This is a genomic window from Herbidospora solisilvae (assembly GCF_009901565.1).
Lineage (GTDB): Bacteria > Actinomycetota > Actinomycetes > Streptosporangiales > Streptosporangiaceae > Herbidospora > Herbidospora solisilvae.
The window spans coordinates 56,597-282,848 of record NZ_WXEW01000004.1; the positions used below are offsets into that span (position 1 = coordinate 56,597).

The 226,252-nt window shown below is 71.1% G+C and carries 208 protein-coding genes, 1 pseudogene and 2 riboswitches; of the genes and pseudogenes, 97 read left to right on the forward strand and 112 right to left on the reverse strand.

All coding sequences use genetic code 11. The annotated features are described in order from the left end of the window. Positions 1-310: 310 nt before the first annotated feature. The 15 genes and pseudogenes from GT755_RS13575 to pyrR form a co-directional block, all read right to left on the reverse strand. Positions 311-757 (reverse strand): annotated as a pseudogene (locus GT755_RS13575) (primosomal protein N' family DNA-binding protein); the annotation flags it as partial. A 54-nt stretch (positions 758-811) separates the two neighbouring features. Continuing rightward, complete coding sequence (gene metK, locus GT755_RS13580) at positions 812-1,999, reverse strand: methionine adenosyltransferase (protein ID WP_030450370.1); 1,188 nt, start codon at positions 1,997-1,999, stop codon at positions 812-814. 90 nt (positions 2,000-2,089) lie between these two features. After that, positions 2,090-2,446, reverse strand: a complete 357-nt coding sequence (locus GT755_RS13585) for a hypothetical protein (protein ID WP_161480103.1) — start codon at positions 2,444-2,446, stop codon at positions 2,090-2,092. Positions 2,447-2,517: 71 nt separating this feature from the next. Then, positions 2,518-3,717 carry a bifunctional phosphopantothenoylcysteine decarboxylase/phosphopantothenate--cysteine ligase CoaBC gene (coaBC, locus tag GT755_RS13590; protein WP_161480104.1) on the reverse strand — a complete coding sequence of 400 codons (1,200 nt, stop codon included), beginning with the start codon at positions 3,715-3,717 and terminating at the stop codon, positions 2,518-2,520. A 1,499-nt stretch (positions 3,718-5,216) separates the two neighbouring features. Next, the gene (gene rpoZ / locus GT755_RS13595) at positions 5,217-5,486 is read right to left on the reverse strand and encodes a DNA-directed RNA polymerase subunit omega (protein WP_030450373.1); all 270 of its coding nucleotides are present in this window, start codon (positions 5,484-5,486) and stop codon (positions 5,217-5,219) included. A 12-nt stretch (positions 5,487-5,498) separates the two neighbouring features. Then, a complete protein-coding gene (gene gmk / locus GT755_RS13600; protein WP_161480105.1) occupies positions 5,499-6,062 on the reverse strand; it encodes a guanylate kinase in 564 nt (187 codons plus the stop codon). A gap of 148 nt (positions 6,063-6,210) precedes the next feature. Then, entirely contained in the window at positions 6,211-6,534 is a 324-nt protein-coding gene (mihF, locus tag GT755_RS13605) for an integration host factor, actinobacterial type (protein ID WP_030450375.1), read from the reverse strand. Positions 6,535-6,695: 161 nt separating this feature from the next. Then, positions 6,696-7,400, reverse strand: a complete 705-nt coding sequence (gene pyrF, locus GT755_RS13610) for an orotidine-5'-phosphate decarboxylase (RefSeq protein WP_161480106.1) — start codon at positions 7,398-7,400, stop codon at positions 6,696-6,698. Beyond that, on the reverse strand, positions 7,397-8,356 hold the full coding sequence (locus GT755_RS13615; protein WP_328794336.1) for a dihydroorotate dehydrogenase: 960 nt from the start codon (positions 8,354-8,356) through the stop codon (positions 7,397-7,399). The genes pyrF and GT755_RS13615 overlap by 4 nt, the downstream gene beginning before the upstream one ends. After that, complete coding sequence (locus GT755_RS13620; RefSeq protein ID WP_161480606.1) at positions 8,346-9,164, reverse strand: dihydroorotate dehydrogenase electron transfer subunit; 819 nt, start codon at positions 9,162-9,164, stop codon at positions 8,346-8,348. Before GT755_RS13620 ends, GT755_RS13615 begins: the two co-directional genes overlap by 11 nt. Positions 9,165-9,220: 56 nt before the next feature. Then, the gene (gene carB / locus GT755_RS13625) at positions 9,221-12,499 is read right to left on the reverse strand and encodes a carbamoyl-phosphate synthase large subunit (RefSeq protein ID WP_161480107.1); all 3,279 of its coding nucleotides are present in this window, start codon (positions 12,497-12,499) and stop codon (positions 9,221-9,223) included. Beyond that, positions 12,492-13,595, reverse strand: coding sequence for a glutamine-hydrolyzing carbamoyl-phosphate synthase small subunit (gene carA / locus GT755_RS13630; protein WP_161480108.1), 1,104 nt, complete (start codon positions 13,593-13,595; stop codon positions 12,492-12,494). Before carA ends, carB begins: the two co-directional genes overlap by 8 nt. Next, positions 13,592-14,881, reverse strand: coding sequence for a dihydroorotase (locus GT755_RS13635; protein ID WP_161480109.1), 1,290 nt, complete (start codon positions 14,879-14,881; stop codon positions 13,592-13,594). Before GT755_RS13635 ends, carA begins: the two co-directional genes overlap by 4 nt. After that, the gene (locus GT755_RS13640; RefSeq protein ID WP_161480110.1) at positions 14,878-15,792 is read right to left on the reverse strand and encodes an aspartate carbamoyltransferase catalytic subunit; all 915 of its coding nucleotides are present in this window, start codon (positions 15,790-15,792) and stop codon (positions 14,878-14,880) included. Before GT755_RS13640 ends, GT755_RS13635 begins: the two co-directional genes overlap by 4 nt. Beyond that, entirely contained in the window at positions 15,789-16,349 is a 561-nt protein-coding gene (pyrR, locus tag GT755_RS13645; RefSeq protein WP_030450383.1) for a bifunctional pyr operon transcriptional regulator/uracil phosphoribosyltransferase PyrR, read from the reverse strand. Before pyrR ends, GT755_RS13640 begins: the two co-directional genes overlap by 4 nt. Before the next feature lie 390 nt (positions 16,350-16,739). Between pyrR and bldD the strand changes: the two genes are divergently transcribed. The 4 genes from bldD (at position 16,740) to GT755_RS13665 (ending at position 19,705) form a co-directional block, all read left to right on the forward strand. After that, positions 16,740-17,234 carry a transcriptional regulator BldD gene (bldD, locus tag GT755_RS13650; protein WP_030450384.1) on the forward strand — a complete coding sequence of 165 codons (495 nt, stop codon included), beginning with the start codon at positions 16,740-16,742 and terminating at the stop codon, positions 17,232-17,234. Between the two features lie 103 nt (positions 17,235-17,337). Beyond that, positions 17,338-17,562, forward strand: a complete 225-nt coding sequence (locus GT755_RS13655) for a DUF3040 domain-containing protein (RefSeq protein WP_161480111.1) — start codon at positions 17,338-17,340, stop codon at positions 17,560-17,562. Between the two features lie 37 nt (positions 17,563-17,599). Continuing rightward, positions 17,600-18,823: an arginine deiminase gene (locus GT755_RS13660; protein ID WP_161480112.1), complete on the forward strand. Its 1,224-nt coding sequence runs from the start codon at positions 17,600-17,602 to the stop codon at positions 18,821-18,823. A 6-nt stretch (positions 18,824-18,829) separates the two neighbouring features. Beyond that, the gene (locus GT755_RS13665; RefSeq protein ID WP_161480113.1) at positions 18,830-19,705 is read left to right on the forward strand and encodes a universal stress protein; all 876 of its coding nucleotides are present in this window, start codon (positions 18,830-18,832) and stop codon (positions 19,703-19,705) included. On the opposite strand, the gene GT755_RS13670 is transcribed toward GT755_RS13665, so the two are convergent. The 4 genes from GT755_RS13670 to GT755_RS13685 form a co-directional block, all read right to left on the reverse strand. Continuing rightward, positions 19,702-20,265, reverse strand: coding sequence for an NADPH-dependent FMN reductase (locus GT755_RS13670; protein ID WP_161480114.1), 564 nt, complete (start codon positions 20,263-20,265; stop codon positions 19,702-19,704). The genes GT755_RS13665 and GT755_RS13670 overlap by 4 nt on opposite strands. Before the next feature lie 128 nt (positions 20,266-20,393). Next, entirely contained in the window at positions 20,394-20,816 is a 423-nt protein-coding gene (locus tag GT755_RS13675; protein ID WP_235966679.1) for a winged helix-turn-helix transcriptional regulator, read from the reverse strand. A 129-nt stretch (positions 20,817-20,945) separates the two neighbouring features. Then, a complete protein-coding gene (locus GT755_RS13680; protein WP_034382613.1) occupies positions 20,946-21,407 on the reverse strand; it encodes an SAV_6107 family HEPN domain-containing protein in 462 nt (153 codons plus the stop codon). Between the two features lie 350 nt (positions 21,408-21,757). Then, complete coding sequence (locus GT755_RS13685) at positions 21,758-22,531, reverse strand: L,D-transpeptidase family protein (protein ID WP_161480115.1); 774 nt, start codon at positions 22,529-22,531, stop codon at positions 21,758-21,760. Positions 22,532-22,663: 132 nt separating this feature from the next. On the opposite strand from GT755_RS13685, the gene GT755_RS13690 reads away from it, so the two are divergent. The 3 genes from GT755_RS13690 to GT755_RS40545 all read left to right on the forward strand — a co-directional run bounded on the left by GT755_RS13690 (position 22,664) and on the right by GT755_RS40545 (position 23,931). Further along, on the forward strand, positions 22,664-23,140 hold the full coding sequence (locus GT755_RS13690; protein ID WP_161480116.1) for a YbaK/EbsC family protein: 477 nt from the start codon (positions 22,664-22,666) through the stop codon (positions 23,138-23,140). Between the two features lie 18 nt (positions 23,141-23,158). Then, positions 23,159-23,713, forward strand: a complete 555-nt coding sequence (locus tag GT755_RS13695; RefSeq protein ID WP_161480117.1) for a GNAT family N-acetyltransferase — start codon at positions 23,159-23,161, stop codon at positions 23,711-23,713. Between the two features lie 86 nt (positions 23,714-23,799). Beyond that, positions 23,800-23,931, forward strand: coding sequence for a hypothetical protein (locus GT755_RS40545; protein ID WP_268903265.1), 132 nt, complete (start codon positions 23,800-23,802; stop codon positions 23,929-23,931). Positions 23,932-23,979: 48 nt separating this feature from the next. Here GT755_RS40545 and metF read toward each other — a convergent pair whose 3' ends face one another. Beyond that, a complete protein-coding gene (gene metF / locus GT755_RS13700; protein ID WP_161480118.1) occupies positions 23,980-24,900 on the reverse strand; it encodes a methylenetetrahydrofolate reductase [NAD(P)H] in 921 nt (306 codons plus the stop codon). A 129-nt stretch (positions 24,901-25,029) separates the two neighbouring features. On the opposite strand from metF, the gene GT755_RS13705 reads away from it, so the two are divergent. Continuing rightward, positions 25,030-26,097 (forward strand): polyprenyl synthetase family protein, encoded by a 1,068-nt coding sequence (locus GT755_RS13705; RefSeq protein WP_161480119.1) that lies wholly within the window; start codon positions 25,030-25,032, stop codon positions 26,095-26,097. Here the strand turns inward: GT755_RS13705 and thiE are convergent. The 3 genes from thiE to GT755_RS13720 are packed head-to-tail and all read right to left on the reverse strand — an operon-like array spanning position 26,094 to position 28,350. Further along, positions 26,094-26,738 (reverse strand): thiamine phosphate synthase, encoded by a 645-nt coding sequence (gene thiE, locus GT755_RS13710; RefSeq protein ID WP_161480120.1) that lies wholly within the window; start codon positions 26,736-26,738, stop codon positions 26,094-26,096. The two genes, GT755_RS13705 and thiE, sit on opposite strands and share 4 nt — an antisense overlap. A gap of 24 nt (positions 26,739-26,762) precedes the next feature. Next, a complete protein-coding gene (locus GT755_RS13715; protein ID WP_030450397.1) occupies positions 26,763-27,137 on the reverse strand; it encodes an Rv2175c family DNA-binding protein in 375 nt (124 codons plus the stop codon). 43 nt (positions 27,138-27,180) lie between these two features. Continuing rightward, a complete protein-coding gene (locus GT755_RS13720) occupies positions 27,181-28,350 on the reverse strand; it encodes an NAD(P)/FAD-dependent oxidoreductase (protein WP_161480121.1) in 1,170 nt (389 codons plus the stop codon). Between the two features lie 124 nt (positions 28,351-28,474). After that, positions 28,475-28,589: riboswitch (TPP riboswitch) on the forward strand. On the opposite strand from GT755_RS13720, the gene thiO reads away from it, so the two are divergent. The 4 genes from thiO to pknB all read left to right on the forward strand — a co-directional run bounded on the left by thiO (position 28,579) and on the right by pknB (position 32,603). After that, on the forward strand, positions 28,579-29,625 hold the full coding sequence (gene thiO / locus GT755_RS13725) for a glycine oxidase ThiO (protein WP_161480122.1): 1,047 nt from the start codon (positions 28,579-28,581) through the stop codon (positions 29,623-29,625). Its footprint overlaps the riboswitch before it by 11 nt. Beyond that, positions 29,626-29,826 carry a sulfur carrier protein ThiS gene (thiS, locus tag GT755_RS13730; protein WP_161480123.1) on the forward strand — a complete coding sequence of 67 codons (201 nt, stop codon included), beginning with the start codon at positions 29,626-29,628 and terminating at the stop codon, positions 29,824-29,826. 5 nt (positions 29,827-29,831) lie between these two features. Next, a complete protein-coding gene (locus tag GT755_RS13735; protein WP_030450401.1) occupies positions 29,832-30,602 on the forward strand; it encodes a thiazole synthase in 771 nt (256 codons plus the stop codon). 72 nt (positions 30,603-30,674) lie between these two features. After that, positions 30,675-32,603, forward strand: coding sequence for a Stk1 family PASTA domain-containing Ser/Thr kinase (gene pknB / locus GT755_RS13740; RefSeq protein ID WP_161480124.1), 1,929 nt, complete (start codon positions 30,675-30,677; stop codon positions 32,601-32,603). Between the two features lie 56 nt (positions 32,604-32,659). Here the strand turns inward: pknB and alc are convergent, their stop codons facing one another. From alc to uraD, 9 genes are read right to left on the reverse strand one after another with little or no spacing between them, the layout of a single operon-like run. Next, positions 32,660-33,601: an allantoicase gene (gene alc, locus GT755_RS13745; RefSeq protein WP_161480125.1), complete on the reverse strand. Its 942-nt coding sequence runs from the start codon at positions 33,599-33,601 to the stop codon at positions 32,660-32,662. Then, a complete protein-coding gene (gene allB, locus GT755_RS13750; RefSeq protein ID WP_161480126.1) occupies positions 33,598-34,878 on the reverse strand; it encodes an allantoinase AllB in 1,281 nt (426 codons plus the stop codon). Before allB ends, alc begins: the two co-directional genes overlap by 4 nt. Next, entirely contained in the window at positions 34,875-36,014 is a 1,140-nt protein-coding gene (locus GT755_RS13755) for a glycerate kinase (protein ID WP_161480127.1), read from the reverse strand. Before GT755_RS13755 ends, allB begins: the two co-directional genes overlap by 4 nt. A 7-nt stretch (positions 36,015-36,021) precedes the next feature. After that, positions 36,022-37,350 carry an 8-oxoguanine deaminase gene (locus tag GT755_RS13760; protein ID WP_328794337.1) on the reverse strand — a complete coding sequence of 443 codons (1,329 nt, stop codon included), beginning with the start codon at positions 37,348-37,350 and terminating at the stop codon, positions 36,022-36,024. Then, a complete protein-coding gene (locus GT755_RS39520) occupies positions 37,347-37,823 on the reverse strand; it encodes a (2Fe-2S)-binding protein (protein ID WP_161480128.1) in 477 nt (158 codons plus the stop codon). Before GT755_RS39520 ends, GT755_RS13760 begins: the two co-directional genes overlap by 4 nt. Then, a complete protein-coding gene (locus GT755_RS13770; protein ID WP_161480129.1) occupies positions 37,820-38,662 on the reverse strand; it encodes an FAD binding domain-containing protein in 843 nt (280 codons plus the stop codon). Before GT755_RS13770 ends, GT755_RS39520 begins: the two co-directional genes overlap by 4 nt. Then, the gene (gene pucL, locus GT755_RS13775; RefSeq protein WP_161480130.1) at positions 38,662-39,516 is read right to left on the reverse strand and encodes a factor-independent urate hydroxylase; all 855 of its coding nucleotides are present in this window, start codon (positions 39,514-39,516) and stop codon (positions 38,662-38,664) included. The genes GT755_RS13770 and pucL overlap by 1 nt, the downstream gene beginning before the upstream one ends. Before the next feature lie 3 nt (positions 39,517-39,519). Continuing rightward, complete coding sequence (gene uraH / locus GT755_RS13780; RefSeq protein WP_030450410.1) at positions 39,520-39,861, reverse strand: hydroxyisourate hydrolase; 342 nt, start codon at positions 39,859-39,861, stop codon at positions 39,520-39,522. Further along, positions 39,858-40,331: a 2-oxo-4-hydroxy-4-carboxy-5-ureidoimidazoline decarboxylase gene (gene uraD / locus GT755_RS13785; RefSeq protein ID WP_161480131.1), complete on the reverse strand. Its 474-nt coding sequence runs from the start codon at positions 40,329-40,331 to the stop codon at positions 39,858-39,860. The genes uraH and uraD overlap by 4 nt, the downstream gene beginning before the upstream one ends. Before the next feature lie 128 nt (positions 40,332-40,459). Here uraD and GT755_RS13790 point away from each other — a divergent pair, with 128 nt between their 5' ends. After that, positions 40,460-41,296 carry a deoxyribonuclease IV gene (locus GT755_RS13790; RefSeq protein ID WP_161480132.1) on the forward strand — a complete coding sequence of 279 codons (837 nt, stop codon included), beginning with the start codon at positions 40,460-40,462 and terminating at the stop codon, positions 41,294-41,296. Positions 41,297-41,392: 96 nt separating this feature from the next. Here GT755_RS13790 and GT755_RS13795 read toward each other — a convergent pair whose 3' ends face one another. Then, positions 41,393-42,034 carry a LytR/AlgR family response regulator transcription factor gene (locus tag GT755_RS13795; protein ID WP_328794338.1) on the reverse strand — a complete coding sequence of 214 codons (642 nt, stop codon included), beginning with the start codon at positions 42,032-42,034 and terminating at the stop codon, positions 41,393-41,395. Positions 42,035-42,062: 28 nt separating this feature from the next. Beyond that, complete coding sequence (locus GT755_RS13800) at positions 42,063-42,605, reverse strand: molybdopterin-dependent oxidoreductase (protein ID WP_161480610.1); 543 nt, start codon at positions 42,603-42,605, stop codon at positions 42,063-42,065. Positions 42,606-42,880: 275 nt separating this feature from the next. Between GT755_RS13800 and aroF the strand changes: the two genes are divergently transcribed. Together aroF and GT755_RS13810 are read left to right on the forward strand one after the other, a co-directional pair. Then, positions 42,881-43,927, forward strand: coding sequence for a 3-deoxy-7-phosphoheptulonate synthase (gene aroF / locus GT755_RS13805; RefSeq protein ID WP_161480133.1), 1,047 nt, complete (start codon positions 42,881-42,883; stop codon positions 43,925-43,927). A gap of 11 nt (positions 43,928-43,938) precedes the next feature. Continuing rightward, the gene (locus GT755_RS13810; protein WP_161480134.1) at positions 43,939-45,126 is read left to right on the forward strand and encodes an MFS transporter; all 1,188 of its coding nucleotides are present in this window, start codon (positions 43,939-43,941) and stop codon (positions 45,124-45,126) included. Here GT755_RS13810 and thiI read toward each other — a convergent pair. From thiI to macS, 3 genes are read right to left on the reverse strand one after another with little or no spacing between them, the layout of a single operon-like run. Then, positions 45,115-46,311: a tRNA uracil 4-sulfurtransferase ThiI gene (gene thiI, locus GT755_RS13815; RefSeq protein WP_161480135.1), complete on the reverse strand. Its 1,197-nt coding sequence runs from the start codon at positions 46,309-46,311 to the stop codon at positions 45,115-45,117. The two genes, GT755_RS13810 and thiI, sit on opposite strands and share 12 nt — an antisense overlap. 42 nt (positions 46,312-46,353) lie before the next feature. Then, positions 46,354-47,004, reverse strand: a complete 651-nt coding sequence (locus GT755_RS13820) for a response regulator (RefSeq protein ID WP_062351398.1) — start codon at positions 47,002-47,004, stop codon at positions 46,354-46,356. Next, a complete protein-coding gene (gene macS / locus GT755_RS13825; RefSeq protein WP_161480136.1) occupies positions 47,001-48,107 on the reverse strand; it encodes a MacS family sensor histidine kinase in 1,107 nt (368 codons plus the stop codon). Before macS ends, GT755_RS13820 begins: the two co-directional genes overlap by 4 nt. A 110-nt stretch (positions 48,108-48,217) precedes the next feature. On the opposite strand from macS, the gene GT755_RS13830 reads away from it, so the two are divergent. Next, positions 48,218-49,057 carry an MHYT domain-containing protein gene (locus GT755_RS13830; protein WP_161480137.1) on the forward strand — a complete coding sequence of 280 codons (840 nt, stop codon included), beginning with the start codon at positions 48,218-48,220 and terminating at the stop codon, positions 49,055-49,057. A 27-nt stretch (positions 49,058-49,084) separates the two neighbouring features. Here the strand turns inward: GT755_RS13830 and GT755_RS13835 are convergent, their stop codons facing one another. After that, complete coding sequence (locus GT755_RS13835; RefSeq protein WP_062342535.1) at positions 49,085-50,110, reverse strand: 6-phosphofructokinase; 1,026 nt, start codon at positions 50,108-50,110, stop codon at positions 49,085-49,087. 107 nt (positions 50,111-50,217) lie between these two features. Between GT755_RS13835 and GT755_RS13840 the strand changes: the two genes are divergently transcribed. Continuing rightward, on the forward strand, positions 50,218-51,672 hold the full coding sequence (locus GT755_RS13840; protein ID WP_161480138.1) for an FGGY family carbohydrate kinase: 1,455 nt from the start codon (positions 50,218-50,220) through the stop codon (positions 51,670-51,672). Continuing rightward, a complete protein-coding gene (locus GT755_RS41115; RefSeq protein WP_161480139.1) occupies positions 51,657-54,215 on the forward strand; it encodes an ABC transporter substrate-binding protein in 2,559 nt (852 codons plus the stop codon). The genes GT755_RS13840 and GT755_RS41115 overlap by 16 nt, the downstream gene beginning before the upstream one ends. On the opposite strand, the gene GT755_RS13850 is transcribed toward GT755_RS41115, so the two are convergent. Next, on the reverse strand, positions 54,212-55,165 hold the full coding sequence (locus GT755_RS13850; protein ID WP_161480140.1) for a lactonase family protein: 954 nt from the start codon (positions 55,163-55,165) through the stop codon (positions 54,212-54,214). The genes GT755_RS41115 and GT755_RS13850 overlap by 4 nt on opposite strands. An 88-nt stretch (positions 55,166-55,253) precedes the next feature. Here GT755_RS13850 and GT755_RS13855 point away from each other — a divergent pair, with 88 nt between their 5' ends. From GT755_RS13855 to GT755_RS13875, 5 genes are read left to right on the forward strand one after another with little or no spacing between them, the layout of a single operon-like run. Next, complete coding sequence (locus GT755_RS13855; protein WP_161480141.1) at positions 55,254-56,165, forward strand: bifunctional helix-turn-helix transcriptional regulator/GNAT family N-acetyltransferase; 912 nt, start codon at positions 55,254-55,256, stop codon at positions 56,163-56,165. A gap of 17 nt (positions 56,166-56,182) precedes the next feature. Next, positions 56,183-57,247, forward strand: a complete 1,065-nt coding sequence (locus GT755_RS13860) for an LLM class flavin-dependent oxidoreductase (RefSeq protein ID WP_161480142.1) — start codon at positions 56,183-56,185, stop codon at positions 57,245-57,247. Beyond that, positions 57,244-58,005 carry an ABC transporter permease gene (locus tag GT755_RS13865; RefSeq protein WP_062351433.1) on the forward strand — a complete coding sequence of 254 codons (762 nt, stop codon included), beginning with the start codon at positions 57,244-57,246 and terminating at the stop codon, positions 58,003-58,005. The genes GT755_RS13860 and GT755_RS13865 overlap by 4 nt, the downstream gene beginning before the upstream one ends. 11 nt (positions 58,006-58,016) lie before the next feature. Beyond that, positions 58,017-58,997, forward strand: a complete 981-nt coding sequence (locus GT755_RS13870; RefSeq protein ID WP_161480143.1) for a taurine ABC transporter substrate-binding protein — start codon at positions 58,017-58,019, stop codon at positions 58,995-58,997. Continuing rightward, on the forward strand, positions 58,984-59,808 hold the full coding sequence (locus GT755_RS13875; RefSeq protein WP_161480144.1) for an ABC transporter ATP-binding protein: 825 nt from the start codon (positions 58,984-58,986) through the stop codon (positions 59,806-59,808). Before GT755_RS13870 ends, GT755_RS13875 begins: the two co-directional genes overlap by 14 nt. Positions 59,809-59,910: 102 nt before the next feature. Here GT755_RS13875 and GT755_RS13880 read toward each other — a convergent pair whose 3' ends face one another. After that, a complete protein-coding gene (locus tag GT755_RS13880) occupies positions 59,911-60,858 on the reverse strand; it encodes an alkaline phosphatase PhoX (RefSeq protein WP_235966681.1) in 948 nt (315 codons plus the stop codon). A gap of 184 nt (positions 60,859-61,042) precedes the next feature. Here GT755_RS13880 and GT755_RS13885 point away from each other — a divergent pair, with 184 nt between their 5' ends. Both GT755_RS13885 and GT755_RS13890 read left to right on the forward strand, forming a co-directional pair. Next, the gene (locus GT755_RS13885; RefSeq protein WP_161480146.1) at positions 61,043-63,868 is read left to right on the forward strand and encodes a KAP family P-loop NTPase fold protein; all 2,826 of its coding nucleotides are present in this window, start codon (positions 61,043-61,045) and stop codon (positions 63,866-63,868) included. 133 nt (positions 63,869-64,001) lie between these two features. Then, complete coding sequence (locus GT755_RS13890) at positions 64,002-64,946, forward strand: ankyrin repeat domain-containing protein (protein ID WP_328794339.1); 945 nt, start codon at positions 64,002-64,004, stop codon at positions 64,944-64,946. Between the two features lie 125 nt (positions 64,947-65,071). On the opposite strand, the gene GT755_RS13895 is transcribed toward GT755_RS13890, so the two are convergent. Next, positions 65,072-65,539 carry a Dps family protein gene (locus tag GT755_RS13895; RefSeq protein WP_161480147.1) on the reverse strand — a complete coding sequence of 156 codons (468 nt, stop codon included), beginning with the start codon at positions 65,537-65,539 and terminating at the stop codon, positions 65,072-65,074. A gap of 108 nt (positions 65,540-65,647) precedes the next feature. Between GT755_RS13895 and GT755_RS13900 the strand changes: the two genes are divergently transcribed. Continuing rightward, positions 65,648-66,535: a helix-turn-helix domain-containing protein gene (locus GT755_RS13900; RefSeq protein WP_161480148.1), complete on the forward strand. Its 888-nt coding sequence runs from the start codon at positions 65,648-65,650 to the stop codon at positions 66,533-66,535. Next, complete coding sequence (locus GT755_RS13905; protein ID WP_161480149.1) at positions 66,532-68,913, forward strand: VIT domain-containing protein; 2,382 nt, start codon at positions 66,532-66,534, stop codon at positions 68,911-68,913. The genes GT755_RS13900 and GT755_RS13905 overlap by 4 nt, the downstream gene beginning before the upstream one ends. Before the next feature lie 51 nt (positions 68,914-68,964). On the opposite strand, the gene GT755_RS13910 is transcribed toward GT755_RS13905, so the two are convergent. Further along, complete coding sequence (locus GT755_RS13910; protein WP_161480150.1) at positions 68,965-69,672, reverse strand: lysophospholipid acyltransferase family protein; 708 nt, start codon at positions 69,670-69,672, stop codon at positions 68,965-68,967. 124 nt (positions 69,673-69,796) lie between these two features. Here GT755_RS13910 and GT755_RS13915 point away from each other — a divergent pair, with 124 nt between their 5' ends. Beyond that, entirely contained in the window at positions 69,797-70,561 is a 765-nt protein-coding gene (locus GT755_RS13915; RefSeq protein WP_161480151.1) for an alpha/beta hydrolase, read from the forward strand. 12 nt (positions 70,562-70,573) lie between these two features. Further along, a complete protein-coding gene (locus GT755_RS13920) occupies positions 70,574-71,047 on the forward strand; it encodes a hypothetical protein (RefSeq protein WP_161480152.1) in 474 nt (157 codons plus the stop codon). 11 nt (positions 71,048-71,058) lie between these two features. Here the strand turns inward: GT755_RS13920 and GT755_RS13925 are convergent, their stop codons facing one another. Next, a complete protein-coding gene (locus GT755_RS13925; protein WP_161480153.1) occupies positions 71,059-72,195 on the reverse strand; it encodes a hypothetical protein in 1,137 nt (378 codons plus the stop codon). A gap of 456 nt (positions 72,196-72,651) precedes the next feature. Here GT755_RS13925 and GT755_RS13930 point away from each other — a divergent pair, with 456 nt between their 5' ends. Beyond that, positions 72,652-73,278: a hypothetical protein gene (locus tag GT755_RS13930; protein ID WP_161480154.1), complete on the forward strand. Its 627-nt coding sequence runs from the start codon at positions 72,652-72,654 to the stop codon at positions 73,276-73,278. 193 nt (positions 73,279-73,471) lie between these two features. Continuing rightward, on the forward strand, positions 73,472-75,643 hold the full coding sequence (locus tag GT755_RS13935) for a bifunctional polysaccharide deacetylase/glycosyltransferase family 2 protein (protein ID WP_328794340.1): 2,172 nt from the start codon (positions 73,472-73,474) through the stop codon (positions 75,641-75,643). On the opposite strand, the gene GT755_RS13940 is transcribed toward GT755_RS13935, so the two are convergent. The 6 genes from GT755_RS13940 to GT755_RS13965 are packed head-to-tail and all read right to left on the reverse strand — an operon-like array spanning position 75,591 to position 79,974. Then, positions 75,591-76,166 carry an endonuclease/exonuclease/phosphatase family protein gene (locus tag GT755_RS13940; protein ID WP_328794341.1) on the reverse strand — a complete coding sequence of 192 codons (576 nt, stop codon included), beginning with the start codon at positions 76,164-76,166 and terminating at the stop codon, positions 75,591-75,593. The genes GT755_RS13935 and GT755_RS13940 overlap by 53 nt on opposite strands. Before the next feature lie 59 nt (positions 76,167-76,225). Beyond that, positions 76,226-77,170 (reverse strand): ROK family glucokinase, encoded by a 945-nt coding sequence (locus GT755_RS13945; protein ID WP_161480156.1) that lies wholly within the window; start codon positions 77,168-77,170, stop codon positions 76,226-76,228. Between the two features lie 19 nt (positions 77,171-77,189). Continuing rightward, the gene (locus GT755_RS13950; RefSeq protein ID WP_161480157.1) at positions 77,190-77,615 is read right to left on the reverse strand and encodes a DUF5304 family protein; all 426 of its coding nucleotides are present in this window, start codon (positions 77,613-77,615) and stop codon (positions 77,190-77,192) included. Beyond that, positions 77,612-78,760, reverse strand: coding sequence for an ArsA family ATPase (locus GT755_RS13955; RefSeq protein ID WP_161480158.1), 1,149 nt, complete (start codon positions 78,758-78,760; stop codon positions 77,612-77,614). The genes GT755_RS13950 and GT755_RS13955 overlap by 4 nt, the downstream gene beginning before the upstream one ends. Continuing rightward, positions 78,757-79,191 (reverse strand): SRPBCC family protein, encoded by a 435-nt coding sequence (locus GT755_RS13960; RefSeq protein ID WP_161480159.1) that lies wholly within the window; start codon positions 79,189-79,191, stop codon positions 78,757-78,759. The genes GT755_RS13955 and GT755_RS13960 overlap by 4 nt, the downstream gene beginning before the upstream one ends. 15 nt (positions 79,192-79,206) lie before the next feature. Continuing rightward, positions 79,207-79,974 (reverse strand): metallophosphoesterase family protein, encoded by a 768-nt coding sequence (locus GT755_RS13965; protein WP_161480160.1) that lies wholly within the window; start codon positions 79,972-79,974, stop codon positions 79,207-79,209. Positions 79,975-80,158: 184 nt separating this feature from the next. On the opposite strand from GT755_RS13965, the gene GT755_RS13970 reads away from it, so the two are divergent. Further along, positions 80,159-81,904: an AMP-dependent synthetase/ligase gene (locus GT755_RS13970; RefSeq protein ID WP_161480161.1), complete on the forward strand. Its 1,746-nt coding sequence runs from the start codon at positions 80,159-80,161 to the stop codon at positions 81,902-81,904. Here GT755_RS13970 and GT755_RS13975 read toward each other — a convergent pair. From GT755_RS13975 to GT755_RS14000, 6 genes are all read right to left on the reverse strand, one after another. Then, positions 81,895-83,013: a glycosyltransferase family 4 protein gene (locus GT755_RS13975; RefSeq protein WP_161480162.1), complete on the reverse strand. Its 1,119-nt coding sequence runs from the start codon at positions 83,011-83,013 to the stop codon at positions 81,895-81,897. The genes GT755_RS13970 and GT755_RS13975 overlap by 10 nt on opposite strands. After that, on the reverse strand, positions 83,010-84,251 hold the full coding sequence (locus tag GT755_RS13980) for a M48 family metallopeptidase (RefSeq protein WP_161480163.1): 1,242 nt from the start codon (positions 84,249-84,251) through the stop codon (positions 83,010-83,012). The genes GT755_RS13975 and GT755_RS13980 overlap by 4 nt, the downstream gene beginning before the upstream one ends. Further along, the gene (locus GT755_RS13985) at positions 84,248-85,027 is read right to left on the reverse strand and encodes a gluzincin family metallopeptidase (protein WP_161480164.1); all 780 of its coding nucleotides are present in this window, start codon (positions 85,025-85,027) and stop codon (positions 84,248-84,250) included. Before GT755_RS13985 ends, GT755_RS13980 begins: the two co-directional genes overlap by 4 nt. Positions 85,028-85,108: 81 nt before the next feature. Next, positions 85,109-85,639 (reverse strand): C40 family peptidase, encoded by a 531-nt coding sequence (locus GT755_RS13990; RefSeq protein ID WP_328794342.1) that lies wholly within the window; start codon positions 85,637-85,639, stop codon positions 85,109-85,111. A 94-nt stretch (positions 85,640-85,733) separates the two neighbouring features. After that, a riboswitch (cyclic di-AMP (ydaO/yuaA leader) is annotated at positions 85,734-85,894 on the reverse strand. 253 nt (positions 85,895-86,147) lie between these two features. Continuing rightward, complete coding sequence (locus GT755_RS13995; RefSeq protein ID WP_328794343.1) at positions 86,148-87,089, reverse strand: C40 family peptidase; 942 nt, start codon at positions 87,087-87,089, stop codon at positions 86,148-86,150. Positions 87,090-87,226: 137 nt separating this feature from the next. Then, positions 87,227-88,543, reverse strand: coding sequence for an NYN domain-containing protein (locus GT755_RS14000; RefSeq protein WP_161480166.1), 1,317 nt, complete (start codon positions 88,541-88,543; stop codon positions 87,227-87,229). 169 nt (positions 88,544-88,712) lie between these two features. On the opposite strand from GT755_RS14000, the gene GT755_RS14005 reads away from it, so the two are divergent. From GT755_RS14005 to GT755_RS14025, 5 genes are read left to right on the forward strand one after another with little or no spacing between them, the layout of a single operon-like run. Beyond that, positions 88,713-88,922: a hypothetical protein gene (locus GT755_RS14005; protein ID WP_161480167.1), complete on the forward strand. Its 210-nt coding sequence runs from the start codon at positions 88,713-88,715 to the stop codon at positions 88,920-88,922. A 27-nt stretch (positions 88,923-88,949) separates the two neighbouring features. Next, the gene (locus GT755_RS14010) at positions 88,950-89,501 is read left to right on the forward strand and encodes a GNAT family N-acetyltransferase (RefSeq protein WP_161480168.1); all 552 of its coding nucleotides are present in this window, start codon (positions 88,950-88,952) and stop codon (positions 89,499-89,501) included. 27 nt (positions 89,502-89,528) lie between these two features. Then, positions 89,529-91,259, forward strand: coding sequence for a DEDD exonuclease domain-containing protein (locus GT755_RS14015; protein ID WP_161480169.1), 1,731 nt, complete (start codon positions 89,529-89,531; stop codon positions 91,257-91,259). Between the two features lie 27 nt (positions 91,260-91,286). Continuing rightward, a complete protein-coding gene (locus tag GT755_RS14020; RefSeq protein WP_030450459.1) occupies positions 91,287-91,574 on the forward strand; it encodes an Lrp/AsnC family transcriptional regulator in 288 nt (95 codons plus the stop codon). A 53-nt stretch (positions 91,575-91,627) separates the two neighbouring features. Continuing rightward, positions 91,628-92,374 carry an SDR family NAD(P)-dependent oxidoreductase gene (locus tag GT755_RS14025; RefSeq protein WP_161480170.1) on the forward strand — a complete coding sequence of 249 codons (747 nt, stop codon included), beginning with the start codon at positions 91,628-91,630 and terminating at the stop codon, positions 92,372-92,374. A 10-nt stretch (positions 92,375-92,384) separates the two neighbouring features. Here the strand turns inward: GT755_RS14025 and GT755_RS14030 are convergent, their stop codons facing one another. From GT755_RS14030 to GT755_RS14040, 3 genes are all read right to left on the reverse strand, one after another. Next, on the reverse strand, positions 92,385-93,089 hold the full coding sequence (locus GT755_RS14030) for a sensor histidine kinase (protein WP_161480171.1): 705 nt from the start codon (positions 93,087-93,089) through the stop codon (positions 92,385-92,387). Positions 93,090-93,160: 71 nt separating this feature from the next. Beyond that, positions 93,161-94,207: an anthranilate phosphoribosyltransferase gene (gene trpD, locus GT755_RS14035; protein WP_161480172.1), complete on the reverse strand. Its 1,047-nt coding sequence runs from the start codon at positions 94,205-94,207 to the stop codon at positions 93,161-93,163. Between the two features lie 23 nt (positions 94,208-94,230). Then, entirely contained in the window at positions 94,231-94,620 is a 390-nt protein-coding gene (locus GT755_RS14040; RefSeq protein ID WP_030450462.1) for a response regulator transcription factor, read from the reverse strand. Positions 94,621-94,746: 126 nt separating this feature from the next. Between GT755_RS14040 and ctaE the strand changes: the two genes are divergently transcribed. From ctaE to qcrB, 4 genes are read left to right on the forward strand one after another with little or no spacing between them, the layout of a single operon-like run. Then, positions 94,747-95,367: an aa3-type cytochrome oxidase subunit III gene (gene ctaE, locus GT755_RS14045; protein ID WP_030450463.1), complete on the forward strand. Its 621-nt coding sequence runs from the start codon at positions 94,747-94,749 to the stop codon at positions 95,365-95,367. Between the two features lie 17 nt (positions 95,368-95,384). Beyond that, positions 95,385-96,203, forward strand: coding sequence for a cytochrome bc1 complex diheme cytochrome c subunit (gene qcrC, locus GT755_RS14050; protein WP_161480173.1), 819 nt, complete (start codon positions 95,385-95,387; stop codon positions 96,201-96,203). After that, a complete protein-coding gene (qcrA, locus tag GT755_RS14055; protein ID WP_161480174.1) occupies positions 96,200-97,276 on the forward strand; it encodes a cytochrome bc1 complex Rieske iron-sulfur subunit in 1,077 nt (358 codons plus the stop codon). Before qcrC ends, qcrA begins: the two co-directional genes overlap by 4 nt. Then, positions 97,273-98,901, forward strand: coding sequence for a cytochrome bc1 complex cytochrome b subunit (gene qcrB / locus GT755_RS14060; RefSeq protein WP_161480175.1), 1,629 nt, complete (start codon positions 97,273-97,275; stop codon positions 98,899-98,901). The genes qcrA and qcrB overlap by 4 nt, the downstream gene beginning before the upstream one ends. A 71-nt stretch (positions 98,902-98,972) precedes the next feature. On the opposite strand, the gene GT755_RS14065 is transcribed toward qcrB, so the two are convergent. The 3 genes from GT755_RS14065 to GT755_RS14075 form a co-directional block, all read right to left on the reverse strand. Then, entirely contained in the window at positions 98,973-99,995 is a 1,023-nt protein-coding gene (locus GT755_RS14065) for a hypothetical protein (RefSeq protein WP_161480176.1), read from the reverse strand. 90 nt (positions 99,996-100,085) lie between these two features. After that, the gene (locus tag GT755_RS14070; protein WP_161480177.1) at positions 100,086-104,984 is read right to left on the reverse strand and encodes a DNRLRE domain-containing protein; all 4,899 of its coding nucleotides are present in this window, start codon (positions 104,982-104,984) and stop codon (positions 100,086-100,088) included. A gap of 46 nt (positions 104,985-105,030) precedes the next feature. Then, positions 105,031-106,074: an AraC-like ligand-binding domain-containing protein gene (locus GT755_RS14075; RefSeq protein WP_161480178.1), complete on the reverse strand. Its 1,044-nt coding sequence runs from the start codon at positions 106,072-106,074 to the stop codon at positions 105,031-105,033. 1,117 nt (positions 106,075-107,191) lie between these two features. Here GT755_RS14075 and GT755_RS14080 point away from each other — a divergent pair. Continuing rightward, complete coding sequence (locus GT755_RS14080) at positions 107,192-107,362, forward strand: hypothetical protein (protein ID WP_161480179.1); 171 nt, start codon at positions 107,192-107,194, stop codon at positions 107,360-107,362. Between the two features lie 59 nt (positions 107,363-107,421). Here GT755_RS14080 and GT755_RS14085 read toward each other — a convergent pair whose 3' ends face one another. After that, the gene (locus tag GT755_RS14085) at positions 107,422-108,156 is read right to left on the reverse strand and encodes a phospholipase A2 (RefSeq protein WP_161480180.1); all 735 of its coding nucleotides are present in this window, start codon (positions 108,154-108,156) and stop codon (positions 107,422-107,424) included. A gap of 415 nt (positions 108,157-108,571) precedes the next feature. Continuing rightward, positions 108,572-109,825, reverse strand: coding sequence for an FAD-binding oxidoreductase (locus tag GT755_RS14090; protein ID WP_161480181.1), 1,254 nt, complete (start codon positions 109,823-109,825; stop codon positions 108,572-108,574). 81 nt (positions 109,826-109,906) lie between these two features. Between GT755_RS14090 and GT755_RS14095 the strand changes: the two genes are divergently transcribed. Next, positions 109,907-113,158, forward strand: coding sequence for a BTAD domain-containing putative transcriptional regulator (locus GT755_RS14095; RefSeq protein WP_161480182.1), 3,252 nt, complete (start codon positions 109,907-109,909; stop codon positions 113,156-113,158). On the opposite strand, the gene GT755_RS14100 is transcribed toward GT755_RS14095, so the two are convergent. The 4 genes from GT755_RS14100 to ctaC form a co-directional block, all read right to left on the reverse strand. After that, on the reverse strand, positions 113,155-114,219 hold the full coding sequence (locus tag GT755_RS14100) for a L,D-transpeptidase (RefSeq protein WP_235966682.1): 1,065 nt from the start codon (positions 114,217-114,219) through the stop codon (positions 113,155-113,157). The genes GT755_RS14095 and GT755_RS14100 overlap by 4 nt on opposite strands. Before the next feature lie 249 nt (positions 114,220-114,468). Next, a complete protein-coding gene (locus GT755_RS14105) occupies positions 114,469-114,864 on the reverse strand; it encodes a cytochrome c oxidase subunit 4 (RefSeq protein ID WP_161480183.1) in 396 nt (131 codons plus the stop codon). Beyond that, positions 114,861-116,510 carry an aa3-type cytochrome oxidase subunit I gene (gene ctaD / locus GT755_RS14110; protein ID WP_161480184.1) on the reverse strand — a complete coding sequence of 550 codons (1,650 nt, stop codon included), beginning with the start codon at positions 116,508-116,510 and terminating at the stop codon, positions 114,861-114,863. Before ctaD ends, GT755_RS14105 begins: the two co-directional genes overlap by 4 nt. Continuing rightward, positions 116,507-117,274, reverse strand: a complete 768-nt coding sequence (gene ctaC, locus GT755_RS14115) for an aa3-type cytochrome oxidase subunit II (protein ID WP_231515278.1) — start codon at positions 117,272-117,274, stop codon at positions 116,507-116,509. The genes ctaD and ctaC overlap by 4 nt, the downstream gene beginning before the upstream one ends. 239 nt (positions 117,275-117,513) lie before the next feature. Here ctaC and GT755_RS14120 point away from each other — a divergent pair, with 239 nt between their 5' ends. Further along, entirely contained in the window at positions 117,514-118,647 is a 1,134-nt protein-coding gene (locus GT755_RS14120; protein WP_161480185.1) for a cysteine desulfurase family protein, read from the forward strand. A 47-nt stretch (positions 118,648-118,694) separates the two neighbouring features. Further along, positions 118,695-118,934 carry a sulfurtransferase TusA family protein gene (locus tag GT755_RS14125; RefSeq protein WP_030450475.1) on the forward strand — a complete coding sequence of 80 codons (240 nt, stop codon included), beginning with the start codon at positions 118,695-118,697 and terminating at the stop codon, positions 118,932-118,934. A 37-nt stretch (positions 118,935-118,971) separates the two neighbouring features. On the opposite strand, the gene GT755_RS14130 is transcribed toward GT755_RS14125, so the two are convergent. Both GT755_RS14130 and GT755_RS14135 read right to left on the reverse strand, forming a co-directional pair. After that, positions 118,972-119,958 (reverse strand): carbohydrate kinase family protein, encoded by a 987-nt coding sequence (locus GT755_RS14130; RefSeq protein WP_285579475.1) that lies wholly within the window; start codon positions 119,956-119,958, stop codon positions 118,972-118,974. Between the two features lie 145 nt (positions 119,959-120,103). Beyond that, positions 120,104-120,457, reverse strand: coding sequence for a HesB/IscA family protein (locus GT755_RS14135; RefSeq protein WP_030450477.1), 354 nt, complete (start codon positions 120,455-120,457; stop codon positions 120,104-120,106). Positions 120,458-120,617: 160 nt separating this feature from the next. On the opposite strand from GT755_RS14135, the gene nadA reads away from it, so the two are divergent. Next, positions 120,618-121,772, forward strand: a complete 1,155-nt coding sequence (nadA, locus tag GT755_RS14140) for a quinolinate synthase NadA (RefSeq protein WP_161480186.1) — start codon at positions 120,618-120,620, stop codon at positions 121,770-121,772. Positions 121,773-121,775: 3 nt separating this feature from the next. Here nadA and GT755_RS14145 read toward each other — a convergent pair whose 3' ends face one another. From GT755_RS14145 to GT755_RS14170, 6 genes are read right to left on the reverse strand one after another with little or no spacing between them, the layout of a single operon-like run. Continuing rightward, entirely contained in the window at positions 121,776-122,489 is a 714-nt protein-coding gene (locus GT755_RS14145; RefSeq protein ID WP_161480187.1) for an SIMPL domain-containing protein, read from the reverse strand. A 56-nt stretch (positions 122,490-122,545) separates the two neighbouring features. Beyond that, positions 122,546-123,283 carry a maleylpyruvate isomerase family mycothiol-dependent enzyme gene (locus tag GT755_RS14150; RefSeq protein ID WP_161480188.1) on the reverse strand — a complete coding sequence of 246 codons (738 nt, stop codon included), beginning with the start codon at positions 123,281-123,283 and terminating at the stop codon, positions 122,546-122,548. 9 nt (positions 123,284-123,292) lie between these two features. Further along, complete coding sequence (pspAB, locus tag GT755_RS14155; RefSeq protein ID WP_161480189.1) at positions 123,293-123,841, reverse strand: PspA-associated protein PspAB; 549 nt, start codon at positions 123,839-123,841, stop codon at positions 123,293-123,295. After that, a complete protein-coding gene (gene htpX, locus GT755_RS14160; RefSeq protein ID WP_030450482.1) occupies positions 123,841-124,734 on the reverse strand; it encodes a zinc metalloprotease HtpX in 894 nt (297 codons plus the stop codon). Before htpX ends, pspAB begins: the two co-directional genes overlap by 1 nt. Before the next feature lie 4 nt (positions 124,735-124,738). Further along, on the reverse strand, positions 124,739-125,017 hold the full coding sequence (gene pspAA / locus GT755_RS14165; RefSeq protein WP_062351547.1) for a PspA-associated protein PspAA: 279 nt from the start codon (positions 125,015-125,017) through the stop codon (positions 124,739-124,741). Continuing rightward, positions 125,017-125,811 (reverse strand): PspA/IM30 family protein, encoded by a 795-nt coding sequence (locus GT755_RS14170; RefSeq protein ID WP_081898195.1) that lies wholly within the window; start codon positions 125,809-125,811, stop codon positions 125,017-125,019. Before GT755_RS14170 ends, pspAA begins: the two co-directional genes overlap by 1 nt. 211 nt (positions 125,812-126,022) lie before the next feature. Here GT755_RS14170 and GT755_RS14175 point away from each other — a divergent pair, with 211 nt between their 5' ends. After that, a complete protein-coding gene (locus tag GT755_RS14175) occupies positions 126,023-126,583 on the forward strand; it encodes a DUF3043 domain-containing protein (protein ID WP_285579450.1) in 561 nt (186 codons plus the stop codon). A 30-nt stretch (positions 126,584-126,613) separates the two neighbouring features. Beyond that, on the forward strand, positions 126,614-127,618 hold the full coding sequence (locus tag GT755_RS14180; RefSeq protein WP_161480191.1) for an aldo/keto reductase family protein: 1,005 nt from the start codon (positions 126,614-126,616) through the stop codon (positions 127,616-127,618). A 34-nt stretch (positions 127,619-127,652) separates the two neighbouring features. On the opposite strand, the gene GT755_RS14185 is transcribed toward GT755_RS14180, so the two are convergent. After that, the gene (locus GT755_RS14185) at positions 127,653-127,862 is read right to left on the reverse strand and encodes a hypothetical protein (protein ID WP_081898196.1); all 210 of its coding nucleotides are present in this window, start codon (positions 127,860-127,862) and stop codon (positions 127,653-127,655) included. Positions 127,863-127,979: 117 nt separating this feature from the next. Here GT755_RS14185 and GT755_RS14190 point away from each other — a divergent pair, with 117 nt between their 5' ends. The 6 genes from GT755_RS14190 (at position 127,980) to sucB (ending at position 135,079) form a co-directional block, all read left to right on the forward strand. Then, positions 127,980-128,639, forward strand: a complete 660-nt coding sequence (locus GT755_RS14190; RefSeq protein ID WP_161480192.1) for an SCO2322 family protein — start codon at positions 127,980-127,982, stop codon at positions 128,637-128,639. A 170-nt stretch (positions 128,640-128,809) separates the two neighbouring features. Then, positions 128,810-129,781: a bifunctional adenosylcobinamide kinase/adenosylcobinamide-phosphate guanylyltransferase gene (locus GT755_RS14195; RefSeq protein WP_161480193.1), complete on the forward strand. Its 972-nt coding sequence runs from the start codon at positions 128,810-128,812 to the stop codon at positions 129,779-129,781. After that, on the forward strand, positions 129,778-130,548 hold the full coding sequence (locus GT755_RS14200) for an adenosylcobinamide-GDP ribazoletransferase (protein ID WP_161480194.1): 771 nt from the start codon (positions 129,778-129,780) through the stop codon (positions 130,546-130,548). Before GT755_RS14195 ends, GT755_RS14200 begins: the two co-directional genes overlap by 4 nt. Positions 130,549-130,585: 37 nt before the next feature. Continuing rightward, a complete protein-coding gene (locus GT755_RS14205; RefSeq protein ID WP_161480195.1) occupies positions 130,586-132,112 on the forward strand; it encodes a leucyl aminopeptidase in 1,527 nt (508 codons plus the stop codon). A gap of 67 nt (positions 132,113-132,179) precedes the next feature. Then, the gene (gene lpdA, locus GT755_RS14210) at positions 132,180-133,562 is read left to right on the forward strand and encodes a dihydrolipoyl dehydrogenase (protein ID WP_161480196.1); all 1,383 of its coding nucleotides are present in this window, start codon (positions 132,180-132,182) and stop codon (positions 133,560-133,562) included. A 29-nt stretch (positions 133,563-133,591) separates the two neighbouring features. Beyond that, complete coding sequence (gene sucB, locus GT755_RS14215; RefSeq protein WP_161480197.1) at positions 133,592-135,079, forward strand: 2-oxoglutarate dehydrogenase, E2 component, dihydrolipoamide succinyltransferase; 1,488 nt, start codon at positions 133,592-133,594, stop codon at positions 135,077-135,079. Positions 135,080-135,305: 226 nt separating this feature from the next. Here the strand turns inward: sucB and GT755_RS14220 are convergent, their stop codons facing one another. After that, a complete protein-coding gene (locus tag GT755_RS14220) occupies positions 135,306-136,283 on the reverse strand; it encodes a PLP-dependent cysteine synthase family protein (RefSeq protein WP_161480198.1) in 978 nt (325 codons plus the stop codon). Between the two features lie 397 nt (positions 136,284-136,680). Between GT755_RS14220 and GT755_RS14225 the strand changes: the two genes are divergently transcribed. The 11 genes from GT755_RS14225 (at position 136,681) to lipA (ending at position 147,832) form a co-directional block, all read left to right on the forward strand. After that, the gene (locus GT755_RS14225) at positions 136,681-137,574 is read left to right on the forward strand and encodes a TIGR01777 family oxidoreductase (RefSeq protein ID WP_161480199.1); all 894 of its coding nucleotides are present in this window, start codon (positions 136,681-136,683) and stop codon (positions 137,572-137,574) included. Positions 137,575-137,632: 58 nt separating this feature from the next. Beyond that, positions 137,633-138,382, forward strand: coding sequence for a Type 1 glutamine amidotransferase-like domain-containing protein (locus GT755_RS14230; protein WP_161480200.1), 750 nt, complete (start codon positions 137,633-137,635; stop codon positions 138,380-138,382). Further along, the gene (gene lipB / locus GT755_RS14235) at positions 138,379-139,047 is read left to right on the forward strand and encodes a lipoyl(octanoyl) transferase LipB (RefSeq protein WP_034382636.1); all 669 of its coding nucleotides are present in this window, start codon (positions 138,379-138,381) and stop codon (positions 139,045-139,047) included. The genes GT755_RS14230 and lipB overlap by 4 nt, the downstream gene beginning before the upstream one ends. Before the next feature lie 71 nt (positions 139,048-139,118). After that, positions 139,119-139,367 (forward strand): hypothetical protein, encoded by a 249-nt coding sequence (locus GT755_RS14240; RefSeq protein ID WP_156045140.1) that lies wholly within the window; start codon positions 139,119-139,121, stop codon positions 139,365-139,367. Positions 139,368-139,413: 46 nt separating this feature from the next. Beyond that, positions 139,414-142,194, forward strand: coding sequence for a DUF11 domain-containing protein (locus GT755_RS14245; RefSeq protein WP_161480201.1), 2,781 nt, complete (start codon positions 139,414-139,416; stop codon positions 142,192-142,194). 82 nt (positions 142,195-142,276) lie between these two features. Beyond that, positions 142,277-144,559 (forward strand): sensor histidine kinase, encoded by a 2,283-nt coding sequence (locus GT755_RS14250; protein ID WP_161480202.1) that lies wholly within the window; start codon positions 142,277-142,279, stop codon positions 144,557-144,559. Continuing rightward, complete coding sequence (locus GT755_RS14255; protein ID WP_161480203.1) at positions 144,552-144,953, forward strand: roadblock/LC7 domain-containing protein; 402 nt, start codon at positions 144,552-144,554, stop codon at positions 144,951-144,953. Before GT755_RS14250 ends, GT755_RS14255 begins: the two co-directional genes overlap by 8 nt. Continuing rightward, the gene (locus GT755_RS14260; protein WP_161480204.1) at positions 144,943-145,302 is read left to right on the forward strand and encodes a DUF742 domain-containing protein; all 360 of its coding nucleotides are present in this window, start codon (positions 144,943-144,945) and stop codon (positions 145,300-145,302) included. The genes GT755_RS14255 and GT755_RS14260 overlap by 11 nt, the downstream gene beginning before the upstream one ends. Then, entirely contained in the window at positions 145,283-145,864 is a 582-nt protein-coding gene (locus GT755_RS14265) for a GTP-binding protein (RefSeq protein WP_161480205.1), read from the forward strand. The genes GT755_RS14260 and GT755_RS14265 overlap by 20 nt, the downstream gene beginning before the upstream one ends. A 48-nt stretch (positions 145,865-145,912) precedes the next feature. Beyond that, positions 145,913-146,881: a M48 family metallopeptidase gene (locus tag GT755_RS14270; RefSeq protein WP_161480206.1), complete on the forward strand. Its 969-nt coding sequence runs from the start codon at positions 145,913-145,915 to the stop codon at positions 146,879-146,881. 21 nt (positions 146,882-146,902) lie between these two features. Next, positions 146,903-147,832 carry a lipoyl synthase gene (gene lipA, locus GT755_RS14275; RefSeq protein WP_161480207.1) on the forward strand — a complete coding sequence of 310 codons (930 nt, stop codon included), beginning with the start codon at positions 146,903-146,905 and terminating at the stop codon, positions 147,830-147,832. Positions 147,833-147,878: 46 nt separating this feature from the next. Here lipA and GT755_RS14280 read toward each other — a convergent pair whose 3' ends face one another. The 7 genes from GT755_RS14280 to GT755_RS14310 all read right to left on the reverse strand — a co-directional run bounded on the left by GT755_RS14280 (position 147,879) and on the right by GT755_RS14310 (position 155,737). Then, positions 147,879-148,421, reverse strand: a complete 543-nt coding sequence (locus tag GT755_RS14280) for a hypothetical protein (protein ID WP_161480208.1) — start codon at positions 148,419-148,421, stop codon at positions 147,879-147,881. Between the two features lie 117 nt (positions 148,422-148,538). Then, entirely contained in the window at positions 148,539-150,254 is a 1,716-nt protein-coding gene (locus tag GT755_RS14285; RefSeq protein ID WP_202610029.1) for a GH39 family glycosyl hydrolase, read from the reverse strand. Continuing rightward, the gene (locus tag GT755_RS14290; RefSeq protein WP_202610030.1) at positions 150,251-151,741 is read right to left on the reverse strand and encodes a glucoamylase family protein; all 1,491 of its coding nucleotides are present in this window, start codon (positions 151,739-151,741) and stop codon (positions 150,251-150,253) included. Before GT755_RS14290 ends, GT755_RS14285 begins: the two co-directional genes overlap by 4 nt. An 11-nt stretch (positions 151,742-151,752) precedes the next feature. Next, positions 151,753-152,562, reverse strand: a complete 810-nt coding sequence (locus GT755_RS39530) for a carbohydrate ABC transporter permease (protein ID WP_202610031.1) — start codon at positions 152,560-152,562, stop codon at positions 151,753-151,755. Next, positions 152,559-153,488, reverse strand: a complete 930-nt coding sequence (locus GT755_RS14300; RefSeq protein ID WP_161480209.1) for a carbohydrate ABC transporter permease — start codon at positions 153,486-153,488, stop codon at positions 152,559-152,561. The genes GT755_RS39530 and GT755_RS14300 overlap by 4 nt, the downstream gene beginning before the upstream one ends. Before the next feature lie 3 nt (positions 153,489-153,491). After that, positions 153,492-154,736, reverse strand: a complete 1,245-nt coding sequence (locus GT755_RS14305) for an extracellular solute-binding protein (protein ID WP_161480210.1) — start codon at positions 154,734-154,736, stop codon at positions 153,492-153,494. Continuing rightward, positions 154,733-155,737 carry a LacI family DNA-binding transcriptional regulator gene (locus GT755_RS14310; RefSeq protein ID WP_161480211.1) on the reverse strand — a complete coding sequence of 335 codons (1,005 nt, stop codon included), beginning with the start codon at positions 155,735-155,737 and terminating at the stop codon, positions 154,733-154,735. The genes GT755_RS14305 and GT755_RS14310 overlap by 4 nt, the downstream gene beginning before the upstream one ends. A gap of 150 nt (positions 155,738-155,887) precedes the next feature. On the opposite strand from GT755_RS14310, the gene GT755_RS14315 reads away from it, so the two are divergent. Together GT755_RS14315 and GT755_RS14320 are read left to right on the forward strand one after the other, a co-directional pair. Further along, positions 155,888-156,565: a DUF4191 domain-containing protein gene (locus tag GT755_RS14315; RefSeq protein WP_161480212.1), complete on the forward strand. Its 678-nt coding sequence runs from the start codon at positions 155,888-155,890 to the stop codon at positions 156,563-156,565. Then, the gene (locus tag GT755_RS14320) at positions 156,562-157,338 is read left to right on the forward strand and encodes a class I SAM-dependent methyltransferase (protein ID WP_161480213.1); all 777 of its coding nucleotides are present in this window, start codon (positions 156,562-156,564) and stop codon (positions 157,336-157,338) included. Before GT755_RS14315 ends, GT755_RS14320 begins: the two co-directional genes overlap by 4 nt. Positions 157,339-157,432: 94 nt before the next feature. On the opposite strand, the gene GT755_RS14325 is transcribed toward GT755_RS14320, so the two are convergent. Then, positions 157,433-157,885: an RDD family protein gene (locus GT755_RS14325; RefSeq protein WP_161480214.1), complete on the reverse strand. Its 453-nt coding sequence runs from the start codon at positions 157,883-157,885 to the stop codon at positions 157,433-157,435. A 188-nt stretch (positions 157,886-158,073) separates the two neighbouring features. On the opposite strand from GT755_RS14325, the gene glnA (GT755_RS14330) reads away from it, so the two are divergent. Then, positions 158,074-159,498 carry a type I glutamate--ammonia ligase gene (glnA, locus tag GT755_RS14330; protein WP_030450515.1) on the forward strand — a complete coding sequence of 475 codons (1,425 nt, stop codon included), beginning with the start codon at positions 158,074-158,076 and terminating at the stop codon, positions 159,496-159,498. Between the two features lie 27 nt (positions 159,499-159,525). On the opposite strand, the gene GT755_RS14335 is transcribed toward glnA (GT755_RS14330), so the two are convergent. Beyond that, the gene (locus tag GT755_RS14335) at positions 159,526-159,792 is read right to left on the reverse strand and encodes a tyrosine-type recombinase/integrase (RefSeq protein WP_161480620.1); all 267 of its coding nucleotides are present in this window, start codon (positions 159,790-159,792) and stop codon (positions 159,526-159,528) included. Between the two features lie 609 nt (positions 159,793-160,401). Between GT755_RS14335 and GT755_RS14340 the strand changes: the two genes are divergently transcribed. Beyond that, positions 160,402-161,169: a hypothetical protein gene (locus GT755_RS14340; RefSeq protein WP_161480215.1), complete on the forward strand. Its 768-nt coding sequence runs from the start codon at positions 160,402-160,404 to the stop codon at positions 161,167-161,169. A gap of 362 nt (positions 161,170-161,531) precedes the next feature. Here GT755_RS14340 and GT755_RS38585 read toward each other — a convergent pair whose 3' ends face one another. The 3 genes from GT755_RS38585 to GT755_RS14355 all read right to left on the reverse strand — a co-directional run bounded on the left by GT755_RS38585 (position 161,532) and on the right by GT755_RS14355 (position 163,895). Continuing rightward, positions 161,532-162,299 (reverse strand): NUDIX domain-containing protein, encoded by a 768-nt coding sequence (locus GT755_RS38585; RefSeq protein ID WP_202610032.1) that lies wholly within the window; start codon positions 162,297-162,299, stop codon positions 161,532-161,534. A 127-nt stretch (positions 162,300-162,426) separates the two neighbouring features. Then, positions 162,427-162,723 (reverse strand): hypothetical protein, encoded by a 297-nt coding sequence (locus GT755_RS14350; RefSeq protein WP_161480216.1) that lies wholly within the window; start codon positions 162,721-162,723, stop codon positions 162,427-162,429. After that, positions 162,720-163,895, reverse strand: coding sequence for a hemerythrin domain-containing protein (locus tag GT755_RS14355; protein ID WP_161480217.1), 1,176 nt, complete (start codon positions 163,893-163,895; stop codon positions 162,720-162,722). The genes GT755_RS14350 and GT755_RS14355 overlap by 4 nt, the downstream gene beginning before the upstream one ends. Before the next feature lie 52 nt (positions 163,896-163,947). Between GT755_RS14355 and GT755_RS14360 the strand changes: the two genes are divergently transcribed. Beyond that, complete coding sequence (locus tag GT755_RS14360) at positions 163,948-164,586, forward strand: TetR/AcrR family transcriptional regulator (RefSeq protein WP_161480218.1); 639 nt, start codon at positions 163,948-163,950, stop codon at positions 164,584-164,586. 57 nt (positions 164,587-164,643) lie between these two features. Further along, positions 164,644-165,540 (forward strand): IS982 family transposase, encoded by an 897-nt coding sequence (locus GT755_RS14365; protein ID WP_161480219.1) that lies wholly within the window; start codon positions 164,644-164,646, stop codon positions 165,538-165,540. 19 nt (positions 165,541-165,559) lie between these two features. Here GT755_RS14365 and GT755_RS14370 read toward each other — a convergent pair whose 3' ends face one another. Together GT755_RS14370 and GT755_RS14375 are read right to left on the reverse strand one after the other, a co-directional pair. Further along, positions 165,560-166,699, reverse strand: a complete 1,140-nt coding sequence (locus tag GT755_RS14370; RefSeq protein WP_161480220.1) for a Fic family protein — start codon at positions 166,697-166,699, stop codon at positions 165,560-165,562. A 38-nt stretch (positions 166,700-166,737) separates the two neighbouring features. Further along, complete coding sequence (locus GT755_RS14375; protein ID WP_328794346.1) at positions 166,738-167,907, reverse strand: hypothetical protein; 1,170 nt, start codon at positions 167,905-167,907, stop codon at positions 166,738-166,740. A 173-nt stretch (positions 167,908-168,080) separates the two neighbouring features. On the opposite strand from GT755_RS14375, the gene GT755_RS14380 reads away from it, so the two are divergent. Then, positions 168,081-168,569: a DUF11 domain-containing protein gene (locus GT755_RS14380; RefSeq protein ID WP_161480222.1), complete on the forward strand. Its 489-nt coding sequence runs from the start codon at positions 168,081-168,083 to the stop codon at positions 168,567-168,569. Positions 168,570-168,582: 13 nt separating this feature from the next. Here the strand turns inward: GT755_RS14380 and GT755_RS14385 are convergent, their stop codons facing one another. Then, a complete protein-coding gene (locus GT755_RS14385; RefSeq protein WP_161480622.1) occupies positions 168,583-171,528 on the reverse strand; it encodes a bifunctional [glutamine synthetase] adenylyltransferase/[glutamine synthetase]-adenylyl-L-tyrosine phosphorylase in 2,946 nt (981 codons plus the stop codon). Positions 171,529-171,713: 185 nt separating this feature from the next. Further along, on the reverse strand, positions 171,714-172,418 hold the full coding sequence (locus tag GT755_RS14390; RefSeq protein ID WP_328794347.1) for a type 1 glutamine amidotransferase: 705 nt from the start codon (positions 172,416-172,418) through the stop codon (positions 171,714-171,716). Between the two features lie 43 nt (positions 172,419-172,461). Between GT755_RS14390 and GT755_RS14395 the strand changes: the two genes are divergently transcribed. The 8 genes from GT755_RS14395 to GT755_RS14430 all read left to right on the forward strand — a co-directional run bounded on the left by GT755_RS14395 (position 172,462) and on the right by GT755_RS14430 (position 183,765). Continuing rightward, positions 172,462-173,325, forward strand: coding sequence for an alpha/beta fold hydrolase (locus GT755_RS14395; protein WP_161480224.1), 864 nt, complete (start codon positions 172,462-172,464; stop codon positions 173,323-173,325). A gap of 138 nt (positions 173,326-173,463) precedes the next feature. Further along, the gene (locus GT755_RS14400; RefSeq protein WP_161480225.1) at positions 173,464-173,940 is read left to right on the forward strand and encodes a nucleotide exchange factor GrpE; all 477 of its coding nucleotides are present in this window, start codon (positions 173,464-173,466) and stop codon (positions 173,938-173,940) included. Beyond that, positions 173,940-175,523, forward strand: a complete 1,584-nt coding sequence (locus GT755_RS14405) for an Hsp70 family protein (RefSeq protein ID WP_161480226.1) — start codon at positions 173,940-173,942, stop codon at positions 175,521-175,523. Before GT755_RS14400 ends, GT755_RS14405 begins: the two co-directional genes overlap by 1 nt. A 7-nt stretch (positions 175,524-175,530) precedes the next feature. Further along, positions 175,531-177,987 carry a hypothetical protein gene (locus tag GT755_RS14410; RefSeq protein ID WP_161480227.1) on the forward strand — a complete coding sequence of 819 codons (2,457 nt, stop codon included), beginning with the start codon at positions 175,531-175,533 and terminating at the stop codon, positions 177,985-177,987. Beyond that, complete coding sequence (locus GT755_RS14415) at positions 177,984-179,078, forward strand: TRAFAC clade GTPase domain-containing protein (protein ID WP_161480228.1); 1,095 nt, start codon at positions 177,984-177,986, stop codon at positions 179,076-179,078. Before GT755_RS14410 ends, GT755_RS14415 begins: the two co-directional genes overlap by 4 nt. A 3-nt stretch (positions 179,079-179,081) precedes the next feature. Beyond that, entirely contained in the window at positions 179,082-181,259 is a 2,178-nt protein-coding gene (locus tag GT755_RS14420) for a GAP1-N2 domain-containing protein (RefSeq protein WP_161480229.1), read from the forward strand. Beyond that, positions 181,260-182,882 (forward strand): TRAFAC clade GTPase domain-containing protein, encoded by a 1,623-nt coding sequence (locus GT755_RS14425; protein ID WP_161480230.1) that lies wholly within the window; start codon positions 181,260-181,262, stop codon positions 182,880-182,882. A 4-nt stretch (positions 182,883-182,886) separates the two neighbouring features. After that, positions 182,887-183,765, forward strand: coding sequence for an ADP-ribosylglycohydrolase family protein (locus tag GT755_RS14430; RefSeq protein WP_161480231.1), 879 nt, complete (start codon positions 182,887-182,889; stop codon positions 183,763-183,765). A 36-nt stretch (positions 183,766-183,801) separates the two neighbouring features. On the opposite strand, the gene glnA (GT755_RS14435) is transcribed toward GT755_RS14430, so the two are convergent. Further along, a complete protein-coding gene (gene glnA / locus GT755_RS14435) occupies positions 183,802-185,163 on the reverse strand; it encodes a type I glutamate--ammonia ligase (protein ID WP_161480232.1) in 1,362 nt (453 codons plus the stop codon). A gap of 142 nt (positions 185,164-185,305) precedes the next feature. Between glnA (GT755_RS14435) and GT755_RS14440 the strand changes: the two genes are divergently transcribed. From GT755_RS14440 to GT755_RS14450, 3 genes are read left to right on the forward strand one after another with little or no spacing between them, the layout of a single operon-like run. Beyond that, positions 185,306-186,211 carry a terpene synthase family protein gene (locus tag GT755_RS14440; protein WP_161480233.1) on the forward strand — a complete coding sequence of 302 codons (906 nt, stop codon included), beginning with the start codon at positions 185,306-185,308 and terminating at the stop codon, positions 186,209-186,211. A 43-nt stretch (positions 186,212-186,254) separates the two neighbouring features. Continuing rightward, entirely contained in the window at positions 186,255-187,016 is a 762-nt protein-coding gene (locus GT755_RS14445; RefSeq protein WP_161480234.1) for an expansin EXLX1 family cellulose-binding protein, read from the forward strand. Between the two features lie 32 nt (positions 187,017-187,048). Beyond that, entirely contained in the window at positions 187,049-188,935 is a 1,887-nt protein-coding gene (locus tag GT755_RS14450) for a sensor histidine kinase (RefSeq protein ID WP_285579341.1), read from the forward strand. Between the two features lie 98 nt (positions 188,936-189,033). Here GT755_RS14450 and GT755_RS14455 read toward each other — a convergent pair whose 3' ends face one another. Continuing rightward, positions 189,034-190,002: a DUF5937 family protein gene (locus GT755_RS14455; RefSeq protein WP_161480235.1), complete on the reverse strand. Its 969-nt coding sequence runs from the start codon at positions 190,000-190,002 to the stop codon at positions 189,034-189,036. A gap of 97 nt (positions 190,003-190,099) precedes the next feature. Between GT755_RS14455 and GT755_RS14460 the strand changes: the two genes are divergently transcribed. From GT755_RS14460 to GT755_RS14475, 4 genes are read left to right on the forward strand one after another with little or no spacing between them, the layout of a single operon-like run. Next, positions 190,100-191,320, forward strand: coding sequence for an MDR family MFS transporter (locus GT755_RS14460; RefSeq protein ID WP_161480236.1), 1,221 nt, complete (start codon positions 190,100-190,102; stop codon positions 191,318-191,320). Between the two features lie 22 nt (positions 191,321-191,342). Next, entirely contained in the window at positions 191,343-193,340 is a 1,998-nt protein-coding gene (locus GT755_RS14465; RefSeq protein WP_161480237.1) for a sensor histidine kinase, read from the forward strand. Between the two features lie 24 nt (positions 193,341-193,364). Then, entirely contained in the window at positions 193,365-194,801 is a 1,437-nt protein-coding gene (locus tag GT755_RS14470) for a BTAD domain-containing putative transcriptional regulator (RefSeq protein ID WP_161480238.1), read from the forward strand. 56 nt (positions 194,802-194,857) lie between these two features. After that, positions 194,858-196,606 carry an NAD+ synthase gene (locus tag GT755_RS14475; protein WP_161480239.1) on the forward strand — a complete coding sequence of 583 codons (1,749 nt, stop codon included), beginning with the start codon at positions 194,858-194,860 and terminating at the stop codon, positions 196,604-196,606. Positions 196,607-196,626: 20 nt separating this feature from the next. Here GT755_RS14475 and GT755_RS14480 read toward each other — a convergent pair whose 3' ends face one another. Continuing rightward, the gene (locus GT755_RS14480; protein ID WP_161480240.1) at positions 196,627-197,568 is read right to left on the reverse strand and encodes an SDR family NAD(P)-dependent oxidoreductase; all 942 of its coding nucleotides are present in this window, start codon (positions 197,566-197,568) and stop codon (positions 196,627-196,629) included. Between the two features lie 103 nt (positions 197,569-197,671). Between GT755_RS14480 and GT755_RS14485 the strand changes: the two genes are divergently transcribed. Both GT755_RS14485 and GT755_RS14490 read left to right on the forward strand, forming a co-directional pair. Then, entirely contained in the window at positions 197,672-198,529 is an 858-nt protein-coding gene (locus GT755_RS14485; RefSeq protein ID WP_161480241.1) for a helix-turn-helix transcriptional regulator, read from the forward strand. 196 nt (positions 198,530-198,725) lie between these two features. Further along, positions 198,726-200,099: a glycoside hydrolase family 43 protein gene (locus GT755_RS14490; protein WP_161480242.1), complete on the forward strand. Its 1,374-nt coding sequence runs from the start codon at positions 198,726-198,728 to the stop codon at positions 200,097-200,099. Here GT755_RS14490 and GT755_RS14495 read toward each other — a convergent pair. The 3 genes from GT755_RS14495 to GT755_RS14505 form a co-directional block, all read right to left on the reverse strand. Beyond that, the gene (locus GT755_RS14495; RefSeq protein WP_161480243.1) at positions 200,069-200,692 is read right to left on the reverse strand and encodes a TetR/AcrR family transcriptional regulator; all 624 of its coding nucleotides are present in this window, start codon (positions 200,690-200,692) and stop codon (positions 200,069-200,071) included. The two genes, GT755_RS14490 and GT755_RS14495, sit on opposite strands and share 31 nt — an antisense overlap. A gap of 9 nt (positions 200,693-200,701) precedes the next feature. Next, the gene (locus tag GT755_RS14500) at positions 200,702-202,258 is read right to left on the reverse strand and encodes a DHA2 family efflux MFS transporter permease subunit (RefSeq protein ID WP_161480244.1); all 1,557 of its coding nucleotides are present in this window, start codon (positions 202,256-202,258) and stop codon (positions 200,702-200,704) included. 90 nt (positions 202,259-202,348) lie between these two features. Next, positions 202,349-203,551, reverse strand: a complete 1,203-nt coding sequence (locus GT755_RS14505) for an MFS transporter (protein ID WP_161480245.1) — start codon at positions 203,549-203,551, stop codon at positions 202,349-202,351. Between the two features lie 153 nt (positions 203,552-203,704). On the opposite strand from GT755_RS14505, the gene panB reads away from it, so the two are divergent. Further along, entirely contained in the window at positions 203,705-204,529 is an 825-nt protein-coding gene (gene panB / locus GT755_RS14510; RefSeq protein WP_202610033.1) for a 3-methyl-2-oxobutanoate hydroxymethyltransferase, read from the forward strand. Between the two features lie 259 nt (positions 204,530-204,788). Here the strand turns inward: panB and GT755_RS14515 are convergent, their stop codons facing one another. After that, positions 204,789-205,688, reverse strand: coding sequence for a threonine/serine dehydratase (locus GT755_RS14515; protein ID WP_161480247.1), 900 nt, complete (start codon positions 205,686-205,688; stop codon positions 204,789-204,791). Positions 205,689-205,721: 33 nt separating this feature from the next. Further along, entirely contained in the window at positions 205,722-206,894 is a 1,173-nt protein-coding gene (locus GT755_RS14520) for a trans-sulfuration enzyme family protein (RefSeq protein ID WP_161480248.1), read from the reverse strand. Positions 206,895-206,983: 89 nt separating this feature from the next. Here GT755_RS14520 and GT755_RS14525 point away from each other — a divergent pair, with 89 nt between their 5' ends. Together GT755_RS14525 and GT755_RS14530 are read left to right on the forward strand one after the other, a co-directional pair. Further along, the gene (locus tag GT755_RS14525) at positions 206,984-208,429 is read left to right on the forward strand and encodes an aminotransferase-like domain-containing protein (protein WP_161480249.1); all 1,446 of its coding nucleotides are present in this window, start codon (positions 206,984-206,986) and stop codon (positions 208,427-208,429) included. 64 nt (positions 208,430-208,493) lie between these two features. Next, entirely contained in the window at positions 208,494-209,171 is a 678-nt protein-coding gene (locus GT755_RS14530) for an alpha/beta fold hydrolase (protein WP_161480250.1), read from the forward strand. Here GT755_RS14530 and npdG read toward each other — a convergent pair whose 3' ends face one another. Further along, entirely contained in the window at positions 209,172-209,834 is a 663-nt protein-coding gene (npdG, locus tag GT755_RS14535; protein ID WP_161480251.1) for an NADPH-dependent F420 reductase, read from the reverse strand. It lies immediately after the preceding gene. Positions 209,835-209,891: 57 nt separating this feature from the next. Then, positions 209,892-211,037: a lipase family protein gene (locus GT755_RS14540; RefSeq protein WP_161480252.1), complete on the reverse strand. Its 1,146-nt coding sequence runs from the start codon at positions 211,035-211,037 to the stop codon at positions 209,892-209,894. Positions 211,038-211,202: 165 nt separating this feature from the next. On the opposite strand from GT755_RS14540, the gene GT755_RS14545 reads away from it, so the two are divergent. Then, positions 211,203-211,781, forward strand: a complete 579-nt coding sequence (locus GT755_RS14545) for a hypothetical protein (RefSeq protein ID WP_202610035.1) — start codon at positions 211,203-211,205, stop codon at positions 211,779-211,781. 32 nt (positions 211,782-211,813) lie between these two features. Here the strand turns inward: GT755_RS14545 and GT755_RS14550 are convergent, their stop codons facing one another. Beyond that, positions 211,814-212,764 carry a LysR family transcriptional regulator gene (locus GT755_RS14550; protein WP_161480254.1) on the reverse strand — a complete coding sequence of 317 codons (951 nt, stop codon included), beginning with the start codon at positions 212,762-212,764 and terminating at the stop codon, positions 211,814-211,816. A gap of 75 nt (positions 212,765-212,839) precedes the next feature. On the opposite strand from GT755_RS14550, the gene GT755_RS14555 reads away from it, so the two are divergent. Further along, positions 212,840-213,097, forward strand: coding sequence for a CBU_0592 family membrane protein (locus tag GT755_RS14555; RefSeq protein WP_161480255.1), 258 nt, complete (start codon positions 212,840-212,842; stop codon positions 213,095-213,097). Continuing rightward, a complete protein-coding gene (locus tag GT755_RS14560; protein WP_161480256.1) occupies positions 213,094-213,723 on the forward strand; it encodes a cyclase family protein in 630 nt (209 codons plus the stop codon). Before GT755_RS14555 ends, GT755_RS14560 begins: the two co-directional genes overlap by 4 nt. A gap of 171 nt (positions 213,724-213,894) precedes the next feature. Here the strand turns inward: GT755_RS14560 and GT755_RS14565 are convergent, their stop codons facing one another. Continuing rightward, positions 213,895-214,083 carry a hypothetical protein gene (locus tag GT755_RS14565; RefSeq protein ID WP_235966816.1) on the reverse strand — a complete coding sequence of 63 codons (189 nt, stop codon included), beginning with the start codon at positions 214,081-214,083 and terminating at the stop codon, positions 213,895-213,897. A 43-nt stretch (positions 214,084-214,126) separates the two neighbouring features. Between GT755_RS14565 and map the strand changes: the two genes are divergently transcribed. Then, the gene (gene map, locus GT755_RS14570) at positions 214,127-214,975 is read left to right on the forward strand and encodes a type I methionyl aminopeptidase (RefSeq protein WP_161480258.1); all 849 of its coding nucleotides are present in this window, start codon (positions 214,127-214,129) and stop codon (positions 214,973-214,975) included. Here the strand turns inward: map and GT755_RS14575 are convergent. From GT755_RS14575 to GT755_RS14595, 5 genes are all read right to left on the reverse strand, one after another. Continuing rightward, positions 214,962-215,381, reverse strand: coding sequence for a sensor histidine kinase (locus GT755_RS14575; RefSeq protein ID WP_030450579.1), 420 nt, complete (start codon positions 215,379-215,381; stop codon positions 214,962-214,964). The two genes, map and GT755_RS14575, sit on opposite strands and share 14 nt — an antisense overlap. Before the next feature lie 103 nt (positions 215,382-215,484). Continuing rightward, complete coding sequence (locus GT755_RS14580; RefSeq protein WP_235966684.1) at positions 215,485-217,503, reverse strand: cytochrome c oxidase assembly protein; 2,019 nt, start codon at positions 217,501-217,503, stop codon at positions 215,485-215,487. A gap of 8 nt (positions 217,504-217,511) precedes the next feature. Continuing rightward, entirely contained in the window at positions 217,512-218,063 is a 552-nt protein-coding gene (locus tag GT755_RS14585; protein WP_161480259.1) for a copper resistance CopC family protein, read from the reverse strand. Positions 218,064-218,146: 83 nt separating this feature from the next. Next, a complete protein-coding gene (locus GT755_RS14590) occupies positions 218,147-219,490 on the reverse strand; it encodes a helix-turn-helix domain-containing protein (protein WP_328794381.1) in 1,344 nt (447 codons plus the stop codon). A gap of 923 nt (positions 219,491-220,413) precedes the next feature. Continuing rightward, positions 220,414-221,883 carry a PucR family transcriptional regulator gene (locus GT755_RS14595; RefSeq protein WP_161480261.1) on the reverse strand — a complete coding sequence of 490 codons (1,470 nt, stop codon included), beginning with the start codon at positions 221,881-221,883 and terminating at the stop codon, positions 220,414-220,416. A 108-nt stretch (positions 221,884-221,991) separates the two neighbouring features. On the opposite strand from GT755_RS14595, the gene GT755_RS14600 reads away from it, so the two are divergent. Beyond that, positions 221,992-224,220 carry a molybdopterin cofactor-binding domain-containing protein gene (locus tag GT755_RS14600; protein ID WP_161480262.1) on the forward strand — a complete coding sequence of 743 codons (2,229 nt, stop codon included), beginning with the start codon at positions 221,992-221,994 and terminating at the stop codon, positions 224,218-224,220. Between the two features lie 252 nt (positions 224,221-224,472). Here GT755_RS14600 and GT755_RS14605 read toward each other — a convergent pair whose 3' ends face one another. Continuing rightward, positions 224,473-225,372, reverse strand: coding sequence for an excalibur calcium-binding domain-containing protein (locus GT755_RS14605; protein WP_161480263.1), 900 nt, complete (start codon positions 225,370-225,372; stop codon positions 224,473-224,475). Positions 225,373-225,495: 123 nt separating this feature from the next. Further along, entirely contained in the window at positions 225,496-226,227 is a 732-nt protein-coding gene (locus tag GT755_RS14610) for a DUF3105 domain-containing protein (protein WP_161480264.1), read from the reverse strand. Between the last annotated feature and the right edge of the window lie 25 nt (positions 226,228-226,252).

Here is a 226,252-nt window from a genome sequence, read left to right on the forward strand (position 1 = left end):
ACGCCCCGGCCCCAGAGAACCCCGAACTTCCCGCGCCACCCGACATCTCGGCCCCAGGCAAGGACTCGCCACCCTCAGACCCAGAGAATCCCGTTTTCCCTGCGCCCCCCGGCATCTCCGCACCGGGCAAGGACTGCCCGCCACCACCCGAAACGTCAGCACCCCCCCGGCCGGAAGACACCGCACCAGGCAAGGAGAGGTCGCCACCCGCAACGTCAGCACCCGCCCGTCCGGAAACCACCGCGGCATCCCCCAGCCGCACGGTCACCCCGCCCCCGCGCCGCCCGCCCGCGGCCGCCGACTCACGCCCCGCCTCCACCCGCGCGTGCCGAGGCGGGATCGCCAGCCGCAGCACGTCGGACAACGTCCCCGCATACCGGTCGGCCACCGCCCGCGCCAGAGCGGCGATCTCCGCCGTCAGCACCCGCTCCGGCGAGATCACCCGGTCGAGGAAGAGCAGCGCCCCCTGATGCTCACTGGACTCCACCCGCTCCAGCAGAAAGGCATCGGTCAGTTTCCCCGCGAACCGTACCCGCACCCGAACCCCGGGCAGGGCGACGTCGTCGAGGGAGGCGGGCACGAGATAGTCGAAGGGCCGGTCGAGGTGCGGCAGGGGGTTGTCGACCACGACCCGCGCGACCGGGAGAAGGTCAGCGGGTGCGGGTGCGCCTGCGGCCCTCCCTCGGGCTCCCGGGGAGGTCGCGTCGGAGGGAAGCGCGATCAGCGCCTCCTGCGAACCCTCGCTCACAAGGCCCAAGTCCTAGCAGCAACCAAAAGATCCCCGGGCCGGAGCCCGGGGATCTGGGGAAAACTACAGACCGGCGGCGGCGCGCAGCGCGCCGGCGCGGTCGGTCGACTCCCAGGAGAAGCCGTCGCGGCCGAAGTGGCCGTAGGCGGCGGTCTCGGAGTAGATCGGGCGGAGCAGGTCGAGGTCGCGGATGATCGCGGCCGGGCGCAGGTCGAACACCTGGAGCACGGCGGCCTGGATGGCGGCGATCTCGACGGTCTCGGTGCCGAAGGTCTCGACGAACACACCGACGGGCTGGGCCTTGCCGATGGCGTAGGCGACCTGGACCTCGGCGCGGTCGGCGAGGCCGGCGGCGACGATGTTCTTGGCGACCCAGCGCATGGCGTAGGCGGCCGAGCGGTCGACCTTCGACGGGTCCTTGCCCGAGAAGGCGCCGCCGCCGTGGCGGGCCATGCCGCCGTAGGTGTCGACGATGATCTTGCGGCCGGTGAGGCCGGCGTCGCCCATGGGGCCGCCGATCTCGAAGCGGCCGGTCGGGTTGACCAGGAGGCGGTAGCCCTCGACCACGATGTCGAGGTCGGCCAGGACCGGCTCGACGACGTGCTCGCGGATGTCGGGGGTCAGCATCTCCTTGAGGTCGATCTCCGGAGCGTGCTGGGTGGACACGACGACGGTGTCGAGGCGGACCGGCTTGTCGCCGTCGTACTCGATCGTGACCTGGGTCTTGCCGTCGGGGCGCAGGTAGGGCACGGTGCCGTTCTTGCGGACCTCGGACAGGCGGCGGGCCATGCGGTGGGCGAGCGTGATCGGCAGCGGCATCAGCTCGGGGGTCTCGCGGCAGGCGTACCCGAACATGAGGCCCTGGTCGCCCGCGCCCTGGCGGTCGAGGTCGTCGGCCTGCTGCTCCTCGCGGTGCTCGATGGCGTCGTCGACGCCCTGCGCGATGTCGGGCGACTGCGCGCCGATGGAGACCGAGACGCCGCAGGAGGCGCCGTCGAATCCCTTGTGGGAGGCGTCGTAGCCGATCTCGAGGATCTTCTCGCGGATGACGCCGGGAATGTCGACGTAGGTTTCCGTCGTCACCTCACCGGCGACGTGGACCTGGCCGGTGGTGATCATCGTCTCGACGGCGACACGGCTCTTGGGGTCGTCCTTGAGCATGGCGTCGAGGATCGCGTCACTGATCTGGTCGGCGATCTTGTCGGGGTGGCCCTCGGTGACCGACTCGGAGGTGAACAGGCGACGGGACAACTCGTGGCTCCTCATGCAGCGGCTGCTGACGGCTAAATGGCTTCGCTGAGTGTAGCCGGACGACCGTCACCCCCGCGAAACCGTCTCATGTCACAAGTCGGGTAGCGGATCCCTCGGCAGGTCCCCCGGTGCGAACGCCTCGGCGTCGGCCGCCCCTACGACGGCGACGTACTCGTCGGCGACCTCGAACGACACGCCGCCGAGCTCGATGACGGGACCCGGCGAGAAGGCGACCGGACCGAGCCGGGTTCGCCGCGGATGGCGGGCCCACACCGACGCGGGTTCGTGGCGGCCGAACACCTTGGTGGCCAGGACCGTGATCGACCGGTCGGTCACCACGACGAGATAGCCGTCGCCGCCGGCGTGGGCCGGGAAGACGTAGCGCAGGTCCTCGCCCGGCGGGAGCAGGGCGCGGCAGCGTTCCCGGATCGCGGCGGACACGGGCATGGCCATCTCCTTCAAGGGCCAAACGAGCCTTTTATGGGCCCCATTCCCTGTTTGTCCCGCGAACCGGTGCGTTACACCAGCCGTGCCGCGATCAGATCCCAGACGACCCGGGCGAGGTCGTCCTTGGGCCCGCGCGGGATCTCGACCGGCTCTCCCCCCGCCACCAGGACGGTCGCGGCGTTGTCGGGCGTCCCGAAGGCGAGGTTTTCGCCCACCTGGTTGACGACGAGCAGGTCACAGCCCTTCCGCGCGAGCTTGGCCTGCCCGTTGGCCAGCACGTCGTCGGTCTCGGCCGCGAACCCGACGATCACCGAGGGCGACTTCTCCCCCGCCCGCCGCCGCTCTCCGAGCTCCGCCAGGATGTCCGGGTTCTTGGTGAGATGAATGGCCTCGGGCTCGTCGCCGGTCTTCTTGATCTTCGTACGACTGGGCGCGACCGGCCGGAAGTCCGCCACGGCCGCCGCCATGACCACCGCGTCGGCGTCCGCCACGGCCTCGATCACGGCGTCCCTGAGCTGCAGGGCCGACTCGACCCGGACCACGTCCACCCCCGCCGGGTCGGGCAGCGCCACGTTGGCCGCCACGAGCGTGACCGCGGCCCCCCGCGCGGCCGCGACCCGCGCCAGCGCGTACCCCTGCAGCCCCGACGACCGGTTCCCGATGAACCGGACGGGATCGATGGCCTCCCGGGTGCCCCCGGCGGACACCACCACCCGCCGCCCCGCGAGATCAGCAGGCGCCCCCGCGAGCACCGAGCGGCAGACGTCGAAGATCGCCGCAGGGTCGGGCAGCCGCCCCTTCCCGGAGTCGGCCCCGGTCAGCCGCCCGACGGCGGGCTCGATCACGATGGCGCCACGCGCCCGCAGGGTCGCGACGTTGGCCTGGGTGGCCGGATGCTCCCACATCTCGGTGTGCATGGCGGGCGCGAACACGACCGGGCACCGCGCCGTGAGCAACGTGTTGGTCAGCAGATCGGAAGCGAGCCCATGGGCGGCCTTGGCGAGGATGTCGGCGGTCGCGGGCGCCACGACGAGAAGATCGGCACTCTGCCCGATCCGCACATGCGGGACCTCCTCCACGGAATCCCACACCTCAGCGGAAACGGGATTCCCGGAAAGCGCCGCCCACGTCGGCTCCCCCACAAACCGCAAAGCATCCCGCGTAGGCACAACACGGACAGAATGCCCCGATTCGGTAAACAACCGAAGAAGCTCACACGCCTTATAGACCGCGATCCCCGCGGAAACCCCCAACACCACCCGATTCGCCACAGAGAAACCCTACCGACCCCACCCGCACCATTCCGGCCACCCCCAGAGCATTCGGCCAACTCGGCACGCTGGCCCAGAACCCCATTCCATTCCGTTACGGCTCCGCCCACCCCGACACCCCGCACCGCCGAGGCCCCCCACCGCCCCCAACGCCAACCACCGCGCCAACACCCCGCCGCAACGAGCAAAGCAAACCGAACCGCCCCACGCTTTCCCCTATCGCGAAGCATTCGCCCGTCACCTTCGACCCGAGCACCACTCAGCCGGCCTCCCAACCCGTCGAAGCAACGCGCCACCCTCACAGGAAGGCCAGTCGGATCAACCAGTGCGAACACGCCCGACCCGCACCCGCGTGGCCGCCTGCGGCCGACACCGCGCCGCCTACTGCGGGAAGACGGCCTGGTGATCGCGGCCGGGCCGGCGTCGGCGAAACCGGCGAATCTCGGCTGAACAGGTCCCCTGCGGGGCGATCGACCAACTCAGCAAGGCGACGCGACCACTGCCGGTCCACGCCATATCGCAGCCCAGCGAAGCAACGCGATGCTCGCAGGACAACAAAGCGGCGAACCGATGGGACATGCTCGGCCAGCCACACCGCACACCAGAAGCCCGCTCATCAGGGAAAACAAGCGCGGCAACCGACGCCAACAGCGCAACCCGACATGCCCCAGACAAGCAACACCATCCCCCGCACAGGAAACCAAGCGGACGAACCGACGCCGGGACGCTCACCCGCCACACCACAGAACACCCAAGCAACACGCCCTACGGGGAACCAAGCGAGTGAACCCTTACTGCCGTGCTCGTCCCACCTTGCCGCTGACCAGCGAAGCAACACGCGCACAAACAAACCAGGGGCGACCCGTTGCTGACTCGCTCGTCCCGCCTTACCGCAGACCAGCGAAGCAACACGCGCACAAACAAACCAGGGGCGACCCGTTGCTGACGCGCTCGTCCCGCCTTACCGCAGACCAGCGAAGCAACACGCGCACAAGCAAACCAAGCGGGCGACCCGTTGCTGACGTGCTCGCCCCGCCTTACCGCAGACCAGCGAAGCAACACGCACACATACAAACCAAGCAGACGAATCAATGCCGACATGCTCCCGCCTGGCCACACGCGAAGCACACGATCCCCCGACCCGGGAAACCAAGCAGACGGACCGGCCGCTCCACCCGCCATGCAGCACACCAGCGCGGTCAACGCCGACCCGACAACACCCTCGACAACGCCCGACCCGCACGCAGAAGAGTGACCCAATCCCTCAGGCAGGAGACCAGACGTACACGACCAAACGAAAAGGCCCGGAGGTGAACGAAGTGTTCATCCCCCAGGCCACACAGAACATCCAGGGCAACCAACAAGCCCAAGTCATATGGTGCCCGCTCGGGCGCGCCCGGGTCTGGACTGAGGAGCGCAGGAGAGCGAAGCGAACCGGAGCGACGAGGGAAGACACGGGCTAAAAGCGCCCGAGCCCGCGCGTGCGGAGCACGCGCAGATTACACAGCGCCTTCGATCGGCTCCGACGTCAGCAGGCCCTCGGAGACCTCGCGCAGCGCGATCGACAGCGGCTTCTCCTGGGCGTGGGTCTCGACCAGCGGGCCGACGTACTCGAGCAGGCCCTCGCCGAGCTGGGAGTAGTAGGCGTTGATCTGACGCGCGCGCTTGGCGCCCATGATGACCAGGCTGTACTTGCTGTCGACCACGTCGAGCAGCGAGTCGATCGACGGGTTGGTGATGCCCTCGGCGTAGGCGGAGCTGGTGGTCACAGTAGGGGTCCCCTAGCTAGTCGGATCGTCGGCCATCAAATCTATCAGCCGCCGACATACCTCTTGCACCGACGTGTTGACAAGGGTCAGGTCGAATTCTTTCTCGGCCGCCATCTCGACCCGCCCGGCTTCCAGGCGGCGGGCGATCACGTCGGGCGGTTCGGTGCCGCGCCCGCGCAGGCGGCGTTCGAGCTCTTCCCACGTCGGCGGGGCGAGGAAGACGAGCAGGGCCTCGGGCATGCTGGCCCGGACCTGGCGCGCGCCCTGGAGGTCGATCTCGAGCAGGGTGGGTTCACCCTTGGCGAGGCGTTCCTCGACGGCGACGCGGGGGGTGCCGTAGCGGTTGCCGGCGAACTCGGCCCACTCCAGCAGGTCTCCGTCGGCGATGAGCCGGTCGAACTCGGCGTCGTCGGCGAAGAAGTATTCGACCCCGTGGGTCTCCCCGGGGCGGGGTTTCCGGGTGGTCACCGAGACCGACAGCCACACCTCTGGGTGTGCCCGCCGGAGCTCGGCGACGACCGTGGACTTGCCGACGCCGGACGGCCCGGACAGGACCGTCAGGCGTGTCAGAGGCATGGAGCCACCGTATCGCGCCCCGTCCCCTCCGGTTTCCTCGGCCTCGTGAGCCGTGCCGCCGTCGGACCAGGACGTCGTGGTCAACTCAATGCCCCTCTGGTGTCACGCGATCCCCGGCCATCCCGAGGGATGGCCGAAAGCGTACGCCTCAGCTTTCCGCGCCACCGAATTCGCGCTCCAGAGAAGCACGCTGGTTGGCGCCAAGTCCGCGCACGCGGCGGGATTCGGCGATACCAAGACGTTCCATCAGCTGCTTGGCGCGGACCTTGCCCACGCCAGGGAGCGACTCAAGCAGAGCCGAGACCTTCATCTTGCCGATGACGTCGTCGGTCTGCCCATCCTTGAGCACCTCGGCAAGAGACACCGCGCCATGCTTGAGGCGGTTCTTGACCTCAGCACGCTCCTTGCGGGCCTTCGCAGCCTTCTCAAGTGCTGCGGCGCGCTGCTCGGGGGTCAGGGGAGGAAGAGCCACGCCGGGTCACCTCGAATTTCTGTCGATGTACTCGGACGAGAGGGGAAATTAGCTGGTCCTTGCCCCTTCCGGCAACGTCAAGACCTGTTTCTAGCAAAGAAATCCAAATAAACTACGCGCAGTAATCACAATTTAACTGTCCGTCGACGAAAACGGCCTCATCAGGGGCGGGACAGTGATGTGCGCCTCAGTGCCGCGGCGATGGCCGCGGCGCTCGCTCCGGGGTCGGCCGAGCCGGTGATCGGGCGCCCGATCACGAGGAGGTCGGCGCCGTCGGCAAGCGCTCTCTCGGGGGTCGCGACGCGCGCCTGGTCCTGTGAGGCGGCGCCCGCCGGGCGCACCCCGGGGGTGATGAGGGTGATGCCCTCCCCCACCTCGGCCCGGACGGCCGCGACCTCCATGGGCGAGCACACGAGCGCCTGGGCCCCCGCGCCCACGGCGAGGGCGGCGAGGCGGCGTACGGCGTCCTGAGGCGGCCCCTGGAGGCCGATGGCGGCCAGGTCGGCCTCCGACAGCGAGGTGAGCACCGTGACGGCCGCGATGCGCGTCTGGGGGGCCGACTCGACGGCCGCGCGGATCATGGCCGCCCCGCCGCCCGCGTGGACGGTCAGGAAGGCGGGCTTGAGCCGGGCGACGGCCTTGGTGGCGCCGGCCACGGTGTTGGGGATGTCGTGGAGCTTCAGGTCGAGGAAGACCTGCACGCCGCTGGCCCCCCGGACGGAGGCGATCACGTCGGGCCCGTAGCGGAGATAGAGCTCCAGGCCGACCTTGACGGTCGAGACGTGGGGGGTCACCAGGCTCGCCCAGCGGGCCGCGGTCTCCAGGTCGGGCGCGTCCAGGGCGACGGCGATGGGTGCGGGCGTCACGGCAAACTCTCCTCACGGTCGGTGCGGTGGGACGGGCGGTGGGCCAGCCCCACCGCGTCGGCGAGCCGGTCGAACCCGCGCTCCTGGAGGAGTTCCTCCAGCTCTCTGAGCACGCGGTGGCCGGCGTACGGGTCGTGGAACAGGACCGTACCCACCGCGACCGCGCAGGCTCCGGCCAGGACCAGCTCAAGGGCGTCGCGGCCGCTCGTGACGCCCCCCATGCCGATGACGGGGGTGCCGGGCAGGGCGGCGTGCACCTGCCAGACGCACTTGACGGCCAGCGGCCGGATCGCGGGGCCGGACAACCCGCCGGTGCCGGCGGCCAGGGCCGGGCGCATGCGGTCGACGTCGATGGCCATGCCGACCGGGTTGTTGATCATCGAGAGGGCCTCGGCGCCGCCGTCGACGCACGCCTTGGCGATGGCCACCACGTCGGCCACGTCGGGCTGGAGCTTGGCGATCACGGGCAGGTCGTAGCGGGCGGCGGTGCGGACCGCCGAGACGACCTCGCCGGCCGCCGAGGGGTCGCGGGCGAAGACGCGGCCCCGGTCCTCGACGTTGGGGCACGACAGGTTGACCTCCAGCGCGGTCACGCCGGGGGCGTCGGTGAGCCTGCGGGCCAGCGCGGAGAACTCCGCGACGCTGCCGCCGCCGATCGACACGACGGTCCGGGCGCCGCGCTCGGCCAGCCAGGGCAGCTCGCGGGCCAGGAAGACGTCGACCCCCGGCCCCTGGAGCCCGACGGCGTTGAGAAGCCCTGAGGGCGTCTCGGCCATGCGGGGGGTGGGACGGCCCGCCCGGGGCGCCATCGTGATCGTACGGGTCGTCAGGGCCCCCAGACGGGTCACGTCGGCGAAGGGGGCCAGCTCGCGGCCGGTCCCGGCGCAGCCGGAGGCGGTCAGGATGGGGTTGGGCAGCTCGACGTGCGCCAGGTAGGTGCGCATGTCAGCGGGCACGGTCGCCTCCCGGCGCCCCGTGGGCGTCGAAGGGGATCGTGCCGACGTCGTCGAACCGCACCCGCTCGCCGCGGAAGACCGGCCCGTCGACGCACGCCCTGGTCATGCGGGTCACGCCGTCGTCGCCGATCACGGGAACGGTACAGGTCATGCAGAGCCCGATCCCGCACGCCATCAGCTCCTCGACGCTCACCTGGACGGGGATGTCGAACTCGGCGCACACGGCGGTCACGCCGCTGAGCGTGGACATCGGCCCGCACGCGTAGACGACGTCGGCGTGCGTGTCGGCGATCACTCCGGGCAGCACGTCGACCACCGACCCGCGTACGCCCAGGGAGCCGTCGCGGGTGGTGAGAGTCGCCGTCTCGGCCATGCGGCGGGCGCGCAGGGCCCCGAAGACGCGGTCGGAGGAGGCGGCCCCCAGCACGAAGTCGACCCGGCAGTTGCGCTGCTGCAGCGCGTCGGCCAGGGCGAACAGCGCGGCGGCGCCGTACTCCGAGCCGACCAGCAGGCAGGTGGCCGGGTCGCGCGGCAGCGGGAAGGGCCGCCCGAGCGGGCCGATGAGGTCGAGCGGGTCGCGGGCCCGCCGGTCGGCCAGCCAGGCGGTGCCCGCGCCGCGCACGGTGAAGACCAGCTCGACGGTGCCGCCGTAGTCGGGCTTCACGTCATGGACGGCGAAGGCCCGGCGGGTGAGGGTGGAGGTGCGCGGTCCGCCCACGGCGACGGTGACGAAGTGGCCGGGCCGGAACCGGTCGGCGATGCCCGGCGCGACGACGGTCAGCGCGTGGTAGGCGTCGACCCGGCGCATGGTCAGCACCGTCCCCGTCACCTGCACCGGGCTCCCGGCCACGTCGTACTCCCTTGTCAGCCCCTGAGGCGCTGAGCGTGCTCCTGCAGCGAGCGCACGCCCACGTCGCCGCGGACGATGTGCTGGATGCCCTGCACCGCGGCGGCCAGACCCTGGACCGTCGTGATGCAGGCGATTCCGCGCAGCACGGCGGCGGTGCGGATCTCGTAGCCGTCGAGCCGCGGCCCCGACTGGCCGGGGCTGCCGAAGGGCGTGTTCACGATGAGGTCCACCTCCCCGTCGAGGATGCGCCGCACGATCGTCGGCTCGCCGTCGGCGCCCGGACCGTCGCTCTGCTTTCGCACGATCTTGGCATGGACGCCGTTACGGCGCAGCACCTCGGCCGTACCCTCCGTCGCCAGGATCTCGAAGCCGAGCTCGGCCAGCGCCTTGACCGGGAAGATCATCGCCCGCTTGTCCTTGTTGGCGACCGACACGAACGCCCTGCCCTTGGTGGGCAGGCCGCCGTAGGCCGCCTGCTGCGACTTGGCGTAGGCCGAGCCGAACCCGGCGTCCACGCCCATGACCTCGCCGGTCGAGCGCATCTCGGGGCCGAGCACGATGTCGACGCCGCGGAACCGGTCGAACGGCAGCACCGCCTCCTTGACCGCGATCGGCGAGTCCATCGGCAGGGTGCCGCCGTCGCCGGAGGCGGGCAGCATGCCCTCCTCGCGCAGGCCGGCGATGGTGGCGCCCATCATCACCCGGGCCGCCGCCTTGGCCAGCGGCACCGCCGTGGCCTTGGAGACGAACGGGATGGTCCGGCTGGCCCTGGGGTTGGCCTCCAGGACGTACAGGACGTTGGCCGCCATGGCGTACTGGACGTTCAGCAGGCCGCGCACGCCCACGCCGCGGGCGATGGCCTCGGTGGCGGTCCGGATGCGCTTGATGTCGAAGCTCCCGAGGGTGATCGGGGGCAGCGCGCAGGCCGAGTCGCCGGAGTGGATGCCGGCCTCCTCGATGTGCTCCATGACGCCGCCGAGGTAGAGCTCCTCACCGTCGTACAGGGCGTCGACGTCGATCTCGATGGCGTCGTCGAGGAACTTGTCGATGAGCACCGGGTGGTCGGTCGCGGCCTTGCCCATGTACGTCGTGAGCGTGTCGTCGTCGTACACGATGGCCATGCCGGCGCCGCCCAGGACGTAGCTGGGCCGCACGAGCACCGGGTAGCCGATCTCCTCGGCGATGGTGCGGGCCTCGTCCACGGACAGGGCGGTGCCGTGGCGCGGGGCGGGCAGGCCGGCCTCGGCCAGCACCCGGCCGAACGCGCCGCGCTCCTCGGCGAGGTGGATGCTCTCGGGCGGCGTGCCGACGACCGGCACCCCGGCGTCCTTGAGCGCCTGGGCCAGGCCCAGCGGGGTCTGGCCGCCGAGCTGCACGATGACGCCCGCGACGGGACCGGTGGCCTGCTCGGCGTGCACGACCTCCAGCACGTCCTCCAGGGTGAGCGGCTCGAAGTAGAGCCGGTCGGAGGTGTCATAGTCGGTCGAGACGGTCTCGGGGTTGCAGTTGACCATGACGGTCTCGAACCCGGCCGCGGCCAGCTCGAACGAGGCGTGCACGCACGCGTAGTCGAACTCGATGCCCTGCCCGATGCGGTTCGGCCCGCTGCCGAGGATGATCACCTTTGGCCGGTCGCCCGACGGGACCTCGGTCTCCTCGTCGTAGGTGGAGTAGAGGTAGGGGGTCTTGGCCGCGAACTCCGCCGCGCAGGTGTCGACCGTGTTGTAGACCGGCCGCAGCCCGAGGGCGTGCCGCAGGTCGCGGACCCGGACCTCGTCGAGGCCGAGGATCTCGCCGATCTGGACGTCGGAGAAGCCGTGCTCCTTGGCCCTCTTCAGCGTGGGCCCGTCGAACTCGGTGATGCTCTCGGCGACCTCGTGGATCAGGAAGAGCTGGTCGAGGAACCACGGGTCGACCTTGGTGGCGTCGTGGAGCTCCTCGATCGTGGCCCCGGCGCGGATGGCCTGCTGGATGGTCCGCAGGCGGCCGTCGTGCGGGATCCGCATCCTGGCGATCAAGGACTCCTTGGAGGCGACGGGACCCGTCCAGGAGAACTGGGAGTCCTTCTTCTCCAGGGAGCGCAGCGCCTTCTGCAGCGCCTCGGGGAAGGAGCGGCCGATGGCCATCGCCTCGCCTACCGACTTCATGTGGGTGGTGAGGGTCTGGTCGGCCCCGGCGAACTTCTCGAACGCGAACCTCGGCACCTTGACGACCACGTAGTCGAGCGACGGCTCGAAGGAGGCCGGGGTCTCCTTGGTGATGTCGTTGGGCACCTCGTCGAGCGTGTAGCCGACGGCCAGCTTCGCGGCGATCTTGGCGATCGGGAAGCCGGTGGCCTTGGACGCCAGCGCCGACGACCGGGAGACGCGCGGGTTCATCTCGATGACGATCATGCGGCCGGTGGCGGGGTCGACGGCGAACTGGATGTTGCAGCCGCCGGTGTCGACGCCGACCTCGCGGATGACCGCGATGGCGACGTCGCGCATGTTCTGGTATTCGCGGTCGGTCAGCGTCATCGCGGGCGCGACGGTGACCGAGTCGCCGGTGTGCACGCCCATCGGGTCGATGTTCTCAATGGAGCAGACGATGACGACGTTGTCCGCCCGGTCGCGCATCACCTCCAGCTCGAACTCCTTCCAGCCGAGGATCGACTCCTCAAGGAGGACCTCGGTGGTCGGCGAGGCGTCGAGCCCGGCCCCGGCGATGCGCCGCAGGTCGGCCTCGTCGTGGGCGAACCCGGACCCGGCGCCGCCCATCGTGAACGACGGCCGGACCACCACGGGGTAGCCCAGTTTCTCGGCGCCCGCCAGGCACTCGTCCATGGTGTGGCAGATGACGCTGCGGGCCGACTCGGCGTTGAGACCGTGTTCCTCGGCGACCTTGGCGACGATCGTCTTGAACTTCTCGCGGTTCTCGCCGGCCTGGATGGCGTCGAAGTTGGCGCCGATGAGCTCGACGTCGTAGCGGGTCAGCACACCGCTCTCGTGGAGGGCGACGGCCGCGTTGAGGGCGGTCTGGCCGCCCAGGGTGGGCAGCAGCGCGTCGGGGCGCTCCTTGGCGATGATCTTCTCGATGATGTCCGGGGTGATCGGCTCGACGTACGTGGCGTCGGCGAACTCCGGATCGGTCATGATCGTGGCCGGGTTGGAGTTGACCAGGATCACCCGGAAGCCCTCGGCGCGCAGCACGCGGCAGGCCTGGGTGCCCGAGTAGTCGAACTCGCAGGCCTGCCCGATCACGATCGGCCCGGAGCCGATCACCATGATCGACTGGATATCCGTCCGCTTAGGCACCCATGACCTCACAGAACTCGTCGAACAGGTAGGCCGCGTCGTGGGGTCCGGCGGCCGCCTCGGGGTGGTACTGCACGCTGAACACCGGCCGGTCGAGCAGGCGCAGGCCCTCGACACAGTCGTCGTTCAGGTTGACGTGGCTGACTTCGGCCCGCCCGTAGGGGGTGTCGAAGGGGCCGTCGAGCGGGGCGTCGACGGCGAAGCCGTGGTTGTGGGCGCTGATCTCGACCTTGCCGGTCCGCCGGTCCTGGACGGGCTGGTTGACGCCGCGGTGGCCGTAGCGGAGCTTGTAGGTCCCGAGCCCCAGCGCGCGGCCGAGGATCTGGTTGCCGAAGCAGATGCCGAAGAACGGCTTCCCGGCGTCGAGCACGCCCCGCAGCACGGCGACGGCGTGGTCGGCGGCCCCGGGGTCGCCGGGCCCGTTGGAGAAGAACACCCCGTCGGGGTCGAGGGCGAGGATCTCCTCGGCCGTCACCGTGGCCGGGAGCACGTGCACCTCGCAGCCGCGCTCGGCCATGCGGTGGGGCGTCATGCCCTTGATGCCGAGGTCGACGGCGGCGACGGTGAACCGCTTCTCGCCGATCGCCGGGACCACGTAGGCCTCGGTCGTCGCGACCTCGGCCGCGAGGTCGGCTCCGGTCATCTCGGGGCTGCGCCGCACCTTCTCGACCAGGTCCGGTACGGGGGGCAGCGCGTCGCCCGAGAAGATGCCGGCCCGCATGGCGCCCCGCTCGCGCAGGTGGCGGGTGAGGGCGCGGGTGCCGCGCATGGCGATCCCGACCACGCCCTGCTCGCGCAGGTAGTCGTCGAGCGACCGGTTGGCGCGCCAGTTGGAGTGGACGCGGGCGGGTTCGCGGACGACGTACCCGGCGACCCAGACGCGGCCCGACTCGGGGTCTTCGTCGTTGACGCCGGTGTTGCCGATGTGCGGCGCGGTCATCGCGACGATCTGACGGTGGTAGGAGGGGTCGGTGAGGGTCTCCTGGTAACCGGTCATGCCGGTGTTGAAGACCATCTCCCCGAACGTCTCCCCGACGGCGCCGTAGGGAACGCCTTCGAAGACGCGTCCGTCCTCAAGTACCAAGATCGCGGTCATACGAGTTTCCCATCAAGAACGGTAGGGCGGCCCCGCAGGATGGTCGCGACGACGCGGCCGGGCAGGGTGAGGCCCTCATAGGGCGTGTTGCGGCTGCGGGACACCATCGCCGTCGGGTCGACCGGGGTGCGGACCGCCGGGTCGTACAGGGTGATGTTCGCGGGCGCGCCCACCTCGAGCGGCAGGCCCTGGCCCGAGAGGCGGCCGATGCGCGCGGGGCGGACCGACATGCGGTCGGCGACGCCGGCCCAGTCGAGCAGGCCGGTCTCGACCATGGCCTCCTGGACGACGCTGAGCGCCGTCTCCAGGCCGATCATGCCCATGGCCGCCGCGGCCCACTCGGTCTCCTTGTCCTCCACCGGGTGGGGCGCGTGGTCGGTCGCGACGCAGTCGATCGTGCCGTCGGCGAGGGCCTCGCGCAGGGCGGTCACGTCCTCCTGCGTGCGCAGCGGCGGGTTGACCTTGTAGATCGGGTTGTACGGCCCGACCGGCGACGCCTCGGCGCACGAGTCGGTCAGCAGCAGGTGGTGGGGGGTGACCTCGGCGGTCACGTTCCAGCCCTTGGACTTGGCCCACCGGATGATCTCGACCGAACCCGCGGTCGACACGTGGCAGACGTGCAGCCGCGACCCGACGTGGGCGGCCAGCAGGCAGTCACGCGCGATGATCGCCTCCTCGGCGACCGCCGGCCATCCGGTGAGCCCGAGCCGCCCCGAGACCTCGCCCTCGTTGAGCTGCGCGCCCTCGGTCAGGCGCGGCTCCTGGGCGTGCTGGGCCACCACCCCGTCGAAGGCCTTCACGTATTCCAGCGCCCGGCGCATCAGCACGGCGTCGCTGACGCACTTGCCGTCGTCGGAGAACACCCGCACGCGGGCCTGGGAGTCGGCCATCGCGCCGAGCTCGGCCAGGTGCTTGCCCTCCAGGCCGCTGGTCACCGCCCCGACGGGGTGGACGTCGCAGTGGCCGGCCTCCTGGCCGCGCCGCCAGACCTGCTCGACCACGCCGGCCGTGTCGGCGACGGGCGAGGTGTTGGCCATCGCGTGGACGGCGGTGAAGCCGCCCATGGCGGCGGCGCGGGTGCCGGTCTCGACGGTCTCGGCGTCTTCGCGGCCGGGCTCGCGCAGGTGGGTGTGGAGGTCGACGAGGCCCGGCAGGGCGATGAGCCCGTCGGCCTCGATGACGGTGTCGCCGCCGAGCCCGGCGCCGATCTCGGAGATCAGCCCGTTCGCGATGAGGATGTCGCGCGGCTCGCCGCCCAGGATGCGGGCGTTCCTGATCACGATCACTGGTTCTCGCCTCCGATGAGCAGGTAGAGCGCGGCCATCCGCACGGTCACCCCGTTGCCGACCTGCTCGACGATGGTCGAGCGGGGGGAGTCGGCCACCTCGGCGGAGATCTCCATGCCGCGGTTCATCGGCCCGGGGTGCATCACGATCGCGTCGTCGTGGAGCTTGGCGAAGCGGTCGCGGTCGAGGCCGTAGCGGCGGCTGTACTCGCGCGCGCTGGGGAAGTAGGCCGCGTTCATGCGTTCGAGCTGCACGCGCAGCATCATCACGACGTCGGCCTTGGGCAGGACGGCGTCGAGGTCGTAGGACACCTGGCACGGCCAGCGCTCCACCGAGACCGGCAGCAGCGTCGGCGGGGCGACCAGGGTCACCTCGGCGCCGAGGGTCGACAGCAGCAGGACGTTGGACCGGGCGACCCTGCTGTGCAGGACGTCGCCCACGATGGCGACCTTGAGGCCCTCCAGGCGGCCCAGGCGCTGCCGCATCGAGAAAGCGTCGAGGAGCGCCTGCGTGGGGTGCTCGTGGGTGCCGTCGCCGGCGTTCAGCACGCTGCCGCGCACCCAGTTGGCGAGCCGGTGGGGCGCGCCGGAGGCGCCGTGGCGGATGACCACGGCGTCGGCGCCCATCGCCTCCAGGGTCAGCGCGGTGTCCTTGAGCGACTCGCCCTTGGAGACGCTCGACCCCTTCGCCGAGAAGTTGATCACGTCGGCCGACAGTCGCTTGGCGGCGGCCTCGAACGAGATCCGGGTCCGGGTGGAGTCCTCGAAGAAGAGGTTGACGACGGTCCGGCCGCGCAGGGTCGGCAGCTTCTTGATGGAGCGCTCGGAGACGCGGGCCAGTTCCTCGGCGGTGTCGAGGATGAGCAGGGCCTCGTCGCGGGAGAGGTCTCCGGCGGAGATCAGGTGCTTCACCTGTCGGCTCCCTTCAGCAGCTCGACGGCGTCGCGGCCGTCGATCTCGGAGAGCAGGACCTTGACCTTCTCGCTCTTGGCGGTCGGCAGGTTCTTGCCGACGTAGTCGGCGCGGATGGGCAGCTCGCGGTGGCCCCGGTCGACCAGGGTGGCGAGCTGCACGGCCTTCGGGCGGCCGATGTCGCCCAGCGCGTCGAGGGCGGCCCTGACCGTACGGCCGGAGAAGAGCACGTCGTCGACCAGGACGACGGTCCGGCCGTCGATCCCCCCGGCCGGGACGTCGGTCTTCCCGAGGGGCCGGGCCGGGCCGAGGCGGAGGTCGTCGCGGTACATGGTGATGTCGATCGAGCCGACCGGGACCTTCACGCCCTCGAACTGGGCCACGCGCTCGGCCAGGCGATGGGCGAGGGTGGCACCGCGGGTGGGGATGCCGAGAAGGACGACGTCGGAGGCGCCGCGGGTCCGTTCGAGGATCTCGTGGGCTATCCGGGTGAGGGCCCGGTGGATGTCCGGCCCTTCGAGCACTGCCCTGGCGACCTGATTTTGGGCATGCGTCATCGGAAAGTTCACCGCCTTTCCCGCCTCACGGGACGGGTCTTAAAAGGGTGTCTGGCCACCGAAACCCTACCAGGCCCCCTACCACTGCCAGCGGGGACGGGTCCCATGGCAGGTAGGAGGCCGACCGGCACGGAGCGCCCGAAATCCGAAGGATGCTCGGTTCTCGCCGAGAGCACGGTTTCGCCATCTTTTCCCAATCGACTTGACCTTTGACTGTGACGGCTTTACCGTCACTGTCCGTAACCACAACTCTCGACCTTCCTGGGTAAAACCCGACGCAACGGTCACCGTTGGTACCTGCCCCCAGGTGCCGCACCCGGTGAACCGGGCATACGGGACGTGGGCACACAATCAAGTAAGAACAGACATAGAAAGCCGGGGGCCCAAACGATGCCGTCTGACTACGCCAAGTCGCTTGGCGCGCGGCTGCGCGCGATCCGAACACAGCAGGGGTTGTCGCTGCACGGGGTGGAGGAGAAGTCCCGCGGTCGCTGGAAGGCCGTCGTGGTGGGCTCCTACGAGCGTGGCGACCGTGCGGTGACCGTGCAGAAGCTCGCCGAACTGGCCGATTTCTACGGGGTGCCGGTGTCCGAGCTGCTTCCCGGGGGCACCGCGCCCTCCCCGCTGCTGCCCACGCCGAAGCTCGTGATCGACCTTGAGCGTCTTGGCCAGTTGCCGAAGGACAAGGCCGGCCCGCTTGCCCGCTACGCGCAGACGATCCAGTCGCAGCGTGGCGACTACAACGGCAAGGTGCTGAGCATCCGCCAGGAGGACCTGCGCTCCCTGGCCGTCATCTACGACCGGTCCCCGGCCGAGCTGACGGAGGAGTTCATCGCCTGGGGCGTGCTCGACGCCGAGGCCCGCCGCGCCGTCGAGTCGTTCTGACCCAGCGATCACCCCTTCCGCGTGCCGGGGTGATCGCGCTGGCCATTTCGGACAAACAACGCTAAAACTTCCTTCACGGTTTCCCCAAGTGGAGGAAGATCACATGAGGCTGTCCCGGGCCGAGCGGCGTGCTCTCGACGAGATCGCGCGGCACTTCCGCCGGAGCGACCCCCAGCTCGCCCAGGACCTCGCCGAACACGGCAACGGCGCCCCCGCGGAGCGGGAGGTCCCCATCCTCCCCGCCTTCATGACCGGCCGTCCCGCCATGGCCGTGGCCGGAATCGTGCTGATTACCGCGTTTTTGATGCCCCTTATGGCGATCAACTAGCGTTTGACCAGATTTGGTGCCGGGCAGGTCGCCGAGCATGACGTTCACCGTCGCCTCCGAGGTCGGGCGCCTGCACCACGTGCTGCTGCACGCCCCCGACCTGGCGCTGAAGCGGCTCACCCCCACCAACATGGCCGATCTGCTCTTCGACGACGTGCTCTGGGTCGCGCGGGCCGTCGAGGAGCACGAGGAGTTCCAGCGGGTCCTGCGCGAGCGCGGCGTGCGGGTCACCCTGCTGCACGACCTGCTGCGCGAGACCGCCGAGATCCCCGAGGCCCGCAAGCACATCCTCGACGGCAGCGTGGAGGAGCGGTTCTACGGCCCGATGGCGGCCGACGCGATCCGCAACACCCTCGACTCCCTGTCGGCCGCCGACCTGGCCTCCCACCTGACCGGCGGGCTGACCAGACGCGAGGCCCTCGACCTCGGCTGCGACCCCAAGTCGCTGTTCTTCCACTCCCTCGACCTCGACGACTTCGTCCTGCCACCGCTGCCCAACCACCTCTACACGCGCGACACGTCGTGCTGGATCTACGACGGCGTCTCGGTCAACGCCATGCGCAAACGGGCCCGGCGCCGCGAGACGGTCAACATGGAGGCGGTCTACCGCTTCCACCCGATGTTCGCCGAGGAGCGGTTCGGGGTCTGGTATCCCGGCACGTCCATGGCGCCCGCCACGATCGAGGGCGGCGACGTCCTGGTGCTCGGGCGGGGGGCCGTGCTGGTCGGGATGAGCGAGCGCACCCAGCCGCAGGCGATCGAGATGCTCGCCAAGAACCTGTTCGCGGCCGGTTCGGCCTCGGTGATCGTGGCCCTGCGGCTGCCGCAGGCCCGCGCATTCATGCACCTCGACACGGTGATGACCAACGTGGACGTCGGGGTGTTCACCAAGTACGCAGGGCTGGGCATGCTGCCCTCGTACACCATCGAACCCGGCGACACCGAGAAGGAGCTGAAGGTCACCGACCACGCGCCCGAGGACATGCACCGCGCCATCGCCCGCGCCATCGGCCTCGACGACATCCGGGTGCTGACCCCGACCCAGGACGTGCACGCCGCCGAACGCGAGCAGTGGGACGACGGCTGCAACGTGCTGGCCGTCGAACCCGGCGTGGTCATCGGCTACGAGCGCAACACGACCACGAACAACTTCCTGCGCGCCAGCGGCATCGAGGTCGTCACGATCAGGGGCAGCGAACTCGGCCGCGGCCGGGGCGGCCCGCGCTGCATGAGCTGCCCGCTGCTGCGCGACGGGATCTGAGCGGGCATGAACATCGTCACCGGCTTCGTCCCCGACTCGGGGGGCCAGGACGCCCTGGCGCTGGCGGGTGTCTTCGCGCGCACCCTCGGCGGCCATGTGAGGGTGGCGGTCGTGCGCCCGGCGGTGTGGGAGACGCCCGGCCCGGCGAAGGCCGACGCCGAGTGGCGGGCCTATCTGCTGTCACGGGAGTCGGCGGCCCTGAGCCTGGCCGAGAAGGCCGCGCGGGAGGCCGGCCTGGACGACGCCGAGGCGGTCTCCACCGTGCACCGCAGCGCGGGCCTGGGGCTCAACCGGCTGTCGGCGCAGGAGACCTGCGACCTGATCGTCATCGGCTCGGCCCCCCACGGCCCCGTCGGCCGGATCGCCGTCGGCAGCACCGCCGACCAGCTCCTGCACAGCAGCCACACCCCCGTGTGCCTCGCCCCGCAGGGCTACGCGGCCGATCCCCCGGCCGCCCTGGACCGCATCACGTTCGGCTACGACAAGTCCCACGCCTGCGAGGACGCCCTGCTGCTGGCGATCAGGGCGGCCGGGACGCTGCAGCTCCCCCTCCGCCTGATCACCGTGCTGCCGATTGCCCCCCAGGTGCCCGAAGACGTCCTGGAGCAGGTCCGCGCCCGCTACGAACACGCCCTGCGCGCGGCGGTCCGCAGCCCCCGTCGCACCGCCGCCCTCCCCCGGGGCGTCACCACCGAGGTGCTGGCCGCCCCGGACGCCTCCGAGGCGCTGGCCGGGACCGACTGGACCCCGGGCGAGCTGCTGGTCTGCGGGTCGAGCTCGGCCGGCCCCCTGCGCCGCGTGTTCGTCGGCGACATGTCGCTGAAGGTCCTCCGGGCCGCTCCCTGCCCGGTGGTGGTCCTCCCCCGCGCGGCGGCCGGCTAGCTCGCCTGCCGCAGGTGCGCCAGCGCCCCGCTCCAGGCGACGATCTCGTCGAGCATGGTGGTCAGCGTCGCGACCTGGTAGTCGCTGGCGTTCAGCTTGGTGAAGTCGACGAAGTCGGTGAACATCGACAGCGCCACGTTGGTCCGCACGTCGGCGAGCTTGAGCTCCCCGCCGATCAGCCGCAGGTGCTCGGCCGCCCGCGCGCCGCCCACACCCCCGTAGGAGACGACGCCGAACGCCTTGTTGTTCCATTCGGCGAACAGGTAGTCGATGGCGTTCTTCAGCACGCCCGAGGTCGAGTGGTTGTACTCGGGCGTCACCATGACGAAGCCGTCGTAGGAGGCGATCTTCGCCGCCCACGCCTTGGTGTGGTCGTTCTTGTACTGGCCCATCAGCGGGGAGATGGGCTCGTCGAAGTGCGGGAGCGGGTAGTCGAGCAGGTCGATGATCTCGAACGTGGCGTCGGTGCGCTGGGACGCGTGTTCGTACACCCATCGGGCGACCTGCTCGCCGTTGCGGCCGGGCCGGGTGCTGCCGAGGATGATGCCGATGCGGGTCATGGGGAGAGGTCCTCTCGCCGAAGGCGGCGATCATGCTCGCCACCTGCTCAGTAACTGATGAGTACTGAGTACACGGCGGTAACCGGTAACTTCAACTAAACCCGGTCACACCCAGTTGACCGACCCTGTCATTCCGGCTCGTCGTCGAGGTGGCCGGCGGCGGCGTCGAACGCGCGGCGGTTGGCGACGATCGTGTTCTGGTTGTCGGCGGCCCACTGGGCGAGGCCGATGACGGGGGCGGTGAGGGTGTGACCGAACGGCGTGACCTCGTATTCGACCCGGGGCGGTATCTCGGGGTAGATCGTGCGCTTGACGATGCCGTCGCGTTCGAGGTTGCGCAGCGTCAGGGTGAGCATCCGGCGGGAGATGCCCGGGGTGGTGTGGAGCAGTTCGGTGAAGCGCATCGACCCGGTGTCGAGCAGCCCGATCAGGATGAGGCTCCACTTGTCGCCGATCCGGTCGAGCACGGAACGGAAGACGTCGGGGTCGTGTTCGAGGCACAACTTCCCCATGGAACGCATGACACGGTCGGCCTCGACCTCATGAGACATGGCGAAAACTCCCGCGGGTCGCTTTTTCGGTTACCGAACCTTACTTGAGGTGCGAAGTGGTAACCGACCAGCTCGAACCACGGCGGCGTGCGTCCGGATGCGGCGGGGAAACGCATCCGGACGCCTGCGCTATCCCGCCATGGGCAGGGTCTCCTGGGTGGTCACGCCGAGGGTGGACTCGATGATGGTCACGAACGCCGTCGCCTCCGCGATGAGCTCCTCCGCGTCGTGGACGCTCACCAGGTGGACCAGCCCGGCCTCGGCCGCGGCGCGCTTCTTGGCGCTGACGGCGAAGTAGGCGGCCCACTGGGACAGTTCGGGCTGGACTTCGGGAAGGAGCTCCCACGCGCTGCGCAGACGGCGGCGACGGCCGTCGATCGGCTGGGGACGGGCGGCGAGGATGGCCGCGGCCGAACGGAGGGCGGCGAGGTGGGCGTGGATGTAGCGGTCGGCCGGGTTGCCCGCCTGTGCCGCGTCGGCGAGGCAGGCGCGTGCGTCGGTGAGATGCGCGAGGACGGTCCGCGACACCTTGGGCCCGCTGGCGGGCCCGGTCGGGGCGGCCCCGTGGCCGTTCTGCTGCGGTCCGGTCATGGTGGTTCGGCCTCCTAAACGAGTGGCCACCGGCGGTCTCGTCGCCGGTCAGGGTCAACAGTCGCAGACCCCACCGACATTTCCGCCGGATCGGGCGGCCGGACGAGGAGCTTCCCCTCTCCCCGTCCGGCCCGAAGCTGTGGGGCCGCGACACCCGCCCTTCCGCCGATGGCCGGCGCCCGGACCCACGTGGTGAGAGCGAGCCGCGAGTCTCGCTCCCACCTTCATCGAACATAGTTTCGACCAACATCAAAGTCAAGAAACTTCGAAAGCCCGTTCGATCAATCCGTGGCCGCGTACGGAAAAGGAAAAGGCCCCGCCGACGGGCGGGGCCTTTCGAAGAGCGGGCGTCAGCGCCGGAACTTCCCGCGCACGTGCACCGGCACGCCCTTGCCCAGGAGGCCGGGAAGGACCTCCGCCACGTGCATCGGGAGGCGCACGCAGCCGTGCGAGGCCGGGTAGAGGGGGACCGACAACGCGCCGTGGAAGGCGATGCCGCCGTTGAAGAAGATCGGGTTGTAGAGCTGGCCCAGGTAGGACTTGTGCCAGCCGTCGCGCCGCCAGGTCGTCTTGAAGTTCCCCGTCGGGGTGCGGGCGTCGCCGGTGAACTTCTGGCGGGTGCCGTTCCAGGTCGCGTACTCCACGTAGGGGATGCCGCTGCCGCTGGAGATGTGCGAGATCAGCGTGATCCGGCCCTTGACGTACAGGACCAGGATCTGGGTCGTCAGGTTGACCTCGGCGCGGGTCGGCCTGCCGTTCGGGACCAGCACCTTGGGGAGCTTGGGGTTCTCCAGGGCGCGCCAGGTCTTCGACGCGATGGTGCTGGTCGGCTTGATGCCGTTGACCTTCTGGAAGGCCCAGACGGCCGACTGCGTGGCGCCGCCGTAGCGCCCGTCGATCTTGCCGGGCAGGTAGCCCAGTTCCTTCAGGCGCGTCTGCAGGATCTTGACGACGCCGCCCTTCGCGCCGATCTTCAGCGTCTTGCCGGGTGAGACCCAGCCGGGAGCCGCCTGTACGGTCTGCTGCGCGGCCACCGGCGCCGCCATGGCCGGTGGTGATATCGCCAGCACGGCCCCCGCCGTGACCACAGCGGCGGCGACAGCCAGGTGCTGCCGAACCCCCATTGCTACCAACCCCTCCAAAAGTGCACAAGCTCGGGTCAAAGGACCATAACCCAAGGGTCGATTGGTCCAAGTGGGAGGCATGGTGTCGTTATCAACACGCCATGTCCCTTCCGATCTGTTTAGAGTTGGCGCGTGCCAGAAAAGTTGCCGCCGAGCGCTGTCCATATCGCCGGAATCCTCCGCGCCCACGGGGCCACGGGAGAGGTCGTGCTCCTGGAGGACGCGGCGCCGACCGCCGCGACGGCCGCCGCCCAGCTCGGGTGTGAGGTCGGCGCGATCGCCAACAGCCTCGTGTTCGACGCCGACGGCGCCCCGCTGCTGGTGCTGACCAGCGGCGCCCACCGCGTCGACACCGGCCTGGTCGCCTCACTGCTCGGAGTGGCGAAGGTACGCCGGGCAAGCCCCGAGTTCGTGCGCGAGCACACCGGGCACCCCATCGGCGGGGTGGCGCCCATCGGGCACCCGGCCCCGGTGCGCACCGTCGTCGACACCTGGCTCGGCAAGCACCCCGTCGTCTGGGCCGCCGCCGGTCACCCCCACACGGTCTTCCCGACGACGTTCGACGAGCTCGTCGCCCTGACCGGGGGTACACCCGCCGACGTGGCGTGATCGGTTAGGGTGCGGAGGATGATCGAGATGCGCCGGGTGGGGCCCGAGAGCTTCACCTCGGAACTGCGCACGGTCCTGGGCATCTACACCGCCGCCATGCGCCCGCCGCCCGACCAGTTGTCGGGGCGGCTGGCCATAATGCGCAACCACACCACCTATCCGGCCTTCGCCGGGGTGCTGGCCATGACGGAGCACGAGGAGATCGCCGGGTTCGCCTACGGCTTCCACGGCGCCCACGGCCAGTGGTGGCACGACGTGGTCAAACGGGCCCTGTTCGAACGAGCGGGCCCTCTGGTGGCCGACGACTGGTTCGGCGACGCGCTGGAGCTGGCCGAGATCCACGTCCACCCCGACCACCAGAGCAAGGGCATCGGCCGCCGCATGATCCACACGATGTGCGCGGGGCGTCCGGAACGCACGGCCGTGCTCTCGACCCACGACGCCCCGACGGCGGCCCGCCACCTCTACGCGAGCCTCGGCTTCTACGACCTGATGACGGCCTTCGCCTTCCCGGGCGGCTCGGAGCTCTACGCCATCGCCGGCGCCCGCCTCCCCCTCGCGCCGCCCGCCTAGAGACGTTCCGCAGTGACCCTCAAGACACTTGCAAGATCGTTTTGGCAGCGTGGACGCGACCGGTCCACCTCACCCAAGGGGTTCACATGAGCGATTTCGCCTCCTCCGCCCGACAGCTCGACGAAAGCGAGCTCGCCGAGATCACCGGCGGCCACGCCCCCGACTACAACTGGGCGGAGTGGGACTGGCGCGACGCCGTGATGTGCGCTCTGCCGTAGTCATGCGAAAGGCGGGGCCGTCCGGGTGGACGGCCCCGCCTTTTCGTCTCAGACCACCGGGACGGCCGGCATCAGCGCCTGGTAGACCTCGCGCGTCGCGTTCGACCGGTTGAACGTGATGAAGTGGATGCCCGGAGCGCCCTCGTCGAGCAGGCGGCGGCACAACTTCACGCCGTGCTCGATGCCGAGCTGGTAGACGGCGTCCGGGTCGTCTTTGACCCGCTCGAAGCGCTCGGCCACCTTCGCCGGGAACGGCGCCCCGGATAGCTGCTCGGAGCGGGCGATCGTGGCGAACCTGGTGACCGGCATGATGCCGGGGATGATCGGCGTGTCGCAGCCCGACGCCGCGACCCGGTCGCGCAGCCGCAGGTAGTCGTCGGCCTCGAAGAACATCTGGGTGATCGCGTAGTCGGCGCCGGCCCGGCACTTGCGCACGAAGTAGTCGACGTCGGACTCGATCGACGGCGACCGGGGGTGCTTGTAGGGGAAGGCCGCCACCCCCACGCAGAACTCGCCCGACTGACGGATCAGCCGAACCAGGTCTTCGGCGTAGTGGACGCCCTCCGGATGGGCGATCCACTCGCCCATCGGGTCGCCGGGCGGGTCGCCCCGGACGGCCAGGATGTTGCGCACGCCCGCGTCGGCGAAGCGGCCGATGAGGTGGCGCAGTTCGCGGACCGAGTGGTTGACGGCGGTGAAGTGGGCGACCGGCGTCAGCGTCGTGCTGTGGGCGATGCGTTCGACGATGTCGACGGTCCGGTCGCGGGTGGAGCCGCCCGCGCCATAGGTGACCGAGACGAAGGTCGGCTTCAGCGACTCCAGTTCCCGGATCACCCGCCAGAGCTGACGTTCCGCCTCGGGTGTCTTGGGCGGCATGAACTCGAACGAGAACGACCGCTCGCCCGCCGCGAGCAGTTCCCTCACGGTGGCGACACGGTCGGGAAAGCGTGAGGGGAGACCCAGAGCCATGCGGCCAAGGTTACTAGTCCCGCCGGAAAGTCGGCGGAAACCGTCTTACCGGATGATCAAATCTCGGCTCACCCGTCACAAACACCCCGCCAGATGAACGAATCGATCACCTGCAGATACCCTCATTACATGACAAATGCCACCGCGCCTTTGGACTTCATCCGTCCCGAGGTCGACCAGGCCCTCCAGCGCTTCGTCGACCGCCGCCGGGCGGCCTTCGACGATCCCGACCTGGCGGCCGTACTGGGCGCGGTGCGCGACTTCCTGGCGGGGGGCAAGCGGCTGCGGCCCGCCTTCTGCTACTGGGGCTGGCGGGCCGCCGGAGGCGCCGACGACCCCGGCGTGATCTCCGCCGCGTCGGCGCTGGAGCTGCTCCAGGCCAGCGCGCTCGTCCACGACGACGTGATGGACTCCAGCGACATGCGGCGCGGCATGCCCTCGGCGCACCGGCGGTTCGAGAAGCTGCACGTCGACTCCGGGTGGCACGGGTCGGCGGTGCAGTTCGGGGAGGGCGCGGCGATCCTGGTCGGGAACCTGCTGCTGATCTGGTCGGGCGAGTTGTGGCGGACCTCCGGCCTGCCCGCCGAGAGCCTCGCGGCGGCGCAGCCCGTCTTCGACCACATGCTGACCGAGCTGATGAACGGCCAGTACCTCGACCTGCTGGCGCAGGCCCACGGCGAGAACTCCTTCGAGAGCGCGCGGCGGGTGGCCCTGTTCAAGAGCGGCAAGTACTCCGTCGAGCACCCGCTGCGCCTGGGCATGATCCTGGCGGCCCAGTCGCGCGAGCCGTGGATCGACCAGGTCTGCGCGGGCTACGGGCAGAACGTCGGCATCGCCTTCCAGCTGCGCGACGACGTCCTGGGCGTCTTCGGCGACCCCGCCGAGACCGGCAAGCCCGCAGGCGACGACCTCCGCGAGGGCAAGCGCACGATGCTCATCGCGCGCACCCTGGAGCTGGCCTCCCCCGCCCAGGCCCGTTCGGTGCGCGCCCTCGTGGGCGACCCCAAGCTCGACGAGGAGGGCGTGGCCACCCTCCGGGCCGTCATCGAGGACACCGGCGCCCTGGCCTCGGCCGAGGAGCTCATCACGACGTACGTGAAGGAGGCCGTGGCCGTCCTGGACGCGGCCCCCATCGAGGCGGAGGCCCGCGAGGCGCTCAAGGCGCTGGCCATCGCGGCGACCACCCGCCGCAACTAGGCCCGCAGGCGGCGGGCGAACTCCCCTGCGGCGGCCTTGGGGTCGGCGGCCTCGGTGATGGCGCGCACGACCACGACCCGCGTCGCCCCCTGGGCCAGCACCTCGTCGAGGTTGCCCAGGTCGATGCCGCCGATGGCGAACCACGGCCGGTCGGAGGGCACGCCCGAGGCGTGCGCGAGGAGGGGCAGGCCCGGCGCCGGGCGTCCCGGCTTCGTCGGGGTCGGCCAGGTGGGCCCGCAGCAGTAGTAGTCGACGCCCGGCTCGGTCGAGGCGGCCGTGGCCTCGACGGCGGAGTGGGTCGAGCGGCCGATCAGCATGCCGGCCCCGACGATCTCCCGGGCGAGCGGCACCGGCAGGTCGTCCTGCCCCAGGTGGAGCACGTCGGCCCCCGCCGCGTAGGCGATGTCCGCGCGGTCGTTGACCGCCAGCAGCGCGCCGTGCCGGTCACAGGCCGCGCGGAACACCTCGAGCAGGGACAGCTCCTCCCGGGCCTCCAGGCCCTTCTCCCGGAGCTGGACGATGTCCACCCCGCCGGAGAGCGCCGCGTCGAGGAACTCGACCAGGTCGCCGCGCTCCCGGCGGCCGTCGGTGCACAGATAGAGGCGTGAGTCGGCGAGTCTGCGCCGGGAGGAGTCGGTCACCCGACCCACGATGTCATGGGCCGGCTAGAACCCGAGCGCCTGGGCCCTGCGCTTCACCTCGGTGTGGCGGCCGGCCTTGATGGCGTCGATCGGGGCGCCGGGCAGCGACTCGTCGGGGGTGAACAACCACCGGATCGACTCGACCTCGCTGTAGCCCGCGTCGGCGAGCACGGTCAGCGTGCCGGGAAGGCCCTTGATCACGTCGTCTCCGGCGATGAAGACCGCCGGGATCTGGGGCTCGCCACCGCCTCTGCGGGCGCCCACGAGCTTCTTGTCCTTGATGAGCTGCTTCGCCCTGCCGATGCTGAGCTGGAGCTTCTTCGCGACTTCCGAGAGAGGGAGCCACTCCCCCACGAGCTGGTCGGTGTCTCGGTCGATCTGCGCAACTGTAAGCGTCACGAATCCACCATTACCACACGTCCGCCACCATGAAACACCCAGTTTACGCCACGGTGCAGTCTCGAAGGGTAACGCTTGGGTCGGCGAGGCGGGCGGCGTCGAGCCTTTGCCGTCCTTCGACGAGACGTCGGCCTTGCACCAGATCGCGCGGTCTGTCGACGGTGAGGATCGCGGTCAGCCGGTGGTCGTGGGTGAGCCAGCAGGCGGCCCACTTGGCGTCGGTCTCGGGGTCGCCGCGCAGCACCAGGCGGGCGCCGTGGTGGTGGCCGGCGTACTGGACCATGCGGCCGAACTGCTCGGACCAGAAGTAGGGCACCGGGTCGTAGACGGCGTTCTCGCCCATCAGGGTCGCGGCGGCGACGTCGGGGGCGCCCAGGGCGGTGTCCCAGTGTTCGACGCGCATGCGGCGGCCGAAGCGGCGGCTGTACCAGTTGGCGCAGTCGCCGACGGCGACGACGTTGGGCACGAAGCTGCGCAGGTGCTCGTCGACCAGGACGCCGTTGTCGAGCTCCACGTCGGAGCCGTCGAGCCAGGCGACGTTGGGGCGCACGCCCACGCCGGTGACCACGACGTCGGCCTCGATCCGGCCGCCGTCGATCAGGGTCAGGCCGTCGGGGTCGACCGTGCCCACGGGCGCGTCGAGGACGAGCTCGACGCCGGCCTCGGCGTACCAGGGGATCATGAAGCGGCCGATCGGCAGCGCCGCCGCGACCGGGGCGTCGGCGGCCTCGACGACCGTGACGCGGCAGCCCGCGCGGGCCGCCGCCGTGGCCACCTCGGCGCCGATCCAGCCCGCGCCGACGACGGCCACCCGCGCGCCCTCGACCAGCGCCTCGCGCAGTGCCAGGGCGTCGTCGATGGTGCGCAGGACGTGCTGGTGGCCCTCGCCGCGCAGCCGGACGGGCGTGGCGCCGGTGGCGACGACCAGGCCGTCGAAGGCGAGTTCGCCGTCGGTGGTCGACAGGACGCCGTCGTGGAGGCCCTTGGCGGCGGTGCCGAGCATGAGGCGGACGTCGAGCGCCTCCAGGTCGGAGTCGACCACCGTGGAGTCGGCGTCGCCGAGGAGGACCGCCTTCGACAGGGGCGGGCGGTCGTAGGGGCGATGGGGTTCCTCGCCGATGAGGGTGATCCGGCCCTGGTACCCGTGGGCCCGCAAAGCCTCGACACTCCGGACACCGGCCAGGCCGGCGCCCACCACCACGACGTGATCCACGAGTAGACCCTAGATTGCCGACGGGCCCACCCGCCAATGGAGATTCGGTAACGAATTGAGTAAGTAGCTCGCACAGCGCGGCTATTCCGTGTTGTGCGAATCAGATCAATTCGCATTACTCTGGACAAAGACGCGCGGGAGTCCGGCTGACCGGGCTGAGAGGGGAACTCCACAGGTTCCCGACCGCTATCGAACCTGATCCGGATCATGCCGGCGAAGGGAGCGCGGATGAACGCTTCAGACGTGTTCGTGATCGGCGGCGGCATCGTCGGCCTGTCGATCGCCTGGCGGGCCACCACGCGGGGCCTCACCGTCACACTGGCCGACCCCGACCCGGGGTCGCAGGCGACCCGTGCCTCCGCCGGCATGCTGGCCCCCGTCAGCGAGGTCACCTACACCGAGGAGCCGCTGCTGCGGCTCGGCCTCGCCTCGCTCGAACGCTGGCCCGCCTTCGCGGGCGAGCTGGAGGCCGCCGGCGGGATCCCCGTCGACCTGCGCGGCGACGGGACCGTCGAGGTCGCCTACGACGCCGACGACCTGGCCCAGCTCGACGAGCTGGCCGTGTTCGAGGAGAAGCTCGGGCTGCGCGTGGAGCGGCTGACCGGGCGGCAGTGCCGCCAGGCCGAGCCGATGCTCTCGCCCAACGTCCGGGGCGGCCTGCTGGCCCGCGACGACCTGTGGGTGAACCCGCGGCGGGTGGCCCAGGCGCTGCAGCAGGCGTTCCAGAACGCGGGTGGCCGGCTCGTCAGGGAGCGCGTCACCACGCTGGAGGGCCTGCCGGCCGACCACGTCGTGGTCGCGGCCGGGGCCTGGTCGCCGAGCCTGCTGCCCGGCCTGCCGATCCGGCCGGTCAAGGGGCAGATCCTGCGGCTGCGCGGCCCGCGCGGCCTCCTGGGCACGTGTGTACGCGGCACGGTGCGCGGCTCCGAGGTCTACCTGGTCCCCCGCGACGACGGCGAGATCGTGGTCGGCGCGACGATGGAGGAACTCGGGTTCGACACCCGGGTGACCGCCGGCGGGGTCTACGAGCTGCTGCGGGACGCCCGCGAGATCGTGCCGGGCATCACCGAGCTCGAACTGGCCGAGACGTTCGCCGGGCTGCGGCCCGGCACCCCCGACAACCTCCCCTACGTCGGCAGGCACGGCGACGTGTGGGTGGCGGCCGGTCACCACCGGGCGGGCGTGCTGCTCGCCCCGCTGACGGCCGACGCCGTCGTGGCCGGCCTCTTCGGCGAAGCCGATCTCATGCCCGAATGCACTCCGGCGAGGATCTAGATGCGCATCACCATCAACGGCGACCCCCACGACCTCGACGACGGGGCGACGGTCACGAAAGCCGTGCACAGACTGACGGCCCAGGCCACCGGGATCGCGGTGGCCGTCAACGACGAGGTGGTCAGCCGGGGCGCCTGGGACGCGACCGTGCTGGCCGACGGCGACCGAGTCGAAGTGCTCACCGCGGTCCAGGGAGGCTGAAGGACATGGACGATCCCCTGCTGATCGGCGGCGAGGAGTTCGGCTCGCGGCTCATCATGGGCACCGGCGGCGCGCCGTCGCTGGAGGTGCTCGACCGGGCCCTGGTGGCCTCGGGCACCGAGCTGACCACGGTCGCGATGCGCCGGCTCGACCCGGCCGCCCGAGGATCGGTGCTCGACGTGCTGCGCGAGCGCGCCATCAAGGTGCTGCCGAACACCGCCGGGTGTTTCACGGCGGGCGAGGCGGTGCTGACCGCGCGGCTCGCCCGGGAGGCGCTCAATACCAATTGGGTAAAGCTCGAAGTCATCGCCGACGAGCGGACGTTGCTGCCCGACCCGATCGAGACGTTCGACGCGGCCGAGCGGCTGGTGGCCGACGGGTTCGTGGTCCTCCCCTACATCGGCGACGACCCGATCCTGGCCCGCCGGCTGGAGCAGGCGGGGTGCGCGGCCGTCATGCCGCTCGGGTCGCCGATCGGGTCGGGACTGGGCATCCGAAACCCCCACAACATCGAGCTCATCGTCGAATCCGCGCAGGTGCCGGTGATCCTGGACGCCGGGATCGGCACCGCGAGCGACGCCGCGCTGGCCATGGAACTGGGCTGTTCAGCGGTGCTGCTGGCCACGGCGGTCACCCGGGCGCAGAAGCCCGACCTGATGGCGGCGGCGATGCGCGGCGCCGTCGAAGCGGGGCGGCGGGCGTTTCTGGCGGGCCGAATTCCGCGGCGGCGATATGCTGAGGCGTCCTCGCCCGGGCGACCGTTCCAAGACGGGTAAACCTTCCTGTTTCGGTCTCGGTTTGGGATTCCTGCACTCAGCACGTGGCAAATCACCCGTAAACTCGAGGCCGTGGACACGACGCTTTCCGATCCGCTCGTCGGGCATACGCTCGACGGGCGTTACCGCGTCGAGTCCCGGATCGCCCGGGGCGGCATGGCGTCCGTCTATCTGGCTCTGGACGTCCGGCTCGACCGCATGGTCGCGATCAAGGTGATGCACCGGTCACTGGCGGAGGACCCGCAGTTCGTCCGGCGTTTCATCGGCGAGGCCAAGTCGGTCGCCTCGTTGTCGCATCCGAACATCGTGCACGTCTTCGACCAGGGCACCGACGGCGACCACGTCTACCTCTCGATGGAGTACTTCCCGGGCAAGACGCTGCGGGCGGTGCTCGACGAGCGGGGGCCGCTGGCGCCGCGCGAGGCGCTGGAGATCATGATCCCGGTGCTGGCGGCGCTCGGCAGCGCCCACCAGGCCGGGCTGATCCACCGCGACGTGAAGCCCGAGAACGTGCTGATGACCGAAGACGGCCGGGTCAAGGTCGTCGACTTCGGGCTCGTGCGGGCCATCGAGGGCGGCAACCAGACCCGCTCCGGCGTGATGATCGGCACGGTCGGTTACATGGCCCCCGAGCAGGTCACCACCGGCCAGGCCGACGTCCGCGCCGACGTCTACGCCGCCGGGATCATGCTGTTCGAGCTGCTCACCGGGCGTCAGCCGTTCGGCGGCGAGAGCCCGGTGTCGGTCGCCTACCGCCACGTCCACGAGTCGGTGCCCGCGCCGTCGTCGTTCTCCTACGACATCCCGCCCGCCCTCGATGCGCTGGTGGCCGCGGCCACCGCCAAAGACCCGGCCGACCGGCCGCGCGACGCCAACGCGATGCTGGTGGCGGCCGTCGAGGTGCACCGCACCCTCCCCGCCGCCACGACCGGCCGCCACTCGGCGGTCCGGCCGGCCCAGGCCGAGCAGGCCTTCCACTCCGGCTCCTACGCGACCGGCTCCCAGACGATGATCCAGCCCGCCATCCAGATCCCGCCGACCACGCCCCCGAGGCCGCGGCGCGGGTTCCGGGTCAACTGGGGCATCGTCGTGCTGGCCCTGGTGATGGTCGGCGGCATCGCGTTCAGCGGGTGGTATTTCACGACGCCGCGCACCGCGATCGTGCCCGACCTGGTGCAGCGCAACGTCGAGGCGGCCCGCCAGCTCGCCGAGAGCAACGGCTTCACCATCAAGATCGCCGAAGGCCGCTACGACGCCAAGGTGCCCAAGGACATGGTGCTGGAGACCAGCCCGGTCAAGGGCGTCGAGGCCGAGCGCGGCTCGGTCATCACGATCATCGCCTCGCGCGGCCCCGAGATGGTGACCGTGCCGAAGGTCGAGGGCAAGACCGAGGCCGACGCCCGCGTGGTGATCTCCGACGCCGGGCTGAACGTCTCCCGCGTCCGCCGCACACCGAGCGACACCATCGCGCGCGGCCTGGTGATCAAGACCGACCCCGTCGTCGGCAAGAAGGTCGAGAAGGGCTCCAACGTCATCCTCGCCGTCAGCATGGGCCTGCTGCTGCCCGACGTGGTCAACATGCCGCGCGACCAGGCCGAGGCGCTGATGCGCGAGAACGGCTTCGACCCGAGCTGCATCAACGAGGTCGTCGACGACACCCAGCAGGGCACCGTCATCGCCCAGGAGCCGATCGCCGGCGCCGAGGTCGACAAGGGCGCCCGGGTCTGCCTGACCGTCTCGCGCGGCCCCGACACCGGCTGGAAGTGGCCCTGGGAGCAGGACCCGTCGGTCGCCGCGCCCGACTTCGTGGCCGTCCCCGACGTGCGGTTCAAGGACGTCAACGAGGCCAAGCGCGAGTTAGAGGCGGCCGGCTTCCGGGTGCAGATCCACAAGCTGTTCTCCCGGGGCCGTCCCGGCGGCGACGGCGCGGGCAAGCGCGTGCGCGGCCAGAACCCGCTCGGCCAGGTGCCCGCGGGCAGCACGATCAACCTGTGGTACTAGCCCAAGCGAGCCGCGGACGGCCGAAGGCCGGCCGTGGCTCGCGCCACGAATCTGCCTCAAAGAAACAGATGGCCGAGCAGGCGTAGCCGGGCCAGGCCTCCGTCGGGGTAGATGTCGCACTTCACGTGGGTCACCGGGCGGTCGCCGTCGAGGCGGAAGCGGTGCTGGGCGTCGGGCTGGAGGCGGGTCTTGCCGAGGAGGCTGAACCAGTCGCCGTCGCCGTCGCGGCCCGACAGCGACACCCAGCCGGGGGCGTTGAAGACCAGGTGGGTGGTGTCGATCTCGGCGACGGTGACCGTGCCGCGCCCGGCCAGGCGGACCACCAGCCAGTCGTTGCCGTCGTCGCGGCGGCGCGCGGTCTCCCAGCCTTCGGCCTGGTGGCGGGCCAGGCCCGGGGCGATGACGTTGTTGGGCGAACTGTAGAACTGGTTGGAGCAGTCGATCACCCGGGCGCCGTTGGCGAGCGCGGCCAGGTCGATCGTGAGGCCGTGCAGGAAGCGGGGGTCGGGCACGACCTCGCCGTGCACCCGGAACCGGGCCACTCCCCCGTCGGGGTAGATGTTGAGCCGCACGTGCGTGTAGCGGCCGGGGTCGTCGACGGCGAACTCGTGCTCGCGGTCGCCGCCCAGCGGGCTCCTGGGCAGGATCTCGGTCCAGCCGGTCAGCTCGTCGTGGGCCTGCGGCTCGTCGGCGGCGCAGGCGTCGACCGAGGCGTAGGGCGGGTAGTTGCCCTTGAACCAGGCGGTGTCGATCACCAGGCCGTGGATCACGCCGGGCAGGCCGAGCCGGACGATCGCCCAGTCGTGCCCGGGGGTGCGCCGGCGGCGGGTCTCCCAGCCGTCGTAGATCTGGCCCTTGGCGCCGAAGTCGTGGGTGTGGAACTGGGCGGGGTGCGGCAGGATCAGCGCCTGGCGTTCGGCGAACGCCTCGTCGTTGGCGGCGATCACCGAGCCGCCGTTGCCGCGCAGGGCGAGGTCGGGCAGGTGGCGGAAGGTCATCGGGCGCCTCTCGTCAGGAACCGGCCGTGGCCGGGGCTCTCACCGCGGAGCCAGGTCTGCTGTACGACCCCCCGCAGCGTCCGCCCCTGGTAGGCGGTCACCGGGTTCTTGTGGGCCAGGTCCCCGGCCTCGACGACGAAGGCCGCGCCGGGGTCGAAGGCCACGAGGTCGGCCTCCGCCCCCACCTCGATCCGGCCCTTGTACGCCAATCCGGCGAAGTCGGCGGGCCCGCGCGCCATCCACCGGACGACGTCCTCCAGCGAGAAGCCGCGCGCCGACGCCTCGGTCCACACGACGGGCAGGCCGAGCTGGAGCGAGGAGATGCCGCCCCAGGCCATGGCGAAGTCGCCGGGGCTCTTCATGTCGGCCGGGCACGGCGAGTGGTCGGAGACGACGCCCATCAGGGTGCCGTCGGCCAGCCCGGCCCAGAGCGCGTCGCGGTTGGCCGCCTCGCGGATCGGCGGGCAGCACTTGAACGCGGTGCCGGTGACGTCCTCGGCGCTGAGGGTCAGGTAGTGGGGGCAGGTCTCGGCGGTGATCCGCACGCCCTGGGACCGGGCCGCGCGCAGCACGGGGATCGCGTCGCCCGCCGAGACGTGCACGATGTGCGCCCGCGCGCCCGTCTCGCGGGCCACCGCGATGACCGTCTCGATGGCCCTGACCTCGGCGTCCTGGGTCCGCGAGCCGAGGAACTCGGCGTAGGAGGGGCCGGTGGGCTCGGTGAGCGTCCAGGGGTCCTCGGCGTGGACGATCAGCAGGCCGTCGAAGCGGGCCAGTTCGCGCAGCGCCAGGGTGAGGCCGTCGCCGTCGAGGGCGGGGAACTCGTCGACGCCCGACGGGGACAGGAAGCACTTCACGCCGAACACCCCGGCGTCCCAGAGGGGGCGCAGGTCGCCGAGGTTGCCGGGGATCGCGCCGCCCCAGAAGCCGACGTCGACCGCGATCTGGCCCCGGGCGGCCTTCTTCTTGATCTCCAGGTTGGGCACGGTCGTGGTCGGCGGCAGCGAGTTCAGCGGCATGTCGACCACGGTGGTCACGCCTCCGGCCGCCGCCGCCCGGGTGGCCGTGGCGAAGCCCTCCCAGTGGGTGCGGCCGGGCTCGTTGACGTGGACGTGCGTGTCGACCAGCCCGGGCAGCAGCGCGACGTCACCGAGGTCGAGGCCGCCGCCGGCGTCGTACGGCACCAGCCCCGCGATCCGCCCGTCGACGACGTCGACCCCGAGCGGCCGTACCCCTTCGGGGGTCACCACCCGGCGTGACCGCACCAGAACCGTCACAGATGCTCCTTCACCACACTCGCCACGAGCCGCTCCAGCAGCGGCCCGGCCTGGGCCATGCAGATCTCGGGGTCGGGCTCGACGTCGGTGAGCGCGTACGCCGCCTCGATCCCGGCCTTGCGCAGGTCGTCGGCGGACACGGTGCGCCGTCCGCAGACCGCGACCACGGGCACGCCGTGCCGCATGGCCGCGTTGGCGACGCCGACGGGGGCCTTGCCGCGCAGCGACTGCTCGTCGAGGGAGCCCTCGCCGGTGATGACCAGGCGCGCGCCCTCGACGTGGGTCTCGAAGTCGAGCAGGCCGAGCAGGTAGGCGATGCCGGGCCGGATGGCCGCGTTCAGGAACGCGAGCGCGGCGAAGCCGACGCCGCCGGCCGCCCCGGCGCCGGGCTGCCCGGCCACGCCCATCGCGCGGACGACCCCGTCGTGCTCGACCGAGCCGGTCAGGCCGTGGGTGTGGGCGGCGACGGCGGCGAGCCGGGCCAGGCCGGCCTCCAGGAGCCTGACCTGGCCGGCGTCCGCGCCCTTCTGCGGGGCGTAGACGGCGGCCGCGCCGTGCGGGCCGAGCAGGGGGTTGTCGACGTCGGAGGCGACGACGTACTCGGCGATCCCGGCGTCGAAGCCGGACAGGTCGATCGTGACCAGATCCACGAGGGCGCCGCCGCCCAGGGGGAGCTCCGCGCCGGAGGCGTCGAGGAAACGCGCGCCCAGGGCGCGGGCCAGGCCGGTGCCGCCGTCGGTGCAGGCGCTCCCGCCCAGGCCGAGCACGATCGTGGTGGCCCCGCCCCGCAGGGCGTGCGCGATCAGTTCGCCGGTGCCGTAGCTGGTGGCGGTCAGCGGTTCGAGCCCTCCGGGCAGGCGGCGCAGCCCCGACGCCTCGGCCATCTCGACGACGGCGGTCTCGCCCCTGACGGCGTACGAGGCCCGGACCGGTTGTCCCGTCGGGCCGGTCACCTCCACCTCGACGCGGGTGAAACCGCAGGCCGCGACCGCGTCGACGGTGCCGTCGCCGCCGTCGGCGACGGGCAGCAGCACGACGGGCACGTCGCCGAGCCCGGCGGCGACGTGGCGGGCGACCTCGGGGGCGGTCAGCGAGCCCTTGAACTTGTCCGGTGCGATGACGACGTGATCCTTCATGCCGTCATCATGACCGAAGCAGTCGCGCGTGCGCCCGCGCCCCCGCCGCTCCCGCCGCCTCGCCGGAGACCGTGCGGAGTTCGCCGTCCTCGACGACGGTCACCCCGTTGACGATCAGCCGGGCCAGCGGCGGTGTCTGGCCGTACCCGAGCGCCACGATGGGGTCGGAGGCGGCGGCGTAGGGGCCGTCGACCCTCCAGACGGCGACGTCGGCGAGCTTGCCGGGTTCGAGGGAGCCGATCTCGGTCTCGCGGCCCAGGCAGCGGGCGCCGCCGATGGTCGCCATCTCCAGGGCCTGCCGGGCGGTCAGCGCCCGCGGGCCGTAGCGGGCGCGCTGCATGAGCATCGCCTGGCGGATCTCCCCGGCGAGCGGGATGAACTCGGCCGAGCCGGGGCCGTCGACGCCGAGCCCGACGGTCGCGCCCGCGCGGAGCAGTTCGCTGACCCGGGCGATCCCGGCGCCGAGGCGGCCGTTGGACGAGGGACAGTGGGCGGTGCCGGTGCCCGTCTCGGCGAAGCGGGCGATGTCGGCGTCGGTGAGGTGCACGCTGTGCGCGATCCACACGTCGGGGCCGAGCCAGCCGAGCGATTCGAGGTACTCGACGGGGAGCATGCCGAACTGCTCCTTGCAGTGGTCGTCCTCGTCGAGGGTCTCGGCGCCGTGGGTGTGCAGGCGGACCTTGAGGTCCCGCGCGAGCGCGGCGGCCTGGCGCATGAGGTCGCCGCTGACCGAGAAGGGCGAGCAGGGCGCGACGGCCACCCGCAGCATCGAGTCGAACAGGGGGTCGTGGTACTTGCGCACCGCCGCCTCGGTCTCGGCCAGGATCTCGTCGAGGGTCTCGACGACCTCGTCCGGCGGCAGGCCGCCCTGCGAGCGGCCCCGGTCCATCGAGCCCCGGCACGGGTGGAAGCGCAGGCCCACCTCGGCGGCGGCCTGGATCTCGGCGGCGAACAGGTCGCCGCGGCCCTTGGGGAAGACGTAGTGGTGGTCGGTCGTGGTGGTGCAGCCCGACAGCGCCAGCCAGGCCAGGCCCGCCGTCGCCGCGCCGTGCACGACCTCGGCGTCCATGCGGGCCCAGACGGGGTAGCTGGCCACCAGCCACTCGAACAGGGTGCCGTCGGGGGCCAGGCCCTGGGAGGCCCACTGGTAGAGGTGGTGGTGGGTGTTGACCAGGCCGGGGGTGACCAGACGGCCGCGCCCGTCGATCCGCTCCCCCTCACCGGGGTAGGGGCCGGCGCCGACCGACACGATGCGGTTGCCCTCGACGGCGACGTGGCCGTCGGGGATCTCGGCGCCCACGACCGGGGCGACGTAGGCGTTCTCGATGACGATCACGAACCGGCCTTCCGGCGGGCGGCCAGGCGGACCGCGTCGAGGATCTTCTCGTAGCCCGTGCACCGGCACAGGTTGCCCGCCAGGTGCTCGCGGATCTCCGCGTCGGCGGGCACTCCGTCGTGGCGGGCGATCAGCGAATGGGCCTGGACGATCAGACCGGGCGTACAGAAACCGCACTGGACGGCGCCACACTCGACGAACGCCTGCTGCACCGGATCGAGCTCCCCCTCGCCGGAGGCCAGCCCCTCGACGGTCAGCACCTCGCGGCCCTCGGCCTGGCCGGCCGCCACGAGGCAGGCGCAGACCGGCTCGCCGTCGAGATAGACCGTGCAGGAGCCGCACTCGCCCTGTTCGCAGGCGTTCTTCGCGCCCGGCAGGCCGAGCCGCTCCCGCAGGACGTAGAGCAGGCTCTCCCCCGGCCAGACGTCGTCGGCGGTCATCGGCGCGCCGTTGACGGTGACGTTGACCCTCATGACGTCCTCCTGTGTTCCTCCCAGGCCCAGCCGAGCGTGCGGCGGGCCATCACGGCCAGAGCGTGGACGCGGTAGTCGCGGCTGCCCCGGACGTCGTCGATGGGCGCGGCCGCGGCGGCGACGAGCTCCCCGAACCTCCTGCTCACCTCGGGATCACCCGGGGACCAGTTCTCGGCCAGGAAGGCCTCCGCCTCCGTGGCCCGGCGCGGCGTGGGGGCGGCCGAGCCGATCCCGGTGCCGACCGTTCGCGCCGCCACGTCGAGGGCGATGCCGAAGGAGCAGACCGCGATGACCATCGCGTTCCTGGTGCCGATCTTGGAGAAGTACTGCGGGCCCCGCCGCTCCGGCACGTGGACCGCCCGGATCAGCTCGTCGGGCGCCAGCGCGTTCCGCTTGACCCCGGTGTAGAAGTCGCCGATCGGGATCATCCGGATGCCGCCCACCGATTCGGCCTCGACGATCGCGCCGGAGGCGAGCAGCGGCGGGTGGCTGTCGCCCGCCGGGGAGGCCGCGCCGAGGTTGCCCGCGACCGTGCCCCGGTTGCGGATCTGCGGCGAGCCGACCGTGCGGGAGGCCTGCGCCAGGCCGGGCAGCCGGTCGGCCAGCTCGGCGATGATCCGGCTGTAGGTGACCCCGGCCCCGATCCGGACGGTCCCCGACTCGGCCGACCACTCGGCCAGCTCGGTCACGGGCGTGAGGTCGAGCAGCGCCGCCGGGCGGCCCTTGTCGAGGTTGATCTCGACCATGACGTCGGTGCCGCCCTGGACCGGCGTCGCGTCGGGCCGGTCGGCCTTCATCCGCAGGGCCTCGGCCCAGGTGGTCGCACGCAGGAAGTCCATCAGTCCCACGCCTTTCCGGCGCCGGGCGCGTCCTCGCGCAGCACGGCGCCCTCGATCAGGCCGTAGGGGCGGTCGGCGGCGAAGTAGACCTCGCCGTCGTTGTCGAGGCCGAACGGGTCGAGGTCGACGAGGAAGTGGTGCTTGTTGGGCAGTTCGAGGCGGACCTCGCAGACGTCCGGGCAGTCGGTCAGCACCCGGGCGCCCATGGCGTAGAGGGTCTGCTGGAGCGACAGGCTGTAGGTCGTCGCGAAGGCGTCGAGCAGGGCCTCCCGGGCGGTCGCGTAAGAGGCCTCCCAGTCGCCCGGTTCGCCGGCGTGCCGCCAGCGGGCGGTCACGGCGGTGGCCAGCACGCGGTCGCGGGTCTCCGGCAGGGTCGTGTACTCGTCTTTCAGGTAGCCCCAGAACTCCGAGTCGGTCGTGTTGAGGACGACCAGGTCCGTGAGCCCCGAGACCACGGTGGCCGTCTCGCCGTCGTAGTGGACCAGGCAGGTGCGCACCTCCTGGCCCTTGCGGGCGAAGGAGTGGCCGGCGCGGCGCTCCCAGGCGTACTCCTCGATCTCCACGCGGGCGTGGTGGATCGTCGGCTGCCCGTCGACGAAGTGCCGGGCCAGCAGCAGGGCGAACTCCTCGATCGCGGCCACGCCGTGCTTCTTGGCGAACGCGTAGACGGTGTTCTTCTGCGTGTCGGTCGGCAGCACGGCCGCGTTGTCGCCGGTCAGGTGGACGTCGGTCATGTCGCCCGACAGGGACGTGCTGACGTTCAGATCCTTGATCCGGTGCGCGTCGCCGTCCCGGGTGACCCGCACGACCCGGGTCTCGGCTTTGCCGTAGCGGTTGGGGCCGAGCGTGAACACTTTCTAACTCCCCCGGTAGGTCGAGTAGCCGAACGGGCTCAGCAGGAGCGGCACGTGGTGGTGCTGATCGGCGTCGGCGATGGTGAAGACGACGGTGACCTCGGGGAAGAACGCGTCGTCTCCCAGGTAGCCGCCGGTGTCGAAGATCAGCCGGTAGGTGGCCGCCTCCAGCGTGCCGGTCCACTCGCGGCCGAGCGGCGTCCACTCCCGGATGCGGCCGTCCTTGTCGGTGCGGGCCTCGGCGAGGGCGACGTACCCGTGGGCGGCCCGGCGGGCCAGCCGCACGTGGACGTCGGCGGCCGGGCACCCGCGCGCGGTGTCGAGCACGTGGGTGGACAGGCTCACGCGTCCTCCTCCCAGAGCTTGGCCAGCCGCAGCCGGACGATCTTCCCGAGCTCGTCGCGCACGACCATCCGCTCCTTCTCCGGTACGTTGCCCAGACGATCCTCCAAGATCGCCAGCATCTCGGGGGCCGACTTCCCGGTCGCGCAGACGAGGTAGACGTGCCCGAACCGCTCCTCGTAGGCCGCGTTGCCCGCTCTCAGCCGCCGCAGGACGTCCTCTTCTGCGGCGGCGGTGCCCGACTGCTCCTCGCGCGACCACGCCGACTCCCTCGACCCCCCGCCGGAGCGGTCGCCGATCCGGGGGTGCGCGGCCAGCGCCTCCTCGACGTCGGCCCAGTTCAGCATGGCCAGCACCGCGTCGCTGCGGTCGAGGAGAGCGGCCAGGTCGGCATAGGGCCGCCCGGCCACGCCGTCGGCCCAGCGGGCGGACGCGCAGCACGCCAGCAGGTCGTCGCGGCTCGGTTCACGCATGGTCGCCAGTACACAACGCGGCCCCCGCCGAATCCAGCAGCGGGAGCTCCCAAAGCCCCGTCCATGAGCGGCCGATGGTTTGTACGTTGCCACAAACCGCCGAAACCCCCGGGTAACCTGATCCCACTATGAGCACTGGAAACGCGATCGGCGGCCACGTCCTGGTGGCGGGCGGCCTGGCCACCGGAGGGCTGAAGTACGCCGCCGAGATCGGCGCCGAGATGGCCCAGGTCTTCGTCACCAACCCGCGCGGCTGGGCCCTCAACGAGGGCAACCCCGACGAGGACGCCAAACTCCGGGCGTCCGGCCTGCCGGTCTACGTCCACGCGAACTACCTGATCAACTTCGGCTCGCCGACCGAGGCGACGCTGGAGAACTCGATCGCCTCGGTCCGCCACACGCTGCGGCGGGGCCGCGAGGTCGGGGCGCTGGGCGTGGTCGTCCACACCGGCTCGGCGGTCAGCCAGCCGCGCGAGGCGGCGTTCCGGCAGTTGCGCGACCAGCTGCTCCCCCTGCTGGAGGAGATCCCCGACGACGGTCCCGACCTGCTGCTGGAGCCGATGGCCGGGCAGGGCCAGATGCTCTGCGCGACCGTCCAGGACCTCGGCCCCTACCTGTCGGCGCTGGAGTGGCACCCGAAGGCGGGCGTCTGCCTCGACACCTGCCACGCCTTCGCCGCGGGCCACGACCTGTCGACCCCCGAGGGCGTGCGCGAGACCTTCGACGCCCTCCACGCGGTCGCGCCGGGCCGGCTGAAGCTGATCCACGCCAACGACTCCAAAGACGTGCTGGGCGCGAAGAAGGACCGCCACGAGAACATCGGCGCGGGCCACATCGGGGCCCAGGGGTTCGCCGAGATCATGCGCCACCCGGCGGTCGCCGGGGTGCCGCTGTGCATCGAGACGCCCGGCAAGGCCGACAAGCACCGCGAAGACATCGACCTGCTGAAGAAACTCCGCGGATAGCGGGCGGATCCGGCCGTCCCCCGAACGACCGGATCCGTGACCGCAACCTTATTTCCCAGGTCAGCGCCACACCGGCTGATCACGACAGACGGCGTGTCAGGCGCGACGAGCGGTCAGCCGCTCCCTGACCTCCCGCGCGAGCCGCCGCGCGACCGGCAGCGTCTCGGTCCCGACCAGCAGCAGCGCCCGCCCGTCGGCGAACCTCAGCTCGCTGACGTGGCGGGCGTTGACGAGCGTGGACCGATGGGCCCGGATGAACCCGGCCTCCGCCCACCGCTGCTCCAGCGCGGCCATCGAGGTGCGGACCAGGAAGCCGCCCTCGGCGGTCCGGAGCCTGACGTAGTCGCCGTGCGCTTCGGCGAACCAGACGGCGCCGGGGTCGATGAACCTGGTCCGGCCCCCCAGCTCCACCGGGATCGACTCGTGGGCGGTCTTCCTCCGCAAATGATCCAGGTCGAGCTGGTCGGACAACCACCGGGCGGTCCTGAGAAGATCGCCGGCCGGACCGTGCGCCACCAGGGCTCCCGCCACCGTGCCCATGATCGTCAAGGGTGCCGCCCGGACCGGGGATCTCCCCCGCATCGCCGCCACCGCCGCGTCCCAGCCGTCGGGCCGGCCCGCCAGGACCTCGGTCGTGGAGGTGATCGTCAACGGGGCGCCGACGGCCCGCTCCAGGTGGGGCAGGGCCGCTCGGGCGGCCTCGGGGGTGAGCCGGAAGGGCACGTCGAAGCAGCACACCCGGGCGAGACTAGACCTCCCGGCCGGGCTAGGGCGGGCCCTCGCCCGGGTCCTCCTGGTATGAGTAGCGCTGCTCGCGCCAGGGGTCGGCGACGTTGTGGTAGCCCCGGTCCTCCCAGAAGCCGCGCCGGTCGTCGGTCAGGTATTCGATGGCGCGCACCCACTTGACGCTCTTCCAGGCGTACAGATGAGGGACCACGGCGCGGACGGGGTAGCCGCGCTCGGGGCTGAGCGGCTTGCCGTCGAGCTCGGTGGCGAAGAGGGTCGAGTCGCGGTCGAAGTCGCTCATGCGGACGTTGGCGCTGTAGCCGTACTCGGCCCAGATCATCACGTGGGCGACCCCGTCGGCGGGCGGCACGGCGGCCAGGAACGCCGAGGCGGGCACGCCGGTCCACTCGTTGCCCATGATCGAGAACTTGGTCACGCAGTGGAAGTCGGCCAGCACCGTCGAGCGCGGCAGCCGGCCGAAGTCGTCCCAGGTCAGGAAGTGCTGTTCGCCGGACGCGGTGGCGCCGAAGATCTGCAGGCGCCAGGTCGCGGGCCGGAACGTCGGCACCCTGCCGTAGTGCATCACCGGCCTGCCGCGCGGGACGTACTGCCCCGGGGGCAGCCGGTTCTCCTCCTCGGGCGTCTCCGGCACCCGCCCATCCTGTCACCCGCCCCGCGGTGCGCCCGCATCAGGGTTGTGCGATATATTTCGACCATGCTTGGCGCGATCTCGTTTTGGTATGGCGACGGACCCGTGAGGACCGTTCGCCATGAGGTTGTGCGCTAGCAGCCACAGGCGGTCGAAAAGCCCCGGGTCCGATCTAGGACCCGGGGCTTTTCGCGTGTTAAGGAGAAATCATGGTCATCGTCATGGCCCCCGAGGCCACCCAGGAAGACATCACCGAGGTCGTCGCGCTCGTCGCGTCGGCGGGTGGTGAGGCGTTCGTGTCCCGCGGCGTGAGCCGCACGATCATCGGGCTGATCGGCGACGTGGAGCAGTTCGCCAGCCTCAATCTCCGCGGTCAGCGCGGCGTCGCCGACGTGATGCGCGTGTCCACCCCCTTCAAGCTCGTGAGCCGCGACAACCATCCCGTCCGGTCGACGGTCCGGGTGGGCGGAGTGCCGATCGGGCCCGACACGGTCACCCTCATCGCGGGGCCGTGCGCGGTCGAGACGCCGCAGCAGACGCTTGAGGCCGCCCAGATGGCCAAGGCCGCCGGGGCCACCCTGTTGCGCGGCGGCGCGTTCAAGCCGCGCACCTCGCCGTACGCCTTCCAGGGCCTCGGCGAGCAGGGGCTGCGCATCCTGGCCGACGTCCGGGAGAAGACCGGGTTGCCGATCGTGACCGAGGTGGTCGACGCCCACGACGTGCCGCTCGTGGCGTCGTACGCGGACATGCTGCAGGTCGGCACCCGCAACACGCAGAACTTCGCGCTCCTGCAGGCGGTCGGCGCGGCCGGGAGGCCCGTCATGCTGAAGCGCGGCATGAGCGGGACCATCGAAGAGTGGCTGATGTCGGCCGAGTACATCGCCCAGCGCGGCAACCTCGACATCGTGCTCTGCGAGCGCGGCATCCGCACCTTCGAGACGGCGACCCGCAACACCCTCGACGTGTCGGCGGTGCCGGTGGCACAGCGGCTCTCCCACCTGCCGGTGATCATCGACCCGTCCCACTCGGGCGGGCGGCGTGACCTGGTGCTGCCGCTCACCCGGGCGGCGATCGCGGTGGGCGCCGACGGCGTGATCATCGACGTCCACCCGCACCCCGAGCAGGCCCTCTGCGACGGCCCGCAGGCCCTGGTCGACGGCGACCTGGAGGAACTGGCGAGGATCATGCGCGAGTTCCCGCCGCTGCTCGGCCGCACCGAGGCCGCGAACCTGGCCGGGGAGTCGGTGGCGGTGTAGCGTGCGCCCCCGTGGCGTTTGCGGGGGATCTATATAAGAACAAGAACTTTGTCCTGCTGCTCGGTGTTCAGACGTTGTCCGTGCTGGGCGACGCGTTCTCGACCGTGGCGGTGCCGCTCCTGGCGCTGCACGCGACCGGGTCCGTCGCCCAGATGGGCGTCCTCACCGCGCTGACGGGCGTCGCCTCCGTCGTGACCGGCACGTTCGCCGGAGGCATCGTCGACCGGTTCGACCGGCGGCGGGTCCTGGTCGTGTGCGACGTCGGCCGTTTCCTCCTGTACGGCCTGATCCCGGTCCTGTGGTGGGTGACACCGGTGATCTGGCCGCTCTACGTGATCGTCCCCCTGGCGGCCGTGCTCGGCATGGTCTTCAACGTGGCCTATGTGACCGTCCTGCCGTCGATCGTCGACCCGGGCGACATCACCCGGGCCAACGGCATCCTGTACGGGATCTTCGCCGTGGCCGGAGTGGCGGGCCCCGCCCTGGCGGGCGTCGTCTCGGGGGCGTACGGCCCCGCCGCGGCGATCGGGCTGGATTCGGTCACCTTCCTGGTCTCGGCGTTCGGGCTGCGGTTCATTCGGCTGAGGCCGTACACGAGAGAGAAGAGCGGCGGCCGGCTGGCCGGGGCGAGGTTCCTGCTCGGGAACCCGGTGCTGCGGACCATGACGATCCTGCTGACGGCGCTCATCTTCCTGACGGCGGGCCTCGACGACCTGGTCGTCTTCCACCTGAAGCAGAACCTGGAGCAGCCGGACGCGGTGGTGGGCTACGTGCTGGGCGGGGGCGCGATCGGCACAATCGTCGGCTCGATGGCGGTGGCGCGGGTGCGCGGACGGCTGGGCTTCGGGCCCACGTGGCTGCTGTCGACCACGCTCGCGGGGCTGGCGGTGGTGGCCATCGCCCTGTCGGGCGGCGTGGCCGCGATCGGCGCGCTGATGGCGCTGTTCAGCCTGGCGATCACGGTCGGCGCGATCTGCTCGATGTCACTGCGCCAGGAGATCACCCCGGCCCACCTGCTCGGCCGGGTGACGGCGGCGTTCTGGACCATCCACTACGCCCTGGGGCCGCTGGGGGCGACCCTGGCGACGTGGACGGCGGCCGGGCGGGGCGTGGCGCCGGTCGTGGCGGTGATGGGGGCCGGGCTGGTGCTGACCGCGGTCGGCGGCCTGTTCAGCCCGGTCAGGCGGTCAGGACTCTAGCTTGTAGGCCTGGATCGAGTCGGCCAGCTGCACCGCGAGCTCCTCGGCGTCGAGCCGCTTCTCGATCAGCTTCAGGTCTTCGATCTTGGCGGCCAGCTCGGGCTGGCGGGAGGCCAGGATCGTGCAGCAGTCCTCGTCGGGCAGCTCGGAGATGGCCAGGGTGCCGATGCGGCGGGCCTCGGCGATGACCTCCATCTTGTCGAGCCCGATCAGGGGCCGCAGGATCGGCAGGTCGGTCGCGCTGTCCTGGGCCGCGATGTTGGCCATCGTCTGGGACGAGACCTGGCCGAGGGAGTCGCCGGTGATCAGGGCGGTCGCCTTGTGGCGGTGGGCGACCTCCTCGGCGGTCTTCAGCATCAGGCGGCGCTGGGCGATCATCGCCAGGCGGTCGCTGCCGGAGGTCCGGATCGACTGCTGGGCCTTGCCGAAGGGCACCACCCAGAGGCGCGAGCGGCCCTGGAAGGCGTCGAGGCGGCGGACCAGGGCGTAGGCCTTGTAGATCGACTCGGTCGTGGTGAACGGGATGCCGGAGAAGTGCAGGAAGTCGACCCGCAGGCCGCGGCGCATCATGCGGTAGGCGGCCACCGGGGAGTCGATGCCGCCCGACAGCAGCGCCAGGCCCCGGCCGCTGGTGCCCACGGGGAGGCCGCCCTGGCCGGGGCGGTTGTCGACGTAGACGAAGACCTCGTCGCGGTCGACCTCGATGGCGACGGTGAGCTCGGGGTTCTTCAGGTTGACCGGCAGGCCGTAGGTGTCGTTGATCTCGCTGCCGACGTGCCAGTCGAGCTCGGCGGAGGTCATCGGGAAACGCTTGTCGCGGCGGCGCGAGCGGACCGCGAAGCTGGCCTTGCGGGCCGCCTCGGGGGTCTCCCTGACCAGTTCGAGCGCGGCCTTGGTGACGACCGAGGGGTCTTTGGCGACCCGCCAGGCCAGGTGGACCAGGACGATGCCGGGCACCTCGCTGACCCGCTTGGCGACCGCCTCGGCGACCTCGACGCCGGTGCCCTCGGGCAGGAACAGGGCGATCACGCCGTGACGCTGGCGCAGGTCGATCTGGAAGCCCGACAGGGCGTGTTTGATGTTCGCGCGCAGCCGGACCTCGAACTGCTCCCGGTTCTTTCCTTTCAGGACGATCTCGCCCAGTTTGAGCAGCACACAGGGCTCACCCAGAGCGGTCATGGTCATGGCGACGATCCTTCGGGAAAGACTGGCGGGAACCTTTTAACTCTAGTCGAGGTCCGCCAGACCTTTTTCGATCGCGTAGCGGACCAGCTCGACGCGGTTGTGCAGCTGGAGCTTGCTGAGGGTGTTCTGCACGTGGTTCTGGACCGTCCGGTGCGACAACACGAGCCGTTCGGCGATCTGCTTGTACGACAACCCCTTCGCCACCAGCCGCAGCACCTCGGTCTCCCGGTCGGTCAGCCGGGGGCCCTCCTCGGCGGCCTTCGGCTGGGCCGCCAGGCGGCGGTACTCCCCCAGCACCAGCCCGGCCAGGCCCGGCGTGAAGACCGCGTCGCCCTGGGCGGTGCGGGCCACCGCCTCCAGGAAGTCGGCCTGGCTCGCCGACTTCACCAGGTAGCCCGACGCGCCCGCCTTCACCGCCTCCAGCACGTCGTCGTGCTCGGCGCTGGCCGACAGCACCAGCACCTTCGGCGGGTGCTCCGAGGCCCCGAGGCCCCGGGCCACCTCGACCCCGCGCAGGTCGGGGAGCTGGAGATCGAGCACCACCACGTCGGGCCGGACGGCCGCCGCCACCCGGAGCGCCTGGCGGCCCTCGCCGCAGGTCGCCACGATCTCGTAGCCGGCCTCGGCGAGGTCGCGGGCCACGCCCTCCCGCCACATCGGGTGGTCGTCGACGACCATGACGCGCACGCTCATGGCGCCACGATAACCATCTCGATCTCGGTGCCATCAGGGGAGGAGACAATCGTGACCCGGCCGCCCAGAGCGGCCACCCGGCCCCTGATCGACTGTGAGACGCCCAGGCGGCCCAGCCGCTCGGCCTCCTCCAGGCGGCCCTCGGGGATGCCGGGGCCGTCGTCGCGGACGGTCACCGTCACGGCGCCGTCCTCGGCCTCGACGAGGATCCACGCCCTGGTCCCCTCGGGGCAGTGCCGCCGCACGTTGTCGAGCGCGTTGCCGACGGCGGCCGACAGCTCCTCGACGGTGCGGGCGGGCAGCTCGACGGGGGTCGCGGGGGTGGCGACGGTGACCGTGGCCGAGGCGTGGCGGCGCAGGTGGTCGTTGAGGTCGGCCGACTCGGCGGCCGGGGGCCGGGGCGCGGTCCGGACCAGCTCGCGCAGCACGGCCTCCTGCTCGCCCGCCAGGCGGCCCAGCTCGGCCGCCTCGCCGCCGATCTCGGCGCCCCTGCGCTGGACCAGGGCGAGGACCTGCAGCACCGAGTCGTGGATGCCGCGGGCCAGGCGTTCGCGTTCGCGTCCGGCCGCCTCGATCTCGACCGCCCGCTGCATGCGGGCCTCGGCCTGCTTGGCCAGGCGGGCGACGTGGCCGATCACGACGCCGGCCAGGAACAGCAGGACCGCGCCGTTGACCGGGACGGTGTTCAGGTCGAGCACGCCGACCCCGCGCAGCCACACGTCCAGCACGGCGATGACCGCCGCCGCGGCGGCGCCCGCGCGGCGGCCCGCGTAGACCGCCCAGGCGACCACCGGGGCGGCCACCCAGGTGGCGGTGATCGGCATGGTGCCGCGCGGGCCGTCGAAGCCCTGGACCCAGATCGACGACAGCAGGCAGGCGGCGGTGACGAGGAGGTCGGCGGTCAGCAGCGGCCAGCCGCGCAGGCGCTCGCGGGAGTAGGCGTAGGTGGCGAACACCGTCCAGGCGGTCATCAGGACGAGCACCGTCCAGGCGGGCCCCGGATTGCCGTAGGAGTCGGCCTCGACCACCAGGATGGCGGCGTAGCCGAGCGAGCAGAACCGGTAGACGGCGATCGCCCGCCAGAAGGGCGTCTCGATGCTCATTTCGGTCATCGTACGACTACATAACGAACGTCACATGAACCCTTGAAACGGACAAACCTCCCGTATGGAGCGGTGCAATAATTTTGTCGCAACCACAACGAGGAGCACGCATGTCCCATATCAACCACTTCTCGCATGGAGCGTTGACTCCTCTCCTCGCCTACCTGATGTCCGTCGTCGGCTCCCTGCTCGGCCTCATCCTCACGACCAGGGCCCGGTCCGCGCACGGCGCCTCGCGCTACCGCTGGCTGGCCGGAGGCGCGCTGGCCATCGGCGGCACCGGCATCTGGGTGATGCACTTCATCGCCATGATGGGCTTCGACGTGGACAGCGAGATCCGCTTCGACGTCGGGCTGACCGCGATCTCGGCGATCGTGGCGGTCGGCGTGGTCTACGGGGGACTCCACGTCGTCTCGCGGGGCGACGGCTTCCCGCGGCTGCTCGCGGGCGGCCTGCTGGCCGGCGCCGGCGTCGGCGCCATGCACTACATCGGCATGTTCGCGATGAGCATGTCGGGCACCCTGGCCTTCGACCCGGTGATGGTGGCGCTGTCGGTGCTGATCGCGATCGTCGCGGCCACCGTCGCCCTCTGGTTCACCCTGAAGGTCGAGGGCCCCCTGGCCACCACCGGCGCGGCCCTCATGATGGGCGTGGCCGTCACGGGCATGCACTACACCGGCATGTACGCCCTCAGCGTCACCCCCGGCGACAACGTGCCCCGGGGCGCCGCGGCCATGGACTTCCTGCTGCCGCTCATCGCCGGCATCAGCCTGATCACCGTGGGCCTGCTGCTGGCGATCCTGCTCTCGCCCTCGGCGCGCGAGATGCGGGAGGACAGCGAACTGCTGGAGCGCCTGCAGCACCGCAGGACCACCCCGGCGACGCCGCCGCCCCCGCCCGCGCCGCAGCGCGGGCAGGACGGCGACGACCTGTTCACGCCGCGCAGGTAGTCCCGCGCGGCGCATCGGCACAGGTCTTTAGCCGAAGAACACCTCGGCCTCGGCGTAGCGGTGGACGGGCACGGTCTTCAGCTCGGCCGTCGCGGCGTCGAGGCCGTTGCGCACGATCTCGGTGCCCTGCAGGCCGACCATCTTGCCGAAGTCGCCCTCGTGGACGGCGTCGATCGCGGCGAGGCCGAAGCGGGTGGCCAGCACGCGGTCGTAGGCCGTCGGGGTGCCGCCGCGCTGGATGTGGCCGAGGACCGTGGTGCGGGCCTCCTTGCCGGTGCGCTTCTCGATCTCCTGGGCGAGACGGTCGCCGATGCCGCCGAGGCGGACGTGGCCGAACGCGTCGAGCTCGCCGGCCTGCAGCTCCATCTGGCCGTCGATCGGGTGGGCGCCCTCGGCGACCACGATGATCGGGGCGTAGCGGGTCTTGAAGCGCGACTCGACGTACTCGCAGACCTTGTCGATGTCGAACGGCTTCTCGGGGATCAGGATGACGTTGGCCCCGGCGGCCATGCCGGCGTGCAGCGCGATCCAGCCCGCGTGGCGGCCCATGACCTCGCAGATCAGGGCGCGGTGGTGCGACTCGGCGGTGGTGTGGAGGCGGTCGATGGCCTCCATCGCGATGTTCACCGCGGTGTCGAAGCCGAAGGTGTAGTCGGTCGCGTTCAGGTCGTTGTCGATGGTCTTCGGCACGCCCACGACGTTCACGCCACGGTCGAAGAGCTGCTTGGCGACGCCAAGGGTGTCCTCACCGCCGATGGCCACCAGGGCGTCGACACCCTGCGCGGCAAGGTTCTCCTTGATGCGCTCGACGCCACCCTCGATCTTGATCGGGTTGGTGCGCGAGGAGCCGAGGATGGTGCCACCGCGCGGCAGGATGCCGCGCACGGACTGAACGTCGAGGGGCATCGTGTCGCCCTCGAGCGGGCCGCGCCAGCCGTCGCGGAACCCCACGAACTCGTGACCGTAGACCGTGACGCCCTTGCGGACCACGGCCCGGATCACGGCGTTCAGACCGGGGCAGTCGCCGCCGCCGGTGAGCACTCCAATACGCATGTCGGGTTCCTCCATATGAGATAGCGCGGCCAGACTGTGTCTGGACGCCGACGGTGGCATTCTGCCGTGACGGCGCAACAATGGTCTAGACCAAAAAGTGAGGCGCCGTGGCGGTTTTGGCGATAGACGCTGGTACGACCGGTGTGACCGCACTCGTGGTGGGTGAGGACGGCCACATCGACTCGCGCGGGTACCAGGAGTTCGAACAACGGTTCCCGGAACCCGGATGGGTCGAGCACGCGCCCGACGACATCTGGCGCGCGACGCTGGCAGCCTGCCGCACCGCTCTGGCCAGGGCAAGCACCACTGTGCGGTGCGTCGGACTGACCAACCAGCGCGAGACGGCGGTGGTGTGGAACGCCACCACCCTCGACGCGCCGCGTCATGCCATTGTCTGGCAGGACCGCAGGTCCTCCGGCATCTGCGCCCGCCTTCGTGACGAAGGTCACGAGCCCCGTGTGACCGAACTCACCGGCCTGCGGCTCGACCCCTACTTCACCGGCACCAAGCTGACCTGGCTGGCCGAGCACGACCCGGAGGCCTGGGCGGCGAAGGACCTGGCGCTCGGGACGGTCGACAGCTACCTGGTGGCCCGGCTGACCGGCGGCGCCCGCCACGTGACCGACCCGTCGAACGCCTCCCGCACCCTTCTCTACGACATCCACGCGGGCGCCTGGTCGCCGGAGCTCTGCGACCTGTTCGGGGTGCCGATCGGCGCGCTGCCCGAGGTGGTGCCCAACTACGGCGAGATCGCCCGCACCGACCCCGGGCACTTCCTCGGCCTCGACCTGCCGATCAGCGGCATGGCCGGCGACCAGCAGGCGGCCCTGTTCGGCCAGACCTGCTTCGAGGTCGGCGACGTCAAGTGCACGTACGGGACCGGCTCCTTCGTCCTGGTCAACACCGGCCGCGAGGCGGTGGCCTCCGACGCGGGCCTGCTGACCACGGTCGCCTGGCAGGAGCCCTCCGGCGAGCTGACCTACGCCCTCGAAGGGGCGATCTTCGTGACCGGCGCGGCGGTCCAGTGGCTGCGCGACGGGCTCGGCCTGATCGAGACGGCGGCCGAGTCGGAGGAGCTGGCCCGCTCGGTGCCCGACGCGGGCGGCGTGGTGTTCGTGCCGGCCCTCACCGGCCTGGGCGCGCCTCACTGGGACCCCGACGCCCGGGGCACCATCACCGGCCTCACGCGGGGGACGACCAAGGCCCACCTGGCCCGCGCCACGCTCGACGCGATCGCCTACGAGGTGCGCGACATCGTGGCCACCATGTCCGAGCGGGTGACCGTGCTCAAGGCCGACGGCGGCGGCAGCGCCAACGACCTGCTCATGCAGGTCCAGGCCGACCAGCTCGGCATCCCGGTCGAACGCCCGGTGGTCCAGGAGACGACCGCGCTCGGCGCGGCCTTCCTGGCCGGCCTGGGCGCGGGGGTGTGGTCGACCCGCGAGGAGCTCAAGCACACCTGGCGGCTCGACAAGCGGTTCGAGCCCGGCCCCCGCGACGAGCGCGCCTACGACGACTGGCTCCGCGCGGTGAGCCGCTCGCGGGGGTGGGCCACGCGGTGACGGCCGACCTGCGCGGCGATTTAGCCGCATTCCTGCGCCGGCCCTGGTTCTGGCGGCGCGACCAGCAGTTGCCCGTGGTGCTGGTGACCGGCGACGACGGGCCCTCCGTGGTCGCCGAGCTGACCGCCCCCTTCGTCGACCACCTGCCGACCGCGCTGGTCCGCGACGGCGAGCAGGGGTCGGTGCTCGCGCTGGTGTCGGCGCTGGCCGGGCCACGCGGCCAGCTCGGCCGGCCGGTCGGCGGCTCGTTCCTGCCGCCGCCCCGGTTCCCGCTGGCCCAGTTCGTGCTCTGGGCCGCCGGGCAGCACCACGCGCCCGAACCGCAGTCCCACGAGGGCTACCAGGACTTCCGCCGGCGGCTGCGCGACCGCCGGCGCGGCCCCGCCGACGCCTCGCTCCGCCTGGTCGCCGACTTCTTCATCGGCCGGGCCGCGCTGACCTGGGTGCCGATCGGCACGATCGTGGTCTGGCTGCTGGCCGGGCCGACCGACCTGGTCGGCGTGATCCCGTGGGTGCTGGGCGCGCTCGTGACCGTGCTCGGCATCGGCGGCCAGGGCCTCGCCACGATCCGGGGCTGGTTCTTCTACGGCTGGTTCCGCCGCCAGCCGGTGCTGCGCCGCAACCCGTGGGAGAGGCTCGCCTGGTACGCGCTGCGGCTGGCCAACGCCGGCCCCGAGGAGATCGAACGACTGGCGGTCAACGCCATGTGCGAGGACCTGCGGCAGGCGTACCAGAAATGGCGCATCCCGTGGCCGAGCTGGGGGCGCGGGCTCTACTGCCTGCTGCGATTACAGATCGCCGACCCCCATGGGGTGACCGCCCGGTTCCTGCGGCTGCTGGAGGACGCCGCCGCGCTGACCGGTCGTCCGGTCCCGGTGGTCGTGGTCGCCTCGGTGCCCGAGGAGCTGGCCGACCCCCGGCCGATCGCGGCGACCCCGCTCGCCGACATCACCGGCCACGTCGCGACGTGGCGGCGGGAGCACCGGGGCCGCCGGATGCCGGTCCGGCTCGTGATCGGCCCCGGCGACCACGCCGCCCACCCCGGTGTGCCGCACCGCTTCCGGCCCCTCGCCCACCAGGCGCGGGCGTGGATCTACTGGGCCGTCGTGCTGGCGGTGCTGCCCGGCCTGATCATCGGGTTCGTCGTGGTCAACCTGTCCGACCGCGCGGCCCACTGCGGCGGCCTCCCCTACGTCGACCGCGTCGGCGGCGAGTGCGTGGGCGTGGTCAACGCCGCCGAGCCCGCCCCCGACGGCCTGTTCGCCAAGCCGATCGCCGACCTGGTCCGGCGCATCGACGCCAACAACGCCTACGCCGTCGAGTCGGAGCAGTACGTCACCCTGGCCCTGTTCGGGGAGTACTCGGTCCGGCAGACCGCCCAGGACGACACCCGGTTCCCCAGCATGGTCTCGGAGCTGACGGCCGCCGAGGAGTACCAGCGCACCCTGCAGAACCCGCTTCGCCTGCGCGTCCTGATCGTCAACGCGGGCGACAACTTCGTGCACGGCGGCCGGGCCGCCGACCTGGTGGCGCGGCTGGCCGACGACGACCCCCACCTGGTCGGGGTGGTGGGCCTGGGCCGCAGCGTCGGCGGCGTGGAGCAGGCGGTCGACCGGTTCGACGCCGCCAAGATCCCCGCGATGACCACCACGGCCACGGCCGACGACCTCGGCATCGTGGGCGACCGTCCCTCGCCCTACTTCTTCCGGGTCGGCCCCACCAACTTCCGCGAGGCCACCCTGTCGGCCCGGTTCGCCCGCCGCACCCTCGGCGCGGACACCGCGGTGATCGTCCAGGACGGCACCGCCGACGACACCTACACCAACAACCTGGCCGACGACTTCGCCACGGCGCTCACCGCCGAGGGCGTCGAGGTCGGCGCGCCGGTCGCCTACGGCGCCTCGGGCGATGGCATGTCGGGCGCGGTCGCCAGGGCCTGCGACGGGGGGGCCGACGTGTTCATGTACGCCGGCCGCGCCCGCGAGTTCGTCGGCTTCCTGAAGTCCCTGGAGGGCAGCAGCGCGTGCGGCGCCGGGGTGCTGAAGGTGGTCGCGGGCGACGACGTGATCAGGGTGGTCGCCGACCACCGGGCCGAGATCGCCGCGATGACCCAGACCGAGGTCTACCACGTCGCGCTGGCCAGCCGGGAGATGTGGGTCGGCGTCAACCCGACCGGCTTCGTCACCTCACTGCGGAACGGCGCCCACCCCGACGCGGCCGACGACAACCTGATCCTCACCTACGACGCGGTCGACGTCGTCTACCGCGCGGCCGACCGCGCCTACCGGCCGGGCGACGACCTGCCCAGCCGGGGCGACGTCCTCTACCGCCTGGCCCGCACCTCGGGCCCGTCGGCGTGGAACGGGTCGAGCGGCGTCATCGACTTCGGCCACGGCGAACGGCACGACCCGGTGAACAAGGCCGTCGGCGTCATGAAGGTCGAGGAGAGGCCGACGCCGCCGCTGGTCCGCTGCGGGCCGCTCGACGCCGACGAGAGACCCGCCCGGGATCCGCTCTGCGAGAAGTTGCCGGACGCTCCTTAGAGAAGGACGCAGGTCGGGGTCGGCACGGCCAGCACGCGGCCGGTCGGCTCCGGCACGCCGCCCGTCAGCCTGAAGCAGGCCACGCCCCCCGAGCGCTGGTTGGCGACGTAGAGGTCGTCGCCATCGATCGCGAAGTGGCGGGGCCAGTCGCCGCCGCAGTCGACCTCGGCGAGCATCTTGAACGTCTCGGGGTCGAAGACGCTGATCGTGTTGGGGCCCCGGTTGGCGACGTAGAGCCGGTCGCGGTGGAGCTGAATGTGCGACGGGTAGTTGGCGCTGTCGCGGCCGCTCGCCGCGAACTGGCCGATCGGGTGCCACTTCGGGTCGAAGGCGTGGACCTGGCCGTCGAGCTCGCCGGTGACGAACCAGCCGGTGGGGGCGCTCGTCAGGTGGCGGGGACCGGTGCCGGGGGTGAGCACGAGCGGTTCGAGCTCGGTGACCTCGGCCTGGACCCGCCACTGGCGGATCTGGTCGGCGCCCAGGTCGGTGACGTAGAGGATGCCGGCCTCGAAGACGGCCTGGTGGGCGTGGGGGCCGCGCTGGCGGTCGGAGTCGGGGCCCGAGCCGTAGCCGGGGAAGAGCAGCGGCGGGCCGGTGAACAGGCCGTCGTCGTCGAGCGCGTGCAGGGCCACCATGCCGTCGCCGTAGTTGGCCACGGCCAGCCATCGGTCGGCGACGGCCACGTGGCACGGGGAGTCGCCGCCGCTCGACCGGGTCGCCAGGCGCTCGGGGTCGTCTGTCGCGGCGAGGGCGGTGATCGTGCCGTGGGGGGCCTCGCCGACGGCGTACAGGACCGGGAGCGTCGGATGGGCGGCGAGGAACGAGGGACCGGAGACGGCGGCGCCGCCGACCTCGGTCAGGGCGCCCGTCTCGGCGCGGGCGGCGACGGTGACGCCGGCCCCCGCCCCTCCGGTGTCGGGTGTGTAACCCCCGATGTAGACCGTGCTCACGTCGCTCCTTCGAGAAGGCGGGCGGGTTTCGAACCCTAGCGCATCGGGTTTATCGTTGCCTGAGTCAACGGTTTACTTGAGGAGAGCAATGGACCCGATCGCGGAGGTCCGCGCGTTCAACCGCTTCTACACCGAGGTCATCGGCGTGCTCGGTCCCGGCATGCACGACTCGCCCTATTCGCTGACCGAGGCCAGGGTCCTGTACGAACTGGGCCAGACCCCCCGCCCCATGGAGACCGGGGAGATCCGCCGGGCGCTCGGCCTCGACGCCGGCTACCTCAGCCGCCTGCTGACCCGGCTGGAGGGCGACGGGCTGGTGACCCGCGAACGGGCCGGCCACGACGCCCGCCGCCAGGTCGTGGCGCTCACGGAGGCCGGGAGGAAGACGTACACGGAACTGGACGAGAAGTCGGCGGCCCAGGTCGCCGGCCTGCTCGACGGGGCCGACCTGCCGCGCCTGCTGGGCAGCATGGCCGCGATCAGGGAGATCCTGGGCGGCGGGCCCGAGAGCGGCGCCGTGGTGATCCGGCCGCCCCGGCCCGGCGACCTCGGCTGGGTGGTGCAGCGGCACGGCGCGATCTACGCCCGCGAGCAGGGCTGGGGGCCCGGCTTCGAGGCCCTGGTGGCGCGGATCTGCGCCGACTTCCTCGACCACCGCGACGACCCGGGCCAGGCCGGATGGATCGCCGAGATCGACGGCCGCCCGGCGGGCTGCGTGTTCTGCGTCCGGAACGACGACGAGACGGCCCAGCTGCGGCTGCTGCTCGTCGAGCCCTGGGCGCGCGGGCGCGGGGTCGGCGCCCGGCTGGTCGAGGAGGTCCTGCGGTTCGCCGCCGACGCCGGGTACGGGCGGGTCCGGCTCTGGACGCGCGACGTGCTGACCTCCGCCCGGCGGATCTACCGGGCGGCCGGATTCGAGGTCACCGGCACCGAGCGGGCCGACGGTTTCACGGACGAGATCTGGGAGCGCGACATTCCCCGCTTTACTGATGGGAATTAGCGGAATATGCTCCCGGCATGCGGTTCCACTGGTTCCTCCCGACCTCGGGCGACGGCCACCACGTCCGCCCGGCGACCACCACGGTGGCGGCCGGCGCGGCGCCGGTCCGGCACCCCACGCTCCGATATCTCACCCAGGTCGCCCAGGCGTCCGAGTCGGCCGGCTTCGAGGCCGTGCTCACCCCGGTCGGCCTGGGCTGCCCCGACCCGCTCGTCACCTGCGCGGCCGTGGCGGCCACCACCGACCGGATCGGCCTGCTGGTCGCCTTCCGGCCCGGCTTCACGCTGCCGACCCTGCTCGCCCAGCAGGCCGAGGCGTTCCAGGAGATCAGCGACGGGCGGCTGCGCCTCAACGTCGTCACCGGCGGCGACCCCGCCGAGCAGCGCGCCTACGGCGACTTCCTGAACCACGACGAGCGCTACGCCCGCACCGCCGAGTACCTCCACGTGCTGCGCCGGACCTGGGAGGGCCAGCCCTTCTCCTTCACCGGTGAGCACTACCGGGTCGAGAACGCGGGCCTGGCCACGCCGCTGGCGAACCCGCCGGAGATCTACTTCGGCGGCGCCTCCCCGGCGGCCGAGAAGGTCGCGGCCGAGCACGCCGACGTCTACCTGATGTGGGGCGAGCCGCCGGCGATGATCGCCGAGCGCCTGGAGCGCATGCGCAAGCGCACCGCCGAGACCGGCCGCACCCTGCGCTACGGCATCCGCCTCCACGTCATCGCCCGCGACACCTCCGAGGAGGCCTGGGCCTACGCCCGGCACCTGCTGTCGGGCATGGACCCCGACCGGATCGCCGCCGCGCAGGCCCGCTTCGCCCGCATGGACTCCGTCGGCCAGGCCCGCATGGCCGGCCTCCACGGCGGCAGCGCCGACGACCTGGAGATCTCCCCCGGCCTGTGGGCGGGCGTCGGGCTGGTCCGCGAGGGCGCCGGAACCGCGCTCGTGGGGTCGTACGCCGAGGTCGCGCGGCTGATCCGCGAGTACGCCGCCCTAGGACTCGACGAGTTCATCCTGTCGGGCTGGCCGCACCTGGAGGAGTCGATCCGGGCCGGCGAGTTCCTGCTGCCGCTGCTCAGATGAACCTCGCCCTGCGCCTCGGGGCCGTCCTCTTCCTGCTGGCGGTCTGGCAGGTGGTGGCCTGGCTGAAGATCTGGCCGCCGGTGTTCGTGCCGGAACCGGTCGCCGTCTGGGACCAGCTGCTGCGCACCTCCACCGAGGGCTACAGCGGCTACACCCTGGCCGGTCACCTCCTTGCCAGCCTGCGCCGGATCGTCCTCGGCTGCCTCTACGGCATCGGCGGCGGCATCGTGCTCGGGCTGCTCATCGGGGTCGTCCCGGTGCTGCGCACGCTGCTCAACCCGCTGGTCACCTTCGTGCGCACGCTGCCGCCGCTGGCCTACCTGAGCCTGCTCGTCATCTGGTTCGGCATCGGCGAGGAGCCCAAGGTGTGGCTGCTGCTGCTGGCGGCGCTGCCGCCCGTGGCCGTCGCCACCGCCGACGCCGTCAGGGGCGTGCACGACGACTACCTGAACGCCGCCCGCTCGCTGGGCGCCCGCCCGTGGGAGATCCCCTACCGGGTGGTGCTGCCCAGCGCCCTGCCCGAGATCGTGACCGGGGTGCGGGTGGCGGTGGGGGTGGCGTACACGACCGTCGTGGCCGCCGAGACCGTCAACGGCGTGCCCGGCATCGGCGGGATGGTCCGCGACGCCCAGCGCTACAACCAGACCGACGTCGTCGTGCTGGGGATCATCGTCATCGGCCTGTCCGGCCTGCTCATCGACTACCTGCTGCAAACGCTCGACCGGCGGCTCGTGCCCTGGCGCGGCCGTCACATCTGAAGGAGCCCCCCTTGAAACGCGTCATAGTGGCGCTGCTGGTGCTGGCCACGGCCTGCTCCGCCCCCGCCGGCGAACCGGCCAAGACCGCGCTGCGGATCGGCTACCAGCTCATCCCCAACGGCGACCTGATCGTGAAAGACCAGAAGTGGCTGGAGCAGGCGCTCCCGGACACCGAGATCACCTGGAGCAAGTTCGACTCCGGCGGCGACGTCAACACGGCCATGATCGCCGGGGCGATCGACATCGGCCTGGCCGGCAGCTCCCCGGTGACCCGCGGCCTCTCGGCGCCGCTCGACATCCCCTACCGGGTGCCGTGGATCTTCGACGTGATCGGCGACAACGAGGCCCTGGTCGCCAAGAAGGAGATCACCTCGGTCGCCGGCCTGGCCGGGAAGACGATCGCGACCCCGTTCGCGTCGACCGCCCACTACAGCCTCCTGGCGGTCCTGGAGGAGGCCGGCGTGACCGACGCCAAGGTCATCGACCTCCAGCCGCCGGACATCCAGGCCGCGTGGGTACGCGGCGACATCGACGCCGCCTACGTCTGGACGCCGGTCCTGGCCGAGTTGGAGAAGGACGGCGCCGTCCTGGCCACCAGCCGCGAGCTGGCCGGGAAGGGCAAGCTCACCGCCGACCTGGCGGTGGTCCGCGACGAGTTCGCCGACAAGCACCCCGAGATCCTCCAGGAGTGGCTCAAGCAGCAGGACCGCGCGGTCAAGCTGACCCGAACCGACGCGGCGGCGGCCGCGGCGGCCATCGGCCGCCAGCTCAACCTCGACCCCGCCGAGGCCGGCCGCCAGCTCGGCCAGCTCGTCCTCCTCGACGCCGCCGAGCAGCGCTCCCCCGAGTACCTGGGCACCGCCGACGCGCCCGGCAAGCTGGCGGAGAACCTGCGCAGCGCGGCGGAGTTCCTGGTCGGCCAGAAGCAGCTCGACGCGGTCCCGGACCTGACGGTCTTCCAGAAGGGCCTGCTGCCCAATGCCCTCCCCTGACCCCAGGGCCGACCAGACCCCGGGTTCCGCCGTCGTGGAGGCGACGGAACCCGGCCCGGCAGCAGCCCCGGCGAGCGGACCGGCGACCGGCTTGGCGGCGATCGAGCTGCGGGGGGTGACGCGGGTCTACCGTGACCGCCCGGCGCTCGGGCCGATCGACCTGGTCATTCCCGCAGGGGAGTTCCTGACCGTGGTCGGGCCGTCGGGCTGCGGCAAGAGCACGTTGCTGAGCCTGGTGGCGGGGTTCGCCCCGCCGACGGCCGGGACCGTGCTGGCCGACGGGGCGCCGGTGAGCGGGCCGGGGCCGTCCCGGGGCGTGGTGTTCCAGCAGCCTCGGTTGTTCCCGTGGTTGTCCGTGTCCGGAAATATCGCATTCGGGCTGCGGCGGTCGCCCAAGGCCGCCCGGAAGGAGCGGGTCGCCGAGTTGCTGGCCATGACCGGCCTCGAAGGCGCGGCCAGGCTGAAGCCCTACGAGCTGTCCGGCGGGATGCGGCAGCGGGCCGCCATCGCGCGGGCGCTCGCGCCCCGCCCGAAGGTCCTGCTGATGGACGAACCCTTCGGCGCCCTCGACGCCTTCACCCGTGAACGCATGCAGGAGGAGATCCGCGAACTGTGGCGGGACACCGGGGTGACGGTGCTGTTCATCACCCACGACGTCACCGAGGCGACCACTCTGGGCACCCGCGTCATCGCCCTGGCGGGACCACCCGGCCGCATCACCCTCGACGCCCGGGTCGGCGGCGATCTACGCGAGAAAGTGGAGACCGCGATCAGAGACGCCGCCTCGGCCCGCGCCGGAGCGGCCGGATGACGAGGACAGGTCCGGGTATGCCCCCTCGGCCGCGCCTGAGGCTCCTGAACAAGACCGTCGACGACGATCTTGGGTTCGGCCGGTGCGGTCGTACCGAGGAGATCAGCCCTTGAAGGGGCCGGTGACCTCGTAGGTGATCCCGCCCTCGCGGGAGGAGAAGTAGAGGCGCTCGCCGTCCGGGGAGAAGGCCAGGCCGGTGATCGACTTCTCCGGGCCGCCGACGCGCAGGAGCGGGGTCACCGCGCCGTCGTCGCCGATGATGTTGATTTCGCCGTCGCGGGTGACGAACAGGTCGCCCGGTCCGGCCAGCAGTCTCGGGTCGGCCCCGTAGAGGACCGAGAGCTCGCCCGCCGACGGGTCGTACGACCACACCCGGTCGTCGCCGGTCGAGAAGTAGCAGAAGCCGCCCGACGTCGAGCAGCGCCCGGCCCGCTCGAAGCGCAGCGCGCCCTGGACCTGGTCGCGGGTGGGGGCGTCGGTGGCGGCGGGGTTGGGGACCCGCGACCACGTCACCTTCCCGGCGCCGGAGCCGACCATGACCTCCAGGACCCCGGTCGTCAGGTCGCGCCAGTCGTCGGGGCGGAACCGGTAGAGGCAGCCCTCGGGATGGTCTTCGGTCAGGTAGACCACCTGGCCGACCTCGTCGCACACGGCGCTCTCGTGCCGGAACAGGCCCATGGCCAGGCGCGGCATCGCGGCGAAGTGGCCGTAGGGGTCGCATTCGAAGACCCGGCCGCGGCTGCTGTCCTCACACGACAACCACGTGTTCCACGACGTCGCTCCCCCGGCCCGGTTGCTGTCGGTGCCCGACAGGATGCGGTAGCCGGAGCGGATCGACCCGTCGGGGCCGAACCGCAGCGCCGACACCCCGCCGAGGAGCGGTATCTCGGAGTTGGAGACGTAGATCCAGCCGTCGCCGTCGGCGAAGCACGCGCCGTCGTCGGGCGCCTGGTGCCAGGTGAGCCCTCCGACCCGTTCGCCCGTGCGGCCGACCACGCGGCTGGTGAAACCCTCGGCCAGCTCGATGGCCGGATCTTCACATGTTCTCATCAGGGCCGCGAACCTCCCCGAACCGGCAGCCATGTCCCTCCCTCGCAAATCACGCTACGCGCGGCAGGCGGGGCCAGTCGAACCGAGTGACGTGAACTTACGGGGAATCGGCGCGGGTCCCACGCTAAAACTTTGCCCAAACCACGGGCGGCGGAGAGCTGGACCATTTCTAGAGTGATCGGCCATGCCCCTTCCTCCCGGAGACGTGCTCGCGCCCGCCGTCACCTCGCGCCGCGCCCTCGTCTTCCTCGACCAGGACCCACCGGGCCGCCGGCTGGCCAGTGCCCTCAGATCGTCCGGCTACGCCGTCGAGACCTGCCCGTCGGGACGGCGCGACCACGAAAGGCTGGCCGCGTTCCTGGCCTCCGGGCGGCCGGGGGACCTGCTGCTGGTGCGCTGGCCGTCGACCGCGACCTGGTCGGGGGCCGACTTCGCGACGCTGGTGAAGCGGTTCGGGGCCTCCGTCGGTGAGACCACCGCCTCGGCCGTGCTGATGATCGTCGACTTCGGGTGGATCGGCAGCGCCTCCCCCGACGAGCAGACCGTCAGCGCCCTGCTGACCCCGCCGGGCATCGCCGCCGCCGCGCTGACCACGGGCCTGGCCCTCGGTACGGAGGTGCGGCCGGGTGCGCCCTCCCTGACCGAGGTGGTCGCCGACGGGCTGCTGACCTTCGACGCCGACCTCGGCGGCGACGGCGTGGTCTCGGTCGCCGACCTGCTGGCCCACGCCCTGGCGGCCTTCGGCGAGCACGCCGAGTTCCTGCCCCACCTGCTGACCTCGCCGGAGGCGCTCGACGTGGCGGTGGCGGTGCGCGGCACCGTGCCGGGCACGCTGCCCACGGTGTTCGAGCGGGCCGCCGCGATGCTGGGCGGCCCCCGGCCGAAGTCGGCCGAGCAGGCGGTCGCCCGGATCTACGACGAGCACCTGTCGGCGGAGGCGCAGCTGCTGCTGCGGCGCGGCAGCCTGCTGGCCGAGGGAGAGCGGCTGACCGGCGAGGTGGCCGAGGTGCTCGGCGGCACCAGGAAGGGCCGCACCGAGCTCGCCGAGTGGGGCCTGCTGGGTGAACCGTTCAGCCACCCGGCGGTGGCCGTCTTCGGCCGGGCCCGGCTCGACGACGACGAGCGGGCCACCCTGCCGGGCGCGCTGCGCCGCTGGCGGGCCCGCCGCCGGGCCACCCGCCCCCGGGCCCGGCTGACCCCCGACCGGTGGACCGTCGACGACCATCTCGGCCACCGCGTCTACGCCGAGGCCATCGCCGCGTTCATCCGGCACGCCGAGACCCGGCCGCCGCTGACGATCGGGGTCAAGGGCCCCTGGGGCACCGGCAAGACCTCGCTGATGCGGATGATCCAGGAGGAGCTCGACCCCGGCGCCCCGGCAGGGAAGGCCCGTGAGCTGCGGCTGCCCCGCAGCCTCCCGGCCCGCCCGCCGGCCCGGCTGATCCGGCTGCTGGCCCGGCTCTGGCCGGGGAGCCGGACCGCCGAGGGCGTCACCAACGCCGAGGTCCGGGCCGCCGCCAAGGAGACCGAGGGGGCGTCCGCGCCGGTCGAGGCGGCCTCGGGGAGCTGGCGTCCGACGGTCTGGTTCAACCCGTGGATGTACCAGAACGACGAGCAGGTCTGGGCCGGGCTGGCCCACGAGATCATCACCCAGATCACCGGCCGGCTGCCCCGCGCCGAGCGGGAGCGCTTCTGGCTCCGGCTCAACCTGGCCCGCGTCGACCGCGAGGCGGTCCGCCGCCGCGCCTACCACCTGGCGCTCATGCGGCTCGGCCCGGCGCTGCTGGGGCTGGTCCTGACGCTGCTGCTGTCGGGCGCGTCCCTGCTGGCCGCGCCGCTGCTCCCGGTCCTGTCCGGCGCGGCCGGCGCGCTCGCCTCGGGCGGCGCGGTGGCCGCGGTCTTCGCGGCTTCTGTACGTCTCGCGCGTTTCCTCACCGAATCGGCCGAGTCGGCCTTCGCGTCGCTGGTCCGGGCGCCCGATCCGCTGAGCGGGGACGGACCGGGCTACGGGGCGCGGACGGGCTTCCTGCATCTCGTCCAGACCGACATGGGCCACGTGCTCGACCTGGTCGCCACCTCCGAGCGCCCCCTGGTGGTCTTCGTGGACGACCTCGACCGCTGCTCGTCGGGCGCGGTCGCCCAGGTGATCGAGGCGATCAACCTGTTCCTGGCCGGGGAGTTCCCCAACTGCGTGTTCGTGCTGGCCATGGAGCCCGAGGTGGTGGCCGCGCACGTCGAGGTGGCCTACCGCGACCTGGCCGAGAGCATGCCCGCCCACCTGCGCGAGGACCTCGGCTGGCGGTTCCTGGAGAAGATCGTCCAGCTGCCGCTGCGGGTGCCGCTGCTGGACGAGGACGCCCGCCTGCCCGAATACGTGCGCGCCCTGATGGACATCCCGGCCCAGCGCCGCGCGCCGGTCGCCGCGCCGGTCCGGCCGTCGGTCGACCTGGCGATGGTGGCCCGCATCGAGCGGCAGATCCGGGGCTCCGGCGCCCGGGTCGACACCCTGGACGAGGCGGCCCGCGCGGCCCAGGACACGGTAGCCGTGGCGGAGGGCGAGACCTCGGCGCTCGGCGGCCTGTGGGCGGAGACCCGCCTGGCCGCCGACCGGGTGTTCGACGACCTCTACAGCGACGAGAACGCCTACCGGGCCATCCGGGGCGCGCTGCCGGTGCTGACGGCGTCGAACCCGCGCGAGCTCAAGCGCTACGTGAACGTCTTCCGCTTCTACTCGTTCGTCACCTACCGCCAGCGGCTGGCCGGGGAACGCGCCGCCTCCGACGCCGAGGTGGCGAAACTGGCGGCGCTGACCGTCCGGTGGCCCCACCTGCTGTCCCGCCTGTCCGGCGGCGCGGTGCTCGGCCGCCTGGAGGAGGCCGCCGGGAACGCCGCAGTTTGGGACGAGGCGCTGACCGGCGCCGGTCTGGAACCGGGGCCGAAGTGGGATCCGCTGCGCGTGCTGCTGGCGGCGCCGCCATCGGTCACCGACCTCGCAAGACGCCTGCTCTGACATAGTGATCTTCACAGGGTGTGATCTTGCTGTTGGCATCCAGGGATACGAACAGTCCTCCGCCTCGCCTCCGCGACGTGACGCGCGGAGGCGAGGTCCGTTCTGTTCATCCATCTTCCACAGGAGAATCACCGTGAATTGGGCTGACGTGAGAGGCCGGGGCTGGGCCGATCCCGACCTCATCCGGACCAGACTCGCCGAGGGCGCCGACCCGGACACCGGTGCACCCCAATTCGGCACGTTCGACGGGAGCCCGCTGCATCTCGCGGCTCAGTGGGGTTCCCCCGAGGTCGTCGCCGAACTGATCGGCCGGGTCGCCGACGTCGACGCGATGAACGACGACCGCACCGCGTTGTGGGTGGCGGTTTTCCATGGGCACATGGATGTCGCCCGCCTCCTCATCACCGCGGGCGCCGACCCGTGGCGGCCGATGATGTCCGGGTGGGCCCCCGGACGCCTGGCACTCGCCGGCCCGGTACCTGACCTGTTTCCCTCGCCTCCGGACCGACAAGGCCTGTCCACTGCGGAGATGGAGGCCGTCGCCGAATCACGCCGCCTCATCGAGGTGCTGGCGGGGATCGACCTCACCGGGTTCGGCGTGACGTTCGCCTCCGCCATCTCCTCGAAAGAGGCCATCCGACGACTCGACGCCGCTCTTGTGCCTGAAGCGGACATGGCCGCGATCCTGGACACCTCGTCGGAGGACCAGACGGTGCTCGGACTGACCGACGTGCCGGGCGGATGTGTACTCACCCAGCCATGGGGCGCGACGCCCACTTGGCACGAGGTCATCGAACCTCTGTGCGCCGGGGCGACCGCCTATGGCGTGTTCGTCAATCCCGGCAGCGGCAGCCAGGGCGTCGTCGGCGTCAACGGCGTCATCGAGGACTCCGACACGCACCCGGGCGGCGGCGACGCCGGCGGCCATCTGTCGGCGGAGGAGATCCTGGCCGAGTACCTCTACCAGGGGCAGGCGCTCGCGTACTGCTGCGCCGCCGCCGGCCTGCGCCCCATCGACGCCAGAGCGGTGACCGGACCGCCGGACCACTGGATCCGGGTGCACGACATCGACTTCTGAAAACGACACCGATGCCGCGGTCTCGAAAGACCGCGGCATCGGTTCCCGGTGACCCAGGTTGGCGCCGCCGCTCCTGAAAGGATCCAGCCAATCACGTCAGGCGCGGCGGCCGTCTCGGTCGGGGGTCAGCGCTGGGCCTGGATCATCCAGTGCTGCTTCTCCAGCTCCCGGCAGATCCCGATCAGGAGGTCCTGGGTGAGCAGGTCGCTCTTCTCCGTCGCCTCGATGCGCTCGCGCATGCGGCGCACGATCGACTCCAGGATGTCGGTCATCGCGGCGATGACCTTGCCGTCCTCGATGTACCCGGGGTCGAGCTGGTGCAGGTGCGTGTGCTCGGCCAGCGTGCGCGCCCGGCCGTCAGGGTTGACGCCGATGGCGATGGCCCGCTCGGCCACACTGTCGGCGCTGTCGCGCGCCAGGCTGACGATCTCGTCGAGCTGCAGGTGCAGCGAACGGAACGACCGTCCGATGATGTTCCAATGGGCCTGCTTGCCGAGCAACGACAGGTCCAGCAGATCGACAAGCGCCCCCTGGAGCGCCTCAGCCGTGACCTTCTTGTCTTCCGCGCTCAGAAGGCTGGTGATCGAAGCCATGAAAGCGGATCTCCCTCCCACATAAGTCGGTCTATTCCGCACAACAGTGGACGAATCGCCCGTATTCCCTGGTTGACAGTGTCATCGTGACAGTGTCACTGTGGAGGTATGGACGAGACCTGGACCATCGCCGAACTGGCCGAGCGCGCGACCGCCGCGCTCGCCGGGCTGGCGCCTGCCAACGGCCGGGTCAGCGACGTGCCGAACGAACGCCTGATCCGCTACTACACGACGATCGGCCTCCTCGACCCGCCTCTCGCCCGGCGCGGCCGGATCGCCCTCTACGGCCGACGGCACCTGTTGCAGCTCGTGGCGGTCAAGCGCCGCCAGGCCGAGGGCGCGTCCAACGCGGCCATCCAGCGTGAACTCCTCGGCGCGACCGACGACCACCTCGCCGCCCTGGCGGGCGGCCGCGCGACCTCCCTGAGCACCCACGACGCCGGAAGACCCAGAGGCACCAGGCCCACGCCGGACATGAGCGACCTTGCCGCGCTCCCGGGCAACGGGGCCGGAAGACCTCCGGGCACCGGGCCGGACCGGGGCGACCGTGCCACACCCCCCGGCAACGCCAAAAGACCTCCGGGCACCGGGCCCGCGCCGGAGGAGGGAGACCCGGCCACACTCCCGGCCAACGGCTCCATTCATCCGGGCGACGCCGGGAGTCTCGCGGGCGACGTGCCCGCCCGTGGCAGCCGGGAATCCGAAAGGACCGCCGTCGGCGAGGTCGGCGGGCGGACGGGCCTGGCTCCGAACCACCCGCCGGCCCGGCAGGCCCCCATGGAATCCCGGCCCCGGTTCTGGGCCACCCCGCCCCTCCCACCGCCGCCTCGCCCGAGCTTCCCGCCCGTGTTCCACGGCGTCAGCCTGACCCCGGAGGCGGCTCTGCTGCTCTCCCGCCCGCTCACCGACGACGAACACGCGGCCGTCACCGTGGCCGCGCAGCCGTTGATCGACCTCCTGACCGAGCTCGGTTTCACCGAAGGGATCCCGTCATGACCGTTCCCATCACGCCGATCAGGCCCGATGAGGTGCTGCCGGTTCCCGACGCGGGGTTCGGCGCCCTGGAGACCGAGAAGGGCAACCTGCCCCTGGAGTCGGTCGACGTCCGGGCCTCCATCTCGGCCCTCACCGCCGGGGTCGCGGTCGTGCAGGGGTTCCGCAACCCGCACGACGTGCCGCTCGAGGCGACCTACGTCTTCCCGTTGCCGCCGCGCGCGGCCGTCACCGCCTTCCGCATGGAGGCCGACGGCCACGTCGTCGAGGGCGTGCTGAAGGAGCGTGGCCAGGCGCGGGCCGACTACACCCGCGCCCTCCAGGAGGGCAGGCGGGCCGCCATCGCCGAGGAGGACCGGCCCGACGTCTTCGCCATCAGGGTCGGCAACATCGTGCCGGGCGAGCGGGTGACCGTCCACCTCGACCTGAGCCAGCCCCTGCCCTACGAGGACGGCGCGGCCGAGTTCCGCTTCCCGCTGGTCGTGGCCCCGCGCTACATTCCTGGCGCGCCCCTCGACGGCGAGCCCGCCGGGCCCGGCGTCGAGCCCGACACCGACGCGGTCCCCGACGCCTCCCGGATCACGCCGCCGGTGCTGCTGCCCGGCTTCCCGAGCCCGGTCCGCCTCGGCCTGAGCGTGACCGTCGACCCGGCCGGGCTCGACATCACCGAGATCCAGAGCAGCCTGCACGACGTCGACCGCGAGGGCGACACCCTCACGGTCCGGCCGGGCGAGCGGCTCGACCGCGACTTCATCCTCCGGTTCCGCTACGCCGCCTCGACCTCCCTCACGCTCACCCCCGACGCCGAGGGCGAGGAGGGCACCTTCGCGCTGACCGTCCTGCCACCCGACGTGGCGGAGCGGCGCACGCCGCGCGACGTGGTGCTGCTGCTCGACCGGTCGGGCAGCATGTCGGGCTGGAAGATGGTCGCCGCCCGCCGGGCCGCCGCCCGGATCGTCGACACCCTCACCGCCAATGACCGGTTCGCGGTGATCTCGTTCGACCACGTCGTCGAGCAACCGTTCCCCGGCCTGGAGAAGGCGGGCGACCGCACCCGCTACCGCGCGGTCGAGCACCTGGCCCGCCTGGAGGCCCGGGGCGGCACCGAGATGCTCCGGCCGCTGGAGACCGCGCTCGACCTGCTGGCCGACCCCGGCCGCGACCGGGTGCTGGTCATGGTCACCGACGGCCAGGTCGGCAACGAGGACCAGATCATCGAGCGCGTCGGCGCGCGGCTCACCGGCGACGTCCGGGTCCACACGGTCGGCATCGACCAGGCGGTCAACGCCGGTTTCCTGGGCCGCCTGGCGCTGCTCGGCGGCGGCCGCTGCGAGCTGGTCGAGTCGGAGGACCGCCTCGACGCCGCGATGGAGCACATCCACCGCCGCATCGGCGCGCCCCTGGTCACCGACGTGACCCTCCACCCCGAGGGCCTGACCGTCTCCGGCGTCACCCACGTCGGCTCGGTGTTCCCGGGGGTCCCGCTCACCGCTTTCGGCCGCTACCGGGCGGCGTCCGGACAGGCCTCGATCTCGGTACGCGGCCAGGCGGCCACCCCCTGGTCCGAGACCGTGACCGGGCGGGAGAGCGCCAACCCGGCCGTCCGCGCGATCTGGGCGCGCGCCGAGCTGCGGCGGCTGGAGGACAGGTACACGATCGGCGAGCACACCCTGGAGAAGCGCATCGTCGAGACGTCGCTGGCGTTCGGGGTGCTCTGCCGGTTCACCGCGTTCGTGGCGGTCGACGAGCGGGTGGTCGGCGACGGCCCGCCCGTCCACCAGGTGATCCAGCCGGTGGAGACCCCGGCGGGCTGGGAGGCGGCCACGCCCGTCCAGCTGACCGCCGCCGGTGGCGTGATGCCGATGATGGCCCAGGCCAGTCTGGGGTTCAGCGCCCCGGCCGTGCCGCCCGCCGCACCCGGCGGCCCTCCGCCGATGCCGGCGCCGATGTCCCCGCCCATGTCCCCGCCGATGCCGCGCTCGGCCCCCGCGCCGAAGGCCGCGGGCAGGCTGCGCCGGGCGTTCGGCGGCGGAGGTGGCGGCGGAATGGACCGCATGATGCCCCACCCGGGCCGGGAGCAGGCGCCGCAGACCGACCTGAGCGGCATCGTCCCGCTGCTGGAGGGCGAGCTGACCCGGCTGGCCCAGGCGAAGGGGCGGCCCGACGACGAGCGCCGCCGCTACCTGGCCGACCTGGCCAGCCGGTTGCGGGTGGCCGCTCAGATGGTCGGCGGGCACCACGAGCTGACCGCGCTGGCCAGCGAGCTCGAATGGGCCGAACGGGCCGACTTCGACCTCGCGCGCGGCTGGGCCAAGACCGAGGAGCTGCTGACCCGGCTGACGGGCGGCGCCCCGGAGCCGAAGCCCTTCTGGAAGCGCTGAGCACGATAAAGGGCCCGGACTTGACGAAGCCCGGGCCCTTTACAACGTAGATCACTGGTTCTCTTTAGCCGCCTTCGCGGCGCGGACCATCTCGACCTTCGCGCTGGCCGCGTACTTGTCGACGTATTCCTGACCGGAGAGTTCCATGAGGGCGTACATGATCTCGTCGGTGACCGCCCGCAGCACGTGGAAGTCGTTCTCCATCCCGTAGTAACGGGAGAAGTCGAGCGGCTTGCCGTAGCGGACGCCGGGACGGATGCCGAGCTTGGGGATGAGCCGGCCGGGCGGCATCATCTCGAAGGTGTTGACCATCGCCCACGGGATGACCGGCGCCCGGGACTCCAGGGCAAGCCGGGCCACGCCGGTCTTGCCCTTGTAGAGGCGGCCGTCGGGCGAGCGGGTGCCTTCGGGGTAGATGCCCAGCACGTTGTCTTCGCGCAGCACCCGCAGGCCGGTGTTGAGCGCGGCCTCACTGGCCTTGCCGCCCGACCGGTCGATCGGGACGGTGCCGACCCCGGAGAAGAACGCCCGGCTGACCAGGCCCTTCAGGCCGGAACCGGTGAAGTAGTCGGATTTGCCGAGGGAGATGACCTTGCGGGGCAGGAACAGCGCCCCGAAGAAGTGGTCGGCGAACGACAGGTGATTTCCGGCCAGGATGACCGGCCCCTCTTTCGGCACGTTGTCCACCCCTTCCGCCCACGGGCGGAAGACGAAGTGGAGGAAGGGCCAGAGGATGGCCTTGACCACCCAGTAGAACACTCAGGGGCTCCTTCTCTCGGCATTGCCTGTGCCATCTGTTCGTGTCATCTTGCCACGCCGACTCCCCTCGCACGACTACGCCTTAACGTGCGACTATCGGGCATATTTCCCATCGGGAGGTGCCATGCCGTTGTTGCCGGGCGCGGAGCCCTACCATCACGAGGGCGGACCGGTCGGGGTGCTGCTCTGCCATGGCTTCACCGGGACGCCACAGTCGCTGCGCCCGTGGGGTGAACACCTCGCGGATGCCGGGCTGACGGTCTCACTGCCCCGATTGCCGGGGCATGGAACCACCTGGCAGGAAATGAATCGAACCCGCTGGGAGGACTGGTACGCCGAAATAGACCGGGCCTTCACGGTGCTGAAGTCCAAGTGCGCGGACGTTTTCGTGATGGGCCTGTCGATGGGCGGCTGCATGGGCCTGCGGCTGGCCGAGGTCCACGGCCCCGCCGTGCGGGGCCTGGTGCTGGTCAACCCGTCGGTCGTGAACGACAACCCGGCGCTGAACTTCGCGCCGGTCCTCAAGTGGCTGCTGCCCTCGGTGGCAGGGGTGGCCAACGACATCAAGAAGGCGGGGGCGACCGAGCTGGCGTACCCGAGGACGCCGGTGCGCGCGGCGGCCACGCTGCCGAAACTCTGGCGCCTGACGCAGTCGCAGCTGTCGAAGATCACCCAGCCGGTGCTCGTCTACCGGTCCCCGGAAGATCATGTGGTCAAAGAGGCCAGCGTGGCGTTCCTGCGCGACAGAATGGGAGAGAACCTGGAAATCCGGGAGTGCGTGAACAGCTATCACGTGGCGACACTCGACAACGACGCCCCGCTCATCTTCTCGGGGAGCCTCGACTTCGTCCGCACGCACGCCTCGGTACCCTTGACCAAAGACCTGTGACCTGGGATCGATGTGACGCCGCAGAGTGACGAAGACGAGGTCTGGCGTCAAATCGTCGCCTCATTCAACGAGAGCGCCGGAGACGATCCGGCCGACCGGCCATGGCCCGACCGGGAGAACGTCCCGGACGGCGAGGAGCCGACGCCCAAGCCCACGCCCGAAGAGCTCGACGAGGTCGACGAGCCCCGCGACGAGACGGGCGACGAGACGGGCGACGAACCGGCCGAAGACGACGACCACGACCACTACGTCCCGCCGCCTCCGCCGCCCCTGCCGAAGGCCGACCTGGTGACCCGGGTGGCCTGGACGGCCCTGTTCGGCGGGCCCGCCTACCTGCTGCTGGCCGCGATGCTGAAGCTCCCGATGGACCCGTGGATCGTCTTCACGGCGGTGGCCTCGTTCATCGGCGGCTTCGTGGCCCTGGTGGTCCGCATGGGCGACGGCCCGCCCAACGACTCGGGGTGGGATGACGGGGCCGTGATCTGAGCCCGGCCGCCCTAACGGACGGGTGAGCCGACCGCCGGGCCGAAGGTCTCGACCAGGTCGCTGTAGTGGTCGTCGGCGAGCACGTGGCCGACGGCCATCGTCATGTCGTCGGTCCGGACGACCGCCTGGAGCCGAACCGACCGGTCGCCGGCGCCGGCCTCGCCGCGCAGGGGCTTCCACTTCTTGTCGGTGTAGCGGAGCAGGAAGGCCTCGCCCGGACGTTCGGCGTCGTAGCCCGACGCCCAGTAGCCGCCCTTGCCGTCGCCGGTCACGCCGTAGAGTTCGGCGTCGCCGGCGGGCAGGGTCTCGCGGTGCCACTTGCGGCCGTCCCAGCGCAGGATCAGCGGGAGGGTGGTGCCGTCTTCGGTGAACACGCCGCCGACCGCGACCGCGCGTTTGGCGCTGGTGATGTAGACGTCGCGCAGGTAGCCGCCCTCGATGCCGGGCAGGCTCACCGGCTTCCAGGCCCCGCCCGCCATCCGCAGGATCAGCGGCTCGTCGCCGTTGTTGCCGACGGCCCAGCCGTCCTTGCCGCGCAGCGCGACGCCGTGGAGGACGCCGTCGGGGCCTTCGTGCACCTTCCACGCGGGCCCGCTCGTCACCACGAGCACCCGCCCGCCGCGGCTGCCGACGATCACCGCCTTGCCGGGTTCGGCCGCCACGGCACGCAGCCAGTCGCCCGCCCTGACCTGGGGAACCACGACCCGGTCGATGCCGCTGCCGCCGCCCCGCCCGACGTAGGGCACGCCGTCGTGGCCGTCGCCGACCACCCACACCTCGTTGTCGGAGACCGCGCTGACCGAGCGCAGCGGCCCGGCCCCGGTGGCGTCGCCCCGTGTGGGCACCTCGGTCCAGGAGGCGCCGTTCCAGCGGGTGACGATGCCGCGGTTGCGCCAGACGTCCCACAACCCGGTCTGCCCGACGGCCCAGACGGCCGTGCCGGACACCCCGCTGACGTCGGCGAGCGCGGCGTCCCGGCCGAGGCGCGCCGACGAGGCCTGCCGCACGACCTCTTCGGGAACGGTCGCGGACCAGGCGGAGGCGGTGGACACGTGCGCGAGCGATGGTGCGAGCGGGAGCTGGCCGGCCAGCAGACCGGCGAGGAACACACACAACGGCACCGCACACCGCATCAAGCGGCGGGGCATGAACAAATCGTACGGGGACGCACGGCCCCCGCGGGCGATAGGACGGAATTCCCCCGGTCAAGACCACCTCCGAGAGCCCCCATCCAGGCCTAGATCGCCAACCCCAAACCCCAGAACCACCCAGGTCAGGGGAAGGACTTCGGCAATCGCGAGACAACCGGCCGGCGCGGGCGCGTCCCCTGGACCCGCCCGGCGGACCGGATCGACGCCCGGAACCCGGCGGATTCGCCGTTCACCCCAATGACGGCGACTAACGGAGAATAGGCCGGACGATCGGGCGGGCCGCATTCTTCTCGATCGCGAAAAACGACAAAGTCCGACATTGAAGACTTGTCAGATTCCGCAGGTCGTCGGCCCGAGACAGCGGCCAGGATCGCTCCCCAGAATTCCGAATCGCAACCTTTTCTCGAATGGGATCGGTCATCCCCGCGTTATCCGTGTCACTACCATTTACTCGTGCTTCCTGAGGAATATCCGACAAAAGCCGTCTTCGTGGATCAGAGCGGCCGCCGCCGCCGGTTGATGACGATGGTGTCGATCGGGTCGGGCGTCCCGCTCGTGGCACTGGTCGTGATCCTGGTCGGCGGCCTGTTCTCCGACACGGGGCTCTCGGTGTCCGGATGGCCGGGCGATTCGCGCGGTGGGCCCGCCGACAAGGCCACACCCGATCCCGCCCAGGAGGCCCGCCCGAGCCGGCCGGAGCGACCGACGCCGACGGCCCGCCTGGCGAACCGCCCGGCCGTCAGCACCGCCCTCCCGGTCTCGCCGTCGGCGCGCCCGCGACCCCGGATCAGCCCCCGGCCCAAGCTCAGCCCACGGCCCTCGCGCGACCCTGCGCCGCACCGCCGGCCGGAGCCTCCTCCCGGCTCCCCGAGCGCCGCGGCGCCCGACCTCACGACCGCCCCCACCTCAGGCGGCACGACGAAACCCTCCCCCGACGGCCCCACCGCACAACCCACGACCGGCGTGACGACCGAACCCACCAGCGGCTCAGCCACCGATCCCGACACCCGCCTCACGAACGGCGGCCGACCACTCGGCCCGGGCACGACGATCCCAGACCGTGACCAGGCGGCCCGATGACGCCCGCCCGCCTCACCAACGGCGGCCAACCGCTCGGCCCGGGCACCACGACCCCAGACCATGACCAGGCGGCCCGATGACGCGCACCGGCTCCGGCCACCCGCGCCACTCCCGGCCCGGCGACGGTCAGGATTCGCGGCGAAGGAGACCTCCGCCCAAGGGGCGCTCCCCGCGCCGGCGACGCCGGCCACCGGTGGCCAGGACCGCCACGGCGAACGGCCTGCCGTCCGGCCCCCGGGGGCACTGGTTCCTGGTCGCCGCCGGACTGCTGGTGGTCGCCGCCGCGCTGACGCTCGACGGATACGCGACCGGCGTCGTCGGTGAGACACGGCCGGGCCCGCCCGCCGGTTTCGCGTCCGCCGAGTCGGCCGAGGTCCGGCGTGGCGGTCCCGTCGTCAACGTCACAGGAGACCGGCCCACCAGCGTGCGGCTGCCGGGCAGGACCGTCGCGCTGACCTTCAACGACGGCCCCGATCCCGAGTGGACCCCCCAGGTCCTCGACGTGCTCGCCCGGCACGGCGCCAAGGCCACCTTCTTCGTGGTCGGGTCGAAGGTCGCCAGGCACCCCGATCTGGCGCGGCGCATCGTCGCCGAGGGCCATGAACTGGGCAACCACACCTATTCGCACGCCGACCTGACGGCCGTGCCCGGCTGGCGGCTCCGGCTGGAGTCCTCCCTCACCCAGCGGGCGCTGGCCGGGGCGACGGGGTTGCACACGACGCTGGCCCGGCCGCCCCACTCCCCCGCGCCCCCGGCGGTCACCGACCTCCAGTGGGCCGCCATGAAGGAATTGGCGGCCGAGGGCCATCTCGTCGTCCTGACCGACCTCGACGCGGAGGACTGGAGCCGCCCCGGCACGGCCGAGATCGTGGCGTCGTCGCTGCCCGCCGGGGGCGAGGGCGCGGTCGTCACGATGCGCGATTCGGGCGGCGACAGGCGGCAGACCGTCGAGGCCCTCGATCTGGTCCTGGAGAGGCTGAAGGGCGAGGACTACCGGGCCGTCACGGTGACCGAGGCGATCGGCATGCCGTCGGCGCACCGGCGGGCCGGCGCGGTCGACCGGTTCTTCGGCGCCGCCCTCAACCTGGCCCAGCGCGCCTCGGAGACCTTCACCGGCGTGCTGCGCTGGGCGCTGTTCATCGCCGGGGCGCTCACGCTGGGGCGGTTCGGCTTCTTCATCGTGCTCGCGGGCGTGCACGCGCACCGCACGCGCGGGGGCACGAGACGGAGGAACGCGGTGGGCGGATGGCCGAGCCCTCCCCCGGTGACCGTGATCGTGCCCGCCTACAACGAGGCGGCGGGCATCCAGGCGACGCTCCGCTCCCTGGTCGCCACCTCCTACCGGGGCGAACTGGAGATCCTCGTCGTCGACGACGGCTCGACCGACGGCACCGCCAACCTGGCGGCCGCACCCGGATTCCCCGGTGTACGGGTGATCCGCCGCCCCAACGGCGGCAAGCCGGCCGCGCTCAACACCGGCATCGCGCAGGCCTCGCACGAGCTGCTCATCATGGTCGACGGCGACACCGTCTTCGAACGCGCCACGATCGGCCGCCTGGTCCGCCGGTTCGCCGACCCGGCGATCGGCGCGGTCAGCGGCAACACCAAGGTCGGCAACCGGCGCGGCGCGATCGGCCGCTGGCAGCACATCGAGTACGTCATCGGCTTCAACCTCGACCGCCGCGCCTTCGAGCTGCTCGACTGCATGGCGACCGTGCCCGGCGCCGTCGGGGCGTTCCGGCGTTCGGCGCTGGTGGCGCTGGGCGGGGTCAGCGGCGACACGCTGGCCGAGGACACCGACCTGACGATGGCGTTGTGCCGGGCCGGGTGGCGCGTGGTCTACGAGGAGAACGCGGTGGCCTGGACCGAGGCGCCCGCGTCGCTCGGCGAGTTGTGGAGACAGCGTTACCGCTGGTGCTACGGCACTCTGCAGGCGATGTGGAAACACCGGCGCGCGGTCGTGGAGCGCAACCCGTTCGGCCGCCGCTGCCTGGGCTACCTGACGCTGTTCCACGTGCTGCTGCCTCTGCTGGCGCCCGTCGTCGACCTCATGGCGATCTACGCCATCGCCGTGGACGACCCCCTGCCGGTCGTGGCAGCCTGGGCCGGTTTCGTCCTGGTGCAGGGGTTGATCGGCTGGTACGCCCTGCTCCTGGACGGCGAACGCGCCTCGGCGCTGTGGATCCTGCCGCTCCAGCAGTTCGTCTACCGCCAGCTCATGTATCTGGTGGTCATCCAGTCGCTGGCGACGGCGCTGCTGGGGGTGCGGCTGCGCTGGCACGGCATCCGCCGGGAGGGCACGTTCAACGAGTTCACGCAAGCCGCAGGTCGGTCACTACCGGCCGGTGGTCCGAGGCGACCGTGAGGTCGGCCTCGTCCGCGCCGGCGACTCCCCGCGCGAGCGCCGCCACGCCGCGTCCGGTGAAGATCGCGTCGATGCGCTTGCCCGCGAAGGTCGCCCCGTCGCCGCCCTCGTCGTACCGCGAGGCGAGGTGTCGCCACGCCGCCGCCTCCGGCAGTTCGTTCAGGTCGCCCGCCAGGACCGGGACCGCGTCGAAGCGGGCCGCCACCGACTCGGTCCGGCGCACGATCTCCACCGCGTGCGCCAGCCGGGCCCCCGCGTGGAGGTCGAGGTGGAAGGAGACCGCGGCCAGGCGCAGGCCCTCGGCCTCGACCACGGCGACCGCCATCGACCGGCGTTCGAGGCCCGGGAACCAGCGCAGCCGGCGGTGTTCGGCGTGCACGACCCGTACACCCGGCCTGACCAGCACCGCCACCCCCGAGAAGCGGGAGTGGCAGGCCGGTTCCAGGCCGGTCAGCCGGGAGAAGGCGAGGCCGAGGCCGCGCTCCTGCACGCACAGCACGTCGGCGGCCAGCGCGCGCACCACCCGCGCCAGCGCGGCGCGGGAGTCGCGCAGGCCGTGCAGGTTGTAGGTGGCGACGCGGATCAGGGCAGCCGGGCCAGATCAGCCGCGCCCACCACGCCGGCGGAGGCGCCGAGTTCGGCCAGCCGCACCTCGGCGACGGGGCGGTGGCCCCGGCCGGTCAGGCGTTCGGCGAAGGCCTCGCGGGCCTGGTCGAGCCAGAGGTCGGCGGCGTTGGAGACGCCGCCGCCGAGGATGAAGCAGCCGGGGTCGAGGATGGACGCCAGGTCGGCCAGGCCCTGCCCGATCCAGCGGGCCATGGTGGCGAACGCGTCGAGGGCGACCGGGTCGCCGGCCCGGCCGGCGTCGGTGACCTCGCGGCCCTCGATGCTCTCGGGGGTGCCCCCGGCCAGCTTGAGCAGCACCACGGCCCGGTCGGGGTCTTCTTCGGCCATCCGCCGGGCGTCGCGGACCAGGGCGTTGCCGCTGGCGTACTGCTCCCAGCAGCCGAGGTTGCCGCAGCCGCACCGCACGCCGTCGGGCACGGTCTGCATGTGGCCGAGTTCGCCACCCATCCCCCAGCGACCCCGGTAGACGGAGCCGCCGAGGATGAGGCCGCCGCCGATGCCGGTGCCGACCGTGACGGCGATCAGGTGGCTCTCGCCCCTGCCGGCGCCGAATCGGAACTCGCCCCACGCCATCGCGTTGGCGTCGTTCTCGACCACGATGGGCAGGCGGGTCATCTTGGTGAGCTTGCGCTGGAGGGGTTCCTCGCGCCAGGCGAGGTTGGGGGCGAACCGGACGACGCTGCGGGTCTCGTCGATGAAGCCGGCGGCGCCGACGCCGACGGCCTCGACCTCGTACTCCTCGGACAGTTCCCTGATCGCCTCGGCGACGGTCTCGGCGACCTGGGCGGGGTTGTCGGCGGGGGTCGGTTTCAGGAGGCTTTCGACGATCACGCCGTGGGCGTCGACGACACCCGCCGCGACCTTGGTGCCGCCGATGTCGATGCCGATGGTCAGCGCCATGTCGTCTCTCCCGTCAGGCTCAGCCCAGATCGATGTGCTCTACCTTCGAGTCACCCGCCGGATCGGCCGGCCCGCGCGGAGTCGCCGGGCGCTGCAGGGTGTCGACCGCCTGCCGGAAGGCCGCGAGCAACTCGCTTCCCGCCGCCATCAGATGGTCGCTCACGTCGCCGCCGGCGTCCCGTCGGGCCGCGATCACCCGGCAAACCGGGCAAGCCCGGCAGATGTACTCCTCGTGATCATGCCCTGAAACCGCCTCGCTCCACACATCCTGAGGGGCGGAAGTCGTTCGGGGGCGCTGGGTGGTGCCGGTCACCCCGGAGAAGGCGCCCTTCACGAAGCCCTTGCCGAGCTCCCGGCCGACCCGCTGCTGCAGCGCGTCGAGCAGCTTCAACGCCTCGTCGGCGGCCGAGCCGAAGGGGTCGGGACGTTCGTTGCTTTCCGTCATATCTCGAACCGTACCCGGAGGCGGCCGTCGCGGAGCGCCGCCTGCGCGACCTCTCGGCGGGCCAGTGCGGCGGGCAGCGCGATGACCCGGCGGTAGGGCCCGGCGGTGATGATCAGCTCGTCGGCCTTGCGGGCCAGGTCGATGTCGTTCTTGCCGGCCAGCGGCAGCGAGAGCACCACCTCGTCGGCGGTGAAGCGCAGCGGCGGCTCGCCGGTGACCGGGCCGAACGCGTCGGCGGTGCCGTAGAGCTCCTCGGCGACGACGGCCAGCGCCTCGACGCCGACCGGCTCCTCGGGCAGGTAGGGCACCCGCAGGATCGGCAGCGGCTCGAACGACTCGCGCACCGTCTCCATCTGGCGGGCCTGCGCCTCGACCCATCCGGCCCGCCACGGGTCGGCCCCGCCCTCGGGGAAGACGCGGTTGGCGATGACGGCGTCGACGCGGTATCCGTACAGGGAAAGAGAGGTGAGCGTGCGCCGGGCCTCGGCGACCACCACCGCCTCGGGGGTGAGCACCAGCCGGACCGACGCGTCGTCGCCGGTCAGCAGGGCGCGCACCTCCATCAGGCCCTTGTGGAGCCGCTCCCCCGCGTTGAGCACGCCCTCCTCCGGCGCGCTGATCTTGGCGACGGCGCGGATCACGGGAGCGGCGGCGCGCATCACCCGGCGGCCGATCGGCAGCAGCCGGGTCACGTGCCAGTCGAGCGCCTCGGGCAGCGCGAGCAGGCGCAGGGTCTCGGCGGTGGGCGCGCAGTCGACCACGACGACGTCCCAGCGGCCGGTTCGGGCCTGCTCGCGCAGCTCCAGCAGCGCGATGATCTCCTCGGCGCCGGGCAGCACGGTCACCTCTTCGGAGGTGATGGCGTCGAGGCCCAGCTCGCTGAACAGGCCGCGCGCGTATTCCTGCAGGTCGCCCCAGTGGCGCTCCATCGCCTTCTGGGTGTCGACCTGCTGGAGGTAGAGGCCGCGGGCGACCTCGGCGGGCTCGCCCGACGGGGTGGCCGCGAGCGCGTCGGCCAGCGAGTGGGCGGTGTCGGTCGAGACGACGAGGGTCTTGAGCCCGCGCCGGGCGGCCAGGGTCGCGGTGGCCGCGGCCGCCGTCGTCTTGCCGACGCCGCCCTTCCCCGTGAAGAGGAGGGTCCTCATGCCTTCTCGACGCGCTTCTTCAGCCCCTTCAGGGCCGTGTCGATGATGACCTTCTCGGCCTTGCGCTTGATCATGCCGATCATCGGGACCTTCAGGTCGACCGCCAGCTCGTAGGTGACCTCGGTCGAGGCGCCCTCGTCGGCGAGGCGGTAGCTGCCGGTCAGGCCGGACACCATCTTCCCGGCCTCGGCGATGCGCCAGCTCACGAGCTCGTCGGACCAGTCGTAGGCGAGCACGTAGTCGTCGCTGATCACGCCCGCGTCGAGGACGAACCGGACGGTCGCCGGCCGGCCGTCGTCGCCGGTCGTGAGGACCTGCGCCGACTTCACCTGCCCGGCCCACTCCGGGTAGGAGGGGAAGTCGGCGATGACGGCCAGGATTGTCGACCGGCTCGCGCCGATCACGATGCTCGACGTGGTGCGATCAGCCATGCAGCCGACCTTAGCTCACAGGTCCAGGGTGAACGGTGTCCCGCGTCCCCGGAAATGCCCGACATTCAGGCATTCGGTACGCCCTATTCGTGTCCTCGGCGCCAGAGGTTGGTGGACGTGCCCGAAGAGGGCGTAGCGGGGCTGATAAGTCCGGATGTAGTCGAGGGTGGCCTCGCTGCCCCGCTCGAACCGCTTGGCCACCACGTCGTAGAGCAGGTCGGGGACCGCCGGGGGGATGTGCGTGCACAACACGTCGACCGGGCCGAGGGCGGCGACCTTGGCGGCGTAGACCTCGTCGGGGAGCTCGTAGGAGGTGCGGTAGGGGGTTTGCAGCCCGCCGCCGACGAAGCCGAAGGTCAGGCCGCCGATCTCGGCCGTCTCGCCGTCGAGGACGTGCTGCCCCTCCCGCACGTAGTCGGCCCACAGCGACGGCACGTCGACGTTGCCGTAGGTCAGGTAGGAGGGCACCGGCATGGCGGCGAACAGGTCGGCGTACTGGGCCCTGACCGCCTTCTCGATGTGCTGGCGGGGGTCGCCGCCGAGGTCGGCCCACAGGACCGCCGACAGGGCCCTGGCCTCGTCGAACCGTTTCTCGGTGCGCAGCCGGACGTACTCGGCGGCGCGCTCGTGGCCGAACAGGTCGGGGAAGATGCCCTGGGAGGTGTCGGCGTAGTCGATGAACAGCACCAGGTCCCCGAGGCAGATCAGGGCGTCGGCGCCGACCCCCGCCTTGGCGAGGGCGTCGGCACGGCCGTGGACGTCGCTCACGACGTTGATGCGCATGGCCGACATGATATTCCCGAGCAAGCGATTGGTCCGGATATGGTGCCGGTGGGCGTTCGGGCAGTCACGGACTGATACCTTGCGATTGACCGGATAACGCCTGTGTGACGGCTCTATCCCTATCTCGTGTCACGCGGTAGCGTCCCGGGAAACCTGACCGAGCCGGGTCCTATGAGGAGTGACCGTGCAGGAGTACACCGTTCCCGTGCTGGTGGACGTTCCCTTGTCGGCCAACTGCACCGACGCGGTGTTCCAGCGGGCCGCCGACACGCCCAGCGCCGTCGTGATGAAGGTGCAGGACGGCGCCGAGTGGCGGCCGGTGACCGCCGCAGAGTTCCGGCAGAAGGTCGCCGGGGTCGCCAAGGGCCTCATCGCCACCGGCGTCGAGCCGGGTGACCGGGTCGCCCTGATGAGCCGCACCCGCTACGAGTGGACGATCGCCGACTACGCCATCTGGGCGGCCGGCGGCGTCGGCGTGCCGATCTACGAGACCAGCTCCACCGAGCAGGTGCGCTGGATCGTCTCCGACTCGGGCGCGCGGGGCGCGTTCGCCGAGACGGCGAGCCACCAGGAGACCCTGCGCGAGGCCGCCCCCGACCTCCCCCACGTCTGGACCTTCGACGAGGGCGCGATCGAGGCGCTGATCGAGGCCGGCAAGGACGTGTCCGACGACACCCTGGCCGAGCGCCGGGCCTCGCGGGGCGGCCACGACCTGGCGACCATCATCTACACCTCCGGCACCACCGGCCTGCCGAAGGGCTGCCAGATCACCCACGACAACCTGCTGTTCACCGCGCGGAACGTGGCGCAGGGGCCGCTGGAGAAGATGTTCTCCATCGACGAGCGGGCCGTGCTGCTGTTCCTGCCGCTCGCGCACAGCTTCGCCCGCATGGTCGAGATCGTGACCGTCGAGACCGGCACCGTCCTGGCCCACACGCCGAACATGAAGAACGTGGCGCCCGACCTCCAGGCGTTCAAGCCGACCTTCCTGCTCGGCGTGCCGCGCGTGTTCGAGAAGGTCTACAACGGCGCCGAGCAGAAGGCCACCGCCGACGGCAAGGGCAAGATCTTCGCCACCGCCGCGCAGGTCGCCATCGACTACAGCAAGGCCAAGAACGACGGCGGGGCCGGGCTCGGCCTGCGGCTCAAGCACGCCGTCTTCGACAAGCTCGTCTACACCAAGCTGCGGGCCGCCACCGGCAGCCGCCTGACCCACGCCGTCTCCGGCGGCTCGGCGCTGGGCGAGCGCCTCGGCCACTTCTTCCGCGGCGTCGGCATCGAGGTCCTGGAGGGCTACGGCCTGACCGAGACCTCCGCCCCCTCCACGGTCAACATCCCCGGCGCCAACAAGATCGGCACCGTCGGCCGGCCGTTCCCCGGCGTCACGATCCGGATCGCCGACGACAAGGAGATCCTGGTCAAGGGCCGCCACATCTTCAGCGGCTACTGGAACAACGAGAAGGCCACCGCCGAGGTCATCGACGCGCAGGGCTGGTTCCACACCGGCGACGTCGGCGAGCTCGACTCCGACGGCTACCTGCGCATCACCGGCCGCAAGAAGGAGATCCTGGTCACCGCGGCCGGCAAGAACGTCGCCCCCGGCCCGCTGGAGGACAGCATCCGGGCCCACCGCCTGATCAGCCAGGTCCTGGTCATCGGCGACGACAGGCCGTTCGTGGCCGCGCTGGTCACCCTCGACCCCGAGGCGATGGCGGGGGTCGACCTGACCGAGGAGCAGATCCGGGCCGAGGTGCAGGGCGCGGTCGACAACGCCAACAAGATGGTGTCCAAGGCCGAGCAGATCAAGAAGTTCGTCATCCTCGAGGGCGACCTGACCGAGGAGAGCGGCCACCTGACGCCGTCGCTGAAGCTCAAGCGCAACATCGTGATGCGCGACTACGCCAAGCAGGTCGACGAGATCTACGGCTGACCGACCGGCGCCCTCAGCAGCTCCCCGAAGCGGGCGGCGACCTGGTCCCAGGTCCACTCCCGTTCGATCCACTCCCGGCCGCGCGCGCCCATGGCCCGCGCGGCCTCGGGGTTTCTCAGCAGCTCGATCAGCGCGGCGGCGATCTGCCGTGCCGAGCCGCCGTCGACCACCAGCCCCGTCTCGCGGTGCCTGACCGCGTCGGGGGCCCCGCCCGACGCGCCCGCGACCACCGGCAGCCCGGTGGCCGAGGCCTCCAGGTAGACGATGCCGAGCCCCTCGACGTCGAGCCCGCCCAGGCGGGTCCGGCACGGCATGGCGAACACGTCGCCGGCGTCGTAGTAGGCGGGCAGGTCGCCGTCGGGCACCGGCCCGGTGAACCGGATGTCGCCCCGCCCCCGCGCCGCGCGCTCCAGGGCCGCTCTCCCCGGCCCGCCGCCGACCAGCAGCAACTCGGCGTCCGGTACGGCCCGCGCCACCTCGGGCCACGCCTCGATCAGCCGGTCCTGCCCCTTCCGGGCGACCAGGCGGGACACGCAGACCACCACGGGCCGCTCGCCCAGCCCGAGCTCCGCCCGCACCCGGTCGCCGCCCGCGCCGGGCCGGAAGACGTTCGTGTCGACCCCGGGCGCCAGCCGCGTCAGCTTCTCCGGCGGGATGCGGGCGGCCAGGTGGCGCCGCGTGTAGTCGCCGAGGTAGGTGACGACGTCGGCGTGCGCTCCGATCCGGCGCAGCACCGCGCCCGCGAGCGGCAGCCGGGCCCACGAGGCCTCGTGGCCGTGGGTCAGCATCACCACCCGCCCGGCCCCGGCCGCCCGCAGCGCGCCGCCGAGCAGGCCGAGCGGCGCGGCGGCCCCGAACACCACCGTCGACCCCGGGACGATCAGCTCGCAGGCCCGCCGGGCCACGGCGCGCGTGGGCAGCATGAGGCTGGTCGGGTGGCGCACCACCTCGTAGCCCTGCCGGGCGTCGAACTCGGCGCAGCCCTCCCAGCGGGGGGCGTACACGACGACCGAGGAGGCGGGCAGCCGGACGGCCAGGGCGTGCACGAACGACTGGATGCCGCCGGAGCGCGGCGGGAAGTCGTTGGTGACCACCACGACCCGGGTCACGGCACCGGCCGGCCGTGGAAGAGCGCCCACGACCGCGCCATGGCGATGCGCTGCGGCGAGGTCGGGTGGGAGGAGTAGAGGACGTACTCCAGCGGGCTCGGGCTCAGGTCGGAGATGTTGCGGACGGCCAGGTTGCGCTGCATGGCGGCGAAGGTGACCGGGTCTTCGGTGATCGCCAGGGCGTGGGCGTCGGCGCGGGCCTCGATGTGGCGGCTGACGAGGTTCTGCGCGGGCCCCGAGAGCACCGTGCCGAGCGAGATGAGCCCGACCAGCAGCGCCGCCGCCTTCGGGTCGCCCAGCGACGGCACCCCGGTCCGGCGGCGCAGCAGGTTGCCCGCCACGAACAGCCCGCACGCCCCGAACGCCGCCCCCAGCGCCCCGACGAGGGTGCCGTGGAGGACGTCGTCGGTCTTGGCGTGGCCGAGCTCGTGGGCCACGATCAGCTCGATCTCCGGCTCGGGCACCTGCAGCAGCGTGTCGTAGACGACGATGCGCCGGGTCGCGCCGAACCCCGAGACGTAGGCGTTGAGCGCGGTCGTGCGCCGGGAGGCGTCGGCGACCAGGACGTCGTCGACCGGCATCCCGTCGCGCTCGGCCATCGCCAGCAGGCTCGCGCGCAGCGGCCCCTGCTGGAGCGGCCGGAAGTCGTTGAAGACCGGCTCGACGACGACCGGGTAGAGGAACGACAGCGCCAGCGTCAGCGAGAACGCCCCGAGCGAGGCGGGGATCCACCAGCGGCGCGGCCACCGGCGGGCCAGCGCGATGACCACCACGACCATCACGGCCGACAACAGCAGCTGGAGGCCGAAGTTCTTCAGCCGGTCGGCGCTCCAGGTGGCCCAGTTCTGGGTGGACAGGCCGTAGTCGCGCAGCACCGTCTCGAACCACACGCCGAGCGGCCACCGGATCGCCAGCGAGACCACGGAGATCCCGGCCACCGCGACGAGCGCCCGCAGCCACCACGGGCCCCGGAGCCGGTCGATCAGCCGGGCCCCCAGCGGGGTGGCGACGAGCACCCCCGCGATCACGAGCGTGACGGCGAGCGACAGGTAGGACGGCAGGCTGGTGGCGGCGTCGAAGGCCTCGGCGCGGGCGATCTCGGCGGCCCCGAAGTCGCGGACCGGATCGGGCCGCACCTCCGGCGCGCCGGCGGCGAGCGCGTGCCACGGCGTGGTCACCGCCACCACCGCGGCGATCGCCACCCCGAGCCCCGCCAAGGCCACGGCCGCGGCCTTCATCCCCGTACGTTCCACTCCGCCTCCGGAACACTTCGTATCACGTAGTCGCGCCAGGCCGCGGTCAGCTCGGCCTCGCCGACGCCCAGCGTGCGCCGCAGCGCCGTGGCCGGATCGGCCTGGGCCGCCCGGTAGAGGGCGGTCAGCGTGGCCTCGCCGTAGCGCTCGGCGATGTAGCGGCAGGCGAGCCAGGCCTCCTGGTAGGCCTGCGGGACCCGCGCGCCCCCCGCGCGGAAGTCGTCTCGTGTCGGCAGCTCCCGTGGCGCCCGCCGGTCGGCGGCGAGCTCGGCGGCCACCACCCCTGTCGGCAGCCCGCTGTCACGGTAGCCGACGTAGTCGGCGTAGCCCTCCACGAGCCAGACGGGCATGTCGGGCCGGGTCGCGGCCCCGGTGGCGACGTGGGTGAGCTCGTGGGCCAGCACGATCACTCTCCCCTGGGCCGAGAGCGAGGCCCAGCCGTGCGGCTCGATCACCACGAAGCCGGGGCCCGCCAGGGCGGCCATGCCGGTCACCGGGGCGGGATGGGCGATCTCGGCGGCCCGCTCGGTCGTGGCGGGCGCCAGGACGGTGGCGGTCACCGGCGTGCCCCACATCCGCGCCACGGCCTCGGCGGCCCGGTCGGCCTCCCCGGCCAGCCCGGGGAAACGCCGGTCGGCCGCCAGCACCTGAACATGCTGACCGTGGACGGCGACGGGCCAGCTCTGGCCGTACAGGACCTTCGGGGGTTGCCCGGCGGACAGGACGGCCAGCAGCACACTGACCATCACCAGGAACCGCATGCCAACGGATGGTACAAACACCGCGGCCCCGCCCGCCGGGAAGGAGGCGGACGGGGCCGATCGGTACTTCGCCGGGGGTGTCTAGATCCCGGGCCGGACCGCGCCCACGAAGGTGCGCTTGCGGTAGGTGTCCAGCTTGTCGATCCGCACCCGCGAACCGGAGTTCGGGGAGTGGATCATCTTGCCGTGGCCGACGTAGATGCCCACGTGGCCGCCGCCGCTGGTGAACACGAGATCGCCCGGCTGCATCGCCTTCCAGCTGATCTTCTTCTTCACCGAGCTCTTCTGCGACCAGGTGGTACGGGGCAGTTTGACGCCCGCCTTGCGCCAGGCGAACTGGACCAGGCCGGAGCAGTCGAACGCGCCGGGACCGGTGGCGCCCCACCGGTAGGGGTCGCCGATCTGCTTCTTCGCGACGGCCACCGCCTTGCTCGCCTGGACCCGCTGGCGCTGGGCCTTGCTGAGCTTCTTGACGCGCTTGGCGGACCTGCTCTTGGCCTGGGTCTTCGCGGCCGAGGGAGCGGCGGGCGCCGCCTCTCCCGAGGCCGGGATCGCCGTGGTGTTCCTCGTGACGGTGACCGTCACCTCATCGGCCCGCGCGGGAGGCGCCACGACCGCTCCGACCGAGGCCGTGAGCGTGACGCCGCCAAGGGAGAGGCGGGCGATGCGGGACAGGCATGCGGGGGTGGTGGACAGGATTGCTCCTTGGGTCTTCCTCTGATGCCTACCGGGTTAGCTGACGGATTCGGGCAGGGAAGTAGCCCTACGGCGCGGAATTCTCACCGATTCACCCCTGGCTCCGCTGGGGAACCTTTTGGGTCCCCGGCTCCATGCCTCCTGGCTGCATGGATTCGGCTGCGTCGCGTGACGTGCGACACATGGATCTTTATTAAGACATCGGCGGCTACGCGCCGGACTGTCCGCGGACGGCATGGCTTGCTCGTCGCGAAGCCAGAAGTTACCGACTCCGCCATAAGTCGGCAAAGTTTTGGCAGAAGATAAAGATCAGATAAACTCCGGCGCTATTCGAAAACGCCTGCATATCGCGGGATTTAGGAGGGTGATGTGACTCTCGTCACACCCCTTGTCACAGAACCCGAAAAAAGCCTCAGACGACACGCTAGGGACGAACAGCCTTGTCGGGGTTGTACTGCGCAAGAGGGGTGATCTTCACCACGTCGCCGGTCTGCGGCGAGTGCACGACCGAGCCCTGTCCGGTGTAGAGGCCGACGTGTCCGAAACCGCTGTGCCAGACCAGATCGCCGGCCTGGAGGTCGCTGATCGGCACCTGGCGGTTCTTGCCCCAGGCCCACTGCTCGTAGCTGGTGCGCGGCAGGCTCACGCCACCGGCCCGCCAGGCGGCCTGGACGAGGCCGGAGCAGTCCCAGGCGCCGGGGCCGGTGCCGCCGTACTGGTAGGGCTTGCCGATCTGGGCGAAGGCGAAGTCGAGGGCGGCGCGGGCGTTGCCGGAGGCGGGGCCGCTGTAGACCTGGCCGGTGCTCTGCGGGTTGCCCGGGTTGAAGGCGCCCAGCTCGCGGAGCAGCTTCATCTGCTCGTCGACCATCTTGTCGGTCTTCTTCTTCTTGGCCGCCAGGTCGGCGCGGACCTCGGCGGCCTCCTCGAAGGCCGCCTTGCGCTGGTCGCGCTGCTGCTTCAGGCCCGCGATGGCGTCCTCGAACTCGGTGAGCCGGAGCTGGCGGCTGGTGGCGAGCTGGTTGATGATCGCCATGCCGCTGAGAGCGTTCTGGGGGGCCGCGGTGCCGAACATGCCCGAGAGGCTGCGGATGTCGCCCGTCTGGTAGCTGGAGACCGCCAGGCCCACCACGGCCGCCCGGAGGGTCTCGACCTTCACGTTCTGCTTCTTGAAGCCGGCGTTGATCAGGTCGTACTGCTTCTTCGACTTCTTGTACTTCTCGTTGGCCTGGTTGTACTCCTCGACCAACTGGTCGGCCTGCTTGTTCAGCTTCGCGAGCTTGGCCTTGGCCTGGGGGATGGTCGGCTTGGGATCGGCCGCCGCCCCCGTGATCGGAAGAAGCAGAACGAACGCCGCAAAACCAGCCACGGCCGGTACCCGCCCACGCACGCCCGAAACCCCCTCCATACCGGACAGACCTGGGTCGGGACTTTACTCAGCCGATCATGTACCCTCAACCGATTCGCCGGTATTCGCGCAGGTCATCACGTCGGGCGACGACATGATCACGCACGGCCAAGACGGCGGAGGAGCAATATGGAAGGAACCGGACGAGCACCCATCTTCCGGACAGAGACCGCGACCTCCCGGTCGGACGACACCACCGCGATGGCGCGGCCCGGCGGCTCGATCTGGACCATCTGCCGGATGAGGTCGTCGGCTATCTGACCGGGCGCGCTGAACGCCACCCGCACCCCCCGGGGCGCCGACACCTGGACGGGGCCGTCGAGCTCGGCGCCGTCGAACACGCACGTGATCTCCACCCGCACCTGGACGGCCAGCCCGCCGAGCCCGGTCAGCAGGCGCTGCCGCTGGTCGGCGAGAGTGAGCGTGCCGTAACCCGACTTGGTCACGTTGTAGCCGTCGATGATCAGGTGGAGGTTCGGTATCGCGAGGAGCTGGTCGAGCAGTTGCGGGTCGTCGTCGGCCAGCGCGCGGGCCGGCACGTCGCGCACCGACGGGGCGGTGCCGCTGACGGCGGTGACGTAGTCGGCCGGCCGGCTGATCGTGGTCGGCAGGGCCAGTTCCTTGCGCAGGCCCTTGGCGGCGTCTTCGAGGGCGTCCATGAGCACCCGGATGCGGGCGTCCTCCACCGACCGGCCCTCGCGGGCGGCGCGGCGGCTGGCCTCCAGGTGCCGCTCGGCCTCGGCCAGGCGCTCCTTGAGGCGGCGCACCTCGGTCTCGGCGGCGGCCCCGGCCCCGGCGATCCGGGCACGTGCGTCGGCCGTGGCGGCTTCGAGCTCGCCGGCCCGCTGCTCGGCGGCCTTGACCCGCTCGCGGGCGTCGTGGAGCTTGCGGCGCAGGTCGGTGTTCTCGGCGCGGGCCGCCCTGAGCTGCTCGCGGACCCGGTCGATCTCCTCCTTGGCGGCGGTGCGCTGCTGGGCGAGCTGCTCCTTGAGCCGCCCTTCGGCCTGCTCGCGCTGAGTGTCGAGGGCGGCGGCCTGGTCGAGGTCTTCGCGCGCCAGTTCGACCATCGAGGCCCACCCGGGCGGCCGGGTCAGATAGGCTGCCGCCGCGACCAGCACGGGCTCGGCGGCCGGCGGAATCGTCTCCTCGGCGAGCGAGGCGACCAGTTCGGGCCAGGCCTGGGTGAGCGACTCGGCGACCAGTTCCCGGAACTTCTTGTCGTTCTCGAGCTGGGCCGCTATCGGCGCCGACCCCAGCCGGGCCCGCTTGCGCGGCTCGAACCTGGCCACGGCGCGCAGCGGCGCGGGCACGCCCGCGGCGGGCATCGTCCCGAGCACCTGGGCCGCCAGTTCGACGACGTGTGTTCGCACCTGCTCGGGCAGGGGACGAGACAGGCCCTCTCCGGCTGAACTCATCCCTGCTGCTCTCTTCCTGTCCTGGTCGTTCATTCAAGGGTACGGCTCTGCGAGTCCACTACATCACGTTCAGCGACGTGAACGGGGAGCAAGTAGGACACGAACCACTTGTCTCATAAATCGCTCACGTTACGTCAAGATCTCCTCACGGGATGTCACAATGGCGGACGTGACGATCGCGAGTGACCATCTGCGCCGGCTGGCGGCCGAGATGGAAGAGGTGCTCGACCCCGTCTGGGCGCTGCGCACCTTCCCCAAGTGGACCGGCCCGGCCGCCCAGCGCTTCGACGGCGAACTGCAGCGCCACCGCACCCTCCTGGCCGCCCTGACGGCCGAGGCCACGCTGCTGGCCGCCCACCGGGAAAAAGAACTCGCCTGAGGCGTTCGTCCGGTTTAATCTGCCCGGATGCTCCGACCCGCGCTCCCGATCGAGACCTCCCGCCTGGTCATGCGGCTGTTCACCCCCGACGACCTGACCGCCCTCCACTCCTTCTACTCCCGCCCCGACGTCGCCCGGTTCCTCTACTGGGAGCCGCGTGATCTCGTACAGGTGCGCACCGTGCTGACCGACAAGGCGGCCACCGCCGAGCTCACCGACGAGGGGCAGGCGCTGTGCCTGGCGGTCACCCTGCGGGAGACCGGGGAGCTGATCGGCGAGGCCCTGCTGTTCTGGCGCAGCCGCGAACACCTCCAGGGCGAGGTCGGATACGTCTTCCACCCCGACCACCACGGCAAGGGCTACGCCACCGAGGCGACCAGGGAGATGCTCCGCCTGGGGTTCGAGGGCCTCGGCCTGCACCGCATCGTGGCCCGCTGCGACGGCCGCAACACCGCCTCCACCAAGGTGATGGAGCGGCTCGGCATGCGCAAGGAGGCCCACCTGGTGGAGAACGAGATGGTCAAGGGCGAGTGGACCGACGAGATCGTCTACGCCGTGCTCCGGCGCGAATGGCGCTGAGGCGCTGAACTGTCGGTCGGGGTCTCTATGGTCGTCAGCGTGGAACAGGGCACGCTGGACGATCTCGGAACCCCGCTCGCCGACGTCACGTTCGTGGTGTTCGACCTGGAGACGACCGGCACCTCCCCTGCCGAGTGCGCGATCACCGAGATCGGCGCGGTCAAGGTGCGCGGCGGCGAGGTGCTGGGCGAGTTCGCCACGCTCGTCGACCCGGGCGGCCCGATCCCGCCCTTCGTCTCGGTGCTGACCGGCATCACCGACGCCATGGTGGTGGCCGCGCCGAAGATGACCGAGGTGCTGCCCAGCTTCCTCGAGTTCGCCAAGGGCGCCGCCCTGGTGGCCCACAACGCCCCCTTCGACATGGGGTTCATCAAGGCCGAGTGCGCCCGCCAGGGCTACCCGCCGCCGGTCAACGCGGTCGTCGACACCGCCGACCTGGCCCGGCGGGTGCTCACCCGCGACGAGACCCCCAACTGCAAGCTGTCCACGCTGGCCCGCCACTTCCGCAGCGCCACCGAGCCCTGCCACCGCGCCCTGGCCGACGCCCGCGCCACGGTCGACGTGCTCCACGGCCTGATCGGCCGGGTCGGCAACCTGGGCGTCCACTCGCTGGAGGAGCTCAGGGGCTTCGTCCGCATGCCCACCCCCGAACAGCGCAACAAGCGCCACCTGGCCGACGGCGTGCCCGACAAGCCGGGGGTGTACGTCTTCGAAGACGCCCGCGGCGAGGCGCTCTACGTCGGCAAGAGCTCCAGCCTGCGCACCCGCGTGCGCAGCTACTTCACCGCGAGCGAGACCCGGCCGAGGGTCCGCGAGATGATCGGCATCGCCGAGCGGGTCCGCCACATCGTGTGCGCGACCCCGCTGGAGGCCGAGATCCGCGAGTTACGCATGATCGGCGAGACCAAGCCCCGCTACAACCGGCGGTCCCGGTTCCCCGAGCGGGTGGTCTGGCTGAAGCTGACCGACGAGCCGTTCCCCCGCCTGAGCATCGTGCGCGACCTGAAAGACGACGGCGCGACCTACCTCGGCCCGTTCGGCAGCAGCCGCACCGCCGACGACGCCCGCACCGCCATCCACGAGGCCCTCCCGCTGCGCCAGTGCACCGAACGCCTGTCGCTCACGGTGCGGCGCAGCGCGTGCGCGCTGGCCGAGATCGGGAAGTGCGGCGCGCCCTGCGAGGGCCGCGAGAGTCCCGGCGACTACGCCCGCCACGTCGCGGCGGCCCGTCACGCCATGCTGCTCGACGGCGGCGCGGTCTTCTCCGCCGTCGAGGCCCGCATGGACCGCCTGTCGGCCGAGCAGCGCTACGAAGAGGCCGCGGTCGACCGCGACCGGCTGGCCGCCTACGTGCGCGCCGCCGCCCGCATGCAGCGGCTCACCGGCCTGACCGCCATCAGCCAGATGGTCGCCGCCGCCCCCGCCAAAGACGGCGCCTGGGACATCCACGTGATCCGCCACGGCCGGCTGACCGCCGCCGGGGTCATGCCGCGCGGCGCCCACCCGGTCCCCTACGTCGAGGCGCTGGTCGCCACCGCCGAGACCGTCCACCCCGGTCCCGGCCCGATCCCCGCGGCCAGCGCCGAGGAGACCGAGACGATCCTGCGCTGGCTCGAGTCGCCGGGGGTGCGGCTGGTGCGCGTCGAGGGCGGGTGGAGCCTGCCCGCCCAAGGGGCCGCCCGGCTCAAGCAGCGCATCGACCGGGCGTACGACCAGGGAGGTTCCCGCTCAGCGAGGGAGGGCAGACCGCTGCGATAGGTTGGGGCCCTCGGAAAGGAGCACGTTTTGGTCACCGCGATCGTGCACATCAAGGCCGACGTCAGCCGGATCCCCGAGGTCGCCCAGGCGATCGCCGGGCTGGCCGGCGTCAGCGAGGTCTACTCGATCACCGGCGAGTTCGACCTGATGGCCATGGTCCGGGTCGCGCGCTACGAGGAGATCGCCGAGGTCGTGCCGGGGCGGCTCAACAAGATCGAGGGCGTGCTGGCGACCGACACCCACATCGCCTTCCGCACCTACAGCCGCCACGACCTGGAGGCCGCCTTCTCCATCGGCCTGCCCGACGCCGACTAGATTTCCGGCTAGATTTCCGGCCGTCCCCCCGACACCCGAACCTCGGAGGGATCATGGACTTCACCGGCAGGACCGTCGTCGTCACCGGCGCGGGATCAGGGATCGGGCGCGCCGCCGCCCGGCTGTTCGCCGGGGCGGGCGCGCTCGTCCTGGGGGTCGGCCGCCGCCGTGAGGCCCTCGCCGAGACGGCGGGCCGCGACGAGGCGATCAGCGTCCACGTCGCCGACCTGCGCGAACCGGGTGCGCCTGAGCAGGTCGTCGAGGCGGCCGTGGCCCGCTGGGGACGGCTCGACGTCCTGGTGAACAACGCCGGGGCCGCGAAGATCATGTCGCTGGCCGAGACGAGCGCCGACGAGATCACCGGCCTGTTCGCCCTCAACGTGACCGCGCCGAGCCTGCTCGCCCGGCACGCGCTCCCCCACCTGCGCGCGTCGAGAGGGTGCGTCGTCAACGTCTCCAGCACCTACGGCCACCGCCCCCTGCCCGGAGGCGCCCACTACGCCGCGTCGAAGGCCGCCGTCGAACAGCTCACCCGGAGCTGGGCGCTGGAACTGGCCGCCGACGGAGTCCGCGTCAACGCCGTCGCGCCCGGCCCCACCGAGAGCGAGGCGCTCACCGCCGCGGGCCTGCCCGCCGCGACCGTCGAGCGCGTCAAGTCCGACGAGGCGAGCCGCATCCCGCTCGGCCGCCGCGGCGACCCCGACGAGGTGGCGGCCTGGATCCTCCGCCTGGCCGACCCGGCGGCGACATGGCTGACCGGCCAGATCCTCACGGTCGACGGAGGCCTGGAACTGGTCTGAGCGCCTGCCGTCAGCCGGTTCGTTCTCCGATCAGGGCGCGGGTGCGGCCGCCGGTCAGCAGCCGTACCCGGATCTCGAAGCCGCCCGCCACCGGCCCGGCGGTGACCGAGCCGCCGAACAGGGCGGCGCGTTCCCAGATGCCCAGCAGGCGTTCGCGGGGGCCGCCGTCGTCCTGGACGCCCAGCTCGATGAGGCCGCTCTGCCAGCGCAGGGTCACCTGCGCCTTGCGGGCCGAGCCGTGCTCCAGGGCGTTGACCAGCGCCTCCTCCACGATGCGGTAGGCCGACAGCTCCAGCACGGGGCCGGGACGCCGCCGGCCCTCCTCGGCGAAGCCCACCGCCAGCCCGGCCGACCGGAACCGGTCGAACAGGGCGGGCAACGCCGCCAGGGTCGGCTGGGGACCGGTGGTCGTTGCGCTCCCCGACCGCAGCAGGCCCGCCACCCGTTGCAGGTCGGTGAGGGCCTGACGGCCGGCCTCCTCGGCGTCGCGGAGCGTCTGCCGGGCCCGTTCGGGGTCGCGGTCCATGATGACCCGGCCCGCGCCGACACCCAGGGTGAGCACGCTCAGGTCATGGGCCACCACGTCGTGGAGCTCCTCGGCGATCCTGAGCCGTTCCCTGGTCACGGCGTCCGCCGGGTCCGGTGACCGGCGTCGGGTCACCCGGGCCCTCACGTGGGCCGTCACTCGGGCCAGGCGGGCGATGAGGCGCGTCATGCCGGAAACATAAGCCGCCGCCCGGCCCGTGGGCGTCCTCCCAGGAGGTGAACGCGAATCAGCCCAGAGGGTTACCCGCGCAGCCCCTGGGAGACCTCGATCCAGCGGTCGAGCAGCGTCGCGGCGGCGCCCGAGTCGACCACCTGGCCGACCGTGGCGTAGGCGGCGGCGACGCGTGCGGCCAGGTCGTCGCTGGTCGGGCCCTCGTGGGCGACCAGCGCCGCGGCGGCGTTCAGCAGCACCGCGTCGCGGATCGGGCCGGTCTTGCCGCGGACCAGGTCGAGCACCGCGCCCGCGTTGAAGACGACGTCGCCGCCCCTCAGGTCGCCGGGCTGGGAACGCGCGATGCCGATGTCGGCCGGGTCGAAGGTGGTCTTGACGGCCTGGCCGTCGCGGACGACGTACACGACCGAGGGGGCGGCGGTGGACAGCTCGTCGAGGCCGTCGTCGCCGCGGAAGACCAGGGCCGAGACCCCGCGCTCGGCGAACACGCCCGCCACGACCGGCAGCATGCGCTCGTCGAACACGCCGATGGCCTGCGCCGACGGGCGGGCCGGGTTGGTCAGCGGGCCGAGGAAGTTGAACACCGTCGGAACGCCGATCTCCTTGCGGGTCGGCCCGGCGAACCGCATCGACGGGTGGTAGACCGGCGCGAAGCAGAACGCGATGCCGGCCTCCTGGGCCACCCGGGCGGTCGCCGCGGGCGACAGGTCGATCACGACGCCGAGGTGTTCGAGCACGTCGGCGGCGCCGCACTTGGAGGAGGCGGCCCGGTTGCCGTGCTTGACGACCCGGGCGCCCGCCGCGGCCACCACGATGGCGGCCATCGTCGAGACGTTCACCGTGTGGGCCCGGTCGCCGCCGGTGCCGACGACGTCGACCGCTGGGCCCTCGATCGCGAGCGGGGTGGCGATGGACAACATGTGACCGGCCAGGCCGGACACCTCGGCGACGGTCTCCCCCTTGGCCCGCAGCGCGACGACGAAGGCCGCGATCTGGGACGGGGTGGCCGCGCCCGACATGATCTCGCCCATCGCCCACGAGGTCTCGTCGGCGGTCAGGTGCTCACCCGCGAGCAGCGCGTTGAGCAGCGAGGGCCAGGTGGTACGGGCGTCCATGGCGGTCCTTCGGATCGTGGATGTCAGGAGACGGCGGGCAGCCGCCCGCGCATCAGCCCGGCGATCGTCTCGGCGACGACCATCGGGTCGAGCGGCTGGGAGATCACGGCGTCGGCACGCGACCAGTTGGCCAGCCAGCGGTCGTCACGGCGGGCGATGATCAGGCAGATGGGCGGGCAGTCGTGCACCTCGTCCTTGGCCTGCTTGGCGATGCCCATGCCCCCGGCCGGCGCGGCCTCGGAGTCGAGGATCGCGATGTCGATCTCCCCCGAGTCGAGCTTGCGGACCACGGCGGCCTGGGTCGCGCACTCGACGATCTCCACCAGCGGCAGGTCGGCGGCGGGACGGCGCCCGAGGGCCAGCCGCACCTTCTCACGGGTGGCCGCGTCGTCGCTGTAGACGAGAACCTTCATGTCGCTTACTCCAGTCACCGGGTAGGGTCCACCAGGGATGCTATCGGCCCGCGGCGGCCCTCGACATCCCGGCTCGCACCCCCTATCGGGGGGCCGTGCGGCGACCCGGCCCCACGAGCCGCAATAATGACGGGCGTGGCGACAGCATCCGCAATTACTACGACGACGACAGCCCACTCGTCGCGCCGGCCCAACCTGGTCAGCGTAGGGACGATCATCTGGCTGTCCTCTGAGCTCATGTTCTTCGCGGCGCTGTTCGCGATGTACTTCACCATCCGCTCGGTGAGCGTGGGTCAGGACCCGGCAAGCTGGCCCGGCGCCCACCTGAACGTCCCGTTCGCGACGGTCAACACGATCATCCTGGTGCTGTCCTCGGTGACATGCCAGTTCGGCGTGTGGGCCGCGGAGAAGGGCCAGGTCAAGAAGCTCCGGTTCTGGTACTTCGTCAGTTTCCTCATGGGCGCGGTCTTCGTCGCCGGGCAGCTGATCGAGTACGCCGAACTGGTCAAGGAGGGCACGACCCTCTCCTCCGACGCCTACGGCTCGGTGTTCTACCTGACCACGGGCTTCCACGGCCTTCACGTGACGGGTGGTCTGATCGCGTTCCTGTTCCTCCTGGGACGCACGTACGCCGCGAAGCGCTTCACGCATGAGCAGGCCACCAGCGCGATCGTCGTGTCCTACTACTGGCACTTCGTCGACGTCGTCTGGATCGGCCTTTTCGCGACCATCTACATCATCAAATGATCGGAACGGGGATTTCGGTGAACTCCATCACCGCGCGACGGCGGCGGCATCCCCTCGCGCGCCTCGCGGTCGTGGCGCTCGCGCTGGGCCTGCTGGGCGGCGGATACGCCGCCGCCGCGCCCAGTGACAGCACCGCCGACGCGGCGGTCGCGTCGGGCAAGGCCGACGACGTCGCCGAGGGCAAGAGCCTGTTCGTGGCTCACTGCGCGAGCTGCCACGGCCTGAACGCCGAGGGCACCTCCATGGCCCCGCCGCTGGTGGGCGTCGGCGCCGCCTCGGTCGACTTCCAGGTCAGCTCGGGCCGCATGCCGGCCGCCGACCCGGCCGCGCAGGTGCCCCGCAAGCCGCTCGCCGAGTGGGTCACGCCCGAGGCGATCAACCAGCTCGCGGCCTACGTCCAGAGCCTCGGCGGCGGCCCCACGCGGCCCACCGCCGACATGGTCGACCCGTCCAAGGGCGACCCAGCCAAGGGCGGCGAGTTGTTCCGCGCCAACTGCATCCAGTGCCACAACTTCGTCGGCGCCGGCGGCGGGCTCACCTACGGCAAGTACGCCCCGAACCTGAACCCGGCGACGCCGGAGCAGATCTACGAGGCGATGATCACGGGTCCGCAGGCCATGCCGGTCTTCAACGACTCGATCATCACGCCCGAGCAGAAGCGCGACATGATCGCCTACATCACCCAGGTCCGGGGTCAGACCGACCCGGGCGGGTTCGGTCTCGGTCGCATCGGCCCGGTCACCGAAGGCCTCGTCGCCTGGATCGCCGGGATCAGCTTCATGTCCCTCGCCGCCATCTGGATCACCGCCAAGAAGCGTAAGAGAACATCAAAATGACAGAAAACGAGCTTCCCGGCCCCGATGACGAGGCGCGCGTGCCGCGTCGCGTCATCGGCACCCCGGCTCAGGGAACCGCCGTACTCGGCACCCGCCCGGCCACGGCCGAGGTGGAGACGCCCGGCGTGACGCTCCCCGACCCCGCCGACGCCCGCAAGGCCGAGCGCACGGTCACCCTGCTGTTCTTCATCGCCTTCCTGGCGGGCATCGCCTTCATCGCGTCCTATGTGATCTTCCAGGTCGGCGACATCGACAGCACCGGTGTCTCGAACGCCGCCCTCGGCGGCAGCCTGACGGTGGCCCTGCTGGCCCTGTCGGCGGGCGTGGTGGTCTGGGTGCGGCGGATCATGCCGAAGTACAACATCGTCCAGGAGCGCCACGAGATGCGCTCCGACGGCGACACCCGCGAGTACGTCGGCAAGACGTTCGTCGCCGGCGCCAACGAGAGCGGCTTCGTCAAGCACAAGATGATGCGCCGCACGCTGCTGCTGGCGGCGGCCCCGCTCGGCCTGGCCCCGCTGGTGCTGCTGAAGGACCTGGGCCCGCTGCCCGGCACCTCGCTGCGTCACACGGTGTGGAAGAAGGGCATGAAGCTGGTGGTCGAAGGCACCGGGCAGCCGATCCTGGCGTCCGACTTCGACTCCCCGGGCGGCATCCTGTCGGTCGTGCCCGAGGGTTACGAGCACGACCTCAACGCCCTCGCCAAGGCCACCCTGATCTTGATCAAGTTCCGTCCCGAAGACCTCAAGGCGGGCACGATCAAGAACTGGACCTACGATGGCATCGTCGCCTATTCGAAGATCTGCACTCACGTGGGCTGTCCCGCGGCGCTCTACGAGCAGACGACCCACCACATCCTGTGCCCCTGCCACCAGTCGACGTTCGACGCGACCGACGGAGCGAAGGTCATCTTCGGTCCGGCCGCGCGGCCGCTGCCGCAGCTGCCGATCGGCGTCGACGGCCAGGGCTACCTCATCGCCCAGGCCGACTTCGACGTCCCCGTCGGTCCCAGCTTCTGGGAACGCGGCGACGCCGAGGCCGACGCCCGGGAAGCCAGGGGGAACCAGTCGTGAACGAGACTCCGAAGCCCATCGCGGGCACCGCGTCCTACCTCGACGACCGGCTCGGCGCGGGCAGCTTCCTGAAGCGCAACCTGCGTAAGGTCTTCCCCGACCACTGGTCGTTCCTGCTCGGCGAGATCGCCCTCTACTCCTTCATCATCCTGCTGCTCACCGGCACGTTCCTGACGTTCTGGTTCAAGCCGAGCATGCAGCACGTCATCTACGACGGCTCCTACCAGCCGCTCGTGGGCGTGGGGATGTCGGAGGCCTACGCCTCGACGCTGCACATCAGCTTCGAGGTCAGGGGTGGTCTGCTGATCCGGCAGATGCACCACTGGGCGGCCCTGCTGTTCGTGGCCGGCATGACCGTCCACATGCTGCGCGTGTTCTTCACCGGCGCCTACCGCAAGCCGCGTGAGCTCAACTGGATCATCGGCGTCCTGCTCCTCACGCTGGCCCTGGCCGAGGGTCTGACCGGCTACTCCCTCCCCGACGACCTGCTCTCCGGCGCCGGTCTGCGGATCACCGAGGGTGTCGCGATCTCGATCCCGGTGGTCGGCACCTACATCACGTTCTTCCTGTTCGGCGGGGAGTATCCGGGTGAAGACGTCATCTCGCGCTTCTACTCGCTGCACATCCTGCTGATCCCCGGCATCCTGCTGGCGCTCATCTCGGCCCACATGGTGCTGATGTGGGTGCAGAAGCACACCCAGATGCCCGGCCCGGGCCGCACCGAGCACAACGTGGTGGGCGCGCCGTTCTACCCGGCCTTCATGGCCAAGGCGGGCGCCTACTTCCTGTTCACGTTCGCGTGCATCGCGGGTCTGGGCACGTTCGCGCAGATCAACCCGATCTGGTTGTTCGGCCCCTACACCCCGGCCGACATCTCGGCCGGATCCCAGCCCGACTGGTACATGGGCTTCCTGGAAGGCGCGCTGCGGCTGATGCCGTCGTGGGAGATCAACTTCCTCGACCACACGGTGCCGCTCAGCGTGCTGATCCCGGCGCTGGTGCCGATGGGCATCATCATGACGGGCCTGGCGGTCTATCCGTTCGCGGAACAGTGGATCACCGGCGACCGTCGTGAGCACCACCTGGCCGACCGTCCCCGCAACGCCCCGGTCCGCACCGCGATCGGCATGAGCGGCGTGACGTTCTACGGCATCCTGTGGCTGATGGGCGCCAACGACTGGATCTCGGCGTACTTCCACATCGGGCTCTACGAGACAACGATCATCGGCCGGTTCGCCATCTTCATCGGCCCGGCGATCGCCTACTGGGTCACCTACCGGATCTGCCTCGGCCTCCAGCGCCGCGACCAGGACATCCTGTCCCACGGCGTGGAGTCGGGCGTGATCAAGCGGCTGCCCCACGGCGAGTACATCGAGGTCCACGTGCCGCCGGCCGAGGACATCGCCGAGCACATGCGCGGCAAGAAGGAGATCCCGATCGTCCCCGGCGACGAGGACAAGGACGGCATCCCGCCCAAGGGCGTGCGCGGTCCGATCGGCAAGCTCCGCGCCAAGGCCAGCAAGTTCTACGGCACCGACCACGTCCCGCTCGACGGCCACGGCCACGACGGCCACGACGAGCACGCCGCCGTTGGCGCCAGCGACAAGCCGCGCGAACTGCACTAACGCGTTCTCACAGGAAGACCCGGAGCGTTTCGCTCCGGGTCTTCTTCATGTGCGCAGCCCGCGCACCTTGTTCACAGCGACGTCAGTATGTCACGCAGGCTGGACCAGCCACTTTTCATGGCATTCCCCGCGAGGTAAAGGGCCTCGAAGTTGCCAGGGTCCTCGATAGCAGCTCGCACTGCGAGACGAGTTGCGATTCCCGCCTCCCAGCGGCTCCACAGCGCTTCTTCGTCGGCCGTGCCTCCTGGGGCGTGTCGCCAATCCCGGCCGAGTCGAAAAGTCTCCTCAGTGAGAGCCTGTCGGGTCTTACCAGACAGCACGTCCCTCCGAGAGACAGCACGGCGGGCCTCCTTCAGGGACTCCCAGTCGAACCCGAACTGTTCGGCCAAGCGGTCAACGACATGAGAGAGGACGGCTATACGCGAAGCCTCCGGTTTGGTTCTGAGCAGGGCATACAAATCTGGATCGGTCGTCTCAAGGGCTGACGGGCACGGCGGAAGTTGTGTCAGTGGCTTCTCCAGCAAGATCGCCGGTTGGTTGGATTGCAGCCACTCTTCATCGAGCCGGAATCCGCTGATCTTTTCGAAGGTCGCCATCAGGGCAGCTCTCGCCGCTCTTGAACCCATCCCCGCCACGCTCTTGAGTCGCGCAATCGCCTCTCGCGTCTCCCGAGGAAGGCCTTCTGGCGCCAGGAGTACGAAGTCGTCGGCGCCGGAATCAGCTCTTATCTCCCTATCGGCGGCATACAGGAACCGCAGATCGCCATACATGTTCCACGTGAGGCTCCATGAGGGTCCCTGTCCACTCAGGTGGCGGATGTGAGACTTAACGTCGACAGACGGGCGCTCAACCTGCACGGCGATCAGATGCTCACCTGATCGCACGACGAAGACTATCTCGATCGGAACAAGGTCCAGCCCTTCCGGTTCGCGTGGTTCGAGATGCCTGAAATCAGGTAATGCTCCTCGCGAAAGCCATGAATGGCTACTCGATACGCCGGCCCGGACGATCGTCCAAGAAAAACCTGCATGCAACCATTCGTGCTCCGACAGAAGCATCCGATATCGGTCGGCAACCATGTCGGCCCTTGACATAGTATTCCTTTGAACAAGCCCGCCGTTGGCCCGGATGACACAGGGCCAACGGCGGGCGACCTTTTCGAGAGGTCAGCTATCTAACGGCCATTACGGCTTGGGCGGCAAACAATATTTGGTTCTCTCGCGCGATGGGATGTGGGTGTCGAAGTTGATGTAGAACCGTTCCCCTACATACGTCCTGGTCTGCAGGTAGAGGGCCGTAACGACATCTCCAGCGTTCTCGTTCTCTGCCGTAGTCATGACACATAGGGAGTAGTCGTTCGAAGCATGGCCGCTCCAGCGCTGATAGGTGCTTGCGAATGGATACTCATCGCACTGGTATGTGCCATTCTGGCCGTACCTCTTACCCCAGATCTGAACACATTTCGGATAGGTTTTCGAATGGCGCTGACTATCTGCCGACTCAGGAGAGATTCGCTGCAGATAGCCCATCCTGGGCGGCGCACCGGCCGGGCTCATGGCGCATCCGGGCAACTCCTTCACCTGATACAGATTCGGGAACGTGCCGGGACCGGGCTTACACGCAGCCCAATAGTGCTCGTACGCGGCGTTGTAACCCTTGTTCCATTCGAACACGACCTGCGGAGGCATACTGTCGAATACACATCCACCTTCGTTCTTGATGTACTTCGCCGTGTCACAGGATACTGCAGTGCCCAGCTCCGCAGGCTTGTTCGAAAGAAGGAAGACACCCTGGGGTCCCGGCCAGAACGGGAACTGAGCATATGTACGGAAGCCGTCAACGCTCACCTTCTCAATATTGGACATCCATTCTGTCCGGAACCCATTGGGGTACGTCGCGTCGTTCCATCTGACCTGCCGTACGCTATCCGCCTTCTCCTTTGGGCATCTGAGTCGGAACCTGTAGGTCGCGTCGCCGCCGGCCTCCCACGCCGAGATTGGCTTCATCACGCTGTTATGGTTGGGTGAACCACCCCAAACCGTCACGTGTTCACAGTGGTTTCCCCAGGCCTTTACGCCGACCTGGAACATTTGCGCGCCGATGGGACCGAATGCGTCGTTGTCGTACACCGTCACATCGAGTGCGATATCCCGAGTGGTCCCGCCCAGGTTTGTCTCGACGCTCTTCTTTCCATTATAGGTGTAGGCGATGGTCATGACGAAGGCCGTATAACTTCCCGCTCCCACCGCCACAACCTTACCGATCTGGCACCAGGAGAAGTGGTTCTTGACCCATCCCTGCGGACGGTTGGCCAGCGCGAAATTCTGCTTACATTCCTGCGGAGTGATGCGCTCGAACTCGTAGATTGAAGGAGGTGGATTGACTGCGGCGAGAGTACCGGCCTGCGCGACCGCAGCTCCGATAGCCATCGGCTGCCATTCAGTCCATTGCGAAGCGGCGGATGTCAAGGCGTTCAACGCACGAGCGCGCCAGTGCACCTTCCATCCGGCTTTCAGCCTGCCGGCGGGAACCCGAAGCGCACCGGAAGAGTCGGCAGGGACATCGGCGACATGCCCGGACCAGATCCTCCCCTTTCCTTGTTTCGGCACGGCGGGATCATGGATCATCTCGACTTGAACGGTGGATCGGCGACCGAGGCGGTCATCAACCGCTACACCCAAGTAGGGTTCCTCTGTCGAGGTGACATCGCGGGCGTCTGTCTCCTTTACTCCACGTGCCCAGACCTGCTGGACCGACGGCGCCACCGTAAGTACGGATGCCACCGATTTGGCCGCTGACGCCATTCCCCAAGCAGAGAACGTCCAAATGTAGGGTGACATGACGTTTCCGGCGGCGTCTCGAGCGTTTCTCACCTCAGCTTCGTAAAACCAGAAGAGCGGCACTGCGGAAGTGAAGGTGAGCACCTTCCCATCGGCACTCATCGTGGTGGTGCCCGGTACGCCTTCTCCTTCGATCAGATCTCTCACGAGAAGCTGCGCATTCGTGACAGGTTCGCTGAACCGTACGATCACTCTGTCATCTACGGCTTCAGCCCCGTCGGCTGGGCTCACTTCGAGAACGGTCGGGGGCGAGGTGTCCGTCGGCACGGATGGGGAAGGCGAGGGCGACGGGGAAGGCGAGGGGGACGGGGAAGGCGTCGTGGTGTCCAGGTAGGTTACCGTCAGTGTGGGCGCATGCCCGCCGCTTCCCTCGACCCGGGAAGAATCAAATCCCCGATCGAACTCAGGAGCATTTTCCGATTCGTCTGCGCTTCGGAGCACCAACCCCTGATTGGCCTGCCCGGCCGCCCAGGCCTGAGCGATACCAGTCACCGGCCAAGTCCACGAGACTTCCGAGGATGGTGACGAGACACATGAGCCGGGATCCTTCGCCACCACCTCGCCTGATGCGGTGGTGGCCGGTTGATTCGTCCACTGCAACGTGGAGGTGGACCAGGCGGAGGTGATCCGCTGAGCCTTGATACCCGAGGAACCGTTGCCACAGCCGGAGGCATAGTTGTTCCACAGCTGCAACTTCGCGTCTGTAACCGTCTTGCCGCTCAGTTCCGACGTGTCGAACTTGAGGTAGGTCTGCTCAAGAATCATCTTGCTGGGGGCTTCGTAGACTCCAGCCCACAAAACGGAATCCTCATCGTTTGAGCCACCGTTGTCATCGATCCATGCGTCCACCTGCAAAGGTAACGTGACCGATCGCGGAGTGGGAGTAGGGCTGGGCGATGGGCTCGGAATCACCGAGGTGGTGGTGAAAGAGGTTGAGTGTGGTGTCGGCAGAACGTTTCCCGCCGCGTCCTTGGCGCCGCTCACCTCGACCGCATAGGAGGTCGCCGCGGCAAGTGGCTGGTCCGGCGTAAAGCGCAGTGTCGTACCGTCCGGCTGCATCTCCGGGGCTCCGGCAACCAGGTTGCCAGCCGGGTCTTTGACTGTGATCAGCGCACCTGTCACAGCTTCGCTGAAGGTCACGTCCACGGAAGTGTTGAGCGCCACCGCCGTGGCACCAGCCGCCGGGCTGACCCCAGTGATCGTGGGAGCCACCGTTTCCGCTGGAGTTGTGGTGAAAGACCACGAATGCGGGTCCATTGTGTTGCCGGCTTCGTCTTCGGCGAGGGTGACGGAAACTGTGTGCACCGTCTCCGGGGCCAATGGCTGGCTCGGGGTGAAAACGAGGACGTCGCCATTCTCCTCCAGGAAGGCTTCACCCGGCACTGTGGTGCCGTCGCTCTCTTCCACCTCGAGTTGCGCGCCGCTCACCGATTCGCTGAAGGTGAGCCAGACCGAGTCATGCACGGGTACACCGGTTGCGTCCGTGCCGGGGCTCGTTTCCGCCACTACCGGACTGCTCGTGTCCGGATCGGCTTCCGGCTCTTCCGTCGGCTCGGGCAGAGCGAGCAGATCACCGGCCGGGATTCTCAGCGACCCGGTGTTTGCTCGGGCCTGCTCGGCCTGTTCAGGCGTGACGTCCGTGGATGGAGGCAGTTCCACGGCCGCCCTTGAGCGCTCGGGATCATTGGCGAGCTCCGCCCATTCCTCCTGCGTGGTGGGGACTGGCTCGTTCCCGTACAACCAGGCGATCGCGTTGACCTGCTCGGGAAGCTCATACTTGACGTAGAGGTAAGGCGCGTGTCCGTCGGTCCCGCCATAGTTGCCGGATAGATATTGACGCCAATTGTCCGGGCCAGCCTCTGCACGAGCTCTGATTAAAAGGCCGTAGTTGGGCTGTCCGTCAGACCACGCTTGGACGATCGGCTCTATCGTGTGCCACAGTTCGCCTTCATCCCGCCAGTCGGTGCAGTCCTGGTCGAGACCGCTTGAATTGATGCTCTCGCCGCTACTGGTCGCGGAGGGCTGGTTGTTCCAGCGCAGCGTATTGATTGCCCAGCTGCTGGTGATGCGCTGAACGACCATGTCGCCAACGTTCTCCCCGCAGGCGTGGGAAATGTAGTTCCATAACCGCAGGTCTGCGTTGAGGATAGGACGCCCTATGAACGGTGCGTCAGTGGTGTCGAAATGCAGGTAAGTACGCCAGTTGCGCCCGACGGCTTCGCGCCCCGCGAAGATGGCATTCATATACTGGCTCGAACTGCCGTTGCTATAGGTGTCGTTGTTGATGAAGGTGTCGTCGGGCACACCACCACCGAACCACTCGTCCGAGTCGGCGACGGCCAGGGTGACCGGATATGTCGTGGCGGGGTCGGCCAGGAACTTCTCATCGGGCGTCACTTGGAGATCTGCCCGATTCGAGGTTCCTTCGGCCACCATCGGCGCCATGCTCAGACGTCCGGAACCCGGCGCGGCCATCGCCTTGGCGTCCGCCAGCGTCAATTGGACGGGCATGCTGGTCCGTCCGGCATCGGAAGTCAGCGATGCCGAGCCGTCCGCGCTCCTGCGGAGACTCACATCAGCCGGCAGACGAACCGAAGCCCGCAGGTTCAGAGCTTCGGAAGGACGTTCACGAATCACAACCCGATGCTGGAAGCCCTTCGGCGTGACCTCTACCACCGCGTCGATTCCAGGCCCGTACGCCGACGGGTAGGTGGCGATGTTCCCCGACAGTCTCGGAGTAGGTAGATCATCCGGCACGTCTATTCCGAAGGTGCGCAGCGTCCCATCAGGGCTGTCCCCCTTCGCCGTCACCAGTTTTCGACCGCCACCGCTGGAGAGCCCGATGTCTATCCCCGCCTCTCGCGGACGGACGGTCCCGTCCTCCACAATCAGCGTCGTGTCGATATCCCGCCAAACACCTCCGCGATTTACTCGGACCGGTTCGTTGTAGACGTAGGTGGCTACGGTCTTTCCGTCGGGATTGGCAACCGTCGTCGAACTCTCAGTGTTGTAGCTCGGGATCTCCACCTCCTTGTTCTGACTTTTCGCCGCCAGTCGGGCCACACCCACCGGATCGAGCATGGGCGACCTGACGGGTTCTTTGGTCTGCTCGTTCTCCGCCAGCGAAGGAGCGGCGGGCAGTGTCGTCAGCATCGAGACGAACAGTCCGGCGAGCACGAACTTGGTGAGCACATGAGAGACGGGCTGAATACGGGTGCGGGCAGAACCTAATCGGTGGTTCACCTGATTCCCTTCCGAGAACGCTCAGATGAGGGCCTATCTGGACCGACTAAGGATGCGACAGCCCCACATGAAAGTCATTGACTACCGGTGAGCCCTGCTTGTCGATTCCTGCATGCGGGTCTCCGTGCACAGCGAGGCGCCGGTGCACGCTGGGTGGCATGCCGTACACAGCGCGGAATGTGCGACTGAAGTGAGCAGCGTCGAGGAAGCCCCACCGGCGTGCGACGGCATGGACGGGCCGAGACAGCAGCCGGGGATCAGCGAGATCACGGTAGCAGTTCTCCAGGCGACGCCGTCTTATCCAGGCAGTAAGAGTGAACTCCTCATCCTCGAAGATCTGATAGAGGCGTCGCACGGAGACCTGGTGAGCTACGGCGATGGTCGCGGGAGACAGTTCCGGATCGCCCAACCGCTGCTCAACATAGTCCCGGATCTGCGAGCGGAGGATGTAGAGCCCGGATTCATGCGACATGGAGCCGACGGTGTCGAATCGACATGACATAACAGCTGTGAGCAGCTCAATCGTGACGCTCTCCAAGGCCCGCGCACTATCGGCGGTCAGTTCCCCCGAGTACCGGTCAATGTTCATCAGCCAATGAGCGAAAACCCTTCCTATCCCCCCACGGGTGGGAAGAGTTCCCCACGGGAATGAGCCCGCCGCCCTGGGCGACAGCGGAAGGAGCGCACGGGGAACCTGGACCACTATCGATGAAGTCCGGTCGGATTTGGCGGACCGAAGCGCTTCGAAGGGGTGAGACGTGTCCACCAGTACGAGATCACCGCTGCCGAACGCCATCTCTTGCCGACCTTTCATAACGAGCCCGTCCCCATTGCGAATCAGGGCCACCTGGTAGGCCTCGGGATCGTGTCGCCTGATCATCTGCCCCGATCTGCGGACGCTCAGCGCGGGATGCGCCGCCGTGACCAGGGTTACCGCGCCGAGTGCGATGACACGAATCCGTCCCTGGAAGTTCTCTCGGTCCTTGGCCTGCCCTCCGACCGGAGCCAACGCTCTTCCCACATGTTCGATCCAGCATTCAAATCGATCACCTACAGGCATATCGGTCGTACGGAAGTCGCTGACGAGCAACGCACCCTCCACTATCAAAAACCGCATGGTCGTGCAGCAGGGAAGATCTTCCCGGCCCCATAGAGGATGGCATCCGACACTGACATGCCGATCACCGGCTCTCTGATGACGACTGTCAGAAGCGATCAAGCACAAGGACCCGCATGTAAAGCAGGCCCCGGCATGTCAGGATGCAGAGGAACGGGCCAATCCACGGACTGGTCGACGCTGACCGCCGGTCTCAACCCAGATGCCCTGATCAGCGAACCGCGGCGCCGAACAAGCTCCTGCCATCACTTCGGACCGTCCTGACGGCCGTCATGCAGCGCCATGAACGCGCGACGGACCTTGTCAGCTCGGCAACGTGAGGTTGAGGCCCGGAGCCTTCGCTCCGTTTCCTCGCCGACGCTCGAAGCTCAGCGGAGACGCAGGTGACCGCTCCCTCCGCTACCTACCCGGGGGCACGTTCGCTGTGATGTGGCGCCCCATCAGCCGTGACCGCCTACTTCTGCAGCGCTTGCTGGGGCATCTCGGCCTGCTGCCATGTGGCAGCCAGAACGGCCCATCCCAGTCCCGGCGGTCCCGTTGGGGCGCTCCGGTGACGCCGGCGGAGAGCGCGATGACCCGCTCGTAGAGGGACGCGAACTCCGGTGGCGGTGCAAGCGCCCGGCGAATGGAGCATCAGTAGAACCGGGGCACCTACGGCGGTCCGCGGAACACAAGTCGGACTGATTGATGCCTCTCTCACCGGCCCTCGGCCCAACGGCGCACTCGGTACCGAACTGCCCGGAACGCTAAAAATCGAGGCGGAGAGACGACCCCGGATCGGGATCGGCGTCTTGCCGGTCCCGCCGGAGCCAATCGGCGAATCAACCCGGCCATAAAGTGGCCAATTCCTATTCTGACGCGAACTATGCTCCGGCCCTTTCGGCAGCCCCGTGGAGGACACGGAACTCCAGATGACCACCCCAACCCCCGAGGTCAGAGTTCACAAGTAACCAGATGTCCTCCGTGCATATGGAATTCATCGAGGCGCCACGTGCCCCGGCCGAGGACATCGCCGAGCACATGCGCGGCAAGAAGCAGATCCCGATCGTCCCGGGCGACAAGGACAAGGACAGCATCCCGCCGAAGATGCGTGCGCGGTCCGATCGGCAAGCTCCGGGCGGCGACCAGCAAGTTCTACGGCACCGACCACGTCCCGCTCGACGGCCACGGCCACGCCGACGGCCACGGTCACGGTCACGGTCACGGTCACGACGAGCACGCCGCTGTCGGCGCGGGCGACCACCCGCGCGAACTGCGCTGACGCGTTCTCACAGGAAGACCCGGAGCGTTTCTCTCCAGGTCTTCTCTTTTCCTGGACGATCACACGGTGACCCACCGGGTGCAGGCGACCGGACCGCCACGGGCCTGCCCGCAGGCCCGCAGGCTCTGGTGGCGATCCCACATCGGCGGTGTGACCGCAGTCGTCAGAAAGGGCTCGACCTTGGTGAGCCCCAGCTGGATCCAGGTGACCCCGGAGTTCCAGGAACGGTCCGCCCAGACCGTGTCCCCCAGCGCCGCCCCGCTGATCCACCCCACGGCGAACGGCTCCTGGGCCGCCGCGTATAGCCGCACGACCCGGCCGGCGGGGGTGATGACAGAGGCGGCCGGATAAACCCGCCCGACCCCGCGCACGAGCCCGTGCAGCACCCGCCCTTCCCCCCGGCAGACGACGGCCCTAAACGCCTCCCGGCCCCGGTAACGGGCGCAGATCCCGTTGATGTCGGTCAGGAGCCGCCCGTCGATCCGCTCGCGCGCCGCAGTGGTGAGACGGCCCTGCGACCGGTAGTTCCGGTACCCGAGGTCATGCCGCCAGCAGGCCTCACCGAAGTCGAACCCCTCTTGTCCCTCGGCGAACGAGCAGTCATCAAGCCCCATGCGCTCCTGGTCGGCTTGCTCGGCGAAGTCACCGAGCGAGACCTCGAACAACAACCGGTCGGTCTCCTCAACGGGGTCGTCGGCGGCTCCGGCGGAGGCGACCCCCGGCCCGCCTGCCAGAAGCCGCACGACCGCCAGGATCGTCGCGGCACGCGCCAGACCATGCGTCGAACGAGTCACATGTCACTCCTCATTCCGACAGACAGCCGGGATCGTTCCAAACCCACGCATGACGAACGGCGGTGATCCGCACAATGTTCTCGCCTTCGTCCCGCGAAGGACCGGAGCGCCGACACAGACATGGAGGTGCGGGTGCGACGCGAAAGGTCGCTCGCGGCCGACTCTCGAAGAGTCGGCGCGCAGCACCCCATGGCGGCGAATACCTTTCGCAATATGGTGTAAATCGATCGTTTTCGCTTCGACGTTACACCGAATCCCCTTCACAGGCAGGCCGCCACAACACGGTGCGGGAGTTCCAGACGGCCGCATCCACCCCCCTTGACATGGCCCGGAGTCTACGCCGGAATTCAGGTCAATTAAGGTGACAATCCAGCCATGAATTGCTATTCCACGATTTCGTCCATAACCCTGGAGTTCACCGAGGCGCGACGTGACCGATTCGGAAAAGGTTTCCGGGGTCCACCCGGTTCCTGATCTTGGCCAGCCGCCGCCGGGTCTCCTCCGGCCAGGCCCGGTCCGTCGTCGTCAGGTCGGAGCCGTGCATGTTGATCAAAGACCCGCCCGTCGACCACGGCGCCAGCGCCCCCACGACCGGCCCGGGGTCGCTCCCGGGCAGCCCGATCGCCAGCACGTTGAAGGCCCCGTCGCGCCCGCCGACCGCGTTCGGCTCCTTCGGCTCGCGGGCCAGTGCCCCGCCCAGGTGCCGGATCTCGACCACGGGGATCGGCAGCTCGACCGACGGCCCGGCGACGGTCAGCAGGGTCTCCACCGCCTCGGGGGTCAGCTCGCGCAGCAGGGTGCTGCGCTCGACGGCCGGCATCGGGTCGGTGGGGTCGTTGTGGATGCGGTCGAGCTGCGTGTACGGCAGCTCCCCCACCCCGCCGAGCACCGGCTCGGCCACCCCGAGCATCGGCGCCAGGAGGGCCTCCTGAGGCTCCGGAGAGGCCACCCGCAGGTGGGCCACGAACTGCCCGCGCAGCGGTGGCGGGAGCTGAGGGAGCGGCGGCAGGCGCAGGAAGGCGAGCGAGGTGGTCAGCGTCTCGGGCAGGCCGGGCGCCCAGCGCTGGTAGGCCCGCAGGACGGCCGGGGCGTCGGCTGCGGCGTAGTAGAGGCCGCCGCCCCACACGGTGGCCAGCGGGAACAGGTCCACGGTCAGCGAGGTCACCACGCCGAAACCGCTCTTGCCGCCGCGCAGCGCCCAGAACAGGTCGGGCTCGCTGCCGGCGTCGGCGACCCTGACCGCGCCGTCGGGCGTCACCACGGTCAGCGACCGGACGTGGTCGGCCGCGAACCCGTAGGTGCGGGCCAGCGGGCCGATGCCGCCGCCCAAAGTGAAGCCGACGGCGCCGACGCCGGAGGCCGAGCCGCACAGGGGCGCGAGCCCGAAGGGGGCCGCCGCCTGGACGACCTCGGCCCACGTGCAGCCGGCGCCGATGGTCGCGGTGCGCTCGACGGGGTCGATCGTCAGGGAACGCATCCGCGAGGTCAGGATCAGGACCGCGCCGTCGGCGGCCTGGACGGCTCCGTGGCCGGTCGCCTGGACGGCCACGGGCAGGTCGCGGGCGCTCGCGTGGGCGAGGGCCTCGGCGACGTCGGAGGGGGTCTCCGCCTCGGCCACGAGGGCGGGGTGGTGGCGGACCGCGAGGTTGAATCCGGAGATTTCGTTCATGGGAGAGGTTGTCCCATGGTGTCCTCGTATGCGGCTGAGGCGGCATCCTAGTGTGGTCCTAGTCATCAGGGAGGAACGGCGATGCGGCACGACTTCCGGGTCCTCGGGCCCGTGGAGGTCCTCAGCGAGGGGCGGGCCGTCGACCTCGGCCCGCGCAAGCAGCGGGCGGTCATGGCCTTGCTGCTCACGCACGCCCCGAGGGTCGTGGCGCTCGACCAGATCATCGACGCCCTCTGGCAGGACGAGCCGCCCTCCAGCGCGACCGGAACGCTCCAGGCGTACATCTTCCAGCTCCGCAAGGCCCTGGAGCCCGAGAGGAGCCCGCGCACCCCGGCGCGGATCCTGCGCACCCGCGAACCCGGCTACCTGCTCGACATCGACCCCGAGCAGATCGACTCCCACCGGTTCCTGCGGGCCATGGAGCAGGCCGAGGCCGCCCCGCCCGAGCAGGTGGAGAAGATCCTCACCCCCGCGCTGGAGTTGTGGCGTGGGGAGCCGTACACGGGGCTGCAGGACGAGGAGTACCTGCGCCCCACCATCGCCCACCTGACCGAGGCTCGGCTGACGGCGCTGACCACCCGGGCGGAGGCGCGGCTGGCCCTCGGACGTTCCGCCGAGGTGGCGCTGGAGGTCGAGCGGCTGCTGGAGGCGGCGCCGTACCGGGAAGGGCTCTGGTCGCTGCTCATCCGGGCGCTCTACACCGACCGGCGGCAGGCCGACGCGCTGGCCGCCTACCAGCGCTGCCGGGCGCTGCTCGACGAGGAGCTCGGGCTGCTGCCGGGCCCCGAGCTGCGGGCGCTGGAGCAGGCGGTGCTGCGGCAGGAGGAGCTGCCGCCCTCGCGCGTCGCCGTGGTCGCCGCGCCCGCTCCGGCGCAGGTCGAGCTGCCCCGGTTCGTCGGCCGGGCGGCCCAGCAGCGGCGCGTGCACGACCGCGTCGCCGACGCCGCCAAGGGCTCCGGCGGGGTGCTGCTGATCGGCGGGGAGGCGGGCATCGGGAAGACCACCCTGGCCGAGGCCGCCGCCGAGCTGGCCGCCCGGCAGGGGTTCACCACCGCGTGGAGCCGCTGCGCCGAGGACGCCCCCGCCTTCTGGCCGTGGATTCAGGCCCTGCGGCTGCTCGACCCGCCCATGGCCGAACGCCTGTCGGCCCCCGGCGAGGCCGCCGACCCCGACGCCGCCCGTTTCCTGCTGCACGACGCGGTCGCCCGCGCCCTCGAACGGCGCGCCGCGCGCGGCCCGGTCATGATCGTGCTGGAGGACGCCCACTGGGCCGACGCGGCCACCCTGAAGCTCCTCACATTCCTCAGCGCCGACCTGCACCGGAGCCCGCTCCTGGTGGTCGTGACGGTACGCCACCACGACACCCCCCAGCCCGTCGACGTGTTCGCCGAACTCGCCCGCCAGCGCGGCACCGAACGGCTCACGGTCGGCCCGCTGACCACCTCCGACGTCGCCGACTACCTCGACGGCCGCGACCCGGCCTTGCGCGAGCACGTGGCCGTGCTCCACGACCGGACCGGCGGCAACCCCTTCTACCTGGGCGAGCTGCTCCGCCTGGCGGCCTCGACCCGGTCGGCCGACATCGCGGCCCTGCCCGTACCCGACGGAGTGAGAGACGTCATCGCGCAGCGTGTCTCCCGCCTGCCCGAGGAGACCCAGGCGCTGCTGCGGACCGCGTCGGTGGCCGGTCGCGACGTCGACTCCGACGTGCTGGCCGCCGCCGCGGGCATCGACCCGGCGCGGCTGCTCCTGCTGCTCGAACCGGCCGTCGCGACCGGCCTGCTCGTCGAGCTCGACGGCGGCTGGGACTACCGCTTCTCCCACGCGTTGGTCCAGGAGTCCCTGTACGGCGAGCTCACCCGCCTCCAGCGCGCCCGGCTGCACGGGAAGATCGGCGAGGCCGCCGAGTCGTTCGGCGGCGGCGACCTCGACCGCGTCCCGGTGCTGGCCCACCACTTCGCCCAGGCCGCCCGCGTCGGCCACGCCGAGAAGGCCGTCGCCTATGCCGTCAAGGCCGCCGAGCAGGCCGCCGCGGGTCTGGCCTACGACGAGGCGGTGCGCTACTGGGAGCTCGCGCTGGCCTCCCACGGCCCGGCGGGCACCTCCCGGCGGTGCCGCCTGCTGATCGAGCTCGGCCGGGCCCGGCGGGTCACGGGCGACGTGCTGGGCGCCCGTGCGCCCCTCGACGAGGCGGTCGACCTGGCCATGCGGCTGGGCGAGGACGACATGGCGATCGAGGCCACCAGCGTCTTCGGCGGCGTGACGCTCTGGAACTGGTGGTCCTACGGCGTCGTCAACCCGCGCATGGTGAACGTGCTGCGCGACCAGCTCGCCCGGCTGCCGGCCGACGACCTGGCCCGCCGCGCCGCCCTCCTCGGCACCCTCGCCGTCGAGCTCTACTACGGCCCGCGCGACGAGGGCCTGGCCTGCGCCGCCGAGGCGGTCGCCCTGGCCCGCCGGACCGGCGACCCGCACCTGCTGGCCCGGACGCTGAACAACTACGTCATCGCCGCCTGGTCGCCCGAGCACGACGCCGAGCGGTTCGCCGCGGCGGCCGAGATCCTCACCCTGCCCGGCCTGCCCAAGCTGACCGAGGTCATCTCACGCCTGCACCGCATGCAGGGCCTGATGCAGGACGGCGCGATCGCCGAGTACGACGCCGAACTGGCCCGCTGCCTGCGGCTCACCGAGGAACTGCGCATCCCGGAGATCACCGCCCAGGTCAACTACGCCGCCTCGGGCCGGGCGATCCTGCACGGCGACTGGGCCGAGGCCCGGCGCTACAGCGCGCTGGCCGGCGAGTGGTACCGCCGCACCAGCCTGTGGGGGCCCGACTTCGTCGACCTGCTGAGCGAGTTCTACATCGGCTGGTCGCGGAACGCGGTGCCGGCGGCCCTGGTCGCCACGCTCGTCGAGCGGGCCGAGGACCCGTCCGACCGGCTGCTGCGCCCGACGGCGATCCTGGCCCTGTGGGAGTCGGGCGACCAGACGGGCGCCAAGGAGCTGCTCGACCGCTGGGGCGTCACCCTCGAACGCAACTGGGCCTGGCAGTTCTCGGCCTGGCAATGGGCGCTGGTCGCGGCCCGCATGGGCCGCCCGGCCCCCGAGGAGATGCTGACGGCCCTGCTCCCGGTCGCCGACCAGATCGCCACCCTGGGGACCGGCTGCGTCTCGTGGGGCTCGATCCACGAGGCCGTCTCGGGTCTGTACGAGGCCCTCGGCGACCTGGACCGCGCCCGCGACCACGCGGGTCAGGCGGCCCGGGTGCACCGCAGGCTGGCCATCCCCCATCTGGAGCGCCGCAGCGCGGCGCTCCGGGACCGGCTCGGCTAGACCATCGGGTCGGTCGTCGCGTCGCGCAGCCGGCTCCACTTCAGCCAGTCCTTCCACTTCGGCTGCCAGTGGCCCCAGCCGTTGGTGGGTTCGAGCTGGCGAGGGGAGCCGGTGAGAATGATCGGGTCGCCGATCAGCGTCTCCTCCTTGTACCACTTCGCGTTCGACGGGCTGATGTTCACGCAGCCGTGGCTGACGTTGGAGTTGCCCTGCGAGCCCACCGACCAGGGCGCGCCGTGGACGTACTCGCCGCTGTTGGAGATGCGGACGGTGTCGTAGACGGTCTGCTGGTAGTAGCCCGCCTGGCCGGGGCCCGCGTCGGGCGAGGTCATGACCGTGACGTCCTCGCGCGACATGGCCAGGTGGATGCCGCTGGTGGTGTGGTACTTCCACACGCCGCCCTTGCCGGCGCTGAACGGGATCGTCCGGATGACCTTGCCGTCGCGGATCACGTCCATCGTGTGCTTGGTGATGTCTCCCTTGGTGATCTGGGAGCGGCCGATGGTGAAGTCGCGCACGACGTCCTTGCCGCCGTAGAGGCCGTTGTCGCCGCGCACGCCGGCCATGCGGGCGGTCACCCGGACCTTGGTCCGGGGCGGCCAGAACTTCTTCGGCCGGTAGGCGATCGTCTTGTCGTCGAACCAGTGCCAGGCGCCCTCGACCGGCTTGGACGCCTGCACGAGCAGGTTGCGCTCGATCGACACCCGGTCCTTCACGGGCGTGTTGAAGGTGATCATGATCGGCATGCCGACGCCGACCGTCAGGCCGGTGTAGTCCTTGTTCGGCAGCAGCGTGTCGATCTCGAACGTCTTGGTGGCCGCGAGGGTGGAGAACGAGCTGCTCCCCCGCGCCGACCCGGCGGTCGCCGCGACCGTGTAGCGGGTGCCCGGCATCATCGGCCGCACGCTGCGCCACATCGTGCGGTCGGCGCTGTAGACCCCCTCGACCGGCTTGCCGCCGTCGGCGGTGACGGCCACCGACCCCAGCGGGGCGCCGGACGCGTAGATCTTGATTGGGAGCTCCGGCGGCAGGTTCGCGGCCCCGTTGGTCGGAAAGATCATGACCGACTCGGCCTTCTTCTGCTGGGCGGCGTCCTCCCCTGCTGTGGCGGTAGTGGCACAACCGGTCACCATCAGTAGGGCCAACGCCCCCGCACCACGACTTCGCACGCGGATCTCCCCCCGGGTCACCTTGATCACTATCTCTGAGTTATTACCCGATTACGGGGAGTTCGGTCGCGCGACACTCCTTTCGAAGGCAAAGAAAAAGTCCCGGCCCGCCCAAGGCGAACCGGGACCAAGCTGCGGGAACTAGTGCGAGAAGTGCCCGCGGTAGTACTGGAAGACGAAGCCGATCGTGCTCATGATCACCGCGAAGACGCCGATGATGAAGAGCCACCAGCCGATGACGAAGCCGAAGAACGTCAGCGCGGCCGACAGGCACACGAACAGCGGCCACCACGAGTGGGGGCTGAAGAAGCCCAGCTCACCCGCGCCGTCACTGATCTCGGCCTCCTTGTCGTCCTCGGGCTGCTCGCCGATGCGACGGGCCGTGAACAGCAGGTAGTAGCCGATCATGAAGGCGAGGCCCACCGAGATCGCCATCGCGGTGGTGCCGGTCACCTCCTTGGACCAGAACCAGTAGACGACGTCGGCGGCGGCGAAGAACGCGCCGGTGAGGATGAACATCCATCCCTGGACCTTCACGACTTGACCTCCTCGATCTCCGGCTGGGCCTGGCCAGGCGTGATGTGCGGGTACTTGAGGTCGAACGCCGGGCGCTCCGACCGGATGCGGGGCAGCCGGTGGAAGTTGTGCCGCGGCGGCGGGCAGGAGGTGGCCCACTCAAGCGAGCCGGCGTAGCCCCACGGGTCGTCGACCGTGACCATGGGCGCGTTGCGCCAGGTCGTCCAGACGTTCCAGAGGAACGGCAGGGTGGACGCGCCGAGCAGGAAGGCGCCGACCGAGCTGATCATGTTCAGGTCGGTGAAGCCGTCGACCGCCGCGTAGTCGGCGTAGCGGCGCGGGAAGCCGATGACACCCAGCCAGTGCTGGACCAGGAAGGTCAGGTGGAAGCCGAAAAACAGCGTCCAGAAGTGGACCTTGCCGATCTTGTCGTTCAGCATCTTGCCGGTGAACTTCGGCCACCAGAAGTAGAAGCCGGAGAACATCGCGAACACGACCGTGCCGAACACCACGTAGTGGAAGTGGGCCACCACGAAGTAGGAGTCGGAGATCGAGAAGTCGAGCGGCGGCGAGGCCAGGATGACGCCGGTCAGGCCACCGAAGAGGAAGGTGACCAGGAAGCCCACGGCGAAGAGCATCGGCGTCTCGAAACTGAGATGCCCTCGCCACATCGTGCCGATCCAGTTGAAGAACTTCACGCCCGTCGGTACGGCGATGAGGAACGTCATGAAGCTGAAGAACGGCAGCAGTACCTGGCCGGTGACGAACATGTGGTGCGCCCACACCGTCACTGAGAGGCCCGCGATGGCGATGGTCGCGCCGACCAGGCCGATGTAGCCGAAGATCGGCTTGCGGCTGAAGACCGGCAGGACCTCGGTGATGATGCCGAAGAACGGCAGGGCGATGATGTAGACCTCGGGGTGGCCGAAGAACCAGAACAGGTGCTGCCACAACATCGCGCCGCCGTTGGCGGCGTCGAAGACGTGGGCGCCGAGCTTCCGGTCGGCCTCCAGCACCAGCAGCGCCGCCGCGAGCACCGGGAAGGCCAGCAGCACCAGGATGCTGGTGAGCAGGATGTTCCAGGTGAAGATCGGCATGCGGAACATCGTCATGCCGGGTGCGCGCATGCAGATGATCGTGGTGATGAAGTTGACGGCGCCGAGGATGGTGCCCAGGCCCGACAGGGCCAGACCCATGATCCACAGGTCGCCACCGATGCCCGGCGAGGTCACCGCGCTCGACAGCGGCGCGTAGCCGGTCCAGCCGAAGGCGGCCGCGCCGCCCGGGGTGAAGAAGCCGCCGACGGCGATGATGCTGCCGAACAGGTAGAGCCAGTAGCTCACCATGTTGAGGCGCGGGAACGCCACGTCAGGGGCGCCGATCTGCAGCGGCATGAGCTCGTTGGCGAAGCCCGCGAACAGCGGGGTCGCGAACATCAGCAGCATGATCGTGCCGTGCATGGTGAACAGCTGGTTGAACTGCTCGTTCGAGACGACCTGCAGGCCCGGCTGGGCCAGCTCGGCGCGCATGACCAGGGCCATGACGCCGCCGATGAGGAAGAACACGAACGAGGTCATCAGGTAGAGATGACCGATGATCTTGTGGTCGGTCGTCGTCAGCCACTTCACGACGACCGAGCCCTTGCGATAGGGCTGTGCGGCGGTCACTGGGCGCCTCCCGCCGCAGACTGGGTGGTCATGTACTGGTCGAACTCCGCCTGCGGGACCAGCTTGACCGAGAACAACATCTTGCTGTGGTCGACACCGCACAGCTCGGCGCACCGTCCGAAGAACACCCCGGTCTTGTCGAGGGTGTCGAGCTCGAACTTGTTGTGCACGCCCGGGATGACGTCCTGCTTGAAGAGGAACGCCGGCACCCAGAACGAGTGGATGACGTCGGGCGACTCGAGGGCGAACTCGACCTTGGTGCCGACCGGCAGCACGAGCTGCGGGCCCTGCGGGTTGGTCGTGCTCTGCTTCGACAGGTCGACCGGGACGCCGGCCACCGTCGCGGTCTTGCCCTGGGCCTCGGTCGTGAAGCGCCAGCTCCACTGGTAGCCCTCGACCTTGACCTTCACCGGGGCGGTGCCGGAGACCTTGATGATCTCGGCCTCGTCGCGCGCGGTGAAGTAGAAGAAGACCGCCACCATGACCAGCGGAACGAGCGTGTAGAGCATCTCGATCGGCAGGTTGTACCGCACCTGGGGCGGCAGCTGCTGGTCGGAGTTCTTCCGCCGGCGGTGGAACAGCACCGACCACACGATCAGGCCGAAGACGACGACGAACGTCGCGAAGGCGGCCACCCACGAGCCCAGCCACAGGTCGAGCATCAGGTTGCCCTGCCGCGTCTGCGGCTCGGGCTGGGCCAGCCGGGACCACTGGTCTGCTGCCTCGGAACTACACGCCGACGCGGACGCGACCAGAACCGCCACACCGGCGAGACTGGGCAGCCGGCGGCGGGCCAACGATCGCCGTGTCGTACGGCGGGTCGGACTCACGGATCGCCTACCCCACACTTGAAGCCCATGGGGCACACCCCTGGGCGGTTTTCGAGGATTCCACACAGCCGGGGGAATCTTCTCCCCCGCTTTACTTGATTCACTTCAATGCCGAGACACTTTAGCGCGGACCGGCACCGGTCCTCGTTCCAGCCCCCGTTAATGTCCTCACTGTGGCGTACCTCGACGCGGCATCGACCGAGCCCCTCCACCCAGCGGCCCGCGAAGCACTGCTCGCGGCCCTCGACGTGGGGTGGGCCGACCCCGCCCGGCTCTACGGCTCGGCCAGACGGGCGCGGCTGCTGCTCGACCAGGCGCGGGCCGAGATCGCCGAGGTGCTGGGCGCGCGCCCGGACGAACTGTCGTTCACCACGTCGGGCACGCAGGCCGTCCACCTGGGCGTCCTCGGCGCGCTCCAGGGCCGGCGCAGGGCCGGGCGTCACCTGGTGGTGAGCGCGGTCGAGCATTCGAGCGTGCTGCACGCGGCGGGCGTCCACGAGGGGGCCGGAGGCAGCGTACAGACCATAGGCGTCGCGATCACCGGGCGGGTCGACCTGCCCGCCTTCGCCGAGGCGGTGGCCGCCGAGGGGGTCGCGGCGGCGGCGCTCCAGACGGCCAACCACGAGGTCGGCACCCTCCAGCCGGTGGCCGAGGCGGCCGAGGCGTGCCGGGCGGCGGGGGTGCCGCTGGTGGTCGACGCGGCCCAGTCGGCCGGGCGGCTGCCGATCCCGCCGGGCTGGTCGGTGCTGACGGCCAGCGCCCACAAGTGGGGCGGGCCCGCCGGGGTCGGGGTGCTGGCGGTGCGCAAGGGCACCCGCTGGCGCTCGCCCTATCCGGAGGACGAGCGGGAGCTGCGCCGGGTGCCGGGCTACGAGAACGTGCCCGCCGTGGTGGCCGCCGCGGCGGCGCTGCGCGCCCGCGCGGCCGAGTCGGCGGCTGAGAACGCCCGCCTGTCGGCGCTGGTCGACCGGATCCGCGCCGAGGTCCCGCGCCGGGTCCCCGACGTCGAGGTGATCGGCGATCCGGTGGACCGCCTCCCCCACCTGGTGACCTTCTCGTGCCTGTACGTCGACGGCGAGGTGCTCCTGACCGAACTCGACAAGGCCGGTTTCGCCGTCTCGTCAGGAAGTTCGTGTACGGCGAGTACGCTTCGTCCATCACACGTACTGGAGGCGATGGGCGTGCTTACGCATGGAAACGTCCGGGTATCGCTGCCCCGTGGGATACCCGAAGACGATGTCGAGCGGTTCCTCACCGTTCTCCCCGACATCGTGCGTCGCGTCCGCCAGCGTCTGGGGGTGCAGTGATCTGGCGTAAGAAGTCGCCCGAGCCGCCTGCCGAAGCGCCTGCGCCGGTGATTCCGCCGGCCGCGCTGACCATCGACGCGCTGGGCCGCAAGTGCCCGATTCCGATCATCATGCTGGCCGAGCGCGTCGGCGAGGTGCCCGTGGGGGCGGTGATCTCGGTGCTGGCCGACGACCCGGCCGCCTTCACCGACGTCCCGGCCTGGTGCCGCCTGAAGTCCCACCAGCACGTCGAGAGCTACGAGCTGCCGCAGGGCGGCTGGGCGATCCACGTACGCCGGCAGTACTGAAAAAGGCCGCCCCGAAGGGCGGCCTTTCGCGTCGGGGCTACGGGCGCAGGCAGCGCAGGTGGGCGCCGACCTCCTCGGCGGCGTCCTTGCCGTAGCAGGCGCCGAAGCGCTCCAGGAAGTCGGCCTGGCCGAGCTCGTATTCCTGGCCGCCGACGCGCTCCAGCACGTGGGTGGCGGTCAGGTTGCCGATCTGGGCGCAGCGCTCCAGGCTCAGGCCCCAGGTCAGGCCGGCCAGGAAGCCGGAGCGGAACGCGTCGCCGACGCCGGTCGGGTCGGCCTTGCCGCGCTCGGGGGCCGGGGAGACGTGGATCGACGGCTCGCCCTTGCGGTCGATGCGGGAACCCTTGGGGCCGAGCGTGGTGATCCGCACGCCGACGCGGTCGAGGACCTCCTCGTCGGACCAGCCGGTCTTCTGCTCGATGAGCCCCTTCTCGTAGTCGTTGGAGAAGAGGTAGGCCGCGCCGTCGATCAGCTCGCGGATCTGCTCACCGGGCATGCGGGCGAGCTGCTGGGAGATGTCGGCGGCGAACGGGATGCCGCGCGACTTGCACTCGGAGGTGTGGCGCAGCATGGCGTCGGGGTCGTTGGGGCCGATCAGCACGAGGTCGAGGCCGCCGACGCGGGCCGCGATCGGGCCGAGCTCGATGTTGCGGGCCTCGGCCATCGCGCCGGTGTAGAACGACGCGATCTGGTTGTGGTCCTGGTCGGTGGTGCACAGGAACCGCGCGGTGTGGTGGAGCTCGGAGATGTGCACGGAGTCGCAGTCGACGCCGTGGCGCTCCAGCCACGACCGGTAGTCGGCGAAGTCGTCGCCGACCGCGCCCACGAGGATCGGCCGCAGCCCCAGGCCGCCCATGCCGAACGCGATGTTGCCCGCGCAGCCGCCGCGCCGGATCTCCAGCTCGTCGACGAGGAACGACAGCGACACGCGGTCGAGCTGCTCGGCGATGAGCTGGTCGCCGAAGCGGCCGGGAAACGTCATCAGATGGTCGGTCGCGATGGAGCCGGTGACGGCGATGCGCACGGGGTGATCTCCTCGTTGTCAGCAGCGCGTGGACGCCCGCCGGATCGCGAGCCCCGCAAGAATACGCGATATTCAGGCTGACCCGGGACATGGCGAGACACCCGCGCGCCCGAGCAGGGTGCGCGGGTGTCTGGCCGGGCGCTCCTTAGTTGAAGGAGTCGCCGCAGGCGCAGGAACCCGTGGCGTTCGGGTTGTCGATCGTGAAGCCCGACTTCTCGATCGTGTCGACGAAGTCGACCGTCGCACCGATCAGGTAGGGGGCGCTCATCCGGTCGGTCACGACCGAGACGCCGCCGAAGTCGGAGACAACGTCGCCGTCCATCGAGCGGTCGTCGAAGTAGAGCTGGTAACGGAGGCCGGAACAGCCCCCCGGCTGCACGGCGACGCGGAGGTGCAGACCCTCCTCGCCCTGCTGCTCCAGCAGGCTGCTGACCTTGGCGGCGGCCGCGTCAGTCAGGATCAGGCCCTGCTTCGTGGTCTCGCTGCTCTCAACCGACATCTTGGTGACTCCCAGCGTCTGTATCTGACGTCCTTCTAGAACGGTAGCAACACGTTGGCCCTGTCCCTACATTCCCGGTCCGGACACCCCAGGGGAATACCTCCCAAAGCGGATGTGTAATTATTAGTCGTCAGTTCGACGATAAGTCCCCGAAGGGGGTGTGGTCGTGACGACCACGAGTCTTCCGCTCTTCGTCCTCGGGCAGGGCGTCGACCCGCACAGTGAGCGCGGTGTCGACTGCCCCGGTGAGCTGCCCCCCGCGTCCGACCCGGAGCTGGTGGCGCGGGCCCGCAAGGCCAAGGAGGCGCTCGGCGACCGGCTGTTCGTGCTGGGCCATCACTACCAGCGGGACGAGGTCATCCAGTTCGCCGACGTGACGGGCGACTCCTTCAAGCTGGCCCGCGAGGCGGCGGCCCGGCCCGAGGCCGAGTTCATCGTGTTCTGCGGCGTCCACTTCATGGCCGAGTCGGCCGACATCCTGACCTCCGACCGGCAGAAGGTGATCCTGCCCGACCTGGCGGCCGGCTGCTCCATGGCCGACATGGCCACCTTCGACCAGGTCGAGGAGGCCTGGGAGGTGCTGGAGGACGCCGGGATCGCCGGGGTCACGGTGCCGGTGACGTACATGAACAGCAGCGCCGACATCAAGGCGTTCTGCGGGCGGCACGGCGGCGCGGTGTGCACCTCGTCCAACGCCAAGAGGGCCCTCGACTGGGCCTTCGAGCAGGGCGAGAAGGTGCTGTTCCTGCCCGACCAGCACCTGGGCCGCAACACCGCCGTGCTGGAGATGGGCCTCTCGCTGGACGACTGCGTCGTCTACAACCCGCACCGCCCGAACGGCGGCCTGACCGACGAGCAGCTCAGGAACGCCAAGATGATCCTCTGGCGCGGCCACTGCTCGGTCCACGGCCGCTTCACCGCCGAGAACGTCGACGACGTGCGGGCCCGCGTCCCCGGCGTGAACGTGCTGGTCCACCCCGAGTGCCGCCACGAGGTGGTCACCAAGGCCGACTACGTGGGGTCGACCGAGTACATCATCAAGCAGCTGGAGGCCGCCCCGGCCGGGTCGACCTGGGCCGTGGGCACCGAGCTCAACCTGGTGCGGCGGCTGGGAGCGATGTTCCCCGACAAGACGGTGATGTTCCTGGAGAAGACCGTCTGCTACTGCTCGACGATGAACCGCATCGACCTGCCCCACCTGGTGCGCTCGCTGGAGTCGCTGGCGGCGGGACAGGTCGTGAACCAGATCACGGTCGACCCGGAGACCACCCACTGGGCCAAGGTCGCGCTCGACCGCATGCTGGCGCTGCCGTAACGGCTAGCGGAGCTCGAAGACGACCCTGACGTTGACGCCCACCGACTGGCGGCCCGGCGAGATCGACTTGTCGGCCGCCATCAGGTGGACGCCCTCGAACGGGATCGGGGCGCGCCCCTCGCCGTCTTCGCTGACGCTCAGCACCCGGCCGAGCCTGCGGCCGGTCAGCTTGGCGTACTGCCTGGCCTTGGTCTCGGCGTCCTTGTACGCGGCGTCGCGGGCGGCGGCCAGCGCGGTCGCGGGGTCGCCGATCTCGAAGGAGATGCCGTTCAGGCGGGCCTCCTCCCCGGCGGAGGCGACGGCGTCGACCACCCGGTCGGCGATGCCGAGGTCGCGGACGAGCACCTCGACGCCGTGCCCGGCGCGGTAGCCGGCGACCTTCGGGTAGTCGTCGTATTCGGGGCCGAGGGTGATCTCGCTGGTGCGCAGGTCGTCTTCGTCGACGCCGACGTTCAGCAGGGCGGTGCGGAGGGTCGCGGCGGCCCTGCGGGCGTCGCCGAACGCGGCCCCGGCCGTCGCGCGGCGGACCTCGACGCCGGCCTGGAGGCGCATGCGGTCGGGGGCGGCCGAGACGGCGCCGTTGCCGGTGACGGTGATCTTCGCGTCGTCTGCCACCACCCCGGCATACCCGGCGGGCGTGGCGGCGAACGCCGCCGGGGTGGTCAGCAGTCCGGCGGCGAGGAAGGCGGCCGCGGTCGCGTACCTGAAGGTGATCATGGGCGCGATCCCATCACCACCCCGGTCCGCCGGGCCGCCGCGCCACGCCTCCTTGGTCACATCGTGGAGTTGTCGGCCCACCGCTTGAGCAGGGCCGAGTCGCCCTCGACGGAGTAGTCGCCGTAGCCGCGGCGGCCCCACATCAGCAGCAGGATGTCGGCCGCCGTCGAGGTGCGGACGGTGACCTCGCCGGGCATGGCGGACGGCTCGTAGGTGTAGCCGTCGGGATAGAGGGTGACGAGGAAGCCCACGCCGGTGTCGGACTGCCACGAGAGCCGCTCGCCGTCGCCGGTCAGGTCGCGGGGCCTCCAGTCGGCGTAGGGGAGGTTGTCGAGCAGTTCGCTCACGCCGTCGGCGGCGACGGCCTCGTCGATACGCGGGGCCTGGCCGAGGGCGATGGCGGCGTCGGCGGCGTGGACGGCGTTCTCGCAGAGCTGGCGGCGGGCCCACCAGACCACGGGTCGGGGGCCGGCCCACGTCCAGACGACCGTCGACGGGTCGTGGGCCAGCAGGCCCCTTCTGAGCGGTTCGGCCCCGGCGGCGAACCAGTCGGCGTAGCCGCCGTCGTCGGCGGGCAGGCCCAGGTCGACGGCCGCGCGGTCGAGCCGCTCCTGGCGGGCCTCCCCGGCCACGATCGCGGCCCGGCGATGAGTGCTCCCGGTGTGCTCGACCAGGTCGCGCAGGCTCCAGCCGGGGCAGGTCGGCACGGGCCTGGCCAGGTCGTGCCCCCGCACGGCGTCGGCCATCGCGGTGATCTGCGCCGCCACCGCGTCGGCGTACTCCCGCTGGTCCACAGGCCCCCCCTACAGTCCGGGCGCTCCCCACACCGCGAACCAGCGGGACAGGTCGGCCTCGATGGGCAGGTCGCCCGCGAGCGTGCCGCGCGCCTGCAGTTCCAGGGCGTTGTCGCGCCGCTGGCCCGGCAGTGGGGCGAACGGGTAGAACGTGCCCTGCTTGTAGAGATATACCAGGGCGAGCCGCCGCCCGCCGGGATCGGCGAAGACGACGGTCGTGCACAGCAGCGAGGAGCCGAACCCGGCGCCCTCCAGGCTGGAGTTGGCCCCGTGGAGGTTGGTCACCAGTGAGGACACGTCGTCGTCGCGCACGGTCAGCCACGTGAAGCCGTAGTCGTCGCTGGTGATCTCCGGGCTGCCGACGAGCTGCCGCACGTCGTCCTGGAGACGGGCGAACGCGGCCCCCTCGGCGGCGCGGAAGCAGACCGACCCCACGCCGGCCGGCCCGAACGCGGTCGCGACCTGCAGCGTCACCGCGGCCGACGGCAGCGCGAACAGCGCGTCGAGATCGGGCCTGGCCTGTTTCGAACGGCCGAGCAGCGCGTCGAACCAGCCCATCAGGCCTCCCTGCCGAGTTCGCCGGAGATCCGGGCGAGTTGTTCGAGCCGCTTCTCCAGCGGCGGGTGGGTGGCGAACAGCGTCGCCACGCTCGCCCGGTTCAGCGCGGGCGCGAAGTAGAACGCGTTGAACGACTGCGCCTCGCGCAGGTCGCGCGTCGGGATGCGGGCGATCTCGCCGGAGACCTTGGTCAGGGCGCTGGCCAGCGCGGACGGACGCTGGGTGAGATAGGCCCCGGCCCGGTCGGCGGCCAGTTCGCGGTAGCGCGACAGCAGCCGGGTCAGCACGAAGCTGACGCAGTAGACGATCGTGGAGACCAGCACGATGATCAGGCCGATCGGCAGGCCGCCCTGGTTGTCGCGGTTGCGGCCGAGGCCGGCGTACAGGGCGAACCGGGTCATCAGCCCGGCCACCACGCCGAGGAACGAGGCGATCGTCATGACCGCGACGTCACGGTGGGCCACATGGGACATCTCGTGGGCCAGGACGCCTTCGAGCTCGGGCGGGTCGAGCCGCCGGAGCAGGCCGGTCGTCACGCAGACGACGGAGTTCTTCTGGTTGCGCCCGGTCGCGAACGCGTTCGGCACGTCGCTGTCGGCGACGGCCACGCGGGGCTTGGGCATGTCGGCCAGGGCGCTCAGGCGGTCGATCACGGCGTGGAGCTGCGGAGCCTCCTGCGGTGACACCTCTCTGCCGCCCATCGCGTACAACGCGATCTTGTCGGAGAAGAAGTACTGCACCAGCAGGAAGCCCGCGGCGATGACCAGGACGACGACCGCCCGCGCCCCGGCGGCGATGAGCACCGCCACGAACACGACATAGAGCAGGCCGAGCAGGAACATGGTCAGGACCATGCGGCGGGTCAGCCCGGAGTCGGGCCTGAACCGGGACACGGCGCTAACCCGGGATGAGCCCCTGGTCGCCCAGCATCTCCCGGACCTCGTCGATCGAGGCGTCCGCGGGGGGCAGAATCAGCTCAGACGGTTCAAGGGCATCGTCCGCGAGGGGCTTGCCGACATGGCGGACCTTGTCGAGAAGCGCGTGCAGCGCGGATCGGAACGTGGTCTCGTCGTCGGCCTCGATGGCCGACTCGAGTTCGGTGTCGAGGTCGTTGAGCACGCCGAGATCGCCGTCGGCGATCTGGACCTGCCCCTCCCCCATGATTCTGACGATCACTACTGTGCCTCCCCCGGCTGACGGTATTGCTGGGTGTGCTGGGGCTGCGGCTGCGCGGCCGGCTGCCCCTGCTCGATGGCGCTCTTCGGCGCCGGGCCCTGCCCCAGCTCGGCCTTCATGCGGGCCAGCTCCAGCTCCACGTCGCCCCCGGCGCCCATGCGGTCGAGCTCGGCCTGGATGTCGTCGCGCTGACCGGTGTAGTCGTCGAGCGCGCCGCTGGCCAGCAGCTCGTCGATGGCGCCCGCGCGGGCCTGCATCTGGGCCGTCTTGTCTTCGGCGCGCTGGATCGCCAGGCCGACGTCGCCCATCTCCTCGGAGATGCCGGAGAAGGCCTCGTTGATCCGGGTCTGCGCCTCGGCGGCGGTGTAGGTGGCCTTGATCGTCTCCTTCCGGGTGCGGAAGGCGTCGACCTTGGACTGGAGGCGCTGGCTGGCGAGCGTCAGCTTCTCCTCTTCACCCTGCAGGTTGTTGTACTGGATGCGCAGGTCGGCCACCTGGGCCTGGATGGCGGTGCGGCGCGAGAGGGCGTCGCGGGCCAGGTCTTCGCGACCGGCGGCCAGGGCGCTCTTCGCCTGCTGCTCACGCTTGGCGGCCTCGGCCTCGGCCTGGTTGATCTGCAATTCGACCCGCTTGCGGCTGGTCGCCACGTCCGCCACGCCGCGCCGTACCTTCTGGAGCAACTCGAGCTGGCGCTGATATGAGTAGTCCAGGGTTTCCCGCGGATCCTCCATTTTGTCCAGGGCCTTGTTGGCCTTGGACCTGAAGATCATGGAAAGTCTCTTCATCACGCTCATGCGCGTCGGCCGTCCCCTTCTTAGGTTGTGCGTGGGTAACCCCAGCCGTTTCAAGCCCCGCAAAGGCGGCCAAGGCCGCCTGGGTTCACCCTACGCATAACGCACGGGGGCGTCACTAAGTTGCACTCCCGGTACGCTGGACAACGTGTTCCGACGTCGTACCCAGACCACCACGGACGCTACCCCCGTCCCTGATGTTGATCCTAAGCCTGTGACGACCCCGGCGAAGGGCCGTCCGACGCCCAAGCGCGCGGAGGCCCAGGGGCGCCGGCGGTCACCTGTCACCGCGCCGAAGAACCGCAAAGAGGCCTATCGGCAGGCCCGCGAGCGTGACCGTCTGCTCCGCGAGAAGGCCCGCGAGGGCATGATGCGCGGCGAAGACCGTTATCTCCCGGCCCGCGACCGGGGCCCGGTCAGGAAGTTCGCGCGCGACTTCGTCGACGCCCGCAGGCTTCCGGGGCAGTACTTCCTGCCCGCCGTGCTGGTCATCATGCTGCTGTCGATGATCCCCTTCCCGATCGAGATCCGGCGCTGGGTGCTGACCGTCTACACGATGTCGCTGCCGGTGGTGCTGGTGCTGGTGGTCGGCAGCTCCTTCTACGTCGCGGGCCGGGTCAAGAAGCTCGCCGCCGCGCGCTTCCCCGACGAAGACCTGAAGGGCGTCGGCTTCTACGCCGCCATGCGGTCGTCGCAGATCCGGCGGCTGCGCTTCCCCAAGCCGACCGTTCGGCCTGGTGGCGCCCCGGTTCCCGACAGCTCCCCCAAGAAGTAGAACTTCGTTCTGGTTGTCTAGAGTTGGCCCATGGAATTCCGCCATTTGGGCCGAAGTGGCCTCGTCATCAGCGAGATCAGCTATGGCAACTGGATCACCCACGGCTCCCAGGTCGAAGAGGAGGCCGCCCGCGCTTGCGTGAAGGCCGCCCTCGACGAGGGCATCACGACCTTCGACACCGCCGACGTCTACGCGGGCACCCGCGCGGAGGAGGTGCTGGGCCGCGCCCTCCAGGGGGTCCGCCGCGAGTCGCTGGAGATCTTCACGAAGGTCTACTGGCCGACCGGGCAGGGGCGCAACGACCGGGGGCTGTCGCGTAAGCACATCATGGAGTCGATCAACGGCTCCCTGCGCCGCCTGCAGACCGACTACGTCGACCTCTACCAGGCCCACCGCTACGACGTCGAGACCCCGCTCGAGGAGACGCTGCGGGCCTTCGACGACATCGTGCGGCAGGGCAAGGCGCTCTACATCGGCGTCAGCGAGTGGACCGCCGACCAGATCGCCGCGGCGCTGAAGCTCGCCGACCAGATGGGCTTCGACCGCATCGTCTCCAACCAGCCGCAGTACTCCGCGTTGTGGCGGGTCATCGAGGGCGAGGTCGTGCCGCTGTCGGAGAAGGAGGGCATCGGCCAGATCGTGTTCTCGCCGATCGCCCAGGGCGTGCTGACCGGCAAGTACCTGCCGGGCCAGCCGCCGCCCGAGGGCTCACGGGCGCTCGACCCGAGCGGTGGCAACTTCATCAAGCGCATGCTCGACGACGACCTGCTGGCCCGCGTCCAGGAGCTCAAGCCGGTGGCCGCCGACCTGGGACTCTCGATGGCCCAGTTCGCGGTGGCGTGGGTGCTGCAGAACCCCAACGTGTCGTCGGCGATCGTCGGCGCCTCGCGGCCCGAGCAGGTGCGCGACAACGTCAAGGCGGCCGGGGTCAAGCTCGACGCCGACGTCATGAAGAAGGTCGACGACATCCTCGGCCCGGTCGTCGTGCGCGACCCCTCCCTCACGAGTACCAACGCTCCCAAGAAGCGCCCCTGAAAACAAAAGGCCCGCCATTCTCGGCGGGCCTTTTTCATTCCTGTGGACGCAATGACATGCCCTGGTATTCGACCCGGTCGCCGTCGAGCAGCGTCACCTGTTCGACTCCGGATTCCAGCAGGTCACGCCAGCTTTCTCCAAGCCACGACTCGGCGTCGGCCTGACTGGGAAATACCTCGCGCGACAAATCGGCGGCGGATACCTCACCACCATTAGCGTTTTCATAACGCCAGCGCCATGTCATGCCTATGCTCCTGTTCGCGGCCGGTCGTTCCCTCAAGGGGAAATCCGAAGGGTGCCTGGGAACCCTATCTCCCCGAGATCTCCCCGAGCGTCATCACCCGAGCACGGAGGCCATTCCATGCTGCCCTCACACCCCCGCAAAGCACTGATCCGCGTCATACTCGGCGCGGTGGCCCTGGCCGCGGTCGCGGCGTTCGCACCCCAGCCCGGGCCCGACACCCCCCGCCAGTGGACCTTCTGGCAGAGCGACGGCCTGGCCTGGCTCGCGCCGGAGGCCGGCGCGGTGCCGGCCGACGGTTCGGTCATCGGCTGGCGCTTCGGCGTCTCCCCCGACGGCACCGGCACCGACTCGCCCCGCGAGGTGCCCGCCTTCGACGACGTCTGCGGCGGACAGGCCGCCGCCTCGGGCCGCAAGCGGGTCGTCCTGGCGGTCGACTTCGGCGACGGCGAGGTCGACGCCTACCCCGGAGACACCCCGCCCCAGAGCACCGTGACCTGTGTCGTGGCCCCCTCGTCGGCCACGTCACTCCAGCTGCTCTCCTCGGAGGCGACCCGGCCGAGGGTCGACGACAGCGGCAACGTGCTGGCCGTCAGCGGCTACCCCGCCAAGAACAACACGACGGGCAAGGAGCTGCCGATCAGTCAGGCGGCCGGCGCCCCCTCGGCCGCCGCGCCGCAGGAGGGCGGCGCTCCCGTCGTCCTGCTCGCCGCAGGCGGCGCGGTCGCGGTCGCGGCGGGGGTGGGCGTCTTCTTCCTCCTGCGCCGCCGGTCGGCCTGAAACCTGTTCCCCCAGCCCCGAACCCGCGCACGGCGACCGCCGCCCGGCCCTCTAGGGTTTCGGGCGGCGGTCTCGTTTCCGGTACGGATCGCGCCACCGCCCCAGGTCTCCAGGGCTGACGGAGTGCTCCGGGGTGGGCTCATGGGTTCACGCATGAAGGGGAGACGGGGTTGAAGGTCGAGCTGAGCGGGACCGGCGGGCCCGGGGGGTGGCCGTCCGACGGGTGCGCGTCGTGCCGGTCGGTGCGGCGCGAGCGGCGGCCCCTGTCCGTGGTCGTCGACGACAACGCCCCCCTCGACGGCTACGAGCTGACCCGGACCGACGACGGCGACATCGTCGTGGGGCCCGACGGGGGCAGTCTGCTGTTCGCCAACGGGCCCGGTGGAGCGGGTCCCGGGCCGGCGTTCGACCTGGTGCTGATCGATCTGCTCGACGACCCCTTCCGGCTCGGGGCGCTGCGCGCGCGGGGCCTGGTGAACCGGGCGACCCAGGTGGTGGCCGTGGGGCTCGACCACCGGATCCGGTCGGAGGCCGAGCTCGATCGGCGGCTGGCCTACTGGGGCGCCGTCCAGGTGCCTGACGGGACGGTGCTGGAGACCTCCGGCCGGGCCGCCCACGATCCGATGGGGCCGCACCGGGCGATCGTGCTGGGCGGGACCCGCTCGGGGAAGTCTGAGGAGGCGGAGCTGCGGCTCGCCGGTGAGCCGGACGTCCTCTATGTCGCCACCGGCGACGCCCACGGCGACGCGGCCTGGGCCGACCGGATCGCCGCCCACCGGAACCGCCGCCCGGCCCACTGGCGGACCAGGGAGACCCGCGACCTCGAAGACGTGCTGGCCGCCGAGGCCGGCGCGGTGCTGATCGACGGGCTCGGCACCTGGCTGGCGGGCGTCTTCGACGACCTCGCCGCCTGGGACGACCCGGGCCGGGTCCGCGGCGCCTGTGACGGGCTGGTCGCGGCCTGGCGGGCGACCCGGGCCAGGATCGTGCTGGTCAGCGACGAGGTGGGCCTGGGCGTGATCCCCGGCCACGCGTCGGGGCGGACCTTCCGCGACGCCCTAGGCGAGCTGAACCGCCGCCTCGCCGACGAGTCGGAGGAGGCGGCCCTGGTCGTCGCGGGCCGCGTCACCCCCCTGCCATGACCCTGCGGAACTGGGTGAACGCCTGGTGGCTGGCCGTCTCCCTGCTGAGCGTGCTGCCGGTGCCGCGGCATTCGCCGGTCGACTCGCGGATCGCCGGGCGGGCGATGGTGCTCGGGCCGCTCGTCGGGGTGCTGCTCGGGGTGATCGCGGCGCTCGTCTTCCAGGGGGCCCGGTGGCTGGGGCTCGGGGGGACGACGGCCGGGCTGCTCGCCGTCGGCACCCTCGCATTGCTGACGCGGGCGCTTCACCTCGACGGGCTGGCCGACCTGGCCGACGGCCTCGGGAGCCGGAAGAGCGCGCCCGAGGCGCTGGCCATCATGAAGCACTCCGACATCGGGCCGTTCGGGGTGGTCGCGCTGATCTTCTGCGTGGGGCTCCAGGTCAGCGCGCTGAGTCAGGTGGGGCCCCATGCCCTGTGGACGTTGCCCGTGGCCGTGGCGACCGGAAGGCTGGCCGTCACGTGGGCGTGCACGCCCCGTTTCCGGGCAGCGAGAGAGGAGGGGCTGGGCAGCCTCGTCGCGGGAACAGTGCGGGTGCCGGAGGCGTTGGCGTCTACTGGCACCTTGCTGATCGTCGCTATGATCGCGTTTCGCGACGTTCCGGTGCTGGTCAGCGCGGTGCCCATCGGGCTGGCCGTCGCCTGGGTCATCCTCGCCACCGCCGTCGGGCGGCTCGGGGGGATCACGGGGGATGTGCTCGGAGCGCTCGCCGAGGTCGCGACCGCGGCGTGCTTGCTCGCCAGTGCGGTGACGTTCACCGACCTGTAAACATCCCCCAACCTATTGGTAGGACGAACCCGAGTTTATGAGTACGGAGAAAGCACAGCTAGCATCGGCTCACGTGACCACAGTGCGCGTCAATGCATCTGACACGGTCTCCATAGAGACCGATGCCCTCGTTATCGGCATCCACGCCACCCCGCAGGGCCCACAGGCCGCGGCCGGGGCCGCCGGGCTCGATCAGGCCCTCGGCGGACGGCTCGCCGCCACGCTGACCGCGATGGGTTTCGCGGGCAAGCCCGAGGAGATCGCCAAGTTCCCCACGTTCGGCGCGATCCCGGCGCCGCTCGTCGTGGCGGTGGGGCTCGGCGCCCCGCCCGCCGACGGCGAGTCCCTGGAACTGGAGACCCTCCGCCGCGCCGCGGGCGCCGCCGCCCGCGCACTGGCCGGAACGGCGTCCGCCGCCGTCGCGCTGCCCGCCACCACGGCCGAAGAGGTCGAGGCGGTGGCCGTCGGCAGCCTCCTGGGGGCCTACGTCTTCAGCCGCTACCAGACCAACGGGCAGCAGAAGGCGCCGCTGGCCGAGGTGGAGCTGGTCACCTCCGCCCCCGAGGCCGAGAGCGCGGTCCGGCGCGCCGCCACGCTGGCCGACTCGGTCACCCTGGTCCGCGACCTGGTGAACACCCCGCCGTCCGACCTGTGGCCGGCCCGGTTCGCCGAGATCGCCGAGGAGATCGGCGGCAAGAACGGGCTGACCGTCGAGGTGCTCGACGAGATCGCGCTGAAGGAGAACGGCTACGGCGGCATCGTCGGCGTGGGCCAGGGCTCGTCCCGGCCGCCGCGGCTGGTCCGAGTGGCCTACTCCCACCCGCAGGCCGCCAAGACGCTCGCGTTCGTCGGCAAGGGAATCACGTTCGACTCCGGCGGGTTGTCACTCAAGCCGTCCGCGTCGATGGACTGGATGAAGTCCGACATGGGCGGCGCGGCCGCCGTGCTCGGAGCCCTGCTGGCGGTCTCGCGCCTCGGGCTCCACGTCAACGCCGTCGGCTACCTGTGCCTGGCCGAGAACATGCCCTCGGGCACCGCCCAGCGGCCCTCCGACGTGCTCCACACCTACAGCGGCAAGACCGTCGAGGTCCTCGACACCGACGCGGAAGGGCGCCTGGTGCTCATCGACGGCATCGCCCGCGCCGCCGAGGACTCGCCCGACCTGATCGTCGACGTGGCCACCCTGACCGGCGCGCAGATCGTCGCCCTCGGGTGGCGCACCGCCGGGGTCATGACCAATGACGACGACCTGCGCGGCGCCGTGGTGGAGCTGGCCGGGGCGCAGGGCGAGAGCGTGTGGGGCATGCCCCTGCCCGCCGAGCTGCGCAAGGGGCTCGACTCGCAGGTGGCCGACATCGCCAACCTCCACCCCGAACGGTGGGGCGGCATGCTGGCGGCGGGCGTGTTCCTGCGCGAGTTCGTCCCCGACGGGGTTGACTGGGCCCACATCGACATGGCGGGACCGGCCTTCAACAAGGGCGAGCCCTACGGTTACACCCCCAAGGGCGGCACCGGAGCCATCACCCGCACGCTCGTCGCCATCGCCGAGCGCTATGCGGGCTGAGCGCACGATCATCAAAGACAAGTGAAAAGATGCCGTACCACGGCAGTATTCATTAGGGAGCTTTCCAGTGGCTGAAGGCAGCGGCCCCTTCGACATCGTTGTCCTAGGCGGCGGTAGCGGCGGCTACGCCTGCGCCCTGCGGGCGGCCGAGCTCGGCAAGAGCGTCGTTCTCATCGAGAAGGCCAAGGTGGGCGGCACGTGCCTCCATCAGGGGTGCATCCCCACCAAGGCGCTGCTGCACGCCGCGGAGCTGGCCGACCAGGCGCGTGAAGGCGAGTCCTTCGGCGTGAAGACCCGTTTCGACGGGATCGACGTGCCGGGCGTGCTCGCCTACAAGGACAAGGTGATCAGCGGGCTCTGGAAGGGCCTGCAGGGTCTCATCAAGAGCAAGAAGATCACCGTCGTCGAGGGCGAGGGCCGGCTCACCGGTCCCAACCAGGTCACCGTCAACGGCGAGGTCTACACCGGGCGCAACGTGGTGCTCGGCACCGGCTCGGTGCCGAAGTCGCTGCCCGGCCTCGACATCGACGGCCAGCGCGTCATCACCAGCGACCACGCCCTGGTCCTCGACCGGGTGCCGTCGTCGGTGATCATCCTCGGCGGCGGCGTCATCGGCGTCGAGTTCGCCAGCGTGTGGCGCTCCTTCGGCGCCGAGGTGACCATCGTCGAGGCGCTGCCCCACCTGCTCCCGCTTGAAGACGAGTCCAACTCCAAGCTGCTGGAGCGGGCCTTCCGCCGGCGCGGCATCAAATACGAACTCGGTCAGCGCTTCGAGAGCGTCAAGACCACCGACACCGGGGTCGTCGTCACCCTGGAGGGCGGCAAGACCCTCGACGCCGAGCTCATGCTGGTGGCCGTCGGGCGCGGCCCGGTCTCCTCCGGGCTCGGCTACGAGGAGCAGGGCGTCTCGATGGACCGGGGCTACGTCCTGGTCAACGAGTTCTGCCAGACCAGCGTCCCGGGCGTCTACGCCGTGGGCGACCTCATCCCCACGCTGCAGCTGGCCCACGTCGGCTTCGCCGAGGGCATCCTGGTCGCCGAGCACATCGCGGGCCTGCCGGTCGTGCCGATCGACTACGACGGCGTGCCGCGCATCACCTACTCCGAGCCCGAGGTGGCCTCGGTCGGCATCAGCGGCGCGACCGCGCGCGAGCGCGGCCACGACGTGGTCGAGCTGAGCTACAACCTCGCGGGCAACGGCCGCAGCAAGATCCTGCAGACCCAGGGCGAGGTCAAGGTCGTCGCCGAGAAGGACGGCGGCCGCGTACTGGGCGTGCACATGGTCGGCGCCAGGGTCGGCGAGCTCATCGCCGAGGCGCAGCTCATCTACAACTGGGAGGCGACGGCGGGCGACGTGGCGCAGCTCATCCACCCGCACCCGACGCAGTCCGAGGCCCTCGGCGAGGCCATGCTGGCCCTGGCCGGCAAACCCCTCCACGTCCACAACTAAGAGCCCTCTAAGGAAGACGAAGACTCACCATGCCTGTCTCCGTAACCATGCCCCAGCTCGGCGAGAGCGTGACCGAGGGCACCGTCACCCGCTGGTTGAAGTCGGAGGGCGACCACGTCGAGGCCGACGAGCCGCTGCTTGAGGTGTCGACCGACAAGGTCGACACCGAGATCCCCTCGCCGTCCGCCGGCTACCTGACGAAGATCCTGGTCTCCGAGGACGAGACCGTCGAGGTCGGCGCCGAGCTGGCCGTCATCGACGCCAACGGCGGCGCGCCGGCCGCGCAGGAGGAGCCGCCCGCGGCCGCTCCCGAGCCGGAACCCGAGCCCGAGCCGGAGCCGGAGCCGGAGCCCGTGCAGGCTCAGGCCGCCCCGGCCCCGCAGCCCCCCGCGCCCGCCCCGCAGCCGGTCCAGCAGCCGGTCCAGCAGCCGGCCCCGCAGAGCGCGCCGATCTCCTCGATCCCGCAGCCCGCTCCCCCGGCCCCGCCGCAGAGCCCCCAGCCGGCCCCGGCGGCCCAGCAGGCCCCGGCCGCCCCGGCGCCGTCGGGTGACACGCCCTACGTCACCCCGCTGGTCCGCAAGCTCGCCACCGAGCACGGCGTGAACCTCGAGGAGCTCAACGGCACCGGCGTCGGCGGCCGCATCCGCAAGCAGGACGTCATCGAGGCCGCCCGCGTGCAGCGCGAGCGCGCCACCGCCCAGGCTCCGGCGGCCCCCGCCGCCGCTCCGGCCGCGCCGGCGCAGCAGGCCCCCGCCGCGGCGGCCGCCCCCGCGCCGATCCAGGTCGACACCACCCTGCGCGGCACCACGCAGAAGATGTCCCGCCTGCGCAAGGTCATCGCCGACCGCATGCTCGACTCGCTGCAGACCACGGCCCAGCTCACCACGGTCGTCGAGGTCGACGTGACCCGCATCGCGCGGCTGCGCGACCGGGCCAAGGCGGCGTTCGAGGCTCGCGAGGGCGTCAAGCTGTCGTTCCTGCCGTTCTTCGCGCTGGCGGCGGTCGAGGCCCTCAAGGTCCACCCCAAGCTCAACGCCGTGATCAACGACGAGACCAGCGAGGTGACCTACCACGACGTCGAGAACCTCGGCATCGCGGTCGACACCGACAAGGGCCTCATCGTCCCGGTCGTCAAGGGCGCCGGCGACCTCAACATCGCCGGGCTGGCCCGCAAGATCGCCGACCTGGCCGAGCGCACCCGCACCAACAAGATCAGCCCCGACGACATCGCCGGCGGCACCTTCACGCTGACGAACACGGGCAGCCGCGGCGCCCTGTTCGACACGCCGATCCTGAACAAGCCGCAGGTCGGCATGCTCGGCACCGGCGTCGTCGTGAAGCGCCCGGTTGTCGTCGACTCGCCCGAGGGCGAGGTCATCGCGGTCCGCTCGACGGTCTACCTGGCGCTGACCTACGACCACCGCCTGGTCGACGGCGCCGACGCCGCCCGCTTCCTGACGACGGTCAAGCGCCGTCTCGAAGAGGGCCGCTTCGAGGGCCAGCTCGGCTTGGCCTAGCCACATGTCGGAACCCCCGTTCGGCCTCGTGGCTGAGCGGGGGTTCTCGCGTGTACGGGGAAACGCCGGGTCCCTGGAGGGCCACGGCCATCACCGTTCACTGGACGTGCGCAGTGCGGGGCGGGATGAGGCCGAGCGCCGGATGAGACGGCCGGTCGTCAGCCTCGGCATCCTCCGCCAGAGCACCGCTACCCGGGTCAGCCCCCGAGCCGCACGCCGATGCGGGTCACATGCCGGTGCGCTGCCGCAGAGTGCCCGTGTGCCGTCCGACGTCCAGCCCTCTCCCCGCTGCCCACCCGTCGTCGTGACAGGTCGCCAGATGCCGGTGGGCCGCGTCGCCGAGCAGCGACACCACCGTGCCCGTCTCTCCCCTGGCCCGCATGCGCTCCACCAGCTCCAGCGCCGCCCACAACGCGGTGCCCGAGGAGGCGCCGACCGGCAGCCCGGTCACCTCGCGGATGTGCCGGGCCGCCGCCACACTGGCCGCGTCGGGCACGGGGACGACCAGGTCCACGAGGTCGGGCCGGAAGCCCGGCTCTACGCGTGGGCGTCCGATGCCCTCGATCCGTGAGGGCATCCCGGTGCCGTAGTCGGGCACGTCGAGGGTCCATCCGGGGAAGTAGGCCGAATTCTCGGGATCCGCCACCGCGACCCGGCAGTCCTCACCGTGGGCCCGGATCCACTGGCCGAGGGTGGCCGAGGTCGTTCCGGTGCTCGCGCCCGTCACCACCCAGTCAGGCCGCACCTGCCCGAACAGCTCCTCCGCCAGGTCGTGCGGCGCGGCCCGCCCGAACTGGTCGAGAAAGTGCCCGTCGATCGCCCGGGCGGCCTCGTAGATCGCCGGCGGCGGCGTCACGAATCGGCATTCTCCGCCAAGTTCCTCCACCGGACGTGCCCGCGCCTGGCTGCGCTCGCCCGGCATGACCACGATGTACGGCAGCCCGAGCCGCCGCGCGAACCAGGCCTGGGCCACGGCCGCGTTGCCACCGGTCGCCTCCACCACGGTCACGCCCTCGGTGACCGACCCGTCGAGCACGGCCTGGCGGAACAGCGCCCTGGCGTGCCGGTGCCGCAGGCTCCCCGTCGGCTGCGCCGACTCGTCCTTCAACAGCAGCCTGATCCCGGGCGCCGGCACCGGTAAGTCGATCAGCGGTGTGGGCTCGCCGATCGCCAGCGTTTCCAGTGCTCGCGTGGTCCAGTTCACCGCTTCACCATGTCAGGCGCGACTCGGAGGACCGCGCCCATTCGCTACGAGCGAGCGCGTCACGGCGCGGATCAGGCGCGCCCTGACCACGGCCGCGGCCACCTCGCCCCTTCCGTGTGGGGCGTTCGGTGGTCGTGGCGGCCAGCCTGGACGTGGCGGTGGGGGCGGGAGCGGAGGTGGGCGCCGGTTGCGGTGACCAGGCGGGGGCGGTGGTCGGGGCCGGGGTGGGCGGGAGCCGTAACGGAGGGAAAGGTGTTGTCTCTTGGTTTTGTCTCGACGACCTTGCGCCGGGAGGTCTCGGGGGTGGTCGCTCCGGTCACCGTCCATCAGGGAACACGTTTGAACGAGTCCGCGTCCGGTACGTCACCGAACGGGGGCGCGCTACGAAGGGGTGGTTATGAAGATCGCGGTGACGGGGGCCTCGGGCCTCATCGGGACGGCGCTGACCGCCTCCCTGCGCCAGTCGGGCCATGAGGTGCTCTCGCTGGTCCGCAGGCCGCCCACGGGCCCCGGACAGGTCCAGTGGGACCCTTCTGGCGGGGTGCTCGACCCGGCCGACCTGGCGGGCGTCGAGGCGGTGGTCCATCTCGCGGGGGCGGGCATCGGCGACCACCGGTGGACCGACGCGTACCGGAAGACGGTCATGGAGAGCCGCAGGAAGGGCACCTCGACGCTGGTCAGGGCGCTCAACGCGATGGACAAGCCGCCGTCGGTGCTGCTGTCGGGGTCGGCGGTCGGCTACTACGGCGACACCCGCGACCGGGTCGTCGACGAGACCTCGCCCCGGGGGGCCGGGTTCCTGGCCGACGTCTGCGGGGCCTGGGAGGAGGCCGCGCAGCCCGCCCGCGAGTCGGGCATGCGGGTGGTGACCATGCGGACGGGCGTGGTGCTGTCCAAGCGGGGCGGGATGCTGGGGCAGATCCTGCCGATCTTCCGGATCGGGCTGGGCGCTCCCCTGGGGTCGGGCGAGCAGTACCTGTCGTGGATCTCGGTGCCCGACTGGGTGAGCGCCGCGCGGTTCCTGCTGGGGGCCGACATCGACGGCGCGGTCAACCTGACGGCGCCCGAGCCGGTGACCAACAGGAGGTTCACCAAGGAGGTCGCGGCGGCGGTGAAGCGGCCCTCGATGCCGCTGGCCGTGCCGGGGTTCGTGCTGAAGACCGCCGTCGGCGGGTTCGCCGAGGAGGGCATCCTGATGGGGCAGCGGGCGGTGCCGGCGCGGCTAACGGCGGCCGGGCACCATTTCTCGCATCCCACGATCAAGGAAGCCCTGGCAGACGCCCTGCGGTGAGGGGACGTCTCCCGTAGCATGGGCCCCCTCATTCGGCCCGACGAGACGGGAGTGAAGCATGGGACGCAGCGGGCAGTCGCACATCGTCGCCATCGGTGGCGGTTCGTTCCGCCAGACGGAGCGCTTCGGCACGATGGAGGCCACCGGCCTGCTGCGCTACGTGCTCGACCTGACCGGCGTCGACCGGCCCCGGCTGGGCCTGATCGCCACAGCGGTCGGCGACTCCTCCGAGTGGCTGCTGAAGATGTACGAGGCCTTCCGGTCCTTCGACGTCGACCTCAGCCACCTGGCGCTGTTCCCGATGCCCAACGTCGACGACCCGCGTGAGTGGCTGCTGGAGCAGGACGCCGTCTACGTCAGCGGCGGCAGCGTCGCCAACCTGATGGCGCTGTGGCGGCTCCACGGCCTCGACGAGGCGATGACCGAGGCGTGGGAAAGCGGCGTGGTGTTGTCGGGCCAGAGCGCGGGCGCGCTGTGCTGGCACGTGGGCGGCAACACCGACTCGTTCGGGCCGGAGCTGCGGCCGTGGGCCGAGGGGCTCGGGCTGCTGCCCTACTCGTGCGGGGTCCACTACAACAGCGACGTCCAGCGCCGTGACCTGCTGCAGCGCTCGGTCGCCTCGGGCGAGTTGCCCGACGGTTACGCCGCCGACGAGGGCGTCGCGCTCCACTACGTCGGCACCGAGTTCATCCAGGCCGTGACGGTCGACCCCAACGGATACGCGTACCGGATCGAAAGAGATGGTGAAGAAGGGGTCAAGGAGTTCCGTATCGAACCACGGCGACTCGCGTCTACAGTTGACGTGTGAGGCTGGCGATCGTCCGACTTGGTGTCGATGTCCCCTATGAACAGGCGTGGAGCCTGCAGCGGGTCGTCCATCGGCGCCGGGTCGCCGACGAACTGCCCGACACGGCCCTGCTCCTGGAGCACGCGCCGGTCTACACGGCCGGCAAGCGCACCCGCCCCCACGACCGGCCGTCCGACGGCACCCCCGTCATCGACGTCGACCGGGGCGGCAGCGTCACCTGGCACGGCCCCGGCCAGCTCGTCGGCTACCCGATCGTGAAGATCGACGACGTGATCCCCTACGTACGCCTCCTCGAAGAGGTCCTGATCCAGGTGTGCGCCGACTTCGGCGTGGTCGCCGGGCGGGTCGAGGGGCGGCCCGGGGTCTGGGTGCGCGGCGAGGCCCATCACGGCATCCCCGACCGGCGGCTGGGCGCGATCGGCATCCGGGTGGAGCGCGGCGTGACGATGCACGGCTTCGCGCTCAACTGCGCCAACGACCTGAGCTGGTTCAACCGGATCGTGCCCTGCGGCATCCCCGACGCGGGCGTCACCTCGTTGTCGGCCGAGACCGGCCGGCGCATCACGGTCGACGAGGTCATCCCGTTCGCCGAGAAACGTCTCGGCGACGCGTTCGGGGCCGAGCCGGTGTCGATGTTCGAAGAGGAACTGCTCGGGCGCCGCTGACGCGACCCGCGACGGATAACGCATCGGAATTGGAACACCAGGCGGCCGCATTCCATGCCTAGACTGCGATCATGACGAACGGCGGACCTCGTCCGGACGCGATGCTGGACCACCTGATCGCCGTGCTCTCCCAGCTCACCACGGAGGCCCCGCCGAGCGACCCGCAGGCTGCCGAAGCGCGGGCCATGCTGGAACTCGGGATCGACGTGGCCTACCTCGACGACCCGGAGGGCGCGGCGAAGGCCGCGGAATGGCTGCAACAGCGGGTGAAGCTCATTCTGGGGCAGCTGGAGGAATGCCGGATGGGATTCGTCGAGTAGAGGGGTACTCAAGCCTTCCGGCCGGAAGACCACGACCGTCGAAGGCATGCCGACCCGTACCCTCCGGGTGGTCCTGGCCCTCCTCCTGACGATCTCCGGGATCACCCTTCTCACCACACCAGCACGAGCGGCCACCACGCAGCCGCTCACCGTCCGGGTTCTACTCGTCTCCTGCGTCGCCGACTGCGACGAGGCGGGCCTGGAGGCCCTGGGCGAATCCACCCCCGACTTCTACGCCGAGATCACCTACGCCGGGTTCCCGGTGCACACCACGCCCCGCGCCCCCGACGACCGGTCGCAGATCGCGCCGTTCTGGACGCTCACCCAGCAGATCCCCACGACCGTCGTCGACCAGGAGATCTCGGTCCTGATCAAGGACCACGACTCGACCAGCGGCGACGACTGGGCCGACACCTCGCCGCGCGCGGGCGACCCGTTCACCCGGTTCACGGTCAACATGATCGACGGCGAGGTCACCGGCGACCTGACCGGCACCGGCTGCGTCGCCGGGAACGGCGAGCCCGGCGGCGGCGTCTTCGGCGCCGACCCCAAGCCGTCGGTGCAACTCTGCCTGGAGATCAGCCCCGGCCCCGGATTCGACTCCGACGCGGACGGGTTCTCCGACTGGGAGGAGTACCGGGGCCGCGACTTCGACGGCGACGACGTCGTCGACATGACGCTCCCGGACGCCGACCCGAACCGCCGCGACCTCTACGTCGAGCTCGACTACATGACCGGCCACAAGCCCCTCGACGACGCGGTCGCCGACGTCGAGAACGCCTTCGACGTCGCCCCGGTGACCAACCCGAACACCGGCGCGACCGGGATCAACCTCCATCTCCTCGTGAACGAGGAGGTGCCCGCCGCCGACGAGCTCGACTTCGCCGACTACTCCGATCCCGGCGACCGGCCATCGGGCACCTACGACGACTTCGACGACCTCAAGTCGGGCAACCCGGCCAAGCCCTGCGGCGACGGCAACACAGCCCGCTTCATGACGGCGGCCGACCGGTCGAGCCCCCACTGCCAGGACATCCTGAGCTTCAAGCGGCAGAAGTTCCGCTACGGCGTCTTCATCGACGAACTGCTCGGCGGCGGCACCGTCTCGGGCCGGGCCGAGCTGCACGAACGCGGCGGCAACGACTTCGTCGTGTCGCTCGGCGGCTGGGACGGCTTCGGCGACGTCGGCGGTCAGCGGGCGGCCGAGGCGGGCACGCTCATGCACGAGCTCGGCCACACCCTGGGCCTGGCGCACGGCGGCCGCCGCGACAACGGCACCCTCGACGAGGTCAACTGCAAGCCGAACTACCAGAGCGTCATGAACTACATCTGGCAGTTCCCCCGCTACGACTCGGGCCGCCCGCTGAGCTACTCCCGGCTCACCGGTTCGACGCTGGTGGAGAACCAGCTCGACGAGACGCGCAACCCCGGCATCAGCGGCCTGGTCAGGGACGTCTTCTTCACCACCCCCGACCCCCGGGGCGACGTCGACCGCAACGGGGTCCTCGACGACATGGTGTGGAACCGCGCCAACCCGCAGTTCAAGATCGACTGGAACATGGACGGCGACACGAACGACAACCCCGTCACCATGAACGTCAACCGGTTCCCGTGGCTGGGCGGCGACTGCGGCTTCGCCAAGGTCGACGAGACGATGGTCGGGCACACCGACTGGGACCGGCTCGTCTACGACTTCACGAGCAGCCCGCGCTTCTCCGACGGCGCCCACGGCCCGATGCCCGACGAGCTCGACTACACCGAGATGACCCGGAGCGCCTCCCCCGACCTGAAGGCGGCGCTGGCGTTCGACAAGGCCCAGGCCGCGCCCGGCGAGACGGTCACCGCGACCGCCACGCTCACCAACCAGGGCGCGGTGGCGTCGGAGAACACGACGGTGACCGTCGACGGCGCGACCCGGCAGCTCCCGCCGCTCGGCTGGGCGGCCGAGGCGTTCACCTCGACGGTGCCGTGTGAGGCCGCCGACGGGACGACCCGGCAGAGCACCGCGACCGTGACCGCCTCCAACGAGAACGCCGCGCTACGCGCCGACAACACGGCCACGGCGGCCTACACGGTCAGGGCGCCCAAGGTGACGACGTCGGTCGCCGCCACGCCGTCGGTCAAGGCGGGCGAGACCGTCACCTACACGGTGACGTACAAGAACGAGGGAGGCTCCGCCGCGAGCGGCGCGAGACTGACCTTCACCCCGCCCCCGGGCGTGCACACCACCGGGCCGCTGACCCGCGACCTCGGCACGCTGACCCCCGGTCAGCAGGGCACGGTCACCTTCACCGGGCGGCCGAGTCTGCTCACCGAGGCGGGCACGCTCCAGGCCTCGGCGAAGGTCTCCTACGGCTCCAACGCCTGCGCCTACGAGGCGTCGGGGTCGGCGGCGACCACGGTCACGGTCCAGGCGCCGAGCCGCGACCCGATGCCGCCCGCCCTGTGGGCGCTGCGCGGCGACCTGCAGACGGCCGAGGTCCTGGCCCGGGTGCACGCCACCGACCAGCGCTTCGACACCGGCGGCGACGGCACGCTCAGCCGCCAGGAGACAGGGTCGGCGTTCCTGCTCCCGGTGCTGCAGCCCCGGCAGCTACGGGCCGAGATGCTGGCCACGCTGCTCAACCTGGGCACCCGGCGGATCAACGCCGGCACCCGGGTGGAGACCGTCACGATCAGGAGGCTGGGCCTGAACACGGTCGGCGACGCCGTCCGGTACGCCCAGGCCACCCTCACCCAATCTCCATCGCTGCAGAACGTGATCCGTTACACCGACGCCACACTCGCGCTCACGGAAATCAACTCGGGTATCGCCGAGCGTTATTGACGCCGGAGGACGCGGGCGCCCCATGGGTGCCCGCGTTTCCCTTTGTTTACATCACGCCGGAAAGTAACTATCTTGCTCCCACATGGGCGGCGCCATGGAGCGCACCCGCATGCGTTCGGGGGCGCTGAACGTCGCTCTGAACGAGACGAGAGCCATGGGTTTCAATCGTGACACGATCAGGTCTAAGGCGTTCTCCCTGCTCGTCGTGCCCCTGCTGGCCCTGACCGCCGTCTGGGCCTACGTCGCCGTCACCTCGGTCGCCGAAGCGACCGGCCTGTTACGGTCCGGCGAGCGCTACACGGCCTATCTGCGGCCCGTGGAGGCCCTGCGCGACGCCCTGCGGCAGGAACGCCGTTTCAGCGTCGCCGCGCTCCGCGACGCGCGCGTGAGCGCGCGCGAGTACCTGTCCGAGCGGCGCGCCGACACCGACCGGGCGGTGGCCGACTTCCGGGAGGCGACGGCGCGACAGGACCCCGCCGACCTGCCGAGCACGACCCGGCTGCTGCTGGCCCGGCTCGACGGGCTGACGGCCGTACGGGGCTCCGTCGACGGAGGGGTCTCGACGGCGGTGACCACCATCGGCGTCTACAGCGACCTCATCGACGAGATCTACAACTTCACCTCCAGCCTGGCCAAGGACGGCGGGCTCACCCCCGAGCAGTACTCGCAGGTCCGGTCGCTGAACTCGCTCGACTTCGGGCTCGACCTGCTGGCCCGCGAACAGAGCCTCATCGGTTACGCCATCGCCGACGAGAACCTGGCCCCCTCGATGCACGCCACCTTCGTCGAACTGGTCGTCAGCCGCCGGTTCCTGCTGCGCAACGAGGCGGCGGCGCTCGACCCCGGCGTGCGGGCCGGGCTGGAGGAGCTGTTCGCCAGGCCCGTCTACAGCGCGCTGACCGAGGGCGAGAACCGCATCGCCGCCTTCGTGCCGACCGAGGGCGAACTGCCCTACGGCCTGCAGCAGTGGCTCAGGAACGGCACCGAGGTCACCGGCGAGGTCGAGCGCCTGACCGGCGCGGCGATGGACCGGGCACTCGGCGCGGCCGACCAGCGGGTCGGCACCATCCTGTGGCGGACGGCGATCATCACGGGCGTCGGCCTGCTCATCGTCGTCGTGTCGGTGCTGATCTCGGTCCGGTTCGGCCGCCGCCTCGTGCGCGAGCTGGGCGACCTGGAGACCTCCGCCACCGACGTGGCCCGGTCGCGGCTGCCCGACCTGGTCCGGCGGCTGCGCGCCGGCGAGTCGGTCGACCCGGTCCAGGAGACCCCGCGGGTGGCCGAAGGCCGCACGGTCGAGGTCAGGAACGTTTCAGGGGCGTTCAACCACGTGCTCGGAGAGGCCGTGCGGGCCTCGGTCGGGCAGGCCGAGCTGCGGCGCAGCGTCGGCCAGGTGTTCCTCAACCTGGCCCGGCGCAACCAGTCGCTGCTGCACCGCCAGCTGGCCCTGCTGGAGGTCATGGAGCACCGCGTCGACGACCCGGCCACGCTGGAGGACCTGTTCCGGCTCGACCACCTCTCGACGCGCATGCGCCGGCACGCCGAGAACCTGATCATCCTGTCGGGCGCGGCGCCGTCCCGCCGGTGGCGGGAGCCGGTGCCGATCCTCGACCTGGTGCGGGGCGCCGTCACCGAGGTCGAGGACTACACGCGGGTCGTGGTCCAGGAGATGCGGCAGGCGCCGACCGTGCAGGGCTCGGCGGTCAACGACCTGATGCACCTGGTCGCCGAGCTGATCGAGAACGCGACCGTGTTCTCCCCGCCCGGCACCCGCGTCTACGTGCGCGGCGAGATCGCCGCCAACGGCTACGCGCTGGAGATCGAGGACCGCGGGCTCGGCCTCGACCACGCCAAGCTGGAGGCGCTCAACCGGCGGATCGCCGAACCGCCGGAGTTCGACCTGGCCGACAGCGAGCGGCTCGGCCTGTTCGTGGTGGCCCGGCTGGCCGCCCGGCACGGCGTGCGGGTGCTGCTGCGCAAGTCGCCGTACGAGGGCGTGACCGCGATCGTGATGATCCCGCCGAGCCTGCTGGCGGTGCCGGACCAGCGGCAGGTCGGCTACTTCTCCTCGCCCCCGCCGGCGCCCGTCCAGGCGCCCCCGGCCCGGCACACCCCGGCGCCGCCGTCCGCGCCGCCGGTGGTCGTCCCGGACGACCTCGATCTGGAGGGACTGCCGCAGCGGGTCCCGCAGACCCATCTCGTGGCGCCCCTGCGCGGGGAGGCGCCGCCACCAGAGGCACCACAGCAGACCGGCGCGGAAACGGGCTCCGCCGAACGGCGGGCCGGTCTGATGACGTCCATGCAGCGCGGCTGGGAACGCGGCCGGCGCGAAACGGGGATATGGAAGGACAGGACCGATGGCTGATCTCGCCAGGGAACTCGACTGGTTGCTCGACGACCTCGTCCGGCGGGTGCCGGGGGTGCGGCACGCGGTGGTGCTCTCGGCCGACGGGCTCGCGATGGGCGGCTCCCAGGGGCTGAGCAGGGAGGACACCGAGCACCTGGCCGCCATCGCGGCCGGGAGCCACAGCCTGGCCCAGGGAGCGGGCCGGCGGTTCGGCGTCGGCAACGTCCGTCAGACGATCATCGAGCTCGACGGGGCGTTCCTGTTCGTCACCGCCGCCGGGGACGGCGCGCGGCTGGCCGTCATGACCAGCCCCGACACCGACCTGGGCGTGGTCACCTACGAGCTCACCATGCTCGTGAAGCGGGTCGGGGAGCACCTGAGCTCGCGGCCAAGGGCGGTACATGGCCGCTGACGAGGACCCGGAGCCAGGACCCCTGGTCCGGATGTTCGCCGTCACCGGCGGACGCGCCCGCCCGGTGGGCGAGGCCTTCGACGTGATCGCCGTGGTGACCACGATCGGCATGCCGTACGACCCGGCCGGCCTCTCCCCCGAGCACCTCGCCGCCCTCCGGGTCGCCACCCGGCCCACCACGGTGGCCGACATCGGCACCCGGTTGCGGCTGCCCCTGAACATCACCCGCGTGCTGCTCAGCGACCTGCGGCGCGAGGGACTGGTGTCGATCGACCCTCCGGCGGCCACGGCCGGAGTCCTGAACGAGCGGATCTACCAGGAAGTGCTCAATGGACTACGCGCGCTCTGACGGCCGGTCCGGCGCGCTCGCGATCAAGATCCTGATCGCGGGCGGGTTCGGCGTCGGCAAGACGACCATGGTGTCGGCGGTCAGCGAGATCCAGCCGCTGTCCACCGAGGAACTGCTCAGCGACCGCGGCGTCCGGGTCGACGACACCAGCGGCGTGGAGACCAAGACGACGACCACGGTCGCCCTCGACTTCGGCCGGATCACCCTCCGCGAGGGCCTGTGGATCTACCTGTTCGGCACCCCCGGGCAGGACCGGTTCTGGTTCATGTGGGACGAACTGGCCATCGGGGCGCTGGGCGCGGTCGTGCTGGCCGACACCCGGCGCCTCGGCGACGCCTTCCCCGCGGTCGACTTCTTCGAGCAGCGGCGGATCCCGTACATGGTGGCGGTCAACCTCTTCGACGGCGCCCGCCGCCACGATCCGGTCGTGATCCGCCGGGCGCTGGCGGTGCCCGAGCACGTGCCGCTCGTGCCGTGCGACGCGCGCGAACGGGAGTCGGTCAAGGAGGTGCTGCTCACGCTGGTGCGCCATGCCCGGGAGATGTCCCGGGTCGGGGCTTGACGCGTATAGGGAATGACAGCACGGCGCCCGGATCCTCACAATGCTGACATGTCTCGCGCGCCGGCCGTTCTGGTCGCCCTCGTGGTGCACCTGTTCACCCTCGCGTTCGTGGCGGTCGGCGTCGCGCTGATCGCCGCGGCCCCCGGTTTCCTGCCCGCCTGGCTGCTCGGCCTCTTCCTGGTCGCGGTGGGGGTCATGCTCCGGCCCCGCCTGGGGCGGGTGCCGCCCGACGCCGAGGTCCTCCCCGAGGAGCAGGCCCCTTTCCTGTACGGCCTGGCGGCGCGGGTGGCCGCCGAGGCCGGGGTGCCCCGGCCGCTGGTGGCCGTCCACGACCTGGGCCTGGGCGCGACCTACGAGCGGGTCGGGCTGCGGCGGCGGCCGGTGCTGACGATCGGCCTGCCCGTCTGGCTGGCCCTGTCCCCCTCGTTGCGGGTGGCCCTGCTGGCGACGGCGTGCGCCCAGGACCGGCTCGACGACGGCGTCGTCGTCGGCGGGGCCAAGGCGACGCTGGCCGAGGTCAGGGTGGCCCTGTTCGGGCTCGGCGCCAACGAGGTGCGGCAGCGGGCCCACCTGGAGATGGCCATGACGCTGGGGGCGTGGGCGCCCAAGACGGCCTACGAGACGGCCGGCTGGTTCGGGCGGATGCTGGGCTGGATCGTGGGATGGCCGGCGGTGGTGGCGGGAGCCCTGCTGGACCGGCTGACCCGCGCCCGCACGGCCCGCGCCGAGGCCGGGATCGCCGCCACGGCGGCGGCCGTCGCGGGCCCGGACGCCATCGCCGAGCTCGCCGAGGTGATCACCTCCCGGAGCTACCTGGCCCCGATGCAGGCCGCCGCGCTGCGCGGCGAGGACGTGACGACCATCCGCCGGGCCGCCCTCGACCGGGCGGCCGTGCGCGAGATGACCACCGGTGACCCCGGCCCTCCGGTGGCCGTGCTGACCGAGTCGGAACACGTCGATCAGGAGCTGCGCACCCACTACGAACGGGCGGTCAGGGGGCTTGGCCTGCTGTCCTGAGCGAGGGCATAAGCTGTCAAGGTGAGTGTTGCCCCTGACGGCCGTAAGCTCCTCCGCCTGGAGGTGCGCAACAGCCAGACCCCGATCGAACGCAAACCAGCGTGGATCAAGACCCGGCTGAAGACGGGCCCTGAATACACCGAACTGAAATCCCTCGTCCGCCGCGAGGGCCTGCACACGGTGTGCGAAGAGGCGGGTTGCCCGAACATCTACGAGTGCTGGGAAGACCGCGAGGCGACCTTCCTGATCGGCGGCGACCAGTGCACCCGGCGCTGTGACTTCTGCCAGATCGACACCGGCAAGCCCGCCGAATACGACCGCGACGAGCCCCGGCGCGTCGCCGAGTCGGTCCGGCAGATGGGCCTGCGCTACGCGACCGTGACCGGCGTGGCCCGCGACGACCTCCCCGACGGCGGCGCCTGGCTCTACGCCGAGACCGCCCGGCAGATCCACGAGCTGCTCCCCGGCTGCGGCGTCGAACTGCTCGTGCCCGACTTCAACGGCAACGCCGACCAGCTCGCCGAGGTCTTCTCGGCCAGGCCCGAGGTGTTCGCCCACAACATCGAGACGGTGCCGCGGATCTTCAAGCGCATCCGTCCCGCCTTCCGCTACGAGCGCTCCCTCGGTGTGATCACCATGGCCCGCGAGGCCGGCATGGTGACCAAGTCGAACCTGATCCTCGGCATGGGGGAGGAGCGGGAGGAGGTCGTCCAGGCGATGCGCGACCTCCACGAGGCGGGCACCGACCTGCTGACCATCACCCAGTACCTGCGCCCGAGCCCGCGCCACCACCCGGTGGAGCGTTGGGTCAAGCCCGAGGAGTTCGTCGAGCTCCAGGCCGAGGCCGAGGCGATCGGCTTCGCCGGGGTGCTGTCGGGCCCGCTGGTCCGGTCGTCCTACCGGGCCGGGAGGCTCTACCAGCAGGCGATCGAGCAGCGCGCCCGCGCCTGACCACACGATCCGAGACACGGCCGGGGGACGATCCCCCGGCCGTTCCTCATACCTGCCGAAGGACGTGCTCGAAGCCGATCCCTGCCTGGTGCTCGTGCGCGCCGCCGGCCGGACAGACCCCCTGGGGCCCGTTGCCCGCGAAGAACAGGCCCGCGCACTTCCGGCACATGAACCACTGGGCCTGTCCCCCGTGTCCGTTGGTCATGTTGGGCAGCGCCTCGAGTTTGTATTGACCCGAGCCCCAGAAGTCGTGCCCGCCGTCCGCGAGGCCTCCGGCCGGACATCTCGTGTTGTCCGGCCGACCGGTGGACCACAGCCCTGAACAGAAACGGCACCACCGCCACGTGATCTGTCCCGCGCCCGGCTCGTCGGCGAACCGGAGCAGATAGTCGCCGCTGCCGGAGCTCTGATGGGGATGGTCCCAGCCGAACAGGCCGGTGCCGAGCGGGCAGTATCCGTTGCCGCCGTTGCCGCTGAACCAGAGGCCGCTGCACTGGAAGCACCAACGCCACAGATGCTGCGCCGCCCGAGCCGGCGCGGGGGTCATGAGTGGCGCGGCGAGGGCCGCGAGACCGGTCCCGGCCGCCATGGCCAGGACCCGGCGTCGCGATGGTGGGGAAGCGTCATCCGCTGGCATGGAGCCCCCTGTCGCCGACAATCGTCACCCCCAGAATGGGGCAACCTCACCGGCAGTCAAGACAGGGATTCACGCGGTGATCTCCAGGTAGGAGACACCCGGCATCGGGAGGTCGAAGGCCACCCGGATCGTCGAGCCGCTCGTGGTCACGGGCGGCGTCAGCTCCTCCAGGACGTTGGCCGCGCGCAGGGTCTCCCACTCCTCCCCGGTGGGCCAGTCGGCCTTTCCGTGCCAGTGGGCGCGGATGTTGGAGTGGCGTTCGTCGATGCGGTGGTGGGTGACGGTGTGCTCGCCCTCGCCGAGGCCGTCGACGGTCACGGTGATGGTGCGGGACAGGTCGGGGTCGCCGTCGGCCTTCGCCTGGTTGAGGGTGCCGTTCCAGAGCAGGACGCCGACCGTGCCGTCGGCGCGGCGGGCGGCCCAGACCTCCACTCCCCCGGCGTCGCCCCCGACCTTGGCGGCCAGTTCCTCGTCGCCCAGGCGGTTGGCGAGTTCGAGCGCCCACCAGCGGGGTTTGCGCAGGTTGCCGACGCTCAGCAGGCCGAAGCCGCCGTGGAAGAGCCGGGGCGGGCGGCCGAGCTCCTCGAAGTGGTCGGAGGCCACCCAGTGCGACAGCGCCTCCAGCCGTCCCGCCGCCGACTTAATGCCGTGCAGGAGGAAGGACGCGCCGAAGGGGCCGTCGCCGATGCCGTGGAAGTGGGTGGGGGTCGGGCCCCATTCGGTCCACCAGATCGGGGTGCCCTCGCGGCCGTGCCGGGCCAGCGCCGGGCGCCAGTCGAGCGGGGCGTTGCCGTAGGTGTGGGTGGAGACGAAGTCGACCGGCAGGTCCCGGGCGATCAGCTCCTCGACCCAGCCGTTGGCGGCCGACGACGGGCCGCCCACGCGCAGGTCCGGGTGCACGTCCTTCACGGCGGCCACGCTGATCTCGTACAGGCGGAAGTACTCCTCCGGGGTGCCGGACCAGAACACCTCCAGGTTCGGTTCGTTCCAGACCTCGAAGGCCCAGTTGTCGACCAGTTCCTGGAGGCCGTAGCGGTCGGCGCAGTGCTGGGTGAGGGCGCGGACGAGGTCGCCCCAGGCGTCCCAGTCCTTCGGGGGGCTGATGATCGCCTCGTAGCCGAAGACGGTCTTCGACGGGTCCGAGGCGAGTTCCTCCGGCATGAACGACAACTCCACGACGGGCCGCAGGCCGATCTCCATGAGCGTGTCGTAGATCTGGTCGACCCGGGAGAAGTCGTAGCCGTCGTCGAGGATCCTCACCTCGTCCAGGATCGCGTGGGCCCGCACGGTCGCCACGCCCAGCTCGGTGTGCGCCAGCCTGAGGGCCTCGACGAGCTCCTTCTCCTCGAACATGTACGACAGATGCTCCGACCCGATCATGAACCGCCACGGCCGGGGCAGCTCCCGGGCGACGGTCCCGGAGACCTCGACCGTGGCCACGCCCGAGCCGCCCGGCGACCCGTGCACCGGCGAGCCCGCCGGGCCGCCGACCGCCGACACGCGGTACCAGCACGGGTCCTGGCCCGTGTCGACGTAACGGCACGACGGCACCGCCGCGACGTCCACGTCGGGCTGGCTCGTCACCCCGTAGGGGCCCTCGCGGAACGGCGAGCGTTCGACCGTGTAGCCGGTCGCTCCCGGCACCGGCTCCCAGGTCAGGGTCACGCAGCCGCGGCCGGGGGTGGCGCGCAGGCCCCCCGGCGGGGGGAGGTCCACGGGCGGGACCGTGGTCACCTCCCCCGACGAGCGATGGATGCGCGCCTGCCAGTCACGACGGGCCTTCACGAACGGACCTCCCAGGTCTCCTGCGACAACACCGGCTTCAGGGCCCTCTCGACGTCGCGGGAGGCGAAGTAGCCCCGCAGTCCGTCCCCGGTCAGCCGGTTGCCGAGCGCGATCATGATCATGCCCTGGTCGAGGGCGAGGTACTGCTTGGCGACGGTCCCGCTCTTCACGGCCACCGCGTCGTAGAAGCCGCCGGGGCCGTAGGAGTCGAAGTCGTTCCTGATCTTGGCGAGGTTGGCGAGGGCGTCCTTCTCGGCGTAGCGCAGCGCCAGGAAGGAGGCGTGCGGGGTGACGACGCCGTCGCCGTAGGTCGCGGGCTCGGGCTTGGCCGGTCGGCAGTCGCCGTAGCCGTAGTCGACCGAGGTGCGCTCCTGGTCGGAGGTGTAGCCGTCGGTGTCCATGCCGATCGCGTCGACGCCGTACTCGCGGTAGCCGCCGGCCGGGTTGTTGGACGGGGAGAAGCCCCAGTAGCCGTACCCGGCGTCGTCGAGCCCGTGGACCTTCTGGGCCTTCACGTAGACCGGGTGGTTGCGGCCCCACGACTTCGCGCCCCAGACGTCCTCGGGTACGAGCTGCGGCACCATCAGCGCCTCGAACATGCTGCCGCCCCACGTGGGGACCAGCCGCATGCCCTTGTAGCCGTAGGTGCCCTCGAAGACCCGGACCCCCTCGAACGTCTGCCACGACCCCTCGGCCCGCTGCTCGGCCCAGCCGAAGTCACAGTCGTCGTTGGGGTGGGTGCGCAGCATGCCGAAGTAGTGCGCGCGGGGGATCTGGCCGAGGACGATGCCGACGTAGGAGGTGATCCGGGTCTCGGTCATCGCGCCGTAGTGGTGGCAGGTCGAGTAGACGGTCGTGCCGGAGTCGTTGTAGTCGCTCGGGGTCGAGCAGCCCTCGGGCCTGTCCGGCCAGAAGCCGCCGCGCAGCAGCCCGGTGCCCTGGGCGGCGGCGCCCTGCGGGTCGTAGTAGGACGAGAAGTCCATGCTCCGCACCAGCTTGTCCGCGTCGCGGGCGACCGACGGCACGGCCGAGCGGATCATGAGTAACGCCGCGCCGAGCCAGCCGTTGTCGACGCTGGAGGCGAACGGGGCGACCGGGTCGCCGCTGTCGGGCCAGGTCGTCACGAGCGCGAGCGTGTGGGGGTCGTACCAGTTGAAGAACTGGCCGGTCGGCTCGTGGCGTTCCAGCTTCTGGACGTTCTGGAGCACCTTCGCGACCCGCTGCTCGGCCTCCCGCTTCGAGATGATCCCGGTGTCGCGGGCGGCGACCGTGCTCCACAGGTAGGTCGCGATGTTGGTCGGCGAGGTCACCTTGGCCCGGGTCGCGGGGTCGAGGGTGCCCTCGATCTTGTCGGCCGGCAGGCCCGTCGCCGGGTCGACCATGGCCACCATGGACTTCCAGGTGTCCTTCGCGTAGGTCGTCAGGGTGTTCTCCGCGGGTGCTGCCACCGGGGATACGGCCAGCAGCACGGCCAGCGCCATTCGCATGCGCGGGTTCCTTACTTGAGTCCGGTCGAGGCGATGCCCTGCACGAAGTAGCGCTGCAGGAACAGGAAGAGCAGGAGGATGGGCGCGACCACCACGACGGCGCCCGCGATGAGCAGGCCGTACTGGGTCGCCTGGGCGTTGCTGAAGATGGCCAGCGCGACGGGCAGGGTGTACATGTCCTCGCTCTGGGCCACCACGGCGGGCCACAGGAAGTTGTTCCACGAGGTCATGAAGGTGATCAGGCCCAGGGTCGCCAGCGCGGGCCGGCACAGCGGCAGCACGATCGAGAAGAAGACACGGAACTCCCTGGCCCCGTCGACGCGGGCGGCCTGGATGAGCTCGTCGGGGATGTCGGCGATGAACTGGCGCATCATGAAGATGCCGAGCGGCGCCACCACGAACGGCAACACGATCCCCAGGAACGTGTTGACCAGCCCCAGCTTCGCGATCAGCACGAACTGCGGCACCATCACCACGATCGCCGGCACCATCATCTGCACCATCACCAGGCCGAACAGGGTGTTCCTGAACCGGAACCGCAACTTGGCGAAGGCGTAGCCGACCATCGAGCAGAACAGCAGGTTCGCCACCACCAGGGCGATCGCGATGACCGCGCTGTTGAGGAACGCGGTGCCCATGTTCATCCGCTCGAACAGGCCGGCGTAGTTGCTCGTCGTCCACTCGGCCGGCAGCAGCGTGGGCGGGTTGCGCCGGATCTCGCTCTCGGGCTTGAACGAGGCGAGCATCGTCCACAGGAACGGGAAGACCACCACCAGCAGGCCGGCGGCCAGCAATACATAGGTCGACGCACGACGTTTCACGACCGCCTCCCGATCCGGAACTGAAGGAACGCCAGCGCGACGATCACGGTGAACAACACGGTCGCGGCGGCGCCCGCGTAGCCGTAGGCGCCCGCGCCGAACTGGTTGTAGATGGCCAGCGAGGCCGAGGTGGTCGCCCCGGCCGGGCCGCCCCTGGTCATGACGAGGGGCTCCTCCATGAACTGGGCGAACCCGATCGACGAGTAGACGGTGCAGAACAGCAGCGCGGGCCTCAGCATCGGCACGGTCACCGACCGGAACCGCTGCCAGCGCCCGGCGCCGTCGATGTCGGCGGCCTCGTAGAGCTCCTTCGGGATGCCCTGGAGCGCCGCCAGCAGCACGACCATGTCGAACCCGAAGCTCCGCCAGGCCGTCATCACGATGATCACCGGCAGGGCGGTGCGCTCGTCGGACAACCAGGCCGGGCCGTCGATCCCGATCCAGCCGAGGAACTGGTTGACCGGCCCGGCGTCCGGGTCGAGCAGGAACCGCCAGGCCACGGCGATGCCGATGATGCTGGTGATGTACGGGGTGTAGTAGCCCAGCCGGAAGAACGCGGCGGGCAGCCGGGCGATGCCCGAGTTGAGCGCGACGGCGGCGGCCAGGCCGAGCGCGATCGTCAGGGGCAGCGTCGTCACCACGAAGATCAGCGTGTTGAGCGCCGCCTTGCGCATCAGCTCGTCGTCGAACAGGCGCAGATAGTTCTCCACGCCGACGACGTCGACGGCGAACGGGTCGCGGACGTCGGTGCTGCGCATGTCGGTGAAGCTCATGCCGAGGCCGGCCAGCAGCGGACCGGCCCAGAACACGACGAACACGACGAGGAAGGGCAGCACGAAGATCCACGCCACCCAGGAGTTCCGCGGCTTCCCGATCTTCGGCGCCGGCGTCTTCACGGCGACCGGCCGTTCCAGGGTGGTCGCCATGGCTCAGGCCCCGGTGCCGATCTGGTCGGCCTGCTCCTGCATGCGCTTGGCGGTCGTGGCGGAGTCCTGCTTGCCGAGGGCGTACTTCTCCAGCTCGGTCTCCATCACCCGGGCGACCTGCTCCCACGTCGGCACGGCCGGGGCGGGCTTGGCGTCCTCGAGCTGGGCGCCGAAGACCTTGACCCGCTCGTCGGCGGTCAGCGCGGGCTCCTGCCAGGCGGCCTGGACGCTGGGCAGCGACGACGCCGTGGTGTACCACTCGGCCTGCACCTTCGGGTCGGTCAGCCAGGTCAGGAACTTCCAGGCGGCGGCGCGGTTGGGCTTGTCCTTGAAGACGACCATGTTGCTGCCGCCGACCAGGCTGGTGCCGCCGGACGGGCCCTTCGGGTAGGGCGCGACGGCGAACTTGTCCTTGAAGCCGTCGCCGCCCTCCTGCTCCATCGTGGTGATCATCCACGGCCCGGAGTAGAAGGCGCCGACGCGGCCGGAGACGAACGTCTGCGGGAACGCGCCCGTCGGCTGGTTCGTGGCGGCGAGGCCGTCCTTGAAGAAGGAACCCCAGTGGTCGAGGGCCTGGATCATCTGCGGGGTGTCGAGGGTCCACTTGCCGTCGGCCTGGAAGTCGCCGCCGGCCTGGTAGAGCAGCGGGGCGATCTCCTGCCAGGAGCCGGTCCGGAAGTTCTGCTCGACGCCCAGCTCGGCGCCCTCCTCCCGCAGCCGCTTGACGAAGCCGGTGACCTCCTCCCAGGTGGCGGGGGCCTTGGCGTCCTTCACCAGGTCGGTGCGGTAGTAGAAGGCGCGGGTCTCGACGTACCAGGGGATGCCGTAGGCGGCGCCGTCGACGACGCCGGTGGCCCACGCGCTGGGGAAGAAGGCGTTCTGGTCGACCAGGTCGGTGGGGGTCGGCTCGATCGCGCCGGTCTTCACCATCTCGCTCAGCCAGGTGTTGCCGATCATCGACACGTCGGGGGTGGCATCGCCGGCGATGGCGGCGGTGATCTTGTCGTGCGCGACGTCCCAGCCCAGGGCCGTCACGTTGACCGTGATGCCGGGGTTGGCCTGCTCGAACTTCTGGGCGAAGGCGTCGAGCTTCTCCCCCTCGGTGCCCATCGCCCAGACGGTGACCGACCCGCTGGCCTTGGCGGTGTCGACGGCCTCGGCCTCCTCGGCGGCGCCGCCGGAGTCCCGGCCGCACGCGGTGGCGGCGAGGGCGACGGCGAGCAGTCCTATGGCGTACTTCTTCTTCACTGTTCCTCCGGGGGGTGCACTTGATGGGCGCCACAACTCGCCCGGATGACGAGTTCGGTGGCGAGAACGCGTGTGGAGTCCGTCGGCTCCGCCCCGGCGATCAGCTCGTCCAGGAGGCGGGCGGCGGCGGCGCCGAGCTCCCGCAGGGGCTGGCGCACGGTGGTGAGGGCGGGCCGGGAGTGGCGGGCGGCCATGATGTCGTCCCAGCCGGTGACGGCGACGTCGCCGGGGACGTTCAGCCCGAGCTCCTCGGCGGCCAGGATCACGCCGAGGGCCACCTGGTCGTCGGCGCACATGACCACGTCGGGGCGGTCGCGCAACAGGGTGAGCCCGGCTTCGTGACCGCCCTCGACCGTGTACGGGCACTCCACCGGCCTCGGCACGGTGATCCCGTGGTCGCCGAGGGTGCGGGCGACGGCCGTCCACCGCTGGCTGACGTCGCCCTCGTCGTGGCCGCCGGCCAGCGCGAACCTCCGGTGGCCGTGGGCGATCAGGTGCACCGCCAGCGCCTCGGCGGAGCCCGCGTTCTCGCTCCGCACGGCCTCGGTGCCGGGATGGGCCTCGCGGGCCAGCATGACCATCGGCAGCCCCGAGTCGGCCAGCTCGGTGAGCAGCGCGTCGGGCAGCGTCTGGCCGAACACGACCAGCCCGTCGACCCGGGTGGCGAGGTCTTTGACCGTCTCGGGCACCCCGGCCCGGTCGCGCGTCGACAGGATCAGCACCGACCGGCCGAGCTCGGCGGCGACCTCCTCGTATCCGAGCAGGACCTCGCCGAAGTAGGGGCCGGACAGGTCGGGGAACACGATCCCGTCGGCGGCGTGGCGGCCCTCGGCCAGCGACACCCCCAGGCGGCTCGGCGTGAACCTGAGCTGCTCGACCGCCTGCCGCACCTTCTCGCGGGTCGCCGCCGACACCGGCCCGGTGCCGCGCAGCGCCCGGGAGACCGTGGCGATCGACACCCCGGCCAGACGCGCGACTTCGTAGATCGTGGAATCGGACACCCGTGGCCCCTCCGCTCTGGGCTGTAAGCGCTTCCACTGCCCGCGCGGAGGGGGATCACACCGAGATTTATTACGGTTTTATAACTACGGCTCCGATCGGGTCCGGTCTCGTTTTCACGATTGGAGCCCGGGATTTGTATCCTTCAGGGCATGGCGAAGGACTCGGCGAACCCAGGCCGCATCAAGCAACTCCGGATGGTCGCTCAGATCATCAAGAAGGCCAACCCCAAGGGGATGCCGATCGTATACGCGACGGTCGTCGCGGTCATCGCGCTGGCGGTCGTCATCGGCCTGCTGACCGGCGCGTTCTGGTACGTGCTGATCCTCGGCATCCCGGTCGCGCTGCTGGCCGGCATGCTGCTGTTCGGCCGGTTCGCGCAGCGCGCGCAGTACTCGTTGCTCGACGGCCAGCCCGGCGCGGTCTACGCGATCCTCCAGGGCATGCGCGGCAACTGGATGGTCGAGGAGAAGCCGGTCGCGGTCAACCGCGAGCAGGACCTGGTCTTCCGCCTGGTCGGCTACCCCGGCGTGATCCTCGTCTCCGAGGGTCCGGGCAGCCGCGTCCAGAAGATGCTGGTGGCCGAGAAGAAGCGGGTCCAGCGGGTCGCCATCGACGTGCCGGTCTACGACGTGCAGTGCGGCGACGGCGAGGGCCAGGTTCCGCTGGCCAAGCTCCAGCGCCACCTGATGAAGCTGCCGCGCAACCTGAAGAAGCCGGCCGTCTCCGAGGTCAACAACCGCATGCGGGCGCTGACCCCGTCGATCCCGATGCCGAAGGGCCCGCTGCCCAAGGGCGCCCGGTTGCCGAAGGGCGTCCGCCCCCGGTGACCACTCCGGACAGCCTCACCTCGTCCCGGGCCAACCGGGGCTACTGGGACTCCGCGGCCGACGACTACCAGGCCGAACACGGCGCGTTCCTGCGTGACGACGGGTTCGTCTGGTGCCCCGAGGGCCTCGACGAGGCCGAAGCGGGGCTGCTCGGCGACGTGCGCGGGCTGACGGTCCTGGAGGTCGGCTGCGGCGCGGGCCAGTGCGGGCGCCACCTCGCCGCCCAGGGCGCCTCGGTGGCGGCCTTCGACGTCTCGCACCGGCAGTTGCAGCACTCCCGCCGCATCGACCTCGATCTCGGTACGGCCCTGCCGGTCGTGCAGGCCGACGCCGAGAAGATCCCCTTCCTCGCCGGCACCTTCGACCTGGCCTGCTCGGCCTTCGGGGCCATGCCGTTCGTCGCCGACGCCGAGGGCGCGCTGCGCGAGGTGGCCCGGGTGCTGAAGCCGGGCGGGCAGTTCGTCTTCGCCGTGTCCCATCCGATCCGCTGGGCCTTCCCCGACGACCCGGGCCCCCGCGGCCTGACCAGCGACCGCTCCTACTTCGACCGCACGCCCTACCTGGAGCGCGACGACGCGGGCGAGGTGACCTACGTGGAACACCACCGCACGATGGGCGACTGGATCGCGGCGATCACCGGGGCCGGGCTGCGGCTCGACGAGCTCATCGAGCCCGAGTGGCCGTCCGGGCACGACCGGGTCTGGGGCGGGTGGAGCCCGCTGCGAGGCCGCCATTTCCCGGGAACGGCGATCTTCCGGGTCACGTCACCCTGATCACCGCACGCGGCCGGTCGGCGCCGGTCACGGCGACCGGCGCTGGGCGGCGGTCGGTGCCGGGGTGGGCGGAGCCGTAACGGAATGGAAGCTTTTACTTCTCCCGGAGCACGACGGTCCGGGCGAAGCGGTCGTGGAGGCCGCGCTGGTCCTTGTCGAAGATCAGGGCCGGCACCGCCAGGATGAGCAGGACGGTCCGGATCAGCACCGCCTTCGGCGACGGCTGGCCGCCGTCGAGCGTGGCGACCCTGATGTTGAGCAGGCGCATGCCGAAGGTCATGCCCATCGTGCCGACGAGCAGGACGTATTCGAGGGCCAGGATGCCGATGGTGACCAGGGCGGCGTCGGTGCCGGTCAGCCGGAGCAGCCCCTGACTGATCGCCCACGCGCAGATCAGCCAGTCGATGAACAGCGCCCCGAGGCGTCTGCCGAATCGGGCAATGGAACCTTTACCCTGCTCAGGCAGGCCCAGTCGCTGTCCCGGATAGTCTTGAACGGCAGGCGTGCCGCTCAGCCAGGTCTGCGTCCAGCGGGGTTCTCTGCTCATGACTCCAGAGTAATGGCCGCCCTATTCGGTCGTAACGATGACCTGCGGCGACGCCGGTAGTTACACCCTGCGGTCAGGTTTCGACAGCGTGCTTCCCATTAACACGTGTGAAACAAACGAGACATGGGACGGAAACGGCACAGTCCTACTTTCAGTCTGCTAAGCCAGTGCCCCTGGGAGGTTCGAGAGTGTTTAACTCCGCCGACGACGTCCTGTCGTACATCCGGGACGAAGGCGTGCAGTTCGTTGACGTCAGGTTCACCGACCTGCCGGGGACGACGCACCACTTCACTTTCCCCGTCGAGAACTTCGGCCCGAACGTCTTCTCCGACGGCCTCATGTTCGACGGGTCGTCCATCCGAGGTTTCCAGGCCATCCACGAGTCGGACATGCTGCTGCTGCCCGACCCGTCCACGGCCGTGCTCGACCCGTTCCGCCAGCACAAGACGCTCAACATCAACTTCTTCGTGCACGACCCGCTGACCGGCGAGGCCTACAGTCGCGACCCGCGTAACGTGGCGCGCAAGGCCGAGGAGTACCTCAAGGGCACCGGCATCGCCGACACGGTCTACTTCGGCCCCGAGGCCGAGTTCTACATCTTCGACGACGTGCGCTTCCAGACCAACCAGCACTCGTCGTTCTACTACATCGACTCGATCGAGGGCGCCTGGAACACCGGCACCGCGACCGAGGGCGGCAACCTGGGCTACAAGCCGCGCTACAAGGGCGGCTACTTCCCCGTCCCGCCGATGGACCACTTCACCGACCTGCGTTCGGAGATGGTCCGCCGCCTCATCGACTCGGGCATCGAGACCGAGATGCAGCACCACGAGGTCGGCACCGCCGGCCAGGCCGAGATCGACTTCCGCTTCGGCACGCTGCTCAAGACCGCCGACAAGCTGATGCTGTACAAGTACATCATCAAGAGCACGGCGCTGGAGTTCGGCCACACGGTCACCTTCATGCCGAAGCCCATCTTCGGCGACAACGGCTCGGGCATGCACTGCCACCAGTCGTTGTGGAAGGACGGCGAGCCGCTGTTCTACGACGAGGTCGGCTACGCCGGCCTGTCGGACATCGCCCGCTACTACATCGGCGGCCTGCTCAAGCACGCGCCGTCGCTGCTGGCCTTCACGAACCCGACGGTGAACAGCTACCACCGTCTCGTGCCCGGCTACGAGGCGCCGGTCAACCTGGTCTACTCGCAGCGCAACCGGTCGGCGTGCGTCCGCATCCCGATCACGGGGTCGAACCCGAAGGCCAAGCGCATCGAGTTCCGGGTGCCCGACCCGTCGTGCAACCCGTACTTCGCGTTCGCGGCCATGCTGATGGCCGGCATCGACGGCATCCGCAACAAGATCGAGCCCCCGGAGCCGGTCGACAAGGACCTCTACGAGCTTCCCCCGGAGGAGGCGCGTTCGGTGCCGCAGGTGCCGGGCTCTCTCCCCGAGGTGCTCGACGCCCTCGAGGCCGACCACGACTACCTGCTCGAGGGTGGCGTGTTCACCCCTGACCTGATCGAGACGTGGATCGCGTACAAGCGCGAGAACGAGATCGACCCGATCCGGCTGCGCCCGCACCCGCACGAGTTCGAGCTCTACTACGACGTCTGATCGGTGACCGCGCGGTGACCTGCATGGTTATCGCGCGGTGCCGTGCTGGTTCTGCCTCAGTTCCGTCCGAGCGGTGAAAACCGCGTCGATCGCGGCGCGGGTCGACACGTCGGAGTCCGGCCACAGGTGCCCGTAGGTGTCGAGCGTGGTCTTGGCGCTCGCGTGCCGTAGCCGGGCCTGGACGACCTTGACGTCAGCGCCCGAGGCGATCAGGAGCGATGCGAGGTAGTGCCGCAAGTCGTGGAACCGGAAGCCCGTAGGAAGGTCCTGTACCTTGCTGCGGGCTTTTCGTATTGCGCGTTCAAGCTTCCAGGGGCCAGCCGGCCTGCGCGCCGCTGTCGTCCGTCAGGAGTCCTTCACCGCTGCGGCCTGCCAACGTGTGCCGAGAGGACGTAGCCGAGTGACGCGCTTCAGTCGCCTTGGACTTCTCCGGGATCCGCCCGCTCGGTGAAAACTTCCTGTACGTCTTCAAGGTGGCCCTGACCGGGCCGCACACGCCGCTCTCTCGGCACGCCGCCGGCCGCTTATGCTCCCGGCAACGGCTAAGAGCACGGCCGGACGACTGGCGCGGACGGGGGAAGGGCCGTCGGCGACCAATACAGAACCTGCACAGGACGGGGTTCGGAGATTGCCCAGACCTGAGACCGGCTGTTGTTCGCCTCTGGCGGGGACGCTCCGGCTCCGGGATCGGCCTTACCGTCGCTCCGGCTGGGGCGCGGGGTGCATCCCGTCTGCCGTCGACCCAGGCAAAGCGCAGCCGACCGCCTCCTCCGCGGTGGGCCGAAGGCAGATGGCAGGGGCAGGAACCTGCACTCGGGTGCGCTCGTTGGGAAAATGAATAAGTATCTAGACCTTCCCGCATTCACATGGATAGTTACTACGCGAAGATGCGCCGGGTGAGCCATGAGGGAAAACTGGGACCAGCGGGTAATAAAAAGGGATGTCAAGTCATGGCTTGGCCCACGACTCATCCTGGCAGCTCTCCTCATAAATCTGATCTGGGAGATCATAAAGAACAATCTCGATCCAGACATTCGCAAGCAGTGGCCTTGGCGACTGATAATCCTCGACCTTTCCGCAACTGCAACCCTGGCCGGGATAATTGCAACACTAATTCTCGCGCGCATCCAGTTATCGAAATCGACGCATCCATATCTCACATGGACCGCACACCAAGAGCCCAGTAGATTCATACAGAACTCACAAAGGACTCTACACCTGAAGAACGCCGGCCCCGGCCGAGCCATTGTTCATGATGTGAAATACAGATACTCTTTATCCGGAGAATCGAACAACAATGCAGACCCTCTCAGCACATGTGAATGGCAGAGCCGGGGAGACGTTGTCGCTCGAATCGAGAACGCTGGGCTATCTCATCACGCGGACTTTGCAATCCTCGCCCTCCACAAAGGCGCCGGCATCCCGCCTTCGGGAGCATCGGACCCAGGAACCGAGATAGTCGCCCTAAACAATAAGGCAATGTCGGTTCTAGCGCGCCTGGACATGCGACTCCAAGTCGTTGACACTGCCGGCGATCGACATGAACGTATCATATGGTGCATAAAGCGATCACCTTATGATCATGTTCGCCGAGTATTTGCTTTTCATCAAGATGTCGAGACGGCAGAGGAAAATACCGATGCGGAGAAATACCTCGAACAAGGCCCATAAAAACACTGGGTCCAGCTGCGCGGCGTCAGGATGACGCCACCACCTCGCTCACCACACGTAATCGACACCGGTGAAAGCGCAACCTGCAAGTCGCCTACCCTCGGTATGCCCGCAGCGCGGACCCCTATCAGAGAATCACGAGGACGCAAACACCCAGTGCACATTCGCCCCGGTCGTCATTCGGCAGCTCAGAGAACGGGATCTCAAAAGGCCCCCCAAGCCGACAGCAGCGGTCCGACTCAAAAGCCCGAGCAGCTACGCACCCGAGGTGGTGAAACACTGGAAGTCTCCGAGAGACGTTGAGAGCCGTATCTCCTGTCAGAGATCTACTGGGGGAACCGCAGGTGCTGGTTCGAGCTCTACTACGACGTCTGATCGTCGACTCGGGACAGGCCACCGGTTTCCGCCGGTGGCCTTTCTCTTTTCCCTGCGAACCAGGTGGCGATCGAGCGTTTGTAGTTCTCCGGCATCCGTAGCGCGGCGGCCTCCGGTGCGGTGAACAGGCCGATCTCCCCGTGTTCGTCGCTGAGGACCCGGGGCTGGCCGGTGGTGACTGTGACGCCGTAGGTGACGATCAGGGCGTCGGCGCCCTCGGCGATGCGGTGCTGCCACACGTCGAGGATCGGGCCGATCTCGGCCTGCCAGCCGGTCTCCTCCTCGATCTCCCGGGCCAGGCGGCCGGCCGGGTCCTCCCCTGGTTCGAGGCGGCCGCCGGGGAGTTCCCATTCGTCCCGTTCGTTGCGGAGCAGCAGGACGCGGTCGTCGCGGACGACGACGCCCTTGACCGAGACGGGGAACCTCGGAGGGGGCTGCCGGGCCGGTATCCCGGCCCGTTCGGCGACCTTCGCCACGTGGGACTCGTAGTCCCTCCGGGGGTCGTCACTGAAGGAGGCGAGGGCGATGAGGGCGGTGACGGCGACGTCGCACAGTTCGTCCACGACGTCCTGGCGAGTGTTGGTGCGGGCCTTGCGGGGGTTGTGGCCCAGCAGGCCGATCACGGCCTCGGCGGCCTCGCCCGCCTCTTCGGTGATCTTGAGGACGCGGAGGAGCGGGCGTTCCGGGCCGTCGGGGCTCGACCGGTCGAGCCACTCCACCAGACCGGCCAGCCGCTCCCACGAGATGTCGCTCATGCACGTCTCCCCTCGACGCTTCGTCGGCCACGGTCACCAGGGTGCCCGGCGACCGACGGCGAACGGGAGCCGTGCGCTACCGGTCGTTCCGTGACCTGATGGTCGGGGTGTACGCCAAGGCGCTCGTTCAGCCGAACTGCGTTCCGGCCATCAGCGGCGTGCCCCCGCACGTCGCCGCTGAGCTCGTCCCGGGACCGGGCGTGGCCCACGGGCCGTAGGTGGTGGAGCGCCAGACCATCCCGCCCGGCCCGGCGACGGTCATGCAGGTGATCCAGGCCCGGTAGGAGCCGTCGCCCGTCGTGCAGGCGACGATGTAGGTCTTGTAGTCGTGACGGCCCGTGCAGCCCGAGGGGGCCGCTGCGGCTGGAGCTGCCAGGGCGCCGAAGAGGACCGCGACGGCGAGGCCGGTCAGGGCGCGTCTCATGACGCCCATCTGAAGGCGACGCGGTGCTCGCGGAGGAAGCGGCGGCGGGTCAGGGCCAGGAGCAGCCGCAGCATCGGCCCGGCGTCGGCGAGGGCCTCGCGGAAGGTGTCGGGGGGCACTTCCAGCGCCGTCCACGGCAGGGTGAAGCTCAGGTCGGCGAGCTTGAACTCGGCCTTGGCGGCCTGCTCGCTGTCCTGCCAGGCCGCCAGCGACAGGTGGCGCTGGATGAGCGGCAGCGCCTCGGTCTCCTCGTGGGCGAGGTGGTCTTCGAGCACGTCGCGGAAGCGGGTGACGTCGGCGGCCAGGGTCTCGCGGGTGCGGGCGTCGGGGATCAGGGCCATCCCCCGGAAACCTTCGGCGCACCTGTCGAGCAGCGGGTCGATCAGGTCGTGCTCGGCCTCCATCGCGGCCATCGTCGCTGCCACGTCGGCGCGTTCCCGGACGCGGGGCCAGATCGCGGTGTCCTCGATGGTGTGGTGGTGGTGCAGCGTGGTGGCGAAGGCGGTCCAGCGGCGGGCGAGGGCGGCCCAGGCCTCGTGGTCGGTGAGCGGGGTGGCGGGCACCGCGCGGGACAGGTCGCGCAGGTCCCGCCGGAAGGCGTGGTGCATCACGTACATGGTGCCCAGCGGGATCGGGCCCTCGGCCGTGCATGCCTGACCCAGCGAAGGCTGGCGGGCGTTGGCGCGGCCTTCGACCAGGTCGGCCATGCGGTCGAGCGAGCGGGCCATGTCGGGGCGGCGGTCGCGGTGGCGGGGCAGCATCAGGGCCGCCGCGCGCTGCTGGCCCCGCGTCATGCGGCGCACCATCTCGTAGGCGTGGGTGACCCGGGTGCCGCCGTCGGCGGGCTCGAAGCGGTAGCTCCAGATCGTCGAGTCGGTGACGCGGCCGGCCGGGACCGTGCGGAACGCGAACTCGCGTCCGGGGTCGGCGGCGACGACCTCGCACTCGCGGGTCCAGCGCCATAAGCCGTACACATTGAGCCCTTGGAACCGCGCGCCCACCCCGCGCCCGTCGCCGAGCCAGTCGCACCGGCGGGTCTCGGGGCTCCATTCGGGTGTACGGGTGACGTCGGCCACCCATTCGTAGAGATGGGCGGGGTCGGCCGCGATGACCCGCGACACGCTCCCCTCCGGACGCAGGGCCTGGGGCGGTTCGGTGGTCGTGGCCGCCATCACGTCTCCTTTGCTACAGTATTCGAACCAGTCGAACTTGATTGGATACATGATGACTGTAGCCAAAAAGCCGGACGCGTCAAGGCGCTACCGCTCGCCCCTGCGCGAGGAACAGGCCCGGCGCACCCAGGCCGCCGTGATCGAGGCCGCCACGGCGTGCTTCGTCGAGAAGGGCTATGCCGCGACGACCATGAAAGACGTCGCCGCCCGCGCCGGGGTGTCGGTGGAGACCGTCTACGGCCAGGGCGGCAAGGCCTCACTGCTGCTCGCCGCCGTCGACCGCGCCCTCGCCGGCGACGACACCCCCGTCCCGGTGATCGAACGCGCCCCGCTGCGCGAGGTCATGGAGTCACCCGACGCGCACGCCGCCCTGCGCCGCTTCCGCGACGTGGTGGTCGAGGGCATGCCGAAGGCCCTGCCGCTCATGCACGCCTTCCACGTCGCGGCAGGAGGCGACGCGGAGATCGGGGCGGCGTACCAGGTCTACGAGCAGCGCCGCCTGGCCGACATGACGAAGATCGCCGAGTCGCTGGAACCGGGGCTGCGGGTGCCGACGGCGGAGGCGGCCGACGTGATCTGGGCGCTGTTCAGCACCCCGGCGATCCACGCGCTGATGGTCGACCGGGGGTGGGGCGTGGAACGCTGGGCCGACTGGGTGATCTCGGTGCTGGAACGGACGCTGCTCGACTAGACGAGTAGTTCCAAAAGCTGGCTTCTCAGACGTGGGGAGGGTGTCCAACATCGGGTTGTGACGACCGAATTAGACACCCTCTTGACGGCACTGTACGTCCACATCGATGACCGATTGAAGACCCGACGGCGACGTGGACGCCCACCCTGGCTCACCGATGCCGAACTGCTCACCCTGGCCGTGGCTCAGGCCATCCTGGGATTCCATGGCGAAGCCCGATGGCTGCGCTTCGCCCACGCCCACCTGCGCGGCATGTTCCCCTACCTGCCCCAGCGGCCGGGCTACAACAAGCGTCTACGCGCGGCGTTGCCGCTGGCCAAGGCGGTGATCCGGTCGCTGGCGGCCGACACCGACCTGTGGCTGGACTCGTGCTGGATCGTGGACTCCACCCCGGTGGAGTGCGTCCGCTCCCGGCCTGCCGTGCTGCGCTCGGACCTGGCCGGCTGGGCGAGCTACGGCTACTGCCACTCCCACTCGCGCTTCTACTGGGGGCTGAAACTTCATCTGATCTGCACCCCGGCCGGTCTGCCGATCACCTGGGCCCTGGCCGACCCGAAGGTCGACGAACGCCAGGTGCTGATGGCCATTTGCGACCTGGAACCCGACCTGCTGACCGCCCGGCCCGGGCTGCTGATCCTGGCAGACAAGGGCTACATCGCCGCTGAGCTCGATAGGTTCCTGGCCGCCCGGGGTGTCAGCCTGCTGCGGCCTTCCTACCGCAACCGCGGCAGACCTCGTCCGGGGGAAGCGCTGCTCAAGACGGTCCGCCAGCTGATCGAGTCCGTCAACGACACCCTGAAGGGCCAGCTCGGCCTCGAACAGCACGGCGGCCGGACCATTGAAGGCGTCGGTGTCCGGGTGGCTCAGCGGATTCTGGCGTTGACCTGCGCGATCTGGCACAACCGCACAACCGGAGCGCCAATAGCCCGATCATTGATCGCTTACGACCACTGAGCCATTCGGAACTACTCGTCTAGGCCTGCCGGTAGGGATCGATGAGCGTGAACGGCTCGCGGGCGATCTCGCGCACCTCCTCGGGAAACCGGGGTCCCACGGTGTAGAAGCGGGCCCTGGTCCGCCCGACCGACTCGATGACGCCCGCGACCGTGAGGTCGCGGAGATCCCGCTGCGCCTGCTGCACGCTCAGGGCCTCGGCCTGTTCGTAGCGGCTGCGGCGCACCCGGCCCTCCATGGCGACGTCGTGCAGGGCCGTGGCCATGCGGGAATCGAGGCCCAACGCCCGGACGAACGCCTCAAGCGCCTCCCACACCCGGCCCGAACGTTCGATCCGCTTCGCCACGGTCTGCGCCTGCTGGTGATAGGCGACCAGGTTGAACCGCACCCACGACGAGACGTCCTGGTCAGGCCGGTAGTCGGCGCCTCGGGCGGCCAGCTCGCGATAGTAGTCCCAGGTGTTTCCCGGGCGGCCCAGCCACGCCTCGATGGAGGAGAACTCGGGCGCCAGCACCCCCTCACGGCCGATCATGAGCGTCTGCAGCGACCGCGACAGCCGCCCGTTGCCGTCGGCCCACGGGTGGATCGAGACGAGATGCAGGTGCGCCATCGCGGCCCGGACCAGCGGATGGCTGCCGTCGAGCGTGTTCAGCCAGTCGACCAGTTCGGCCATCAGCGCGGGCACGTCCGCCGCGCCGGGCGCCGTATAGGCGGCGATGCTGGGGTCGCGCGCGTCGCTGACGTAGACCGGCCCGCGCCGCCACTGGCCGGCGGGCGAGCGCGGAGTGTGCCGATGGCCCTGCAACATCCAGTGCAGTCCGTTGAGCAGCCCTTTTCCATAGCGGAAGTCGGCGGCGTCGTGCAGCGTCTGGACGTAGGTCATCATGCGCTGGTAGGCGAGCGTCTCCTCCCGGTCGACGGCGGAGACGTCGACGTCGCGCTCCCCCGCGAACAGGTCTTCCACGTCGACCGTGGACACCCGGAACCCTTCGATGGAGTTCGACGCTGCCACCAGATCGGCGGTGAGGTACTTCCGCATCCCCGACGTCCATTTGGCGGGGGCGGCCCGCACCTGGTGCCGCAGAGCCTCCCGCATCTGGTCGATCTCTTCCAGCACCCTCTCGTCGGAGCTGGTCGGTCGCGGGGTGGGGTACAACATGCGTCCATAATAGGGTGACGCAATCACCGCGTCATAGCTTAGCCCTGGGAGGTGCTCGGGGCCTTCGACTTCAGGCCGGTGAGGCGGCGGAGCATGTCCCACCAGAACGACGAGCCGAACAGCAGCGCCACCAGCGTCAGCAGGAAGCCCGGCCAGTGGCTCGGGCTCTTGAGCCGGTCCCACCAGTCGCCGCCGCCCCACTTCCACACCGGAGTCCCCGTGCCGGGGATCTCCACGCTCACCGGGGCGTGGGTGAAGATCTTCACGAAGGCCGGGGTGCTCAGCACCTCGGTCACGCACACGTAGGTGTCGGCTCCGGGCGCGCACTGGTCTTTGATCGGGGCCAGGGCCTCTTCGCCCTGTTCGGCGAAGGCGGCGATGGCCGAGCGGTAGGCGCTGTCGTTGAGCAGGGTCTTGCCGTATTCGAGGGAGTCCATGCTGAACACCAGGGTCACCACGAGCGACAGCATGCCGACCGCGACGCGCACGTAGCGGCGGTAGAGCACGGTCAGGCGTTCCATCTCACCGTCGAACCACTCTTCGACGCCCTTGCGGAACGTCTCCAGGTCGACCCCGGCCTTGGCCCACAGGCCGGCCAGCGGGCGGTAGAGCGGGGAGTCGAGGCGCTTCAGCTCGGCCAGCAGGGCGTCGACGCCGCCGCGTTCGCTGGCGATCTCCAGGAGGGCGACGCTGAAGCGGGACGGGGGGATCTCGGCGATCGAGGTCTTGCCCTGGCGGGCCTCGTCGATCTCCTGGAGCCGCTCGTGGAGCAGGTCGGTGAAGGGTTCGCCCTGGTGGGCGGGGGCCTGCTCGGGGGTCGCGGGGGCGATGTCGACCGGGGCGGGGCTGGGGCTGAACTTGGGGCGGGGGTCCTTGCCGAAGGGGAGTTTCACGAAGACGCCCAGGACGGTCGCCGGCAAGCGGGACCGCGTGGAGTTGCGGACGGGCGGCAGCAGGTCGGCGAGGGTGCTGCGGAACCGGCGGCCCAGCACGGTGACCCCGCGCAGGCGGCGGTCGAGCCACCGGAGGAACCCGTTCACCCGGTGGATCTGCTCGCCGCCGTCGAGGGTGTCGCGCAGGTAGGCCCAGAGGAATTTGCTCCGGATGCCGAGTAATCGGACGATGCCCTCGTTCAACCCGCTGACGAGCAGGGATAAGAGCAGGAACGCCAGGATCAGGCCGATGGCCAGATCTACGTAGTACGACACCACTGGACCGTGATACACCCCTGCGGGCGGCACCGCAACCGGGTGATCACCCTTCGTGCCCGCGGAATACGATCCCCCACCGGAGCCGAACGCCGGACCTGCGGATTTACCCGGTCCTATTCTTGGTCGCCGTTCATTCCCGGGAAACTCCGGGTGGCGATTCGGGGGAATCCATGACGTATTCGGAAGAAACGGCGCGCCCTTCTTCGATTTCCATCACTGTCGACGCCGACCGCGAGACCGTCGGGCCCGGCGACCGGGTCACGTACACCACGACCGTGCGCAATCTCGGGACCGGCGACAGCCCGGCCCTCGACGTCAGCCACGCCCTGGCGCCCGGCCTGGTGCTCGTCTCCGCGCGTCCCGAGGGACGGCTCGTCGCCGACGGCGTGCACTGGACGACCCGGATCCCCGCGGGTGCGGACGCCCGGTTCACGGTCACCGTCGACGTGGGCGGGCAGGCGGGCGCCCGCCCGCTGACGGCCGTGGCGTGCGTCGCCCGTGCGGGTGACGACACGCCTCTCGTGTGCGCGACCGACGCGGCCACGGCGCGGGCCGAGGTGCCGTTCTGGTGGGGGGCCGTCGGGGTACTGGGGGTGCTGCTGGTCGTCGCCGTGCTGGTCGCGCTGCGCAGGCGGTATCCGTTCGACCGCTTCCGGTGATCAGTCCCGGTGGTCAGTCTTCGTAGAAGACCCGCTCCACCACGGCCCGCGCCCGGCGGGTGGTGCGCCGGTAGTCGTCGATGAAGTCCTCCGACCCGTCCGGCGGATAGCCCAGGGCCCGCGACACCAGTGCGCGTTCGCGCACCAGGCCGGGGATCGAGTCGGCCGACCGGCCCTTCACCAGCATGATCGCGTCGCGGACGCGGGAGGCGAAGCGCCAGGCGTCCGCGAGGGTCTGCTCGTCGGCCGCGTCCAGCAGTCCCTCGCCGACCGCCGAGCGCAACGTGTCGAGGGTGCGCGTGGTGCGCAGGGCGGGGACCGTGCCCGCGTGGCGGAGCTGGAGGAGCTGGGCCACCCACTCCACGTCGGACAGGCCGCCGCGTCCCAGCTTCGTGTGGAGGGTCGGGTCGGCGCCGCGGGGCAGGCGTTCGGCCTCCATCCGGGCCTTGAGCTTGCGGATCTGCAGCAGCGCGTCGGGGGCCAGGCCCTCTTCGCGGTAGCGCAGCGGGTCGATCAGGGCCGTGAACTCGGTGCCCAGGTCGAAGTCGCCGGCGCAGAAGCGGGCCCGCAGGAGCGCCTGGGCCTCCCACGGCGACGACCAGCGTTCGTAGTAGGCGCGGTAGGAGGAGAGCGTGCGGACCAGCGGGCCCTGGCGGCCTTCGGGGCGCAGGCCCGCGTCGACGGCCAGCGGCGGCTCGGGCGTCGGGAGGACCAGCAGGCGGCGCAGCTCCTCGGCGACCGCGTGGGCGGCGTCGGTGGCGTCCTTCTCCTCCGCGCCGGGGAGCGGGGCGTGCACGAACATGACGTCGGCGTCGCTGCTGTACGAGCACTCGAAGCCCCCCAGCCGCCCCATCGCGATGACCGCCATCCGGGTCGGGAACTCGCCCCGGCGTTCCTCGGTCACCTTGCGGACGGCCGCGTTGAGCGCGCCTTCGATGGTCGCGTCGTTGAGCTCCGACAGCGCCTGCCCGACGCCCTCGATGTCGAGGTGGCCGCCGAGGTCGGCGCAGGCCACCCGGAACAACTCGCGCCGGCGCAGCGCGCGGACCGCCGCCACCGACGACTCGGCGTCCTGGCCGTAGCGGGCGACGGCCGCGTTGGCCTCGGCGTGGAGGGCCTCGACCGGGCGGACGGCCAGGTCGGAGGCCGAGCCGAGCATGGCCACCGCGTCGGGTGAGTGCAGCAGCAGGGTCGTGACGTAGCGCGAGGTGCCGAGCAGCCGGGCCAGGCGTTCGGCCACGGCCGTCTCGTCGCGGAGCATGCGCAGGTACCAGGGGGTGGCGCCGAGCTTGTCGCTGATCTGCCGGAAGCCGAGCAGGCCCGCGTCGGGGTCGGGGGCGTCGGCGAACCAGCCGAGCATGACCGGCAGCAGCGTGCGCTGGATCGCCGCGCGCCGGGAGACGCCGCTGGTCAGCGCGCTGATGTGGCGCAGGGCCCCGGACGGGTCGGCGTAACCGAGCGCCTCCAGCCGCACGTGAGCGGCCGACGTCGACAAGCGGGCCTCCTCTGAGGGCAGCCGGGCGGCGGCCTGGAGCAGCGGGCGGTAGAAGAGCTTCTCGTGCAGCCGCCGCACTTCCAGCGCGTGGCGCTTCCAGGTCGTGGTGAACTCGCCGACCGGGTCGGTCACCATGCCCAGACCCCGGCCGATCCGGCGCAGGTCGGCGCTGTCGGACGGCACGACGTGGGTGCGCCGCAACCGGTGGAGCTGGAGCAGGTGCTCGACGTGGCGCAGGAACGAGTAGGCCTCGGCCAGCGCCTTGGCGTCGTCGCGCCCGACGTAGCCGCCGCGCGACAGGGCGGCCAGCGCGGGCAGGGTGGCCCTGCGGCGCAGCAGCGGGTCGGTCCGGCCGTGCACGAGCTGGAGGAGCTGCACCGCGAACTCGATGTCGCGCAGCCCGCCGGGCCCGAGCTTGATCTGCCGCTCGGCCTCCGAACCGCGTACGTGGGCCTCGACCCGGCGGCGCATGGCCTGCACGTCCTCCACGAAGTTCTCGCGGGCGGCCGCCTCCCACACCATGTCGTTGACGAGCTCGACGTACTCAGCGCCGAGTTCCATGTCGCCGGCGACCGGCCGCGCCTTCAGCAGTGCCTGGAACTCCCAGGTCTTGGCCCAGCGACGGTAGTAGGTGAGGTGGCTGTCGAGGGTGCGCACCAGCGGGCCCATCTTGCCCTCGGGGCGCAGCCCGGCGTCGACCTCCCACAACGAGCCCTCGGGGGTGCTGGTCGAGCAGGCCCGCATCATGGCCTGAGCCAGCTTGGTCGCCGACTTCAGGGCCAGCGCCTCGTCGACGCCCTCCTTCGGCTCGGCCACGAAGACGACGTCGACGTCGGAGATGTAGTTGAGCTCGCGGGCGCCGCACTTGCCCATGCCGATGACGGCCAGCCGGGCCTGCTCCCAGCCGGGGGTCTCGGCGCGCGCGATGGCGAGCGCGGCGTCGAGGGCGGCGGCGGCCAGGTCGGACAACTCGGCGGCGATCTCGGCGAGGGTCAGCACACCGGTGACGTCGAGCCCGGCGAGGTGGAGCAGGCGGCCACGGTAGGAGGCGCGCAGGGCGTCGAGGGCGTGCTCGCCCGAGGCGACCGGCTCGGGCCGCGCGGGGTCGGCGCCGACGGCGAACAGCAGCTCCTCGCGGTGGGTCAGCGGTTCTTCCGGGTCGGGGCCGGTGACGTGTTCGGGGTGGCGGACCACGTGGTCGCCGAGGGCGGCGCTCAGGCCGAGCACCCGCAGCAGGCGGCGGCGCAGGCCGGGGTCGGCGCGCAGCGCGCCGAGCACGCTCGGGTCGCGTTCGACCAGCCGGCTCAGCGAGGTCAGGGCGAGGTCGGGGTCGGCGGCGGAGACCAGGTCGTCAAGGAGGTCGAAGTCGGCGACGGCCTCGGGGCCGAGCGCGTCCAGCAGCCGTTCGGCCCTGGCGCCATCGGCGAATCCGAGGCGGGCCAGGCGCCCGGCGGTGGTCTGCATCCGGAACGCGGCGTTCACCGGTCCTTCCTCCGCCTCGATGTCCGCGACGTCAATGCGCAATGGTCTTCCTTTTCCAGGAGGAATCCTCGCGACATGACCACTTGACCTGTTACCCCGCGTTTCTCAGTTTCATGGCCGTGTCGCAAACTTTCGCACACGGTAACCCCACGGCTTGTGCGACGTCGTTAGTGGTTTCGGACCGTAATCGAGCCACTACGCGCGTTTTCCGCGACGACCGCCGCGAACGCCTCGGCCAGCGGCCTCCATGCGGCCACCAGACCAGCTTCGGCCGCACTGACCTGCTCGTTCAACTCTTCGGCGGGGTGTGTTGTCAACTCCGTCGTCCACTGCGCGAAAATGGCCGGAGTGGCCTCCGGGTGGAATTGCACCCCCCACGCGTTATGCCCTATACGGAACGCCTGGTGGGGATACTGGGCGCCTGTGGCGATCAGCACCGCTCCATCCGGAAGGACGGTCATCGCGTCCTGGTGATACTGGATCGCCGGGACCGGGCCGGTCAGATGGCCGAACAGCCGGTCGTCCGCCACCGGCACGATCTCGCCGAGCCCGACTTCGAGGCCGTTTCCGCCGCGCGTAACCTGGCCGCCACATGCGAGGGTCATGAGCTGGGCGCCCAGGCAGACGCCGAGGGTCGGCACCTCGTGCTCGACCGCGGCGCGCAGCAGCGCCCGGGTGGCGGGCAACCACGGGTGGTTCTCGTCGTCCCACGCCGACGCCGCGCCGCCGAGGACCAGCAGGCCGTCTCCGGGGTCGCCGGGCAGGGCGTCGCCCAGGTAGGGCCGGTGGACCACAACGTCACCGAGCCACCCGGCGAAGTAGCCCAAACCGGCTTCGGCCTCGTGTTCGATCACGGTCACGCGCGCACTCACCCCCCGAGCATAAACAGGCGTGTTCGTGGGACAGGATGGCGGGATGTACGTAGAGAACGTCCCCGTGCCCGGCGGCGAACTCCGCCTGGCCCGGTTCGGCGCCGGCCCCCGCCTGATCATCGCCGTGCACGGCATCACCGCGTCGCTGATGGCCTGGGCGGCCGTCGGCGAGGCCCTCCCCGAGGGCTGGACGCTGGCCGCGATGGACCTGCGCGGCCGGGGCCACAGCCGCGACGTGCCCGGCCCCTTCGGGCTGCGGGCGCACGCCGACGACGTGGGGCGCGTCGCCGAGCATCTGGGCGCCGACGAGACGACGGTGCTGACCGGCCACTCGATGGGCGCCTATGTGGCCGTGCTGCACTCCGTCCAGCGGACCTACGCGAAGACGGTGCTGGTCGACGGCGGCCTGCCGCTCCCCCTGCCGCCCGGCCGGGACGTCGACCAGACGCTGGAGGCGACCCTCGGCCCGGCCCTCACCCGACTTAGCCAGATATTTCCCGATGAAGATTCTTATGTCGCCTTTTTTCAACAACACCCTGCCTTGCAGGATTGGTCGCCGGCCGTCGAGCGCTATGTCCGTTACGACGCCCTGCCCGTCGAGGGCGGGGTCCGGTCGCGCGCGGTCGAGGAGGCGGTCCGCACCGACGGCCGCTGGTTGTTGTCGGAGACGGACGCCATCAGCGCCGCCCTGCACGCCATCGCCCACCCGTTGTCGCTGATCAGGGCCCCTCGCGGGCTGCTGAACCAGGAGGTGGGCCTGCTCCCCGACCCCCTGGCGGAGGCCTGGCGCGCGGAGCTGCCCGCGCTCGCCGACGAGGTGGTGCCCGACTGCAACCACTACACGATCGCGTTCGATCCGCGCTGTGTACGGGTTCTGGTCGAACGTCTCACCGATATACGGCAATAGCCATTTCTGTTGCGCGCCGCAGGAAATTTCCTGAAACTGTGGACGGCGCCAGGCTTCTCCGGACCCTATCTCCAGGCAGATTCACCACGCGAACCACGGCCGGCCTTCGGCCGTCCGCGTCTCGCTGAACGGATTCGCATGCTTCCTGAGCACGACCTCACCTCCGACCTCGCGGCGACCCTGGCGCGGCTCACGGAGGAGGTCGGACGGGAGCACGAACGCGCCGCCCACCGCGAGCAGATCATCGACCGGCTGCACGCCGAGAACCAGGAACTGCGCCACGGCCTGCTCCAGGAGGCGCTCACCCCGGTCCGCAACGGCCTCTACCGGCTCCACGACACGGTCACCCGCGAGGCGGCCCGGCTGGACCCGGGCCATTCGCGCGCCCTGCTGGAGGCCATCGCCGAGGAGGTCGCCGAGGTGCTGGCCCGGACCGGCGCCGACCGGATCGAGGTGGCCGAGGGGGACGCCTACGACCCCGCGCTCCACCGGCCCGCGGGCACGGCCGAAGGTCCGCCGAACACGGTCGTGAGCGTGGTCAGCGAGGGGTTCCGCTCCGGGGAGCGGGTGCTGCGCAAGGCGGGGGTCGTCATAGGAAAAGAGGAGATCGACTGATGGCCGTGCACGGCATCGACCTGGGCACCACCTACTCCTGCATCGCGAGCGTCGACGACGTGAGCCGGCCGACGGTCCACCGCAACGCCGAAGACGCCGACACGACCCCCTCGGTGGTGTTCTTCGAGACCCCCGACAACGTCGTGGTCGGCCAGACCGCCAAGGACAGCGCGGTCCTCGAACCCGACCTGGTGGTCAGCCGGATCAAGCGCGACATGGGCCTCGACGTCACCCGCACCATGCACGGCCGCCCCTACACGCCCGAGGAGATCTCGGCCTTCGTGCTGCGCAAGCTGGCCGCCGACGCCGAGATGGCCACCGGCTCCCGCGTCGAGGACGTCGTCATCACCGTCCCGGCCTACTTCGGCGCGGCCGAGCGCGACGCGACCCGCAAGGCGGGGCGGATCGCCGGGCTCAACGTGATCGACATCATCTCCGAGCCGATCGCCGCCGCGATCACCTACGGCGTGCTCAACCCGGGCGAAGACTGCCGGATCCTCGTGTACGACCTGGGCGGCGGCACCTTCGACACCACCGTCATCACCCTGACCGGCGGCGACATCGAGGTCGTCTGCACCGACGGCGACCACGAGCTGGGCGGCGCCGACTGGGACGACCGCCTGGTCGAGCTGCTGGCCGAACGGTTCCGGCTGGAACACCCCGACGTCACCGACCCGCTCGACGACAAGCAGACCGAGCAGCAGTTACGCCGCGACGCCGAGGAGCTGAAGAAGTCGCTCACCTCGCGCACGAAGCACACCGTCCGGGTCATGCACGACGGCCGGGTGGCCAAGGCCGAGGTGTCGCGCGAGGACTTCGAGCGGCTCACCCGCGACCTGCTCGACCGCACGGTCGAGATCACCCGCCGGACCCTGGCGACTGCCCGGACGAAGGGGGTCGAGTCGTTCGACCATCTGGTGCTGGTGGGCGGGTCGGCGAAGATGCCGTCGGTGGCCGAGACGCTGGCCAAGGAGCTCGGGGTGCAGCCCCGGTTGCAGGACCCCGACCTCGCGGTGGCCAAGGGCGCGGCCCTGTACGCCTTCGAGGAGACGTACCGGAGACTGCTGGCGGGCGGAGCCCGCGAACAGGCCGAGGAGATGGCCGCCCGCGCGGGCCTCAGCTCGGGCGAGCGGCAGCGCATCGCCGGACGCACGATCAAGACCGTCGCCTCGCGGGCCTTCGGCATCAAGGCCGTCTCGGTGAACACCCGCCGCGAGTACGTCGCCCACCTGGTCCAGGCCAACGACCCGCTGCCCGCCGACGTGACCGAGGGGTTCGCCACCCTCGACGACTTCCAGACCCGGGTCGCCATCGAGGTGATGGAGCAGGCCGGGGCCGAGGCGTCGGAGGCGGTCGAGGACAACAACCGGATCGCCGAGGGCGACCTGGCCATCCCGCCGGGCAAACCGGCCGGGTTCCCGATCGAGGTGACGTTCACCCTCGACACCTCCGGGCTGCTCCACGTGACCGCGCGCGAGCACGAGACCGGCCAGCAGCTCGACCTGAACGTGCAGATCGGCGGCATGACGGAGGAGGACGTCGCCGAGTCGCGGGCGAGCCTGTCGCACCTGACGGTCAGCTGACCCCGCGATGCCCTTCGACGAGGCCCGCTACGTGCGGGAGGTGCTCGATCCGGCCCGCGCGGCGGGCGCTCCGCCCGAGGACCTGCTGGTCCGGTACGCCCTGGGCCGCGACCTCGCCGACGTCGGCGACACGGTCAGGGCCGTGCGGCAGTGCTGGCGGCGGCAGCGCGGCCAGCTCAAGTTCCGGCGGCTCGTCGACCGGCTCGAAGCCGACCACGCCCGGCTGGCCCCGGTCTTCGACGCGGCGGCGGGCGGCGACCTCGGGCCGCTGCGCGGCGCGCTGGCCGAGGCCGGGGCCCGCGACCGCGCCAGGCTGGAGGAGGCCCGGCGGCGGCTCGACGACGCGGCCGGGCGGTTGCGGATGGTCACGCCGGAGGTGGCCGACGGCATCGCCCGCTCGACCGGCTGCGACCTGGAGCCGCTGGCCCGGGAACTGGGGATCGCCGTCGGCGCACCGGAGGCGCTGCCGGCCGTCTCGCCCTATGCCGCCTACGACCGGGTCAGGGACGCGCTCGACACGCTGGGGGTGCGGCACCTGGCCGCCTTCGTGCTCGGCGAGGCGGGGCCCTACCGGGTGCTGCGACCGGCCGGCCTGCCGCTCGCGGCGGTGGAGGCCGACTGGCGGCGGCGGACGCGGGGCCCGTGGACGACGGCGGCAGACACGCTGCTGACCGCGCTGAGGTCCGACCCGGCGGCGCTGATCCGCTACGACCTGGTGACCCGGTTGCGCGAACGGGTGCGCGAGCACCCCTACGACGACACCCTGCTCCGCCACGCCGTCGACGACCTGGGGCTCGACGCCGCCGAGGCGCGGCGGCTGGTGTTCGCGGTGCGGCAGGAGACCGGCGTCGCGGGCGGGCCCCTGGCCCGGCTGCGGGAGCTGGCCGACGCCGGGGAGATCCACGCCGCGGCCGACCTGGCCGCGACCCTGACCGGGCTCGACGGGCCCGGCGCGGAGCTGGCGGCCGAGATCCGGGCCCGGCTGGCCGCCGCCGAGGCGCTGCGGGACAAGGCGCTGGCCGCCCGCGACTCGGACGAGGCCTGGCTCGCGCTGGCCGACGCGCTCCGCCGGGTGCCCGACCTGCCCGGGGCGGCCGACCTGCAGCGGCGGCTGGCCCCGCTGCCCGCCGAGGACGTGACGGCCACGGCCGACGACGCGTCGGTGGTCGTGACGTGGCGGCCGTCGAGGTCGAAGGCGGGCGAAATATCGTACGAAATCCTGAGAAATGGTGTTCCCATCGACGGTGGCGAGCCGTTCCGCGTGACCGACCCCGCGCCGCCGGTCGACGAGCCGGTCGTCTACGGCGTGGTGGCCCGCCGGGGCGCCGCCGCCGCCCGCGTGACGACCGCACCGCCCGTCACGGTGCGGCCCGAGGTCGCCGACGTGCACGTGCGGGCGGGCGACGGCGTGGTGACCGGCCGCTGGACCCGGCCTCCCCTGGCGGCCGGAGTCGTGGTGACCCGCGACGGGACGCCGATCGAGATCGACGGCGACGGCTTCGCCGACCGGAGGGTGCGCAACGGCACCGGATACGTCTACCTCGTCAAGGCGGTCTATTCGGGCGGCGTGACGACGGCCGGGGTCCGCGCCCGCGCCACCCCGCACGCCCGGCCGGTGCCCGTCGAGACGTTCACCGTCGAGCCCGCGCCCGACGGCCAGGTGCTTTTGCGCTGCGCGCCGCCGCCCGCCGGGCACGTCGAGTTCCGGCTGCTGGAGACCGCTCCGCCGTGGCCCTACGGCACCACGGTCTCCCTGGCCGAGGTCCGCGCCACCGGCCGCGCGCTGGCGGTGCTGCCCGCGCCCGACGGCCACCTGGTCAGGGCGGGGTCGGGGGTGCTGCTGGCGGTGACCGTGGCGGGCGACCTGGCCACGATCGGCGGCGCGCGGGAGCACGTCAACCTCACCCCGCCGCGCTCGGTGACCGTCGAGCGCCTGGGCCGGACGGTCCACGTCGGGCTCGACTGGCCGGCCGACGTGCCCGAGGTCGAGGTGGTGGTGAACGGCACGGCGACGCTGGTCAGCGCGGCGTCCTACCGAGCGCAGGGCGGCATCCGGGTCGACGTGGCCGAGGACGAGCCGGTGACGGTCGAGGTGGTGCCGACGGCGCTGGTGGGCGGGGTGCGGCTGCGCGGGCCGGGCCTGTCCCGGTCGCTGGAGGCCGCCACGCCGGTGCGGTACGACCTGTCCCGGACCGGGCCGTTCTGGCGGCGGCGGCTGGTCGTCGAGGTCGACGCGGAGCGGCCGGTCTCGGTGGCCCGGCTGGCGCTGGTGCTGCGGCCGGGGCGGGTGGAGCCGCTGTCGGAGGATCAGGGCACTGTGCTGGCCGAATGGACGGAGGTGCGCACCCCCGCCCGGTTCGAGATCGCCGCGCCCCGGCGGGCGAAGCCGTACTGGCTGAAGTGCTTCGCCCCCGGCGTCGAACTGGTCGGGCCGCCGGTGCGACGGCTCAAGGTGGGATCATGATCACCTGTCCCTACTGCTTCGCCCGGGTGGCCGAGGACCGGATCGCGTTCCGGTGCTCCGGCGGCTGCGAGCCCGTGGCCGACGAGCTCCTCGGACGGCTGCGCGGCGGCGCTCCCCCGTCGTTGCCGCCGGTCTTCCAGGTGCGGCGGCCGGGGCGGCGGGCCGACTGCCCCACGTGCGGGCGCGACACCGGGCGGCGGGTCTGCCCGGAGTGTCACAGCGGGCTGGCCGCCGAGTACTGCGCCAACCCCGGCCGGATCGTCGCCCTGGTGGGGGCGAAGGGGTCGGGCAAGAGCACGTACATCGCGGTGCTGCTGCACGAGCTGATGAACCGGGTCGGCGCCGAGCTCGACGCGTCGCTGGTGCCGTGCGACGACCGGACGATCGAGCGCTACCGCCGCGACTTCGCCCGCCCGCTCTTCGGAGAGCACCGGTTGTTGCGGGCCACCCAGTCGGCGGTCACCGACACCCTGCGCGACCCGCTCGTCTACCTGCTGACCCGGACGGTGAAGGGCCGGTTCCGGAGCCGCCGGGCGGCGCTGACGCTGGTGCTGTTCGACACGGCCGGCGAGGACCTGCGCAGCCGCGAGGTGACCGAACGGCACCTGCGCTACCTGCGGGCCGCCGATGCCGTGGTGTTCCTGGTCGACCCCTCCTCGTTGCAGAAGCCGTCGGACGACCCCGACAGCGACCCGGTGAACGTGATCGCCCGGGTGACGGAGCTGCTGCGTACCGGAGACGGGCCGTTGAAGATCCCCGTGGCGGTGGCGCTCAGCAAGATCGACGCTCTGCGGCGCGAGACGTCCTCGGCGCTGCACCGGTCGCGGACTCCCTCCGGGGCATTCGACCTCGACGACCACGAGGGCGTGCACGAGCAGGTCCGGGCGCTGCTGGAGAGCTGGCAGGCCGGGGGGCTCGACCGCTACCTGCGGCAGAACTACGCCGACTTCGCGTTCTTCGCGTTGTCGTCGCTCGGCGAGGTGCCCGGCGAGGCCGAGGTCGGCCCCGGCGGCATCCGCCCCTATCGGGTGGAGGATCCGCTGCTCTGGCTCCTGCACCGGTTCAAGATGCTCGACGGCGTGCGGAGGTAGGTCATGGCCTGGCAGCTCCACTACACGTCGGCCGAAGCGGGGCCCTCGGGCCGTTCGGGGTTCCAGGTGACCGCCGAGACCCCCGGCCTGCCGCCCGTCCTGCGGGAGCGCAGCGCGCCCTACCTGGTCTACCAGCCCCCGCCGGACGCCCCGCTCGCACCGACCCCCGCCGAGATCGCCGCGCTGCCGGTCGCGATGTCCTACGGGTCCGGGGTGCTCGCCCGGTGCGTCTACCTGGGCCAGGACTATTCCGGACGATATGGGAACTTCCTTGCGCACGCGGTGGTGCCAGGCGAGGGAGAGCTGGTCGGGCTGCGGCCGATCGAGTTCTGGGAGGCTGATTGGTGGGCCTCCGCGCCTTCCGGGAGTTTCGAACTGCCGACGCTGGAGCCGTCCGCCGGTCCTTTCCTCGACCCCGAGGGGCTGGTGGCGTGGCTGGCCGCCCTCGGCCCTGATGCCTATGTGCGGCTCGGCGGGCTGCTGGAGGCGGTGCGGCTGTTCCTCACCCGGGGGCACGGGCGGCTGGTGCTGGTCAGCGCCGACGTGGCCGAGGTGGTGCGGTGGATCGCGGTGGTCTCCTTCTCGTTGCCGTGGGCGTCGGCGATCCGGTTGTCGTTCACGACGTACACGGCCGACCCCGCCTCGTCAGGCCAGGTCATCGCCGGGACCACCCCCGACGTGTGGATCCCGCCCGACGTCGACGCGACCGTCGTCCGGCTCGACGAGCCGCCCGCGCCGGTGCGCACCGGGCGCTTCGCCGGGACGGTCGCCGGGTTCTGGCGGCGCGGCGACCTCGACGGGCTCGACGCGCTCGGCGAACTGGGCGACGACCCCGAGACGGCGGCGGCGCTGCTGGCGCTCTGCCGGGGCGACCACACGGTCTCCCCCGAGGAGCAGAGCGCGATCGCCCGGCTCTCCGCGCCCGGCCTGCCCGACTGGGCGTGGCAGCGGCTGGCGTCCCAGGCCGGGCTGCTGACCTACGACCTGGCCGCCGCGGTGGCCGTGCACGCCGCCGAGGGCGCGGCCCGGTGCGTGTCGCTCGCGCTGCGCGACCCGGCACTCCCGTTGCCGGTACGGCTCCCGCCCCTCGGCCACGCGTCCGCGCTCGGAGCCGAGGCCACCGCCGCGTTGCGGTCGGCCCTCACCCCCGCCCAGGTGGCCGGGATCACGCGGGTGGCCGACGCCTGCGACCTGCCGGTCGACCCGGCCGAGGTCGAGTCGGCGGCGGCGCGGGCCGTGCCCGGCAACCAGGAGGAGGCGGCGGCCGAACTGTCCCGCGTGCCCCCGGCCTGGCGCGGGGCGGTGATCGCCGGATACGTGGCCGGGCTGGAGGCCGTCCCCGGCGAGGTGAGCACCACCCTGTGCGGCCTGCTCGCCGGGGCCCGCCGCGACTGGCGCCGCGCCCCCCGCACCGGCGTCGCGGTGCTGCGCTGGCAGACGCTGCACGGCGGCCGCGACCGCGTCGAGACCACGGCCGAGCTCATGGACCGCGCGTTCGACGGCTTCCGCGAGCAGGTCCTCCCGTCGCTCTGGACCACGCAGCCGACGCCGGGCGAGATCGGCCGCCTGGTCGACCTCCTCGGCCCCCGCATGGACGCCAGCCCGACCCTGGGCGAACTCCCCGGCCGCGCCTTCGTGAAGGCGGGCCTGTCCAGCGGCGAGACCCTGGCACTGGCCGAACGGGTCCGCGACGGCCTGCCCGGCTACCCCGCCGACGACGCCGAGGCCACCCTGATCGCCGCCCGCCTGCCGTCGGCCCCCACCCCGGTGGACGCCGCGAGCGCGATCGACCGCCTCACCGACCTGACCCGGGAGGGCAACGCCGAACTCGCCGAACTGACCCGGGCGACGGCGGCGAAGGTGCTCGCCACCCGCGACCCCCGTTTCCGCTCGACGGTCGCCAAGGCCGTCACCGACGCCACCCGCCGCTGGCTGATCCCCGAATGGCTCAAACCCCGCCGCAACCGCGACCAGCAGATGGCCCTCCTGGAGATCGCGATCAGGATGCGCGTCGCCGGGGTCATCGAACCCCGCCTGGACGCCTGGGCCCGCTCGGAGGTCAACAACTGGGGCCGCTTCGGCTCGATGGAGGCCCGCTTCAAACAGGACGCCGAACTGGCCGCCGGCCTGCGGGAACTGGCCGGCCAGCGGCGACGGCTGTTCGGGCGCGGAGAACGGTAGATGTGGTGGCTCGTCCTCGCCGGCTTCTGGCTTCTCGCCATGTGGGCGGCCTTCGCGTTCGTCTTCCCGGTGGTCTTCGCCGTGACCGTGGCGGTGGCGGTGCTGGGGGCGCTGGGGGCGTACTTCACGACGGCGGCCCGCGTCCTGCTGCCCGACCGGGGGGTGCGCGCCCCGCCTGAGGGCGCCGAACCCGCCTACCGGCACTACCTGGTCTCCCAGGTCTGGCAGGACTGGTGGTCGGTCCTGTCCGGGGCGGTCCCCCTCGTCGACGGGCGGGTCCGGCGGCTCGTCCGCGCCCTGACCAGGCTCCTGATGTCGGACGAGCGCCGCTACGTGCTCTTCCCCCTGTGGCTCGCGGTCATGGCCGGCCTCCTGGCGGCGCTGCTGCCGCTGACCGTGGTGGCGCTGCTGGTCACGGCCGCCTACCTGGTGACGGTGGTGACCGGCCTGCTGGCCTGGCTGGCGTTCGCCGGCGTGCTGCGCGGCCTGGAACAGTCGGTGATGCTGCTGCGGCGCATCCTCCAGGCCTGCCCCTACCCGGGCTGCTACGCCCGGATCGACCGGCCGGTCTACGCGTGCCCGTCGTGCGGCGCCCGGCACCGGGCACTGCGCCCCGACCGCAACGGCGCGTTCCGGCACGTCTGCCGCTGCGGCGCCCGGCTGCCGACCACGATCCTGCTCGGCCGCCACCGGCTGCGGGCCCTGTGCCCCCACTGCGGCCGGACGTTGCCCGGCAAGATCGGCAAAGTCCGCGTGGAGCCCGTCCCCCTGGTGGGCGGACCCGACGCGGGCAAGACGACCTTCCTGGCGGTGGCGGTCGACGCCCTGCGGGAGACGGCCGGCGCCCGGTTCGTCGACCAGGGCGACGAGCAGACCTTCCTCCGGCTGCGTGACCAGCTGGCGGCCGGGACGATGACCAAGACCGGCACCCAGTTGCCGAAGGCGGTCATGCTCGACGTCTCGGCCCGCATCCTGTACCTGTTCGACCCTTCAGGGGAGCACTACACCGGGGCCAGCCGGGTCGAGGCGATGGGCTACCTGGCCCACGGGGAGGCGATGGTCCTGCTGATCGACCCGTTCGCGCTGCCCGCAGTCCAGGACAGCCTGGTCCCGGCCGACCGCGACGTCCTGACGGCCGGGGGCGTGGTGCCCTCACGGGAGGACCCGGCCGACACCGTCCACCGCGTCCGCAACGAGCTGTCCACCCGCGCGGACGGGGGCCGCCAGCGGCGGATCGCGGTGGTGGTGACCAAGGGAGACCTCCTGGACCGGACGACGACCGGGCAGGGGGCGTCGGAGGACCCGCGGGCGTGGCTGACGACGATGGGCATGGGGAACCTGGTCCGCGACCTGTCGAACCGGGGGTCGGAGGTGCGCTACACGACCTCCGGCCTGCCGCCGAAGCCGGACGAGATCGCGGGCCTCCTGACGTGGCTGACCGGCCTGAACGGCGAACGCCGAGCCGACGGGGCGGCGGGGGAACCGTGGCGGCCCCGCGCCAGGCCCGAGGGGCGGCCGCCGCTGAGCTACACGGTGGTACGACGGCTGCTGTTCGCGGCCAGCGCGCTGCTGAGCGCGGGCGCGGTGGCCGCGGCGATCCTCTGGCTCACCGCCAGATCGTGATCGAATGGAGGGGATGTCCCCCTCCCTCGCCCGTGCCTCCCTGCTCGGCCTCGCCCTCGGTGACGCCTTCGGCTCCCAGTTCTTCGTCCCCGCCAACCGCCCCCATCTGTCCGCCCGCACGCTCCCGCCCGCCCCCTGGCAATGGACGGACGACACCGAGATGGCCTGCTCGGTCCACGACGTCCTGACCAGAAGAGGCGCCGTCGACCAGGACGATCTCGCGCACGCCTTCGCCACCCGCCACGACTTCGACCGGGGCTACGGCCCGGCCACCAACCGGCTGCTGCGCCTGGTCAGAGAGGGCGGCGACTGGCGCGAACTCGCCACCGGCCTCTTCGACGGGAACGGCTCGTGGGGCAACGGCGCCGCGATGCGGGTCGCCCCGCTGGGCGCCTGGTTCGCCGGCGACCCGGCCAGGGCCGCCGCGGAGGCCGCGTCGTCGGCCGAGGTCACCCACGCCCACCCGGAGGCGGTCGCGGGTGCGGTCGCCGTGGCCGTCGCGGCGGCGCTCGACCCCTCGCTCCCCGCGGGGAGGTTCCTCGACCGGATCATGGAGCACGTCCCGCCGGGCCTGGTCCGCACGGGCATCGCCGAGGCCCGCGGACTGCTGACGATCGCCGACCCGCTGCTGGCCGCCCGCATGCTCGGCAACGGCCGCCGGGTGACCGCCCACGACACGGTCCCGTTCACGTTGTGGGTCGCGGCGCGGGAGCGCCGGGACTTCGCGAAGGCGATGTGGACGACGGCCTCGGCGGGCGGCGACGTCGACACGACGTGCGCGATCGTCGGCGGCGTCATCGCGGCCGCACCGGACGTGGCCCTGCCCGCCGAGTGGACGGCACGGTGTGAGCCGCTGCCGGACTGGGCGGGTGTCGTCCGTTGAGAAGGAGGGGCCGATGTCGCACCGGCCCCGATCCCGCTACAGGACGGGCAGGTAGCGCCCCAGTTCGAACTCCGTCACCTGGCGCCGGTACTCGCGCCACTCCGACCGCTTGTTGCGCAGGAAGTAGTCGAACACGTGCTCCCCGAGCGTCTCCGCCGCGAGCTCCGAGTGCTCCATCGCCGAGATGGCCTCGTCGAGCGACTGCGGCAGGGGGTGGATGCCCAGTGCCCGCCGCTCGCCCGAGGTCAGCGCCCACACGTCGTCTTCGGCCCCGGCCGGGATGTCGTATCCCTCTTCGATGCCCTTGAGGCCGGCCGCGAGGATCATCGCGTAGGCCAGGTAGGGGTTGCAGGCCGAGTCGAGCGAGCGGAACTCGATGCGGGTCGAGCCGCCCTTGTGCGGCTTGTACATCGGCACCCGCACCAGGGCCGACCGGTTGTTGTGCCCCCAGCAGATGTAGGAGGGCGCCTCGCCCCCGGCCCCGGCGATGGCCTCGGTGTCGCCCCACAGCCGCTTGTAGGAGTTGACCCACTGGTTGCACACGGCGGTGATCTCGGCGGCGTGCTTGAGCAGGCCGCCGATGAAGGAGCGGCCGACCTTGGACAGCTGGTAGTCGGAGCCGGGCTCGTAGAAGGCGTTGCGGTCGCCCTCGAAGAGGGACATGTGGGTGTGCATGCCCGAGCCGGGGTATTCGGTGAACGGCTTGGGCATGAACGAGGCCCAGACGCCCTGTTCGAGCGCGACCTCCTTCATGACCAGCCGGAACGTCATGATGTTGTCGGCGGTCGACAGCGCGTCGGCGTAGCGGAGGTCGATCTCCTGCTGGCCGGGGGCGCCCTCGTGGTGGCTGAACTCCACGGAGATGCCCATGGCCTCCAGCATCATGATCGCGTTGCGGCGGAAGTCGTGGCCGGCGCTGTGGGGGGTGTGGTCGAAGTAGCCGCCGTCGTCGATCGGCTCGGGACGCACGCCCTTCTCCGGGCGGTTCCTGAGCAGGAAGAACTCGACCTCGGGGTGGGTGTAGAAGGTGAAGCCCATGTCGGCGGCCCGGGCCAGGGTGCGCTTGAGCACCCAGCGGGGGTCGGCGTGGGACGGGGAGCCGTCGGGCATCAGGATGTCGCAGAACATCCTGGCCGCGCCGGGGGTCTCGCTGCGCCACGGGAGGATCTGGAAGGTCGACGGGTCGGGCTTGGCGAGCATGTCCGACTCGTAGACGCGGGAGAACCCCTCGATGGCGGAGCCGTCGAAGCCGATGCCCTCCGCGAACGCGCCTTCGAGCTCGGCGGGCGCGATGGCGACGGACTTCAGGAAACCGAGGACGTCCGTGAACCAGAGCCGGATGAACCGGATGTCGCGCTCTTCTAGCGTGCGGAGGACGAATTCCTGCTGGCGGTCCAAGGCGACTACCTCACGAAAGTTCCAAGTCTGGGCACCTACCAGTGTGCCCCTTGTGTGTTTCACATACGTTACGCACCTGCCGTGAGGACACCCCGTCGCGCCTCAGGGACAAGTGCCCAACCCTCACCTACCGTGTCATCTTATGACCCCTGAGCTGCGCATACCTTCGGCTGCGGCCGTTCTGGCCCCGCTCGCGTACGCCCTGCCGCCGGCCCATGGAGAACCGGTCGAGTGCGACACGCGCGCGCTGGGGGCCTGGGCCGGGCTGTACGGGTTGTCGATCTCCGCCCGTCCGCAGCGGCTGGCCGCGCGGGTGCTGCCGGGCAACGAGCTGCTCGCCCGCTGGGTCACCTGGCAGCTCGCCTACGACGACTGGTGCGACGAGGGCAGCGGCAGCCGGGACACCACCGTGCTCGACCAGATGCAGGGCCGGCTGCGCGACGCCGCCCGGACCGGCCGGGCGACCGACGAGCCGCTGGTGGCGGCGTTCGGCGACCTGTGGCGGGTGACGGCGCCCGCGATGAGCCCGGCGTGGGAGCAGCGGTTCGCGGCGCGGATGGAGGCGCAGGCGCAGGCGTGCCGGATGCAGGCGGTGAACCGGTCGATCGGGCGGGTGCCCTCGGCCGGGGAGTACCCGTCGCTCCGGCGGGACGTCTTCGCGGGTCCCGGCGCCGAGATCGTCGAGGGGTGCCTGCGGATCGAGGTGCCGGGACGGCTGCACACCACGCCTCCGTGGCGGACGCTCGTGGAGGCCGTGGTCGACGTGACGGCCTGGTGCAACGACGTGGCCTCGCTCGGCAAGGAGCGCGGCGACCCGCACAACTACCTGCGGGTGGCGGCCTCGCGGATCGGGGTGCCCGCCCCGGCCGAGTGGGTGGCCGACCGGATCGTGGAGCGGGCCGAGGACCTGACCGACGCGGCCAAGGCGCTGCCGGAGGCGTACGCGGAGCTCGGGGTGCCCGACGACGTCGAGAAGGTGGCGGCGGCGCTGTTCGGGGCGCCCCGGGGATATCTGGAATGGCTGCTGGAGTCCCCGCGCTACCAGTGAAGATCTACGTAACGTAATCACCGCGTGTCTCTATGTATCCGGCATGAGGCACGCGAGACGCCGTAAGAGGCCCTGGGTGGCGGCCGCCGTGGCGGCGCTGGTGGCGGCGGTGGTGTTCGTCCAGCTCACCGGCCCGGTCTGCGCTTCGCCCGACCGGCGCGGGCGGGCCTACTTCTACGAGGCGCGCACGCCGGGGAACTGCTCACTGCCCCGCCACGGCATGTTGTTCGCCTCGGTGTCGACGGCCGAGTACGCCGGGTCGGCCGCCTGCGGCGGCTATCTCGACGTGACGGGGCCGACCGGCACGGTCAGGGTGCTCGTGGTCGACCGCTGTCCGGCCTGCGGGCCGGGCGACCTCGACCTGTCGGAGGAGGCGTTCGTCAGCATCGCCGACCGCGACGACGGCAGCGCCGCCATCGCCTACCGGGAGGTGCGCGACCCCGAACCGGCCCGGCGGCTGGCCTTCCGGCTCAAGACGGGCTCGACCGCCCACTGGGCGGCGCTGCAGGTGCTCGACCACGGCAACCGGCTGGCGCACGTGCGGGTGCGCAGCGGGCCCCACTGGCGGGACCTGCGCCGGGGGGCCGACAACTACTGGGTGTTCCCCGAGGAGCCGGGGCCGGGGCCGTACACGATGAGGATCTCCGACGTGTACGGCGGGGAGGCCACCGTCACCGGCGTGCGGCTGCGGCCGGGCGCGACCCAGCGGTTCTCCCAGCGCCTCTACGGCACGCCCCCGCCGATCGTCCGGGCCATCACCACCCCGTCTGACAAAGCGTCACCCGAAATGCCGGAAGTCTGCTGAACTTTCCCTCACCAGGCCCCGTCTCAGAAGCCGTGGAGCTGCCCGAGGAAGAGACCCGGCCCCGATGGATGCGGCTGCCCGACCGGGCGGCCCGGATCCTGGCGGCGGGCATCGCGGGCGCGGCGATCCTCCTGGTCGTGGCCGACCTGGTGCTCGGCGAGCGGCTGCCGCGCCCGGCCGACCAGCCGCTGCCGGTCGCCCCGGAGGACGTGATGGGGGTCGCCTTCTCCGTCTTCGGGGCGCTGCTGGTGCAGCGGCGGCCGAAACTGGTGATCGGCTGGTTGCTGACGCTGGGCGGGCTCGGCGCGGCGGCCAGCGTCGCCTCGGTCACCCTGGCCGCGCTGCTGGTCCAGACGGGCGACCCCGCCCCGGCCGCGCCGCTCGGCCTCTTCTCCCACGGGGTGTGGAACCTGACCACCTACGCCCTCGGCGTGCTGCTGCCGATGCTCTACCCGACCGGGGCGCTGCTGTCGAAGACGTGGTGCTGGCCGGGCGGCTTCGCGGCCGCCGTGCTGGCGGCCGACTGGATCGTGCCGGGCACCGGCGTGCTGCCGCCCCTCATCACGGTGGCGCTGCTGGTGGCGTTCTCGTCGCTGGTGATCAGGTTCCGGCGGGCGGAGGGCGACGAGCGGCGGCAGATCCTCTGGCCGCTGCTGGCCATCGCCTGCCTGAGCGTGCCGTGGATCATCGGCGGGTCGGTCTGGTGGATCACCGCGATCACGATCCCGCTGATCCCCGCCGCGATCACCCTGGCCGTGCTGCGCTACCGGTTGTTCGGCATCGACACCCTGATCACCCGCGCGCTGGTCGGCGCCGGGATGGTCACCGTGTTCGCCTGCGCCTACGTGCTGGCGGGCACCGCCTCCAGCCTGTTCCTGGCCGAGGTCGACCGCTACTTCGGGCTGGTCGTGGCCCTCGGGGCCGGGGTGTTCTTCCACCCGATGAAGCGGGTGCTGCACCGGCTGGCCGACCGGGCCCTCTACGGCACCCGGGGCGACCCGGTCTCCCTCGCGGCCGACCTGCGGCGGCGGCTGCAGCAGAGCGACCCCGTCCACGGCCTGCTCGCCACCCTGGAGACCATCAGAGAGGGCCTGGCCGTGACCGGCGCGGCCCTGGACCTCGACGGCGCCCGCACCCAGTGGGGCGAGTTGCCCGTGGTGGCCCGCCGGGTCGACCTCGTGTGGCACGGCGAACCCGTCGGCACGCTGCTCATCGGCCCGCCCGGACGCCGCCGTTTCCCCGCCGCCCACGACGAGCGGGTGATCGCGGGGCTGACCCCGTACATCGCCGACGCCGCCCACACCATGCGGCTGACCACGGCGCTGCGCCGGTCGCGCGAGCGCATCCTGACCGCCCGCGAGGAGGAGCGCCGCCGCCTCCGGCGGGACCTCCACGACGGCCTCGGCCAGACGCTGAGCGCGATGGCGATGCGCATCACGATGGCCCGCATGAGCCTTGCGGGCAGCCCCGAGACCGCCGACACCCTGCTCGCCGACCTGCGCTGCGGCATGGACGCCGTCTCCGGCGACATCCGCGAACTCGTCTACGGCCTGCGCCCGCCCGCCCTCGACGAGCTCGGCCTGGCCGGCGCGCTCAAGGACCTGGGCCCCGACGAACTGGTCGTCGACGGCGACCTGACCGGCCTCCCGGCGGCGGTCGAGGTCGCCGCCTACCGCATCACCCAGGAGGCCCTCACCAACATCCGCCGCCACGCCGCCGCGACCCGCGCCACGATCACCGTCAGACGAGAGGAGGACCTGGTCCTGGAGATCCGCGACGACGGCACGGGCCTGCCCGCCCGCACCCGCCCGGGCGTCGGCCTCGCGTCGATGCGCGAACGCGCCGCCGAACTCGGCGGGACCTGCGAGGTGCGGAGCTCCCCCGGCGGCACCACGGTCACCGCCCGCCTCCCCCTGTGAATCTCCTTCCGTTACGCTCCGCCCCCCGGCACCGTCCGCCGCCCCCGGCCCCCGCCGCATCCGGCGCTCAGCACCGCTCCCGGCCCGCGCCGCGACGACTAGTGGTGGCCACCCACCAGGGCGTCGCCGATGGCCGTGCGCTGATAGAGCACCTCGCGCCCCAGCCGCCGGCGCGACACCAGCCCGCCGTCCGACAACACCGTCAGGTGCTGCGAGACCGCCCCGGGAGTCAGCTCCATCACCCGGGCCAGCCCCGACGTCGACGCCGGCAGCTCCAGCGCCGTCAGGATGCGGGCCCGGGTGCGCCCGATCAGGGCCGACAACGCGCCGGGCACCTCCTCCGGGTCGCGCTGCCAGAGGTTGCCCATCCCCCGGGCCGGATAGACGAGCATCGGCCGGTAGGGCTCGTGCATGACCGACACCCGGTCGAGCGGCTGGAACACGCTGGGCAGCAGCACCAGCCCGGCGCCGCCCAGCTCGCCCCAGTGGATGCAGCCCTTGTCGGCGATCAGCCGGTCGCCGTGCCAGGTCACCGACGGGTGGAGGGCGGCGAACAGGTCGCGCACCCCGCCCTCGGCCAGCCGCCGCGACCGGTAGAGCACGTCGGCCTCCAGGATGCCGCGCACCTTCGGCCAGAAGTCCTGGAAGACCAGCGTCCAGTACGCCTCCAGCGCGTCACTCACCCACGAGAGCGTCCCGGCCGGGTCGTGGTCGAAGCGGGCGGCCATCCCGGCGCTGCGCGGCGCCGAGCGGGCCACCTCGGCCCGCGCGACCCGGGGGTCGGTGGCCCGGACCCGGGCGAGTTCGGCGGCGAAGTCGGGCTGGTGGGTGTCGGGCGTGGGGGTGAGGAAGTCGGGCACGTATCCGGCGGCGGGCACCAGGCCGGTCAGCTCGCCCAGCCCGAGCGCGCCGAGCCGGTCGCGCACCGCCCGCGACCACGGCGCCTGCGCGGTGTGCAGCGCGGCGCCCTGGACGGCCCGGAGGCTGGCCACGACCTCCCACATGGGCGAGAAGGCGAACCGCGACCGCGCCACGTCACCGGGCGTGAACAACCACTCCACGGCCATGTGTCCCCAACCCCAAAAGTTTGCCCATTTCAGACCATGTTTTAGCAGAGCCTAAATCGATCGCGCCCGCCCGTCCCCGGTCACGACCCTTGTCCCCATGGCCGCACCTCCCGTCCACCGCTCCCCCGTCCGCCGGTTCGTGCACTCCCGCGTCGGCGGGCTGCCCCGAGAGTTCTGGGTGCTGTTCTCCGGGACGGCCGTCAACAAGCTCGGCGCGATGGCGCAGCCGTTCATGGGCATCTACCTGACCCAGTCGCGCGGCGTCTCGGTCGCCATGACCGGGTTCGTGCTCATGTTGTGGGGCTGCGGGTCGCTGCTGTCGCAGCCGGTGGCGGGGTTTCTGGCCGACCGGATCGGGCGGCGGGCGACGCTCACGGGCGGGATGGTCGCCACCGCCGCGACCATGATCTTCCTCGGCTACGCCCGCGACCTGACCGCGATCGCCGCAGGCATGTTCGTGCTGGGGATGGTCGTGGACACCTACCGGCCGGCCTCGCAGGCGATGCTGGCCGACCTGGTGTCGCCGGAGGACCGGCCGCGGGCCTACGGGCTGCTCTTCTGGGCGATCAACCTGGGCTTCTCCGTCGCCATGGTGGCCGGGGGGCGGCTCGCGTCGGGCGGGTTCCTGCTGCTGTTCTGGATCGACGCGGCGGGCTGCCTGATCTTCGGATTCCTGGTCTGGCGGCTGATCCCGGAGACCCGGCCGCCCGCGGCGGAACGGCTGCCCGGCGGCTACCGCGACGTGCTGCGCGACCGGACCATGGTCGCGTTCGTGCTGATGAACCTGGCCTACACGTGCACCTATCTGCAGGCGTTCCAGACGCTGGCCATCGCGATGACCCAGCGAGGGCTGCCGCCGGAGGCGTTCGGCACGGCCATCGCGGTCAACGGCGCGCTGATCATCGTCGTCCAGCCGGTCACCACGGCCTGGCTGACCCGGTTCTCGCCGAGCCTGGTGCTGGCGTCGGGCTTCGCCGTGGTCGGCGTGGGGTTCGCGCTGCAGGCCTTCGCCACCACGACCCTCCAGTACGCCCTGGCCGTCACCGTCTGGACGTGCGGCGAGATCCTCACCGCCGGGATGCCCCTGGCGATCACCTCGGCGCTGGCCCCGCCGCACCTGCGCGGCCGGTACAACGGCCTCTACGGCCTGTCGTGGTCGGTCGGCGCGGCGGTCACCCCCGTGCTCGGCACCCGGCTGCTTGAGCTCGGGCACGAGGCGCTCTGGCTGACCACGGGCGCCCTGGGCCTGGTGGCCGCGGCGGGGCAGGTGCTGCTCGCACGTTCGATCCGTAATAGGACCAGGACACAACAGTCATAATTCGGCAATACCCTGGCCCGAAATGGGAGACAGAGGTTCGGGCCCGGCACTGGTGATCGCGGCCGTCGTCGGCGTGGCCTCCGCCGCCGCCGTCGCCGCCGCGCTGGCGATCCAGTTCGGGCTGCCGCCGCAGAGCCAGGTCGCCTTCGAGCCGACGCCCGACTACACGGCGGGGGTGATGTTCCCCGCTCTCGGCGCCTACATCGCGGCCCGGCGGCCCCGCCTGCCGATCGGCTGGCTGATGATCGCCGGTGGCGTGTTCGAGGCGGTCAGCGTGCTCACCTCCGCGTTGCTGGTGCAGGCCGAGAACGGCGGCGACCTGGACGCGGCGGCCCTGTACCGCATCGTGGGCGCCGGCACGTGGTCGCTGGGCGGCGGCTTCCTCGCGATCCTGGTGCCGCTGTTCGCCATCGGCGGGCGGCGTCCGTCGAAGGGCTGGGGCGTCTTCGGCGTCGTCGCCGCCGTGATCATCGTGGTGCAGACGGCGCTGCGGGTCGGCCGCCCCGAGCCGCCCGCGCCGACGCGGGGCATGTCGTCGGTCATCCCCAACCCGCTCGACTTCGGCATCCCGCGCGAGGTCTGGGTGCCGGTCACCGACACGCTGTGGCTGGCCGAGCAGGGGTGCATCCTGCTGGCGCTGGTCTCGATGGTCGTCCGGATGCGCGGCGCCGACGCGGAGACCCGGCGGGCGGTCGCCTGGCCGGCGCTGACCTTCGCGGTCTACGCCGTGCTGGTGGTGACCGGCGACCCGGCCTTCCACGCCTTCCTGGTGGCCTGGGTCGCGCTCATCCCCGTGTCGATCGCCTTCTCGGTGCTGCGCCACGGCCTGTTCGGCATCGACGACGTGCTCAGCCGGACCGTGGTCGTGGCCGGGACGGTGGCCGGGGTGAGCGCCGTCTACTTCGCCACCGGCGCGGTCTTCAGCCTCATGGCCGCCGAGTACGACATCCTCGCGGGCCTGGCCGCCGCCCTGTTCGCGGGCGCGTTCTACCAGCCGCTGCGCCGCCTGATCCAGCGCGGCATGGACCGGCTCCTCTACGGCCCGGTCGGCGACCCGAGGTTACTGACCGCGCGGCTCGTCGAGGAGGTGCGCAACGCCGACCCGGCGGAGGCGCTGGCCGCCGTGGTCGACGTGGTCCGCGACGGCCTGGCGGTCGGCGGGGCCGCCGTCGAGGTCGTCAACGGCCTCCACCTCACGTCGGGCCAGGTCGGCGCCGCCCCCCGGGAGCTGCCGCTCGTCTGGCACGGCGAACCGGTCGGCCGCCTGCTCCTGGGCGCTCCCGGGGGCGGCAGGTTCGGCGCCGCCCACGACGAACGGGTGGTCGCCACCCTGCTCCCCTACGTCGCCGACGTCGCGCACGCCGTGCGCATGGCCAGCGACCTGCAACGCTCCAGGGAGCGCATCCTGGCGGCCCGCGAGGAGGAACGCCGGCGGCTGCGCCGCGACCTGCACGACGGGCTCGGGCAGACGCTCGGCGCGATGGCGATGACGCTCAACATGGCCCGGCTCAACATCAAGGGCTCCCCCGCCACGGCCGACCACCTGCTCCGTGACCTGCGCTCGGGCATGGACGCGGTGGCCGGCGACATCCGCGAGCTCGTCTACGGCCTGCGCCCGCCCGCCCTCGACGACCTGGGCCTGGTGGAGGCCATCCGCACCCTGGCCGCCGACACCCTCGATGCGGGCACGGCCACCCACGTGAGCGCCGACGGGCCCATGGACGACCTCCCGGCGGCGGTCGAGGTGGCGGCGTACCGGATCGCGCAGGAGGCGCTCACCAACGTGCGGCGGCACGCCCACGCCAAGCGGGTGTCGATCACGCTGGCGCTGGAGGACGGGCTGCTGACGGTCCGGGTCGCCGACGACGGGATCGGGCTGCCCGAGGTGCGCCGGGCCGGGGTCGGCACCGCGTCGATGCGGGAGCGGGCGGCCGAACTCGGCGGCTCGTGCGCGATCACCGCGCCCGACACCGGCGGCACGGTCGTGGCGGCCCGGCTGCCGTTGACCGGCGCCATGTGACGTTGCTCTACGCTTACCACCACCATGGTGATTCTTCGGGCCCTGGGGCCGTTCCAGGCCATTTCCGACGGGCGGCCGCTCGACCTGGGAGGTCAGCGGCAGCAGGCCGTCCTGGCCCGCCTTCTGGTGGCGGGCGGGCGGGCCATTCCCGTCAGCACCCTGATCGACGAGTTGTGGCCGGGGCGTCCGCCCGCCCAGGCCCTGTCGACGATCCAGGGCTACGTGTCCCGCCTGCGGCGGGCGCTGGAGCCCGGCCGGGCGCCCCGTGAGGAGGCCGGGGTGCTGGTCTCGGCCCCGCCCGGCTACGCGCTGCGCGCCGACGTCGAGAACGTCGACGCCTGGCACTTCGAACACCTGGTGAAACGCGACGACGGCGACGACCTGGCGGCCACGCTGACCCGGCTCGACACCGCGCTCGCGTTGTGGCGGGGCCCGGCGCTGGCCGAGTTCGGCGACCTGGCCTGGGCCCAGGCCGAGGCGCAGCGGCTCGACGACCTGCGGCTGATCGCGGTCGAGCGGCGGGCCGACGCGGCCGTCCGGCTGGGCCGCAGCGCCGCGCTCATCCCCGACCTGGAGGCGCACGCCTCCGCCCACCCGCTGCGCGAGGAGGCCTGGCGGCTGCTCGCCCTGGCCCTCTACCGGGCCGGCCGCCAGGCCGACGCGCTCGGCGCGCTGCGCCGGGCCCGCGACGTCCTGCGCGACGAGCTCGGGCTCGACCTGGGCCCCGCGCTCCAGCGGCTGGAGCAGGACATCCTCGGGCAGGCCGCCCACCTCGACGGGCCGGCCGCCCCGCCCGTGTCCGCGCCGAGGCCGGCCGAGGTGCTGCGGGTGGTCGTGGCCGACGACCAGGCGCTGGTGCGCACCGGGCTGAAGGTGGTGCTCGACAGCGAGCCCGGCCTGGAGCTCGTGGCCGAGGCCGAGAACGGCGAGCAGGCGATCCAGCAGGTCCACCTGACCCGGCCCGACGTCGTGCTGATGGACATCCAGATGCCGCGCCTCGACGGCCTCGCGGCGGCCCGGCGCATCCTGGCCGAGAACGACCCGCCGAAGGTGATCATGATGACCACCTTCGGCACCGACGACAACCTCTACTCGGCGCTGCGCGCCGGGGTCAGCGGCTTCGTGCTGAAGACGTCGGCCCCCGAGCAGCTCATCGCCGCGATCCGGGCCGCCGTGGCGGGCGACGCGCTGATCGACCCGGCCGTGACGACCCACCTCATCGCCGCCTTCGCGGGCCGCCACAACCCGGCCGCGCCCGGCGGGCTCAGCGACACCGAGGTCGACCTGGTCCGGCTCATCGCGCGCGGCTTCACCAACCGCCAGATCGCGGTCACCCTGGCCGTCGACGAGCCGGAGGTCGCGGCCGAGGTGACCGGCCTGCTCAAACGCCTCGACCTGATCGACCGGGCCCAGCTCGTCGTGCTCGCCTACGAGACGGGACTCGTCAGCCCCGGAACGTGACAGGGGTGCTTATCGTCACATTGATGAAAATTGGGGGCGCCCCGTAGGCTGGTGCCGTGGCCCAACTCCGCATCGCACTCGCCCAGACCAACCCCGTCGTCGGAGACCTCGCCGGGAACGCCGACCGGCTCGTCGAATGGACCGGCAAGGCCCACGCGGGCGGCGCCCATCTGGTGGTCTTCACCGAGATGTTCCTGACCGGCTATCCGGTCGAGGACCTGGTGCTGCGCGCCTCCTTCGTCGACGCGTCCATCGCGACCCTGGAGAGCTGCGCCCGCCGCCTGGCCGACGCCGGTTACGGCGACCTCCCCGTCGTCGTCGGCTACGTCGACCGCGCCGACCGGGTGGCCCGGGTGGGCCAGCCCAAGGGCGCGCCCCTCGACGCCGCCGCCGTGCTCCACCGGGGCCGCGTGGTCGTCCGCACCGCCAAGCACCACCTGCCCAACTACGGCGTCTTCGACGAATACCGCTACTTCGTGCGCGGCGACCGCCTGCCGGTCTTCCGCCTCCACGGCGTCGACGTGGCCGTCGCGATCTGCGAGGACCTGTGGCAGGAGGGCGGCCCGGTGTCCGTGGCCGGCGCGGCCGGCGCGGGCCTGCTGGTGGTGCCGAACGCCTCGCCGTACGAGCGGGAGAAGGACGACGTGCGCCGGGACCTGTGCGCCCGCCGGGCCCGCGAGGCGGGCTGCGCGCTCGCCTACGCCAACCAGGTCGGCGGCCAGGACGAACTGGTCTTCGACGGCGACTCCCTCGTCGTCGGCGCCGACGGCGCCCTGATCGCCCGCGCGGCCCAGTTCACCGAGGAGCTCCTCTTCGCCGACCTCGACCTCCCCCTGGGCTCGGGCGAGCCCGGAGAGTCGGTGTACGACGCCGGCGACGGCACCACGATCACGGTCGAGCGGGTCGTGCTCTCGGAGGAACCGGTGACCTTCGAGCCGCAGGAGCCGGTCGTCGCCGACCGCCTCGACGACGCCGCCGAGGTCTACGGCGCGCTCGTGCTCGGCGTGCGCGACTACGTGGAGAAGAACGGCTTCCGCTCGGTCATCCTGGGCCTGTCGGGCGGCATCGACTCGGCCCTGACCGCCACCATCGCCGCCGACGCCATCGGCGCCGACCGCGTCCACGTGGTGCTGATGCCCTCGCGCTACAGCTCCGGCCACTCGATCGACGACGCCGAGGAGCTGGTGCGCCGCCAGGGCGTGCACTCCCGGATCCTGCCCATCGCCGACACGGTCGCCGCCTTCGAGAAGGAGGTCGAGCTGACGGGCCTGGCCGCCGAGAACCTCCAGGCCCGGGTCCGCGGCATGTTCCTCATGTCGCTCTCGAACCAGCACGGCCACCTGGTGCTGACGACCGGCAACAAGAGCGAGCTGGCGGCGGGCTACTCGACCCTCTACGGCGACTCGGCGGGCGGCTTCGCGCCGATCAAGGACGTGCCGAAGACCCTGGTCTGGGAGTTGTCGCGGTGGCGCAACACCCAGTCCGACCCGCCGCCGATCCCGGAGAACTCGATCACCAAGGAGCCCAGCGCCGAGCTGCGGCCCGACCAGCGCGACACCGACTCGCTGCCGCCCTACGAGGTGCTCGACCGGCTGCTCGACGACTACGTCGAGAAGGACATGGGCCGCGACGCGCTGATCGCGGCCGGCCACGACCCCGAACTGGTGCTGCGCATCATCCGGCTGGTCGACTTCGCCGAGTACAAGCGCCGGCAGTACCCGCCGGGCCCGAAGATCAGCCCGAAGAACTTCGGGCGCGACCGCCGCCTGCCGATCACCAACAAGTGGCGCGAGATGCCGTCATAACGTCTTCGTCCCGGGCTCCCTCAGGCCTTGGACGCGCCCGCGCGTTCCAGCAGCTCGGTGGTCGCCTCCCACAGGCGCCGCTCCCGGCCCGGGTCGTGGGCGACCGGCCGCACCTCGGCCGGCCGGGTCTTCACCACGAACGCGCCCTCGCGCAGGTGCGCCCATCTGTCGTCGAGGGCCAGCGCGGCCAGCAGCGGCCCCGAGCGCCGCGGCGTCGACACGCCGGGGACACGGCCCAGGGCGCGGCTCATCGCCCGAACCGCCCTGGGGGCGCCGCGGCCCAGCGCGGTGCCGGGCATCCAGCCCGGTTCGAACACCGCCACGTTGATCCCGTCGCCGACGCGTCGCTGCAGCTCATGGGCGTAGTACAGGATCGCCAGCTTGGCGTTGGAGTAGGCGACGCCGAACGCGGTCAGGCCCGGGGCCCGCTCACCGGCGGCCGGGCGGGCGAGCTCGACGGGATCGGCCCACTCGGCCTCGGGCACGCCCAGCAGCCTGCGCCAGAAATTGGCGTGATAGGTGTTCGAGCCGAGCAGCACGACCCGCGCCGGGGTGGTGAACGAGCCGAGCAGGTCGCCGATGAGCTGGGCATGCGCGAGGTGGTTGACGGCGAAGGTCATCTCGTAGCCGTCGGACGAGGCCCGCCGGGTGTCGGCCGACATGGCGCCGGCGTTGGCGACCAGCGCGCGGAGCGGCCGTACGGCGCCGGCGGTGAGCAGGGCGCGCACGGTGGCCGCGGCGGCCCGGACGTCGGCCAGTCGCGACAGGTCGCAGCCGATCTCGTGGACGACGGCGCCATGCGCGCGGGCCTCGTCGGCGACCGCGGTCAAATCCGGCCCGGCTCGGCCGACCAGCAGCAGGTCGGGTCGCCGCCCGGCCGGGCGGCGAGCCATGGCCAGCACGGCGTGCCGGCCCAGGTTGCGGGTCGGGCCGGTGATCAGAACGGTTCCGGGTTCGGTCATGGGCCCAGCCTGCGAGGCCGGCCGGGCCACAGCCATTCGTCCGGTTTTCGTAGGACTGCCAGGGCCAGGACAACCCGGCGCGGGCACGCGCAGAATGGAGAGCGTGGAAGCGTGGGAGTTCGGCCCGACGGTGCGCCGCTGGCGCGACCGGGTGACGCCCTCGGCCGTCGGCGTGCGGGCGGGCCCCCGACGCCGGGCCACCGGGTTGCGCCGCGAGGAGCTGGCCACGCTCGCCGGCATCTCGGCCGACTACCTGACCCGCCTTGAGCAGGGGCGCGCGACCGCGCCGTCGGCGCAGGTCGTGGAGTCGCTGGCCCGGGCGCTGCGCCTGTCCGACACCGAACGCGACCTGCTCTACCGGCTGGCCGGGCACGCCGCGCCCGGTCCGGACGTCGTGCCGTCGCGAGTCACCCCTAGCGTGCAACGGCTGCTCGACCGGCTGGCGAACACCCCGGTCGTCGTGTACGACGCAAGCTGGACACTCGTGCTGGCCAACGAGCCCTACGACGCGCTCATGGGCGAGACGAGCACCTGGCGCGGCCTGGAACGCAACGCCGTCTGGCGCAACGTCGCCCGCCTGCCCACGCGGGTCGTGCACACCCCGCGGGAGCAGGCCGAGCACGAAGCCCGGCTCGTGGCCGACCTGCGCCTGACGGCCTCGCGCTACCCCGCCGACCGCGACCTGCGGCGTCTGATCACCGACCTGGCCTCCGGCAGCCCGCGCTTCGCCGAACTGTGGGACGCCGAGACACCCCCGGCCCCGGCCGACACCTCCCGGCAGAAGACCATCGACCACCCGGCGACCGGCCCGATCACCCTCGACTGCGACACGCTGTTCGTCGCCCGCGACGACCTGCGCATCACCGTCTACACCGCCGAGCCCGGCACGGAAGACGCCGACCGCCTGGCCCTGGCCGTCGTTCTGGGCACGCAGACGCTACAGCCGGGCGCGCCCGTGTAAGTTTCACCGGCGCGGTGCACACGACCCGGCGCGCCTCACCGCGAGCCCGAGGCAGCGGGGCCTCGTGTCCTCGACCGCCGGGGTGCGCCGGGACGGCGCGTTGACGCCCGGTCCGGCGGCCGGATACTCACCGGTACCCCCAGGGGATCGCTCACTCGCGAATGTTAGCGATAACACCCCCAGAAAGGACGCTCCCGTGTCCCTCAGCCGCAGGCAGTTCGGCAAGACCGCCCTCACGACCGCCGCCCTGGCCACCGGCGTGGCCGCCTTCCCCCGCGCCGCGTGGGCGGCCAACACCGCCTACGTCTTCGCCTACTTCACCGAGACCCCCAACCAGTCGGCCTCCAACTACGGCCTGCACCTGGCGGTCAGCCGCGACGGGCTGAACTGGTCGCCCCTCAACCAGAACAACCCCGTCGCCACCCCCACCGCCGGAGAGCAGGGGTTACGCGACCCGCAGGTCTACCGCAAGGCCGACGGCGCCTTCGTGGTGATCGCCACCGATCTCAAGGGCACCAACTTCAGTTCGGTCAGCCAGTATCTGCACGCCTGGGACTCGGTCAACCTGACGGCCTTCACGAACTACCGCCGCCTGCGCATGCACACCACCGGCGGCCACACCTGGGCCCCCACGGTGTTCCGCGACGACTCGCGCGGCCAGTACGGCATCGTCTACTCGTTCAACACCGGGGGCCGCGACGTCCTCGCGGTCAACTACACCGCCGACTTCCAGACGGTCGGCGCCCAGCAGACCTTCTTCAGCCCGAGCTTCAACGTCCTGGACGGCGACATCGTCGTCGACGGCGACACGACGTACCTCTACTACAAGAACCTCAACGACGGGCTGCTCTACGGCGCGCGGTCGTCGACCGGCCAGCCGAACAGCTTCACCACCTACACGAGCGGCCTGCGGCAGGGCAACGCGATCGAGGCGCCGCTGCTGCTGAAGACCAACGAGGGCGGCTGGCGGCTCTGGGGCGACTCCTTCAGCCCGGTCAACAACGACTACTACCTCTGGACGTCGTCGACCATCGGCGCCAACGCCTGGACCGCCGCGAACCAGCGCGACTACACCCCGCCGCTCAACGCCAAACACGGCTCCATCGCCGGTATCACCGACGCCGAGTACACCGCCCTGGTCTCCCGGTGGGGGCTGCCGAGCTGGGTCAGGCTCAAGTCGTACAACTTCCCCGACCGCTTCGTCCGGCACGCCAACCTGGTCGGGCGCATCGACGCCTACCCGTTCGACCCGCACCAGGATCAGCTGTGGCGCATGGTGCCCGGCCTGGCCGACTCGGCGGGGGTGTCGTTCGAGTCGGTGAACCGGCCGGGCAGCTACCTGCGCCACTGGGACTACGCGATGCGCCTGGACGCCAATGACGGCACGGCCGTCTTCCGGGCGGACGCCACCTTCCATCGGGTGGCCGGGCTGGCCGACGGCAGCTGGTCGTCGTTCCGGTCGTACAACTTCCCGGCGCGGTACCTGCGGCACTACGACTACCTGCTGCGCATCGACCCGATCAGCACGGCGACCGACCGTCAGGACGCCACGTTCCGGGTCACGTCGTAGCGGAAGCCGCGCAGCGCCTCGTCGACCAGCCGCTCCGGGAGGTCGCCGGGCACCGGGTAGTCCGGGCCCGACATCTTCGTGTGGAAGAGCATCGCCCCGACCAGCATCGACATCGCCACTTCGATGTCGAGGTCGGGGCGCAGCTCACCGGTCGCCACGCCGCGCCGCAGGACCTGCCGGAAGGCCTCGCGGCGCGGCTCGATGACGAGTTCGCGGAACCGGCGGTAGAGGTCGGGGTAGCGGTCGGCCTCGTTGAGCGCGATGTTGGTGATGCAGCGGTTGCGCAGCTCGCTCGACTCCGACCGCATGATCTTCAGATATTCGATCAGGTCGGCCCGCACGTCGGCGCCGCCGGGCTCCGGCATGGGGAGCCGGAGCGTGGCCAGTGAGTCGACCACCAGGTCTTCCTTGTTCGCCCAGCGCCGGTAGATCGTCGTCTTGCCGACCCCGGCGCGGTTCGCGACCGCCTCGATCGACAACTCCGACACCGTGACGCCCTCGCCGATCATGTCGAGGGTGGCGTCGACGATCGCCTTCTCGGCGCGCTCGCTGCGGGGACGCCCCCGCCCCGCGGATTCCTGAATGGTCGTCATGGCAGTCTTCTATCCTACGGCGCTTTCGGCCTTCACAAGGTCGGGGATGACCGTGGGCGCCGACTTCCCGGGCATCCAGCGGGCCACCACGAAGACGCCGATCAGGGTCATCAGCGCGGCCCCGCCCGACGCCCAGTGGACGCCCGTCACGAACGCCTCGTTGGCGGCGTGCAGCAGCGAGGTGCCCTGCGGGCCCAGGGCCGAGGCGACCCCGGCCGCGCCGGCGATCGACTCCTGGGCGACGTGGCCCACGTCGCCGGGCAGCGCGGCGGCCACGCCCTCCATGTCGTTGCGGTAGCTGGCCGACAGGATCGCGCCCAGGACCGCGATGCCGAGGCACGAGCCGACCTGGCGGAACACGTTGCTCATCGAGGAGCCGACGCCGGCCTTCTCCCGCGGCAGCGCGTTCATGATGGCGGTCGTCGCGGGCGGCAGGATGTTGGCCATCGCGCCGCCCTGGACGAAGCCCAGCACGAGCAGGATCCAGATCGGGGTGTCGACGCCGACGAAGACGTAGGCGCCCAGCACCAGCGTGATCACGGTCATCGCGACGGTGCCGACGAGCTTGGCGCCGTAGCGCTCGACCATGGCGGCGCTGCGCGGGGAGAAGAGGAGCTGGCCGGCGGCGAAGGGCAGCACCAGCGCGCCCGACTGCAGCGGGGAGTAGCCGCGCACGATCTGCCAGTAGAAGGCCATGAAGAACATCACGCCGATGGCGGAGAAGAACGTCAGGCCGACCGTGGTGATCGCGGTGGTGAAGGCCGGGTTGCGGAAGTGGCGGACGTCGAAGGCCGGGTGGTCGGTGCGGGCCTCGTACCAGACGAACCCCGCGAGGATCGCCACGCCGACCGCGACCGGCACGATGACGGTCACGTCGGCGACGGTGCCGAGGTCGCTGATCCGGACGATGCCGTAGACGAGCGAGATCAGGCCGAGGATCGACAGCACCACGCCGATCGGGTCGAGCCGGGCCTTGTGCGGGTCCTTGGAGTCGGGCACCAGGACGGCGTTGAGGACCAGTCCGATCAGCACGATCGGCACGTTGACCAGGAAGACCGAGCCCCACCAGAAGTGCTCCAGGAGCAGACCGCCGGTGATGGGGCCGATGGCGACGGCGATGCCGACCCCGGCCGCCCAGATGCCGATGGCCCGGCCGCGCTCGTGGAAGGGGAAGACGTTGGAGATGATCGCGAGGGTGGCCGGCATGATCGCCGCGCCCCCGACGCCCATGAGGGCCCTGGCGGCGATCAGCTGGTTGGGGTCCTGCGCGTACCCGCTGGCCACCGAGGCCAGCAGGAACAGGGCCATGCCCGCCATCAGCATGCGCTTGCGGCCGAGCCGGTCGCCGAGCACGCCGAAGGTGAACAGCAGGCCGGCGAACGCCAGGGTGTAGGAGTTCATGGCCCATTCGAGCTCGCTCTGGGTGGCGCCCAGTCCGTGAACGGGATCGGCGATCGTCTTGATCGCCACGTTCAGGATCGTCTGGTCGAGCACCACCGCGAGCAGCGAGAACACCATCACGCCGAGGATCTGCCAGCGGCGCGGGTGTCCCGAGTGTGCATCCACGGATGCCCCCGATAACTTTCGATACGATGTCGTTTCGTATCGAAATGTACACCCGGCGAATAACGATACGCAACGGTCGCGTTTCGAAAACTAGGCGGGCACCTTAACGGGTTCCGCCGCCTTGACCGGCATCCGCCAGAACGGCACCGCGACCAGCACCAGCACCAGCCCGATGAGCCCCGCCCCGGTGAACGCCCAGTTCGGGCCCCAGGCGTCGATGATCAGGCCGGCCACCGGGCCCGCCAGCGAGACGCCGATGGTGAGGAACGTCCCGTGCATGCCCATCGATTCCCCGCGCGCGGCCGCCGGGACCGATTTGTTGACGTAGTCGACCGTCGTCGACAACGACGGCGCGCAGAGCAGGCCGCCGGGGATCAGCGCCGGGATCAGCCACCACCAGCCGCCGCCGACGAAACCGACCGGGATGGTCAGCGCGCACAGGCCGCCGATCATGACGAGCGGGGAGAAGCCGCGCGGCAGCACGCCGTAGACGAACCCGCCGACGAGGGAGGCGAAGCACCACAGGCCGATGACGAGCCCGATCCAGGCGGTGTCCCCGGAGCGCTGAAGGGTGGCGACGATCGCCAGATCCGTCGCGGTCAGCACGAAGGTCAGCGCGGCGGTCACCCCGAAGATCGTCAGCACCCGCACGTTCATCCAGTGCCGCGTCGGCACCTTCCTCTGAGGCCCCTCGGCCAGTTCCTCGGCCGACCGGCTCGGCGGGTCGAGCAGGTAGAGCCCCAGCCCCGCCAGGGCGAACCCGACGCCGACGGCCCGCATGGCCACTGTGCTCGACAGCAGGCTCACCGCGGCGGCCCCGACGGCCGGCCCGATCATGTACGACAACTCGACGCACATCGAGTCGAGCGCGAACCCCGTCCGGTGCTGCTCCTTGGGCACCATCGCGGCCACGCACTGCCGGATCAGCCCGAAGACCGGCAGCATCAGCAGCCCGCCCACGAAGGCCGCAGCCACCAGCGCCTCATAGGGCAACGAGGGCGCGGCCAGCCAGAACACCACCTGCGCCAGAGTGGTCACCGCCACGACCGGCCGGACGCCCCGGCGGTCGACCACCCGCCCGAGCAGCGGCGACCCCACCGCGATGCCGACCGTGGAGGCGGCGCTCACCACCCCCGCCTGCAGCGCGGAGACCTCCAACGTGTCGGCCGCGTGCAGCCAGATGGTGAGCCCGGTCGCGGTCGCCGGGATGCGGGTGACCAGCCCCAGAGCCACGAGTGAGGGGACGCCCGGGAGCCGGAACAGCCTCCGGTAAGGTTCAATCGCCGTTTTCATTACTTACGACCTCCGCACGGCATTGTGCCAAGCGGCGGGCTTCTGACAGAACCGGATTACGGGTAGTGGGCGGGGTGTTCTATCCCGATGTCGCATGCGATGATGCGACTGTCCGGGGACGCCACAGGGGCGCCACGAGACCAGGAGGTAGCCATGTCCTCTGCACTTTACGGTGGGGCCGCCGGCCGCCGGGTGACCGTACGCGACATCCAGGCAGCGAAGTCGAGCGGCGAGAAGTGGCCGATGGTGACGGCCTACGACGCCATGACCGCCCGCGTCTTCGACGAGGCCGGCATCCCGGTCATGCTCGTCGGCGACTCGGCCGCGATGGTCGTCTACGGCTACGACTCGACCCTGCCGGTCACGGTCGACGACCTCATCCCGCTCACGGCGGCGGTGGTCCGGGGCTCCTCGCGCGCCCTCGTCGTCGCCGACCTGCCCTTCGGCTCCTACCAGGCGAGCCCCGCGCAGGCGCTGGAGACCGCCGCCCGCTTCATGAAGGAGGCCGGCGCCCACGCGGTCAAGCTCGAAGGCGGCCACCGGGTGCTCCCCCAGGTCGAGGCCCTCGTCTCGGCCGGCATCCCGGTGATGGGCCACCTGGGCCTGACCCCCCAGTCGGTCAACGCGTTCGGCGGCTACCGCGTCCAGGGGCGCGGCCAGTCGGGCGACGAGCTGATGGCCGACGCCAAGGCGCTCGAACACGCCGGGGCCTTCTCGCTGGTGCTCGAATGCGTGCCGACCGACCTGGCCGACCGGGTGACCGCCGCGCTGTCGATCCCGACGATCGGCATCGGCGCGGGGCCCGGCACCGACGCGCAGGTGCTCGTCTGGCAGGACCTCATGGGCCTGACCGAGCGCCCGGCGAAGTTCGTGAAGAAGTACTTCGACCTCCACAGCGAGATGGACCGCGCGGTCCGCGCCTTCGCCGACGAAGTGAGCTCCGGGGCCTTCCCGGCCAAGGAGCACAGCTACAGCTAACCTCACCGGTCACCCCCGTCGCGACACGGACTCCGCCGGGGGTGACCGGGAGGTCCCTTCCTCCGTTACGGCTCCGCCTACAGCGGCCCCGGCCGCCGTCCGCCCGCCACGCCGTATCCGGCGCCGACCACCCGCCTGTGACACCGCCGCCACGACGGAACACGTCGGCGTGAAGGGCTCCCGTCTGACCCGCTCAGACCGGCTTCGAGCAACGACAGGGTCTTGAGCGGCCACGAGGCTGGGCTGGCCGGCGCCGAGTTCAGGCCAATGTCGCCGGGTCGGTGTTCGAGCCGCACACCACGATCGCCGTCGTGCTTCCCGGCGAGGGTGCCCATCGGCCCGACAGGAGCGCCGCGTAGGCCGCCGCGCCCGCGTGCTCTGACGCGACGCGGTGGTCGCGCCACAGGGTCCGGCGGGCCTCGCTGATCGCCTCGTCGCTCACCAGCACGCTCGTCACCCTGTCTTGGAGCACCTCCAGCGCGATCGCGCCCGCCCTGCTGGCCCCCAGCGCGTCGGCGCCCACACCCGAGACGTCCACCTGCACCGGTTCCCGCGCGGCCAGCGCCCGGTGGATCGTCGGGATGAGTTCGGGTTCGACCACGACGACCTCGCCGCCGAACGCCGCCCGCACTCCCCCCGAGAGGCCGCCGCCGCCCGCCGCGACGACGATCGTGTCGAGGCCGGGGACCTGCTCCTCCAGTTCCAGGGCCAGCGTCCCCTGACCGGCGACGACCTCGTGCTGGTCGTAGGCGTGCAGTTCCAGGGCGCCCGTCTCGGCGGCGCGCTTGCGGGAGGCGCCGAGGGCGTCGGCGTAGATGGCGCCGGTCACCACGACCTCGGCGCCGAGCGCGCGCAGACCGGCGATCTTGACCGGCGCGCAGACCTCGGGGACGAAGATCTCCGCCCTGATCCCCAGCGCCCGCGCCGCGTGAGCCACCGCCAGGCCGTGGTTGCCGCCGCTGGCGGCGATCACCCCGGCCGCCGGGAGGTCGGCGGAGAGCATGCGGTTGAAGGCGCCGCGGACCTTGAACGAGCCCGCGTGCTGGAGGCACTCCAGCTTGAGCCAGACCCCGGGGGCGGCCTCGACGACCGGCGTGCGCCGGACGCGCCCGCCGATCACCGAAGCGGCCTCGATCACGTCGTCACGGGTGAGCGTCATCGGCCCATCATGGCGCAGTTCCGGACGGACCACTCAGCCGAGGGCCTGGGCGAAGTCGGCCCACAGGTCCTCGGGGTGTTCGATGCCGACCGCGATCCTGACCGTGCCGGGGTTGATGCCCGCCGCCGCCAGCGCGGCGTCGGAGACCGAGCGGTGGGAGGTGGACGCGGGGTGCAGGACCAGCGTCTCGACGCCGCCGAGCGAGGGCGCGAGGAGCGCCACCTTCAGCGACTTCATGAACCGCACCCCGGCCTCCCGCCCGCCCGCGAGGTCGATGGAGAAGACGCCGCCGAAGTCGGGCAGCAGCTTGACGGCCAGGGCGTGCGACTTGTGCGTGGGCAGCCCCGGCCAGTGGACCGCCGCGACGGCGGGGTGCTCGGCGAACCGGGTCGCCAGCAGGCGGGCGTTCTCGTTGTGGCGGGCCATCCGCAGCGGCAGCGTCTGGAGGCCGCGCAGCGACAACCACGACGCGAACGGGTCGGGCGCCGCGCCGAGACCGCAGTGGAACTTCCAGACCTTGCGGTGCAGCTCGTGGTCGGCGAAGACGGAGATGCCGCCGACGATGTCGGCGTGGCCGGACAGGTACTTCGTCGAGGAGTGCACCACGATCGAGGCGCCGTGCTCGATGGGCCGGCACACGACCGGCGAGGCGAAGGTGTTGTCGACGATCACCGGGACACCGGCCTCGCGGGCCACGGCGCACATGCCGGGCAGGTCGGCGACCTGGGTCATCGGGTTGGCGATGGTCTCCAGGTAGAGGAGCCTGGTCTCCGGGCGGAAGGCCGCGCGGGCCGCCTCGGGGTCGTCCTCGGGCACGTACGTGACCGAGATCCCGAACCTGGCCTCCAGTTCCTCCAGCATGTGGCCGGTGCCCCCGTACAGGGAGTGCTGCGCGACCACGTGGTCGCCGGGGCTGAGCAGGGCCAGGAAGACGGTGTTGATCGCGCCCATGCCGGTCGCGGCGGCGACGGCGGCGACGCCGCCCTCCAGGCCGGCGACGGCCTCCTCGAACACCCGGGTGGTGGGGTTGGAGTAGCGGCCGTAGACGAAGGCGCCGTCGGGGCGGTCCATGCCGTCGGCGAACACGGCCGGGTCGTCGAACAGGAACCCGGAGGTCTGGTAGATCGGCGTCGAGATCGGCGCACTACCTTCTGGCTGAACCTTGGGAAGGTGGACAACTCGTGTATCCGGTCGCAAATCAGTCACACAGCTAAGGATGACGGGTCACGCGGACTGGTTGGAGAGCCAATCACGGTGAATTGGCTCGCATCGCGATCCAATGTCACCATGGCGGCATGACGGAGGAGGATCGCCTCGTCGGCTGGCTCGGGCGCTGGGCGTCCGGGCGGGGCCCGCTCTATCTCCTGCTGGCCGCCCGATTACGCGGCCTCGTCGACGACGGGCTGCTCGCCCCCGGCTCGCTGCTGCCGCCCGACCGGGTGCTGGCCCGGCGGCTGGCGGTCGGGCGGGGCACGGTCGTCGCGGCGTACGACCTGCTCCAGCAGGAGGGCCGCCTGGTGCGGCGGCGGGGCAGCGGCACCCGCGTGGCCGAGGCGCAGCTGCCGGTCAGCCGCTCGTCCGGCGCGGTCGCCAACCCGCTGCTGCTGCACGTGCTCGACCCGCCCGACGGGGTGACGCTGCTGACCTGCGCGGCCCCCGTCGAGCCGCCGCCGGAACTGGTCGAGGCCTACCGCGAGGCGGCGACGCGGCTGCCCCGCGACATCGGCTACCACCCGGCCGGGCTGCCGGAGTTCCGGCGCGCGGTGGCCCGCCACTTCACCCGGCTCGGCCTGCCGACCGAGCCCGGCCAGATCCTCGCCACCAACGGCGGCCAGCAGGCGATCTCCCTGCTGGCGAGCCAGTTCGTCAGCCCCGGCGACACGGTCCGGCTGGAGTCGCCCACCTACACCGGGGCGTCGGAGATCCTGCTTGACGCCGGGGCCAGGATCGACGCCTGCGACCTCGACGAGCTGCACGAACGGGGCGTGTTGTCACCCCGTGGCCGGTCGGCGCCGGTGCGGCCCGCGCTGGCGTACACGATCCCGACCGCGCACAACCCCACCGGCCGGGTGATGCCGTCCCTGGCCCGGCGCCGCCTGGTGGCGTGGGCCGAGGAGGCCGACGTGCCGCTGATCGACGACGCGGTCCCGGCCGAGTTGTGCTTCGACGGCGAACGCCCGCTCCCGCTGGCCGCCTACGCCCGGGGCGAGCAGGTCCTCACGGTGGGCTCGCTGAGCAAGCTGGTGTGGGGCGGCCTGCGGGTCGGCTGGATCAGGGCGGCGGAGCCGGTGATCTCCCGCCTGGCCCGGCGGCGGGCCGTCCACGACCTGGGCGGCGACGCCGTCGGCCAGCTCGCGGCGGCGATCCTGCTCGACCGGGCCGACGAGGTGCGGCGGGCCCGGCTGGAGACGCTGAAGCGCCGCCACGACCACCTGGTCGCGCTGCTGCGCGAGCACCTGCCCGAGTGGTCGGCCCGGCCGGTGGCGGGCGGGCAGACGTTGTGGGTGCGCCTGCCCCGGGGCGACGCGGGCGCGTTCGCTCAGGTCACCGCCCGCCACGGGGTCGCGGTGCCGCCGGGAACGGCCTTCGACCCGGCCGGGACCGGCTACGAGATCATGTTGCGCCTGCCGTTCGTGCACCCCGAGCCCGAGCTGACCCGCTGCGTCGAGGGTCTGAAATCGGCCTGGCACGACTACGACGGCACCCGCCGCCGGCCGGCTCTCCCGACGCTCGTGGTCTAGAAGATTGTTCACGGGCAGCGGACAAGCCATCCAAAATCGCCGCCGCGGGTGAATGCTTGTGCTCATGGACGCCACCTTCCTCCTCGTGCACAGCCCCGCGGTCGGACCGTCCACGTGGACCCCGGTGGCGGCCGAGCTCCGCGCCCGCGGCCGGCACGCCGTGGTCCCGTCGCTGACCGACGTGACGGCGGGCCCGCCGCCCTACTGGCCGCGGGTGGTCGACCAGGTGTCCGTGGCGGCCCCCGACGGCCCGGTGGTGGTCGTCGCCCACAGCAACGCCGGCCTCTACGTGCCTCTCGTGGCCGAACGCCTGCGCGGCCAGGTGACGGCGGTGCTGTTCGTGGACGCCGCCCTCCCGCCCCGCCGCGGCTCGATCCCGGCGGCCGAGTCCGACCACCTGACCTTCCTGGGCGCGATGGCCGACGAGAACGGCGTGCTGCCGCGCTGGACCGACTGGTGGCCCGAGGAGATGGTGTCGGCGCTGGTCCCCGACCGGCGCACCCGCGACGAGATCGTGGCCGAGCAGCCGCGCCTGCCGCTGCTCTACTACAGCCAGCACATCCCCGTCCCGCACACGTGGGACCACGTGCGCGGCGCCTACCTGTGGTTCAGCGACCCCTACGAACGCCCGGCCAAGGAGGCCGACGAGCGGGGCTGGCCGGTGACCCGGATCCCGGGCGACCACCTGCACCAGGTGGTCGCGCCGGGAGCGGTGGCCGACTGGCTCGTCGCGAACGCCTGACTAGACGTCGGTCACGCGGATGCCCGCGTGCGCCTTGTAGCGCCGATTGATCGACACGAGGTTGGCCGTGAACGCCTCGACCTGGTGGGCGTTGCGCAACCGCCCGCCGTAGATCCCCCGCACCCCCGGGATGCGGGCCGCGAGGGCCTGCACGAGGTCGGTGGCCTCGCGGTCGTCGCCGAGCACCAGCACGTCGAGGTCGATCGCCTCGACGGCGGGGTCGAGCAGCAGCTTGGCCGACACGTGGTGGAACGCCCCGACGACCCGGCTGCCGGGCAGCACCGCCGCGGCCTGCTGGACGGCGCTGCCCTCCTCGACGGGGAGGGCGTAGGCGCCCTGCTTGTCGAACCCGAGCGGGTTGACGCAGTCGACCACGATCTTGCCCGCCAGCACGTCGGCCAGGTCGGTGAGCAGCGCCTTGTGGCCGTCCCACGGAACCGCGACGATCACCAGGCCGGCCTCGGCGGCGACGTCGGCGTTGGCGCCGCCCTCGACGCGGCCCGCGTCGGCCAGCGCCTCGGCCGCCGCCTGGGCGCGCTCGGCGCTGCGGGAGCCGATGAGCACGCGGTGCCCGGCCAGGGCGAACCGGCGAGCCAGGCCGTTGCCCTGGTCGCCGGTCCCGCCGAGGATCGCGATCGTCACATCTTCAAGTCGGTCGGCCATGTTCTCGATCATGCCAGGGACAACACCCGGTCCGGCGCACGTCATCCCCGGCACGGGTCAGCAGTTGCCGAAGGCCGGCAGCCCGAGCACCCGCCCGGCCAGCCACGCGACGGCCAGCGGCCCGCCCTCGACCGCGCCGAGCACGTGGCTGGGCGCCGGGACGCTCGTCCAGGTGACCGTGCCCCCCTTGGCGCACCACTCGGAGCGCAGCGTGCGGCCGACGGCGATCGGGATGATCTCGTCGCCGGTGCCGTGCCAGACGAACACGGGCACGGAGGGCCGGGTCGCGCCGAGGCGGTTCTCCTGGAGTCGGGCGCTCCAGTCGGGCCGGTTCATGACGTCCTGGGTGGTGAGGTCGGTCAGGGTGCGCCCGGCGAGCTTGTCGCGCAGCTCGTCGACGCAGTCGTCCCGGGCGTCGGCGAACAGGGCGGCCCCTTCGGGGGTGAGATAGTCGGCCAGGCGCAGTTCGGGGTAGGCCGCGTCGAAGCCGAGCCCCGCCGCCGCGGCCAGGCCGAAGTCGCCGCCGCCGTCGACGTTCTCGGCGACCTTCTTCAGGTCGGCCGGCACGCCGCCCGCCGCCACCCCGCGCAGCCGCAGCTCGGGGGCGTACGACGGCTGGAGCTGGGCCGCCCACCCCGCCGACGCGCCTCCCTGCGAGTACCCCATGATCACCACGGGCCCGCCGGCCGCCAGTCCCGCGTCGGGCACCCGGGTGGCCGCCCGGATCGAGTCGAGCACCGCGTGCGCCTGGGATCTCCCGGCCATGTACGTGTGGTCTCCCGGCGTCCCCAGCCCCTCGTAGTCGGTGACCGCCACCGCCCAGCCCTTGAGCAGCATCAGGCTGACGAAGGCGAGTTCGAGCTCGGTCCCGTTCGCCATGGCGGCGCTGGGCGCGCACTGGTCGCCGAGGCCGTGGGTGCCGACGGCGTACCCGACGATGGGCCGTTTGCCTGAATATCCGGACTTGGGGACGAGCAACGTCCCGGAGACGACGTTCGACCCCCCGATTGCCGAGGTCGACCGGTAGCGGAGGTGCCAGGCCCGGACCGGCACCTCCAGGAGCCGGCCAGGCGCGAGGTAGACGGTGGTCGGGGTGGCCTCGACGACGTCGCCCGGCGCGGCGGCCTGAGCGCCCGACGGCACGAGGAGAGGGAACACGAGGGCCGCGATCGCGAGCACGGTCGCACGGACTCGAAGACGCATGGGGACATGCCGCCCTTCACGGGATCACTTCTCGGGGGACGGCGCCGTGAGCCGATGGTTACCCGCGAGTAGGCGCGAGTCAAGTACCGAGTCAGGCGAATTGTCCCGTGCCGGAAAAACCGAAGCCCCCGGTGCGCCCCCACCCCCTGGGGCACGATGAACACCATGGACGCCGAAGCGGTCAGCCTCCTCCGCGAGGCCCTCGACTCCACCGAATGGCCCGACCGGGCCCGCGCCCTCGGCAGGGCGATGCGCACCACCCGCTCCCCCGGAGGCCTGCTGATCGCCGGCACCCCCGACGACGAACCGTGGCACCTGACCGCCCACCTGGCCGACGAGGCCCGCTTATCGGGCCTGACCCAGCTCACCCCGACGCTGGTCCGCTGGTCCCCCGACCTGACGGCGCCCCCGCACCTGCGGGTGGGCGTCGACCGCCTCTCGGAGGCGCGGCGGGGCGAGACGCTGGTCGTGGTGGCGGAGAGCCAGGCCCCCGTGCCGCTGCTCGAACGGGTCTCCGACGCCCGCAAGACGGGCGCGACCATCCTCGCCATCGACGGCGGCGACCCGGAGCTGGAGGCCCTGGCCCACGACGCCTTCGCGGTCCCCCGGCTGACCGCCCCGCTGACCTTCGACGGCGCCCAGCACCTGGTCAGCGTGGCCGCCGGGGAGGCCCCCCGGAACGGGCTGCGGGAACGTCTGGCCAGACTGGCCGACCGGATCACCGGCCCGCGTGTGCCGGATTGAGCGAGCAGGCCCCCACCCGGGCGGCTTGGGGTTCAGTGGGCCTCCAGGGAGGCGCTCAGCACCGCCACCCGCTCGGTCAGCTCCTCGGCCGCCTCCCGCAGGACCTCGATCACCACCGCCTGGACCGGGTCGGGCTCCCCCGACCGCGTCCGGCTCACCCGGGTCAGGGCCTCGATGCGCCGCGACCCCACCCCGTGGATGCCGGTCACCACGACCTCGCCCCGGGGGAAGTCGAGCAGCGCCAGCGACGGCACGATCGCCACCCCGTGGCCCGCCGCGACCAGGCTGAGCACGGGCGGGAACTCCGAGATGATGTGGGTGCGCCGCGGCTCGAAGCCGTGGAGCTGGCTGAGCCGCTCCAGGGCGGCGCCGCAGGCCTGGAACGGCACGCCCGCCACCCACGGCAGGTCGGCCAGCTCGCCGACGTCGGCGGGGATGCGGTCGAGGGTGGGCGGGGCCACGATCCGGTATTCGTCGTCGTAGAGGCGGTGGCGGGTCATCGACGGGAGCGACGGCGCGGGGGTGCTCATGTCGCGCTCGGTCACCACGAGGTCGACGGCGCCCAGGCGGAGTTCCTGGAGGGCGTCGCTGCCGTACACCTCGTGGATCACCGGGACGATCCGGGGGTGCCGCTCGGCGAGCACCCGCAGGGCCGGCACCAGCAGGTGCCTGATCACCGTGGGGAAGGCCGCGATGGTCACCGGACCGGACAGGCGTTCGGTGAAGCGGTTGAGCTCGTCGCGCGCCTCGGAGAGCTGTTCCTCGATGCGCTCGCCGTACGCCGACAGCACCCGTCCCGCCGGGGTGAGGGAGATGCGGCGCTGGGAGCGGTCGAGCAGGGCCAGGCCGACCTCGCGTTCGAGCTGGGCCAGTTGCTGGGAGACGGCAGACGGAGTCAGGTGGAGCGCTTCGGCCGCCTTCATCACGCCACCGCGACGGGCGACCTCATGGAGGATCCGCAACCGTCGGGGATCGATTTCCATGTAGAGAAGCTTATTGGCCGATTAAGTTTTCTTCACTTGCCCTTCAAATGGACATACCGCGAACATGAGGGGCAAATGTCAACGTTCATCACTGCGATCGGCACACTCGGCGCGATCGCCCTGCTCATCGCCTACGGCCTCGTCTCGGCGTCCAAGATGTCCGGCGACAGCCTCGCCTACCAGGCCATCAACCTCGGCGGCGCGGCCGCCCTGGCCGTCAACAGCGGGTATCACGGCGCCTGGCCGTCGGCGATCCTCAACATCGTGTGGAGCGCCATCGGCGTCCTCACCCTCAGCCGGTTCATCGCACGGAAGGCGGCACGGAAGTCATGAGCCTCATCGAACTGAGCCACCGCATCGTCGAAGGGATGATCACCTACCCGGGCATCCCCGCGCCGGTCATGGGCGTGCACCTGAGCCGGGAGGCCTCCCGCGACCTCTACGCCGAGGGCACCGAGTTCTTCATCGGCACGATCACCATGGCCGCCAACACCGGCACCTACCTCGACAGCCCCAACCACCGCTTCGCCGACGGCGCCGACCTGTCGGGGCTGCCGCTGGAGAAGCTGGCCGACCTCGACGGCGTGGTCGTGAAGGGCGTCGACCTGCCCGGCGACCTCGACGTCGCGGGCAAGGCCGTCCTCTTCCACACCGGCTGGGACGCCAACTGGGGCACCGACGCCTACTTCACCGGGCACCCCCACCTCACCGCCGAGACCTCGGCGGCCCTCGTGGCGGGCGGCGCGGCCCTGGTCGGCATCGACTCGTTCAACATCGACGCCACTCCCCCGAAGGGCGAGCGCCCGGCCCACACGACCCTGCTCGGCGCGGGCATCCCGATCGTCGAGCACCTCACCAACCTGGGCGCGCTCCCGGCGTCGGGCTTCCGCTTCCACGCGGCCCCGCCCCTGGTGGCGGGGATGGGCACCTTCCCGGTCCGGGCCTACGCGGTGGTCTGACCTTCCATTCCCCGTACGCCCACACCTAACGTGCGGGATCGGCCGTCGCGGCGACGACGCGGCGCGGCCGGGGAGCGCCGGGTACGGTGCCGCGGATGGACGGCGGCCGGGGCCGGGGCAGGCGGAGCCGTAACGGAAAGCCGGCTTCGAGAACGATCCCGCGCCGCCGATCTAGTCGTCGTCCCAGTCCTTGTCCTGGTCCTTCCAGGCCTTGTTGCGGGCCGAGGCCGTCGCCAGCGCGTTGGCCGCCTCGGCCTCGGTGTCGTAGGGCCCCATGCGGTCCTTGTTGGGGCACCCCTGGTCGCCCTCGACGCGCATGTGCTTGAGACAGAACCACCAGTGTCCAGTTTGCTCGCTCACAACGGCCATCTTGCCCCTTCCGCGCGCACATAGACTTGCGCGCATGACGACACTGCTCCGGCCCGGGCGGATCTCGCCCACCCGCAAGGTTCCCGCGCACATCGAGCGTCCGGAATACGTGGGGAAGAAGGAGCCGAAACGCGGCGCGTCAGACGTGCAGACCCCCGAGACGATCGAGAAGATGCGGGTCGCCGGGCGCATCGCCGCCCAGGCCCTCGAAGAGGTCGGCAAGCACGTCGCGCCGGGCGTGACGACCGACGAGCTCGACCGGATCGGCCACGAGTTCCTGCTCGACCACGACGCCTACCCCTCGACGCTCGGCTACCGCGGCTACCCCAAGTCGCTCTGCACGTCGATCAACGAGGTCATCTGCCACGGCATCCCCGACGACACGGTCCTCAACGACGGCGACATCGTCAACGTCGACATCACCGCCTTCATCGGCGGCGTCCACGGCGACACCGACGCGACCTTCCTCTGCGGCGACGTCGACGAGGAGTCGCGGCTGCTCGTCGAGCGCACCCGCGAGGCCACCAACCGCGCGATCAAGGCCGTCGCCCCGGGCCGGCAGCTCAACATCGTCGGCCGGGTCATCGAGGCCTACGCCAAGCGCTTCGGCTACGGCGTGGTGCGCGACTTCACCGGCCACGGCATCGCCGAGTCCTTCCACAGCGGCCTGATCGTCCCCCACTACGACGACCCGTCGCTCGCGGTGACCCTGGTGCCGGGCATGACGTTCACGATCGAGCCGATGCTGACGCTCGGCACGATCGACTACGAGATCTGGTCCGACGGCTGGACGGCCGTGACGAAAGACGGCAGGCGCACTGCCCAGTTCGAGCACACGGTGCTGGTCACCGACTCGGGCGTGGAGATCCTCACGCTCCCCTGAGCGCCCGCTTCGGCACGACGCCGCTCAGCGTCGTGCCGGAGCCCAAGACGCTGTTGATCGACAGGGTGCCGCCGATCTCGACGAAACCGGCCTTCATGGCGGCCAGTCCCCGGCCGGTGGTGCCCTCGGAGAAGCCGACGCCCTCGTCGCTGACGGTCATGCGCAGGCCCGTGTCGCCGACCGTGACGGCGATGGCGACGTGGCGGGCGCCGCTGTGGCGTTCGACGTTCGCGAGCGCCTCGGTCACCACGGCGTAGACCCCCCGCACGACGGCGGACGGCAGCGGCGCGTCGGGCAGCGCCCACGTCTCGACCGCGATGCCGGTCCGGGCCGACCAGTCGCCCAGGTATTCCTCAAGGGCGGGCTTCAGCCCGGTGCCCTCACGCAGCCGCAGTTCCTCGGACAAAGCTCTCCAACTCCCCTGATCTTCACCGGCGACGCTAACGGGTGAGGCTCAAGGAACGGTTGCCGTTTGCTTAGGGTTTGCCGAACCCAGAAGATGATGCCCGTTACCGCTTTTGGTCACGCTTGTTGAGCTTTGCCAGATAGTCGTTGTAGGCGTCGAGCTCGGTGTCACCGGTGCCGCCCGTCCGGGCCGCGACCAGGTCGGCCTTGCGGTCCTGGCGGCGGGCCACCCGCTCGTCGGCCCGCCACCACTGGATGGCCAGCGCGATGAGCACGATCAATGTCGGGATCTCGCCGAAGCCCCAGGCGATGGCCCCGCCGGTGTTCTGGTCGGACAACGACGACGCGCCCCACGTCCGGCCGAGCTGCTCGTACCAGTCGGCGGCCAGGACGCTGCCCATGCTCATGATCGCCATCGCGAAGAACGCGTGGAACGGCATCGTGACGAACAGCAGCAGCAGGCGGCCGAAGTAGGGCAGTTGGTTCGGCGCCGGGTCGACCCCGACGATCACCCAGAAGAACAGGGTGCCGACCAGCAGGAAGTGCAGCGACATGGCGATGTGCCCGAGGTGCTCCTCCATGGCGGACTCGAACAGCGGCGTGAAGTAGAGCGCGTACGTCGACACGACGAACAGGGCGGTCGCGATGGCCGGGTGGGCGACGAACTTGGCGACCCGGCTGTGCAGGACGACGGTGATCCACTCACGCGGCCCCCGGTCGCCCCGTCGCGCGGCGGGCTTCAGCGCCCGGAGCGCCAGCGTCACCGGGGCGCCCAGCACCAGGAAGATCGGCACCAGCATCGAGAGCACCATGTGCTCGGTCATGTGGACGCTGAACAGCACCGGCGCGTAGCGGGCCACGCCGCTCTGGGTGGTCAGGACGAGGATCAGGATGCCCAGGCCCCACGCGATCGACCGCCCGACCGGCCACTTGTCGCCGCGGCGGACGAGGCGGACGACCCCGGCGACGTACAGGCCCCCGAGGACCGCCGCGATCACGGCGAAGAAGAGGTCGAACCACCAGAGCGTGAGCAGGTTGGTGAACGAGATCGGCGGCGGCATGACGTAGCCGAGCAGGTCGAACGCCCGGTCGGTCGGCAGCGTCTCGACCGGCGGCGGCGCGGTCTGCGCCAGCGCCACCGCGATGCCGACGGTGCCGGCCATGAGCATGACCTCGCCCAGCGCCAGCCTGACGAACGCCCCCGGCTTGCCGGCGGCCAGGTCGGGCAGGGTGCGCTTGCGGTGCCACCAGCCGACGCCGCCCAGCACGCCATAGGCGACGATCTTGAGGAGCAGGATCACCCCGTAGGCGGAGGTGAACAGATCCGACACCGACGCGAGCCGGGCCGCGACCGACGCCAGCCCCGACAGGCCGACCCCGACGAAGCACCAGAACGCCATGCGGGAGAACCGGTCGGCGGCCAGCGAGAGCCGGTCATACCCACGCAGGGCGTGGTAGCAGAGCAGCCCGAGCCCGCCGACCCACAGGGCCAGGAAGAGCAGGTGGAAGGCGACCGACGTGGTCGCCAGCCCGTGGTTGGGCGCGCTGGAGGAGTGTCCGGTCAGCGCCGGCGGCAGCAGCGTGGCCAGCGAGAACACCAGCAGCCCGCCGGCCGCGCCGACGGTGATGGCCCCCCGCGCGAACAGCGCGATCGAGACGGAGAAGAGCACGACGAGCGTCAGTGCGATGCCCTGCGGCGTCTGCCCGGCGTAGCTGGTCAGCTGATTGCCGTCGAGCACGACGCCGACCGGCTGGCCGAGCGACTGCGACAACCCGAAGACGAGGTTGAGCGCCGCCGCGCCGCCCCAGACCAGGGCCGACCAGCTGGCCGCCTTGGCGTAACCGAGGGCCGTCTTTCCGAGCAGCCCCTTGTCGGAGGGCAGCAGCGCGGCGGCCATGAGGAGGAGCCCGACGGTGACCAGCCCGGCGACGTCCATGCCGAGCTTGGAGACCGGGACCATCCACCGGGTGAGCGTGCCCTCGTCGGGCAGCCCCGGGATGACCCGCGGCGTGGCCGCGCCCCCCGCCACCATGCCGACCACCAGCGCCCCGGCGGCGGCACACCCGCCCGCGATCGCGAGCCGGACCGTACGGTTCATCCGGGCGGCCTTCCCATCGGACATTCCGGCCATTATGGCTTCTTACGCATACTGAAGGCCATGCCGATCCCGATGCCGGCGATCCCGAAGACCACGATCCAGACCCAGGCGGGGATCTGCCTGCTCTCCTCGGGCGCGACGGGGTTCGCGGTGGCGCTCGGAGTGGGCGCGGCGGCGGCCTGCACCACCGGCTGAGCCGGCTGGCTCGGCGCGCCCGGCTGGGCCGGCTCGTAGGTGAACGGGATCTCCCCCTCGACGGGGTGCCCGTCACGGGAGACGACGCGGTAGGCGATCGTGTAGGCCCCCGGGGGCAGCGCCGACGGAGGACCGACGTCCTGGACGATCTTGCGCCCGTCGACCCGCGGCTTCCCGTTCTCGTAACGCTCGCCGTCGGGCCCGGTCAGCACGACGGCCGGGAACCGCACCGACTCGCTGAACTCGAGCGTCACCTTAGGCAACGCGGTGACCTGCGCGTTCTCGGCGGGATCACTGCTCCGCAGAGAGGTGTGCGCGGCGGCCGGCGCGGCGGGCAGCAGAAGGGCCGCGACGACGGCCAGAACGGCGACGATCGGTGAACTCTTCATGGCGCCCTAAGGCTACCGACGCGAGCCGGTGGTCTCACCGCGAGCCCGTTCCCGGGCCGCGGGGACCACCGGCCTCGCCGGGGTCACAGGCCGACGCAGGCCAGGGCCTTCTGGGCGGCGAGGATGCTCTGGTCGTGGTCGTGGAGGCGGTCGTAGGCCTCGGCCACGGTCATCCAGCTCTGGGCCCTGCGGCGCATCGGGGCCGGGTCGAACGACTCGTTGGCGTTGCCCAGCGCCACGGCGGCCTCTTCGTCCTCGTGCAGGAGCAGAAGTGCCTGGCCCTGGACGAGGTTGGCGTCGGCCCAGTGTTCCCCGCCCGACTCGCGCAGCGCCTCGTCGGCGACGCGGGCGTACTGGACGGCCTCGCGCGGGTGGCCCAGGGCCAGTTCGGCGCGGGCCAGCTCGATGTTGCAGCGGGCCTTGTCGAGCACGGAGGCCGACGACTCGCCGAGCTCGCGCAGGGCGCGCAGGAGCAGGTCGCGGCCCACCTCGACGTCGGTGGCGCGGGTACGGACGATCATGGTCGCGTAGGCCACGCGGAGGCGGGCCAGGTTGCGGGGGTCGCCGCCGTTCTCGGACTGGATGGCCATGGCCCGCTCCAGCAGGCTCATGCCCTCTTCGCCCCGGCCGGTCTCCTGGGCGACGAACGCCGCGTTCCACGAGGCGGCCACGATGGCGCGGGGGGTGCCCAGAAGTTCGGCGGCCGACAGCAGCTCGGAGGCGAAGTGGCGGGCGCGCAGCAGGTCGCCGCGGGTGCGGTAGACCGAGAGCAGGGTCGAGCCCAGCTCGATCAGGGCGTCGGTCCAGGCGGGGCGGGAGTTCCCGCCGAGCAGCGCCTCACCCACGCGCACGGCCTCGCCGAGCTCGCCCTCGTCGCGGTAGCAGCGGCAGAGCGCGACCGCGACGGCCACCTGCCACTCGACCGACATCGGCCGCTCGGTGTCGGCGCGCAGCCCCTTGAGGAGCCGGATCGCCTCGGCCCGGTCGCCGCACGCCTCGGTCGCCAGGGCGCAGCCGTATTCGGCCTCCTGGCGGAGCTGGGCCAGGCCGGTGAGGCTGGTGTCGGTGAGGAGCTCGGTGTAGCGGCGGCGGGCCTCCTGGGCCTCGCCGTTCTCCAGCGCCAGCCGCGCGAATCGCAGGCCGACCTCGATCTCTTCCATCTGTTCGGCGGTGACGCCGTTGACCAGATAAGTGAGAGAACAGTCGAGTTTTTGAGCTAGGAGCTCCAGAACTGCCGGAGTAGGGGTACGCTTACCGCTCTCAATTAGGGAAACATAGCTGTCGGACAGCTCAGGATGTGCGAGTTGCGCTTGAGAGAGCCCCCGCTGTCGGCGGATGGTCTTGATGCGCTGACCCACTAGATCTTGACCGGTCACCAGCACCCCCTGGAAAAATGCAAGAACCTCTAGACCCGACGGGAGCCCCACCGTGCGACGCCGCCTGATCATGCTTGCTCTTACGACCCTAGTTGCGGTTACCACCGCCGCAGGGATCAATGCTACGGCCGCCAGCGCCGCTTCGTCCCCCTTGCGCCCTTACAGCCTGGAATGCTGCTGACTCGTTACGTGAGTCAGGAAAGTCAAGGGAAATTTCCTAGCGTGAACCCCATGTGAGCCTCCCCCACCCACTCCCAGGCACCGGGAGCGGATCCCCCCGGCCACAGCATGTACTCGGAATCGCGGCACTGGCCAGTGCCGCGATTCTTTCTATTTCACCTGCGGTCATCACCGAGCGCTTGCACAGCATCACGGAATGCGATCTCCGTAAACCGGAGTCCCGGCAACCATCCGGCCGGGCGGCCACTGAAGCCACCTCAATTACTCGCGTCGCAGGTCGACAGCCTCCAAAGGCACGGTGAGAGACACATCGGACAGTACTGACCTCGTGGGTGCCGAGTGACTGCGGTGACTCCAGATGCACGTGCAGATGAAAGGGAGCATCCCCGACGCGAGGAACCTCCCTTGAAGACCGTTCTGTCCCGATCGACACTCAGGGCCGATTGCGAAGCCCTCGGGCGAAGGGAGGGCAGATGATCAATGAGGCGCCGGACCTTCCATCGGGCGCCGTCGCGAGCTCTATCGGCGCACGAGGGTGATTCATCGGAAAGCCGCGCAAGGGTCGATTCCGAATATCCCCCCGTGCGTGAGTGAATCGATTCACCGAGAGAATGGCCGGAAAAGCCGGTCTGTCAATTCCGTCGATTTCGCCGGGCGCCCACGACTCACGTGCTCCGGTGACCCTTTTCACCAGTGGATTCGGCGACCGCGCCATCGAGACGGAGTTCTGCCGCGTCGGTTCACAAAAGGCGCGCGTGCCTCACCCGACTGTTTCCGCTGACGGCCAGGTGCGATCAGGAGGCACGGAGGGCCAAATACAAATCCACACGGTCGGCCATCGTGGTCAGATTCCGCCCCGTCAACTCCTCCACCCGCCGGATGCGATAGCGCACCGTGTTCACGTGCACGTGCAACCGCTCCGCGCAGACGTTCCACGAGCCTGCACAGTCGAGGAAAGTCGACAGGGTCCGCACCAGGTCGGCCTGATGCCGCCGGTCATACCCGAACAGCGGGTCGAGCAGCCGTGAAGCGAACCCCCGCCGGATGTCGTCGGGCACCGTAGCCAGCAACAATGCGTGGGTGTAGATCTCGTCGCTGGTCACCAGGCCGCCGTCGCGGGCCTCGGCCATCCGCCGGGCGTACCCGGCCTCCTCGATCCCGCCCCGGATCGCCGCCGGACCGGTCAGGGCGGCGCTGACGCCGAGCGAGAGGCGGACCCCGGGGGTGTCCACGACCGACAGCCGCGCCGTCAACCGGCCGGTCAGCTCCTCGACGGAGCCGGGCAGGGGCACCACGGCCAGTCCGGTGTCGGCGGCGGCCACGGCGACGACCGAGCGGTCGAGCATCTCCTCCAGGACCAGCCCGCCCAGGGTCGCGGCGTCCGGGCCGTCGGAGGCGCCGGCCCGGAGGGCGGTGCAGGCGACGATCGCGAACGGCGCCGCCACGTCGAGGCCGCAGGTGCGCATCCTGGCCGACAACTCCGGCAGGTCGGCGCTGCCGGCCAGGCCGATGAGCTGCTCCAGCAGCCGCCGTTCGACCCGGCGGCCCTCTTCCATGCGGGTGCGTTCGAGGGCTGCGCACGCGGCCAGCTCGTAGCCGATCTCGGGGTTCACGTCGCCGTCCAGGACCAGCGCCCACCCTGCCACGCGGGGGCTGCGGTCGACGGTGAAGATCGTGCGGGGGTCGGCGGTGACGTGCGGGAGGCGGACGGCGCGGAGGAACTCGGCGGCCATCCGGGAGGCGTCGGGGACCTCCCCGGCGATCACCCGCCCGGTCGAGGAGACGACGCCGCCGGTGACGCCGAGTTCGTCGTGGGCCATCCGGAAGAGTTCCGGGAGCCCGGCGCCCTCGGCCACGGCGGCGAAGATGCGGCGGTGGCGGCCGAGGGCCAGGCGCTGTTCCCCGGCCATGCGGCGGTCGACCACGTCGATGACCGCGCCGAACGACACCTCGATCGGCACCTCGATCAGGGCCAGGCCGCGGTCGCGGCAGGCGTCCACGAGGTCGTCGGGCACGTGGCCCAGCCGGGCGTCTCCGGCGGCGAGGGCGGTGACGCCGGCCTCGACGAGATGGTCGACGAAGATCTCGGAGTCGGACGGCCGGTGCCGCCACATCATGCCGGTGAGCACCAGTTCGCCGCCGGTCAGATAGCGGCCCGGCCGGGGCAGGTCGGTCACCACGACGCCGGTGATCTCACCGACCGGCTCCCCGGTCAGCAGGATGAGCCGCAGCGTCTCGTGGGCCAGCAGCTCACTTATCTGCACAAGACCCACCTTATTTGGACGAATCTACAAGCGCCGCCCTCTACGGCCCCGGCGTTTCATGGGTCAGCCGATAGGTCCGGAAACAAAAGGTTGGTCTACTGGGCGTCTATGAGCATCGCCACCGGACGCACCCAGGGAATCGGCCAGGGAATCGGGCAGAGCCTGCTCCGCCCCGACGGCACGCTGAAGGTCACCGGAGAGTTCGCCTACTCCTCCGACCTGTGGCTCGACGGCATGCTCTGGGGCGCGACGCTGCGCAGCCCCCACCCCTCGGCGTGGATCAGGTCGATCGACGTGGGTCCCGCCCTGAAGGTCCCGGGCGTGTACGCCGTGCTGACCCACGAGGACGTCCCCGGCGAGAAGTTCTACGGCCTCGAACACAAGGACCAGCCCGTCCTCGCCATCGACCAGGTCCGCTACCAGGGGGAACCGGTGGCGCTGGTGGCCGCCGACCATCCGGAGACGGCCCGCCGGGCGGCCGATCTGATCGAGGTCGTGTACGAGGCCCGCGAGGCCGTCACCGACCCGCGCCGGGCCGCCTTCGACCCGGAGTGCCCGCAGGTCAGCGTGCACGGGAACCTGGTCAGGCACCAGCCCGTCAGAGTGGGCTCGACCTTCACCGCCGACGTGGTCGTCACCGGCGAGTACGAGGTCGGCATGCAGGACCAGGCCTTCCTCGGCCCCGAGTCGGGCCTCGCGGTCCCGGCCGAGGACGGCGGCGTCGACCTCTACATCGCCACCCAGTGGCTCCACGTCGACCAGGACCAGATCGCGCCCTGCCTGAACCTCCCGAAGGACAAGGTCCGCCTCACGCTGGCGGGCGTCGGCGGCGCGTTCGGCGCGCGCGAGGACCTGTCGATGCAGATCCACGCCTCGATGCTGGCCCTGCGCACCGGCAAGCCGGTCAAGTTCGTGTACGGCCGCGAGGAGTCGTTCTTCGGGCACGTCCACCGCCACCCGGCCTGGATGCGCTACGAGCACGGCGCGACCCGCGACGGGAGACTCGTCTACGTCAAGGCGGAGATCGTGCTCGACGGGGGCGCGTACACCTCCAGCTCGCCCGCCGTGGTCGGGAACGCAGCCTCGCTCGGGGTCGGGCCCTATGAGGTGCCGAACGTCTTCATCGACGCCTACGGGACCTACACCAACAACCCGCCCTGCGGGGCGATGCGCGGGTTCGGGGCGGTCCAGGCCTGTTACGCCTACGAGTCGCAGATGGACCGGCTGGCCGAGGCGTGCGGTCTGTCGCCGGTCGAGATCCGGATCCGCAACGCGGTCTCGCAGGGGTCGCTGCTGGCCACCGGCCAGGTGATCGACACCCCCGCGCCGCTGGCCGACATGCTGCGGGAGCTGGAGGCCATGCCACTTCCCGGCCCGTCGTCGGCGGACCTGCGGGAACTCCCCGGCGGCGTGGCGCAGACCACCCACGGCGAGGGGGTCAGGCGCGGTGTCGGCTACGGCGTCGGGATCAAGAACATCTGCTTCTCCGAGGGCTTCGACGACTACTCGACCGCCCGGGTGCGGGTGGAACTGCTCGGCGACGAGCCGCACGTGCTCGTGCACACCGCGGCGGCCGAGGTCGGGCAAGGCCTCATCATGGTCAAGACCCAGATCGCCCAGACCGAACTGGGCATCGACCGGGTCACCATCGTGCCCGCCGACACCACCGTCGGCTCGGCCGGATCGTCGTCGGCCTCCCGGCAGTCCTACGTCACCGGGGGTGCGGTCCGCGCCGCGAGCCTGGCGGTGAAGGAACGTCTCGACGCGCTGACGGCCGGCGGCCGGAGCGTGGCCGAGGTGCTGGCCGCCGAGGGTCCGATCGAGGAGACCCGCGAATACCGGCACCGCCGGACCTTCCCGATGGACCCGCTGACCGGCCAGGGCGACTCGCACACGCAGCTGGCGTTGTGCGTGCACCGGGCGGTGGTGGACGTCGACGTGGAGCTCGGCCTGATCAAGGTGGTCGAACTGGCCGCCGTCCAGGACGTCGGGAAGATCCTCAACCCGCTCGCTCTGGAAGGCCAGATCCACGGCGGGACGGCCCAGGGTCTCGGCCTGGCGCTGATGGAGGAGATCCAGGTCCGCGACGGGAAGGTGCTCAACCCGTCGTTCACCGACTACCTGATCCCGACCATCCTCGACATGCCGCCGATGAAGTTGTCGATCCTGGAGAACCCCGACCCGCACGCGCCCTACGGGCTGCGGGGAGCGGGCGAACCCCCGACGTTGTCGTCGACCCCGGCCATCGCGGCGGCGGTCCGAGCCGCGACGGGCCTCCCGCTGCCGAGGGTGCCGATCAGGCCCGACGACATCGCCCTGAGCACCGTCCCGGCATAACCGGCCATCACGGCAGCGACGAGACCCTTGCCACAGGTGTCGATCCCACCCGCCGACATCACCCTGAGCAGCGTCCCGGTATAACCAGCCATCACGGCGCCGACGGGACCCCTGTCACGCGTGTCGATCCCACCCTGTGCAGGGGCCCGGCATAAGCGAAATATCCGGCCGAGTGTTCGAGTCTCCCGCGATCGCCGCGTTACCCTCTGCGATGGTCGCCTGAGGCGTCGCTCAGGTCGTACACGACCGGGATCAGGACAGGTCGTCGGGGTCGCATGCGACCCCGTCGTTGTCGACGTCGATGTACCACTCGTATTCCGGGTGGATGCCCTTCGTGTAAGGGCCGGCCGCGGCCGCGATGGCCGCCGCGCAGGTCGGGTAGCGCTGGGAGGTCGTGCCGCCCTGGTTGTTCGCGGAGGGCTGCTGGGTGGTGCCGCCGGGCTGCTGGTTGGGGTCGGTCACGCCCGGCTGCTGGTTCGGGTCGGTCACGCCGGGCTGGCCCGTGGCGGCCGGGTCGCTCGTGGGCTGGTTCGCGGGCGGCTGGGCGGGCGGGGCGCCGGTGCCCTTCAGGCGGGCGAGGAAGGCGTCGGCCTCGTCCTTGGTGAAGCCGCCGACGATGCTCAGGCTGTCCTGGGTGATCTCCTGGGCCACACGCGGGGTGGAGACGACCTTGTCGCCGACCACGATCGCCAGCAGGCGCTTCACGGTGTCGCGGGTCAGGTCTTCGATCTGGGCCCGGTTGTCGGGGGCCAGGACCACGCGGATCGAGTAGCTGCCGTCGGACTCGGTGAAGGTCTCCAGCTTCTGCACCGACGTCAGCGTCACGCCCGGTTCGAGCTGGTAGCAGGTGGTGCCGGCGTCGTCGAGGACGGCCTCGGTCTCGGCCGGGCAGGGGGCCGTGCCCGACGCCTCGACGGGCGCGAAGTGGATGGGCACCGCGAGCTTGGTCACGACCGGCTGGGTCAGCGGCGGCGAGTCCTGGTTGTTGGTCATCAGCACCGCGACGGTGCCGAGCACCCCGGACATGATCACCACGAACACCAGCGCGACGCTGAGGGCGATCGTGGCGCCCTTGGTCGCCTGCGGCGGCTGCGGCGGACCCGGCTCTTCCGCAACGGGGGTGTTCTGCATCCCGGCCTCAATCCCTGACATCGCCCGCAGAGCCTATCTACGTGGGACGGCCCGTGGCCCAAGCGAGACACGGTCGGCCGAAGGCTGACCGTGTCTCGCGCCCTGAATCTTCCTCAGGGATCGGGCGCACGGGCCGTCCGGTTGTTACTGGGCGGGCGCGTCCGTCGACATGGACGGCGCGCCCGACGGCTGCGGGGCCGGCTGGGAGCCGGCGGGGGGCAGCGGGGCGTCGGCCGCGGAGCGGGTCTCGCCGCCGTCGCAGCTCGCGCCGAGCTCGGGGGTGTCCTCGCCCTGGCGGAACTTGAGGATGAAGGCGTTCAGGTCGGGAGACGAGGCGCTGTCGAGCTGGATCTGGTGGTTCCACGACGAGGCGACGATCTTCGACGGGAGGCCGGGGTAGGGGCTGAGCAGCATGTAGGGCTCACCCGCCAGCGCCTTCAGCTTGTCGACCTCGGCGGCCGGCAGGTCGGGCTGGTAGGTGATCCAGACCGCGCCGTGCTCCATCGAGTGGACCGCGTTCTCGTTGTTGATCGGCTGCTCGTAGATGCCGCAGGTCTGCCAGGCCGGGTTGTGCTCGCCGCCGGCCGGCGGGGTCTCCTTGTAGGCGACCTTCGTGTTGACGTGGCCGGCGCCCTTGTACGCGAAGTCCTTGACCTTGGGCAGCATCTCCTCCTGAGCGGCGAGCGCGGCCTTCTCGGCCTCCGACTTGTCCATCTCCTGACGGATGATGTAGAAGGCGACGCTTCCGACGAGAAGCAGGATGACCAGGCCGCCGATACCCCACATGAGGACAGCGGCCCGCCGTTCCTTGGCCCGCTGCTGCGCCCTCATCTGGGCGATGCGGTCACGCCGTGCCTGCGCTTTCTCCTTGGTCATCGACCCTCCATCACGCGGTCACATA

What these genes read in the sequence shown, in the direction of transcription:
- GT755_RS13985 (WP_161480164.1), bottom strand. Translation starts at nt 85,027, where the DNA reads ATGCGGTTCCTGGTGATGGTCAGTGTGCTGCTGGCCGTCCTGTCCGCC.
- GT755_RS14405 (WP_161480226.1), top strand. Translation starts at nt 173,940, where the DNA reads ATGGCCGTGCACGGCATCGACCTGGGCACCACCTACTCCTGCATCGCG.
- GT755_RS14545 (WP_202610035.1), top strand. Translation starts at nt 211,203, where the DNA reads ATGGACGCCGAAGCGGTCAGCCTCCTCCGCGAGGCCCTCGACTCCACC.
- GT755_RS14380 (WP_161480222.1), top strand. Translation starts at nt 168,081, where the DNA reads ATGACGTATTCGGAAGAAACGGCGCGCCCTTCTTCGATTTCCATCACT.
- GT755_RS13980 (WP_161480163.1), bottom strand. Translation starts at nt 84,251, where the DNA reads ATGAAGGCCGCGGCCGTGGCCTTGGCGGGGCTCGGGGTGGCGATCGCC.
- GT755_RS14250 (WP_161480202.1), top strand. Translation starts at nt 142,277, where the DNA reads ATGGGCGGCGCCATGGAGCGCACCCGCATGCGTTCGGGGGCGCTGAAC.
- GT755_RS14025 (WP_161480170.1), top strand. Translation starts at nt 91,628, where the DNA reads ATGGACTTCACCGGCAGGACCGTCGTCGTCACCGGCGCGGGATCAGGG.
- pspAB (WP_161480189.1), bottom strand. Translation starts at nt 123,841, where the DNA reads ATGGGCTGGTTCGACGCGCTGCTCGGCCGTTCGAAACAGGCCAGGCCC.
- GT755_RS14605 (WP_161480263.1), bottom strand. Translation starts at nt 225,372, where the DNA reads ATGTCAGGGATTGAGGCCGGGATGCAGAACACCCCCGTTGCGGAAGAG.
- GT755_RS14170 (WP_081898195.1), bottom strand. Translation starts at nt 125,811, where the DNA reads ATGAGCGTGATGAAGAGACTTTCCATGATCTTCAGGTCCAAGGCCAAC.
- GT755_RS38585 (WP_202610032.1), bottom strand. Translation starts at nt 162,299, where the DNA reads ATGAGCGACATCTCGTGGGAGCGGCTGGCCGGTCTGGTGGAGTGGCTC.
- carA (WP_161480108.1), bottom strand. Translation starts at nt 13,595, where the DNA reads ATGACCGCGATCTTGGTACTTGAGGACGGACGCGTCTTCGAAGGCGTT.
- GT755_RS14325 (WP_161480214.1), bottom strand. Translation starts at nt 157,885, where the DNA reads ATGAGCAGAGAACCCCGCTGGACGCAGACCTGGCTGAGCGGCACGCCT.
- GT755_RS14270 (WP_161480206.1), top strand. Translation starts at nt 145,913, where the DNA reads ATGTCTCGCGCGCCGGCCGTTCTGGTCGCCCTCGTGGTGCACCTGTTC.
- GT755_RS14410 (WP_161480227.1), top strand. Translation starts at nt 175,531, where the DNA reads ATGCCCTTCGACGAGGCCCGCTACGTGCGGGAGGTGCTCGATCCGGCC.
- GT755_RS14360 (WP_161480218.1), top strand. Translation starts at nt 163,948, where the DNA reads ATGACTGTAGCCAAAAAGCCGGACGCGTCAAGGCGCTACCGCTCGCCC.
- pyrR (WP_030450383.1), bottom strand. Translation starts at nt 16,349, where the DNA reads ATGACGCATGCCCAAAATCAGGTCGCCAGGGCAGTGCTCGAAGGGCCG.
- GT755_RS13665 (WP_161480113.1), top strand. Translation starts at nt 18,830, where the DNA reads ATGAACATCGTCACCGGCTTCGTCCCCGACTCGGGGGGCCAGGACGCC.
- GT755_RS14200 (WP_161480194.1), top strand. Translation starts at nt 129,778, where the DNA reads ATGACCCTGCGGAACTGGGTGAACGCCTGGTGGCTGGCCGTCTCCCTG.
- map (WP_161480258.1), top strand. Translation starts at nt 214,127, where the DNA reads ATGACGACACTGCTCCGGCCCGGGCGGATCTCGCCCACCCGCAAGGTT.
- GT755_RS14015 (WP_161480169.1), top strand. Translation starts at nt 89,529, where the DNA reads ATGGTCGTCAGCGTGGAACAGGGCACGCTGGACGATCTCGGAACCCCG.
- GT755_RS14135 (WP_030450477.1), bottom strand. Translation starts at nt 120,457, where the DNA reads ATGTCGGTTGAGAGCAGCGAGACCACGAAGCAGGGCCTGATCCTGACT.
- GT755_RS13950 (WP_161480157.1), bottom strand. Translation starts at nt 77,615, where the DNA reads ATGACGGAAAGCAACGAACGTCCCGACCCCTTCGGCTCGGCCGCCGAC.
- GT755_RS14610 (WP_161480264.1), bottom strand. Translation starts at nt 226,227, where the DNA reads ATGACCAAGGAGAAAGCGCAGGCACGGCGTGACCGCATCGCCCAGATG.
- GT755_RS14000 (WP_161480166.1), bottom strand. Translation starts at nt 88,543, where the DNA reads ATGAGTTCAGCCGGAGAGGGCCTGTCTCGTCCCCTGCCCGAGCAGGTG.
- GT755_RS13770 (WP_161480129.1), bottom strand. Translation starts at nt 38,662, where the DNA reads ATGGACTTCCTGCGTGCGACCACCTGGGCCGAGGCCCTGCGGATGAAG.
- GT755_RS14065 (WP_161480176.1), bottom strand. Translation starts at nt 99,995, where the DNA reads ATGTCAAGGGCCGACATGGTTGCCGACCGATATCGGATGCTTCTGTCG.
- GT755_RS13820 (WP_062351398.1), bottom strand. Translation starts at nt 47,004, where the DNA reads ATGAGCGTGCGCGTCATGGTCGTCGACGACCACCCGATGTGGCGGGAG.
- GT755_RS13880 (WP_235966681.1), bottom strand. Translation starts at nt 60,858, where the DNA reads ATGAGAACATGTGAAGATCCGGCCATCGAGCTGGCCGAGGGTTTCACC.
- GT755_RS14445 (WP_161480234.1), top strand. Translation starts at nt 186,255, where the DNA reads ATGAGGCACGCGAGACGCCGTAAGAGGCCCTGGGTGGCGGCCGCCGTG.
- GT755_RS13660 (WP_161480112.1), top strand. Translation starts at nt 17,600, where the DNA reads ATGACGTTCACCGTCGCCTCCGAGGTCGGGCGCCTGCACCACGTGCTG.
- GT755_RS13705 (WP_161480119.1), top strand. Translation starts at nt 25,030, where the DNA reads ATGACAAATGCCACCGCGCCTTTGGACTTCATCCGTCCCGAGGTCGAC.
- GT755_RS14530 (WP_161480250.1), top strand. Translation starts at nt 208,494, where the DNA reads ATGGACGCCACCTTCCTCCTCGTGCACAGCCCCGCGGTCGGACCGTCC.
- GT755_RS13755 (WP_161480127.1), bottom strand. Translation starts at nt 36,014, where the DNA reads ATGAAGGATCACGTCGTCATCGCACCGGACAAGTTCAAGGGCTCGCTG.
- GT755_RS14280 (WP_161480208.1), bottom strand. Translation starts at nt 148,421, where the DNA reads ATGGCGGCCGGGACCGGTCTCGCGGCCCTCGCCGCGCCACTCATGACC.
- GT755_RS14465 (WP_161480237.1), top strand. Translation starts at nt 191,343, where the DNA reads ATGGGAGACAGAGGTTCGGGCCCGGCACTGGTGATCGCGGCCGTCGTC.
- GT755_RS14400 (WP_161480225.1), top strand. Translation starts at nt 173,464, where the DNA reads ATGCTTCCTGAGCACGACCTCACCTCCGACCTCGCGGCGACCCTGGCG.
- GT755_RS14415 (WP_161480228.1), top strand. Translation starts at nt 177,984, where the DNA reads ATGATCACCTGTCCCTACTGCTTCGCCCGGGTGGCCGAGGACCGGATC.
- uraD (WP_161480131.1), bottom strand. Translation starts at nt 40,331, where the DNA reads ATGCGTGAACCGAGCCGCGACGACCTGCTGGCGTGCTGCGCGTCCGCC.
- metF (WP_161480118.1), bottom strand. Translation starts at nt 24,900, where the DNA reads ATGGCTCTGGGTCTCCCCTCACGCTTTCCCGACCGTGTCGCCACCGTG.
- GT755_RS13790 (WP_161480132.1), top strand. Translation starts at nt 40,460, where the DNA reads ATGAGCACTGGAAACGCGATCGGCGGCCACGTCCTGGTGGCGGGCGGC.
- GT755_RS13655 (WP_161480111.1), top strand. Translation starts at nt 17,338, where the DNA reads ATGAGGCTGTCCCGGGCCGAGCGGCGTGCTCTCGACGAGATCGCGCGG.
- GT755_RS13895 (WP_161480147.1), bottom strand. Translation starts at nt 65,539, where the DNA reads ATGGCTTCGATCACCAGCCTTCTGAGCGCGGAAGACAAGAAGGTCACG.
- GT755_RS14550 (WP_161480254.1), bottom strand. Translation starts at nt 212,764, where the DNA reads ATGGAAATCGATCCCCGACGGTTGCGGATCCTCCATGAGGTCGCCCGT.
- GT755_RS13835 (WP_062342535.1), bottom strand. Translation starts at nt 50,110, where the DNA reads ATGCGTATTGGAGTGCTCACCGGCGGCGGCGACTGCCCCGGTCTGAAC.
- GT755_RS14010 (WP_161480168.1), top strand. Translation starts at nt 88,950, where the DNA reads ATGCTCCGACCCGCGCTCCCGATCGAGACCTCCCGCCTGGTCATGCGG.
- GT755_RS14580 (WP_235966684.1), bottom strand. Translation starts at nt 217,503, where the DNA reads ATGTCCGATGGGAAGGCCGCCCGGATGAACCGTACGGTCCGGCTCGCG.
- GT755_RS14480 (WP_161480240.1), bottom strand. Translation starts at nt 197,568, where the DNA reads ATGACCGAACCCGGAACCGTTCTGATCACCGGCCCGACCCGCAACCTG.
- ctaE (WP_030450463.1), top strand. Translation starts at nt 94,747, where the DNA reads ATGACGGGCGTGGCGACAGCATCCGCAATTACTACGACGACGACAGCC.
- GT755_RS14205 (WP_161480195.1), top strand. Translation starts at nt 130,586, where the DNA reads ATGAGTACGGAGAAAGCACAGCTAGCATCGGCTCACGTGACCACAGTG.
- GT755_RS14425 (WP_161480230.1), top strand. Translation starts at nt 181,260, where the DNA reads ATGTGGTGGCTCGTCCTCGCCGGCTTCTGGCTTCTCGCCATGTGGGCG.
- GT755_RS14040 (WP_030450462.1), bottom strand. Translation starts at nt 94,620, where the DNA reads ATGAAGGTTCTCGTCTACAGCGACGACGCGGCCACCCGTGAGAAGGTG.
- GT755_RS13925 (WP_161480153.1), bottom strand. Translation starts at nt 72,195, where the DNA reads ATGCCCCGCCGCTTGATGCGGTGTGCGGTGCCGTTGTGTGTGTTCCTC.
- GT755_RS14265 (WP_161480205.1), top strand. Translation starts at nt 145,283, where the DNA reads ATGGACTACGCGCGCTCTGACGGCCGGTCCGGCGCGCTCGCGATCAAG.
- GT755_RS14440 (WP_161480233.1), top strand. Translation starts at nt 185,306, where the DNA reads ATGACCCCTGAGCTGCGCATACCTTCGGCTGCGGCCGTTCTGGCCCCG.
- GT755_RS14385 (WP_161480622.1), bottom strand. Translation starts at nt 171,528, where the DNA reads ATGCAGACCACCGCCGGGCGCCTGGCCCGCCTCGGATTCGCCGATGGC.
- thiO (WP_161480122.1), top strand. Translation starts at nt 28,579, where the DNA reads ATGAACGCTTCAGACGTGTTCGTGATCGGCGGCGGCATCGTCGGCCTG.
- GT755_RS14255 (WP_161480203.1), top strand. Translation starts at nt 144,552, where the DNA reads ATGGCTGATCTCGCCAGGGAACTCGACTGGTTGCTCGACGACCTCGTC.
- alc (WP_161480125.1), bottom strand. Translation starts at nt 33,601, where the DNA reads ATGACCTTCCGCCACCTGCCCGACCTCGCCCTGCGCGGCAACGGCGGC.
- gmk (WP_161480105.1), bottom strand. Translation starts at nt 6,062, where the DNA reads ATGCCTCTGACACGCCTGACGGTCCTGTCCGGGCCGTCCGGCGTCGGC.
- GT755_RS13855 (WP_161480141.1), top strand. Translation starts at nt 55,254, where the DNA reads ATGGACCCGATCGCGGAGGTCCGCGCGTTCAACCGCTTCTACACCGAG.
- GT755_RS13945 (WP_161480156.1), bottom strand. Translation starts at nt 77,170, where the DNA reads ATGGCGCTGACCATCGGCATCGACATCGGCGGCACCAAGGTCGCGGCG.
- GT755_RS14315 (WP_161480212.1), top strand. Translation starts at nt 155,888, where the DNA reads ATGGCGAAGGACTCGGCGAACCCAGGCCGCATCAAGCAACTCCGGATG.
- GT755_RS14515 (WP_161480247.1), bottom strand. Translation starts at nt 205,688, where the DNA reads ATGACGCTCACCCGTGACGACGTGATCGAGGCCGCTTCGGTGATCGGC.
- GT755_RS14560 (WP_161480256.1), top strand. Translation starts at nt 213,094, where the DNA reads ATGAGCCTCATCGAACTGAGCCACCGCATCGTCGAAGGGATGATCACC.
- GT755_RS14340 (WP_161480215.1), top strand. Translation starts at nt 160,402, where the DNA reads ATGAGGGAAAACTGGGACCAGCGGGTAATAAAAAGGGATGTCAAGTCA.
- GT755_RS13960 (WP_161480159.1), bottom strand. Translation starts at nt 79,191, where the DNA reads ATGGCTGATCGCACCACGTCGAGCATCGTGATCGGCGCGAGCCGGTCG.
- GT755_RS13670 (WP_161480114.1), bottom strand. Translation starts at nt 20,265, where the DNA reads ATGACCCGCATCGGCATCATCCTCGGCAGCACCCGGCCCGGCCGCAAC.
- GT755_RS40545 (WP_268903265.1), top strand. Translation starts at nt 23,800, where the DNA reads ATGAGCGATTTCGCCTCCTCCGCCCGACAGCTCGACGAAAGCGAGCTC.
- GT755_RS14370 (WP_161480220.1), bottom strand. Translation starts at nt 166,699, where the DNA reads ATGTTGTACCCCACCCCGCGACCGACCAGCTCCGACGAGAGGGTGCTG.
- GT755_RS14525 (WP_161480249.1), top strand. Translation starts at nt 206,984, where the DNA reads ATGACGGAGGAGGATCGCCTCGTCGGCTGGCTCGGGCGCTGGGCGTCC.
- GT755_RS14355 (WP_161480217.1), bottom strand. Translation starts at nt 163,895, where the DNA reads ATGGCGGCCACGACCACCGAACCGCCCCAGGCCCTGCGTCCGGAGGGG.
- GT755_RS13900 (WP_161480148.1), top strand. Translation starts at nt 65,648, where the DNA reads ATGGACGAGACCTGGACCATCGCCGAACTGGCCGAGCGCGCGACCGCC.
- GT755_RS14495 (WP_161480243.1), bottom strand. Translation starts at nt 200,692, where the DNA reads ATGACGACCATTCAGGAATCCGCGGGGCGGGGGCGTCCCCGCAGCGAG.
- thiS (WP_161480123.1), top strand. Translation starts at nt 29,626, where the DNA reads ATGCGCATCACCATCAACGGCGACCCCCACGACCTCGACGACGGGGCG.
- GT755_RS13675 (WP_235966679.1), bottom strand. Translation starts at nt 20,816, where the DNA reads ATGTCTCATGAGGTCGAGGCCGACCGTGTCATGCGTTCCATGGGGAAG.
- sucB (WP_161480197.1), top strand. Translation starts at nt 133,592, where the DNA reads ATGCCTGTCTCCGTAACCATGCCCCAGCTCGGCGAGAGCGTGACCGAG.
- GT755_RS14240 (WP_156045140.1), top strand. Translation starts at nt 139,119, where the DNA reads ATGACGAACGGCGGACCTCGTCCGGACGCGATGCTGGACCACCTGATC.
- GT755_RS14090 (WP_161480181.1), bottom strand. Translation starts at nt 109,825, where the DNA reads ATGAACGAAATCTCCGGATTCAACCTCGCGGTCCGCCACCACCCCGCC.
- GT755_RS13905 (WP_161480149.1), top strand. Translation starts at nt 66,532, where the DNA reads ATGACCGTTCCCATCACGCCGATCAGGCCCGATGAGGTGCTGCCGGTT.
- GT755_RS14395 (WP_161480224.1), top strand. Translation starts at nt 172,462, where the DNA reads ATGTACGTAGAGAACGTCCCCGTGCCCGGCGGCGAACTCCGCCTGGCC.
- GT755_RS14540 (WP_161480252.1), bottom strand. Translation starts at nt 211,037, where the DNA reads ATGCGTCTTCGAGTCCGTGCGACCGTGCTCGCGATCGCGGCCCTCGTG.
- GT755_RS14430 (WP_161480231.1), top strand. Translation starts at nt 182,887, where the DNA reads ATGGAGGGGATGTCCCCCTCCCTCGCCCGTGCCTCCCTGCTCGGCCTC.
- GT755_RS14185 (WP_081898196.1), bottom strand. Translation starts at nt 127,862, where the DNA reads ATGACATGGCGCTGGCGTTATGAAAACGCTAATGGTGGTGAGGTATCC.
- trpD (WP_161480172.1), bottom strand. Translation starts at nt 94,207, where the DNA reads ATGGACGCCCGTACCACCTGGCCCTCGCTGCTCAACGCGCTGCTCGCG.
- macS (WP_161480136.1), bottom strand. Translation starts at nt 48,107, where the DNA reads ATGAGCATCGAGACGCCCTTCTGGCGGGCGATCGCCGTCTACCGGTTC.
- GT755_RS14470 (WP_161480238.1), top strand. Translation starts at nt 193,365, where the DNA reads ATGGTGATTCTTCGGGCCCTGGGGCCGTTCCAGGCCATTTCCGACGGG.
- GT755_RS13620 (WP_161480606.1), bottom strand. Translation starts at nt 9,164, where the DNA reads ATGCGCCGGGTCGACGCCTACCACGCGCTGACCGTCGTCGCGCCGGGC.
- GT755_RS13685 (WP_161480115.1), bottom strand. Translation starts at nt 22,531, where the DNA reads ATGGGGGTTCGGCAGCACCTGGCTGTCGCCGCCGCTGTGGTCACGGCG.
- GT755_RS14505 (WP_161480245.1), bottom strand. Translation starts at nt 203,551, where the DNA reads ATGAAAACGGCGATTGAACCTTACCGGAGGCTGTTCCGGCTCCCGGGC.
- qcrA (WP_161480174.1), top strand. Translation starts at nt 96,200, where the DNA reads ATGACAGAAAACGAGCTTCCCGGCCCCGATGACGAGGCGCGCGTGCCG.
- GT755_RS13955 (WP_161480158.1), bottom strand. Translation starts at nt 78,760, where the DNA reads ATGAGGACCCTCCTCTTCACGGGGAAGGGCGGCGTCGGCAAGACGACG.
- bldD (WP_030450384.1), top strand. Translation starts at nt 16,740, where the DNA reads ATGCCGTCTGACTACGCCAAGTCGCTTGGCGCGCGGCTGCGCGCGATC.
- GT755_RS14260 (WP_161480204.1), top strand. Translation starts at nt 144,943, where the DNA reads ATGGCCGCTGACGAGGACCCGGAGCCAGGACCCCTGGTCCGGATGTTC.
- GT755_RS13695 (WP_161480117.1), top strand. Translation starts at nt 23,159, where the DNA reads ATGATCGAGATGCGCCGGGTGGGGCCCGAGAGCTTCACCTCGGAACTG.
- GT755_RS14030 (WP_161480171.1), bottom strand. Translation starts at nt 93,089, where the DNA reads ATGACGCGCCTCATCGCCCGCCTGGCCCGAGTGACGGCCCACGTGAGG.
- GT755_RS14460 (WP_161480236.1), top strand. Translation starts at nt 190,100, where the DNA reads ATGGCCGCACCTCCCGTCCACCGCTCCCCCGTCCGCCGGTTCGTGCAC.
- GT755_RS14600 (WP_161480262.1), top strand. Translation starts at nt 221,992, where the DNA reads ATGAGCATCGCCACCGGACGCACCCAGGGAATCGGCCAGGGAATCGGG.
- GT755_RS13860 (WP_161480142.1), top strand. Translation starts at nt 56,183, where the DNA reads ATGCGGTTCCACTGGTTCCTCCCGACCTCGGGCGACGGCCACCACGTC.
- GT755_RS14145 (WP_161480187.1), bottom strand. Translation starts at nt 122,489, where the DNA reads ATGATCACCTTCAGGTACGCGACCGCGGCCGCCTTCCTCGCCGCCGGA.
- GT755_RS14095 (WP_161480182.1), top strand. Translation starts at nt 109,907, where the DNA reads ATGCGGCACGACTTCCGGGTCCTCGGGCCCGTGGAGGTCCTCAGCGAG.
- GT755_RS13680 (WP_034382613.1), bottom strand. Translation starts at nt 21,407, where the DNA reads ATGACCGGACCGCAGCAGAACGGCCACGGGGCCGCCCCGACCGGGCCC.
- GT755_RS14180 (WP_161480191.1), top strand. Translation starts at nt 126,614, where the DNA reads ATGGAATTCCGCCATTTGGGCCGAAGTGGCCTCGTCATCAGCGAGATC.
- GT755_RS14300 (WP_161480209.1), bottom strand. Translation starts at nt 153,488, where the DNA reads ATGGCGACCACCCTGGAACGGCCGGTCGCCGTGAAGACGCCGGCGCCG.
- GT755_RS13865 (WP_062351433.1), top strand. Translation starts at nt 57,244, where the DNA reads ATGAACCTCGCCCTGCGCCTCGGGGCCGTCCTCTTCCTGCTGGCGGTC.
- GT755_RS14190 (WP_161480192.1), top strand. Translation starts at nt 127,980, where the DNA reads ATGCTGCCCTCACACCCCCGCAAAGCACTGATCCGCGTCATACTCGGC.
- GT755_RS14455 (WP_161480235.1), bottom strand. Translation starts at nt 190,002, where the DNA reads ATGGCCGTGGAGTGGTTGTTCACGCCCGGTGACGTGGCGCGGTCGCGG.
- GT755_RS14225 (WP_161480199.1), top strand. Translation starts at nt 136,681, where the DNA reads ATGAAGATCGCGGTGACGGGGGCCTCGGGCCTCATCGGGACGGCGCTG.
- GT755_RS13585 (WP_161480103.1), bottom strand. Translation starts at nt 2,446, where the DNA reads ATGCCCGTGTCCGCCGCGATCCGGGAACGCTGCCGCGCCCTGCTCCCG.
- GT755_RS14230 (WP_161480200.1), top strand. Translation starts at nt 137,633, where the DNA reads ATGGGACGCAGCGGGCAGTCGCACATCGTCGCCATCGGTGGCGGTTCG.
- npdG (WP_161480251.1), bottom strand. Translation starts at nt 209,834, where the DNA reads ATGGCCGACCGACTTGAAGATGTGACGATCGCGATCCTCGGCGGGACC.
- GT755_RS13885 (WP_161480146.1), top strand. Translation starts at nt 61,043, where the DNA reads ATGCCCCTTCCTCCCGGAGACGTGCTCGCGCCCGCCGTCACCTCGCGC.
- GT755_RS14555 (WP_161480255.1), top strand. Translation starts at nt 212,840, where the DNA reads ATGTCAACGTTCATCACTGCGATCGGCACACTCGGCGCGATCGCCCTG.
- GT755_RS14420 (WP_161480229.1), top strand. Translation starts at nt 179,082, where the DNA reads ATGGCCTGGCAGCTCCACTACACGTCGGCCGAAGCGGGGCCCTCGGGC.
- GT755_RS13800 (WP_161480610.1), bottom strand. Translation starts at nt 42,605, where the DNA reads ATGCACTACGGCAGGGTGCCGACGTTCCGGCCCGCGACCTGGCGCCTG.
- GT755_RS13735 (WP_030450401.1), top strand. Translation starts at nt 29,832, where the DNA reads ATGGACGATCCCCTGCTGATCGGCGGCGAGGAGTTCGGCTCGCGGCTC.
- GT755_RS14100 (WP_235966682.1), bottom strand. Translation starts at nt 114,219, where the DNA reads ATGATCTTTCCGACCAACGGGGCCGCGAACCTGCCGCCGGAGCTCCCA.
- GT755_RS13830 (WP_161480137.1), top strand. Translation starts at nt 48,218, where the DNA reads ATGTCCCATATCAACCACTTCTCGCATGGAGCGTTGACTCCTCTCCTC.
- GT755_RS14290 (WP_202610030.1), bottom strand. Translation starts at nt 151,741, where the DNA reads ATGCGAATGGCGCTGGCCGTGCTGCTGGCCGTATCCCCGGTGGCAGCA.
- GT755_RS13965 (WP_161480160.1), bottom strand. Translation starts at nt 79,974, where the DNA reads ATGCGCATCAACGTCGTGAGCGACGTCCACGGCCGTGCCGACGCCCTC.
- GT755_RS13915 (WP_161480151.1), top strand. Translation starts at nt 69,797, where the DNA reads ATGCCGTTGTTGCCGGGCGCGGAGCCCTACCATCACGAGGGCGGACCG.
- GT755_RS14585 (WP_161480259.1), bottom strand. Translation starts at nt 218,063, where the DNA reads ATGAAGAGTTCACCGATCGTCGCCGTTCTGGCCGTCGTCGCGGCCCTT.
- GT755_RS39520 (WP_161480128.1), bottom strand. Translation starts at nt 37,823, where the DNA reads ATGAGGGTCAACGTCACCGTCAACGGCGCGCCGATGACCGCCGACGAC.
- thiI (WP_161480135.1), bottom strand. Translation starts at nt 46,311, where the DNA reads ATGACCATGACCGCTCTGGGTGAGCCCTGTGTGCTGCTCAAACTGGGC.
- panB (WP_202610033.1), top strand. Translation starts at nt 203,705, where the DNA reads ATGTCCTCTGCACTTTACGGTGGGGCCGCCGGCCGCCGGGTGACCGTA.
- aroF (WP_161480133.1), top strand. Translation starts at nt 42,881, where the DNA reads ATGGTCATCGTCATGGCCCCCGAGGCCACCCAGGAAGACATCACCGAG.
- GT755_RS13875 (WP_161480144.1), top strand. Translation starts at nt 58,984, where the DNA reads ATGCCCTCCCCTGACCCCAGGGCCGACCAGACCCCGGGTTCCGCCGTC.
- GT755_RS14245 (WP_161480201.1), top strand. Translation starts at nt 139,414, where the DNA reads ATGCCGACCCGTACCCTCCGGGTGGTCCTGGCCCTCCTCCTGACGATC.
- GT755_RS14350 (WP_161480216.1), bottom strand. Translation starts at nt 162,723, where the DNA reads ATGAGACGCGCCCTGACCGGCCTCGCCGTCGCGGTCCTCTTCGGCGCC.